This is a genomic window from Spirosoma oryzae (assembly GCF_003002825.1).
Taxonomy (GTDB): Bacteria; Bacteroidota; Bacteroidia; order Cytophagales; family Spirosomataceae; genus Spirosoma; species Spirosoma oryzae.
This window is the reverse complement of the sequence record NZ_PVTE01000002.1, coordinates 57672-288357: the sequence shown is the minus strand read 5'-3', so window position 1 is coordinate 288357 and position 230686 is coordinate 57672. Positions and strand designations below refer to the sequence as shown.

General features: G+C 52.9%; 217 protein-coding genes, 1 tRNA gene and 1 pseudogene (2 of these 219 only partly in view). 126 read left to right on the top strand and 93 right to left on the bottom strand.

The features are described from left to right. The 3 genes from CLV58_RS03430 to CLV58_RS03420 all read right to left on the bottom strand — a co-directional run. Window positions 1–937, bottom strand: the 5' portion of a protein-coding gene (locus CLV58_RS03430) for a DUF4301 family protein (protein WP_106136371.1). It extends 578 nt beyond the left edge of the window; 937 of the gene's 1515 nt are visible here — the first part of the coding sequence; the start codon lies at window positions 935–937; its stop codon lies beyond the left edge, outside the window. 101 nt (window positions 938–1038) lie between these two features. Next, window positions 1039–2394: a sugar porter family MFS transporter gene (locus tag CLV58_RS03425; protein ID WP_106136370.1), complete on the bottom strand. Its 1356-nt coding sequence runs from the start codon at window positions 2392–2394 to the stop codon at window positions 1039–1041. 99 nt (window positions 2395–2493) lie between these two features. Further along, window positions 2494–3288, bottom strand: coding sequence for an amidohydrolase (locus CLV58_RS03420; protein ID WP_106136369.1), 795 nt, complete (start codon window positions 3286–3288; stop codon window positions 2494–2496). Window positions 3289–3485: 197 nt separating this feature from the next. Between CLV58_RS03420 and CLV58_RS03415 the strand changes: the two genes are divergently transcribed. After that, a complete protein-coding gene (locus CLV58_RS03415; protein WP_106136368.1) occupies window positions 3486–4235 on the top strand; it encodes a 3-keto-disaccharide hydrolase in 750 nt (249 codons plus the stop codon). A 64-nt stretch (window positions 4236–4299) separates the two neighbouring features. Here the strand turns inward: CLV58_RS03415 and def are convergent, their stop codons facing one another. The 3 genes from def to CLV58_RS03400 are packed head-to-tail and all read right to left on the bottom strand — an operon-like array spanning window position 4300 to window position 5969. Further along, on the bottom strand, window positions 4300–4872 hold the full coding sequence (def, locus tag CLV58_RS03410) for a peptide deformylase (protein ID WP_106136367.1): 573 nt from the start codon (window positions 4870–4872) through the stop codon (window positions 4300–4302). A gap of 30 nt (window positions 4873–4902) precedes the next feature. Further along, window positions 4903–5316: a Holliday junction resolvase RuvX gene (ruvX, locus tag CLV58_RS03405; RefSeq protein WP_106136366.1), complete on the bottom strand. Its 414-nt coding sequence runs from the start codon at window positions 5314–5316 to the stop codon at window positions 4903–4905. Window positions 5317–5366: 50 nt separating this feature from the next. Then, complete coding sequence (locus CLV58_RS03400) at window positions 5367–5969, bottom strand: nucleotidyltransferase family protein (RefSeq protein ID WP_106136365.1); 603 nt, start codon at window positions 5967–5969, stop codon at window positions 5367–5369. Between the two features lie 74 nt (window positions 5970–6043). On the opposite strand from CLV58_RS03400, the gene CLV58_RS03395 reads away from it, so the two are divergent. The 7 genes from CLV58_RS03395 to CLV58_RS03370 all read left to right on the top strand — a co-directional run bounded on the left by CLV58_RS03395 (window position 6044) and on the right by CLV58_RS03370 (window position 14955). Next, window positions 6044–7183, top strand: coding sequence for a Gfo/Idh/MocA family protein (locus CLV58_RS03395; protein ID WP_106136364.1), 1140 nt, complete (start codon window positions 6044–6046; stop codon window positions 7181–7183). Window positions 7184–7317: 134 nt separating this feature from the next. Continuing rightward, the gene (locus CLV58_RS03390) at window positions 7318–9291 is read left to right on the top strand and encodes a glucosamine-6-phosphate deaminase (protein WP_106136363.1); all 1974 of its coding nucleotides are present in this window, start codon (window positions 7318–7320) and stop codon (window positions 9289–9291) included. A gap of 295 nt (window positions 9292–9586) precedes the next feature. Then, window positions 9587–10360 carry a hypothetical protein gene (locus CLV58_RS03385; protein WP_106136362.1) on the top strand — a complete coding sequence of 258 codons (774 nt, stop codon included), beginning with the start codon at window positions 9587–9589 and terminating at the stop codon, window positions 10358–10360. A 79-nt stretch (window positions 10361–10439) separates the two neighbouring features. Next, window positions 10440–11597, top strand: coding sequence for an acyltransferase family protein (locus CLV58_RS03380; protein ID WP_106136361.1), 1158 nt, complete (start codon window positions 10440–10442; stop codon window positions 11595–11597). A 60-nt stretch (window positions 11598–11657) separates the two neighbouring features. Further along, window positions 11658–11885 carry a hypothetical protein gene (locus tag CLV58_RS03375; protein ID WP_106136360.1) on the top strand — a complete coding sequence of 76 codons (228 nt, stop codon included), beginning with the start codon at window positions 11658–11660 and terminating at the stop codon, window positions 11883–11885. Next, a complete protein-coding gene (locus CLV58_RS28270) occupies window positions 11869–12042 on the top strand; it encodes a hypothetical protein (RefSeq protein ID WP_170108636.1) in 174 nt (57 codons plus the stop codon). The genes CLV58_RS03375 and CLV58_RS28270 overlap by 17 nt, the downstream gene beginning before the upstream one ends. Before the next feature lie 39 nt (window positions 12043–12081). Next, the gene (locus CLV58_RS03370; RefSeq protein ID WP_106136359.1) at window positions 12082–14955 is read left to right on the top strand and encodes a M16 family metallopeptidase; all 2874 of its coding nucleotides are present in this window, start codon (window positions 12082–12084) and stop codon (window positions 14953–14955) included. 147 nt (window positions 14956–15102) lie between these two features. On the opposite strand, the gene CLV58_RS03365 is transcribed toward CLV58_RS03370, so the two are convergent. Then, the gene (locus tag CLV58_RS03365; protein ID WP_106136358.1) at window positions 15103–16236 is read right to left on the bottom strand and encodes an App1 family protein phosphatidate phosphatase; all 1134 of its coding nucleotides are present in this window, start codon (window positions 16234–16236) and stop codon (window positions 15103–15105) included. 292 nt (window positions 16237–16528) lie between these two features. Then, on the bottom strand, window positions 16529–19111 hold the full coding sequence (locus CLV58_RS03360) for a TonB-dependent receptor plug domain-containing protein (protein WP_106136357.1): 2583 nt from the start codon (window positions 19109–19111) through the stop codon (window positions 16529–16531). A gap of 335 nt (window positions 19112–19446) precedes the next feature. On the opposite strand from CLV58_RS03360, the gene CLV58_RS03355 reads away from it, so the two are divergent. The 10 genes from CLV58_RS03355 (at window position 19447) to CLV58_RS03310 (ending at window position 25158) form a co-directional block, all read left to right on the top strand. Beyond that, window positions 19447–19815, top strand: a complete 369-nt coding sequence (locus tag CLV58_RS03355; RefSeq protein WP_106136356.1) for a RidA family protein — start codon at window positions 19447–19449, stop codon at window positions 19813–19815. A gap of 106 nt (window positions 19816–19921) precedes the next feature. Further along, window positions 19922–21457, top strand: coding sequence for a glutamate--tRNA ligase (gltX, locus tag CLV58_RS03350; protein WP_106136355.1), 1536 nt, complete (start codon window positions 19922–19924; stop codon window positions 21455–21457). Window positions 21458–21539: 82 nt separating this feature from the next. After that, on the top strand, window positions 21540–21833 hold the full coding sequence (locus tag CLV58_RS03345; RefSeq protein ID WP_106136354.1) for a hypothetical protein: 294 nt from the start codon (window positions 21540–21542) through the stop codon (window positions 21831–21833). Between the two features lie 27 nt (window positions 21834–21860). After that, window positions 21861–22124: a DUF2442 domain-containing protein gene (locus CLV58_RS03340; protein ID WP_170108635.1), complete on the top strand. Its 264-nt coding sequence runs from the start codon at window positions 21861–21863 to the stop codon at window positions 22122–22124. Then, window positions 22111–22371: a DUF4160 domain-containing protein gene (locus tag CLV58_RS03335; RefSeq protein WP_106136352.1), complete on the top strand. Its 261-nt coding sequence runs from the start codon at window positions 22111–22113 to the stop codon at window positions 22369–22371. The genes CLV58_RS03340 and CLV58_RS03335 overlap by 14 nt, the downstream gene beginning before the upstream one ends. Before the next feature lie 160 nt (window positions 22372–22531). After that, window positions 22532–23311, top strand: a complete 780-nt coding sequence (locus CLV58_RS03330) for a TIGR00266 family protein (protein ID WP_106136351.1) — start codon at window positions 22532–22534, stop codon at window positions 23309–23311. Window positions 23312–23499: 188 nt separating this feature from the next. Next, the gene (locus CLV58_RS03325; RefSeq protein ID WP_106136350.1) at window positions 23500–23790 is read left to right on the top strand and encodes a hypothetical protein; all 291 of its coding nucleotides are present in this window, start codon (window positions 23500–23502) and stop codon (window positions 23788–23790) included. Window positions 23791–23863: 73 nt separating this feature from the next. Beyond that, window positions 23864–24448 carry a gliding motility lipoprotein GldD gene (gene gldD / locus CLV58_RS03320; RefSeq protein WP_106136349.1) on the top strand — a complete coding sequence of 195 codons (585 nt, stop codon included), beginning with the start codon at window positions 23864–23866 and terminating at the stop codon, window positions 24446–24448. 18 nt (window positions 24449–24466) lie between these two features. Beyond that, window positions 24467–24895, top strand: coding sequence for a c-type cytochrome (locus CLV58_RS03315; protein WP_106136348.1), 429 nt, complete (start codon window positions 24467–24469; stop codon window positions 24893–24895). A 53-nt stretch (window positions 24896–24948) separates the two neighbouring features. Next, the gene (locus tag CLV58_RS03310) at window positions 24949–25158 is read left to right on the top strand and encodes a Kazal-type serine protease inhibitor family protein (RefSeq protein WP_106136347.1); all 210 of its coding nucleotides are present in this window, start codon (window positions 24949–24951) and stop codon (window positions 25156–25158) included. 133 nt (window positions 25159–25291) lie between these two features. Here the strand turns inward: CLV58_RS03310 and CLV58_RS03305 are convergent, their stop codons facing one another. The 3 genes from CLV58_RS03305 to CLV58_RS03295 form a co-directional block, all read right to left on the bottom strand. After that, window positions 25292–26914, bottom strand: coding sequence for an acyl-CoA carboxylase subunit beta (locus CLV58_RS03305; protein WP_106136346.1), 1623 nt, complete (start codon window positions 26912–26914; stop codon window positions 25292–25294). A gap of 135 nt (window positions 26915–27049) precedes the next feature. Then, window positions 27050–28063: an MlaD family protein gene (locus CLV58_RS03300; protein ID WP_106136345.1), complete on the bottom strand. Its 1014-nt coding sequence runs from the start codon at window positions 28061–28063 to the stop codon at window positions 27050–27052. Between the two features lie 155 nt (window positions 28064–28218). Then, window positions 28219–29061, bottom strand: coding sequence for an N-acetylmuramoyl-L-alanine amidase family protein (locus tag CLV58_RS03295; RefSeq protein ID WP_425443490.1), 843 nt, complete (start codon window positions 29059–29061; stop codon window positions 28219–28221). Window positions 29062–29256: 195 nt separating this feature from the next. On the opposite strand from CLV58_RS03295, the gene CLV58_RS03290 reads away from it, so the two are divergent. Further along, window positions 29257–32262: a putative LPS assembly protein LptD gene (locus CLV58_RS03290; RefSeq protein WP_342748894.1), complete on the top strand. Its 3006-nt coding sequence runs from the start codon at window positions 29257–29259 to the stop codon at window positions 32260–32262. A 157-nt stretch (window positions 32263–32419) separates the two neighbouring features. Here CLV58_RS03290 and CLV58_RS03285 read toward each other — a convergent pair whose 3' ends face one another. Next, the gene (locus tag CLV58_RS03285) at window positions 32420–33703 is read right to left on the bottom strand and encodes a bifunctional 3,4-dihydroxy-2-butanone-4-phosphate synthase/GTP cyclohydrolase II (RefSeq protein ID WP_106136344.1); all 1284 of its coding nucleotides are present in this window, start codon (window positions 33701–33703) and stop codon (window positions 32420–32422) included. 209 nt (window positions 33704–33912) lie between these two features. Here CLV58_RS03285 and CLV58_RS03280 point away from each other — a divergent pair, with 209 nt between their 5' ends. The 3 genes from CLV58_RS03280 (at window position 33913) to CLV58_RS03270 (ending at window position 37353) form a co-directional block, all read left to right on the top strand. Continuing rightward, window positions 33913–35904 (top strand): T9SS type B sorting domain-containing protein, encoded by a 1992-nt coding sequence (locus tag CLV58_RS03280; RefSeq protein ID WP_106136343.1) that lies wholly within the window; start codon window positions 33913–33915, stop codon window positions 35902–35904. A gap of 17 nt (window positions 35905–35921) precedes the next feature. Then, window positions 35922–36251 (top strand): YbaB/EbfC family nucleoid-associated protein, encoded by a 330-nt coding sequence (locus CLV58_RS03275; protein ID WP_106136342.1) that lies wholly within the window; start codon window positions 35922–35924, stop codon window positions 36249–36251. A 73-nt stretch (window positions 36252–36324) separates the two neighbouring features. Continuing rightward, window positions 36325–37353, top strand: a complete 1029-nt coding sequence (locus CLV58_RS03270; protein WP_106136341.1) for a glycosyltransferase family 2 protein — start codon at window positions 36325–36327, stop codon at window positions 37351–37353. Between the two features lie 6 nt (window positions 37354–37359). Here the strand turns inward: CLV58_RS03270 and CLV58_RS03265 are convergent, their stop codons facing one another. Beyond that, the gene (locus tag CLV58_RS03265) at window positions 37360–37581 is read right to left on the bottom strand and encodes a PspC domain-containing protein (protein ID WP_106136340.1); all 222 of its coding nucleotides are present in this window, start codon (window positions 37579–37581) and stop codon (window positions 37360–37362) included. 338 nt (window positions 37582–37919) lie between these two features. On the opposite strand from CLV58_RS03265, the gene CLV58_RS03260 reads away from it, so the two are divergent. Then, on the top strand, window positions 37920–38126 hold the full coding sequence (locus CLV58_RS03260; RefSeq protein WP_106136339.1) for a cold-shock protein: 207 nt from the start codon (window positions 37920–37922) through the stop codon (window positions 38124–38126). An 86-nt stretch (window positions 38127–38212) separates the two neighbouring features. Here the strand turns inward: CLV58_RS03260 and rhaT are convergent, their stop codons facing one another. The 7 genes from rhaT to CLV58_RS03225 all read right to left on the bottom strand — a co-directional run bounded on the left by rhaT (window position 38213) and on the right by CLV58_RS03225 (window position 47630). Beyond that, window positions 38213–39247 carry an L-rhamnose/proton symporter RhaT gene (gene rhaT, locus CLV58_RS03255; protein ID WP_106136338.1) on the bottom strand — a complete coding sequence of 345 codons (1035 nt, stop codon included), beginning with the start codon at window positions 39245–39247 and terminating at the stop codon, window positions 38213–38215. 97 nt (window positions 39248–39344) lie between these two features. Next, a complete protein-coding gene (locus CLV58_RS03250) occupies window positions 39345–40739 on the bottom strand; it encodes an FGGY-family carbohydrate kinase (protein WP_106136337.1) in 1395 nt (464 codons plus the stop codon). A 106-nt stretch (window positions 40740–40845) separates the two neighbouring features. After that, on the bottom strand, window positions 40846–42120 hold the full coding sequence (locus CLV58_RS03245; protein WP_106136336.1) for a sugar isomerase: 1275 nt from the start codon (window positions 42118–42120) through the stop codon (window positions 40846–40848). A 159-nt stretch (window positions 42121–42279) separates the two neighbouring features. Continuing rightward, entirely contained in the window at window positions 42280–44400 is a 2121-nt protein-coding gene (locus CLV58_RS03240) for a bifunctional aldolase/short-chain dehydrogenase (RefSeq protein WP_106136335.1), read from the bottom strand. Between the two features lie 121 nt (window positions 44401–44521). Next, window positions 44522–45538, bottom strand: a complete 1017-nt coding sequence (locus tag CLV58_RS03235; RefSeq protein ID WP_106136334.1) for a GntR family transcriptional regulator — start codon at window positions 45536–45538, stop codon at window positions 44522–44524. A 266-nt stretch (window positions 45539–45804) separates the two neighbouring features. Beyond that, a complete protein-coding gene (locus CLV58_RS03230) occupies window positions 45805–46566 on the bottom strand; it encodes a LytR/AlgR family response regulator transcription factor (protein WP_106136333.1) in 762 nt (253 codons plus the stop codon). Next, complete coding sequence (locus CLV58_RS03225; protein ID WP_106136332.1) at window positions 46563–47630, bottom strand: sensor histidine kinase; 1068 nt, start codon at window positions 47628–47630, stop codon at window positions 46563–46565. Before CLV58_RS03225 ends, CLV58_RS03230 begins: the two co-directional genes overlap by 4 nt. Window positions 47631–47885: 255 nt before the next feature. Here CLV58_RS03225 and CLV58_RS03220 point away from each other — a divergent pair, with 255 nt between their 5' ends. Continuing rightward, on the top strand, window positions 47886–50498 hold the full coding sequence (locus CLV58_RS03220) for a TonB-dependent receptor (protein WP_106136331.1): 2613 nt from the start codon (window positions 47886–47888) through the stop codon (window positions 50496–50498). A gap of 95 nt (window positions 50499–50593) precedes the next feature. Next, complete coding sequence (locus tag CLV58_RS03215; protein ID WP_106136330.1) at window positions 50594–51190, top strand: YceI family protein; 597 nt, start codon at window positions 50594–50596, stop codon at window positions 51188–51190. An 80-nt stretch (window positions 51191–51270) separates the two neighbouring features. On the opposite strand, the gene lysS is transcribed toward CLV58_RS03215, so the two are convergent. After that, entirely contained in the window at window positions 51271–53052 is a 1782-nt protein-coding gene (lysS, locus tag CLV58_RS03210; RefSeq protein WP_106136329.1) for a lysine--tRNA ligase, read from the bottom strand. 193 nt (window positions 53053–53245) lie between these two features. On the opposite strand from lysS, the gene CLV58_RS03205 reads away from it, so the two are divergent. Next, a complete protein-coding gene (locus tag CLV58_RS03205) occupies window positions 53246–54100 on the top strand; it encodes an SPFH domain-containing protein (RefSeq protein WP_170108634.1) in 855 nt (284 codons plus the stop codon). A gap of 6 nt (window positions 54101–54106) precedes the next feature. Next, entirely contained in the window at window positions 54107–54316 is a 210-nt protein-coding gene (locus CLV58_RS03200) for a type II toxin-antitoxin system antitoxin (protein WP_106136328.1), read from the top strand. Here CLV58_RS03200 and CLV58_RS03195 read toward each other — a convergent pair. Next, window positions 54313–54981 carry a hypothetical protein gene (locus CLV58_RS03195; RefSeq protein WP_106136327.1) on the bottom strand — a complete coding sequence of 223 codons (669 nt, stop codon included), beginning with the start codon at window positions 54979–54981 and terminating at the stop codon, window positions 54313–54315. The two genes, CLV58_RS03200 and CLV58_RS03195, sit on opposite strands and share 4 nt — an antisense overlap. A 311-nt stretch (window positions 54982–55292) precedes the next feature. Further along, complete coding sequence (locus tag CLV58_RS03190) at window positions 55293–56072, bottom strand: type III pantothenate kinase (RefSeq protein ID WP_106136326.1); 780 nt, start codon at window positions 56070–56072, stop codon at window positions 55293–55295. Window positions 56073–56250: 178 nt separating this feature from the next. Between CLV58_RS03190 and CLV58_RS03185 the strand changes: the two genes are divergently transcribed. From CLV58_RS03185 to CLV58_RS03170, 4 genes are all read left to right on the top strand, one after another. Further along, complete coding sequence (locus CLV58_RS03185; protein WP_106136325.1) at window positions 56251–56877, top strand: RNA polymerase sigma factor; 627 nt, start codon at window positions 56251–56253, stop codon at window positions 56875–56877. Between the two features lie 2 nt (window positions 56878–56879). After that, a complete protein-coding gene (locus tag CLV58_RS03180; RefSeq protein WP_245882189.1) occupies window positions 56880–57299 on the top strand; it encodes a hypothetical protein in 420 nt (139 codons plus the stop codon). A 157-nt stretch (window positions 57300–57456) separates the two neighbouring features. Beyond that, the gene (locus CLV58_RS03175; protein WP_106136324.1) at window positions 57457–58131 is read left to right on the top strand and encodes a porin family protein; all 675 of its coding nucleotides are present in this window, start codon (window positions 57457–57459) and stop codon (window positions 58129–58131) included. Window positions 58132–58158: 27 nt separating this feature from the next. Further along, complete coding sequence (locus tag CLV58_RS03170; RefSeq protein ID WP_106136323.1) at window positions 58159–58848, top strand: porin family protein; 690 nt, start codon at window positions 58159–58161, stop codon at window positions 58846–58848. 57 nt (window positions 58849–58905) lie between these two features. On the opposite strand, the gene CLV58_RS03165 is transcribed toward CLV58_RS03170, so the two are convergent. Continuing rightward, window positions 58906–59724: an aldo/keto reductase gene (locus CLV58_RS03165; protein WP_106136456.1), complete on the bottom strand. Its 819-nt coding sequence runs from the start codon at window positions 59722–59724 to the stop codon at window positions 58906–58908. Window positions 59725–59927: 203 nt separating this feature from the next. Between CLV58_RS03165 and CLV58_RS03160 the strand changes: the two genes are divergently transcribed. Further along, window positions 59928–61475: a DUF4394 domain-containing protein gene (locus CLV58_RS03160; protein WP_106136322.1), complete on the top strand. Its 1548-nt coding sequence runs from the start codon at window positions 59928–59930 to the stop codon at window positions 61473–61475. Between the two features lie 55 nt (window positions 61476–61530). Here CLV58_RS03160 and CLV58_RS27945 read toward each other — a convergent pair whose 3' ends face one another. The 17 genes and pseudogenes from CLV58_RS27945 to rpmG form a co-directional block, all read right to left on the bottom strand. Beyond that, window positions 61531–62052 (bottom strand): DUF6169 family protein, encoded by a 522-nt coding sequence (locus CLV58_RS27945; RefSeq protein ID WP_146141346.1) that lies wholly within the window; start codon window positions 62050–62052, stop codon window positions 61531–61533. A gap of 258 nt (window positions 62053–62310) precedes the next feature. After that, window positions 62311–65187 carry a carbamoyl-phosphate synthase large subunit gene (gene carB / locus CLV58_RS03150; protein ID WP_106136320.1) on the bottom strand — a complete coding sequence of 959 codons (2877 nt, stop codon included), beginning with the start codon at window positions 65185–65187 and terminating at the stop codon, window positions 62311–62313. 237 nt (window positions 65188–65424) lie between these two features. Next, window positions 65425–67086, bottom strand: coding sequence for an ABC-2 family transporter permease (locus CLV58_RS03145; RefSeq protein WP_106136319.1), 1662 nt, complete (start codon window positions 67084–67086; stop codon window positions 65425–65427). A 6-nt stretch (window positions 67087–67092) separates the two neighbouring features. After that, complete coding sequence (locus tag CLV58_RS03140) at window positions 67093–67863, bottom strand: ABC transporter ATP-binding protein (protein WP_106136455.1); 771 nt, start codon at window positions 67861–67863, stop codon at window positions 67093–67095. A 189-nt stretch (window positions 67864–68052) separates the two neighbouring features. Next, window positions 68053–69066 carry an aspartate-semialdehyde dehydrogenase gene (locus CLV58_RS03135; protein ID WP_106136318.1) on the bottom strand — a complete coding sequence of 338 codons (1014 nt, stop codon included), beginning with the start codon at window positions 69064–69066 and terminating at the stop codon, window positions 68053–68055. 174 nt (window positions 69067–69240) lie between these two features. Further along, the gene (locus tag CLV58_RS03130) at window positions 69241–69849 is read right to left on the bottom strand and encodes a porin family protein (protein WP_106136317.1); all 609 of its coding nucleotides are present in this window, start codon (window positions 69847–69849) and stop codon (window positions 69241–69243) included. Between the two features lie 130 nt (window positions 69850–69979). Further along, window positions 69980–70522, bottom strand: a complete 543-nt coding sequence (locus CLV58_RS03125; protein ID WP_245882188.1) for a porin family protein — start codon at window positions 70520–70522, stop codon at window positions 69980–69982. A gap of 197 nt (window positions 70523–70719) precedes the next feature. Then, window positions 70720–71310, bottom strand: coding sequence for a 5-formyltetrahydrofolate cyclo-ligase (locus tag CLV58_RS03120; RefSeq protein WP_106136315.1), 591 nt, complete (start codon window positions 71308–71310; stop codon window positions 70720–70722). After that, window positions 71307–72857 (bottom strand): bacillithiol biosynthesis cysteine-adding enzyme BshC, encoded by a 1551-nt coding sequence (bshC, locus tag CLV58_RS03115; protein WP_106136314.1) that lies wholly within the window; start codon window positions 72855–72857, stop codon window positions 71307–71309. Before bshC ends, CLV58_RS03120 begins: the two co-directional genes overlap by 4 nt. Before the next feature lie 70 nt (window positions 72858–72927). Then, window positions 72928–73271, bottom strand: a pseudogene (locus CLV58_RS03110) (HepT-like ribonuclease domain-containing protein). After that, window positions 73252–73554: a nucleotidyltransferase family protein gene (locus CLV58_RS03105; protein WP_106136313.1), complete on the bottom strand. Its 303-nt coding sequence runs from the start codon at window positions 73552–73554 to the stop codon at window positions 73252–73254. Before CLV58_RS03105 ends, CLV58_RS03110 begins: the two are co-directional and overlap by 20 nt. Further along, the gene (rimO, locus tag CLV58_RS03100) at window positions 73551–74870 is read right to left on the bottom strand and encodes a 30S ribosomal protein S12 methylthiotransferase RimO (protein ID WP_106136312.1); all 1320 of its coding nucleotides are present in this window, start codon (window positions 74868–74870) and stop codon (window positions 73551–73553) included. The genes CLV58_RS03105 and rimO overlap by 4 nt, the downstream gene beginning before the upstream one ends. 93 nt (window positions 74871–74963) lie before the next feature. Next, entirely contained in the window at window positions 74964–75503 is a 540-nt protein-coding gene (locus CLV58_RS03095) for a carboxypeptidase-like regulatory domain-containing protein (protein WP_245882187.1), read from the bottom strand. Window positions 75504–75581: 78 nt separating this feature from the next. Beyond that, a complete protein-coding gene (locus tag CLV58_RS03090) occupies window positions 75582–76004 on the bottom strand; it encodes a nucleotidyltransferase domain-containing protein (protein ID WP_146141344.1) in 423 nt (140 codons plus the stop codon). Next, window positions 75979–76935, bottom strand: a complete 957-nt coding sequence (ftsY, locus tag CLV58_RS03085; RefSeq protein WP_106136309.1) for a signal recognition particle-docking protein FtsY — start codon at window positions 76933–76935, stop codon at window positions 75979–75981. The genes CLV58_RS03090 and ftsY overlap by 26 nt, the downstream gene beginning before the upstream one ends. Window positions 76936–77102: 167 nt before the next feature. Then, entirely contained in the window at window positions 77103–77258 is a 156-nt protein-coding gene (locus CLV58_RS03080; protein WP_106136308.1) for a DUF4295 domain-containing protein, read from the bottom strand. A gap of 78 nt (window positions 77259–77336) precedes the next feature. Then, window positions 77337–77522, bottom strand: coding sequence for a 50S ribosomal protein L33 (gene rpmG / locus CLV58_RS03075; RefSeq protein WP_012929817.1), 186 nt, complete (start codon window positions 77520–77522; stop codon window positions 77337–77339). A 155-nt stretch (window positions 77523–77677) separates the two neighbouring features. Here rpmG and CLV58_RS03070 point away from each other — a divergent pair, with 155 nt between their 5' ends. Next, window positions 77678–78901 (top strand): NADH-quinone oxidoreductase subunit D, encoded by a 1224-nt coding sequence (locus tag CLV58_RS03070; RefSeq protein ID WP_106136307.1) that lies wholly within the window; start codon window positions 77678–77680, stop codon window positions 78899–78901. 2 nt (window positions 78902–78903) lie between these two features. On the opposite strand, the gene hpt is transcribed toward CLV58_RS03070, so the two are convergent. Next, window positions 78904–79431 (bottom strand): hypoxanthine phosphoribosyltransferase, encoded by a 528-nt coding sequence (hpt, locus tag CLV58_RS03065; RefSeq protein WP_106136306.1) that lies wholly within the window; start codon window positions 79429–79431, stop codon window positions 78904–78906. Between the two features lie 125 nt (window positions 79432–79556). Here hpt and CLV58_RS03060 point away from each other — a divergent pair, with 125 nt between their 5' ends. After that, window positions 79557–80777: a tetratricopeptide repeat protein gene (locus CLV58_RS03060; protein ID WP_106136305.1), complete on the top strand. Its 1221-nt coding sequence runs from the start codon at window positions 79557–79559 to the stop codon at window positions 80775–80777. Window positions 80778–80849: 72 nt separating this feature from the next. Here CLV58_RS03060 and CLV58_RS03055 read toward each other — a convergent pair whose 3' ends face one another. Continuing rightward, window positions 80850–81320, bottom strand: coding sequence for an Lrp/AsnC family transcriptional regulator (locus CLV58_RS03055; protein WP_106136304.1), 471 nt, complete (start codon window positions 81318–81320; stop codon window positions 80850–80852). Between the two features lie 178 nt (window positions 81321–81498). Next, window positions 81499–81792: a TIGR03643 family protein gene (locus tag CLV58_RS03050; RefSeq protein ID WP_106136303.1), complete on the bottom strand. Its 294-nt coding sequence runs from the start codon at window positions 81790–81792 to the stop codon at window positions 81499–81501. A 127-nt stretch (window positions 81793–81919) separates the two neighbouring features. Between CLV58_RS03050 and CLV58_RS03045 the strand changes: the two genes are divergently transcribed. Together CLV58_RS03045 and CLV58_RS03040 are read left to right on the top strand one after the other, a co-directional pair. Continuing rightward, window positions 81920–82078 (top strand): DUF2256 domain-containing protein, encoded by a 159-nt coding sequence (locus CLV58_RS03045; RefSeq protein WP_106136302.1) that lies wholly within the window; start codon window positions 81920–81922, stop codon window positions 82076–82078. Window positions 82079–82132: 54 nt separating this feature from the next. Then, complete coding sequence (locus CLV58_RS03040) at window positions 82133–83821, top strand: glycoside hydrolase family 10-like protein (protein ID WP_106136301.1); 1689 nt, start codon at window positions 82133–82135, stop codon at window positions 83819–83821. On the opposite strand, the gene CLV58_RS03035 is transcribed toward CLV58_RS03040, so the two are convergent. After that, window positions 83811–85040 (bottom strand): 4-hydroxy-3-methylbut-2-enyl diphosphate reductase, encoded by a 1230-nt coding sequence (locus tag CLV58_RS03035; RefSeq protein WP_106136300.1) that lies wholly within the window; start codon window positions 85038–85040, stop codon window positions 83811–83813. The genes CLV58_RS03040 and CLV58_RS03035 overlap by 11 nt on opposite strands. Window positions 85041–85172: 132 nt before the next feature. On the opposite strand from CLV58_RS03035, the gene CLV58_RS03030 reads away from it, so the two are divergent. After that, complete coding sequence (locus CLV58_RS03030; RefSeq protein ID WP_106136299.1) at window positions 85173–85661, top strand: flavin reductase family protein; 489 nt, start codon at window positions 85173–85175, stop codon at window positions 85659–85661. Here CLV58_RS03030 and CLV58_RS03025 read toward each other — a convergent pair whose 3' ends face one another. After that, window positions 85662–87185: a GH3 auxin-responsive promoter family protein gene (locus CLV58_RS03025; RefSeq protein WP_106136298.1), complete on the bottom strand. Its 1524-nt coding sequence runs from the start codon at window positions 87183–87185 to the stop codon at window positions 85662–85664. Between the two features lie 68 nt (window positions 87186–87253). Beyond that, complete coding sequence (locus tag CLV58_RS03020) at window positions 87254–88117, bottom strand: glycerophosphodiester phosphodiesterase family protein (RefSeq protein ID WP_245882186.1); 864 nt, start codon at window positions 88115–88117, stop codon at window positions 87254–87256. 196 nt (window positions 88118–88313) lie between these two features. On the opposite strand from CLV58_RS03020, the gene CLV58_RS03015 reads away from it, so the two are divergent. From CLV58_RS03015 to CLV58_RS02880, 28 genes are all read left to right on the top strand, one after another. After that, a complete protein-coding gene (locus CLV58_RS03015) occupies window positions 88314–90764 on the top strand; it encodes a penicillin acylase family protein (RefSeq protein WP_106136297.1) in 2451 nt (816 codons plus the stop codon). A gap of 11 nt (window positions 90765–90775) precedes the next feature. Then, the gene (locus CLV58_RS03010) at window positions 90776–91141 is read left to right on the top strand and encodes a hypothetical protein (RefSeq protein WP_106136296.1); all 366 of its coding nucleotides are present in this window, start codon (window positions 90776–90778) and stop codon (window positions 91139–91141) included. Between the two features lie 47 nt (window positions 91142–91188). Then, on the top strand, window positions 91189–91788 hold the full coding sequence (locus CLV58_RS03005) for an OmpH/Skp family outer membrane protein (RefSeq protein WP_106136295.1): 600 nt from the start codon (window positions 91189–91191) through the stop codon (window positions 91786–91788). Between the two features lie 469 nt (window positions 91789–92257). Further along, window positions 92258–92719: an SsrA-binding protein SmpB gene (gene smpB, locus CLV58_RS03000; protein ID WP_106136294.1), complete on the top strand. Its 462-nt coding sequence runs from the start codon at window positions 92258–92260 to the stop codon at window positions 92717–92719. A gap of 102 nt (window positions 92720–92821) precedes the next feature. Further along, window positions 92822–93337, top strand: coding sequence for an HNH endonuclease (locus CLV58_RS02995; RefSeq protein ID WP_106136293.1), 516 nt, complete (start codon window positions 92822–92824; stop codon window positions 93335–93337). A gap of 236 nt (window positions 93338–93573) precedes the next feature. Continuing rightward, the gene (rpsA, locus tag CLV58_RS02990) at window positions 93574–95358 is read left to right on the top strand and encodes a 30S ribosomal protein S1 (protein ID WP_106136292.1); all 1785 of its coding nucleotides are present in this window, start codon (window positions 93574–93576) and stop codon (window positions 95356–95358) included. A 122-nt stretch (window positions 95359–95480) separates the two neighbouring features. Then, a tRNA-Cys gene (locus CLV58_RS02985) sits at window positions 95481–95551 on the top strand. A 229-nt stretch (window positions 95552–95780) separates the two neighbouring features. Then, on the top strand, window positions 95781–97124 hold the full coding sequence (locus tag CLV58_RS02980) for a c-type cytochrome (RefSeq protein WP_106136291.1): 1344 nt from the start codon (window positions 95781–95783) through the stop codon (window positions 97122–97124). 105 nt (window positions 97125–97229) lie between these two features. Then, window positions 97230–100337, top strand: coding sequence for a TAT-variant-translocated molybdopterin oxidoreductase (locus CLV58_RS02975; RefSeq protein WP_106136290.1), 3108 nt, complete (start codon window positions 97230–97232; stop codon window positions 100335–100337). Between the two features lie 81 nt (window positions 100338–100418). Beyond that, window positions 100419–101849 carry an NrfD/PsrC family molybdoenzyme membrane anchor subunit gene (gene nrfD, locus CLV58_RS02970; protein WP_106136289.1) on the top strand — a complete coding sequence of 477 codons (1431 nt, stop codon included), beginning with the start codon at window positions 100419–100421 and terminating at the stop codon, window positions 101847–101849. 55 nt (window positions 101850–101904) lie between these two features. Beyond that, complete coding sequence (locus CLV58_RS02965) at window positions 101905–102438, top strand: DUF3341 domain-containing protein (protein ID WP_106136288.1); 534 nt, start codon at window positions 101905–101907, stop codon at window positions 102436–102438. A gap of 8 nt (window positions 102439–102446) precedes the next feature. Then, entirely contained in the window at window positions 102447–103058 is a 612-nt protein-coding gene (locus CLV58_RS02960; protein ID WP_106136287.1) for a c-type cytochrome, read from the top strand. A gap of 66 nt (window positions 103059–103124) precedes the next feature. Next, window positions 103125–104435, top strand: a complete 1311-nt coding sequence (locus CLV58_RS02955) for a quinol:cytochrome C oxidoreductase (RefSeq protein WP_106136286.1) — start codon at window positions 103125–103127, stop codon at window positions 104433–104435. A 15-nt stretch (window positions 104436–104450) separates the two neighbouring features. Next, window positions 104451–105566, top strand: coding sequence for a cytochrome c oxidase subunit II (locus tag CLV58_RS02950; RefSeq protein WP_106136285.1), 1116 nt, complete (start codon window positions 104451–104453; stop codon window positions 105564–105566). 29 nt (window positions 105567–105595) lie between these two features. After that, window positions 105596–107479 (top strand): cytochrome c oxidase subunit I, encoded by a 1884-nt coding sequence (locus tag CLV58_RS02945; RefSeq protein WP_106136284.1) that lies wholly within the window; start codon window positions 105596–105598, stop codon window positions 107477–107479. Further along, the gene (locus CLV58_RS02940; RefSeq protein ID WP_106136283.1) at window positions 107454–108467 is read left to right on the top strand and encodes a COX15/CtaA family protein; all 1014 of its coding nucleotides are present in this window, start codon (window positions 107454–107456) and stop codon (window positions 108465–108467) included. The genes CLV58_RS02945 and CLV58_RS02940 overlap by 26 nt, the downstream gene beginning before the upstream one ends. Next, on the top strand, window positions 108468–109349 hold the full coding sequence (cyoE, locus tag CLV58_RS02935; RefSeq protein ID WP_106136282.1) for a heme o synthase: 882 nt from the start codon (window positions 108468–108470) through the stop codon (window positions 109347–109349). Between the two features lie 5 nt (window positions 109350–109354). Next, entirely contained in the window at window positions 109355–109945 is a 591-nt protein-coding gene (locus CLV58_RS02930) for a cytochrome c oxidase subunit 3 (RefSeq protein ID WP_106136281.1), read from the top strand. Between the two features lie 15 nt (window positions 109946–109960). Next, window positions 109961–110758 carry a cytochrome c oxidase subunit 3 gene (locus CLV58_RS02925; RefSeq protein WP_106136280.1) on the top strand — a complete coding sequence of 266 codons (798 nt, stop codon included), beginning with the start codon at window positions 109961–109963 and terminating at the stop codon, window positions 110756–110758. Between the two features lie 20 nt (window positions 110759–110778). Further along, on the top strand, window positions 110779–111105 hold the full coding sequence (locus tag CLV58_RS02920; protein WP_106136279.1) for a cytochrome C oxidase subunit IV family protein: 327 nt from the start codon (window positions 110779–110781) through the stop codon (window positions 111103–111105). 72 nt (window positions 111106–111177) lie between these two features. Continuing rightward, window positions 111178–111888, top strand: coding sequence for an SCO family protein (locus tag CLV58_RS02915; protein WP_106136278.1), 711 nt, complete (start codon window positions 111178–111180; stop codon window positions 111886–111888). A 9-nt stretch (window positions 111889–111897) separates the two neighbouring features. After that, window positions 111898–112440, top strand: coding sequence for a DUF420 domain-containing protein (locus tag CLV58_RS02910; RefSeq protein ID WP_106136277.1), 543 nt, complete (start codon window positions 111898–111900; stop codon window positions 112438–112440). Window positions 112441–112450: 10 nt separating this feature from the next. Continuing rightward, entirely contained in the window at window positions 112451–112732 is a 282-nt protein-coding gene (locus CLV58_RS02905) for a hypothetical protein (protein WP_106136276.1), read from the top strand. After that, window positions 112677–113054, top strand: a complete 378-nt coding sequence (locus CLV58_RS02900; protein ID WP_106136275.1) for a DUF983 domain-containing protein — start codon at window positions 112677–112679, stop codon at window positions 113052–113054. The genes CLV58_RS02905 and CLV58_RS02900 overlap by 56 nt, the downstream gene beginning before the upstream one ends. Window positions 113055–113146: 92 nt before the next feature. Further along, the gene (locus CLV58_RS02895) at window positions 113147–113746 is read left to right on the top strand and encodes an RNA polymerase sigma factor (protein ID WP_106136274.1); all 600 of its coding nucleotides are present in this window, start codon (window positions 113147–113149) and stop codon (window positions 113744–113746) included. Beyond that, complete coding sequence (locus CLV58_RS02890) at window positions 113709–114560, top strand: hypothetical protein (RefSeq protein WP_106136273.1); 852 nt, start codon at window positions 113709–113711, stop codon at window positions 114558–114560. Before CLV58_RS02895 ends, CLV58_RS02890 begins: the two co-directional genes overlap by 38 nt. Then, window positions 114557–115564 carry an outer membrane beta-barrel protein gene (locus CLV58_RS02885; RefSeq protein WP_106136272.1) on the top strand — a complete coding sequence of 336 codons (1008 nt, stop codon included), beginning with the start codon at window positions 114557–114559 and terminating at the stop codon, window positions 115562–115564. Before CLV58_RS02890 ends, CLV58_RS02885 begins: the two co-directional genes overlap by 4 nt. Beyond that, complete coding sequence (locus tag CLV58_RS02880; protein WP_106136271.1) at window positions 115561–116403, top strand: NAD(P)H-binding protein; 843 nt, start codon at window positions 115561–115563, stop codon at window positions 116401–116403. Before CLV58_RS02885 ends, CLV58_RS02880 begins: the two co-directional genes overlap by 4 nt. On the opposite strand, the gene CLV58_RS02875 is transcribed toward CLV58_RS02880, so the two are convergent. Together CLV58_RS02875 and CLV58_RS02870 are read right to left on the bottom strand one after the other, a co-directional pair. Beyond that, a complete protein-coding gene (locus CLV58_RS02875) occupies window positions 116392–117537 on the bottom strand; it encodes a glycosyltransferase family protein (RefSeq protein WP_106136270.1) in 1146 nt (381 codons plus the stop codon). The two genes, CLV58_RS02880 and CLV58_RS02875, sit on opposite strands and share 12 nt — an antisense overlap. A gap of 35 nt (window positions 117538–117572) precedes the next feature. Beyond that, window positions 117573–118403 carry a UDP-2,3-diacylglucosamine diphosphatase gene (locus CLV58_RS02870; RefSeq protein ID WP_106136269.1) on the bottom strand — a complete coding sequence of 277 codons (831 nt, stop codon included), beginning with the start codon at window positions 118401–118403 and terminating at the stop codon, window positions 117573–117575. Window positions 118404–118514: 111 nt separating this feature from the next. Between CLV58_RS02870 and CLV58_RS02865 the strand changes: the two genes are divergently transcribed. Next, window positions 118515–119150 carry an acetyltransferase gene (locus CLV58_RS02865; RefSeq protein ID WP_106136268.1) on the top strand — a complete coding sequence of 212 codons (636 nt, stop codon included), beginning with the start codon at window positions 118515–118517 and terminating at the stop codon, window positions 119148–119150. 19 nt (window positions 119151–119169) lie between these two features. On the opposite strand, the gene CLV58_RS02860 is transcribed toward CLV58_RS02865, so the two are convergent. Next, complete coding sequence (locus CLV58_RS02860) at window positions 119170–120360, bottom strand: sensor histidine kinase (protein WP_106136267.1); 1191 nt, start codon at window positions 120358–120360, stop codon at window positions 119170–119172. 339 nt (window positions 120361–120699) lie between these two features. Between CLV58_RS02860 and hemA the strand changes: the two genes are divergently transcribed. The 7 genes from hemA to CLV58_RS02825 all read left to right on the top strand — a co-directional run bounded on the left by hemA (window position 120700) and on the right by CLV58_RS02825 (window position 126335). After that, window positions 120700–121998, top strand: coding sequence for a glutamyl-tRNA reductase (hemA, locus tag CLV58_RS02855; RefSeq protein WP_106136266.1), 1299 nt, complete (start codon window positions 120700–120702; stop codon window positions 121996–121998). A 195-nt stretch (window positions 121999–122193) separates the two neighbouring features. Continuing rightward, on the top strand, window positions 122194–122784 hold the full coding sequence (locus CLV58_RS02850) for a DUF4230 domain-containing protein (protein WP_106136265.1): 591 nt from the start codon (window positions 122194–122196) through the stop codon (window positions 122782–122784). Window positions 122785–122875: 91 nt separating this feature from the next. Continuing rightward, complete coding sequence (locus CLV58_RS02845; protein ID WP_106136264.1) at window positions 122876–123436, top strand: YqgE/AlgH family protein; 561 nt, start codon at window positions 122876–122878, stop codon at window positions 123434–123436. A gap of 123 nt (window positions 123437–123559) precedes the next feature. Beyond that, window positions 123560–124174: a porin family protein gene (locus CLV58_RS02840; protein ID WP_106136263.1), complete on the top strand. Its 615-nt coding sequence runs from the start codon at window positions 123560–123562 to the stop codon at window positions 124172–124174. 101 nt (window positions 124175–124275) lie between these two features. Next, window positions 124276–124740, top strand: a complete 465-nt coding sequence (locus tag CLV58_RS02835) for an NADH-quinone oxidoreductase subunit A (RefSeq protein ID WP_106136262.1) — start codon at window positions 124276–124278, stop codon at window positions 124738–124740. A 90-nt stretch (window positions 124741–124830) separates the two neighbouring features. Then, window positions 124831–125367 carry an NADH-quinone oxidoreductase subunit B gene (locus tag CLV58_RS02830; protein WP_106136261.1) on the top strand — a complete coding sequence of 179 codons (537 nt, stop codon included), beginning with the start codon at window positions 124831–124833 and terminating at the stop codon, window positions 125365–125367. Continuing rightward, on the top strand, window positions 125367–126335 hold the full coding sequence (locus tag CLV58_RS02825; RefSeq protein WP_106136260.1) for a hypothetical protein: 969 nt from the start codon (window positions 125367–125369) through the stop codon (window positions 126333–126335). The genes CLV58_RS02830 and CLV58_RS02825 overlap by 1 nt, the downstream gene beginning before the upstream one ends. Window positions 126336–126547: 212 nt before the next feature. On the opposite strand, the gene CLV58_RS02820 is transcribed toward CLV58_RS02825, so the two are convergent. Beyond that, window positions 126548–128551, bottom strand: a complete 2004-nt coding sequence (locus tag CLV58_RS02820) for a CHU_0125 family OmpA-like outer membrane integrity protein (RefSeq protein WP_106136259.1) — start codon at window positions 128549–128551, stop codon at window positions 126548–126550. A 175-nt stretch (window positions 128552–128726) separates the two neighbouring features. On the opposite strand from CLV58_RS02820, the gene glpK reads away from it, so the two are divergent. Next, window positions 128727–130232, top strand: a complete 1506-nt coding sequence (gene glpK / locus CLV58_RS02815) for a glycerol kinase GlpK (RefSeq protein WP_106136258.1) — start codon at window positions 128727–128729, stop codon at window positions 130230–130232. 191 nt (window positions 130233–130423) lie between these two features. Here glpK and CLV58_RS02810 read toward each other — a convergent pair whose 3' ends face one another. The 11 genes from CLV58_RS02810 to CLV58_RS02760 form a co-directional block, all read right to left on the bottom strand. Next, window positions 130424–131041, bottom strand: coding sequence for a GNAT family N-acetyltransferase (locus tag CLV58_RS02810; RefSeq protein WP_245882184.1), 618 nt, complete (start codon window positions 131039–131041; stop codon window positions 130424–130426). Then, entirely contained in the window at window positions 131031–131441 is a 411-nt protein-coding gene (locus CLV58_RS02805; RefSeq protein WP_106136257.1) for a ketosteroid isomerase-related protein, read from the bottom strand. Before CLV58_RS02805 ends, CLV58_RS02810 begins: the two co-directional genes overlap by 11 nt. A gap of 98 nt (window positions 131442–131539) precedes the next feature. Further along, window positions 131540–132652 (bottom strand): mechanosensitive ion channel family protein, encoded by a 1113-nt coding sequence (locus CLV58_RS02800; RefSeq protein ID WP_106136452.1) that lies wholly within the window; start codon window positions 132650–132652, stop codon window positions 131540–131542. 67 nt (window positions 132653–132719) lie between these two features. Further along, complete coding sequence (locus tag CLV58_RS02795) at window positions 132720–133355, bottom strand: Uma2 family endonuclease (RefSeq protein WP_106136256.1); 636 nt, start codon at window positions 133353–133355, stop codon at window positions 132720–132722. Window positions 133356–133467: 112 nt separating this feature from the next. Beyond that, a complete protein-coding gene (locus CLV58_RS02790; RefSeq protein ID WP_106136255.1) occupies window positions 133468–134934 on the bottom strand; it encodes a DUF1501 domain-containing protein in 1467 nt (488 codons plus the stop codon). A 3-nt stretch (window positions 134935–134937) separates the two neighbouring features. Further along, on the bottom strand, window positions 134938–138366 hold the full coding sequence (locus CLV58_RS02785) for a DUF1553 domain-containing protein (protein WP_106136254.1): 3429 nt from the start codon (window positions 138364–138366) through the stop codon (window positions 134938–134940). Between the two features lie 95 nt (window positions 138367–138461). Further along, the gene (locus CLV58_RS02780; protein ID WP_106136253.1) at window positions 138462–139955 is read right to left on the bottom strand and encodes a leucine-rich repeat domain-containing protein; all 1494 of its coding nucleotides are present in this window, start codon (window positions 139953–139955) and stop codon (window positions 138462–138464) included. A 104-nt stretch (window positions 139956–140059) separates the two neighbouring features. Further along, window positions 140060–140560: a GAF domain-containing protein gene (locus CLV58_RS02775; protein WP_106136252.1), complete on the bottom strand. Its 501-nt coding sequence runs from the start codon at window positions 140558–140560 to the stop codon at window positions 140060–140062. Window positions 140561–140562: 2 nt separating this feature from the next. Continuing rightward, the gene (locus CLV58_RS02770) at window positions 140563–141069 is read right to left on the bottom strand and encodes a hypothetical protein (RefSeq protein ID WP_106136251.1); all 507 of its coding nucleotides are present in this window, start codon (window positions 141067–141069) and stop codon (window positions 140563–140565) included. 38 nt (window positions 141070–141107) lie between these two features. Next, the gene (mreC, locus tag CLV58_RS02765) at window positions 141108–141944 is read right to left on the bottom strand and encodes a rod shape-determining protein MreC (protein WP_106136250.1); all 837 of its coding nucleotides are present in this window, start codon (window positions 141942–141944) and stop codon (window positions 141108–141110) included. A gap of 115 nt (window positions 141945–142059) precedes the next feature. After that, complete coding sequence (locus CLV58_RS02760) at window positions 142060–143085, bottom strand: rod shape-determining protein (protein ID WP_106136249.1); 1026 nt, start codon at window positions 143083–143085, stop codon at window positions 142060–142062. Between the two features lie 189 nt (window positions 143086–143274). Between CLV58_RS02760 and CLV58_RS02755 the strand changes: the two genes are divergently transcribed. The 9 genes from CLV58_RS02755 to CLV58_RS02715 all read left to right on the top strand — a co-directional run bounded on the left by CLV58_RS02755 (window position 143275) and on the right by CLV58_RS02715 (window position 153733). Continuing rightward, window positions 143275–144777 (top strand): GH3 auxin-responsive promoter family protein, encoded by a 1503-nt coding sequence (locus CLV58_RS02755; RefSeq protein WP_106136248.1) that lies wholly within the window; start codon window positions 143275–143277, stop codon window positions 144775–144777. A 4-nt stretch (window positions 144778–144781) separates the two neighbouring features. Next, entirely contained in the window at window positions 144782–145093 is a 312-nt protein-coding gene (locus CLV58_RS02750; protein WP_170108631.1) for a nucleotidyltransferase family protein, read from the top strand. Beyond that, on the top strand, window positions 145086–145520 hold the full coding sequence (locus CLV58_RS02745) for a HepT-like ribonuclease domain-containing protein (protein ID WP_106136246.1): 435 nt from the start codon (window positions 145086–145088) through the stop codon (window positions 145518–145520). The genes CLV58_RS02750 and CLV58_RS02745 overlap by 8 nt, the downstream gene beginning before the upstream one ends. Further along, entirely contained in the window at window positions 145513–146685 is a 1173-nt protein-coding gene (locus CLV58_RS02740; RefSeq protein ID WP_106136245.1) for a 1-deoxy-D-xylulose-5-phosphate reductoisomerase, read from the top strand. Before CLV58_RS02745 ends, CLV58_RS02740 begins: the two co-directional genes overlap by 8 nt. Window positions 146686–146846: 161 nt before the next feature. Then, complete coding sequence (gene rseP, locus CLV58_RS02735; RefSeq protein WP_106136244.1) at window positions 146847–148163, top strand: RIP metalloprotease RseP; 1317 nt, start codon at window positions 146847–146849, stop codon at window positions 148161–148163. A 27-nt stretch (window positions 148164–148190) separates the two neighbouring features. Then, window positions 148191–148673: a DUF6702 family protein gene (locus CLV58_RS02730; protein ID WP_245882183.1), complete on the top strand. Its 483-nt coding sequence runs from the start codon at window positions 148191–148193 to the stop codon at window positions 148671–148673. Between the two features lie 178 nt (window positions 148674–148851). Continuing rightward, window positions 148852–151344: an endopeptidase La gene (lon, locus tag CLV58_RS02725; RefSeq protein WP_106136243.1), complete on the top strand. Its 2493-nt coding sequence runs from the start codon at window positions 148852–148854 to the stop codon at window positions 151342–151344. A gap of 129 nt (window positions 151345–151473) precedes the next feature. After that, window positions 151474–152670 carry an AGE family epimerase/isomerase gene (locus CLV58_RS02720; RefSeq protein WP_170108629.1) on the top strand — a complete coding sequence of 399 codons (1197 nt, stop codon included), beginning with the start codon at window positions 151474–151476 and terminating at the stop codon, window positions 152668–152670. Window positions 152671–152854: 184 nt separating this feature from the next. Beyond that, on the top strand, window positions 152855–153733 hold the full coding sequence (locus CLV58_RS02715; RefSeq protein WP_106136241.1) for an OmpA/MotB family protein: 879 nt from the start codon (window positions 152855–152857) through the stop codon (window positions 153731–153733). Between the two features lie 94 nt (window positions 153734–153827). On the opposite strand, the gene CLV58_RS02710 is transcribed toward CLV58_RS02715, so the two are convergent. From CLV58_RS02710 to CLV58_RS02675, 8 genes are all read right to left on the bottom strand, one after another. Further along, window positions 153828–154697 carry an aldose 1-epimerase family protein gene (locus tag CLV58_RS02710; RefSeq protein ID WP_106136240.1) on the bottom strand — a complete coding sequence of 290 codons (870 nt, stop codon included), beginning with the start codon at window positions 154695–154697 and terminating at the stop codon, window positions 153828–153830. A gap of 130 nt (window positions 154698–154827) precedes the next feature. After that, the gene (gene rpsG, locus CLV58_RS02705) at window positions 154828–155295 is read right to left on the bottom strand and encodes a 30S ribosomal protein S7 (protein WP_106136239.1); all 468 of its coding nucleotides are present in this window, start codon (window positions 155293–155295) and stop codon (window positions 154828–154830) included. A 59-nt stretch (window positions 155296–155354) separates the two neighbouring features. After that, window positions 155355–155777 carry a 30S ribosomal protein S12 gene (gene rpsL / locus CLV58_RS02700; protein WP_106136238.1) on the bottom strand — a complete coding sequence of 141 codons (423 nt, stop codon included), beginning with the start codon at window positions 155775–155777 and terminating at the stop codon, window positions 155355–155357. A 223-nt stretch (window positions 155778–156000) separates the two neighbouring features. Next, window positions 156001–156324: a DUF3467 domain-containing protein gene (locus CLV58_RS02695; RefSeq protein WP_106136237.1), complete on the bottom strand. Its 324-nt coding sequence runs from the start codon at window positions 156322–156324 to the stop codon at window positions 156001–156003. Window positions 156325–156378: 54 nt separating this feature from the next. Next, window positions 156379–157770 (bottom strand): serine hydrolase domain-containing protein, encoded by a 1392-nt coding sequence (locus CLV58_RS02690; protein WP_106136236.1) that lies wholly within the window; start codon window positions 157768–157770, stop codon window positions 156379–156381. Between the two features lie 3 nt (window positions 157771–157773). After that, a complete protein-coding gene (locus tag CLV58_RS02685; RefSeq protein ID WP_106136235.1) occupies window positions 157774–158151 on the bottom strand; it encodes a hypothetical protein in 378 nt (125 codons plus the stop codon). A gap of 118 nt (window positions 158152–158269) precedes the next feature. Continuing rightward, window positions 158270–159901, bottom strand: a complete 1632-nt coding sequence (locus CLV58_RS02680) for an OmpA family protein (RefSeq protein WP_106136234.1) — start codon at window positions 159899–159901, stop codon at window positions 158270–158272. Window positions 159902–160127: 226 nt separating this feature from the next. After that, window positions 160128–162419 (bottom strand): ATP-dependent helicase, encoded by a 2292-nt coding sequence (locus CLV58_RS02675; RefSeq protein ID WP_106136233.1) that lies wholly within the window; start codon window positions 162417–162419, stop codon window positions 160128–160130. Window positions 162420–162524: 105 nt separating this feature from the next. Between CLV58_RS02675 and CLV58_RS02670 the strand changes: the two genes are divergently transcribed. From CLV58_RS02670 to CLV58_RS02660, 3 genes are read left to right on the top strand one after another with little or no spacing between them, the layout of a single operon-like run. Next, a complete protein-coding gene (locus tag CLV58_RS02670; protein WP_106136232.1) occupies window positions 162525–163091 on the top strand; it encodes a Uma2 family endonuclease in 567 nt (188 codons plus the stop codon). Window positions 163092–163141: 50 nt separating this feature from the next. Beyond that, window positions 163142–163468, top strand: coding sequence for a nucleotidyltransferase domain-containing protein (locus tag CLV58_RS02665; RefSeq protein ID WP_106136231.1), 327 nt, complete (start codon window positions 163142–163144; stop codon window positions 163466–163468). After that, a complete protein-coding gene (locus tag CLV58_RS02660; RefSeq protein WP_106136230.1) occupies window positions 163465–163743 on the top strand; it encodes a HEPN domain-containing protein in 279 nt (92 codons plus the stop codon). The genes CLV58_RS02665 and CLV58_RS02660 overlap by 4 nt, the downstream gene beginning before the upstream one ends. Before the next feature lie 108 nt (window positions 163744–163851). Here CLV58_RS02660 and CLV58_RS02655 read toward each other — a convergent pair whose 3' ends face one another. After that, window positions 163852–164292 carry a hypothetical protein gene (locus CLV58_RS02655; RefSeq protein WP_106136229.1) on the bottom strand — a complete coding sequence of 147 codons (441 nt, stop codon included), beginning with the start codon at window positions 164290–164292 and terminating at the stop codon, window positions 163852–163854. A 107-nt stretch (window positions 164293–164399) separates the two neighbouring features. On the opposite strand from CLV58_RS02655, the gene CLV58_RS02650 reads away from it, so the two are divergent. From CLV58_RS02650 to CLV58_RS02640, 3 genes are read left to right on the top strand one after another with little or no spacing between them, the layout of a single operon-like run. Next, the gene (locus CLV58_RS02650; RefSeq protein WP_106136228.1) at window positions 164400–164969 is read left to right on the top strand and encodes an RNA polymerase sigma factor; all 570 of its coding nucleotides are present in this window, start codon (window positions 164400–164402) and stop codon (window positions 164967–164969) included. 13 nt (window positions 164970–164982) lie between these two features. Continuing rightward, a complete protein-coding gene (locus tag CLV58_RS02645; protein ID WP_106136227.1) occupies window positions 164983–165624 on the top strand; it encodes a hypothetical protein in 642 nt (213 codons plus the stop codon). Further along, window positions 165608–166657, top strand: coding sequence for a hypothetical protein (locus CLV58_RS02640; RefSeq protein WP_106136226.1), 1050 nt, complete (start codon window positions 165608–165610; stop codon window positions 166655–166657). Before CLV58_RS02645 ends, CLV58_RS02640 begins: the two co-directional genes overlap by 17 nt. Here CLV58_RS02640 and CLV58_RS02635 read toward each other — a convergent pair. Further along, window positions 166650–167144 carry a cupin domain-containing protein gene (locus tag CLV58_RS02635; protein WP_106136225.1) on the bottom strand — a complete coding sequence of 165 codons (495 nt, stop codon included), beginning with the start codon at window positions 167142–167144 and terminating at the stop codon, window positions 166650–166652. The genes CLV58_RS02640 and CLV58_RS02635 overlap by 8 nt on opposite strands. An 88-nt stretch (window positions 167145–167232) precedes the next feature. Continuing rightward, on the bottom strand, window positions 167233–167997 hold the full coding sequence (gene tpiA / locus CLV58_RS02630; protein WP_106136224.1) for a triose-phosphate isomerase: 765 nt from the start codon (window positions 167995–167997) through the stop codon (window positions 167233–167235). Between the two features lie 236 nt (window positions 167998–168233). On the opposite strand from tpiA, the gene CLV58_RS02625 reads away from it, so the two are divergent. Next, window positions 168234–169493 carry an aspartyl protease family protein gene (locus tag CLV58_RS02625; RefSeq protein WP_106136223.1) on the top strand — a complete coding sequence of 420 codons (1260 nt, stop codon included), beginning with the start codon at window positions 168234–168236 and terminating at the stop codon, window positions 169491–169493. A gap of 83 nt (window positions 169494–169576) precedes the next feature. On the opposite strand, the gene CLV58_RS02620 is transcribed toward CLV58_RS02625, so the two are convergent. Together CLV58_RS02620 and CLV58_RS02615 are read right to left on the bottom strand one after the other, a co-directional pair. Beyond that, a complete protein-coding gene (locus CLV58_RS02620; protein WP_106136222.1) occupies window positions 169577–170611 on the bottom strand; it encodes a sensor histidine kinase in 1035 nt (344 codons plus the stop codon). A gap of 121 nt (window positions 170612–170732) precedes the next feature. Further along, a complete protein-coding gene (locus tag CLV58_RS02615; RefSeq protein WP_106136221.1) occupies window positions 170733–171440 on the bottom strand; it encodes a response regulator transcription factor in 708 nt (235 codons plus the stop codon). Window positions 171441–171737: 297 nt separating this feature from the next. Here CLV58_RS02615 and CLV58_RS02610 point away from each other — a divergent pair, with 297 nt between their 5' ends. Continuing rightward, window positions 171738–172889 carry an AI-2E family transporter gene (locus CLV58_RS02610; RefSeq protein ID WP_106136450.1) on the top strand — a complete coding sequence of 384 codons (1152 nt, stop codon included), beginning with the start codon at window positions 171738–171740 and terminating at the stop codon, window positions 172887–172889. An 81-nt stretch (window positions 172890–172970) separates the two neighbouring features. Here the strand turns inward: CLV58_RS02610 and CLV58_RS02605 are convergent, their stop codons facing one another. The 5 genes from CLV58_RS02605 to CLV58_RS02585 all read right to left on the bottom strand — a co-directional run bounded on the left by CLV58_RS02605 (window position 172971) and on the right by CLV58_RS02585 (window position 177107). After that, complete coding sequence (locus tag CLV58_RS02605) at window positions 172971–173600, bottom strand: LON peptidase substrate-binding domain-containing protein (RefSeq protein ID WP_106136220.1); 630 nt, start codon at window positions 173598–173600, stop codon at window positions 172971–172973. A 22-nt stretch (window positions 173601–173622) separates the two neighbouring features. Continuing rightward, window positions 173623–174408 (bottom strand): cysteine hydrolase family protein, encoded by a 786-nt coding sequence (locus CLV58_RS02600; protein ID WP_106136219.1) that lies wholly within the window; start codon window positions 174406–174408, stop codon window positions 173623–173625. A gap of 128 nt (window positions 174409–174536) precedes the next feature. Next, window positions 174537–175601, bottom strand: a complete 1065-nt coding sequence (locus CLV58_RS02595) for a phosphotransferase family protein (protein ID WP_106136218.1) — start codon at window positions 175599–175601, stop codon at window positions 174537–174539. Next, a complete protein-coding gene (locus CLV58_RS02590) occupies window positions 175598–176839 on the bottom strand; it encodes an acyl-CoA dehydrogenase family protein (protein WP_106136217.1) in 1242 nt (413 codons plus the stop codon). The genes CLV58_RS02595 and CLV58_RS02590 overlap by 4 nt, the downstream gene beginning before the upstream one ends. Before the next feature lie 61 nt (window positions 176840–176900). Continuing rightward, window positions 176901–177107: a hypothetical protein gene (locus CLV58_RS02585; protein ID WP_106136216.1), complete on the bottom strand. Its 207-nt coding sequence runs from the start codon at window positions 177105–177107 to the stop codon at window positions 176901–176903. 279 nt (window positions 177108–177386) lie between these two features. Between CLV58_RS02585 and CLV58_RS02580 the strand changes: the two genes are divergently transcribed. The 15 genes from CLV58_RS02580 (at window position 177387) to CLV58_RS02510 (ending at window position 195016) form a co-directional block, all read left to right on the top strand. Further along, complete coding sequence (locus CLV58_RS02580; RefSeq protein WP_106136215.1) at window positions 177387–177935, top strand: YceD family protein; 549 nt, start codon at window positions 177387–177389, stop codon at window positions 177933–177935. Window positions 177936–177999: 64 nt separating this feature from the next. Beyond that, window positions 178000–178194 carry a 50S ribosomal protein L32 gene (gene rpmF, locus CLV58_RS02575; RefSeq protein WP_106136214.1) on the top strand — a complete coding sequence of 65 codons (195 nt, stop codon included), beginning with the start codon at window positions 178000–178002 and terminating at the stop codon, window positions 178192–178194. 147 nt (window positions 178195–178341) lie between these two features. Next, window positions 178342–179283, top strand: coding sequence for a phosphate acyltransferase PlsX (plsX, locus tag CLV58_RS02570; RefSeq protein ID WP_106136213.1), 942 nt, complete (start codon window positions 178342–178344; stop codon window positions 179281–179283). A 71-nt stretch (window positions 179284–179354) separates the two neighbouring features. Then, on the top strand, window positions 179355–180350 hold the full coding sequence (locus CLV58_RS02565; protein WP_106136212.1) for a beta-ketoacyl-ACP synthase III: 996 nt from the start codon (window positions 179355–179357) through the stop codon (window positions 180348–180350). 225 nt (window positions 180351–180575) lie between these two features. Continuing rightward, a complete protein-coding gene (efp, locus tag CLV58_RS02560; protein ID WP_106136211.1) occupies window positions 180576–181139 on the top strand; it encodes an elongation factor P in 564 nt (187 codons plus the stop codon). Between the two features lie 78 nt (window positions 181140–181217). Beyond that, window positions 181218–181724, top strand: coding sequence for an acetyl-CoA carboxylase biotin carboxyl carrier protein (gene accB, locus CLV58_RS02555; RefSeq protein ID WP_106136210.1), 507 nt, complete (start codon window positions 181218–181220; stop codon window positions 181722–181724). A gap of 100 nt (window positions 181725–181824) precedes the next feature. After that, on the top strand, window positions 181825–183171 hold the full coding sequence (gene accC, locus CLV58_RS02550; RefSeq protein ID WP_106136209.1) for an acetyl-CoA carboxylase biotin carboxylase subunit: 1347 nt from the start codon (window positions 181825–181827) through the stop codon (window positions 183169–183171). A gap of 140 nt (window positions 183172–183311) precedes the next feature. Next, window positions 183312–184949 carry a sodium/sugar symporter gene (locus CLV58_RS02545; protein WP_106136208.1) on the top strand — a complete coding sequence of 546 codons (1638 nt, stop codon included), beginning with the start codon at window positions 183312–183314 and terminating at the stop codon, window positions 184947–184949. Window positions 184950–185044: 95 nt separating this feature from the next. Further along, window positions 185045–185899 (top strand): inositol oxygenase family protein, encoded by an 855-nt coding sequence (locus CLV58_RS02540; RefSeq protein WP_106136449.1) that lies wholly within the window; start codon window positions 185045–185047, stop codon window positions 185897–185899. A gap of 148 nt (window positions 185900–186047) precedes the next feature. After that, entirely contained in the window at window positions 186048–187415 is a 1368-nt protein-coding gene (locus tag CLV58_RS02535) for a high affinity choline transporter 1 (RefSeq protein WP_106136207.1), read from the top strand. Between the two features lie 197 nt (window positions 187416–187612). Further along, complete coding sequence (locus tag CLV58_RS02530) at window positions 187613–188785, top strand: pyridoxal phosphate-dependent aminotransferase (RefSeq protein ID WP_106136206.1); 1173 nt, start codon at window positions 187613–187615, stop codon at window positions 188783–188785. 53 nt (window positions 188786–188838) lie between these two features. Beyond that, on the top strand, window positions 188839–190410 hold the full coding sequence (locus tag CLV58_RS02525) for a flavin monoamine oxidase family protein (RefSeq protein WP_106136205.1): 1572 nt from the start codon (window positions 188839–188841) through the stop codon (window positions 190408–190410). 14 nt (window positions 190411–190424) lie between these two features. Beyond that, on the top strand, window positions 190425–191420 hold the full coding sequence (locus CLV58_RS02520; RefSeq protein ID WP_106136204.1) for a Hint domain-containing protein: 996 nt from the start codon (window positions 190425–190427) through the stop codon (window positions 191418–191420). Between the two features lie 237 nt (window positions 191421–191657). Then, entirely contained in the window at window positions 191658–192863 is a 1206-nt protein-coding gene (locus CLV58_RS02515; protein WP_106136203.1) for an acetyl-CoA C-acetyltransferase, read from the top strand. 2 nt (window positions 192864–192865) lie between these two features. After that, window positions 192866–195016: a 3-hydroxyacyl-CoA dehydrogenase NAD-binding domain-containing protein gene (locus CLV58_RS02510; RefSeq protein WP_106136202.1), complete on the top strand. Its 2151-nt coding sequence runs from the start codon at window positions 192866–192868 to the stop codon at window positions 195014–195016. A gap of 101 nt (window positions 195017–195117) precedes the next feature. On the opposite strand, the gene bamJ is transcribed toward CLV58_RS02510, so the two are convergent. Together bamJ and CLV58_RS02500 are read right to left on the bottom strand one after the other, a co-directional pair. Continuing rightward, window positions 195118–196047 (bottom strand): BamJ family beta-barrel-assembly machinery protein, encoded by a 930-nt coding sequence (gene bamJ, locus CLV58_RS02505; RefSeq protein ID WP_106136201.1) that lies wholly within the window; start codon window positions 196045–196047, stop codon window positions 195118–195120. 52 nt (window positions 196048–196099) lie between these two features. Beyond that, complete coding sequence (locus CLV58_RS02500) at window positions 196100–197116, bottom strand: DHH family phosphoesterase (RefSeq protein WP_106136200.1); 1017 nt, start codon at window positions 197114–197116, stop codon at window positions 196100–196102. A 152-nt stretch (window positions 197117–197268) separates the two neighbouring features. On the opposite strand from CLV58_RS02500, the gene CLV58_RS02495 reads away from it, so the two are divergent. After that, a complete protein-coding gene (locus tag CLV58_RS02495) occupies window positions 197269–197688 on the top strand; it encodes a nucleoside-diphosphate kinase (protein ID WP_106136199.1) in 420 nt (139 codons plus the stop codon). A 116-nt stretch (window positions 197689–197804) separates the two neighbouring features. Further along, window positions 197805–198002 carry a Kazal-type serine protease inhibitor domain-containing protein gene (locus tag CLV58_RS02490; RefSeq protein WP_106136198.1) on the top strand — a complete coding sequence of 66 codons (198 nt, stop codon included), beginning with the start codon at window positions 197805–197807 and terminating at the stop codon, window positions 198000–198002. A 123-nt stretch (window positions 198003–198125) separates the two neighbouring features. Here CLV58_RS02490 and nth read toward each other — a convergent pair whose 3' ends face one another. The 5 genes from nth to CLV58_RS02465 form a co-directional block, all read right to left on the bottom strand. Continuing rightward, on the bottom strand, window positions 198126–198776 hold the full coding sequence (nth, locus tag CLV58_RS02485; protein WP_106136197.1) for an endonuclease III: 651 nt from the start codon (window positions 198774–198776) through the stop codon (window positions 198126–198128). A gap of 59 nt (window positions 198777–198835) precedes the next feature. Beyond that, a complete protein-coding gene (locus tag CLV58_RS02480; protein ID WP_106136196.1) occupies window positions 198836–199087 on the bottom strand; it encodes a hypothetical protein in 252 nt (83 codons plus the stop codon). Further along, a complete protein-coding gene (locus CLV58_RS02475; RefSeq protein ID WP_106136195.1) occupies window positions 199062–199661 on the bottom strand; it encodes an RNA polymerase sigma factor in 600 nt (199 codons plus the stop codon). The genes CLV58_RS02480 and CLV58_RS02475 overlap by 26 nt, the downstream gene beginning before the upstream one ends. Before the next feature lie 375 nt (window positions 199662–200036). Next, entirely contained in the window at window positions 200037–200615 is a 579-nt protein-coding gene (gene lpcA, locus CLV58_RS02470; protein WP_106136194.1) for a D-sedoheptulose 7-phosphate isomerase, read from the bottom strand. Between the two features lie 82 nt (window positions 200616–200697). Then, complete coding sequence (locus tag CLV58_RS02465) at window positions 200698–202494, bottom strand: hypothetical protein (RefSeq protein ID WP_106136193.1); 1797 nt, start codon at window positions 202492–202494, stop codon at window positions 200698–200700. A 138-nt stretch (window positions 202495–202632) separates the two neighbouring features. Between CLV58_RS02465 and upp the strand changes: the two genes are divergently transcribed. Next, window positions 202633–203280: a uracil phosphoribosyltransferase gene (gene upp, locus CLV58_RS02460; protein WP_106136192.1), complete on the top strand. Its 648-nt coding sequence runs from the start codon at window positions 202633–202635 to the stop codon at window positions 203278–203280. A 109-nt stretch (window positions 203281–203389) separates the two neighbouring features. On the opposite strand, the gene lolA1 is transcribed toward upp, so the two are convergent. The 4 genes from lolA1 to cysM all read right to left on the bottom strand — a co-directional run bounded on the left by lolA1 (window position 203390) and on the right by cysM (window position 208854). Beyond that, window positions 203390–204022, bottom strand: a complete 633-nt coding sequence (gene lolA1 / locus CLV58_RS02455) for an outer membrane lipoprotein periplasmic chaperone LolA1 (RefSeq protein ID WP_106136191.1) — start codon at window positions 204020–204022, stop codon at window positions 203390–203392. 127 nt (window positions 204023–204149) lie between these two features. Beyond that, window positions 204150–206537, bottom strand: coding sequence for an FtsK/SpoIIIE family DNA translocase (locus CLV58_RS02450; protein WP_245882182.1), 2388 nt, complete (start codon window positions 206535–206537; stop codon window positions 204150–204152). A 359-nt stretch (window positions 206538–206896) separates the two neighbouring features. After that, window positions 206897–207940 carry a quinone-dependent dihydroorotate dehydrogenase gene (locus tag CLV58_RS02445; protein WP_106136189.1) on the bottom strand — a complete coding sequence of 348 codons (1044 nt, stop codon included), beginning with the start codon at window positions 207938–207940 and terminating at the stop codon, window positions 206897–206899. A gap of 26 nt (window positions 207941–207966) precedes the next feature. Then, window positions 207967–208854 carry a cysteine synthase CysM gene (gene cysM / locus CLV58_RS02440; protein ID WP_106136188.1) on the bottom strand — a complete coding sequence of 296 codons (888 nt, stop codon included), beginning with the start codon at window positions 208852–208854 and terminating at the stop codon, window positions 207967–207969. A gap of 241 nt (window positions 208855–209095) precedes the next feature. Here cysM and CLV58_RS02435 point away from each other — a divergent pair, with 241 nt between their 5' ends. From CLV58_RS02435 to purB, 17 genes are all read left to right on the top strand, one after another. After that, the gene (locus CLV58_RS02435) at window positions 209096–209578 is read left to right on the top strand and encodes a LytR/AlgR family response regulator transcription factor (protein WP_245882181.1); all 483 of its coding nucleotides are present in this window, start codon (window positions 209096–209098) and stop codon (window positions 209576–209578) included. Between the two features lie 141 nt (window positions 209579–209719). Further along, complete coding sequence (locus CLV58_RS02430) at window positions 209720–210532, top strand: 3'-5' exonuclease (RefSeq protein WP_106136187.1); 813 nt, start codon at window positions 209720–209722, stop codon at window positions 210530–210532. A gap of 66 nt (window positions 210533–210598) precedes the next feature. Continuing rightward, a complete protein-coding gene (nuoK, locus tag CLV58_RS02425) occupies window positions 210599–210943 on the top strand; it encodes an NADH-quinone oxidoreductase subunit NuoK (RefSeq protein WP_106136186.1) in 345 nt (114 codons plus the stop codon). A gap of 66 nt (window positions 210944–211009) precedes the next feature. Beyond that, a complete protein-coding gene (nuoL, locus tag CLV58_RS02420; protein WP_106136185.1) occupies window positions 211010–212920 on the top strand; it encodes an NADH-quinone oxidoreductase subunit L in 1911 nt (636 codons plus the stop codon). A gap of 45 nt (window positions 212921–212965) precedes the next feature. Beyond that, the gene (locus CLV58_RS02415; RefSeq protein ID WP_106136184.1) at window positions 212966–214444 is read left to right on the top strand and encodes a complex I subunit 4 family protein; all 1479 of its coding nucleotides are present in this window, start codon (window positions 212966–212968) and stop codon (window positions 214442–214444) included. Window positions 214445–214490: 46 nt separating this feature from the next. Next, window positions 214491–215897 (top strand): NADH-quinone oxidoreductase subunit N, encoded by a 1407-nt coding sequence (locus tag CLV58_RS02410; protein WP_106136183.1) that lies wholly within the window; start codon window positions 214491–214493, stop codon window positions 215895–215897. Window positions 215898–216017: 120 nt separating this feature from the next. Continuing rightward, window positions 216018–216497 (top strand): GtrA family protein, encoded by a 480-nt coding sequence (locus tag CLV58_RS02405; RefSeq protein WP_106136182.1) that lies wholly within the window; start codon window positions 216018–216020, stop codon window positions 216495–216497. A gap of 135 nt (window positions 216498–216632) precedes the next feature. Continuing rightward, window positions 216633–216839, top strand: a complete 207-nt coding sequence (locus CLV58_RS02400) for a hypothetical protein (RefSeq protein WP_106136181.1) — start codon at window positions 216633–216635, stop codon at window positions 216837–216839. Window positions 216840–216903: 64 nt separating this feature from the next. Beyond that, window positions 216904–217512, top strand: coding sequence for a SprT-like domain-containing protein (locus CLV58_RS02395; RefSeq protein ID WP_106136180.1), 609 nt, complete (start codon window positions 216904–216906; stop codon window positions 217510–217512). Next, window positions 217490–220936 (top strand): type IX secretion system sortase PorU, encoded by a 3447-nt coding sequence (gene porU, locus CLV58_RS02390; protein ID WP_106136179.1) that lies wholly within the window; start codon window positions 217490–217492, stop codon window positions 220934–220936. Before CLV58_RS02395 ends, porU begins: the two co-directional genes overlap by 23 nt. A 108-nt stretch (window positions 220937–221044) precedes the next feature. Continuing rightward, window positions 221045–222226: a type IX secretion system outer membrane channel protein PorV gene (gene porV, locus CLV58_RS02385; RefSeq protein ID WP_106136178.1), complete on the top strand. Its 1182-nt coding sequence runs from the start codon at window positions 221045–221047 to the stop codon at window positions 222224–222226. Window positions 222227–222345: 119 nt separating this feature from the next. After that, complete coding sequence (locus tag CLV58_RS02380; protein ID WP_106136177.1) at window positions 222346–223626, top strand: M16 family metallopeptidase; 1281 nt, start codon at window positions 222346–222348, stop codon at window positions 223624–223626. 141 nt (window positions 223627–223767) lie between these two features. Further along, on the top strand, window positions 223768–224421 hold the full coding sequence (gene plsY / locus CLV58_RS02375; RefSeq protein ID WP_106136176.1) for a glycerol-3-phosphate 1-O-acyltransferase PlsY: 654 nt from the start codon (window positions 223768–223770) through the stop codon (window positions 224419–224421). Between the two features lie 120 nt (window positions 224422–224541). Next, on the top strand, window positions 224542–225903 hold the full coding sequence (locus CLV58_RS02370; RefSeq protein WP_106136175.1) for a dipeptidase: 1362 nt from the start codon (window positions 224542–224544) through the stop codon (window positions 225901–225903). Between the two features lie 40 nt (window positions 225904–225943). Beyond that, window positions 225944–227332: a DUF1207 domain-containing protein gene (locus CLV58_RS02365; protein WP_106136174.1), complete on the top strand. Its 1389-nt coding sequence runs from the start codon at window positions 225944–225946 to the stop codon at window positions 227330–227332. Between the two features lie 46 nt (window positions 227333–227378). Then, a complete protein-coding gene (locus CLV58_RS02360; RefSeq protein WP_106136173.1) occupies window positions 227379–228221 on the top strand; it encodes a sugar phosphate isomerase/epimerase family protein in 843 nt (280 codons plus the stop codon). A 39-nt stretch (window positions 228222–228260) separates the two neighbouring features. Then, window positions 228261–229601 carry an adenylosuccinate lyase gene (gene purB, locus CLV58_RS02355; protein ID WP_106136172.1) on the top strand — a complete coding sequence of 447 codons (1341 nt, stop codon included), beginning with the start codon at window positions 228261–228263 and terminating at the stop codon, window positions 229599–229601. A gap of 77 nt (window positions 229602–229678) precedes the next feature. On the opposite strand, the gene proC is transcribed toward purB, so the two are convergent. Together proC and CLV58_RS02345 are read right to left on the bottom strand one after the other, a co-directional pair. Beyond that, window positions 229679–230482: a pyrroline-5-carboxylate reductase gene (proC, locus tag CLV58_RS02350; protein WP_106136447.1), complete on the bottom strand. Its 804-nt coding sequence runs from the start codon at window positions 230480–230482 to the stop codon at window positions 229679–229681. 130 nt (window positions 230483–230612) lie between these two features. Beyond that, window positions 230613–230686: the 3' portion of a TlpA disulfide reductase family protein gene (locus tag CLV58_RS02345; RefSeq protein ID WP_106136171.1), read on the bottom strand. It continues 1051 nt past the right edge of the window; 74 of the gene's 1125 nt are visible here — the last part of the coding sequence; its start codon lies off the right edge, out of view — the gene reads right to left on this strand; the stop codon is at window positions 230613–230615.

The window sequence follows — 230686 nt, the reverse complement described above, 5'->3', positions numbered from 1 at the left end:
ATTGCAGCCGGGTAATCTGCTGCTGCGCGTCGAGCAAGACGGCACCGATCACTTTCTTGTACGTAACGGTCTGCTCCTTGATCTCATCGGGCACAACGTTGTCGATGTTCTTGATGAAAATAATGTCAGCGTCGATGTCGTTCAGGTTCTCGATCAGCGCACCGTGGCCAGCCGGGCGGAATAGCAGTGACTCATCGGCGTTTCTGAACGGCGTGTTATCCATATTCACCGAGATCGTATCCGTCGCTTTTTTCTGCTCCGAGAACGAAACATCGAACGTCACGCCAAGCCAGGCTTCGTAATCGGCTTTGTTATCGGCAATCAGTTTTTCGAACCGGTCGCGGTGCTCGGGCGATACTGTGAAGTGAATCCGAACAACGCCGTTCGAGTTTGCGTAGGCCGCGCCTTCCACTAAGTGTTCTTCCACCGGCGTGCGAGGACCGTCGGCGTATTTGTGAAATTCGAGTAGCCCTTTCGGCAGGTTACCGTAGTCGAGACCGGGAGTGGCCAGCAAATAGCGCAACACCGTCGGACGATCGGTTGCGGCAGCGTCATCCAGGTCTTTCCCATCCGCCTTCATAGCCGCTTTCAGATCGTTGTAGAACGCGAAATCCGACAGCCGGGCGAAAAACTCGTCCACCGATTTATCGGACTTACCATCCAGCGCGGCAAACAGCGATTTAAACATGCGGGTGGCTGCGCCGGAAGCTGGTACAAACTTCACCAGGCTCCGTTCACCAGCAGCCTGATCGAACTGATGCAGATACTGGGTTAGCTTGTCTTCACTAACGCGGATAATGCCATCATCGACCGTTGCTGCCCGAATAACGTTGAGGTACGGGAAGCCGTCGACAAAATGCTGAATCTGCTGATTAATCTGGTCGAGGGGAATGCCCTGCTTGTCAATTTGGGCGTGGTCCTGTTGGGAAAAAGACATAACAATATACGGGAAAAATAGAAGGCTAAACCTGCGTGGCAAATTGCGGATTTCGGACACGCTACGCAAACGAATACTAAATAGCTTACTAGCCGGGTAATCTACTGCCAGCGCTTTTCAATTGCTTCCAGTGTCATGCCTTTGGTTTCAAAAACAAGGAAGCGCGTGAAGAGTAAACCGAACAGCACAACGCCGGTGTAAATCATGAAAATGCCGCCGTTGTTACCCAGCGACGTAGCCGCCATGATTGGAAACGTAAAGCTCACCCAGAAGTCGAAAAACCAGTGATAGAAGCTGCCCAGACTGGTAGCAAAGCCCCGAATGCGAAGTGGATACACCTCTGCTATCAACAGCCAGCCCATGGGGCCGAGGCTGATGGCAAAGAACATGATGTAAACGTACACGCCACCGACCGATAGCAATTTCAACAGATCGGGACTGATCGATTCACGGAAATAAAACGCGGCTGCGATGGTCGCCAGTGAAATCGCCGTGCCCGTCAGGCCGACGTACAGAATGGGCTTGCGCCCCCACTGATCGAGAAAGCGCACGGCAATGAGTGTACTGATCGTGTTGACAACGCCGACGCCCACTGTGGCCATGATCGAGGTCGTGCTGGAGCCGAAACCGGCCATGCCGAAAATGCGGGTCGAGTAATAGATGACGGCGTTGATACCCGAAAATTGCTGGATAAAGAAAATGCCGATACCGATCAGCAGGGGAATGCGCAGCCGGGCCGAAAACAGTTCGCGCCAGTCGACTTTGCGGTTGCTTTCGTCGCGTACCGTTTGCGCAATCTGATTCAGTTCCTGATCGACGGCGTCAGCTTCGTGCAGCCGGGCCAATACGGTACGCGCTTCTGCCGAACGCCCTTTGCTCAATAGCCAGCGTGGACTTTCCGGAACGAAAAACATACCGGCCAGCAGCAGAGCCGCCGGGATGAAGCCCGCCCAGAACATGAGTCGCCAGCTATTTTCGTAGTCGGCGAAGGCATAGCCACACAGATAGGAAATGAGAATGCCAAGCGTGATAGCCAACTGAAAGAAGGTTACCAGTCGACCCCGGATGTTGCTGGGTGCAATTTCGGCCAGATAGAGCGGTACGGAGAACGATACGATACCGATTGCCAGTCCCAGAAAAAGTCGACCGGCAATCAGCATACCCGGTGATGTTGCCAGGGCGGCAATGGCCGATCCAACGACGAAAATAACGGCCGCCAGAATGTTGATGCGCTTGCGCCCTAGCCCATCGGCCAGTCGACCGCTCAGCAATGATCCCGCCATACCGCCGGCCAGCACGGCCCCCACGACCCAGCCCTCGGCCGTTTCGGATAGGTTCCATTCCTGCTTGATAAAGGGGAGGGCAACGTTGATAACGCCCGTGTCGAAGCCAAACAACAGGCCACCCGTGGCCGCTATGGCCGCGATGACATAGGTAAGCAGGAGTTTCCTATCCATTGTAGTACGTAAAAAAGGTTCATAGGTTATACTGAGTGCGTCAGACGCCCGACAAATATAGTTGAATGACTGCCCGGCGCAAGCCCATGAACCGGCTTCCTACAACAGGGTAAAGGCGTCGGCGTCGAGATTGGCCGGGAAGGCCTGCCGGAACGCATTCAGCGTAGCGAGCGACAGGGTTTGCTGGTGCGCTACGGGATGATCGGCTTGCTGGAACAGCACTTCGCCTTTAAAGTTAATCAGGGCTGAATCGCCTGAATAAGCGTGTCCGTTCCCGTCGGTTCCCACACGGTTGACACCGGCAACGTAGCACAGGTTTTCGATGGCTCGTGCCTGTAGTAGTACGTTCCAGGCATGACGCCGAACGGCCGGCCAGTTGGCTACGTACAGCAGCAAATCGTACGCAAACGAGTCGTCGGTACCGCTTACGTTACGGCTGAATACCGGAAAGCGCAGGTCATAGCAGATGAGCGGACAGATGCGCCAGCCTTTCCACGTTTTAACGATACGCTGTTGACCAGCCGTATAAATGCCATCTTCGCCCGCCATCCGAAACAGATGACGCTTATCGTACACGTCGTACTGACCGTCGGGCTGCATCCAGATAAGCCGGTTGGCGTATTGCATTCCCGATGGTCCCTGCTCCCGTACCACATAACTGCCCGTCACGACGGCTCCCGTTTGTGCCGCCATTTGCCGGAGCCAGCGCAGAGTCGTCAGGTTGGCGGGCTCGGCTACGGCGGGGGCATCCATGGTAAATCCCGTCGTGAACATTTCGGGCAGCACGATCAGGTCGGTCGACTGGGGAAGTGCCGCGATTTGCTCCTCCAGCATCGCCCGGTTGGCAACTGGGTCATGCCAGTAGAGTTCAGTTTGCAGAAGGGTAATGTTCATAACCGGTCGTTTGCGTGACAATTACTGAGTCAGCAAAAGTAATCGTCTTAAACTGCATCCGGCCGATTGTCTTGACGATTCGTATATGCCAGCCTAAGCTGTATCCTGCTGTTAGCGACAAGGGGTAATAAACAACAGTAGAAACCAACCGCCTGAGGTTTATTTAGGCAACACATTACTTATTCCTAACAAACTCAATGTTTAGTCGACTCGCTGCTGCCTGCCTGATTGCCGGCTCGTCATTACTCAGTGCCTATGCGCAAACGCCGAATACGCTGTCGGCGCAGGAAAAGAAAGCGGGCTGGCAACTGCTGTTCGACGGGCGCGACCTGAAAGGCTGGCACCGTTACAATGGAAAAGGCACACCGGCCTCGTGGAAAGTGGAACAGGGCGCGCTGCACCTCGACGTACCCAAGACACCCCGCGTGGATTCGCCGGGCACTACATCCCGCGATCCTGGCGACATACTGACGGACACGCCAGTCGCCGGCGATTTTGCGTTTAAAGCTGATTTCAAGCTCGAACGCTACACCAATAGCGGTGTCTTTTTCTTCGTCCAGGAAAACGCTAAATATCCCAAAATCTTCGATACCGCGCTGGAAGTTCAGATCGGCGACGATGACCTGTATCAGCGCGACGTACAACTGCCGCACCCCCATAACTCGGGCGACTTGTTCGCCATCGCCGATGCGCGCATCAAAGAGCCGAAACCGCTCGGGGAATGGAATCAACTGGAGGTGACGATGCGGAAGAACAAGCTGGTCGTTATGGTCAATGGCTACACCGTGCAGGAACACGACCTGACCAGTGCCGACTGGAAACGGCGTGTGGCGGGAAGCAAACTAAGCAAAGCCCCGCTCGCCAGCGGTAAGTTCAACGGTCGTATCGGGTTGCAGGACTGGAACACCAGCGTCTGGTTTCGTAATATCAAGCTGCGGAACCTGTGATCCAGTAACGAACAAAGCGCCGGGTTTAAACCCGGCGCTTTGTTCGTTACTGCCTGCGGGATGTCTACTTTGGGAACTTCATCCGGTATTCGGCGTCTGTTTTGCCTTTTGTAATGTCGGACAGCTTTTTCTTGATGAGCTGACGACGGAGCGCCGGCAGGTAGTCGGTAAAAAGTTTGCCGTCGAGGTGGTCGTATTCGTGCTGAATGATGCGCGCAGCCATGCCGTCGAACTCTTCCTCGTGTTCGTTCCAGTCGGTATCGAAATAGCGGACAACCACAATTTCAGGCCGGAAAATTTCGCCACGAATGCCGGGAATACTCAGGCAACCTTCCTCGAAGCCCCAGTCGTCGCCCGCTTCCTCAATAATTTCCGGGTTGATGAACGTCTTTTTAAAGTCGATCAGCGATTGGTCGATGTCTTCGTCTTTTTCGCCTTCGTTGAACGGCTGCCCATCGACGACAAACATGCGGATGCTCTGCCCGATCTGCGGAGCGGCCAGACCAACGCCCGACGCTTTATACATGGTTTCGAACATGTCGTCGCTCAGCTTTTTCACGTCGACTGAGCCGGGTTCGATTTCTTTTGCCCGCTTCCGTAGTACCGGATCACCGTAGGCAATTATGGGGAGAATCATGGGTTACTGACTGATTTTCAAACTGATGGTTTACCGTCTGCTTTCCATATACGATTGCAGAATGATCGCGGCACTGACCTTGTCGATATTACCCTTGTCGCGCCGGTCTTTCTTCGTGCTACCGCCGGCAATCATGGCCTGTAAAGCCATTACCGACGTGAATCGCTCGTCGTGCCAGTGTACCGGAATGGCGGGTAAGGCCTTTTGTAGCAGCTCGACAAAGCGTCGGACGCGGGGGGTGTTGTCGGTATCCGTACCGTCGAGCCGCTTGGGTAAGCCGACAATAAAAGCCTCGACCGGCTCGCGTTCCACGTACGCTTTCAGGTACTGAAGCAACTGGTGCGACGGGACCGTCTCCAGCGCCGACGCGATCAGCTGAAGCGGATCGGTGACGGCAATACCGGTGCGTTTGGTGCCATAGTCGATAGCAAGGAGTCGGGCCATACGACGGCAAAGGTACGAAGGATCGCTTGGTTTTAAGTGCGTTGAGCGGCTTATTGGCTGGCCTGCTGCGCCTGCCAATGCCGCAGATCGGCGGGTGTATCGAGGTCGATGCCCGCCAATGGAAAGTGAATCCCCGTACTGTCGGACGCGTATTGCTGAATGAGCTTACGGGCACCCGTGTCACCGGTCAGGTTCAGAAATTCGCGCCGGTAGTGGTTGTCGAACAGGGCCGGTACCCCCAGAATCCCGTCGGGTTCGGCATAGCGGGACGCAATGATTCCCCGGCCAGTGCTTTGTCGGGTATCGATCAGTTGTTGCAACAGGTCGGCCGTCACGTAGGGTTGGTCGGTGAGCACGACCAGAAACGCTTCGGTCGATTCTGTATCCAGCGCGCGCAGGCCGGTCCGGAGCGACGAGGCCATGCCTTCCGCCCAAGTTGGGTTGACAACGGTCGTTATGGCTAGCCCGGTCAGTTCCTTCATGATTCGATCCTGATTGGCCCCCAGCACCACAACGACCGGCCCGGCCCGGAGCGCCAGCGCCTGCTGCGTCATGCGTCGAACTAGTGTTTCGCCGTTGCTTTGAATGAGCTGTTTGGGCTGACCCAGCCGGGATGATCCGCCGGCCGCCAGAATGATCGTTGCTATCGCCATAATGCGTGTTCCTACAGGAAGACCAACATAAACGGCAGACTGGAAGTTGTTCCAGGAGACAAAAAACGGATAGCATGGAACAGGAAGGACTCGATCATAAAGTAATTGGTATCGGCGTAATCGGCATGGGTGGCTTCGGGCTGTTCGCCGTTCAGCAATTTTTACAAACCCCCAACACGCGGCTGGTGGCCATCGCTGGCTCAAAACGGGAGGAAGCCATCGCAACCGCCAAGCGATTCGGTGCCGAACAATTGGCTACGCTGGAAGAACTGGTCAGCCATCCCGACGTGGATGTAATATACATTGCTACACCGCCCTTTCTGCACTATGAACAAAGCAAACTGGCGCTGAACTCTGGAAAGCACGTTATCTGCGAGAAGCCACTAGCCATGAACCCCGAGCAGGGACGGGAAATGCTGGAACTGGCCGCCAGCAAGGGATTACTGATGGTGACGAATCTCATGCAACGGTACAACCCTATGTTTGCCCGCGTTAAGCATCTGATCGACAAGAAGCTATTGGGTGAATTTCTGCACGGCTATTTCGAGAACTACGCGGGGGATGAAGGCTTATCGCCCGAACACTGGTTCTGGGATCGTAGTAAGTCGGGTGGTATTTTCATCGAGCACGGCGTTCACTTCTTTGATATGTTTGCCGGCTGGCTTGGTGAGGGGAAGGTCATAGCCTCACAAATCGTCAAACGACCTGACAGCCAGGATATAGAAGATCAGGTGCAGGCAACGGTGGAATACGGCGATGAGGAGACCGGTAAAAAGCTGGTTAACTTCTACCACGGCTTCACGCAGACCGGCCGAATGGATCGGCAGGAGATGCGCCTGCTATTCGAACGGGGCGACATCACCCTCCACGAATGGGTACCAACCCGATTGGTTATGCGCTGCGTTGCCGACGAAGAAACCACCCGGGCGCTGATGGATTTATTCCCCGGCGCACAACTCAATGTTACGGCCAATATTGGTGGTGACGACCGGACGTTGAAAGGACGCCATAAAACCTTCGAGGCTTACCAGCAGATCGAATTGAAGTTCGGCTTCGGCGATGAGAAGCAGCACATTTACAGCGAACTATTGCGGCTGATGTTCCGCGATCAGGCTACGGCGATACACTATCCCAACACGCACCGGATCGTTTCTGAACACAACGGACTTGAGTCACTGATTACGGCGATGGAGGCTGATCGGATGGCGCGGTAACTATAGCAGTCGACCGGAATGGGTCAATTGGTAAAAAATTTTAAAAATATAGTAATTCAGGCACATGCTGTCTGGATAGTCGCTTATTTTTTTGCCAACTTTGCTGCCTAACATAACGCTGTACAAAACCGAATATGACTACGGAGTCTCTGGTACTCAACGGTTCCGACGGGCAGGTAGCTGGCTATCCGCCCGCAGGGGGGCCAATTCAGTCGGCCATCACTTACGAAAAAATTCCGACCCACATTTACGCTGACGCTAAAAACGCCAGCCGGGCCGTAGCGCACGAAATCGCCGAGTTGATCCGGTCGAAGCAGCGCGAAGGAAAGATGGCGGTGCTGGGTTTGGCTACGGGTTCATCGCCCAAGACCGTTTACGCCGAGCTGGTCCGGATGCATCGCGAGGAAGGCTTGAGCTTCCAGAACGTCATTTCGTTCAACCTGGACGAATATTACCCGATGGAGCCTAACGCCGTGCAGAGCTACTGGCGCTTCATGCGGGAACAACTCTTCGACCACGTAGATATCCCGGCGGGTAATTATTACGTGCCGGATGGTACGGTTCGTCCGGAGGAAGTAGCCGAGTTCGCGAAGCAGTACGAAGCGAAGATCGACGCGGCCGGTGGACTGGATTTTCAGTTGCTGGGTATCGGTGGTAACGGTCACATCGGTTTCAACGAGCCGGGTTCGCTGATCAATTCGCACACTCGCCTGATGATGCTTGACAACTCAACACGGGCTGCTGCATCGAGCGACTTTGGTGGACTGGCGAAGACACCCCGTAAAGCCATTACGATGGGAGTTGCCAGTATCCTGAGTGCGCGTCGGGTGGTGCTGATGGCCTGGGGTGAGCGGAAATCGCCCGTTATTCAGGAAGCACTGGAAGGCGTCGTGACGGAACACAATCCGGCTTCATACCTGCAAACCCACCCCAACGCACTATTCGTTATCGACGAAGCCGCTGCGTCGCAACTGACCCGGATGAAAGCGCCGTGGCTGGTTGACTCGGTGATGTGGGACAATAGCATGAAGAAGAAGGCCGTAACGTACCTGTCGCTGGCCCTCAATAAGCCGATACTCAAACTGACCGACCGCGATTACAACGACAACGGAATGAGCGATCTGCTGGCGCTGTCGGGTCAGGCTTATGACATTAACATCGACGTATTCAATCAGCTCCAGCACACGATTACGGGCTGGCCGGGTGGTAAACCCAATGCTGATGATACAAATCGTCCGGAACGGGCACAGCCGGCGCACAAGCGTTGTCTGATTTTCAGCCCGCACCCTGACGACGATATCATCTCGATGGGGGGGACGTTCCAGCGCCTAGTCGATCAGGGGCACGATGTACACGTGGCTTACCAGACGTCAGGTAACATCGCCGTTGCCGATGATGAAGCCCTTCGTTTCGCGGATTTCGTGGTCGACTTCAACGCCAAATTTGGTATCGACAGCCCCGAAGCGAACCGTATCTTCCAGGACGCGGCAACGTTCCTCCGTGACAAGAAAGATTCGGAAGTCGACACGGCCGAGGTTCGGTATGTCAAAGGATTGATTCGGATGGGTGAGGCCAAGGCAACCTGCCGCTTCGTTGGCATCCCTGCCGAGAATGCGCACTTCCTGAACATGCCGTTCTACGAAACGGGTACGGTCGCGAAGAAACCAATCGGTGAGGCCGACGTGCAGATTGTGATGGACCTGATCGAAGAGATCAAGCCGCACCAGATCTATGCCGCCGGTGACCTGGCCGATCCGCACGGTACGCACAAAGTCTGTCTGGATGCCGTGATGGAAGCCGTTCGTCGGTTGAAAGGCAAAGACTTTATGGAGGAGTGCTGGGTATGGTTGTACCGGGGTGCCTGGGCTGAGTGGGATATCCACGAAATCGAAATGGCCGTGCCGATGTCGCCCGACCAGGTGATGAAGAAGCGGTTGGGTATCTTCAAGCACCAGTCGCAAAAAGACGGCGTCGTGTATCAGGGCACTGATTCGCGCGAGTTCTGGCAACGGGCCGAGGAGCGGAACCGGGGTACGGCTGCGCTGTACAACCGCCTGGGTCTAGCCGAATACGAAGCAATGGAAGCCTACGTGCGCTGGAAATACTAGGTTGACACAGACCTAAAAGGTTTTGAAAATCTTTTAGGTCTGGTAATCAGTCTACTATTTTAAAAAAATACACTCCGAACGTTGAGTTAGCAACTTTCTTCTAGTGATTCAAAGCCCCGATCTGCGTGTTAGATCGGGGCTTTCTTTTGGTAGGCGATGAAGACAGACAAACCGCACGCAGGATACTGGAAATCGATTAAATTTTTTGCGGTTACGTCACTGTACTACAGAAATTATATATACTTGTGCTATATACGATACTTGTATTATAGGCTATTGACGCTTTACCAGCCCTATGCTCCGACCTAACCGACAACGAACGGCCCGTCTTTTCGCCCTGCATGAGTTTGCACGGGACCACTTTACCAAGTCCGACTGGTTTCGTATCGCCCATTTGACCGATACCGTCGAGCTGATTGAGGACCACCCGCGCCTGCTGCGAAGCCTTGATTTTCGCGATGATGACTACGAAGGAAACAGCCTGCAAGTACTGTCGAAAATTATCAGCGTCGGGGCTACGAACCTGGCGGAGCTGGAACGGTACGTAGAGGAACAGAAAAGCCGAGTGGCTCATGCGCGACCGGTCGAAGCCCGCTTTGTCTCGACGGCGTCGGGGCGGTTGCCGGAACGTATCGTTACGTTTGCGCCCGACGTGTTTCAGATTCCTGATAAGGCTGTTGAAAGCAATGTGCTGTCGGTAATGATGCCGTTTGAAGGGCGTTTCAGCGGAACCTATACCGCTATTCGTAACGTCTGCAACCGGCTGGGGATCGACTGCCGCCGGGCCGATGACATTTGGGACAACAGCATCCTGATTCAGGATGTGTTCGACCTGATTTTCACCGCCCGTGCCGTACTGACTGATTTCACCGACCGAAACCCCAACGTATTTTACGAAACGGGCGTAGCGCATACGCTGGGCAAGCTGGTCATCCCGATTACGCAGTCGGTGGCCGATATCCCGTTTGATCTGCGGCACCATCGCGCCCTGACGTACCTGCCCAATTCGGAAGGGTTGTTGAAACTGGAAGCCGATCTGGAAAAGAAACTGGCGCGCGTGTTTCAGTAAGGGATTGGCTGGGATTATTGGCAGCATTCGCTAAGTTCGGGGGCTGTGTCTGTCACAGACACGAATTCTCCCGAATGCTATGGAAACAAGCACGACCCGACCGGGTCTTTCGTTAACCGATGTACCGACGTCGTCGCGTCTGTTGTCGCTCGATGCCTTTCGCGGACTTACCGTGGCGGCAATGATTCTGGTCAATAATCCCGGCGACTGGGGCCACCTCTACGCTCCGCTGGAACACGCCCACTGGAACGGCTGGACACCTACCGACCTGATTTTTCCTTTCTTTCTCTTTATCGTCGGCGTGTCGATCACGTTTGCGTTAGGTCGGCAGACTGGTGAGCAGAAAGCGCTTGTTGGCAAGATAATCCGGCGCAGCGCGACGCTTTTTTTGTTAGGGCTGTTTCTAAACTTCTTCCCCAAGTTCAATCTGCTGACGGTACGTATTCCGGGTGTGTTGCAGCGCATCGCGCTTGTGTATCTGATCTGTTCACTGCTGTTTCTCAACACAACGCCCCGGCAGCAGCTGTACCTGCTACTGGCTGTGCTGGCTGGCTACTGGCTGTTGATGACACAAGTACCCGTGCCGGGTGTCGGCTATGCCAACCTGGAGCCCGAAACGAACCTGGCCGCCTGGCTCGACCGTACTGTGCTGACACCGGCGCACGTGTACAAACCGGCCAAAGTCTGGGACCCGGAAGGTATCCTGAGTACGCTGCCCGCCGTTGGTACTGGCCTGCTGGGAATGCTGACGGGCTATTGGCTTCGCCGTACGGATGTAAGCGCAGCAGAACGGGTAGCCTGGCTGTTTGTGGTCGGTTGCCTGACGACGCTGGCCGGTCTGTGCTGGGACGGCTTCTTCCCAATCAATAAAGCACTGTGGACAAGCTCGTTTGTACTGCTGGCGGGTGGACTAGCCATGCTGGGACTTGCTTTGTTCTACTGGCTGGTCGACGTGAAGCAGTACCGTCGTGGTGTGCTGCCACTGGTTGCGTTTGGTGTCAATGCCATCACCGTCTTTTTCCTGTCGGGCCTGATTCCCCGTATACTCGGTATGATCAAAGTAGCGGGGGCAGACGGAAGCGAAGTGAGTGTACAAAGCTATCTGTACCGGCAGTGTATTGCACCCCCGTTCAGCGATCCCCGTAACGCATCGCTGGCCGGTGCGCTGACCTTTGTGCTGATCTGGTTTGTCGTACTGTGGTGGCTATACCGGAAGAATGTCATCATCAAAGTATAACGGAGCCAACTTAACATACAAACTGTTATACCTTCGTTAACAAAGAAAACGCATACTGCTATGCAATTCAGCGTCAATGTACCTGATGAAAAAGTCTCCTTTTTCCTGGAATTGATTAAGAACCTACGATTCGTAAAGATCGAGCCAGTGACGGTTCAGGAAGAGGAAGTGACGGCCGAACAGCTCAAAGCTGAAATTAAGGAGGCCGTCAATGAAATGAAGCTAGTAAGGCAAGGAAAAAAGAAAAGCCGACCTATAGAAGATCTTCTTAATGAGCTACAGCATTGAAGGGAAGCCTGGCGGGGCGCGGGGTATCACCTGTATCTACATCTACGCGGCCGCCGAAACCGTCTGTCAGCTATCCATTTACGACACGTCCGAAAAAGAGAATTTGGCAGAGGGTGAATTAGGAGTACTCCTCAGCGAACTTGGCACAGATCAATAAGCACTATACACGTCTCCCAATAAATCAGTTCAACCGTTTATGATCAAACAATTGTTGCCCGTGGTGCTCATTGCCAGCACGACGCTGGTAATGGGTCAAACCGTACCCAAACCCAAAGCGACTGCTAAACCCGCTACCAAACAGACGGCGGTAGCTGCCCCCATCGATTTAAGTAAACCCATTCCGACAGACCCGGCGGTGAAAGTGGGTAGACTGCCAAACGGACTGACCTACTACATCCGCAAAAACGTTGAGCCGCGCAACCGGGCCGAACTACGGCTGGTCGTGCGGGCAGGGTCGGTGCTGGAAACCGACGAACAGCAGGGACTGGCGCACTTCATGGAACACATGGAGTTCAACGGCACAAAGAATTTTCCCAAAAACGAACTCGTCAATGTACTGCAATCGTCGGGTATCCGCTTCGGGGCCGACCTGAACGCCTACACGAGCTTCGACGAAACGGTTTATCAACTGCCCGTTCCGACCGATTCGCAGCGCGTATTCCGGCAGGCATTTCAGATTCTGGAAGACTGGGCACACAACGCCACCATCGATCCGGCGGAGATCGAGAAGGAACGCGGGGTCGTACTGGAGGAACGTCGGCTGGGACGCGGGGCCGGACAGCGTATGCGTGACAAGTATTTTCCGGTGCTGCTCAACGGGTCGCGGTATGCCGAGCGCCTGCCTATCGGTACCGAGCAGGTGCTGACAACGTTTAAGCCCGAAACACTCCGTCAGTTTTACAAAGACTGGTACCGGCCCAGCCTGATGGCCGTCATTGCCGTGGGTGATTTCGACGTCAAGCAAGTGGAGGGCATCATTCGGGAAAAATTCGGTCGTATTCCCGAACCCGCCAACCCCAAGCCCCGAACCGACTACACGATTCCGGGCAATAAAGACACGAAAGTTGCCATCGTGACGGACACCGAACAGCCGAACACGATTGTACAGGTGATCTACAAGCGCGAAGGCGTGAAAGACAAGACGCTCAATGATCTGCGGGAAGGCGTAAAACGGGGCCTGTTCAATACCATGCTGGGTAACCGGATTCAGGAACTTACTCAGCAGGCCGACCCACCGTTTCTGGGCGGTTATAGCAACTACAGCGACTTCCTCGGGAATCTGGATGCATTCACGTCGATTGCCGTTGCCAAGGAAGGCAATGTCGAACGGGCGATCCGGGCGGTGCTCAACGAAAACGCCCGCGTGAAGCAATTCGGCTTTACCCCGACCGAACTGGACCGGGCAAAGCAGGAGTTTCTGACGGGCGTCGAACAGGCGTATAGCGAACGGAACAAGACCCGCTCGGCAAGTTACGTCGATGAATATGTCCGCAACTTCACCGACAAGGAGCCATATACCAGCATCGATTTTTACTACACTTTCCTGAAAAAGGAGATGGCGGGTATAAAACTCACGGAGGTGAACGAACTGGTCGATCAGTTTATCCATAACGACAACCGGGCCGTGATCGTCATGGCACCGGAAAAAGACAAGGACAAACTGCCGACCGTCGAGCAGATCATCGGCTACATCGATGATGCCGGTAAGGGACTGACGGCCTACGAAGACAAAACCATTGACGCGCCCCTGCTGACCAAACAGCCGACTCCGGAACCGGTTGTCAGCACGAAGCAGATCAAGGACATCGGCGTGACGGAGTGGACGCTGAAGAACGGCGTGAAAGTGGTGCTCAAACCAACTGATTTCAAGAACGACCAGATTCTGTTCAGCGGTACCAGCTTCGGCGGCACGTCGCTCTACGATCTCAACGATTATACGTCGGCCCGGTTCGCGTCGACAGTAACGGCCATGGGCGGAACCGGGGCCTACAACCAGGTGCAACTCGGTAAATTCCTGGCCGGCAAGCAGGTGAGCGTGTTCCCGTACATCAGCGAACTGAACGAAGGCGTTAGCGGCAGCACGGCTCCGAAAGACCTCGAAACGGCCCTGCAACTCCTGTACAGCTATTTTACACAACCCCGCAAAGACGCCGACGTGGTAAAAGGCTTTCTGTCGAATCAGCGGAGTGCCTTGCAAAATCAGATCAATACGCCAACGCCGGCGCGGGTGTTTCAGGATACAGTACAGGTAACGCTGGGGGCTAACAACCCCCGCCGTCAGCCGCTGCAACCTGCCGATCTGGATAAGATCGATCTGGATAAGTCGCTGAAAATTTACCAGGAACGCTTCGCCAATGCGGGTGATTTTACCTTCTTTTTCGTGGGTAATATCGATGAAGCCAAGCTGAAGCCGCTGGTCGAAAAATACCTCGGTGGACTGCCATCGACGGGTAAAACCGAAAACTTCCGCGACCTGGGTATTCGCATTCCGAGCGGTCAGATCAATAAAACGGTTTACAAGGGCGTTGACCCGAAAGCAACGGTACAACTGGTGTACAGCGGTGATCTGAACTGGTCGCCCGAAAATACGACCCAGCTCGACGCGCTGGCCGAGGTGCTGGAGATCAAGCTAATCGAGCAACTGCGCGAGCAGGAGAGTGGTGTGTATGGGGTAAGCGCCAGTGCCTCATACAGCAAGAATCCGGTGCCGCGCTACACGTTCCGCATCAGCTTCGGCTGTGGACCGGAAAACGTCGACAAGCTCATCGCCAAAACGCAGGAGCTGATTACCAACCTGAAAACGAAAGGGGCCGACCCGGCTGATATTGCCAAGTTCAAAGCAGAAACCCGTCGTGAAACGGAGCTGCAGTTGAAGGACAACCAGTTCTGGCTAGGTTATCTGCAAAACCAGTTCGTCAACGGCGACGCTCCCGACGAAGTGCTGCGTGAAGATCAGCAATTGAACAAGGTAACGGTCGAAAGTACCAAAGCGACGGCCAACAAGTACCTCGGTGCCAACTACGCCAAATTTGTGCTGATGCCCGAAAAGAAGGTTGAAGCCGGTAAGTAACGGCTAAAAGGTAGTTACCGAAAGAGACGGCGCTCAGATTGGGCGTCGTCTCTTTTGGTATTCTGTCATTCCGACGCAGGAAAAATGACGGGACATTCATAGGATCAATTTCGCTGCCGCTACGAAAAAAGGGGATGTAAAAGCCAATCAACCTTTATCCGATTCACGGTCGGCCCGAATTTCGGGTAGGGTGTCAGAGTCGATAAGGCCGAGCGAAGCCGCATGTTCAGCAGCCGCCACCGTGTCGGCAACGAGCAGCATGGGCACGTCGAATTGTCGGGTAGCCTGAATGAGCAGGTTGACCGCTTCGTCGCGTTCCTGACCCGTCGACACGTCGCGGATGTAAATGGCTTTGATACGACCGGGGTTCTCCCGAACTACCTGCGCGTAAATTTCGGGGTCCTGCTGCCCACTGTCGCCGATCAGCACAAACGGTAGTTGTGGGTTTACGTCCAGCACTTTGCGGATCATCGCCAGTTTGTGCGTGTGATGTGACTGCGACGACAGCAGCGACGGATCGAGTCCCAGATCGCGCAGCAGGATCGGCCCCTTGGGCACGCCCTGAATTCGAAAAAAATCGACCAGCAGATCATACAGGTTCCAGGGGCTGCTCGACACGTAGTAGATTGGATTGAACAGCGTTGTGACAGGGCCGCTCTGTAACGCGCGGTAAAAGGCAGCTACTCCCGCGAACGGCAATCGGGTGTACGCATTACCCAGAAACGTTAGCCGGGCGGTTTGCAGCAGGCTGGTAGCCCCCGTCACCAATACCGTGTCGTCAATGTCAGAGATAACGCCGAACTGACTAAATGGGGGCGAAATCATTAGGTAACCCTCTTTCCGTACTGGCTCACCTGTCGTGGGTTGCGTCAGGCCGTCGAGCGAGTAGGTTACCGGAAACCAGACCCGACCGGGGGGCAGATCATTCGGCGGATTGATGGTCAGTTCAAAGTAGCCTTCTTCATCGGTAACGGTTGTATGACTCTGTCCGAACGCATCGACTCGTACGGTTACGTTGGGTACCTCGTCGGTTTCGAATCGCTGATAGGTTGCCAGTAGATTGTTCCAATAGGTATCGCGGTCGGAGGGTGTGCTTAAGTCCCGTTCGCGCAGTACGCGCCCTTTCAGCCACACCGCCGACGGGCTGCCAAAACCCCGGTAATAAACAATACGGTAGGGCTTGTCAGCGTCCATCCGTCCGAACAGCTTTTCCTTCAATCGATCAAAACCCGCTTCGGCTGTCGTTGCGGCACTTGTCAGTAGTTCTTTCCAGTTGCTCATCGTTATTGCGTCGTCTCAATCGTTACTCGATCAGTCATTCCTGCATCGCCCGAACCGATAAAATTACCGTGGTAAATGATTGATAATCGGTTGAGTTGTGATGGCGTTTCCATTCGTACCGAACCGGTAGAAAATAATCTTACTAACACCCCCGCGCGAACAAATTGTTTAGCGTAGTCAGGCTACTGCGCCTTCAAAGCAGTATTGCTATCAGCTGTCCATAGCGGATGGATGTTACTCGGCCAGGTGCTGACAAGACAATGGATTGACACATGGCTCATGATGTGTAGCCTTACCGTTTAGGCCGTTGCCAGGCAATCTGAGCCGATACGCCAATAACGCGTGGGCGCGGATAGAATGCCGAGCTATTGCTATAGTCCAGGGCGTAGGCTGACCGCTCGGGATCGTTACCCGGAAATTTGGTTATGGTCAGCAGGTTCTGCGCAAACACGCCAACGTTGATGGGTAGCTTATTGAACAGCAGCTCGTAAGAGACCGACAGATTGTCCAACCGGAGATGATCCGTCGATTGCAGGCGCAGCGTATTCGGTCGGACAAAGGCTGTATCATCAAAGTTATTTCTATTGGGCGAGGCAGCAATTAATGCATCGAGATAGTCTCTGTTGCCCAGTTTAATGTCACGATAACCGTTGTACAGGTCGAGATATATAAGGGCGGGGGATAATACAGAGCCACCGAGGGAGCCGCGCCAAAGCATAGTAGCGCGCAACCGGTGCCAGTTTAGCGAGGTACTCCACCCCAGTGTAACCGTTGGATATACGCTACCAATCCGCCGTAGGTCGGCAATATCAGTCCGGCCGTCTCCGTTTGTATCTTCCAGGTTGGCGATACCGGCCGCATCGAACGACATGACGTAGCCCACGTAGCCAATAAAGGGCGAATTAGGCTCAGCATTCGCGTGTTCAGTTGGAGGGTTGTATCCTTGTGATCGGATAACCAGTGTTCGCAGAAAACCAGCTACGACGGAGGTATTGATAGACAAATTTGGACGACTGAGTACTACTCCGCCGGTTTGCAGGTTAATACCGTGCTGGCGAACTGTATAGGATACCATTGAAAAGGGCAACTGCCCGAATAGGTTGGGCGTATAACCGACCGTTTTTTTATCCGATCTGACATACTCAAGCGTTGTGTTCCAGTCTTTCAACGCCCAGTTTACCCGGCCGACCTGCTGAAAAAATAACTCTTGAGTGATTGTTGGTCTCGTCCTGACTTGACGACCTAGCAGATTTAACGGATTATCCCCTTCTAAATGCAGTGCTGACGCATGAAGCGGCTCTGCTTTTGTCCAGACATATTCGACAAATAGGCTCGATTTGGGTTGCCACCGAAGCGAGACAATTGGGAACGCAGCAGGCAACTTGTCCATAACACCTAGTCGGTTGGATCGGATAGGTGATTCAAGATAGCTTTCCTGTCGATAAGCCAGGTTTAGAAAAAACTTGTTGCGCAGGCTGTAGTCAAGGCCAGCCGCGAAGCTGTTCCAGAATGAAGGATTACCGTCAGTCGCCTGATTAACGAAATAGCCAGTATTCGTTCGGCCGTAGACAAAATAACTGCCTTCGATTCGGTTGGTTGTGTAATTGAACCAGGTGTTGATCTGGCTCCTTTTTACGGGCAGGTTGTACTGAAACGTAAAATCGGTCGTACCCACCGTTGCTTTATACGTATTTACGCCAGCATTTACCCGTTCAGCCAGCTCGATTCGGTACTGTCTTTCGGCTTCGGTAGTCACATCGAACAGGTAAGGTTTAACCGGTGCAAGGCGCCGATTCAATGTATTTTGGGTTGCGTCGAAGCCGCTAGTTGCGTGCTGTACTGAAATCAACAGGCTGGGTAGCGGGTTTGCTGAAACCGCGAATCGATAGCCTGTGTAGGACGTGGTCGTTTCGTTGGCAGCGGAGTCGATGATGTTGAGTGGGTTAATAAACCAGGGAATAACTTTCGTACGAGCTGCACTGCTGACGGTGGGGTTTGCCTCCTGGATGACATCAGCCAGGCCATCAGGCATTTGCTGTTCGCGGGAGTTTGCGTACCAGACCGAGCCTGTGAGTCTGATCCGGTTACGCCAGAATCCGTACGTCCCATCCAGGCGCGAGGTGAACCGGCCGATCCCCGTTTTTTCAATAGTTCCCGTTCGGTCAAGGTAGCCAACGGCGGCACTGATGTCTCCGTTCTTGAACGTACTACCCAGGGTTACCAGATGATTCGTGTTCACAACGCCCCGTGAGACCAGTCGCTGCCAGTCCGTGTCACTGCCACCGTCGTATGCCGGCTTAAATTCACGGAAACGAGGGGCATACTGACGCCATTGGGTAGCCGACAAAAGGTTTTGGTAACGGGCCGGACTTTCAAAAGCCGTCTGTACGAGATAACTGGCGGAAAGGCGTGCCGTTGTGGGTCGCCGGGTCGCAATGAGTAAAACACCATTCAAACCGCGCGAACCGTAGGCCCGTAAAGCGGCAGCATCACGTAACATGACAATACTATCGATGTCCTGCGGATGAACGCTTGACAAAGGCTGGTTAGGTACGCCGTCAATAATGATCATTGGACTCAGATTGCGGGCGGCCGATGAAAAGCCGGGTGAGTACGTTTCTAGTCGTTGCGACGGATCGCCGTTTGGCTGAACCATCCACAGTCCCAAGGTCTTACCCTGAATCAGTTGTAGTGGATCGGCGAACAGGCCAGCGTTGAAGTTCTCCCGTCGGATGACCTGACTGAACGTATGAGGAGATGCCGGCTTAACCAGTAAGCTATGTTTCAGGCTATCTCTCGGTACTAGCGTTGTGTCGGATTTGGCAAATGCGGAATAAGCAAATAGGGTACTCAGTAGCAGTAAACGGTAGCTCATTAACGATATGGTTGGTGGAATACGGGGGATAAATATAAAGGTGAATAACGTTCGAATGACGTGTGCCGACTACTTGTGCCTGGTTAGCAGAATTGCTGAACGACACACGGGCGCAAACCGCCTGGTAACTTGGCTTGATCAGCCACAGTCAGAGCAGATTGTACGTCACTAGCCCCATGTGTCAGGAAGGTATCAGGCACCCATTAACCAAGGCTGATCGAATGACTTTCAACTAGGCGGGGTTTGTTGGAGCGCTGAAGCGGTGGTAACTTGCGGGCACAATGTACGGTCGGCAGGACGCCAACTTATCCGCTAATCGACTCACTAAAAAAGCAATGAGCAAGCAAATTATTTATACCGATCAGGCTCCTGCGCCAATTGGCCCGTATAGTCAGGCCGTAAAAATAAATGGAACCCTGTTCGTGTCGGGGCAGATCGCGCTCGACGTGGCCGGTCAGGGCGACATCAAGGCGGAGACGCAGAAAGTGATGGAAAACCTAGGCGCTATTCTGAAAGCGGCCGGGATGGACTACACGAACGTGGTTAAATCCAGCATCTTCGTCAAAGACATGAACAATTTCGCGTCCATCAACGAGGTGTATGGTCAGTATTTCACGGCTGATCCGCCGGCCCGCGAAACCGTCGAGGTAGCCCGCCTGCCCAAAGACGTCAACGTCGAAATTTCCGTGATTGCTGTACAATGATTGAGTGATTGAATGATGGAGTGAATGGCCCGCCGTCGCGGTGAATGGGGTGGCGCAAGCACTCATTCAATCACTCAACCATTCAATCACTCAAAATTCTCTTCCCATGTCGACTGAAATTCGCGTTCGGTTTGCACCCAGCCCAACAGGCCCGCTGCATATCGGCGGGGTGCGTACCGCGCTCTATAATTACTTGTTTGCCCGCAAAATGGGGGGCAAGATGCTGCTTCGTATCGAAGATACCGATCAGAATCGCTTCGTACCCGGTGCCGAAGCCTACATCATGGACGCCCTGCGCTGGGCGGGTATCGAAATCGATGAAGGGCAGGGCACGGGTGGTCCTCACGCGCCTTACCGGCAATCGGAACGGCGTGAGATTTACCAGCGGGAGGCCCAGCGGCTTATCGATGAAGGAAAAGCGTACTATGCCTTCGACACGGCCGAAGAACTCGATGCCATGCGGCAGCGGCTCGAGGCCGCCAATGCGCCGGCGGCTCAGTACAACGCCATCACCCGGATGCAGATGCGCAATAGCCTGACGCTGAAACCGGAAGAAGTAAAAGCGCGGATGGATGCAGGTGACCCCTACGTGATCCGGCTGAAAACACCCCGCAAGGAGGAAGTACGGCTCAACGATATTATTCGCGGCTGGGTGACGGTACATTCGTCGGCTATCGATGATAAAGTGTTGCTTAAGTCTGACGGGTTGCCGACGTACCACCTGGCCAACATCGTCGATGACCACCTGATGGGCATCACGCACGTAATCCGGGGGGAGGAATGGTTGCCGTCGGCTCCACTGCATGTGTTGCTGTACCGGTACCTGGGGTGGGAAGACACCATGCCGCAGTTTGCGCACCTGCCGCTGCTGCTGAAGCCCGAAGGAAACGGGAAGCTCAGCAAGCGCGACGCTGATCTGGGCGGTTTTCCCATTTTTCCGTTGCAGTGGACCGATCCGAACACGGGGCAGGTAGCACGCGGCTTCCGGGAAGATGGCTACCTGCCTGAAGCAACGGTAAACTTTCTGGCGCTGCTGGGCTGGAACCCCGGCACCGAACAGGAACTGTTTACGATGGACGAACTGATCGCCAGTTTCGACCTGGCGCAGGTGCATAAAGCTGGTGCGCGCTTCGACATCCAGAAGGCGCAGTGGTTCAACCATCAGTACGTTAAAGAGCAGCCCGACGCTGTTCTGGCACCAACCGTGCAGCAGCAGGCACAGGCTGCGGGTTACGACTGCTCGCTGGCGAAGGCTGAAAAGATTGCGGCCTTGCTGAAAGGGCGGGTCAACTTCGCCCGCGAAATCGTCGACGAAGCAACGACTATCTTTAATGCACCGACGCACTACGACGAAGCGGTAACGACAGCGAAGTGGAATGCCGACGCGGTAAAAGCCGTTACTGCGTTCCATGATGCGCTGGTAGCGTACGAGGGTGAGTTCGTAGCCGATACCATCAAACATACGCTGTCGGATGCGGTGACGCAGGCGGGTATCAAGCAAGGTAAGATCATGCAGGCGATGCGGTTGGCTCTGACGGGTTCGGGTGCCGGCCCTGACCTGATGCTGACCATGGAAATTATTGGCAAGGACGAAACCGTCCGTCGGCTGGAACAGGCATTGGCTACGTTACCTAAACCCTAACGGCGGGAACGCTGGTAAACATGCAGCCCAATCTGCATGTTTACCAGGACTGACAGCGGACTCCGGTAAACAGAAACGACTTATGGCAAAGAAGAAAGGTAATCCCGACGAGAACGAAAAACCCCGCGTTCACAAGGAACTGGAAGGGTTTGATATTCAGATCAATTCGTTTGGTGAAATCACGACAAGCTTCGATATAGACCGAATCAACCAGTTTCTGAATAAGACGGTCGACGATAAAAAGCTGCGGCACCGTACCGACCTCAATCTGAAAGGCGATCAGGCTGACTCCGACGCTGAGCCGCAGAAGAGTGAAGAAGAGCGGCTGTTCGACGAAACCGACAACGATCTGCCCGACGACATTAATCAACGGTAAATGACTATGATCCCGGGGCCAATAGCAGTGGAAGCAACCAACAAGTACGTTCTACACGTTCGTTTCTCGGACGGTCTGTCGGGTATGCTCGATTTATCTGCTTTGGCGGGTAAAGGTATCTTTAAGGTTTGGGATGAAAACGATCTGTTCTTGCGCCCATATATTAGTGAAACGGGTTCGATCAGCTGGAACGAAGACGTCGATATAGATGCCGCTAATGCATACCTAAAAATCAGCGGTATTACGTTTGACGAATGGCGGAAACGGTCTTCATACTATGCCGCAAATTAGTCGCTTCTTCGGAATCATAATTGCGATGTATTATGATGACCACAACCCACCCCATTTCCACGCTAAATACGGTAATGAGGAATGCCTGATTGCTATACGTGACTTGACGTTGCTAGAGGGAAGGCTACCGTCGCGAGCCCTAGGTATGGTAATCGAATGGGCAGCTACCCATCAGACTGAACTGGCGGCTAATTGGGAGTTAGCGAAAAACCTTCAGCCATTGCACAGTATCGAACCGCTATTGTGATATGATATAGAAAAGCCAGTAGCAGCTTTATGAAAAGCCCGACCCGCGAAATAATCCGGTCGGGCTTTTTTTGTGCCGTTCGTCCGAAAGAGCAGTGGCCTGAACTCGAATAATCTGTAGTTTTCATCAACGAAATCAACATAAGACCCTCGAACTGACCATGTACTCGCACGAGATTGACTACAAAATCATTGGTGAAGATATTCAGATTGTCGAAATCGAATTAGACCCCAACGAAACGGTTATCGCCGAAGCCGGCTCCATGCTGTATATGGAAGACGGTATTCAGTTCGAGACCAAAATGGGTGACGGCTCGCAACCCGATCAGGGATTCTTCGGTAAACTGCTGCAGGCCGGGTCGCGCGTTATTACGGGTGAATCGCTCTTCATGACGCACTTTACCAACCGGGGCGTCGGCAAGCGTAAAGTGACGTTTGCAGCACCCTATCCCGGCACTGTAATGCCGATCAACCTGGGTACGACTTACGGTAATACGATTATTGTGCAGAAAGATTCGTTCCTGTGTGCGGCCCGGGGAACACAACTGAACGTTCAGTTCAATCAGCGATTAGGATCCGGCTTTTTCGGTGGCGAAGGATTTATCCTTCAGAAAGTACAGGGCGATGGTATGGCGTTTATCCACGCGGGTGGCGTTGTAATCGAGCGGACACTTAACAACGAGATGCTGCGGGTCGATACGGGCTGCGTTGTTGGTTTTGAACCAAGCATCAGCTTCGACATTCAACGATCTGGCGGACTGAAAAGCATGATTTTTGGCGGTGAAGGTATTTTCCTCGCCACCCTGCGCGGATCGGGTAAAGTCTGGATTCAGTCGATGCCGATCTCCAAGCTGGTACAACGCTTATCGCCGACCGGTGGGCAAGCGCACAAAGAAAGCGGCTCTGTACTCGGACAATTGGGAAATCTGTTCGAAGACTAGACCGTATAGTAATACACGTAGCGAGCGCCCGGCAAAACCGGGTGTTTTGTTTTTATAACAGAAACTATGAAGGAACGGCCCCTTGTTGCCATATAAGCGAGAACTACGTATTACTCAGGCGTTTTTAAACTGAAACAGGCACAGATGCGTTGTAACTTTGCATCCGACTTATATCCCAGTAGTTCGTCATGGACGTTATTTGCACTAACGACAAATTTCCGGCTCCCGTACTTGCATTCTATGCCGAGTTTGGGATCACTATACCCAAAAAAGATCAGCTGTATACCATCCGTCAGGTGAAACGGCATACGACCGGCGAAACCGGCGTATTGCTCAATGAAATTCAAAACCCCGACGTGCCTGTCAAGCACCCTGTGATGGGGGAAGTATGGTTTGAGCCGACGTTTAATATCAACCGCTTTGCCACGCTGATGGGGCAACCCGTCCGTGAGGAGGAAATGGCCGACGTTAACGCGTAGTCGTAGCGTTTCGTGCGAAGCCCGGCACCAAATGGCCGGGCTTTTTCGTTGATAGCGTACCGATTCAGCCACTATGCGTTACTTTCCCGTTTTGTTCATTGCCCTGTTGGCTTCCTGTGGCAGCGACGCCAGCGATTCGTACGTTCCCAAACCAAAGGGTTATCCTCGAATTGATTTGCCCATTGCCCGCTACAAACCGCTGGAACCGACGCACCCGTATCAGTTCGAGTATAATCAGATTGCCCGTATTCTGCCCGATACGTTTGCCCGCTCGGAACCAGACTGGATTTTTGTCAACTATCCGGCTTTTCATGCCAGCGTTCAGCTAACCTACAAGCCCGTCCGGAACGATGTGAACCGGCTGCGCGCGATGCTGGAAGACTCGTATAAGCTGGCGGCCCGACACAACGTCAAGGCGTATTCGATTGAGCAGCGAAAGATCCGACTTAAGTCGGGGCTGGAAGCTAGCCTGATTGACCTGGCGGGGGAGGTGCCGAGCCAGGTGCAGTTCGTCACGACGGACTCAACGACAAACTTTCTACGGGGGGCATTGTATTTTAATACGGCAACCGACAACGACTCACTACAGCCGATTATCACCTACATTCGTCACGATATACTGCACCTGCTGAACACGCTGAAATGGCGTAAGAAGTAAGGCATTGACTCAACACGTATGAAATCCATTGCTACGCTCATTGCCTCGCTGTTCGTGACTGTTTCGCTGGCACAGACAAAACCGGTCACGACACCACCAGCTTCAAAGGCCACTACGACCGCCGTCAAATCGCCGGGACAGACGATTTACGAGCAGCACTGCCTGACCTGCCACCAGGCTAACGGATCGGGCGTGCCGAACCTGAACCCGCCCCTGCGCAACGTCGATTGGGTGACGGGCGATAAAACGCGGCTTATCAACGTACTGCTGAAAGGGTTGCAGGGGCAGGAAATCGATGGTGAAACCTATGATAACGTCATGCCTGCCCACGATTTCCTGACAGACCAGCAACTGGCGGATGTGCTAACCTATATCCGAAGCAGCTTTGGCAACAAGGCCAGTGAAATCAAACCGGAAGAAGTGAAGGCGTTGCGGGGGAAAAAGTAAATAGTCTTCCAACGAATCGATCGTAGTCGGGCTCATAGCAAAAAAAGATAGCTATGCGTCAGTTACTTGTGTTATTGGTGTTTCTTGGAATAGGGGCCGGTTGCCGCAAGGATGTCGAGCCGGATTGCATCCCTGGAACGGATACCTGCGCCTGCCCATACGTATTTAATCCTGTTTGTGGCTGTGACGGCCGAACCTACGCAAACGCCTGTGTCGCCCAATGCGCTGGTATTCGCTATGTAGCGGGTGCGTGTGGGAAGTAAAAAAACAGGTTTCGGGTAGCTAGCATGGATGTAGCCTGGACGTCCACGTCCGGGTGGGCGCACCAGCGGCCTGTTGGCATCCGCCTTGCGCAGTTGGCCTGACGGCCACCCGGACCTGGAGGTCCAGGCTACCCTACGTCTGTATCACTCCAACAGAAAACGGTTTGGTAATTGGGGCGTTGTTGGCGGCAGCAATGCCTTCCGACAGAATGGTGCGTGTATCGAGCGGATCGATAACCGCATCGACCCAAAGACGGGCGGCCGCATAGTAGGGCGACAGCTGGGCGTTATATTGATCCGTTATCTTTTGAAGCTGCGCCTGCTCTTCGTCAGGCGTCATGGGTTGTCCCTTCGCTTTCTGCGACGCGACCTGAATCTGAAGTAGTGTCTTAGCTGCTGAAGCGCCACTCATAACGGCCATCTGCGCCGTGGGCCAGGCCAGCATCAGCCGAGGGTCGTAAGCTTTGCCGCACATGGCGTAATTACCCGCTCCGTACGAATTACCCACCACGACTGTAAATTTCGGTACGACCGAATTGGCCATCGCACTAACCATCTTGGCACCGTCTTTAATAATACCGCCTTGCTCAGCCCGGCTGCCGACCATAAAGCCCGAAACATCCTGTAGAAACACCAGCGGAATGCGTTTTTGGTTGCAGACCATGATGAAACGAGCCGCTTTGTCGGCAGCATCGGCGTAAATGACACCCCCCATCTGCATCTCGTAGGGTCGGTCCGGCGTTCCGGGTCCGGTCCGGCCTTTCGCTTTCACAACCTTCCGTTGATTGGCTACGATTCCGACTGCCCAACCGTCGATACGACCGTAACCGCATAGCAGCGACTGCCCGTAGCCCGGCTTATATTCGTCAAATGCGGACTCATCGAGCAGACGATCGAGAATTTCGCGCATGTCGTAGGGCTTGGTCCGGTCGGCGGGTAGCAGCGTCAGTATCTCGGCCGGGTCTTTGGTGGGTGGGGCGGGCTGCACGCGGTCGAAGCCTGCTTTGTCAGCATGGCCCGTTTTCTCGAAAATACGTTTGATGGCGTCCAGGCAATTTTTATCGTCCGGGTAACGGTGGTCGATCACGCCCGAAATATCGGTATGGGTGACCGCGCCCCCCAGCGTTTCAGCATCGACGTCTTCGCCAATCGACGCCCGGACCAGATACGGACCCGCTAGAAAAATAGAACCCGTACCTTCCACGATCAGCGTTTCGTCGGACATAGCTGGCAAGTAAGCCCCGCCCGCTACGCAACTTCCCATCACGGCCGCTACCTGCAACACGCCCATTGCTGACAGGTGCGCGTTGTTGCGGAACATACGGCCGAAGTGGTCCTTGTCGGCGAACACCTCATTTTGCAGCGGCAGGTACACCCCCGCACTGTCGACCAGGTAGACAATGGGCAGGCGATTTTCCATGGCTATCTCCTGAGCCCGTAGGTTCTTCTTCGCCGTAATCGGAAACCAGGCACCGGCTTTCACCGTCGCGTCGTTGGCAACGATCACGCACTGCCGCCCGGCGATGTAGCCCATGCCGACGATGACACCGCCCGACGGACAGCCACCGTGTTCGGCGTACATATCCTCACCGGCAAACAGGCCAACCTCGACAAACGGCATGCTGTCGTCGGTCAGGTAGTCAATCCGTTCGCGGGCTGTGAGTTTGCCTTTTTTGTGCTGATCGTCAATTTTTTTTTGTCCGCCACCCAGTCGAGTCTGGGCTTCGCGGTCGTGTAGTTGCGTAATCGAATCCATTGTGTGTTCGTGATGAAGGAATAAAAAAAGCCGGCTCCCATGCGGTGAACCGGCCAATGTCAGGGTACTGTTTTGGTTTGTGTGTCTACAAGACAGGCCGTCGTTGCAAGCTAATAAACCAGAATTGCATTTTGTCTACTGATTCCTGGTCGAGTCGATGTTCGTTGTCGTGACCGTCGACGTCGTAATCGTCATGCTACCGGGCTGCGCAACGGGCGGCTTGTCCTTGTCCTTCTTGCCAAAGAGCGAAAAATGAACGTACCGCTTGGGGTTCTGACGCAGGTCGGCCAGCAGCAGGGCCATGTTCGCCGTCGTCGCGTTGACATTTTTGTACAACGCTTCGTCGGTCGTCAGCTTACCCAGTGAACCACGTCCCTGTTCGATACTACCCAGCAGCTTCTGCATGTTGTCGATCGTTTTGTTGACCGTCGTGAGCGTCTGCCGGAGTTCCAGTTTTTGCAGTGAGTCGGCGAATGAATCGGCCTTGTCGAGAATCGGGTTCAGCTTCTTTTCGGTTTCGTCGAACGAACGCGCCAGTTGGTTTACGTTCGCCAGTGCCGTCCGCAGGCCAGCCCGGTTTTCGGCAATTGTCAGATCGAGTGTACCGACGGCTCCGTTGGCGCTTGCCAGTGTTTTGTTCAGGATAATTCCCGTCTGATCGAACTGACCGACGATTTTATTCAACTGATACGTCAGCGAATCGACGTTGTTCAGTACGGGCAGCGTCCGTTCCCGAATCAGCGCCGACAGACCTGACTCACGAGCGGCTACCAGCGTACCACCGCTTTCCAGCTCTGGTCGGCCGGGGTTGATAACCAGTCGAATCAGCTTGCCGCCCAGCAGCCCATCATCGGCCAATACAGCGCGTGAACCCTGCGTAACCCGAATTTCTTTGTTCAGCTCCAGCGTCACCAGCAACTTGTTGCCCTGGTCCTGTAGAATCTCGACGCTTTTGACCTGCCCAACCGATAGCCCGTTGATACGAATCGGGTTCGACGGGGTTAGCCCGTCGACGTTATCGTAAATAGCTTTGTATGTATTGGTGGAGGAGAAAAAATCGGAGCCTTTGAGAAAGTTGAATCCGAAATAGAGCATTAGCAGCGAAACCACCGCCAGCAACCCAACTTTGATCTCTTTAGAAAATTTCATGCGTGTATGATGGTGATACCGGCCCGGAGACCGCAGCCAGACTGGCCTTTGTATAACCAAGTTGGTGGGCTATTTGTCCCGGTATATACGCAAAAAGGTGAGAGCGAGCGCTGTGCCCATCGGGCTTATGGCCGCAGACAGGGCCTTGGGACGCATTAATTGGCCGATTCGACTTCTTCCTTGTACTGCGCCAGCGCGCGATAAATGGCACCCGTAATTTCGGCTTGGCCTTCTTCTGTTATCAGGAAATCTTCTTCGGTTGGGTTGGTCAGATACCCGGTTTCGATCAGTACGCTGGGCATGGCCGTACGCCATAACACCAGGAAACCCGCCTGCTTGACGCCATTGCTCTTGCGATCGGCGTTGCGTCGGAAACTGCGCTCTACCTTTTCAGCGAAGTTGATACTGCTGCCCATGAACGCGTGCTGGTAGTTAGCCAGCATGATGTGCGCCAATGGCGAGTTCGGGTTGAAGCCTTTGTAGGTTTGCTGGTAGTTGGCTTCTTTGAGAATAACCGCGTTCTCCCGTTTGGCTACGTCCAGGTTACCCTCCGTTTTGTGCAGCCCCATCGTATACGTTTCCGTCCCGTATACCTTGTGCGAGGTCGGGCTGGCGTTGCAGTGGATCGAGATAAACAGGTCGGCGCGATTTCGGTTGGCGATGGCCGACCGTTCCGCCAGCTCAATGAACCGGTCGCCCGAACGGGTGTAAATAACCCTGACGCCGGGCATCTCTTCCCTGATACGTCGGCCAAGGGCCAGTACCAGTTCGAGAACGATGCGTTTCTCGGTTACCTTGCGACCGTGCGTACCGGGGTCCTTGCCACCATGACCCGCGTCGAGTACCACCGTCCGTAGTTTGTTTGGTACGGATTCTGTATCGGCTGGTGTGGTCTGCTGAACAATATCCTGTGGCAGACCGACCGGCAAAACGGGGCGGAACGACAGGAGCGTGAGCGCCAGAACAGAGCCGGAAGTGAGCAACAGCGTTGTTACTATTCCGGGGGACAGACCGGCTCCTGACGAGCCTGCTGCTTTAATAATATTTAACAGGACAAAACGTTTCAAGTCGATAGCAGGATAACGGATGGGCGATACCTTTGTAGACTACTGGCATCTGGCCTTGTAGCAAATATAAATTTTTTAATAAAATAGCAACAAACCGACCTTATTGTGCGGCCCAACCGAATTCCTGTGACGCTTTCTCGCCTGCTCCTCTGCCTGACCAGCCTGTGCTGGGCAGTCGGTGCGTTTGGGCAGACTAAACCAGCGTCGACAACCACGGCGGGCAAGGCAACTCCGGGGGCTATCCGTCCGATTCAACCCAAAACCGTGCTGACGCCGGGCATCGTTTCGCCCAACGTAGTATTGCCGCAGAGCCTGACCGGTCGGGTAGGGGACACTACCCGTGTTGCCAGAAAAGACAGTACCGGCGATGCCGCTTTTCAAACGACGGTCAAATATCAGGCGAAAGACTCCACCATTTACCTGGCCGACGGACAGACGGTCGAACTGTTTGGTGATGCCAGCGTTATCTACGGCGACATATCACTGAAAGCAGCGTACATCCGGCTCAATTACATTACTAACGAAGTATATGCCCGTGGCCGGTATGATTCGACGCTGAAGAAAAACATCGGCCAGCCTATCTTCCAGGATGGCGAGGGCAAATACGATACCAAAGAAATTCGCTACAACTTCAAGACAAAGAAGGGTAAGATTCAGGGGGTTATCACCCAACAGGGCGAGGGGAACATTCGCGGTGTATCGGTAAAGAAAGACGCGGAAGACAACCTTTACATCGGGAAAGCGATTTACACCACCTGTAATCTCGCAACGCCCCACTTTCACATCAACGCCAGTAAGTTAAAGGTTATCCACAACAAGCAGGTGGTGGCCGGTCCGTTTAATCTAGTTATCAGTCAGGTACCGCTCCCGATTGGTCTGCCGTTTGGCTTCTTTCCCTTTCCCAAGCGGAAAGAAATCGGCGTGTCGGGGGTGCTGGTGCCGCAATACGGTGAAGAACCAAACGGGCGCGGGTTCTACCTGCGCGATGGGGGCTATTACTGGGCCGTTAGCGAAAACCTCGGGCTGCAATTCAAAGGGCAAATTTATTCACGGGGTAGCTGGGGTCTTGGTCTGTCGTCGGCCTATAACAAGCGATACCGGTACAGCGGCTCATTCAACCTGGCCTTCAACCGCAACCGCTCCGGCGACCGGATCGACCGGACACAGCAGCCCCGCAACGACTTTTCGATTAACTGGGCGCACTCGCCGGTGCCGCGCGGGCGGGGTAGTTTCTCGGCTAACGTGAACGCCAGCAGTAACTCGTACAACCAGTTCAACTCATACACGGGTACGAATGCGTACATCTCAAACGTAGCCGCGTCGTCGGTGCAATACAGCCGGACACTCGGACAGTATGCCCGGTTTGGGGCCAACCTGCGCGTCAATCAGCAGTTCGGGCAGGTGAATCCGACGACCGGAACACGGGAAAATGGGAAAACGGATATTTCGTCGGACTTCAACTTCGGCCTAAATCAGATCGCACCGTTCGCACTCCGGGGCGGTACGGGTCGCTGGTACGAGAGTTTTCGCTTCGGCCTTGACGTCAGCGGGTCGATCTCCGTCAGCAACACCATCCGCCGGACAGTTGACACGACGGGACTAGGTTTCCCGGTTGTTACGACGAACAGCAGCGTAACCTACGTCAGTACGGTCGAGCGGGCGCTTGACAGTGCGGCACGGGCGCAGGCAATTCTGAACGGGCGGATCGTGACGGACCCCAACCTGATTGCCTTCAGCGCGCAAAACGCCCAGGCGATCTGGAACAATCGGGTGGTACAGGCTCGCTACAGTATCCCCATCACGTTGCCGAACATCAAGCTGATGCGGTACATCAACGTGACACCCGGCTTCTCGCTACAGGGTGATATTTTTACGAAAAAGCTGAATTACACGTACGTGCAGGCGCAGGATGCCGTGCGTATCGACACGGCTAAAGGATTCTTTCCGTCGTATAACTTCGCGGTCAACGCCAGCGCGAATACCCGCTTTTACGGAACGTTCTTCGTGCGGGGCAAACGAGTCGAAGCCATTCGACACACCGTAGCGCCTTCAATTTCGTTCAGTTATATTCCTGATTTTACGAATAAGGTATTTGGCTTATTTCAGACGTTGCCTGACTCGGGTTCGCTAGCTGGTTTACCTGATTACCGGCGTACATTGTCTGTGTTTCGTGGACTGGGTGGTAGCTCTGGTACGGGTAGTACGCAGTCGGCGATTATCTCGTTCGGTATTGTCAACCAGTTGGAAATGAAAGTCAGGGCGCGGGGGGGCGATTCAACGGGCTCTGACTTCAAGAAGATTCCCATCTTCGACAATATCAGCATCAACGGTAGCTATAACCTGTTGGCACCCGATTACAAACTATCACCGATTGCCGTTAGCGCCAACACGCAGATTTTCAAAAACGTCAGCTTCAACCTGTCGTCGACATTCGATCCGTACGCAACCCGGCCGTATGGCGGAACAGCTTACTATAGCCTGTTGGCAGCAACAAGCGGTTTGACGGCATTGCCACCCAACAGCTATTCCCAATACATACTGCAAGCTGCCGGTTACACAGGTAGAGAGTATGTGCGCGTACCGGAGGTGTATGCGCTACAGGCCGGACAGGGACTGATGCGGCTGACGAGTATGCAGGCGTATATCAGTACCCGGTTTGCGCCGAAACAGGCGAAGCAGAAGAAGGGGGTTGGCGGAAACGGTGTGCCGAACGTCAATGTCAACGATGCTACCGTACGGGCGATCAACCAGAACCCCGAATTGTACGTCGACTTTAACATTCCCTGGACAGTAAACGTCAGCTATACCTTCGGCCTGACGAAACTGAACCCGGAAATCTCGCAGGTCGTACAGGCCCTGACATTGACCGGCGACCTGAGTCTGACGCCTAAGTGGAAAGTAACGTTTAGTTCGGGCTACGACTTCCAGTACAAACGCCCGACGCTGACGACCATCGGTATCAACCGCGACCTGCACTGCTGGGAGATGGCTTTCAACTGGACACCATTCTCGGGTAGTAACATCCGTACCGGTAACTATTCGTTCGATCTGCGCGCCCGTTCGTCAATCCTACAGGAGCTGAAGCTAAGCCGTCGCCGGAGCTTCTACGACAACGGCGGATTCTATCGGTAGGGCTTCGGTTTACTGTTTTCAGTTTACGGTGATGCCCAACCTGACACCACTGAACAGCTATCTGTAGCAACAAGAAGCTGGCTGGAAACCTGGGCAAAAAAAGAGACGCGTAATCACGCGTCTCTACGGTAAACCTAATACTATAAACCGTAAACCATTATTGCTCCCGATTGACCGGCTCGCTCATGATGGTGTGGCCCATCTTGTCGCGCTTGGTCCGCAGGTACCGTTCATTGTGGGGATTCGACGGAATTTCGATTGGGACGGTGTCGATGATCTCCAGCCCGTACCCCATCAGACCCGCCCGCTTTTTTGGGTTGTTGGAGATCAGGCGCAGCTTACGGATACCCAGGTCACGTAGAATCTGCGCGCCGATGCCGTAGTCGCGGGCGTCCATGGGCAGGCCCAGGTCGAGGTTGGCTTCGACGGTATCTCGGCCCATTTCCTGTAGCTTGTAGGCTTTCAGCTTGTTGAGTAGCCCAATGCCGCGCCCTTCCTGGAACATGTAAACGACGACGCCCTTGCCTTCGGCTTCGACCAGCCGCATAGCCGCGTGCAGTTGAGGACCGCAGTCGCAGCGACAGGAGCCAAAAATGTCGCCTGTCACGCAGGATGAATGAACGCGAACCAATACCGGCTCATTGGGTTCCCAGGTACCTTTTACCAGCGCAAGGTGGGTATCGCCGGTATTGCTTTGCCGGTAGGCGATCAAATCAAAATGGCCCCATTCCGTTGGCATGTCGACGCCGATCTCCCGCCGAATCAGCGTTTCGGTCCGAAGCCGGTACTCAATCAGATCCTGAATGCTGACGAGTTTCATACCGAAGCGATCGGCCATGGTGCGCAGCTCAGGTAGCCGCGCCATCGTACCATCTTCGTTCAGTACTTCGATCAGTACGCCCACCGGGGCCAGCCCAGCCAGTCGCGCCAGGTCAACGGCGGCTTCGGTATGACCTGCCCGGCGAATGACACCTTCATCGACGGCCCGCAACGGGAAAATATGCCCCGGCCGACCAAGGTCGTCCGGCTTCGTGTTTGGGTCGACCAGTGCCTGAATCGTTTTGGCCCGGTCGGATGCAGAGATGCCCGTTGTGCAACCATTGCCCAACAGATCGACCGATACCGTAAAGGGCGTCGTGTGAACCGACGTGTTGCTGGTGACCATCATGTCGAGCCCCAGTTCGTCGCAGCGGTCCTGCGTCAGAGGAGCGCACATCAGGCCACGGGCCTCGCGGATCATGAAGTTGACCATCTCGGGCGTGATCATCTCGGCTGCGCAGATCATATCACCCTCGTTTTCACGGTCCTCGTCGTCAACGACAAGGACAATTTTGCCCGCCCGAATGTCGGCGATGGCGTCTTCGATCCGATCGAGTTTTATAGCCTGGGAATTTGTATCGAAATCCGGCGCACCGGGGAAACTGGTACTATTCTTGTCCATGAGTTTGGTTGATGGGGCCCCGCGTCACTATTTTTGACATTGGCGTAAAATTAACCATGGCGGTGTGGCATCGTCACTGAATTATTCAGAAAACCGTTTTCCAGAAAGATACGTTTCGCCGGGTGCGAAAATGTCGGTCCGGCCGTTTTCTGAGTGATACTCAACCGCTTTATTTAAAATCAAACGACTGGCTCAACTCTTTACCCGCTGTGCAAATTCTAGGAACGTGGCTGACTGAAAAGGGGGCAAAAATCGAGCGAATCGGCTTATTCGCTGCGCTGCTGATCGCGACAACGACGATACTGGCAACCGCGCAGAATGTGTGCATAAACCCGGTCGCGCAGGGGGGATTCACATTGGAAAAGACGCGAATTTGTCTAGGTACACCGGTTAAAATCACGGGTACGTCGGCTAATGTTAGTAATGTCGGTTACAACTACGAATACAACGGTAACGGGTTTCCAACTACCACACTGAATCAGACTACGTATTCATATACTAAACCTGGTTCGTATACGATCATTCAGGTGGGTAGTGGGGGTGGCTTATCGACGGGGACTATCGCTTGTCAACAAGTCGACGTACTACCTGTCGGGATCGTCAGAGCGACGGCGAGGTCGTGCGGCAACCGGGTTGTTACGATGTCAGCGACACTGGACGATAGTAACAACAAATACGACGCTTACCAAATAAACTGGGGCGATGGTGTTGTCCAAAGTTACACCCTGGCGCAGCTTCAGGCCCGACCGCAGCATACCTATACCGATACGCGCAACCGAACCGCTACGATTCAGGGGGTCTACAACGCCCCCGCAAGTTGCGGTAGCACCGCGTTCAGCATGTCCGTGACACCGCTGGCGACCGCCACCGCAACCACGCCCCCGGTTATCACGCAACTAAAGACAGTCGATGCTGACAACATCACGCTGACCTACCAGGCATCAAGCGCGAATACGACTGTTCAACTGCTTCAGCGGGATGGATCAGGTACGTATGTGCCCACTAGTCAGACCGGAACATCGGCGGGGACATTTTCCGTGCAGACGAATACGAAGCAGACGCAGTGTTTTCAATTGGCAAGTCAGGACGAATGCGGTACTACCGGCCCTACGTCCGAGCAGGTATGTAGCCTTGCCCTAACGGTCACTGCTTCCAGCAAGAAGAACAATCTGAGTTGGGAGCCGTATCAGGGCTCTGCGCCATTTAGATCGTATGTGATCTACCGAAACGGGTCTCCCTTTACTCGCTTTCAAACCAAGGCATCAACAACAGCAAGCGACGAGAGCGATATTCAATGTGGCGTTCAATATTGCTACACAATTGAAGCAACGCTGAATAATGCAGCCATTGGTCCGACGATCGTAACATCTGCGCCGACCTGCGTAACGGGTGTCAATGCCGAAGCACCTGACAGCTTTACAAACGTACTAGTATCAATCGAAGACGACAAACCTCGACTCATTGCCGCGCTGCCCACGGCGAGTGCAACGACGAGTTACACGATGATCGTCAGCCGGAGTAACGGAGGAGCTTTTCAGCAGATTGGTGCGTTGACAGGTAATTCGTTTGTCGATGAAGCGGCTGACCCGAATGCTGGCTCGTATTGCTATCAGGTCGCTTATCAGAATACGTGCGGGCAGGTGTCGGCACCGTCCCCTACGGTCTGTACGGTTTGGTTATCGTCAAAAGCGGCCGGCGGTATCGACTGGACCCGTGATTCGCCGTTCTCAACGGGTGAGGTAGACAATTACACGGTCGAGGTTATCAACCCCGACAATGGTACGAAGCAGGAAATCCCCGCTGGTACCAGCATTCGGTACGAGCCCGATCCAAACGATCCGGTAACGAGTGTGCAGCGGTATCGGATCATTGCTGTTTCAGCGCAGGGCGTTGTCAGCTACTCCAACTTCTACAAGCTGGTGCGACAGACTCCGCTCTTTGTGCCCGATGCGTTCTCGCCCAACGGCGATCAGGCCAACGACGTGTTTCTGGTGAAGGGGGCAACGTCCGATCAGTTCCGCCTGACCGTTTACAGCCGGTGGGGACAAGCGGTCTTCAGTTCCACGTCTATAACGCAGGGGTGGGACGGCACCATAAACGGACAACCCGCTATCGAGGGGCAGTATATGTACCGCATCGAGGTCGAAGATCCCGACGGCAATAAAACTGTTCGGACCGGGGCGGTGTTGTTACTGCGATAACCCAAAACGAACGCATGATGAATATGATGGATATGTTCGGGAAGATGAAGGAAGTTCAGTCCCGGATGAAAGATGCACAGCAGAACCTGAGCGCCGTAACCGAAACCGGTGATGCTGGTGCCGGCATGGTGAAAGTGACGGTCAACGGTTTGAAAAACGTACTCAGCATCGAAATCGACCCCGATCTAATTAAGCCTGAAGATCGTGAGATGCTACAGGATTTGATCGTAGCGGCAACCAACAAAGCTATTGGTGCGGTAGAAACAAAAGCGCGTGAACACCTGCGTCAGGCTACCGAAGGGCTACTACCCAACATTCCCGGCCTGAACCTCGACGGACTGATGTAAAGCCCGTTGGCTGGCGGAAGCCGCCGGGTTCCGTATCTTCACGGCAGAAATCATACCTGCCAACCACCTGTTTGTGGATACCCTCGCAATTGTCGTCCTGAATTATAATGGCTTATCGTTCCTGCGTCGTTTCTTACCCGCGCTGGTCGCGCAGGCCGATGGTCACCCCGTTTACATCGCCGACAATGCGTCTACTGATGCATCAGTTCCGTGGGTAAAACACCAGTTTCCGGGCGTTCGGATCATCGAAATGGGAACGAACGAAGGGTATGCGGGTGGCTACAACAACGCGCTGGAACGCGTACGGAGTGAGTACGGCGGAGCAACTTATTACGCACTGGTCAACTCCGATATCGAAGTAACTCCCCGCTGGATCGACCCGATACTACAACTACTGGAGAGCGATCCGATGATGGCGGCCTGTCAACCCAAGATTCGGGCGCAGCAGGAGCGGACCCTGTTCGAATATGCCGGTGCCGCCGGGGGTTACCTCGACTGGCTCGGCTACGCGTTCTGCCGGGGTCGTGTGTTCGACGTGCTGGAGCCGGATACCGGACAGTATGACGATAATCGACCCGTGTTCTGGGCAACGGGTGCCTGCCTGTTTGTCCGGGCAAGCGTTTTCCATGAAACCGGCGGCTTCGACACGGCTTTCTTCGCACACATGGAAGAAATCGACTGGTGCTGGCGGGTTCAGCGCCTGGGGCATTCCGTCTGGGCGTGCGGGCAGTCGGTCGTGTACCACGTTGGTGGCGGAACGCTGCACAAGTCCAACCCACAAAAAACGCTGTTGAATCACCGGAACAGCCTATACATGCTGTACAAAAACTGGCCTGCCGACGGCTGGTTCCTGGGAAAAGTGTTTGCCCGACTGGTGTTCGATGGCCTATCGTCGGTGTTGTACCTGGTGGCGGGTCAGTGGGGCGATATTCTGGCGGTGCTGAAAGCCCACGGGGCATTTTACGGGCACCTGCCTACGCTGATGAAACAACGTCGCGCGCTGAGGAAAAGCGAGAAGCGACCCGCGAAACTGTACGAACGAAGTCTGGTCTGGCAGTACTTCGGTAAGGGACACCACCGATTTAACCAGTTGGATCAGTAAGAACGGCTATAATTCCCAGATTGTGGGGTGCGCGTGACGGCGGAGGTGTTTGTTCATCTCCAGCCAGAAGGCCATAATTAGGTAGAGTACAACCGGTGAACCCAGCGTAAGAAAAGACGTATAGATAAAATACAGCCGTATGCTGCTGGCGGAGATATTCATGCGCTCGCCTAGGATGGTACAAACGCCGAAAGCCTGTTTTTCAACAAAATACCGAAGCTTGTTCATAGTTATCGATGTACGAGTAAAAGCGTATATACGTTGTCGGTATAGCGCAAAGCTAACCAGACCAAACCGTACAATGTTTGCCGTTTAGAAAGATTTTCCTACGCGTTTTCGGAAATCAGCCCAAAAAAGTATCGTTATCCTATTGACATTAGCACAAATCCATTTATTTCGTGTCTCTGTCATCCCAGCGGCTTCTGGGAAACTAGTGGGCCGCTGAAATCACAAAGTCCGTTCCGTGCCATTTAGGTGTTTCGTTGAAGTATACTTAGGTGCCTGTTCCGTGTCCTTTGTTTCTTGCTAACCCTTTGTCCGTTTATTTATTAAATTTTCAATTGTTTATGCAAACAGGTGTAGTAAAGTTCTTCAACGAAAGTAAAGGCTACGGGTTCATCGTTGAGGATGATTCAAATCGGGACATCTTTGTCCACATTACGGGTCTGAACGGCATCACCATTCGGGAGAAAGATCGCGTTCAGTTTGAAGTTGTCGACGGCAAGAAAGGGCTCAACGCCGTGAAAGTAAAGAAAATCGAAGGCGAATATTAGTCGAAACCAGCGCTACAGTCACTTAAAAAGCCCGTCCGGATACCAGACGGGCTTTTCCATTTATGGTAAAACAAAACTTGATAAAGCTAGGCGAGGTAATTGCCAATCCCGACAATGACGGAGGAAAGGATGACGGTAAGAATACCAAGGCGGATTGTTCGCATGGTTGCCGCGTCCGACCCTCTCCACTCGTGCAAATATAATCCCCAAAAACTGCTAAATGCAATAATAAAAGCCATATGTAGCGTCCAGCCGGAGAATCGATACTCACCCATCTTGCTGTCGCCCATACCGTAAAAGAAGAACTGAAAGTACCAAGTAACCCCCGCCAGCGCGCAGAACAGGATATTCCGGGCAATCGGTGCCGACAGGTTGCGGTAGTCGGTATATGTCCGATTTTTAATATTCAGGTAGATCGACCAGATAGCATTGGTCGTCAGCCCACCCAGCAGAATAACCACCAGCGGAGCATTGTTCATAAACAGCGGATCAGCCCCGAAGCGGACGGCCCGGTCCGAAATTGATTGACCCGCTGTGAGTCCAAACGAGAAGCAGGCGCTCATTATTCCCGAAAATATGGCGACCATAAACCCTTTGCGAAGGTCGAACTCCGCGATAGTTGCTTTCTTTTCGGCTTCCGGCTGCGACTTCTCTTTCATCATGCCGGCTACGCCACAAATACTGATACCGAGCACGCAAACGGCCAGCCCGGCCATAATGAACTGCCCTGACGTGGTGCTGACAAGCGACCCAAACTGACCAAGCCAGATCGGTGGTACCAGCGTTCCGAAGACAGCACACAGGCCCAGTACGACGGCCATGCCCAGCGACAGGCCCAGGTAGCGCATCGACAAGCCGAACGTCAGTCCGCCGAAACCCCACAAAACGCCCCAGAAGTACGTCCAGAGCAGCGTTTCGGTCGGTGTTTCGCGCAGGATCTGCGTTAGGTGGGGTACGGTGAGCAGCCCCAGTACCCAGGGAGCAATGACCCAGGAAAAGATACCGCCGACGAGCCAGTAACTTTCCCAGGACCAGCTTTTTACCTGTTTGTATGGTAAATAAAAACTGCCGGAAGCGAACCCTCCCAGCGCATGTAATACGACGCCCCAGAATACGGCCATAGGTTTGTGAATAGAGTCAGGTTTAGGAATAGGATGAGAAGAAGAAAGAGAAAAGATGATAGAAGAAAGAGACTGGACGAAACACGGTTGTGAAGCCTTACACGGTTTTGCCGATTGACGCGCTGACCGGGCGGAGCTGAACCAGATTGTCGGGGAGGGGAAGCGAGTTCCAGCTGTCGTGAATGGCTAGTGCTGCGCCGAGGGCCGTTGCCTGGGCCACGGATGCCGCCGATACGTCGAGCTGCGGAAAGGCTGACGCCAGCAACGCCATATAGATCGGGTTTTTGCTGAAGCCGCCATCCACGAATAAGCGTTTGACGGGGGAACGGTGCAGGACCAGTTCGGTCGAAATAAGCTGCTGCGCCACAATATCATGCACGAGCTGGTGATACGCCTGCTCATACGTCTCGAAATCAGACAACTCGCGCCGGGTAAACGCCGACTGTACCAGCACAGCAGGCTGCTTCGTCGTCAGCGGATCGGGAACGGGTTGCACCGGCCGCGTAGGCAGTTCGTCGATCAGCGACGGATCGTATGGTACGTGCTTGTACGTATCGAGCGGAACGCCGAAATGCGTGGCTAATCGCTGAACCTGCTGTTCGTGTTCGTAACCCGCAAACAGCCGAGAGGCTTTCACGGCCTGCCCCTGATAATTCAGGTAGCACAAACAGTCGTATTGCAGTTCTTCGGCCGTGAGCGGCTGGGTATTGAACGGATTCAGGCTGATACACCACGTGCCCGTTGAGATCAGCACAAACGGCTCATTGAAACTTGCCAGATACGGAATCAGTGCAGCCGACGAGTCGTGTAACCCAACTCCAACCTTCATCGATTTTCCACACACTACGGTGTCTATGACGGCGTTACCCGGAAAGAGCGGAGCCAGTTTCTGATCCAGTTGCTCGGCCTTGACCCAGTCGTGGTACTGTTGCTGGCCAAAATTCCAGAGCATCGTGTGGCAACCAATGCTTGTCAGATCGGAATAGAACTGTCCGGTGAACAGCGAACTGACATACTGCGGCAGGTGCAGTGCATAGCGTGTTTTATCGAACAGGTCTGGCTGCCGATAGCGAATGCGGTATAGCGCCAGTCCCGAGTTCAAACTACCCAAGGCGGGCGATGCCGTTGCTACTGATATTGGCTCTTCTGGACCATAGCTGTCATAAAACTGCTTCGACAGTTCGGCCGGATAAGCTTTCAGGTAATTGTACAACGGTCCAACTGCCTGCCCCTGACCGTCAACACAAACCAGACTGGCCCCGTACGTCGAGACATTCAGCGCCTGTACGTCGAACTCCGGTTTCGTCAGTACGTCTTGCATCGTCTGCCGTATCCAGCTGGTCAGGCGGTCGACGTCCTCACAGGCTTCGCCGTCTTCATCTACAGTTTCAGCAAACTGCGTGCTCGTCTCCCAGACAATGTCGTACTGCTGGTTAAACAGAAACAGCTTCTTGTTGGTCTTGCCAATATCGAAAACAGCGATGCAGCGCATGGGTAATGATTGAATGGCAGAGTGATAGAGTGATTGAATGATGGAGTGATTGAATGAGTTACGGATTTAGCTATTCACTCTATCATTCAATCACTCTATAATTCAATCAAAGTCCCGTGGCGACGGATTTGGCTCCGCGTTCGCGGATGAGTTGATCGCGGATGTGGAGGCTGCGATAGAGGGCCAGTGGCTGTAAGGCTCCCCCCGCCCGACGACGGGCTTCGGCAACCAGCGGGCGAACGTCGGTGCGGAAGGCGTCCTGCAAGATTTCCTGGGCCTGCACGACGTCGTTGTTGTCGCGGGCGGCTTCCAGGGCGTCCCGGTCGACCAGCAGGGCTTGCGCATAGGCAAGCTGAATCGCTTCGACGCTTTGCAGCAGGTCTTCGAGCGGATCTTTCACGTTGTGGCTCGCGTCGATCATCCAGCCCAGATCGGTGGCGTGGCTCATCCCGCGTGCGTCCATTCCGCCGACCAGTTCATTGAAGATCAGAAACAGCTGGTATGGTTTGATACTGCCGGCCGTCAGGTCGTCGTCGCCGTATTTCGAGTCGTTGAAATGGAATCCACCCAGCTTTCCTTCCATCAGCAGAATCGCGACAATCTGCTCGATGTTGGCGTTGGGCAGGTGATGTCCCAGGTCGACCAGCGTATACGCTTTTGGGCCGAGTTTGCTGGCATACAGATAGCTGCTGCCCCAGTCGCCGACGGTAGTCGAATAGAAATTCGGTTCGAAGGCTTTGTATTCGACAAATAGTTTCCAGTCGTCGGGCAGGGCTGCGTAGATGTCCTGCAAACCACCGAGTGTTCGCTCGAAGGCTTTCCGAAAATTCAGCTGACCGGGAAAACTCGACCCATCCGATAGCCAGACCGTTAGCGACTTGGAGCCCAGTTCGACACCATGTCGAATGACCTCGATGTTATGATCGATGGCCTGCTGCCGCACCGCCCGGTCGACGTGTTGTAACGAGCCGAACTTGTAGCTTTCCAGTTGATCCGGTTGATCCTGAAAGGTGTTGGAATTAACGGCATCGAAGGCGAGCCCGTAGCTGTCGGCCAGTTGACGAACGGCCTGCGCATCCTGCGGAATATCCCACGGAATATGCAGCGAGATGGCTCCACTCGATCGATTCAGCGCGTGGAGCAAGCCCACATCGCTGATCTTTTCTTCCAGGCTTCGGGGTTCACCACCGCCGGGAAACCGACCGAAGCGGGTACCGCCCGTCCCAAGCGCCCAACTGGGAATGGCGATCTGAAACGCCATGAGTTTCTCGATAATCGATTCGGTCTGTTCGATGGAATCGGTCCAGGGAGCCAGTAGGTTCCGATGCCGGGCTACCCGGTCATCGTTATGGCTGGCAATGGTGTCTGTGGTCAGGTTCATAGGTTTAGGAATAGTGTGTTAACGTGTAGCCTGGACGTTTACGTCCGGGGGGGCGCGTAGCGACCAATAAAGCTGCCGCCATGAATAGTTGGCCTGACGGCCACCCGGACGTGGACGTCCAGGCTACGTACACCGATCAGGCTACTTTAACTACACGTTTTAGCGGACGAAGGCCATGGCTACGCCACCATCGACGTTCAGTACGTTGCCGGTCGACTTGTTGAGTAAGCCGCCGACGAAGGCGAAACAGGCGTTGGCAATGTCGTCGGGCAGGATGATCTCGTTGAGCAGCGTCCGTTTGGCGTAGTAGGCCGGCAATTCGTCAACCGTAACGCCGTAGGCTTTGGCGCGTCCTTCGGCCCAGCCACCCGCCCAGATGTTCGAGTCGGAAATAACAGCGTCGGGGTTGACGGTGTTGACCCGAATCTTGTCGGTGCCCAGTTCGGCGGCATTCAGGCGACTGAGGTGCAGTTGAGCGGCTTTGGCGGACCCGTAGCCCGCATTGTTCGGCCCGGCAACGAGTGCGTTTTTCGAGACGACGTTAATAATGTCGCCACCCAGATCCTGCTTGCGCAAAATTTCAACGGCCGCTTTCGACACCATGAACTGCCCCTTTACCAGAATGTCGTACAGCCGGTCCCACTCCTCGATGGTGTGATCGGCAATCGGTTTGGAAATGCTGATGCCCGCGTTGTTCACCACAATATCGACCCCGCCGAACGCCAGACTCGCTGCCGACAAAGCATCCTGTATGCTGCTCCAGTCGGTTACGTTCAGGGTCGTAGTAGCCACGGCATCTTTACCGAACGCTTTGATAAACTCGGCCTGCGCTCCATCGAGCCGCTCCTGATTGATGTCGTTCAGTACTACGCAGGCACCTTCCTGCGCGAATTTTTTGGCGATAGCCTTCCCGATACCACCCGCACTGCCGGTAATCAGCGCGATTTTGCCCGATAGCGGTTTGGGCTTCGGCATCCGTTGCAGCTTGGCTTCCTCAAGCAGCCAGTATTCGATGTCGAACGCTTCCTGCCGGGGGAGTGAGGTGTATTCGGAAATGGCTTCCGCGCCCTTCATCACGTTGATCGCATTGATGTAAAATTCGGCGGCAACGCGGGCGGTCTGTTTATCTTTGGCAAATGTGAACATGCCCACACCCGGATACAGCAGTACAACCGGATTGGCGTCACGAATAGCGGGGCTGTTCGGGTGTTTGCAGGTGTTGTAGTAGTCCTGATACATAGCCCGGTACTGTTCGAACGCAGGTGTCAATTCCGTGCGCAGCGATGGTCCGTTGCTCAGGTCAGCACTGGCGGCAAGGGGCAGGACCAGCGGGCTGATCTTTGTCCGCAGAAAATGGTCGGGGCAGGAGGTGCCCATCGGAGCCAGCCGATCCAGATCGTTCGAGTTGATAAATTCCAGTACTCGCTCGTCGTCGGTAAAATGGCCAACCATATGGCGCTCACTGGAGCACAGCCCGCGTAGCACCGGAGCCAGCAGGGCGGCCTGTGTCTTCCGCTGCTCGGCGGGCAGACTCTCACGGTTGGGTCCACCAAATACAGGCCGGTCTTTCCCAACGTTGTCGGCCAGATACTCGGCACAGCGCTCGACTACTTCCAGCGTGTTGACATAGCTTTCGTAGGCCGTATCGCCCCAGGTAAACAGACCGTGCGAACCGAGCATGATACCCCGAATGCCGGGATTCTGTTCAACGCACTCCGCCAGCTTCAGCCCGAGGTCGAAACCCGGCCGTTGCCAGTCGACCCAGCCGATGGTGCCGTTGAACAGTTCCTGCGTAATACGTTTGCCGTCTTTGGCGGCAGCGATGGCGATAGCTGCGTCGGGGTGCAGGTGATCGATGTGTTTGAAAGGTAGAAACCCGTGCAACGGAGTATCGATCGACGGCGCTTTTGACGACAGATCGTAGATGCAATGGTTGAAGAGTTCGACCATCTCATCTTCGTGTTCGATTCCCCGGTATATGTTTTTCAGACTCCGCAGCCGGTCGACGTAAAGGGCTGCCAGTCCACTGCGCGTCAGGGTACCAATATCGCCACCAGAGCCTTTTACCCACATCACTTCGGTAGGCTGACCCGTCAGTGGGTCGGTCGCCATTGCTTTGCAGGAGGTGTTTCCACCCCCATAGTTGGTCAGGCGGAGGTCGGCACCGAGCAGGTTCGATCGGTAGATAAGCAGGGCAACCTCATCGCCTTCGAGCTCGGCGGCTTTAGCGTCGTCCCAGAGGTAACTGACGTGGCGGAATGTGTTTGGAGAAGCAATCATAGAAGAACCGTCAAAAGGGTACGCTAACGGGGTAATCAGGTTGTTTGGGCTAGTAAAGTAGACCGATGTAGCGGAAAGGGCTTTCCCCTACTTGCCTACTGCCAGCGTAAATTTTACTGACTCAGAGCGATTTGCGGACGACGAGCCGGAACGGGTTTTCGACATGCTCGCAACTGTTGGTGAGTACCAGTTGCGCGGCTGTTTTGCCCATTTGCGCAAAATCCGTCGACATAACCGTAATGCCATCGAGCAGAATCTCCTTGAGTGGGGTTTCGTTGTACGATAGAATGCCGACCTGCTGCCCGACGGCGTAGCCCGTATCTTTTATCTTTTTGATGAGCGTGACAAGGTCGTCTTCCATCAGGTTGATGTATGCGTTGCCCGGTGTAATGACGTCGTCGGCAATGTCGCGGATGACGCGGGGCGAAAAGTCGTGTTCGTAGCAGAAGCGGTAGAAGCCGTTCAGAATGGCTTTCGGGTGGTAGGTCTGCGCCGGAAACAGAATATTCAGCGTGTGGTATTTGCGGAGCAGGGGCAAGGCTTCGGTCAGCGCCTGAATCAGGTCTTTTTCGAAATTCTGCACTACCGACGCGTAATTCCCCGTGATACCCTCAATCAATTTGTCGAGCACAATGAGCTTATGCTTGGGTAGCTGATTGATCAGTTCACGGGCCTGCTCGGTGTCGTTGAAAAAATGGGAGATGACCACGTAATGCGAGTGGCGCGTGCCTTCCTTGCGGATGATATCGCGAAATAGCCGGAAGTCGTTGTTGTAGATAAAAAAGTCGATTGGCGTGTCGCTGCCCAGTTCGCTGACGAATGAGTCGTAGATGATTTTCTTGTGGGCGCTCAGCTTGTTGAACAGCAGGAAAATTTTCAGATTCCGGCCCAGCAGCGTGTGGTTGATGTAGTAGCCTTTCCCCTTCACTGCTACCACTATGTCCTGCTCCTTCAGCAGGTCATACGCCTTCTCGACGGTTCGCTTGGCCACGTCAAACTCAGCACTGACTTCGTGAATCGACGGGAGTTTATCACCCGGCCGGATGTCCTTTGTTTGAATACCGGTTACAATAGAATTAACTAGTTGCTGATACTTCGGAACGCTTAATGAGTCGATAATGTCGATGCAATCGAGCATACGCTGTAGCCGTTAGATACACATCCATAAGGAGTCAGAACAACGATAAATTTACTGATTTCTATAAAGAATTTACTTTTGAAGGGAGGAGTGTCGACCGGGTATTTATTTTTTCGTAGACTTTTATAGTTTTAGTATCGGTAGATTGATCTATAAATCAACTCTATTAACTGACAGCACGCCTGTCAGTACGTTTACATCATAGGTTATAGAAGATCGGAAAGCCCTTGTCCACCTGGATGTGGGTTTTCTTGTTTCAGGATTGGCTACATCCAGCGCTGAATAAACTGGCTAAACGTGTCCTTGTACTGATCGCTGACGGGAATGGTAACCGAACCGATCTGTACGGTATTGCGTGAAACGGCGTCGATCCGATCGAGGGCGACGATGAAGGAGCGGTGAACGCGCATGAACTGCCGGGCAGGCAACTTTTCTTCCAGTGATTTCAGACTCGTCAGCGACAGCAGCGGCTTTGTCGGGTCGCTTTGCCGATACACTTTCACGTAGTCTTTAAGCCCTTCGATGTACAAAATGTCCTGATACGCCACCCGCACCAGCTGGTATTCGACTTTCAGAAACAGATAGTCATCGGCTACGTCGACGGTAGCTGCCGAGGGTAACGCAGCGAGTTGTGGTTCGCTGCGTTGTACCAGTTCGAAGTACTGCCGGGCTTTGTTGGCCGCCCGCAGAAATTCCTCGTAGTTGAACGGCTTGAGCAGGTAGTCGAGTGCATCGACGCGGAAGCCGTCCAGGGCAAACTGATCGAAAGCGGTCGTGAAAATAATCCGGGTGATGTGGCTCCCGCGCTGACTGCGTTCCAGCACCCGCGCCAGTTCCAGGCCCGTCAGGTCGGGCATCTGAATATCGAGAAAAATCAGGTCGGCCGGCGTGGTGATAAGAGCCTGTAGCGCGGATACGGCGCTGCTGTAGCGGCCGGTCAGGTTGAGAAAAGGGGTTTTCTCGATAAACGCACCGACCAGTCCCAGCGCCAGCGGTTCGTCGTCGACGGCAATACAGTTTAGCGTCATGACAGGTTCAGGATTAACTGTACTTCATAATCCCCCGCCGGATTGTGCGGGTTAATCGCCAGCTGATACTGATTCGGGTACAGCAGATCGAGCCGACGGCGAGTGTTGGTCAGACCGATGCCGTTACCGGCTTCCAGCGACGGTTTCTGGTTGACAAACAAGGTATTGCGGACATTTAGGACTAACTGATTCGGCTGTTGCTCAATCGAAATACTGATCTGACTCGGTTCCAGTGCACTGACACCGTGCTTGAAGGCGTTCTCGACAAACGGTAGCAGAATCATTGGAGCGATGGGCTGGTCGTGCAGCGGTGTCGGTGTCTGTACCGTCAACTGAACCTTGTCGGTTAGTCGAAGCTGCATCAGCTGAATGTAGTCGCTGACGAACGCGATTTCCTTGCTTAGCAGGGTTGTGCCCGACTGCGTTTCGTACAACACGTACCGCATCATGCGCGACAGCCGGTGAATGGCTTCCTGCGCCAGTTCGACATCGAACGAGGTCAGCGCGTAGATGTTGTTGAGCGTATTAAAGAAGAAATGCGGGTTGATCTGCGCTTTCAGAAACGATAGTTCCGAACTGGTTTTCGCCTGTTCGAGCGCCAGTCGACTGGTGGTGTCGGCCTGCCACTTCTGCACCAGCGACAGGCTGGTACTGATTCCCAGCACGAGTACGATCGTAAACAGCGAGGGCTGAACCCAGCCGTAGTACTTGGGTTGCCCTTTACCGTCGGGATGGAACGTTTTGTGGAACAACACCGGCAGATCGAGCAATATTTCCAGTCCCCACAGTACCAGCATGGCAGTCGCAATAATTCCCAGCAGCGCCAGTCCGTATCGCCCCGTTTTCTGTTCGAGCAGCAGGCGCGGTACCAGCACATTCGCGTTCAGGTAGAACGTGCCGATCATCATCGCCTGAAAGACGATCTGCCGGAGCCAGAACTCCGTTGGCATCTTGATGTCGTTGCTGAATGACGGGGAAAAAAACAGCAGGTAGCTCAGCAAGCCCCACCCCAGCCAGTGACTCAGCAGCGTAACGTAGCGACGGGAAAATAGTGAAGTAGCCATAGCGCAGGGGAAAGCTACAAGTTTACGGTGAATTCGCAACGGCGTCGGTATCAATCGGCTGTTACGCCGAATCTGCCGATGGTTGCGTCATTTGAACCGACGAATGGGCGAATCTGAATCTGTCAGCCGCTGAAATGGCTTTCGTCGGCCAGAACGGGCGATTTGCCGACGTTCCTGCCTGCGTAGTCTATTGCGTTTTCCAGACCGGCGTTGCGTCTGTTGTTTTGAAGCAACAAATACGCAACTGATCATACCATGCCTATACGACTTTTCCTCCTGCTACTGACGCTCGGCCTGAGCAGCAGTCTTACAAACACCGCTTTTGCCCAGTTCGGTGGCCCTCCGGGTGGCGGACCAGGCGGGCCGGGCTTCGGCAACAACGACCGACAGAAGAAAGAATTTACCGGCGTTGCCGATGACACACCGAAAGGCAATGGTAGACTGACGGGCGTACTGATCGATTCGACATCGGGTAAACCCGTTGAATTTGCAACAATCGCGCTCATCAGTACCAAAACCAACAAGCCCGTCGACGGAACGACCTCGGATGCCAAAGGGGCGTTCGCGATGAGTAAGCTGGCACCGGGCGACTACCGGCTACAGTACTCCTTTATCGGCTACAAAAACACCGATTCGAAACCATTTACGATTGGCAAAGGCACCGAAATCAACATGGGATCGGTGAAGCTGGCGGCCGACGTTCGTACGCTCGGCGAAGTCAACGTGGTCGGGCAGGCGGCTATGATCGAAGAAAAGGTTGACCGCCTGGTGTTCAACGCCGACCGCGATCTGACCTCGAAAGGGGGCGATGCGTCGGACGTGCTGAAACGGGTACCCATGCTGTCGGTCGATCTGGACGGGAATGTCAGCCTGCGCGGGAGCAGCAACATTCGGGTATTGATCAACAACAAGCCGAGCACCATCGTCGCAGCTAACGTGGCCGATGCCCTGAAGCAAATTCCTTCGGACATGATAAAGACGGTCGAGGTCATTACCAGTCCGTCGGCGAAATACGATGCCGAGGGAGCCGCTGGTATCATCAACATCGTCACGAAGAAGAACACACTGCACGGCCTGACGCTGAACGTAGACGCTGGTGCAGGATTGCGAGCGTCGAACCTGGGGCTGAACGGATCGTACCGGCAGGGAAAACTGGGTATCACGCTGGGCGGATTTGGCCGGGCCATGTACAACCGATCGTCGTCGACCCTCGATCAGACAACGACCGTCGGAACACAACTACAGCGTACCAGTCAGCAGGCGTCATCGTTTGATAAGCCGGTATTCGGGCAGTATACGCTGGGCTTCGATTACGATCTGGCGAAAGATCAGTCACTGTCGGCCAACGTGCGGTTTGGTACGCGCAATTTCGTACAGCAGCAGACGCAGCTAACCAACGCCTACCTCGGAGACGCCTTGCTGTACATGACCAACCGTGACGTTAACCGGAAAGATTTGTCGAACTCGGTGGATATGAACCTCGACTATGTCCGCACGTTCAAGCCGCAGCAGGAGTGGACCATCTCGACGCAGTACAGCCGTACGGGACTCGTCAATAATTTCTACGCCGACCTGCTCAATCAGGCCGGGTCGCTAACGGGTCGTCAGCAGAATATCAACAACAACACCAACCAGGAGATCACGTTCCAGTCGGACTATCAAACGCCGATACGCAAGAATCAACTGCTGGAATTTGGTGGTAAAGCAATCATGCGGCAGGTCAACAGCGCCTACGAATACCTGATCGGGACGGGGGAAAGTGCGTTGCTGAAAGACCCGAACAACCCGGCCGGAACGCTCAACTACAACCAGAACATCGGGGCGGGTTACGTATCGTACACCTACGTGACGCCAAGCAAATACACATTCAAGGTCGGTACGCGCTACGAGTACACAGGTATTCAGGCTACCCAGTCGACTGAACAGCAGGCCGCCCGTCAACTGGTGATTCCCGATTACGCTAACCTGGTACCCAGTATCAATGTCTCGAAAACGCTGGCGGGTGGTACGACCGTAAAAGCGGCTTATAACCGCCGGATTCAGCGGCCGGGTCTGCAACAACTCAATCCGAATCCCAACTACGCCAACCCGCAGATGGTGATGGTCGGTAACCCGACGCTGCGCCCTGAACTGACCGATAACGTCGAGTTAAGCTATAGTTCGACAATCAAACGGACGTACATCAACGCATCGGTTTTCGGCCGGTTGACCAACAATGCGATCTCGCAGATCCGAATTCCGTCGGACACGCTGGCGGGGGGCATCATCACGACCTTCCAGAACATTGGCGTACAGCGGACGGCTGGGGCAAACATTTTCTTCAACACGACGCTGACGCCGAAATGGACGCTGAACGGCGGCATCGACGGCTACTACGTATACATGCAGGGGCAGACACCTGACGCTACCGGCCGGTCGATCACGATCAATAATTCCGGTATCAGCCTGGGCGGACGCCTGATGAGTCAGCTGACGTTGAACAAAGGCTGGAGCGCCCAACTGTTCAGCTTCTTCCGGGGACCGAACCCGCAGTTGCAGGGTACGATGGGTGGCTTTTACATGTACTCGCTGGGCGTTCGGAAAGACCTGGCCAACAAGCGTGGTAGTATCGGCATTGCAGGCGAAAACTTTGTCGGCAACGGCGTAACGATGCGTACAACCCTCAATTCTCCGCTGCTCTCGCAGGTCAACGTCAATCACCTCTATAATTCAAACGTGAAAGTTACGTTCACCTATCGCATCGGGAAGATGACCTACGAGGAGAACCGCCGGAAAGGTAAATCGATCAACAACGACGATGTTAAAGGCGACGGTGGTAGCGACGCTGGTGCCCAAAGTGCTCCAGCCAGTGGTGGTCGCCCCCGCTAGTCGTATTGTCTGAGATAGATGTCACAAGCAACTCATTTACAGTAGTATACCTCACTAAGTGTCTTTTTCCGTTTCAACCAACCAACAGTATCTCTATGAAAGTATTTGCTCTATCCGTTGCTGCCCTGCTCACCGCATCACTTGTAAACGCTCAGACCTGGACGGTCGACAAAGCGCACTCGAAAGTAGGCTTCACCGTGACGCACCTGATGCTGAGCGAGGTCGACGGTAATTTTAAAACCTTCGACGCCAAACTGACGGCTAACAAACCCGACCTGTCGGATGCCGTTGTCGAACTTACCGCCGACGTGAACAGTATCAATACCGATAACGAACGGCGCGACGGCCACCTGAAGTCGCCCGACTGGTTCGACGCGGCCAAATACCCGACGATTACCTTCAAGAGCACGTCGTTTCAGAAAGTGGAAGGCAAAAAATATAAACTGGCCGGTAACCTGACGATGCACGGCGTGACCAAGCCCGTAACGCTCGACGCGGTGCTGACCGGCCCCGTCACGATGGATAGTCCACGTGGTAAGATGGAGAAGGCGGGCCTGAAAGTGAATGGTACGATCAAACGCACTGACTTCGGTGTCGGCTCGTCGGGTGGGGCGGTTGTCAGCGAAGAAATCGAGATCAAAGCCGCCGGTGAGTTTGCCAAGCAGGACGGTGCTACCGCTGAGAAGAAGTAGGTAACTCACTTTATAAACAGAAACGCCCCGGCTCTGCTAGTGAGCCGGGGCATTTTTGTTGGCAGTAAACGAATCGTCGATCAATGACCCGTCCAGCCGTGAACGTCGGCCATGGTGGGCATTGGAATATCCAGCTTCAGCCGCTTGCGGGCACCGCCCAGATCGTTGAACAGCTTGTTCGGGCTAGCAGCGCGGAGTTGTTCGACAGTCAGTATGTTCAGCTTTTGCAGGGCCGGAATCCACTCGGCTGGTACACCCGCTTCCAGGAAATCGGCTTCACCCGACTGCTCCTGCTTCTTTTCTGGACGCATCTGCGGGAAGAACAGCACATCCTGAATCGACGGCTGATTGGTCATAATCATCGCCAGCCGGTCGATACCCAGACCGACACCCGCCGTCGGGGGCATACCGTATTCAAGGGCACGAAGGAAATCGTCATCCAGCGCCATGGCTTCTTCGTCGCCCCGCTCGGCCAGCCGGAGCTGTTCTTCAAAACGCTCGCGCTGATCAATGGGGTCGTTTAGCTCGGAATACGCATTCGCAATTTCCTTCCCGTTACAGATAGCTTCGAAACGCTCGACCAGCCCGGCTTTGCTGCGGTGCTTCTTCGTCAGGGGCGACATCTCAACGGGATAATCCGTAATGAACGTCGGCTGAATCAGGTTGGGTTCGCAGGCATCACCAAACAGTTCGTCGATCAGTTTCGACTTACCCATTGACGAGTCGGTTTTGATACCCCGGTCCTCGGCTACCTGCCGTAATCGGTCTTCGTCCATCTCGGAAACATCGATACCGGTGTATTCCTGAATGGCTTCGAACATAGTCAGTCGTTTCCAGGGCCGTTTGAAGTCGATGACGTTGTCGCCTACCGTCACCTTCGTCGTACCCGCTACGTCGATGGCTACCTTCTCGACCATTTCCTCGATGGTGTCCATCATCCAGAGATAGTCTTTGTAAGCCACGTAGAATTCGACCTGCGTAAACTCCGGGTTGTGGGTCCGGTCCATACCTTCGTTACGGAAATCCTTGGCGAATTCGAACACGCCGTCGTAGCCACCCACGATCAGCCGTTTGAGGTACAACTCATTGGCAATCCGCATGTACAGCGTCATGTCCAGCGTGTTGTGGTGCGTCTGGAACGGGCGGGCTGTGGCACCGCCGTGGATGGGCTGCAAAATTGGGGTTTCCACTTCCAGATACCCTTTCTGGCTTAGAAACTGCCGGATCGAGTTGACGAGCTTGGTCCGTTTGACGAATACGTCGCGCACCTGCGGGTTCACGATCAGGTCGACGTAACGCTGTCGGTAGCGCTGTTCGGGATCGGTGAAGGCATCGTAGGTTTCCTTCTCGCCTTTCTCATTAACGACTTCCTTTACCACGGGTAGGGGCCGCAGCGACTTGTTCAGAATCGTAAACGACTGCACGTACACCGACAGTTCGCCTGTTTGCGTCGTGAAGACATAGCCTTCGATACCGATGATGTCGCCGATGTCGAGCAGCTTTTTAAATACCGTGTTATACAGCGTTTTGTCGTCGCCGGGGCAAAGGTCGTCACGCCGGAAATAAAGCTGCATCCGACCCGTCGAGTCCTGCATTTCGGCGAACGATGCGCTACCCATAATGCGGAAACTCATCAGTCGGCCGGCGAGCCGAACGGTGTTCCAGGGTGCTTCGTCTTTAAAGTCGAGGTGAGGCTGGTAGCCGCCCTGCGTATCGGCCCCCGTTTTATCGGCAAAGGCGTCGCGCAGCTGGTCGATGGTATGGGTAACGTCGAAGAGCGGGGCGGGGTAGGGATCGATCCCCATGCGCATCAGTTCTTCCCGCTTCTGTCGGCGGTTTATCTCCTGTTCACTCAGTAGCATAGCAGTCAGTCGGTTGGTCGCGGGGCGACCTGAGTTTTTAGGGGCAAAAGTAGCGAAAAGGATTGGCCTTTCGCCTTGTTCGACCGAATTAGCCGTTAAACGACGATACCGACCGATCGTCCGTTTTAACCGGGCGGTTCACCGCTTTGTCTTTACCGTTGTGCTATCAAAATGATATCAACTCTCTACAATCATGCAGGAAAAACCGTTAACCTCGATTTCTGGCTATGTGCTGTTACTGATAGCCGTCGTATGCTTGCTCGCTGCCGCTGGTGTTGCGGTCACCGGGATTAGTATCATACTGGCTGTGCTGCTGTTTCTGGTGTCGCTGGTGCTGTTTACGGGCATCACCGTCATCAACCCCAACGAAGCCTATGTGTCTACGCTGTTCGGCAATTACGTCGGTACCATGAAGCAGAACGGGCTGCGCTGGGTCAATCCATTGTACAATCGACGGAAGATCAGCCTGCGGGCGCGCAACCTGAACGGGCAGACGCTGAAGGTAAACGATAAGATGGGGAACCCCGTCGAGATTGCCGCCGTGGTTGTCTGGCAGGTGCAGGATACGGCTAAGGCTTTGTTCTCTGTCGACGATTATGTATTGTTCGTGCAGATTCAGTCGGAAGCGGCCGTGCGGAAGCTGGCCAACTCGTATGCGTACGACCACATGGAAGATGATACGGCCTCGGTTACGCTGCGCGACAGTACCGGACAGATCAATGTATTTCTGGAACAGGAACTGAACGAACGACTCGAACGGGCGGGTGTCGACATCATCGAAGCGCGGGTGAGTCACCTGGCGTATTCATCGGAAATTGCCGGGGCTATGTTGCAGCGGCAGCAGGCAGCCGCCATGATTGCCGCCCGTCGACTGATCGTGGAAGGGGCCGTGGGTATGGTCGAGATGGCGCTCGAACGACTTGAGAACAAGGGCGTCGTGCAACTGGACGAAGAGCGCAAGGCCGCGATGGTGAGCAACCTGCTGGTGGTACTTTGCGGTGAGAAAGGAGTCAGCCCGGTCGTTAATGCCGGGACATTGTATAACTAGTTGCCTATGCCAGCCGAAAAAAAAGCATTTGTGCTGCGGATTCAGGCCGAAACACTGAAAGAACTGGAGCGGTGGGCGCAGGATGAGTTTCGCAGTGTCAACGGGCAAATCGAGTTTCTCCTCAGCGATGCCCTGCGCCGGCGCAAACGGCGTGCTCGTAACGCAGACGCGTCTTCTGATTCAGAAGACGCGTCTGAAGCAACCGATGCTCACTAGTTTACTGGTGTATTTACCGATGCCGTCTGGCGTTCGGCCAGTCGGTTGTACTGCTCGACGATGCGTAACTGACCAAACTGACTTTTTTCATTGAGGTGCCGCACCTGCACAAATTGTTGCAGTTCCTGCCGGTACGCTGCCATATGGGCTTGATAAATAGCCACGTAGAACCGTTTGAACGATAAGAATTGTCCATTGATGTGGGCGAAATAATCGAAAAAGCTGTCGTGCGGATCAGGCGTTTCCGGGTCGAAATTTCGGATGGGATTATTGTAAGCCCGTCTGAACAGACCATGAGCGCGTTTCATGCGCCGGACAACCATGATCGGGCCTTCAGCACATACCTCGAAGAAAGCCAGACTGGCCGGTGCCTGACGGATCGAGCCGGGTAACGTAATAAACAGACGCGCTTTCTGACCTGGTGATGCCTGCCAGCCAAACTGCTGTACCTGACTAGCGGAAAACGCCCGGATGCGGCCGTCCGGTTCGCGCAATAACACGGTCTCCGCCTGCCAGTTGTAGTCCAGCTCGCCCGCTCGTCTGTCGCCGTCGGCCAAAATCAGGTAACCTGTTTGCCACGTGGGTTTAGGAATGCCGGCAGAGACGTCAATAAGGGCAGTCGAGACTAGAAAACCGACAAGAATAAGTAGACGAATTACATGCATAGTGAGTACGGTTTATTGATTCGGAATCATCAGAAATGATCGGAATCCGGTTGACGAGATGCAGGCTTTTCAACCTGCTTTTGTCAATATAACCGACTCATAATTAGCTTGTTACTGAGGGTGAAAGCGAGTGCAATTTGTGAAGTTTGACCGAAATAAGATGTAATTGTACGTATTCTGGTAGAAGTGCTGAACTATATGATTATCCAGATAGCGCATTGAAGAATAGCGGACTGGTCGTAACTGACAAACAGATGAATAATAAGTAAGAAAATTGGGGGATATTGAAATTGTTCAACTTAAAAGAGAGCTCACGGCTGTTTTTGAGCCAATACCATTTCGCCGATCAGCCGAACGCCTTCCAGGGTGAGTGACGGGACAATGTCGATGAAGGCATCCCGTAACGACGGAATCTGACCCGACAGCCCGCCGGTTGCTACGGCGATGCAATCGCCATGTAGCTCAGCCCGAATACGGTTGATGAGCGAACGAACCAGCCCTTCGTAGCCTAACACGATCCCTGCCTGAATGGCGTGGGTCGTGCTCAAGCCCAGCGCGGAATCGGGTACCTGAATTGGTACTTCCGGTAGCTGCGCTGTGTTGGTGAATAGCGACCGGATAGCCGTTCTCAGGCCGGGGGCAATGGCAACACCCAGAATTTTTCCCGCGCCGGATACTGTCGTAAACGTCAGAGCAGTCCCGAAGTCAACCACGATACAGTTGCGCTGATACCGTGTGTAAGCCGCCAGCGCATTGGCCACTAAATCAGCGCCAATCTCGTGCGGACGCAGAATTTCGAGTGGTAGCAGTGGGTATACGCCCGGCCCAACGACAACCGGTTCGTGACCAAACAAGCTGCCAAGCATGGTTCGCAAGGTGGGCGTCAGGTTCGGTACGACGCTGCTCAATACGGTATGTTGTATCGCGCTTAGCGGAATGGTTGCTTCCAGCAGCCACAGGCGCAGCCGGGCTTCATACGATTCGGCTGCTTCGTCGGCGCGGGCAGGAGTGCGCCAGATAAATTGCCATGTGTCGTTGGCGTAGAGACCGAAAACGGCGTCGGTATTGCCGGCGTCAACAGTTAGATGCACAAGTGGATGAGCGATTGTTGGAACGAAATACGGGTAAAGTTGGCAAAATCCCGCTGGGCATCAAACGAGTCGAGTGGCCATAGCCTGTTCATGCGACGGTTGTGCGCGAATTGCGTTGACGTAGTTGTATGGAATTTGACCCATTGCTGCATCGTTTATATACGTAGACCGGCCACCTATGTTTCTAAGACGATTTCGTAAACCTAAGATCACAGCAAATACCGCTGACCGCCCGACCGAACTGATTGCGCAGTACCGGGCGACCGGTGACGTCGCGCTGTTGGGTGAACTGTACGAACCGCATATGGAACTGGTGTACGCTGTCTGTTACAAGTACCTGCGCGATGAGGAAGAAGCCAAAGACGCGGTCATGCAATTGTTTGAGCAGTTAGTTGTCGATCTGCGTCGGCACGAGGTGCAGCAGTTCCTGCCGTGGTTGCACAGCGTGGCGCGTAACTATTGTCTGATGCTACTGCGGAAGCGGCAAAACCGCCCCCAGATGGCATTGATCGATTCGGTCATGAGCGACGACGACGAAGCCGCTTTACCTATTCACGCCGATGATTCTGACCGGGAAGAAGACCTGAGCCGGATGGAAGCCTGCCTGCAACTGTTGCCCCTTGAACAGCGTACCTGCCTGACGCTTTTTTACCTGGAAAAGAAAAGCTACGTAGAAGTGGCCGATCTGACGGGCTATGATCTAAAACAGGTAAAGAGTTATTTGCAAAATGGGCGTCGAAAACTTAAACTTTGCCTAAGCGATCCGCAGACCGTTGGTGGCACTGTACGTAATACAGCCTCTTGACAATGAGTAACCAACTAACTTTTGATGAATTACGGGCCTACCAGGCTGGTCAGCTTAGTGGTCCGGCCCGACACCGGGTTGAACGGGCGCTGCTGGAAGACCCGTTCTATGCCGATGCGCTGGCAGGGCTGGAAGCAATGCAGCAGGCTGCCCGCCCGACACCCGAACAACTCAGCAGTCTGCGCGACGCGCTGCAGGATCGTATCCACGCGTCGGCCACGAAAAAACGGTTGTGGCATCTCTGGATTGCGACAATCACGGCTGCATTGCTTTTCGTCTTTGCTGTAGCGATCTACATGATTTATTTCATGCCGAAAAAGATGGCTAAACCCGCGCCGGTCGCTCCGCAGACAAGTCTGAAAACGACAACAGAATCAGGCGCTTACTACCTTGATTCTGTGTACTGGAAAGCGTTGGTGTAGCGTGACGGTACTTGGGCTGACGTAGGGTATGAGCGTCGTCTGATCAAGCCCGGATCGTAGCCTGTGGCTGTCCCATATAAGAGAAAGTAAGTGGCGCAGGTAAAACATTTGCAAAAGGTCGAGCGTTAACCCCGAGAATCACTTCGACCAATTGTCTATGTTTCGCACAATTTCTTTACGTTCTCTTTACGTTTTAGTAGCCTTAGTTAGCCTTTGTTTTACAACTAGTTACGCGCAGCAACGCTTCAGCGCTGGTCCGCGAATTGGCTTGAATTTATCTAATTACTGGGGCAATGCCGACGACCTTCGCTTTAAACCAGGTGTAAACGCAGGTGTGTTTCTGTCGTATAGTTCACTGAATCATTTCGGTATTTCGGCCGACGTACTGTACTCGCAACGAGGGGCCAAGTACGAAACACCGGTAGTCAAGTTTACGCAGCGGGTAAACTACCTGGAAATTCCGGTTGTGGCTCGTTATTACCTGACACTCAATGGCGATTTCCGGCCCAATATCTTCGTAGGTCCATCGCTGGGTATCAAGTTAAACGCCCGCCGGGTGAATGGCGATCCAGCGGCTTACAATGCTGACAATACGAACGATTTCCGCGACCTCGACCTTGGCGCTACGGGCGGTTTTCAGTTGAACTGGCGTACGGGTAACCGACAGCATTTTCTGATCGATGCGCGCTACACGCTGGGGCTTAGTGAAGTGCAGACGAATCTGCCCAAAGTTTGGGGGGCTCGCAACAACCTGCAAAATTCGACCATCAGTTTGTCGCTGGGCTACGCGTTCGGTGTTGGACCTGAGTTCCGTAGCCGCTACAGCCGGTAATTCCACGCTTTCACAACACTACTCTCGATGAATTACATGAAAACCGCGCGCGTGGGGGTTACGCTGATCCTGCTCGGTATCGGCCTGTCGGTTGCGACGGCACAGCAACGGTTCAGCGCAGGCCCCCGTGTTGGAGCCAATCTGTCCCGCTTCGTAGGCGATGCCGACGGGTATACATACCGTCCGGGGATAACGGCGGGTGCATTCCTAATGTATAGTTCGTTAAACCACTTTGGTATCTCCGTCGATGCACTGTACTCACAAATGGGCGCGAAGTATTCGGCAGTTGAAAACATATTCGGTAGTCAGCGGCAGGTCGAATTCAAGCAGCGGGTCTCGTACCTGGAAGTGCCTGTTGCCTTACGCTACTTTCTGACAACGAGCGGTAATTTCCGGCCAAATCTGTTCTTTGGGCCGTCAGTAGGGTTCCTGCTCAAAGGCGAACGGTCTCCACAGCAAGTAGCGGGCGTTCAGTTGCCAGCATTGACAAACACAGATGCGTTTCGTAAGGTCGATCTAGGACTGATGGCAGGGTTCCAGCTCAATTTTCCTGGCCTGGGTGCCCGTCAGCGCTTCCTGATTGATGGTCGGTACCGATACGGGCTGAGCGACATCACGATCGATCGCAATGCCGACGTACACAACTCAACATTTACCTTGACGCTGGGCTATGGCTTTGGCGTTGGCCCAGAATACCGCAGTCGGTATCAGCGGTAGCAGCGTCTGTTGCACAAACGGCCCGCCTGAACCGAATCAGGCGGGCCGTTTGTGTTTTTAATCGATTGTATCAGGATCGTCGGCGATGCGTGTGTTGTCGTAGCATGTATTGAGCATTGCCGTCTCATCGGTATTAAGTTCGAAATCGAACACGTCGAAATTAGCCTGTATCCGCTCGCGGTGGATCGATTTTGGAATAGTTACTGCTCCCTGTTGCATGGACCAGCGTATCAGCACCTGAAACGTGCTCTTCTGATGACCTTCGGCAATGGCGACCAGGCGTGGATCGTCGTGTTTTTTACCCCGAACCAGGGGCGCATAACCTTCCACCTGAATGCCTTTACTTCGGCAATAGTCCAGTACGTCAGGTCGGTAGCAATACGGGCTCAACTCAATTTGATTGACGGCTGGCGTTATCGTAGCCTGGTTAAGCAGTTCGTCTAAATGGTTCGGGTAGTGATTCGACACGCCGATGGCCCGTACACGTCCCTCCGTATACAGCCGCTCCAATGCGCGCCAGGTATCGTGCCGGTGTTGTTTTACCGGCCAATGAATCAGGTACAGATCGACTACGTCACGGCCGAGTTTGCCAGCGCTATCGTCGAACGCGCGGAGTGTGCTGTCGTACCCCTGGTCTGTATTCCACACTTTGGTTGTGATAAACACGTCGGTCGTTGGTAGACCGCTTGCCTGAACCGCTGCTGCTACCTCTGTTTCGTTGCCATAGATCGACGCCGTATCGATCAGGCGGCAACCTGCTTCCAGAGCCCATTCTACGGCCTGCTGTACTTCACTATTATGACTAGGTGCGTAAACGCCCAGGCCTAGCAAGGGCATTTTTACCCCATTATTGAGCGTAACAGATTCGTTTTGCATGATATGCTGATTAAGGTGTATTAGTCCCGACATAGCGTAGTTCGTACGCAGTGTAGTTGCATAGACGAGCTGTCCATTGATACCACTCAATCGGGTTTTAACTAATTTTTAATGGTGGCAAATCCAGCCGTAGCGATCTGCCGTATAGGAATGCGAATCGCACTGCTGCTTCCGGCAGTGACCATTACTTAACGCTGTAAAATATGTTTACGAAGAAACAACTACGCTTTTCGGCAGGAATACTAGCCATTGGCTCACTGCTCTCTCTGAACGCCTGTCGGGACCGGCAACTGCTTGACCCTGAGGGGGCACTGACAGCCGTAAACGCCAGGCTCGCAGCTAATTTCGAGTTCTACGTGCTGAACGACAACAACCAGCTACTAAAACTAAATACGGCTAACCCATCAGCTAGTCAGGGTATTACTACCATCACAGGAGTAATGAACAACGAACGACTAACGGGTATCGATTTCCGACCCGCTACGGGGCAGTTGTATGCCATCAGTAGCGGTAGCCGGCTCTATACGATTAACCTGCGTACGGGTGCTGCCACTCCGGTTGGAACAGGCCCACTCGCGTCGGCTGTTATGGGTGATGCCGTTGGCTTCGACTTCAACCCCACTGTCGACCGAATCCGGCTCGTCACAAATCGGGGGCAGAATCTACGTCTGAATCCGGAAACGGGCGCTGTTATGACTGTCGATGGACCAATCAATGGTGTTGCAGGGGCGTCGATATCGGGAGTTGCCTATACCAACAACCGCTCGGGCGCGACAACCACGACCTTGTATGATATCGATCCTGAAACGGATAAGCTGTACCGACAAGTCCCACCGAACGATGGCGGACTGGTTGAGGTTGGTCCGCTCGGCGTCAATATTGCCGGGCAAAGCAATTTTGATATCGCCCCTAATGGCAGTGCCATCGCTACGATGATCAGCGATGGTGTACAGGGGCTCTATGAAATCAACCTGACTTCCGGTCGCGCCGAGTTTATCGGTAACCTGCCCAGCGACAAAAGTATCATTGGGCTGGCTATTCCGACAGAGCCAATTGCGTACGTAGCAGACGATATGAACATGCTACACTACATTAATCCGGAAACGGGCGCTACGCACGCAACCAAGCCAATTACGGGTCTGCAATCGAACGAGACTTTGTACGGTATTGACATGCGGCCGGTAAACGGAGCCCTGTACGCGATCGGTAGCACAAGCCGGGTGTACACGATCAACATGTCGAGTGGGGCCGCTACAGCCGTTGGCGCACCAATTACGCCGTCTGTTCGTGGGGATGTAGGCTTTGACTTTAACCCCACTGTCGACCGGATTCGTATCGTGAGTAACGACGGACAGAACCTGCGTTACAACCCGAACGACAACTCCGTCATTGTCGATGGTCGTTTGAATCCAGGCGAGCCGAACGTAACAGGTGTTGCCTATACAAACAACTTCCCCGGCGCAACCTCGACTACATTGTACGATTTAAGCACTCGTGAGTATGCGCTGCTGTATCGGCAAATTCCACCTAATAATGGTACGGTAGAACTAGTTGGCGGACTGAATCGACTAGTTGAGGGCGGTAACGGTTTCGACATTGGCGGTGCTTCGAACGTGGGCCATGCTGCACTGCGCCTTGATGGGATTACCCGTTTGTATACGATCAATCTGGCAACCGGTGCATCGACTGAGCGTCAGCCGATAGCAGGCAACCCATCCGTCCGTGGTTTTGCCATCGGATTAGGTTTCTAGAAAGCCGGTTCACTTATAAAAACACCCCGCTATTCAGTTGAGTAGCGGGGTGTTTTTATTTTGGATCGTTGTAGCCATCTAAAAGTCGATTGAACGCTTCAAAAATGGATAGTCGATGTGGATTCTCGGCGCTAATTATTACAGCGCAATAGTAGGTGACTTCCTCTACATTATCGAAAACTGTTCGGTCGAACCGCTGATAATTACGAGCACTGAAATAGTCGTACCATCGATTGAATGTTGTCCATCGTGCTTTTTGACGTTTATCAGATGAATCACAGATGTAGATGGTAATTGTCTGACTGCTACGCTCATAGAAATCGTTGATAATTGCAGCTATTGTTGGCGCGGTGACAGCGTCGCGTGGAGGGCGTACACCAGTGGGAGCATCAACAACCTTTAGAACCAGTTCGACTATACTATCAGCAAACGGTGAGTGTTCGCCAAAGAGGTAAGGTGTTGGCTTGAACTGTACTTCGTAGACAATACTATTTATTGTTCTGAATAAATAAGTCGCCGGCTCTTGGTCAATAAAAACGTAACTATAAATGGATGATGGGTGTCCCTCGCTCTTCATTATGACGATCCAATTCCGTTAGTGCAGCCTGAATAACGTTATTGGTCCGATAGTCCTCGACCATACGACGCTCTGCCTTTCGCTTTTCGACAATCCGAAGTTTTAAGAAGGAAACAACACGGGTATTCCGTTCGTCAGTCGTTAATACGTTTCCGTTGACGTCCATAGCGTGGTTATTTTATCAAAAATAATAATTCTTAATAACAAAGCCGCCACTCTATAAATGGAGTGGCGGCTTTGTTACAAATACCTGAAGCGCTACCGGCTCAGATACAGATTCCGTTCGGCGTAGACCTTCTGGAAGAAATCGTCAGTTAGGTCGTCGATGAAATAGATACCCTCTCCGGTCGATTTCATCTCAGGGCCAAGCTCCTTGTTGACGTTCGGAAACTTGCTGAACGAGAACACCGGAATCTTGATCGCATAACCGCGTTTTACCGGTTTGAAATTGAAGTCCTTCACCTTCTTGTCGCCGAGCATCACCTTCGTGGCGTAGTTGACATAAGGTTCCTGGTAAGCCTTACAGATGAACGGTACCGTACGGCTGGCACGGGGGTTAGCCTCGATGATGTAGACAACCTCGTCCTTGATTGCGAACTGAATGTTGATCAGACCGACCGTTTTCAGCGCGACAGCAATCTTCTTCGTATGCGCTTCAATCTGCTGAAGTACGTTTTCGCTCAGGTCGAACGGTGGCAGCACCGCATACGAGTCGCCGGAGTGGATACCCGCTGGCTCGATGTGCTCCATGATGCCGATGATGTACACGTCTTCACCGTCACAGATCGCGTCGGCTTCGGCTTCGATCGCATTTTCGAGGAAGTGGTCGAGCAGGATGTTGTTGTCGGGAATGTCCTGAAGGATCTTCATCACGTGCTGCTCCAGCTCGTTCTCGTTGATGACGATCTTCATGTTCTGTCCGCCCAGTACGTAGCTAGGCCGTACCAACAGCGGGAAGCCCAATTCACGCGACAGTTCAATGGCCGCTTCCGACTCGCGTACCGTACCGAATTTCGGGTAGGGAATGTCGAGCTTTTGCAGCATCTCCGAGAAGTGGCCCCGATCTTCGGCCAGATCGAGTGCTTCCCAGCTTGTACCAATAATCTTGATACCGTAGCGGGTCAGTTTCTCGGCCATTTTTAGCGCCGTCTGACCGCCCAACTGCACGATAACGCCCTCCGGCTGCTCGTGCATGATGATGGCGTGAACGTGCTCCCAGAACACCGGCTCGAAATACAGCTTGTCGGCAATGTCGGGGTCGGTCGATACCGTTTCCGGGTTACAGTTGATCATGATCGTCTCGTAACCCGCTTCCTTGGCAGCCAGGACGCCGTGGACGCAGGAGTAGTCGAACTCGATACCCTGCCCAATGCGGTTCGGACCAGAACCCAGCACGACGATCTTTTTCCGATTCGACCGGATCGATTCGTTACCGGGCAGCTCCGAAACCGGTTCGGGACGATCCTGCGTGATCGGTAACTGATTGTTGAACGTCGAGTAATAGTACGGCGTACGGGCTTCAAACTCAGCCGCGCAGGTGTCGACGCACTTAAATACCCGGCGAATGTTATGTTGCTGCCGGTATTGGTAAATCTTGCTTTCCCGTACCTGTAGCAGGTGGGCCAGCTGCCGGTCGGCATACCCTTTCTGCTTGGCGGTGCGCAGCAGTTCAGGTGGCAGATCGTCGAGATCGTACTTCTCGATTTCGCGTTCCAGCAGAATCAGTTCCTCGATTTGGTGCAGGAACCAGGGGTCGATTTTGGTCAGCTGCTGAATCGTGCGGAACGACATGCCTGCCTTGAACGCGTCGTAGATGTGGAACATCCGATTCCAGCTTGGGTGTGCCAGGCTGTGCTTCAGCGCAGCCACGTCGGTTAGTTCGCGACCATCGGCACCTAGACCGTTACGCCGGATTTCCAGCGACTGACAGGCTTTCTGTAGAGCCTCCTGGAAGTTCCGGCCAATACCCATCGCTTCGCCGACCGACTTCATTTGCAGACCCAGTGAGCGATCGGCACCGGGAAACTTGTCGAAGTTCCAGCGCGGTACTTTCACGATTACGTAGTCGATGGCTGGTTCGAAGAAGGCCGAGGTCGTGCCCGTGATGGGGTTGATCAGCTCGTCGAGGTTGTAACCGACGGCCATCTTGGCGGAAATCTTGGCGATCGGATAACCCGTCGCTTTCGAGGCCAGGGCCGATGAGCGGCTTACCCGTGGGTTTACTTCGATGACGATGATCTCGTCGGTCTGCGGATTTACGGAGAACTGAATGTTACAGCCACCCGCAAATTGCCCGATGCCACCCATCACCCGAATCGCCAGATCCCGCATTTGCTGGTACAGCGTGTCGGGCAGTGTCATGGCCGGTGCTACCGTGATCGAGTCGCCGGTATGAATACCCATCGGATCGAAATTTTCGATCGAACAGATAATCACGAAGTTACCGTTGTTGTCGCGCAGCAGTTCCAGCTCATACTCTTTCCAGCCCATTACGCTTTGCTCGACCAGTACTTCGTGAACCGGCGATGCGTGGAGACCGTTAGTCAGCGCCTTGTCAAACTCTTCGGGGGTGTTGACGAAGCCGCCACCCGTACCGCCGAGCGTAAATGACGGACGGATAACCAGCGGGAAGCCGATCTCCTGCGCAATTTCCTTGCCTTCGAGGAACGAGCGGGCCGTGCGGCCTTTGCAGACACCCGCACCCAGCTGAAGCATGAGCAGCCGGAATTTCTCCCGGTCTTCGGTGGTCTCGATCGCTTTGATGTCGACACCGATGATTTGTACGCCGTACTTGGTCCAGATACCGGCTTTATCGCAGTCGATAGCCAGATTCAGTGCTGTCTGACCGCCCATTGTTGGCAGGACCGCATCGATGGGGCGACCCATTTCCCGGTGCTTTTCCAGAATCTCGACAATCGACTTTTTCTCCAGCGGTTTCAGGTAGACATGATCCGCATTGATGGGATCTGTCATGATTGTCGCTGGATTGGAGTTGATGAGCGACACCTCAATGCCTTCGTCGCGGATAGACCGGGCAGCTTGCGAACCGGCGTAATCGAATTCACAGGCCTGACCGATTACGATGGGACCCGAACCAATAATCAGAACCGAGCGGATGTTGGTGTTTTTTGGCATTATTCAGCAGGACAACAAACTGGCGCAGCCGAGCGCTGCACCGTAAACGATTGTATTCGACAGTACAATGACGTTCAGCCCGTTGAGGGGTGGCTAAAAATCCTGCAAAAGTAGACTGTATGGGGGGGAAAGACAAGAATACAGATGGAAAAGGCCGACAATCCATCTTATTGTTAATATTGGCCTTGTCTCCGACATCGGACCGCCGAAGCGGCAGGGATACTATCGGAGATAAGGTCAGGCCATCACAATCTGATGCCAGCTCGTGCGCTGGTACTGCCGCATTAGCAGCCAGACCGTTATTAGGGAAAGTACGATGCCGCCCCAGACACCGTATGGGACGAGCGTCAGTCCGTAATGCAGACCACCAATCAGGCTGAGCACAATCAGCGTGATAAAACTTCGACCTGTATTGCTGCGGTTGACCGAGTCGACGGGTACAGAAAAAGGCATCCGCCGGTCGGAGAACAGGGCCGATACCAGCAGCATAACCAGTGTACTAATATAGCCCAGTACGATGTCGCTGACCTGATCGGTGCCGTTGCGCCAAATCAGAAAAGCGGCTACCAGCAGGTAAAAAGGCGTAACCAGTTTAACGATGATCGCTTTTAGTGAGCCCGATAGAATTTCGCCCGGTTGCCGGATTGGTGCTGCCCCGTATAGCCACGACGCTTTGAAACTGTCGGAAGCCGATAGCTGGTACTGAGCAACCATACCATATAGTCCGGCGAAGTAAAGCGAGAACAGCGTGGCAAAACCGCTGTTGTCAAAAGTGCCACCCCGTAGCGACATGAATACGATATACACTAACCCGAAGCCAAGCTGCGGATAGGTTTTCAACTTAAACTTCCGGTCGCGACCCATGATCCGCCAGGCGAAGGCAAAGGAGGCCCGTTCGAGTGATGAGCTGGTAAACCAGCCTGCCAGTTGGTCGGGCAGGGTAGTGGGCTGCACAACGGCGGCTGTTGCTGGTGTGGGTTTACTCTCCTGATCGAGGCCGCTTAGTTTTTCGGTAAACGACCCCGTCATAAACCGGCTCATAAACCAGATCCCACCTATCGGCATCAGAATCGCCAGGGCAATGAACAGCAGATGTTCCGTATCGAACGTCCACAGCAACACGCTTTCGACCGCACCGGCCATCCACATCGGCGGTACCAGATAGTGCCACCATTGTCGCTCCATCGTCTCGCCTAAGCTGGCCTGCGTCATCAACCGTGGGATGAGCTGATACCCTCCGTAGAAAGCGATGGCCATCAGGATCTGAACGTAGTTGATAATCTCCCGTAGCTTCTCTTCGCTGATAAGCTGCATCAGGCCGAGATACAACAGGTTTGTCAGGAAGACCATCAGCATGGCTGATAGTACGCTCAGGACCAGAAACGATAAACCCGCGACGGGACTGAAACGATAGCCGAGTATCAGAATACTGCCCAAGCCTGTGGCCAGCGAGATGGCGAATAGGTAGACCGAGATATGGGTGATACGCGCCAGCCAGAGGGTACGGCTGCTGACGGGGCGGGGCAAAATGATCTGGTTATCGGACGAATCGAGGATGATTGAGGAAAAGTCGGAGATTAACGTCATGGCGCAGAGAATCATGACGTAGGAAAACTGGAAAATAAGCGGCAGAAACAGATTTTCCCGCTCCAGGAACATCAACTGTAGCGCGAGAATGACGCCGAAAAAAGCGTAGAAGCCCAGTACCTTCAGAAAGGTGTTGTCGGGTGCATCGTTGTTTTTTTTCTGCTGACCGTAGCGACCCAGTGTCGTATAGTTACGCCGATTGTCCATCATCAGCTTGACCTGCACAATGGCCCGCATCTGCGGATAATCAGCGCCCAGCGATCGAAACAGCCCTTGCAATCGGTCGAGGATAGACAGAATTAGCGGTGTCATGGCTGGTTAGTTGGTCAGCGTGTTGATAAATTCCCCGGCTACATCGGTTTGACTGTCGCTACCGGTCATCTGGGCGAACAACTGCTCCAGCGATTCCGGGCGTTGGTGCTGCAATTCTGCGAACGTACCGTCGGCAATGATCTGCCCTTTATTGATGATAATGATCCGGTCGGAAATCTTCTCGACCACGTCCATAATATGCGAGCTGTAGAAAATGGTCTTGCCCGTGTTGGCCAGTTGCCGGATAATTTCTTTCACCAGTACGACCGCGTTAGCGTCCAGCCCGGATAAGGGTTCGTCCAGAAAGATCACATCCGGATTGTGGAGCATGCCCGAAATCAGCAATACTTTCTGCCGCATCCCTTTCGAAAACGTCGTCATACGGGCGTGCGCATTGTCGGACAGTTGAAATAGACGTAGCAGGTCGAGGGTTTTTCGTTCGATATGACCCGGATCGAGTTCGTACAACTGCCCGACGAATTGCAGGTATTCCATCGGCGTCAGCGAATCGTACAGGGCCGCATTTTCAGGAACGTAACCAATGCGTCGTTTAATGTCGAGCGCAGCCGTCCGAACATCCATACCCAGCACCGTTGCTTCGCCGGCGAAGTCGGGCAGCATACCGATCAATATTTTCAGCGTCGTCGACTTCCCTGCCCCGTTCGGACCGATATAGCCGACTACCTGTCCGGCATCGACGCTGAGGTTAATCCCGTTCAGTACCGGTGCCTCGCCATAGGATTTGACAAGGTTGCGTAATTCAATGATAGGAGCGATTGTCACAATTGAGAAGGTGTTTGTAGAGACGCAACCCTTTGCGTCTCACCGCCGGATGGTATTGCTGACGCTTTATGGCTGGCGCGTACCGAGACGCAAAGGGTCGCGTCTCTACGAAGAAAGGTACAAAAAAAGTCCCGCCGGGCAGCAAGCCGGACGGGACTTTCGGTAACTGTATCAGATAAGCGGTCAGGCAACGGGTTCGGCCGTTTCCACCAGCTTGTTCTTCATCAGATACTCTGCGATCTGAACGGCATTGGTAGCCGCTCCCTTGCGCAGGTTGTCCGCCACAATCCACATGTTCAGCGTGTTCGGTTGCGTTTCGTCGCGCCGGATTCGACCGACAAATACCTCGTCACGACCGTGGGCCGTCAGCGGCATCGGGTAAACGTAGTTTTTTGGATCGTCCTGTACGATTACGCCTTCTGCGTTGCTGAGTAGTTCGACCACTTCGTTGAGGTCGAAATCATGTTCGAACTCAACGTTGACCGCTTCCGAGTGACCGCCGATCGTTGGAATACGTACCGTCGTGGCCGTAACCTTGATCGAATCGTCGCCCATGATCTTTTTGGTCTCGTTGATCATCTTCATTTCCTCCTTCGTGTAGCCGTTATCGAGGAACGAATCGATGTGTGGCAGTACGTTGAGGTCGATGGGGTGGGGGTACACTTTCTTCGCGTCCTTGTCGCCTTTGCGCTCGGCAAATAGCTGGTCGACAGCGGCCTTACCCGTACCCGTTACCGACTGATAGGTCGATACGACAACCCGTTTCGCTTTATAGCGGTCGTGCAGCGGTTTCAACGCTACGACCATCTGAATGGTCGAGCAGTTGGGGTTGGCGATGATTTTGTCATCAGCGGTAAGCGTGTCGGCGTTGATTTCGGGTACGACCAGTTTTTTCGTCGGGTCCATCCGCCAGGCCGACGAGTTGTCAACGACAAAGATGCCAGCTTCGGCGAATTTGGGGGCCAGTTCGAGCGAGGTACCGCCACCTGCCGAAAAAATCGCAATAGCGGGTTTGGCGGCAATGGCGTCGTCGAAGCTGACAACCGTGTAGGGTTTACCCTTAAACTCAATCTGTTTACCAACCGATCGCTCGGAAGCGACGGGAATGAGTTCGGACACGGGGAAGTTACGTTCTTCCAGCACCTTCAGGATTTCGCCACCGACCAGGCCGGTTGCCCCTACGACTGCGATTTTCATAATTTATTTAGTATTTATTTGAAAATGAGTCGCAAAAGTACGGTAATAAATTGGCAGAAAATAAGTAGAACCGCAAAAAACAGAAGATTGGTGAAATAAGTCGACCAATTACCAATAGAAACGTCCAGTACTTCGTGAAGTACTGGACGTTTCTATCAGCATGCATGCATGTATTTACACTCCGCCAAACAGGTAGCTTAGCGATAGACCAAAAGCCGAATTTTTAGCTGTTCCCTGTGCTGTGTTAACAAAATTGGCTAGTCCCGGTGCGTAATAGGCTGTTATGCCTAAGCCAGACGATAACTCATAACCGGCCGAAAGTCTTAGTCCGTAATCGATACGCTTTATTTGATCTTCACCAGAGCCAAAGTCGACAGGTTGTGAAACGCTACCAGCTTTGTCTTTGCCATTGAGTGCATACGCTACATACGGACCTGCTCCCAGTGCAACACGACCACTACTTAACGGAAAGCCATAAACAGCTTGAATGGGTAATTCAATGTAGTTGAATGTTGTCGTAAATGAATTGCCCCCAATGTTGTATTTGCCACCTTTGACGGAGTATAATACTTGCGGCCGAATCGATAAATTTTCGCTAACAGCCGCATCAAGAAGAAGCCCTGCCTGAAAGCCGACCAAGTTACTACCTGTGATCGTAATGCCTTGAACTTTAATTTGCTGACTGGCCACTTGAAGTCCACCTGTTACGCCAACCCGAACTTGGGCAGTAGCGAAGGTTGAAGAAATCGCCAGGGCGATAACACTATAGAGTAATTTTTTCATAAGATTTTGACTTATGTGTGATTAAAAAATCCGTTAACTGGCGAAAGGTAGAAAAAACGTTCGCTGGTAAGCTGGATTAGTTTATAAGCGGTATAGTGAGATTCTATTACTAATCTAGTTAGAGGATACGTTAGTCATTCGCTTCGAGGAGATAATATAGCGCAAAGCCGAAGGCAGAGTTCTTGGCTGTCACTGATGGTATGTTAGTTAAGTTTGCTAGGCTAGGCTCATAATAGGTCATAAACCCTAGACCGCGCTCTAATTCATATCCTATAGATATACGCAATCCATAATCAAATCGCCTGACTTCACCTGATTTTGAACCAAACTCGATAGGAGCTGACAGGCTATCACTTTTGTCAGTGCCACCTACGGCATATGCTACAAAAGGACCTGCGCCAGCTACGATGTGTCCAGTATTTACATCAAAGCTATAAGTTGCTTGTACCGGCATCGCCACATGATTGAAGGTACGTATGACGGATGTGCTACCGAACGAATAGTTGCTTCCTTTCACAGAGTATAGAAGGTACGGGCGAATTGACAAGTGTTCATTCAGTGGTGAACTTAATAGAACTCCTGTCTGGAAGCCTACGATCGTCGTTCCAGACAGCGTACTACTTGCTCCTTTGAACTGTTGACTGGCTAGTTGTAAACTACCTATGACGCCCATGTAACCTTGAGCCAGAGAGGACGCGCTCGCCAATGACAACGCAAAAAAAAGTAGAAGAACTTTCTCATTATGATAAATATGTGATGTGGATTGAAAAGGTTACTTGCAGGACAAGGTAAGTAATGCTGATGCCTATAGCATAGTTGCTGCGAAAAATGAATGAGAAAATTTAATAATCGGTAAGACAAGGGTACTATTCAACGCAACACGGTAGCGGAAGGCGTCAGACAGTGGCTGAGTGGTACATCCGTATCACTAACATCAGTAATACGCTCAACAGACTCGAAAAGCGATAAACCGACGGTTAGGCAGTCGGGGCGGCAGCTGGCCAGGAAGCGGTCGTAATAGCCTTTTCCGTAGCCGACGCGGTGTCCCTGCCGGTCGAACGCCAGGAGCGGGACAAGGACCATATCGATGGCGGTTGGGTCGATAGTCGGTTGCGCCTGAATTACCGGCTCCGGAATGCCCCATTTGTTTTCGGTGAGAACGGTGTCGGCAGTCAGCGGATAGTGCATCAGCTGATTGGTTTCTGTATCTGTTACAGAGACGGCGGTGCTTACACCATACTGCCAGAGCCAGTGGATAAGGGGCCAAGTGTCGACTTCGTTTTGCCGGCGAATGGGAAGAAAGGTATGAACCAGTTGCAACGAACGGGTTTGCGTCTGTTGCTGAACAAAGTCGATAAAACGAGTCAGCAGTAACGCGTTACGTCGGTTCAGCTCGTCAGCAGATAAGGCTTTCCGGTTGGCCAGATAGCTTATTCGTAGTTCCGCTTTGGTTGAACTCATGCCTCCAGACAAATGTGCATCCGGTAGTCGAACGGGTCGAAGGTGTCGAGCAGTTTTTTGAGGAAAGATGAGTCGCGCAGGGCAAACGTCAGGTAGTTTTCCGAGCGCTCCTGTAAGCCGCCGTTCGGAAATAACTCGTCTTTCACCGCCTGTAATTGCCGCAAGCCAACTTCCTGGTTGCGTTCTTCCGCGCGTCGCATTTTCTTTTCCAGTCGCACGACCGCATTGGCAAATCGCTTTGTCTCGGCCAGCACCGCTTTTTCCAGGGTGGGATCGACCATCATGGCTTTGTGTAGCAGCGCATCCAAGCCCTTATTGACCGCCTTGTTCTCATTGTCGAACGATAGGCTGTGTCGGGTGTGATGGTCGACAAATTCGCGCTTCAGAGCCTGATCGTCCTGAAACAGCTGTTCTGGTGTTAAACCCAGTTTGGCAACGCGTCGGGCACTGACCTTTGGCACATACAGCGCGAAGCTGCGTGGCATGAGCAGCGGGAAGGTCGTCTGATAATGATCGAAGACAGGTTTAAGTTGAAGCCAGTAAGGAACCTCCGAAGGCCCACCAATGTAGGCCAGGTTTGGTAGAATGGTTTCCTGGTACAGTGGGCGCAGGACGACATTGGGGCTAAACCGCTCTGGACGGTCAGTCAACTCCGTCAGTAGTTCGCTTTCTGTAAAGCGCAGCTTGGTGTGCAGCACCCGATACGAGCCGTCATCAGCGCGCTCGATCCGTTCCCGTACCTGATCGTCGAGGTAAAACAGGTTAACGGCACGGGCTGTAATAACGGTTTTATAACCGAGTGCTTCGAGCTTCTCCGTCTGCTGTTCAACCAGCCCACTCGCGGTCTGGTTGAGAAGATCATCCTTCATAACAGGCAGGAATTCTCGTTTCAAGGCCGGATCGTCGGCATCCAGGCAAACCAGCCCCTCAGTGCCGAACAAGTCATTGACGTAGAAACGAACGGCATCCGCCAATGTATCGTGCGAGAGGTAAGCTTTCTCGAACAGGTGAAGTTTCTCCGGAATCTGGGCAAACAGCGCCTTCAATTCCTGCGGATTCATACGGCCAACCGCACCGCGTTGCTCGGTTTGCCAGGTGTATTGATTACCAAACAGCGAAAAATGATTGATCTCGGCAAAATCGTGGTCCTCCGTCGCCATCCAGTAGACCGGTACGAATTGATAGTCCGGGTATTCCTGCGCCAGTTTCCGGGCCAGCTTAATCGTCGTAATCAGCTTGTAGACAATGTACAGCGGACCCGTGAAGATATTTAGCTGATGTCCCGTCGTGACGGTGAACGTGTTCGGCTGCCGAAGAATGGAGAAATCAGGCTTGTTGGCGATGCCTGCGTATTGGCGTTCCAGCGTATCGACCAGCGTCTCCCGTTTCGACGCGTCGAACGTTTTTTCGGCGAGTTGCTGCCGAAAGGCCGAGGGCGTAGGAAAGTGATTGTAGAACGGGGCTAGACTGTCTTTCTGGGCGATGTAATCAAGAAAAAGCGTTGAAAACTGGCCCGTTGCGGAAAGGGGTAGGTACTGACAGTCCATGCAGGAATAGCGGTTTACCCAAGCCAACAAACGAAGAACCCGCAAGGTTCGTAGCCCTGCGGGTTCGTAATCATTGTGCGTCCAGTATCCTGCTTAGCTGGCGTTTCAGTTCTGGCAAATCATGTTGAATGATGTCCCAGACCAACAATACGTCAATCCCAAAATACTCGTGAATCAGTAGGTTTCGTAAGCCGATAATCTTACGCCACTCGACATCTGGAATTCATCCATTGTTACTGAATGGACATGGTTACAGGCTTCTCCGACAATTTCTAGCTGTTTGATGCAAGCAAACCGCATCATTGAATTGTCCAGAAAATCTGAGAGCAGCTGATTTTCTAGATACTGTTCGATCTCTTCTATCGCATCAAGCGCGTGAGCAATACGCTGTCTGCTACCGAACCGTCCTTTCATAGATTAATTGCCTATCTTTTTCTATAAAAGGACGAAGGCGGGGCGACAGGCCACTTAGCGAAACAAGATCAACACGCTTATGAAGAGAATCCTCTAAATCGAGCTTCATACCAATAAACTGGAGACCAATCGGTTGACTGTAGTCCAGCTCTACCAGCAAATCGAGATCGCTAGTCGTATCGGCTTCATTGCGAGCATATGATCCAAACACATATGCCCTGACCACAGGCTTACCTTGCAGATAGTGGCAAATGATGTTTAGCTCGTTTGCTGACAGTGTCATACTGTTGGTTGCACGATGTTGCCGTAGAGGTCGAATTCTTCCGTGCGGTCAATGTTGACGTGCGCAAAATCGCCCAAACGGACGTACTGCTGGGCCGGAACGAGTACTTCGTTGTCGACTTCGGGCGAGTCCGCTTCGGTGCGGCCGATGAAATAGCCACCCTCTTTGCGGTCGAATAAAACCTTGTAGGTATTGCCGACTTTTTCCTGGTTGAGTTCGCTTGAAATACCCTGTTGCAACTCCATCAACTCATCCGCCCGTTCCTGCTTCATGTCGTCGGGTACGTCGTCCGGCATGCTGTACGAGTGGGTTTGATCTTCATGGGAATAGGTGAAGACGCCCAACCGGTCGAACCGCATCCGCTCCACGAAATTGTACGTTTCGTCGAACATGGCTTCCGTTTCGCCAGGGTGGCCCACGATCAGGGTCGTACGCAGCGTAATACCCGGTACGCGTTCGCGGATTGACTGCACCAGTTCTTCCGTCCGCTCGCGGGTAATGCCCCGGCGCATCAGCTTCAGCATCTCGGTCGATCCGGTTTGCAGAGGCATGTCGAGGTAGTTGCAAACATTCTCGCGCTCCCGCATCACGTCGAGAACATCCATCGGAAAACCGGATGGGTATGCGTATTGCAGCCGAATCCAGTCGATACCTTCTACGTCAGCCAGGCGGTTGACGAGGTCGGCCAGATTGCGCTTTTTGTAGATGTCCAGCCCGTAGTAGGTCAGGTCCTGGGCGATCAAAATCAGTTCTTTCGTACCCCGCCGGGCCAGCGATTTTGCTTCGGTCACCAGTTCGTCCATCGAGCGCGATACGTGGCCCCCACGCATCAACGGGATGGCACAGAACGAACAGGGCCGGTCGCAGCCTTCGGCAATTTTAAGATACGCGAAGTGTGCCGGAGTTGTCAGCAGGCGCTCGCCAACCAGTTCGTGTTTATAATCGGCGCGCAGCGTTTTCAGCATGCGGGGCAACTCGTTGGTGCCAAACCAGGCATCGACGGTTGGCATCTCGACTTCCAGCTCGTCTTTATAGCGGTGCGACAGGCAACCCGTCACGTAAACTTTATCGACAATGCCGGCTTCCTTCGCATCGGTATAGCGCAGAATGGTGTTGATCGATTCTTCTTTCGCGTTGTCGATGAATCCGCAAGTGTTGATGACAACGATGTTCGCGTCGTCTTTCTTCGACTCGTGCGTTACGTTCATGCCGTTGCCTTTGAGTTGCGTGAAAAGCACCTCTGAATCGACCAGATTCTTCGAGCAGCCGAGCGTAACGATGTTGATTTTATTAGTACGTACTCCTTTGGTTTTCAAAACAAGAGATTGTTCAGGCGTCAGAAAAAAGTAACGCTGATTATGAGTGGCAAAGTTCGGCAGTAAGCCGTTGTAAACGAGCCGACAACGAAATTAAAATACGGCGCTGTGGCTAATCGTGACCGTAACGGTCTGCTTCTTGCCGGCTTCGACCGTAACCGGGAAAACGTTGTTCTGCGTATCGGATAGGTTGGCGTACAAGCCTTTCGGATCGCGCACAACGACCGAATATCGACCAGCAGGCAAGCTGACGCAGAATTTTCCAGCGGTGTCCGACTTGACTGTCTTTACCGGTTTCGCCTGCCGCACCGAGTTGATAAAGCCATTCTCGCCCATGTCGACCTGACTGGCGTTGAGCAACGGAAAAATCAATACCTCCCGCACAACCGGTTGCCCATCACCAGCCGGGCGCGGATCGTCGGGGCTGGGCATGTGATTACCCCGCTTCTCCAGTACCGTGCCGCAAATACCCTGCTTGATTGGCATCGTCTTCTGTTTGGTTGCTTTGCGGGACTTCGGCTTTTGAGCCAATGCCGTATGAGCGACGCATACTATCAGTCCCAGCAGGACAAACCAGGCTGACAACGTACAGGCCCATCGGCTTTGGCAGGATATAGCGGAATTACGACGCATAGTTGGTTTTAACGAAAGGGTTTGGTGCGTTTTTGTCATCCCGACGCAGGAGGGATCTACAGAAATGGACGGATCTGCTTATCGGTCACCGAAGATCCCTCCTACGTCGGGATGACAAAAATGGGCGCATGGTCGCTCATAGATACAAATGCCGTCTTTTCTGACTTGTCGATAAAAGAACAAGGTAGATGTCATTAGTTGCTGCTTTGATACAGCGAACACGGAAACGTCAATTTCACTATCGCTAAAAGCTTTGTATAGTGCCGGAGCAATAGTAGCTACCTCTCTGAACGCCGACACGTTTGTATCGTTTAGGACAACCAGATAGTCGATATCGGATTCGTCGTGAAAGTCACCGCGCGCGTAAGAGCCGTACAGGATGATCTTATTCAGCCGGTCGCCGTATAAGTCCCGCATGATTCGAATGACGTCGCTGTGAACAGCGTTCAGGTCAGCTACGATAGCCATCGCCTGTTCATTTTTTGAAGAACGAATCGACAAACTCCATTTTGTTGAAGGTTTGCAGATCCTCGATCTTCTCACCCACACCAATGTACTTGACAGGAATCTTGAACTGATCGGAAATACCGATGACAACGCCACCCTTCGCGGTACCGTCGAGCTTGGTGATCGCCAGCGCCGTTACTTCCGTCGCTTTTGTGAACTCTGTCGCCTGAATAAACGCGTTCTGCCCGGTCGATCCATCGAGTACCAGCAGAACTTCATCGGGTGCGTTGGGCGTCACTTTCTGCATGACCCGTTTGATCTTGGTCAGCTCATTCATCAGGTTGACCTTCGTATGCAAGCGTCCAGCCGTATCGATGATAACTACGTCAGCGTTCATATCCGTCGCTTTCTTGACGGCATCGAAGGCAACGGCGGAAGGGTCGGTGTTCATGCCGTGCGAGATGACGGGTACCCCCACCCGGTCGCCCCACAGTTTGAGCTGATCGACGGCCGCAGCCCGGAAGGTGTCACCCGCACCCAGTACGACCTGCTTGCCGCGCTTATGGAACTGAGCCGCCAGCTTACCGATCGTTGTGGTCTTGCCGACGCCGTTGACGCCCACGACCATAATCACGTACGGCTTTTTACCGGCGGGCAACTCGAAGTCACCGGCAACGTCGGCTGTATTTGTATCCGATAGCAGACCGGCGATTTCTTCGCGCAGAATCCGGTCCAGCTCGTCAGTACCCATGTATTTATCGCGGGCCACGCGGGCTTCGATCCGCTTGATGATCTTTACGGTTGTTTCAACGCCGACATCCGACGAAATCAGTACGTTCTCAACTTCGTCCAGAACCTCTTCATCGACCGTCGACTTACCAACTACAGCCCGGCCCAGCTTGGAGAAAAAACTGTCTTTCGACTTCTCCAGCCCTTTGTCGAGCGTTTCTTTTTTTTCCTTCGAGAAAAAACCAAATAAAGCCATCGTGAATGGGCGCAGTTAATTACGTAAATAGCGAGTAGCCGGTCGGCGCAACGTCGTTGAACGGGCTGTGCTAACCGACGATCATAAACAAAACTATAATAAAAAACGTCCCACCGGGCCTTCATGGGCAGGTGGGACGTCCTTGTGTCCGGTCTCGGTGAGCCGAATTACGCTTTCAGGGCCGACTGAACTTCGTCAACCGGTACCATTTCTTCTTTGAAGGTATAAGCGCCAGTCTTTGGCGACTTAACGGCTTTGATGATTTTGGCGAATGCCTTGCCGTTGTCCTTCGTCTTCAGGGTAGCAACTACCTTTTTTGCCATGACAGTATCTGGTTTACGGTTGTAGGTATGAGGTAAGCGGTGTTACGAACCGCACCCATTGACCAACAAACCTGAAGCTTATTTAATTTCTTTGTGAAGCGTAACTTTCTTCAGGAACGGGTTGTACTTCTTCCGTTCGATACGAGCCGGCGTGTTCTTCCGGTTCTTCGTGGTGATGTACCGGGACATGCCGGGAACACCGCTGTCTTTCTGCTCGGTGCATTCCAGAATAACCTGGATTCTATTGGCGCCTTTTTTTGCCATTGTTGTGTCTGTTTTCTCGTAAGGAGCGCAAAGGTACAAAATAGATCGGTTATAACAATCCCTCTTTTGAATAAAAACAAATGATTTGTAAGCGGTTAGCGTTAAATGACTGTATAAATTGTTGATTTCATACGGCGACTGCCGACCTTTGCCCCGTGACTACCGCTCGTACCATTCAATACGAATACGCTCCCGGCCACTTCCGGGCTTCGGAACCTAATCTGCATCAGGCCGATACACTCGACGAAGGGCAGATGATTCTGAGCATGGGGCCACAGCACCCATCGACGCATGGCGTGCTACGGCTGGAGGTGATTACGGACGGTGAAATCATCGTCGACGTGGTACCGCACGTTGGGTATTTGCATCGCTGCTTCGAAAAACACGCGGAGTCGCTGCCGTTCAATCAGGTGATTCCCTTTGTCGACCGGCTCGATTATCTGGCAGCTATGAACTGCGAACATGCCTACGTGATGGGCGTGGAACGGATGCTGGGCATTCAGGACGACATCCCGAAACGAACCGAGTACATCCGTGTACTGGTAGCCGAACTGAACCGCATTGCCGCCCATTTCGTCGCTATTGGTACGTATGCTCTCGACATTGGGGCTTACACGCCCTTTCTGTGGCTCATGCGCGACCGTGAGCACATTCTGCGGTTGATGGAATGGCTGAACGGGGCCCGGATGCTGTACAACTACATCTGGATCGGGGGCTTGTTCTACGATCTGCCGGTTGGCTTCGAAGAGCGCTGTCGCGAGTTTGTTACCTACCTGCGGCCCAAACTGACGGAGCTACAGCAGCTGGTTATCGAAAACGAGATTTTCGTGAAGCGCACGGCCAATGTGGGCGTTTTGCCCCTGCCGGTCGCGATCAACTACGGCTGTACCGGGCCAGTACTGCGGGGTTCCGGCCTACGCTATGACCTGCGCCGTGTCGATGGCTACTCCGTTTATCCCGAACTGGACTTCGATATTCCGATTGGCAAGGGAACGATGGGAACCGTCGGGGATTGCTGGGACCGTAATCAGGTGCGGGTGCAGGAATGCTACGAGTCGTTACGGATTGTCGAACAGTGTCTGGATCGGCTGCTGGGCGACTACCGCCGGACGCGTGATTACGATCCGCAGGCGGTTGTGCCCAAGAAGATCCGGCCGAAAGCGATGGATTTTTATGCGCGGGCCGAAAGCGCCAAAGGGGAGTTAGGATTCTTCTTCCGGACCGACGGTAAATCCGACGTGCCGGTGCGTTGCCGGTGCCGTTCCTGCTGTTTCCACAACCTGTCGGTTATTGGCGAGATCAGCAAAGGGGCTATGCTAGCCGATCTGGTCGCCATTATCGGCTCGATAGACCTGGTCATGGGTGAGGTCGACCGGTAACTCTAGGAAGCCAGTACCAGAATCTCGTCGGTATTGCGGCCCAGGCCGTCGTAGTCAAGGCCATAACCCAACACGAACTTGTTGTCGATTTCGAACCCAACGTATTGCAGGTCAACGGCTTTTTTCAGCGCTTTGGGTTTGAATAGCAGGGTAGCGATGGCCAGTGATGCCGGATTTTTGGCCTTCAGCTGATCACAGACATCACAGATGGTCAGGCCGGTATCGACGATGTCTTCGATGACGATCAAATCGCGCCCTTCGATCGATTCCTTCAGACCAAGAATCTCCTTCAACTGCCCCGTCGATCCGGTGCCGGTATACGAAGCAACCCGGATGAATGTTACCTCGCAGGAAACCGTCAGGCGTTTCATCAGATCGGCGGCAAACAGGAAGGCACCATTCAGCACCACAACAATTAACGGAGTTTTACCGGCATACTGCTGGTTGATCTGTTCGGCTAATTCGGCGATACGTTGCTGAATGGTATCGGCAGCGATGAATGGGACGAACGTTTTATCGTTGATGGTCATAAATGCGGGTGTCGGCGAACGTCAAAGATACGGTCGGGGGTGGGTAGCCGACAAAAAAATGCAAAAAATAGCCCCGAGTAAACGGACTCTTACCGGATTACGTTCATACGGATATGATACCTGCGATGACAAAACGATGGCTGTTGACGGTATGGTTGGTCGGGCTTGCCTGTGTGGCGCAGGCTCAACTGTACGACCCGTCGGCGTTCGATAAAAAATACGATGGTCTGCTGAAGCACCCCGGCGTTCAGATTGAGTCGGCGGAGGCTATCAACCAGATGTATAATTACAAGTTTTACGAGGCCGACAAGGATTTCCGCTGGCTGCGGCTGCGCTATCCGAAGCATCCCATGCCGTATTTTCTGCTGGGGCTGGCTGAATGGTGGAAAATCGTGCCCGATGTCGACGTTACCGACTACGACGACAAATGCCTGATGTACATGGACTCGACCATTACGCTGGCCGAGAAACTGTATGACAATAGCGAAAACAAGCTGGAGCCGTCGTTCTTTCTGGCAGCGGCTTACGCATTTAAAGGTCGGTTGTACGCTGAGCGGAAGAAGTGGACGAAAGCGACGTTTGCTGGTAAAAACGCGCTCAAATATTTCGAGAAGTGTAAGGGTAATGCCGAGTTCAGTCCCGAACTGCTCTTTGGCGACGGCATGTACAATTACTACGCGCAATGGATTCCCGAAAACTATCCGCTGCTGAAACCGATCCTGATGTTTTTCCCGAAAGGCAACAAGCAACAGGGAATCAAGGAACTCGAAAAAACGGCTAACTCTGCCTTCTACACCCGGGTCGAAGCACGGTACTTCCTGCTACAGATTTACAGCATGGAGAATCAGTACGACAAAGCGTACGAAATGGCTAAGTACATGACGGAGCAGTACCCGGACAACCCGTTTTTTGAGCGATACTATGCGCGGTCTGCCTTTGTGATCGGTAAGATTGCCGAGGCTGAGCGGTTGTCGAAGGATATTCTCGACAAGATTAGCCGGTCGCAGTCGGGATACGAAGGTGTAAGCGGTCGGACGGCGGCTTATATCATCGGCTACATCAACCAGCATTTTTACAAGAATAACGCGCTGGCGAAGGAGTACTACCAGAAATCGATTGATTTTGCCAAGCAGACGAATGCCACGAATGCCGGCTACTACTGGTCGTCGGTGCTGGCGCTGGGAAAGATCGCGACGCAGGAAAAAGAGTACGATCAGGCACAGGCTTATTTCAAGGAGGTAATGGACAAGGCCGAACGGAAGTCAAGCCAGTACAAAGAAGCTAAAAAGTCACTCGACGAAGGCAGGAAGTCGCGCCGGGAAGAACGTCGGAAGCGCCGGGAGTAAGCGCACATAAAATGAAAAAAGGCAGCAGGAGTTCGATGCTCCTGCTGCCTTTTTTGTGCCTGAATCCAGCAATCAAGGGATAGGCAGAACTTTACTTTCTTTGAAGGTCGACATGATCACCATTGTCTGGGTGCTGGCAACCTCGTTGATTTCGTTGATGACGTCCAGCATCAGGGCCTGATACGAAGAAATATCTTTCGATACGACTTTCAGCAGAAAATCCCCTGAACCGGTAATGTGGTGGCACTCGATAATTTCGGGAATCTTGTTGACCTGATCCACAAACGACATGGTCGTGTCTTTTTTGTGGCCTACCAATGTCACCATAACGAAGGTGGTGACGCCCAGATTCACCTTGTCCCGGTTCAGCTGTGCGTGGTAGCTTTGGATGATACCCGATGTCTCAAGTTTTTTGACCCGCTCAAGCGTAGGGGCCGGCGACAAACCGATTTCTTTGGAGAGCTGAGCGTTGGTAATTTTTGCGTTGGATTGTAAGATCTCAAGGACGTTGCGGTCTATATGATCTAACTTTTGGCTCGACATAAACGAAGCGTTAGCTATGAAACTGTTGGTCTACGAAAGGATGTGCAAGGTAGCCAGTTTTTAGAAGAAAAAAGCCTAAAAATTATTGGTTTACTGCAAAAGGCAGAATATACGTTGCCCATTCATATAATTGACGCGGCAAAACTAACGGAAAATTGGGGGACGCCAAATGAAGTAGTTAGCGTTTGGCTATCTTATTGTGTGTCACGGCCCGTTGCTGATCGGCTTTGAATCGGGCATCATCAACCGCCGACAGCGATTCGTGTTTCGTTGATCGACCCTGTACACGGGCGCGCCACCGACGCCATGACGCAGGCTTCAACTCCCGGCGCATCACCGTAATCACATCCTGCTCCGACAGACCAAACTGACGCTCGATGGCATCGAACGGTGTACGATCTTCCCAGGCCATTTCAATGATTCGATCGACGTCTGACGCGTTTAAATCGGCTATTTTCTCGGTTTGTTTCATAATTGGTCAGCTGAAAAACTAGTGGTGCCGCATAGCCTGATCAGGCAGTGGAATAAGGTCGCTTTCGCCGGGCGACACCGACATTGTCAGGGCAAAACCAATCGATATAGCAAGGTGTTTTCGAGGTATGAAGATGCGGAAGAAGTCGGACCTGCCGACAAAAGTTTGCCCAGTTTGCAACCGACCATTTGCGTGGCGAAAAAAGTGGGAACGCGACTGGGACAACGTTATTTATTGCAGTGATGCCTGCCGGGCAACGGGTAAGCGGCAAAAAACGACCGATTAAAAAGACGCCCGTCCGGGGGAGGTCGTTATTTTTGGCAGATAACTCCTCTTGCCAATGCGCGGTATTGCTCTCGTTAGTCTTCTTTTCTTCCTCCTGCTTGCCGATGGTTGTCGCCGGCCGCAACCGGTTGTCGTTCGTAAACCGGCACCAAGACCGGTTGCCGTGAAGCCAGTTCCGCCTAAAGCGCCCGCCCCTAAGCCAAGCCCGGCGAAACCGCCGATGATTACGCCCGCACCGGTCGACACGGTCGCGTATGAGCCAGAAGTAATCGACGGAACGCCGGTTCCCCCCAAGCGGGAATTTCGGGCCGTATGGATTGCAACGATCGATAACATCGACTGGCCCAGTCGGAAAGGGTTGCCCGTTGCCGATCAGCAGCGTGAAGTCGTGACCATGTTCGATGCCCACCAGCAGATGGGGCTGAACGCGGTAATCGTGCAGATTCGGTCGGCGGCTGATGCATTTTACGCGCGGGGGTCGGAACCCTGGTCAGAATGGCTGACTGGTCAGCAGGGGCTGGCTCCGGAGCCGTTCTACGATCCGATGGAATTCATGATTGATGAAGCGCATCGGCGTGGCCTGGAGTTTCATGCCTGGTTCAATCTCGACCGGGTAACGTACAGCAAGAACTCCAGCATTGCCCCGAGCAATATCATGTACCGGCATCCCGAATGGCTGTTGACCTACGGCAATCGAAAATTGTTTAACCTCGGGCTGCCTGCAGTGCGGTCATACATCGCCGGTATTGTCGCTAATGTCGTGCGGGAGTATGATGTGGACGGTATTCATTTCGACGACTATTTCTACCCGTATGCCGAACCGGGGCAGGTGTTGCGCGACGACAGTACCTACCTGACCCACTATAATGGGATGAAGAAAGACGACTGGCGACGCGACAACGTAACCCGGCTTATTCGCGAACTGCGCGACTCGATCCGGACTAATAAGCCGTGGATTAAGTTCGGTATCAGCCCGTTTGGTATCTGGAAAAACAAGCGGAACGATCCCGAGGGGTCTGAAACCAACGGCGGCCAATCGTACTACGACAACTACGCCGATACACGGCAATGGATACGGGAAGGGCTGATGGACTACATCGTGCCGCAGGTTTATTTCAGTACCGAATTTGGCCGGGCACCGTACAAAACGCTGGTCAACTGGTGGACTCGTAATCTACGCCCGACCTGTCATCTCTACGTCGGACAAGCCATTTATCGAGTTGGGCGGGGCTCAGAGCGGGACCCCGGCTGGGGACGATTGACGGAATTTTCCAGTCAGATCAAGCATAACCGACTGGCACCGGGCGTACAGGGAAGCGTGCTGTTCAGTGCCAAGAATATCATGCTCAACCCAATGGCCTTCCGTGACTCGTTGCAGCATAACTACTACCGCTATACGGCGCTGCCGCCCACGATGCCCTGGCTCGACAGTATTCCGCCCCTGCCACCCCGTGATCTCCGTGTAGCCGATACGCCGGGTGGCGTTGAATTACAATGGAGTCAACCGGCGGCTGCCCTTGATGGAGACGAAGCGAACGGTTACCTCGTGTACCGGTTCGAAGGCCCCCGCCCACAGCTACGATTGAGCGATCCGCGTTGTATTGTCGGTCGTTGTAACGGTGAACAGAATACGCAATATATCGATCGGACGGCCGATGCTCACAAGAAATATGTATATGTAGTCACGTCACTGGATCGGATGAACAACGAGAGCCGGGCGGTACTGGTCAAAATCAGGCATTAAAATCCTGCATGAGTGCGTCGATTGGCTGAGCGTCCGGGAAAAAGCTGATAAGTCGTAACAGAACGCCCTCGACCACGGCATCCGGGCAGGAAGCTCCGCACGTCAGCAGGATAGTCACGGGCCGGTGGTCAGGAATAAAGTTCTCCGTCACCGTTTCAGTCTTCGTATTGAGATCGAAATGGCGAATCAATTGATCCGACAGAATTTTCTGCGCTGACTCGATAAAGTACGTCGGCAGTTTTTCAGCGCATAGCTCGACCAGGTGAGCCGTGTTCGAAGAGTTATAACCACCCGCGACGATAGCAAAATCTGCTGGATGCGTCAACAGTGCGTAAGTCGCATCCTGATTATCGTTGGTGGCGTAGCAGAGTGTATCGCGCGTATTGGCAAAGTGCGTATCGACCTGGTCGGGTTGCAGCTGATAATGGCTGACCATCACCTGCTTCAGGTAATCGGCAATGCCCTGCGTATCCGACGCCAGCATCGTCGTCTGATTAACGACGCCGATGCGCTGCAAATCGCGTTCGGGATCAAAACCGGCGGAGTACTGCCCATCAAACTCGGTGAAGAACTGGTCAGTCGGAAGCTCGTGGGTAATGTATTGGGCCAGTCGTTTGGCCTGCTTCATATCCTTGACTACGACCGTTGGGGCGGCTTCTTTGCTGTGCGAAAACGTGGCCCGTGTCTCCTCGTGAGTCGGCTTGCCATGCACGACAACGGTGTATGATTTTTGCCCGATTTGCCCGGCTTTGTTCCAGACTTTTTCCACGAAGGGGCAGGTTGTGTCATAGCGGGCAATGTCGAGACCGATGGCTGCGAGTTGCTGCTGTGTTTCAAGCGTAGTGCCGAACGCGGGTATAATCACCACGTCGTCTGCCGTCAGGTCCGACCACGGTATCAGTTGCCGACCGGCGGTGTCCATCAGAAACTGTACCCCACGTGACTGTAAATCAGCGTTTACGTCGGGGTTGTGAATCATCTCGCTCAACAGATAAATCCGCTTGTCGGGATTCTCGGCAATAGCTTTATACGCTATTTCAATCGCATTCTCGACGCCGTAGCAGAACCCAAAATGCCGGGCGATCAGAAACCGGACCGGACCGAAATCGAGTAGGGTAGGGGTGAAGTCCCGCTTGAGTTTGTCGCGCTTCCGCCGAAACTCTTTGATGGGCGAAATAACACGGCTACGGTAATACTCGGGTATGTCGAATGATTTCATGAACGAGCGAATAATCGGCCAAATGGCGGTTTGTCGTGCAAAAGTACGCCTGCCTGGTAGCTTAACAATCGGTGAACAGGCTTCGTTCTTAGACCATTGCCAGTCTCTGAACTCATAGTTAACCAAGCTGACGTGCCGCGAAAACTGCTCAAGTATAAAAATTACGATATTCAGGCCGTTACGACTGTTGCCGGGCTGGACTCAGCTACCCCCCGGCGGAATGCAAACATTGTGGCCTGGGTGATGGCGACAGACATGGGTGGGCACGTATTGGCCATCGCTTTATATAAAGTCGATTACACGATTGAACTGGTACGGGAAAGTGGCCTGCTAAACGTCAATCTGCTGGCGACCGATCAGATTAATCTGGTGCGCAAGTTCGGGCAGCAGTCGGGGCGCGAACGGGATAAACTGAAGCGGGTGCCGATGCAACTCGATGAACGTGGATGCCCGTATCTGACCGAAGCGATTGGCTATGCCCAATGTCGGGTGTTGCATTCGACCGATGCCGGCGACCACGAATTGTTTGTCTGTCAGGTTGAAAAGCAGGTTGTACTGAATTCGGACAAATCGGTGCTTACGTACGCGCTACTGCGGGAAAAGAAAGCAGTTCGGGGTTAATCAGCGTTCGAGTACTTTGCCGAGGATGTCGTCCAGATACTCGCGCGTGTTCGCCAGCCGGGGTACTTTGTGTTGACCACCCAGCTTACCTCGCTGTTTCATCCAGGCATAGAACGTCCCGCGCGGAACCGCGTGAATACGGGGCGGGCGCAGCACGTAGTCGTTGTACCGCTTGGCGTCATAATCCGAATTGATTTCCCGTAGCGTCTGATCGAGCACCTGTTCGAATCGCCCCATGCTGACGGGCTCCTTGGCGAATTCGATGATCCACTCGTGTCCCCCGCTCTTACCGTTGCCCATGTAAACGGGGCCGGCTGTATAATCGCTAATGACAGCTCCCGTTGCTTCACAGGCGCGGGTGATGGCTATTTCCGCGTTCTCGACGATAACTTCTTCGCCGAATGCATTGATAAAATGTTTGGTACGGCCGCTTACTTTCAGGCGATGGGGATACAGCGACGTAAAGCGAACTGTATCGCCGACGCGGTAGCGCCACAGGCCACCATTGGTCGATACCACGATGGCGTAGTTGGTATCGAGTTCAACTTCTTCGATGGTCAGCGCTTTGGGGTACGGCTGATTGGACTCGGCCAATGGGACGAACTCGTAGAAGATGCCGTAGTCGAGCATGAGCAGCATTTCACCGGGTCGCCCCATATCGTCCTGAATCGCGAAAAAACCTTCTGATGCGTTGTAAACCTCCTGATAGTGAACGGAGTTGGACGGAAATACCTGCTGCCGGAACAGATCGCGGTATGGTTGAAAATTGACGGCTCCGTGAACAAGTAGTTCGAAATTGGGCCAGACTTCCAGAATGTTCTGTTTACCCGTTTGCGCCAGAATCTTGTCGATCAATACCAGTCCCCAGGTCGGCGCGCCGAGCATGCTGGTCACGTTCTGGTCTTTGGTGATCTCGGCCATGCGGTCCAGCTTGCTTTCCCATTCTTCCATAAGCGCCACATCGACGGATGGCGTACGGATAAACTGCGCCCAGCTGGGGAGGTTTTTCATGACCACGGCCGATACGTCGCCGGCCGCACTGTTGACCGCATATGGATTGGCTTGCAGGCTACCACCGATCGATAAACCCTTTCCTTCGAATGTACGGCTGTCGGGACGATTGGCGACGTAAAGCGCCATCATGTCTTTGCCCCCTTTGAAATGGCCTTCGTCCAGCGATTCAGGGGTGACAGGAATAAATTTGCTCCGGGCATTGGTCGTTCCCGACGATTTGGCAAACCAACGTACCGGCGACGGCCAAAGCACCTTGGCTTCGCCCATCATAACCCGTTCGATATATGGAAACAGGTCTTCGTAGTTGGAGACGGGAACCTGCCGCTGAAAATCAGCGATGGTTTTTATGGACTTGTAGTGGTGCTGCCTGCCCCACTGTGTGCGCGCACCTGCCTGAATTAGCTGCGAAAACACCCGTTGCTGCACCGCGCCGGGGTCTTTTTTCATGGCTTCGATGCGCGGCAATCGCCGTTGCAACAACCATTTAAGCGAGGTGTTTAAAAGGGTCATGGTGCTAAAGTAGGCAGAAATCCGGCTGGCCGGTTCGATCTAATTTTTAAAAACGCAATGCCACTAACTTAGTTTGATAAACCCACCGCTCGGTCCGGGTAGTCAGTAATCAGGCCGTCGACACCCCAGCGTTTAAGTCGTTCCATATCACTACACTGGTTAACGGTCCAAGGAACGACCTGTATGCCCTGCTCATGCAACGACCGAATCGTGCGCTGACTCAGTAGCCGATAGTACGGACTATAGATCGCTGGTTTGAAGCCCAGGTCGGCCACATTCTTTTCCGCCCCCCGCAAGTTCTCGACCAGGGCTGATAACCGGACAGGCAGGTAGCGGCCCTCGTCGGCCTGCTGCTTCCAGTGTTTCAGCACGGCAAAGTCGAAACTCTGGATGATAATTCGTTCCGCCGGTAGTCGGCCAGCCAATACGGTCTGGACCAGATCGCAGAATGCAGCGGGCTCGGGCTGACTTTTATTGTACTCGTTGGCTTCGCTTTTGATTTCGATATTGTACGCCACCGGAGCAAGCGTGTGCTGCTGCCGGTACGCTTCGACCTGCTCGATAACCTCGGTCAACAAAGGCTTGTGCGTTCGCTGCTTCTGCTGCTCCGGATACTTTGGGTTACCGTTCGAACCCGTGTCGTACTGCCGAATCTGGTCGTAGGTCATCTGATAAAGAATCAGCTTTTTTTGTTCCGCTTTACTGACCGGCTTCCCATCGGGGGCAATGCTAAAGTCGGCGTTAAAATACGGTTCGTGCGACACGACTACCTGACGATCCTTGCTGATGACGACATCCATTTCCAGTGTTGTTACGCCCAGATCCAGCGCTTTCAGAAAGGCCGGAATCGTATTTTCCGGCATCAATCCGCGGCAGCCCCGGTGCCCTTCTAGGTCAAACGATGCGGGCGATACCGTGATAGGTGGGATCATAGCAGTCAAGAACAGGGCTACTGTAATTGGCAGACGCATAGCGCAGTTGAATCGAATCTGAAGCCAAAAGTACGTTTCCATTGACAAATACCGGTCGTTCATTTACACAGCTGCTGGGATGTCGATGCAGTGGACTTTTAGTTGCGCAGCGGAATAGCAATCTTGCAGCACTAATGGCTACTCGCTGCTTCAGCTTATGCGTTACATCGTTACCGTTTTTACTGCACTGCTTACCGTTGCACTTATCTGGGCGCTGAACCGGTCGTGGGGGAGTATTCCCGCTTTCGGACCACTGATGAGTCCGTTTACCGGTTTCTGGCAAAATGCCGAAGTAACTCGCTCTGGCGATGAGGAACTGACTCTTTCGGGAACGCAGGAGCCGGTTACGGTGCTGGTCGATGACATGGCCGTGCCCCACGTATTTGCCCGTAACGACCATGATCTCTACTTCGCGCAGGGGTACCTGACGGCGCGGGACCGGCTTTGGCAGATGGAGTTTCAAACACACGCTGCGGCTGGTCGACTGTCGGAAGTCGTCGGAAGTCGGGCGCTCGAACTGGACCGTTTTAACCGACGGATGGGTATGGGCTACGGAGCAGAGCAAACGCTGGCGGAGATGGAGAAAAATCCGCAAACCCGCGCCATGCTGGACGCGTACACGGCGGGCGTTAATGCGTGGATCAAGCAGCTCAAGCCGGCCAGCTACCCGATTGAGTATAAACTGCTGGGGTATGCCCCCGAAGCCTGGACATCGTTGAAATGTGCCCTGTTGCTCAAAGCCATGACCAGCACGCTGGCCAGCGGTGCCGACGATCTGCTAATGACCAACGTGCTGCGGAAATATGGTCCTACAGTTACAGCTGACCTATTTCCGAACTACCCCGCTCACGAAGACCCAATCATCCCGGTCGGGACGAAGTGGGACTTTACCCCCCTACCCATTCCGAAAGCACCCGCCGACAGTGGACAGAACGTCGCCAATTTGCCTGACTTCGCGCTGACTCAACTGTTTCGCCACCCACGGGCCAATCCGGCGATCGGCTCAAATAACTGGGCGGTGGGTCCGGAAAAGTCGGCGACAGGTCACCCAATTCTGTCGAATGATCCTCACTTAACCCTGAGTCTACCGTCGATCTGGTACCAGATTCAGCTGGTGTCGCCAACGGTAAACGTCTACGGTGCGTCGCTGCCCGGCTCGCCCAATGTTATCATTGGCTTCAACAAAGATGTTGCCTGGGGCGTAACCAATGTCGGCTCCGACGTGCTGGATTTCTACGCAATCAAATTCCGCGATGCGTCGCGCAAAGAATATTGGCACGACAACCAATGGAAACCAGTACGACGTCGTATCGAGCGGATTGCGGTAAAAGGACTGCCAACAGTCAATGACACCGTTCTGTACACGCACCACGGGCCGGTTGTGTACGAAGCCGGTCAGAAAGCATTTAAACGCAATATTCCTGTCGGTTACGCGGCTCAGTGGATCGCGCACAAGCCATCGAACGAACTGATCTGCTTTTACGAGCTAAACCGCGCCCGCAACTTCGCCGATTACCGAAAAGCGTTGACATATTACGTGGCTCCGGCGCAGAACTTCATTTTTGCTGACAATAACAATGACATTGCGATTTCGCCCAACGGTCGGTTTCCGCTGAAATGGCGGCAACAGGGCAAGTTTATGCTTGATGGAACAAATCCGGCCGACGACTGGCACGGCTACATTCCGGCCGAACAAAACCCACTGGTGAAAAATCCGCCCCGGCATTTCGTCAGTTCGGCCAACCAATCGTCCACCGATCCGACGTACCCGTACTACCTCAACTGGATTTTTGCTCCCTACGAGCGGGGACAGCGTATCAACGACCGACTAACGCAGATGCAGCGGGTTACCGTCGACAGTATGCGGCAGTTACAAAACGACGTATATAATCTGCGTGCGGCCGATGCGCTACCCATATTGCTGCCACTGCTACCGGAGAAAGGCCTTACTGCATCCGAGCAGCAGGCTTTACAACAGCTAAAATCCTGGAAGCTGAACAACGATCCCGGCGAGGTTGGGCCGACGATTTTCACCGAATGGACGGCTCAGTTGATGCACGCCATCTGGGCCGATGATTTCAATGAAGGCGACACCTTGCCTATGCGGCCCCCCACCTTCGATCGTACACTGACGCTGATGAAGCGCGACACCGGCTCCCGCTGGTTCGACAACAAAAAGACACCCGTTCGCGAGCATCTGCCCCAGATTATGCAGCAAAGCTTCCGCGCTACCTGCGACACGCTGGTACGTAGGTATGGTAGTCTCGGCACAGGCTGGTCGTGGGCAACGTATAAGAGTACCGATATCAGGCACCTGATTCCCGGTCTGGATGCGTTCAGCGTGCTCGACCTAAACGTAGGCGGTGGTGCGGGTATCGTCAACGCAACGACTGAGCGGACCGGCCCCTCCTGGCGGATGGTTGTTGCATTGGGACCGGAACCGAAAGCGTATGGTGTCTATCCTGGTGGTCAATCGGGCAATCCGGGTAGTCCGTACTACGTAAACATGGTCGAAACCTGGCGGCAGGGTAAGCTAAACGAATTACTCTATCTGACTTCATCGCAGGTCAGGCACGCCCGGATCACCCATCGTATCACTATGAACTAACTTGTTTCGACATGATTCAGATCCTATTTATCATGCTGCTCAGCGCGTTGGCGCAACTCGTATTGCCCTGGTGGAGCATCGCTATTGTGGCGTTTGGCGTATGCTTCTGGCGTAGCACACGGGGGGGGCAGGCGTTTCTGAGTGGTTTTCTTGGCATTGCAGTGGTGTGGCTGTTGTATGCACTGCTGATTCATCTACGCACAGAAGGGGTCTTTACCGGGCGCATGGGTCTTCTGCTATTCAAGTCAGAATCAGCGGCTCTACCGCTGCTGGTTACCGTTGTGTTGGGTGGACTGATTGGCGGGTTATCTGGGCTGACTGGCTTTTTAATCCGACGGGCGACAAACCCGGCCGTTAGTGCCCCGAGAGACGCATAAACCATTACCTTTGTCGGATAAACTATCACCAACTAAGTCGATTACCTGTGAAGAATGCCTCACTGATTATCAATGTTGTGCTGGCCGTAGCCGTAGCCGTTCTGTACTATCTCCACTTCAAAGACCGTCAGCCCGATGCAGAGCCGGTAGTTGCCAAACCCGCAGCCGCCAAAGGCCGTGAAATCGTTTATGTCAATGTCGATTCACTCCTGACCAAGTACGACTTTTTCAAGGATACGCAGAAAGTGTTGGAGAGCAAGCGTTTTCAACTAGAGAACGATCTGGCTAACAAAGGCCGTAACCTGCAAAATAAAGTGGCTTTTTTCCAACAGCGGGCCGCTACCATGACACAGGAGCAGGGTCGGGCAACTGAGGCATCATTGCAGAAAGAACAACAGGATATTCTCGCTTACCGTGAGCGGGCGGCACAGAATCTGGCGGTCGAAGAGCAAAACAAAAACAAACAGCTTTACGATCAGATCTACGATTATCTGAAGAAAGTAAACGCGACAAACAAATACGAATTCGTACTGGGCTACACCAAAGGCGGTGGCATTCTGTTTGCCGACCCCTCCGGCGATCGTACGCAAGCGGTCCTTGCTGGACTGAACAAAGAGTACAAAGACAAGCAGGCGACTAAAAAGTAAGTCCTTTCCTGGCTAACAAAAGGGGGCTGCTGTTCGTACGAACAGCAGCCCCCTTTTGTTAATAATTATAACGAATCGTATAAATATATGGCACTATTCTTGTGCCTGTTAGCGCCTATTTTTTAATAGTAACAACAGGGAGTTGCTTTTTTTGAAGCGCAACGCTACGGCTGCTGGTTTTACCAAATAATTGATTTATTCCCGTTCAGGCACTGTTTTTGCCCCTTTCTGCGACAGCAGGCACGCGGTCGTTGAGGCCAGCTGCTTATATCGCTTTGGTTTGGGCCGGTGCTGTACCGGGTCTTGAGGCTGTGACTTCGCTACCGTTTTTTACAACGAAAACACCGGCCCGCCAGGCGACCTTTACTCGCTATTGGGATAAGCAAACTTCGTTCCGGTCACAAACCTGTAGCGGCATCCCCGTGTTTTTGTCTGATACGGCTACCTTTGCCGCCCTTATTAGACTATTATGGCCTCTTCGTCTATCGTAAAACGCGTCGACATCCGCAATCGCCGGGCGTCGTTTGAGTATAGCTTTTTGGAAACTTATACCGCCGGCATTGTGCTGACGGGTACCGAGATAAAATCGGTCCGGCAGGGCAAAGTCAACCTGCAGGATGCGTACTGTTTGTTGCTGAACGACGAGTTGTATATCCGGCAAATGAATATTTCGCTCTATTCGGAAGGAACACACTATAATCACGAACCGCTCCGGGACCGGAAACTGCTGCTTACCAAACGCGAAATTCGCCGACTGACCGAGAACCTGAAGGATCAGGGGTTGACGATTGTGCCGGTGCGTATGTTTACGACTGATCGCGGTTTCGCTAAAGTGGACATCGCCCTGGCAAAAGGTAAAAAGCTATACGATAAACGAGACAGCATAAAGGAACGCGACGTACAGCGGGACATGCAGCGCGAACGCTACTAACACGAATACTCTATCCTGACAGTAGCGTAATTTTTCCACAGCTATTGCTGTTATGTGGATAACTCTGTAACTTGCTACCACACAGAGGCATCCAAACGCGATATGGGCAGGAAAGTATTAGTCTTAAACCAAGATTACAGTGCACTCAGTATCTGCTCCGTCCCGAAAGCATTTCTGCTGGTTTACCTGGACAAAGCCGAACTCGTTGCTGAATCGGATCAATTCAAACTTCGAACCGTTTCTGCCGAGTTTCCGATGCCAACCGTTATCCGGCTGCATCGGTACGTAAATCTGCCCTACAAAGGGGTTATGTTGACCCGGCAGAACATTTTCAAGCGGGATGGGCACCACTGTCAGTATTGCGGAACAACCGACGATCTGACGCTGGATCACGTATTACCAAAATCGAGGGGGGGAAAAACCAGCTGGGATAATCTGGCGACGGCCTGCAAGCGATGCAATTCCCGCAAAGGTGATTACACACCGGAAGAGGCTAATCTCAAATTGCGCCAGAAACCCTATAAGCCGACTTTTCTGGTTTTTCTGCGCGACTTCTCCGGCTCAATCGAACAAAGCTGGCTCCCATTTTTAGCCAGGAAGGAAAAGGCGTTTCAGTAATACCTGCAAGCGCAAAAATGGAAAGCCGTCAGGGAAGCCAGCTGGAAAAAGCGGTTTCGCTGACGGCCTTTTCGTTGTCAACGTGCTTTCTCTCTTGAAATCAACATTTTGAAACTTTTTCTGAATAGCATTTGCTATCTTTGCAGTCCTTTTTCAAAAGGAAAAATTCAACCTAAAAGTCAGTTCGCCATTGACCCACGAACTGATGTACCGAGTGGGTCAGGAAACCATTTTTTATGAGCAAAACGCAACAGCGCGAACTGCCTGCTTTCGATTGGGATCGGGCAGACAACAAAGGGTTTGGTAGCGGCTATTCGGACGCAGAACGCGACCGGATGCTGGAGATGTACGACAACACGTTGTCGGAGGTTAAAGAGAAAGAAGTAGTGATGGGAACCGTCGTTGGGATTACGGATCGCGAGATTCTGCTCAACATTGGCTTCAAGTCGGACGGCCTGGTGCCCGCTTCAGAGTTCCGGGACATGCCCGAACTCAAAATGGGTGATGAAGTAGAAGTTTACGTAGAGAATCAGGAAGACCCGAACGGTCAGCTGGTGCTGTCGCGCAAGAAAGCGAAGGTAATCACCGCCTGGCAGAAAATTCAGCGCGCGCTTGATGAAGACCTCGTTATCGATGGCTTCGTGAAGCGTCGGACCAAAGGTGGTCTTATTGTCGATATTTTCAGCATTGAAGCCTTCCTGCCCGGTTCGCAGATTGACGTTAAGCCGATCCGTGATTTCGACGTGTTCGTTGGCAAGAAAATGGAAGTTAAGGTCGTCAAGATCAACTACGCTAACGACAACGTTGTCGTTTCGCACAAAGTACTGATCGAGAAAGACCTCGAAGCACAGCGCGCTCAGATCTTGAACAACCTTGAGAAAGGTCAGGTACTGGAAGGCGTGATCAAAAACATGACCAACTTCGGTGTGTTCATCGATCTGGGTGGTGTTGATGGTCTGCTGCACATCACCGATATCTCGTGGGGCCGTATCAGCCACCCATCGGAAGTGCTTCACCTCGATCAGAAAGTCAACGTTGTTGTGCTTGACTTCGACGAGGATAAGAAGCGGATCTCGCTGGGCATGAAGCAACTTCAGGCTCACCCATGGGATGCTCTGTCGGAAGACATTCAGGTTGGTTCGAAAGTAAAAGGTCGGATCGTCAACGTAGCCGACTACGGCGCGTTCCTGGAAATCATGCCGGGTGTAGAAGGGCTCATCCACGTATCGGAGATGTCGTGGTCGCAGCACCTGCGTAATCCACAAGAGTTCCTGAAAGTTGGTGACGAAGTAGAAGCACAAGTGCTGACGCTGGATCGTAACGACCGGAAAATGTCGCTTGGCATCAAGCAACTCACCGAAGACCCCTGGACCCGTCCTGAACTGCGTTCGAAATACGCCGTCGGTACGAAGCACACGGGTGTTGTTCGTAACCTGACCAACTTCGGTCTGTTCCTGGAACTGGAAGAGGGTATCGACGGACTGGTACACGTATCAGACCTGTCGTGGACGAAAAAGATCAAGCATCCGTCGGATTTCATCAAAGTCGGTGAAAACCTGGACGTAGTTGTGCTTGAACTGGATATCGACAACCGTCGCTTGGCCTTGGGTCACAAACAACTCGAAGAAAACCCATGGGATACGTTCGAGTCAGTCTTTGCTGTTGGCACCGTACACCGTTGCACGATCATCAGCAAAAACGACAAGATGGCAACCCTGGAGCTGCCTTACGGCATCGAAGGTTTCTCGTCGCTGAAAAACCTGACCAAGGAAGATGGTACAGCCGCTGAAGTTGGCGAGTCGCTTGACTTCCGCGTGACGGAGTTCTCGAAAGAAGAAAAGCGGATTATGCTGTCGCATACCCGTACATGGCAGGAGAAGAATGAGCCAGTTCGCGAGTCGAAGCCTAAAGCTACGCCAAGCAAACCAGCTCAGACATCGAACCAGCCAGAGCGCGGTGCAACCCTGGGTGACCTCGATGCACTGGCTGCCCTGAAAGAGCAGATGGAAGGCCGTAACTAAGCCAGCCAATTTGTGAAAAGCCCCGCACCAGCGGGGCTTTTTTTTGTGCCCAGAGCGGTACTGCCGAATTAAATCATATATTTGCACTCCCAAAGCAGCTAATACTGGCTGAGCGGGAAGCTGGTTCCGTGGCCGAGTGGCTAGGCAGAGCTCTGCAAAAGCTCGTACAGCGGTTCGAATCCGCTCGGAACCTCCGACAAAAACCATTCAGATGCGCACCGAAGTAGAACGCGTAGCTGAATGGTTTTTTTGTTTTTGCCTACTTTAGATTCCGCTTTTCAGGGGGCACAAATCAACCAAAAGAAGTAGCTTAATTAGAATCCGTATAAATAAAAATGTAGCAATAAATAACTAAAGGCCAATTTTTGCCGAACAGTGATCGTATCGTACTTTTGTGAGCCAAGAAAAAGGTAGTAGTGTTTATGTTGATTCAATCAATTAAAATGCGTCTCGAAATGAGCCATTTATACAGAGTTTTAGGGACCGCTTCTCTAGCTCTGGCGCTGATGGTAGGCAGTGGCCGGGCCCATGCCCAAGACTCGTCCGCTACGGCAGCACCAGCTGGAGGTGCATCAACTGCTGCCGCTGCACCCGCTGGCGGTGGTGGGGGCGGTGACGCCGAAAAAGGGAAAACGCTTTTTACGAACAACTGCGCGCAGTGTCACTCGACGGGTGACGATGTGCTGGTTGGACCTGGTTTGAAAGGTGTTCAAGCACGAACACCTGGAAAAGAGTGGCTTTACAAATGGATTAAGAATTCGTCGGCTGTCGTTGCTAGCGGTGACGCGTATGCTAACCAGGTTTTCAACAAATTTGGTAAAGTTCAAATGTCAAGCTTTCCTAGCCTGACAAACGCCGACATCGACGGTATTCTCGCTTACATCGATCAACAGAGTGCTCCTGCTGCTGCTACAGGGACAGATACCAAAGGTAGTGACAAAGGCGCACCTTCAAGCGGTGGAACCGCTGCTGCATCTGGTCCTTCGGAATTGTTTACGATTGTTCTGGTTGCGCTTCTGATCGTAATGGTTCTGGTACTTGGCGTACTGCTGGCTATTGCGACCATCCTGTCAAAAGCTGTAACGCCAGCAACGGCAGAAGGAACCCAGCCGCAGTCTTCGTTTGCACAACGTCTGAAGCAGGGTCTGTCGGACACAGTCAACAATTCGACAATCCGCTCGGTAGTTATCTGGCTGTTCCTGTTGGTAGTGGCGAAAGAAACAATTGACGGTGCTTACAGCATCGGTATTCAGCAAGGATACGCGCCTAAGCAACCCATCGCATACTCGCACAAGCTACACGCCGGTCAGTACAAGATCGACTGTAACTACTGCCACACGGGTGTGAATAAAGGCAAAAGCGCTACCATCCCTGCAGCCAATATCTGTATGAACTGCCATGGGGTTATCAAGAAAGAGTCGCCTGAGATTCAGAAAATCTACGCGGCTATCGAAAATAACCAGCCGATCGAGTGGATTCGCGTACACAACCTGCCTGATCTTGCTTACTTCAACCACGCGCAACACGTAAACGTTGGTAATATTCAGTGCCAGACGTGCCACGGTGAGATCGAGAAGATGGAAGTGGTCGAACAGCGTTCGTCATTGACGATGGGCTGGTGTATCGACTGTCACCGTCGGACTGAAGTAAACACGAAAGGCAATGCCTACTATGATAAGTTGGTTGCGCTGCACAGCAAAGACAGCAAAGAGCCGCTGAAAGTTGCTAACATCGGTGGTCTGGAGTGTTCGAAGTGCCATTATTAAGATCCATGAGTAACGAATAGCAAGCAAGGCTCAAGTACGGGTCGACCTGCTATTCGTTATACTATACCCATTATTCGTTTCAGCAAGCGCTGGATTATAACACGCATGGAAAATACATCTAAACGGTATTGGAAAGGGGTAGAGGAACTACGCAACGATGCAACGTTTGTAAAACATGCAGCTAGCGAGTTTAACAACCCTGATTTGACCGACTCGTCAGACGACATTCAGGGTCTGCTGGGCGGATCGAACACCCAACGCCGTGATTTTCTGAAAGCAATGGGTTTCGGAATGGCCGCTGTTTCGTTGGCTGCCTGCGAAACGCCGGTTCACAAAGCAATTCCGTACATCAACAAGCCCGTTGGTACGTTCCCGTCAATCTCTGACTATTACGCATCAACGTATACAGACGGTGGCGACTACGCGGCTATCTTGGTAGAAACGCGCGAAGGTCGGCCCATCAAAATAGAAGGTAATCCGCTGTCGAGCATTTCGAAAGGTGGAACTACGGCTCGCGTTCAGGCTTCGGTTTTGTCACTTTATGACATTGATAAACTGAAAGGTCCCAAGCGGGGTGATGCCAATATTGACTGGGCTACTGCTGACCGCGAGATCACAACGCAACTGGCATCTGTTGCCGCACGCGGTGGTGCTATTCGTATCGTGACGGGTACAATCCTAAGCCCTTCTACGAAAGCAGTTATCGCCGATTTCATTGCGAAGTACCCAACGGCTCAGCATGTCATGTACGATGCAAATTCGGCATACGGTGTTGTTGTGGCAAACCAACAGTCGTTCGGACAGGCGGTTATCCCGTCCTATGACTTCAGCAAAGCCAAAACGATTGTCAGTGTTGGCGCAGACTTCCTCGGTACCTGGATTGCTCCACTGGAAAACGCGAAGACATACATTCAGACCCGAAAAATTGGTGCAGTTGGCAAGGGCAAAAAGACCATGTCCCGCCTGTATCAGTTTGAGACGGGATTGTCGCTAACAGGTTCGAATGCTGATTATCGGTCAGCTATTAAGCCTTCTCAAGAAGGTTTGGTTGTTGCAGCCCTATATAATAAGGTTTCTTCGAAATTAGGCGGTTCGCCCGTCAGTACTCCAGCTGTAGATGTGCAGTACCTTGACAAAGCTGCTGCTGAACTGACTGCATCACGCGGTCAGGCACTGGTTGTGTCGGGTTCCAATGATCCAAACGTACAGGTTATCGTCAATGCGCTGAACAGCCTGCTGGGCAGCTACGGTACGACCATCGATCTGGGTACGCCCGTCAACTACCGGCAGGGTAATGACCAGCAAATGAATGCGTTTATCAACGACGCAAAAGCTGGTCGCATCGGTGCCGTTATTTTCTACGGAGCGAACCCCGTCTACGATCATGCTCGTGGCGCTGAGTTAGCCGAAGCATTGCCGAAAATCGGACTGTCGGTTTCGCTGGCTGACCGGGCTGATGAAACTGCATCGCTGGCAAAGTTCATTGCTCCGGCTCCGCACTTCTTGGAAAGCTGGAGTGATGCCGAGCCACACCGTGGTTTTTACAGCCTAACCCAGCCGGCTATTACGCTGATTTATAACACGCGTCAATTCCAGTCGAGTTTACTGAAGTGGGCAGGCCGTCCGTCGGATTTTCAGGTTTATCTGAAAAACTTCTGGCGTACGAATTACTTTCCGCTGGCAAGTGGCTTCGGTTCGTTTGACGAGTTCTGGGTGAAATGCCTGCATGACGGGGTTTTCGAGCCAAATAAAGGTAAGGCTGCTACGGCTGCTACGTTCGCGGGAAACACAGCTGCCGCTGCTACTGCTGTTGTTCAGCGGTACAAGCCAACAACGGGTATGGAGTTGGCATTGTACGAAAAAGTAGGCATGGGTGCCGGTTCTGTAGCGAATAACCCATGGCTTCAGGAATTGCCTGACCCAATTTCGAAAGCGTGCTGGGATAACTATGCTGCTATTTCGCAGAAAACAGCTGCCGACATGGGCTTAGCCCAGAATGATCTGGTTACCGTTACGGTAAACGGTAAATCGGTGGAACTTCCAGTTCTCGTACAGCCTGGCCAAGCTGACAACACGGTATCGATAGCCATTGGCTTCGGCCGTGAGAAAGCCGGCAAGTCAGCCGATGGTGTAGGCAAGAACGTGTTCCCATTTGCTAGCCTGGTCAACGGCGTTGTAACGTTCAGCGCGTTCAGCGCAACCGTGGCGAAAGCAAGCGGTCGGCGTGAAATTGCACAGACGCAGACGCACGAAACGGTCATGGGTCGCCAGGCTGTTTTGCAGGAATCTGTTCTGGCAAGCTACGTGAAAGACCCCAAGGCTGGTCGTTATATTCCGCATGTCGTGACGTCGGAAGGCCCAAAGACGCCGACAGACATTTCGCTCTGGAACGGTTACGGAAAACCGAACCACTCGTGGGGTATGGTCATCGACCTGAACTCATGTATCGGTTGTGGTGCCTGCGTAGTGGCCTGTAATGCTGAAAACAATATTCAGGTTGTTGGTCGCGAAGAAGTAATCAACCGTCGTGAAATGCACTGGATGCGTATCGACCGGTATTACAGCAGCGATGCCGAAGCGGAAGATTACTCTGCTCTGGAAATTGCTTCTGCCAATCCAGAGGTAACATTCCAACCGATGCTCTGCCAGCATTGTAGCAACGCACCCTGCGAAACGGTATGTCCAGTACTGGCAACCACGCATAGCACGGAAGGTCTGAACCAGATGACCTATAACCGTTGCGTAGGTACTCGTTACTGTGCGAACAACTGTCCTTATAAAGTACGTCGCTTCAACTGGTTCAAATACTTCGATAACGATAACTTCGATTACCACTTCAATAATGATCTGGGTAAGATGGTTATCAATCCCGACGTGACAGTACGTTCACGCGGTGTCATCGAAAAATGCTCGTTCTGTGTACAGCGTATTCAGGAAACGAAACTGACCGCGAAGAAAGAACGGCGTCGTTTACAACCTGATGAAGTTCAAGTTGCCTGTGCACAGTCGTGCCCGACGGAAGCAATCATCTTTGGTGATATGAACAATCCGGAGAGCACAATCTCGCAAACGCTTGACGTTGAACGCGAGGGTCGCGCCTTCCACGTACTTGAGGAAATCAACGTACGGCCGCAGATTTCTTATCTGACCAAGATCCGTAACAAAGACGAAGCGCCGAAACAGGAGCGCGTTCAGAAAACAACGGAAGCTTAAGATCAACTAAAGTGAACAAGGAGTTCCACAAGAACTTCTGGTTAATAGGACCAATCGTTTACATAAGAAAATAGTAACAATATGTCGCATGTTACATCAGCCGTAAGAACTCCTCTCGTCACCGGTGGTAAAACCTATGCCGACGTAACAGAGGACATCAGCAGACAGGTTGAAGGTAAGCCAACTCGTGAGTGGACGATTGCCTTCACGATTGCTGTCGTTGTGCTCATTTACGGAGCCGCCTGTGTCTTTTGGACATGGTGGGAAGGCTTAGGTGTGTGGGGGCTAAACAAAACAGTAGGTTGGGCCTGGGACATCACCAACTTCGTATGGTGGGTCGGTATCGGTCACGCCGGTACGCTGATCTCGGCCATTCTGCTATTGTTCCGTCAGAAATGGCGGACGGCTGTAAACCGCGCAGCAGAAGCTATGACGATCTTCGCCGTTATCTGCGCTGCAAGCTTCATCCTGATGCACATGGGTCGGCCATGGCTGGCGCTGTGGGCGTTGCCACTACCAAATACTTTCGGATCACTGTGGGTTAACTTCAAATCGCCACTTGTCTGGGACGTATTTGCGATCAGTACCTATTTCACTGTATCGCTGGTGTTCTGGTATATGGGTCTGCTGCCGGATTTGGCAACGATTCGTGACCGTGCTCGTAGCAAAGTATCACGCTACATCTATGGTGCATTCTCGCTCGGCTGGAACGGTTCGGCAAAAACATGGGCTCGTTACGAATATATCAGCTTGATTCTGGCTGGTCTTTCGACCCCCCTCGTACTTTCGGTACACACAATCGTATCGTTCGACTTTGCGACCTCGGTTATCCCCGGCTGGCACACCACGATTTTCCCGCCGTACTTCGTTGCTGGTGCTATCTTCTCGGGCTTTGCCATGGTACAAAACCTGGTACTGATCATTCGGGTCGTGTTCAAGCTGGAAGATTACATTACGGTAGAGCATATTGAATCGATGAATAAGGTCATTACCCTGACCGGTTCCATCGTGGGTGTTGCTTACCTGACGGAGTTTTTCATCGCCTGGTACTCAGGCGTAGAATTTGAAAGCTACGCATTTATCAACCGTGCTACGGGACCATATTGGTGGGCATATGCAGCCATGATGACCTGTAACGTAATCTCTCCGCAGCTATTCTGGTCGCGGGCGATTCGCCGGAGCGTCGTCTGGACGTTTACGTTGTCCGTCATTGTAAACATCGGTATGTGGTTCGAACGGTTTGTAATTATCGTTACGTCGCTGCACCGCGATTACCTGCCATCGAGCTGGGCAATGTTCCACCCGACGCTGTTTGACATCAGTGACTATATTTTCTCGTTTGGTCTCTTCTTCACCTTGTTCCTTCTGTTCTCCAAGTTTCTGCCAGTAGTTAACATGGCCGAAGTGAAGACAGTAATCAAGTCGTCGTCGGAGAAGCTTCCTGCATCAGTATCTGGTGTTGCCAAAGGCGAGCGGGTAACGAGTCCGACATTCAACAAGAATATTGATTAACCAACTGACTGTGTTCTCGAGCAGAGAATCAGCGAGTAACTAACTAGTCCTGATCATGTCAGACGTGCATAGCAACAGCAAGTTCCTGGTAGGTATCTATGACGACGATGATGTCGTGTTACAAGCCGTAAAGGACGTTCGCAAAGCAGGCGTAAAGATTCATGAAGTATATTCTCCGTTCCCAATTCACGGGTTGGATGTAGCGCTGGGCCATCCCCGGACGAAGCTGGGTATAGCTGCTTTCCTTTTCGGTCTGACAGGAACGCTGACGGCCATATCGTTGACTTTTTATACGGAAGGGTACGACTGGCCAATGATTGTGGGCGGGAAAGACTCCTATTCGCCAATCATTTACATTCCTATTTTCTTCGAGCTTACCGTACTGTTCAGCGCTCTGGGCATGGTGGCGACGTTTCTCCTGTCTAATGGACTAGGGCCTACTGTCAAACCACTGATGTATGATCTACGGACAACCGATAACAAATTTGCCATGACAATCGACATGAGCAAAAACGACATCGGCGAAGGCGACATAGAAAGCATCCTTAAGCGTTCTGGTGCCGCTGAAGTTAATATCAAGCAGTTTTAAATCCAGTCATGATTAGAATCTCATATAATACGGGCATCGTAGCGCTGACTTTTGTGGGGCTGATCGTTGCTGGTTCCGGTTGCAAACGCGGCCACGATAACACCGGGGTAGAATATGCTCCCCAGATGTACGATGCCGTTGGTTACGAACCTTATCGTCAGGTTAAGCCAAACGAAATCAATCCGATGAAATTGAACATGCGTTTACCTGCATCGGGAACAGTGGCTCGTCCTAACTACCAAACGAAATTCGGGAGTGGTGACTCAACAAGTGCTGACCTGATGCTGTACAACATTCCAGCTGACAGCATTGGTATCTCGGAACGCGTGTTGAAAAACCCGATCCCACAGAGCGAGCAGGCACTAGCTGATGGTAAAGTGTTGTACGGCCGTTACTGTCAACACTGCCACGGAGAAGGCGGAAAAGGTGATGGTCCGGTTGCCGCTCAGTATAAAGGTGTTCCAAACTACTCGTCGGATGCGTTAAAAACGCTTAACGATGGTCACATTTTCCACGTAATCACCAACGGTAAAGGTCGTATGTGGCCCCACGGATCACAGATCACGCCGGACGATCGCTGGAAAATTGTTCAGTACGTTCATAAACTGCAACAGGGTTAATCAAGGCTGGTAGCCGACTTCAGAAGTATTGAAGTCGATTAAAGAAAAACGGCAAATTTATCAGGAATGGCATCGGCTCACGCAATACCGTCTGTAGACGAACAATTTGAATTTACGGCTGACTCCAAGCGCCGAATCCTTATGGGGTTGGGTGCTGGTGTTGTTTTAGTTGCCCTAGGTTGCTTCCTGGCAGCATCAGGGGGCGGTCATGAAACGCACGAAGTGGCACATGCGGCTGGTGCAGAGCATGCTGAAGGCGTGGCACATCATGCCTATAAGTGGACAAACCGTCTATGGGCTAACGTGTGGCTGAATGCAATCTATTTTACGGGTGCTTCAGTAATCGGCATGTTCTTTATGTCGTACAACTACCTGGCCCAGGCCGGATGGTCCGTTGCTTTCAAGCGGGTACCTGAAGCATTACCTGCTTACTTACCAATAATGGGTATTGTTGTTCTGGCAGTGTTCTTCCTGGCTGGTCACGATTTGTTTCACTGGACAAATCCTGCGCTATATGATACAGCGAGCCCGGAATACGACCCAATTATTGCTGGTAAGCATGGTTTTCTGAACACGCCTTTCTACGTCATCCGTGTTGCACTGTACTTTGTGCTGTGGTACGTACTGTGGCGTATGATCAGAAGCTACTCGCTTCAGGAAGATCTATCGGGTGGTACAGATTACTACTACAAGAGCCTGCGTGTCGGTGTTATATTCCTTGTTGTGTTTGCCGTAACATCGTCGACGTCTGCTTGGGACTTTGTCATGTCGATCGATACACACTGGTTCAGTACCATGTTCGGTTGGTATACATTGGCGAGTTGGCACGTTACTGGTCTGGCCATCATCACGCTGACCGTTCTGGCGCTCAAAGAGCGGGGCTATTTACAGATTGTAACGGAAAGCCACCTGCACGATCTGGGTAAGTTCATGTTTGCCTTCAGCATTTTCTGGACTTACGTGTGGTTCGCGCAGTTTATGCTTATCTACTATGCCAACTTGCCTGAAGAAACGATCCATTACAGAGAGATCTTCAGTGGCTTCGGCGGTATCTATAAGGCCCCATTCTTTATCAACCTGACGCTGAATTTTGTCTTCCCGTTTCTTGTTCTTATGACAACGGCAGCGAAACGTACTGGCATCATTTTGAAAGTAGCAGCTTGGGGTATTGTGATTGGACACTACTTTGATTTTTACGTAAACATTATGCCCGGAACAGTTGGTTCTCATGGCGGTTTTGGTCCGATGGAGTTCGGTATGATTCTGATCTTCGCGTCGGGCTTCGTATGGAGCGTTTACAGTCAGTTAGAGAAAGCAAATCTGGTTCCGAAGCATCACCCGATGTTGGAAGAGTCGCTGCACCACGATATCAACTAGTAACTCATTACCTCTATGATTTATATAGTCGCCATTTTATCAGTAATCTTTCTCGGTTTGGCTGCATTGGTGGTCTCCCGGATGGCTGCTGTCGTAAAGAATGCAAATGGCGCCAATGACTCGGAGTTCTCGGTAACGAGCAACCGTATCAACGGTGTGCTTTTCCTAGTCTTCTTTATCGTTGGCCTCATTGGAGCTGTTTGGTCGTTCATGTACGCACGTCAGTTCTTTTTGCCCGAAGCATCGTCACCACACGGCCGTCGTACAGATTTCCTGTTCTGGTTGTCGATGGGTATAATTACGTTTGCCTTTGTCGTTACGAACGCCCTGCTATTCATTTTCGCTTGGAAATATCAGCACAAAGAAGGCCGTCGGGCTGCTTATTATCCTGAAAACCACAAGCTGGAATTGATCTGGACAGTAATTCCTGCGGTTATCATGGCGGTACTAGTGTTTACGGGCTGGCGCGCTTGGCGCGACATTATGGCAGAAGCGCCTGAAAATTCACAAGTTTTTGAAATTGTCGGTAAGCAATTTAACTGGATTGTACGCTACCCAGGTGTTGATAACAACAAGCTCGGTGCTTACAACTATAAGCTGATTGATAACGCGAACGATACAGGTATTGATTACACTGACGAAGCGTCGTTTGATGATTTTACCAGTACAACGGAACTACACATTCCCGTTAATAAGCCTATTCTACTTAAAATCCGGGCACGTGACGTACTGCATAGTGTGTTCATTCCTCACATGCGGGTGAAAATGGATGCAGTACCAGGCATGCCAACCCGCTTTGCGTTCACCGCCGATAAAACGACGGATGAGATGCGGAACATAACAGGTAACCCAAACTTTGGTTACGAAATAGCTTGTACAGAAGTCTGCGGACGTGGACACTTCTCGATGCGAATTCGGTTAATCGTAGAAGATGAAGCTACCTGGCAGGCATGGTGTAAAGAGCAAAAACCGCTTCTTTCATCGACTCCAGAACTAGCAAGCCGAATTCCTGCAAACTTGAAGGCGAAGGCTGCGAAATATTTAGAAGGAGCTGCTGCCCCTTCAGACAGCACAACGGCGTCAGTACAGCAAGGTGGAGTGAACGTAGTATCTGCTGCTACGATACGATAAGACTGAACCTATTTTAAAAATCAAATACTATGGCGACTATAGAATCTAACTCACCCGCTGTGGCCCATGCAGATGTGCATGATCACCACGAGCCGCAGAGTTTTTGGCGCACATACGTTTTCTCTGAAGATCACAAAACGATTGCTAAGCAATACCTGATTACCGGTATCATTTGGTCGGTCATTGGTATTAGCCTGTCGGTGATGTTCCGTTTACAACTAGGTTTCCCTAGTATGAAAATGGACTTCCTACGGCCAATCCTTGGTACCTGGATTGATGAAAGCGGCAAGTTAGACCCAGACTTTTACCTGGCTTTGGTAACAATGCACGGTACTATCATGGTATTCTTTGTATTGACAGCCGGTTTGAGTGGTACGTTTTCTAACTTCCTGATTCCGCTTCAAATCGGTGCCCGTGATATGGCATCGGGCTTTTTGAACATGCTATCGTACTGGTTCTTCTTCCTGGCCAGTGCGGTTATGTTTGGGTCGTTGTTCATTGAAACGGGACCTGCAGGTGGTGGATGGGTTGTATACCCACCATTGAGTGCATTGCCGCAAGCACACAAGGGATCTGAGTTTGGTATGACGCTTTGGCTCATCAGTATGGCACTCTTTATCGTGTCGCAGCTATTGGGCGGTATCAACTACATCACTACCGTTATCAACCTGCGGACACGGGGGATGTCGTTCAGCAAACTGCCTCTGACAATCTGGGCTTTCTTTCTGACAGCTGTACTTGGACTTATCTCATTCCCCGTACTACTTTCGGCGGCACTGCTACTCATCTTTGACCGTAGCTTTGGTACAAGCTTTTATCTGTCAGAGATTTATGTGAATGGCGAAGCACTGCCAAACGTTGGTGGTAGCCCGATCCTTTTCCAGCATTTATTCTGGTTCTTGGGGCACCCCGAGGTATATATCGTACTGCTGCCTGCGCTGGGAATGACCTCAGAAATCATCGCAACAAACTCACGTAAACCAATTTTTGGTTACCGGGCGATGATCGCGTCGATGATGGGTATTGCATTCCTCGCGTTCATCGTGTGGGCTCACCATATGTTTGTTTCGGGTATGAATCCATTCCTTGGATCGGTGTTCATGTTCCTGACACTCATCATTGCAGTACCATCAGCGGTAAAAGCATTTAACTACATCACGACGTTGTGGCGCGGAAACATTCGCTTCACGCCAGCAATGTTGTTCTCGATCGGCCTTGTGTCGTTCTTCATATCGGGTGGTCTGACCGGTATTATTCTCGGTAACTCGGCACTCGACATTCAACTGCACGATACATATTTTGTCGTAGCTCACTTTCACCTTGTGATGGGGGCTGCTTCAGCGTTCGGTCTGTTGGCAGGCGTATATCATTGGTTCCCCAAAATGTTTGGGAAGATGATGAATGAGAAGCTAGGGTATATTCACTTCTGGCTGACGTTCATTGGCATTTACCTTGTGTTTTTCCCAATGCACTATGTCGGTATTGCCGGGTTCCCCCGTCGTTACTATGCATTCACGAGTTACGACTTTACGAAGAACATTTTCGCTGACATGAACGCGTTCATTAGCTTAGCCGCTATTTTCACGTTCACTGCTCAGTGGATCTTTATCTACAACTTCGTTAACAGTATTATTCGTGGTCGCCGTGCAACACAGAACCCATGGAAGTCGAACACATTAGAGTGGACGACACCAATCGTTCCAGGACATGGCAACTGGACTGGTGAGATTCCTGCTGTTTATCGTTGGCCATACGATTACAGTAAGCCGGGTGCGAAGGAGGATTACATTCCGCAGAATGTACCTTATTCACAAACTCTCGAATCGAACTTGCCACACGAGAATGAGTTGATCTCGCTTGAAAAAGAAATCGAGGCACAAAACTTAAATGATCAGTTCAAACAACCGCACTGATTTAGTCCGCTTCCGTACGCTTGCTCTCCTGACAGTGCTTATCATTTACCTGCTTATTTTAGCAGGTGGCATTGTCAGGGGAACTGGCTCCGGAATGGGATGTCCGGACTGGCCGAAGTGCTTTGGCCAATGGGTTCCCCCAACCAACATCAATCAGCTCCCACCAAACTATCAAGAGATTTACGGTGCCAAGCTGAAAGGAGAAGTTATCTTCAATCCAGTCAAAACCTGGATCGAGTATATTAACCGGTTGCTTGGCGTTCTGTCAGGCTTCTTTGTTTTTGCGACACTGGTATCGTCAATAGCCCTGTTTAAAAGGGATAGTAGTCTCTTCTGGGGCAGCCTGGCTGCATTCCTATTAATAGGCGCGAATGGCTGGCTGGGTTCGAAAGTAGTGTCTACCGAGCTGGCACAGTATCTGATCACAGCGCATTTGCTCCTCGCCATTTTTGTTGTGTTTGCCCTGCTATATGTATGGGTGAAAGCAAATAAGGAAAGCTGGTCACTGAGCGAGTCTGTTAGCTCACGACATACGCGTAAAATTCGCAACGTTGCGATGGCAGTCATTGCGTTGACAATTATTCAGTTAATACTGGGTACAGAAGTACGCGATCAACTCGATGCTGTCGTAAAGCGTCTTGGTTACGACAATCGGCAAGGATGGATCGATCAGCTGAACTGGCCTTTCTACGTTCACCGAAGCTTTTCATTACTGGTGTTAGGAGCACATTTGTACCTCATACATATCATTCAAACAGCGGTCAAAAACGGTATCGTTAAAACGTTTGGTGTTATTCTAGTGGTACTGGTTATTTTCGAAATTGTCACTGGAGCAGTTATGGGGTATTTCGCTGTTCCTGCTTTTGCTCAACCAATCCACATACTGCTGGCAGTCATGCTGGTTGGCATTCAATTTATGATCGTGTTGCTGACATCTCAACGAGCTACCGAGCGGGTTGACAAAATGGTGTCATTACAATCCAGCTAAATGGAACGAGTAATTTTGGTTAAAGAAGCCCTCGTAGAGCGGCTTGCTGTATACATCGAGTTAATAAAGTTAAAGCTGACACTGGCGGTTGTATTTTCCGGTGTGTTTGGCTACTGTCTCGCTTCACAGTCAGTTGTCTGGTGGAAAGTAGCCGTGTTAGTAATCGCGTCGATCGCGATTACGGGCGCTGCTAACATCATAAATCAAATCATTGAAAAGGATTCGGACCGTTTCATGAAGCGGACGGCTGTACGCCCATTACCGACCGGCCGTGCAACCGTTACTGAAGCCGCCTGGGTTTCGCTAGTGCTATTCTCGCTCAGTGTTTTCCTGTTTGTATATGTATTCAACATCCGGGCAGCATCACTGGCTGTGCTGTCGCTGCTGCTGTACGGCTTTGTATATACCCCTCTAAAGAGACGTGGTCAGATTGCCGTTTTTATCGGGGCGCTGCCCGGTGCGTTTCCGCCCATGATTGGCTGGGTAGCGGCTACCAATCAGTTTGGCTGGGCACCAGGTATCTTATTTGCTATACAATTTTTTTGGCAGTTCCCGCACTTCTGGGCTATCGGCTGGTTAGCATTCGATGAGTATAAGAAGGCTGGAATACAGATGATGCCGGGAAAAGCAAAAGACTCGGATACGGCCTTCCGTATCATGCTCTATACCTTGTTTTTAGTACCGGTTGGTTGGCTGCCATACATGCTGGGTATGACCGGTATACATTCTGCATTCATCGCCATGATCGGCGGAATCTTGTTTCTGGCACAGACGTTTCACTTAATGAGAACTTGTACGGACAAGGCAGCGCTTCAAATGATGTTTGGCTCGCTGATCTACCTGCCGGTTGTTCAAATCGTGTATTTACTCGATAAAGTGTAACAGCAATGAATGACTACGTGAACGAGGTGGCGCTCGCTGAAGAGCCCGAAGAAACGTTATCAATGAACCCCCGTAAGTTTATCTTGTGGCTGTTCATTGTAAGTATAATTATGATTTTTGCCGCTATGACCAGTGCCTATCTGGTTCGGCGTGCAGAGGGAAACTGGCTAGAGTACGAAATTCCGTCAATTTTTGCGTACAGTTCGGGCGTATTGGTGCTGAGTAGCCTGACAATGCATTGGGCTTACATAGCGGCAAAAAAAGACAACTTCAACGCCCTCAAACTAGCAATAAGCATTACTTTTGCGCTCGGTCTAGTATTCCTGTACATGCAGTTTCAGGGATGGGTCGCTTTAGTTGACGAAAAAGTATTTTTTGTCGGTAATCCGGCCGGTTCATTCATGTATGTGTTCACTGGATTACATGCATTTCACCTGATATCTGGGTTACTGGTACTGGTATCTGCATTGTGGGCTGCATTTCGTATACGAATTCATGCTAAAAGCTTGAATCAGCTGGAAATCGCGGCCACTTACTGGCATTTTCTGGACATTCTCTGGATTTATTTGTTTTTCTTTTTAGTCTATTTTCATTGATAATCGTTTAAAGGTATGGCGGCTACCGCAACCCATGAACCTCTGACAACCGAATCGGACGCCGTGTTCGATAAGAAATCCTGGATGGGTGGGGTTGAACCTATGCGAGCGAGCTATGGCAAGCTCATGATGTGGTTCTTCCTGATTTCAGACACATTCACGTTCTCAGCCCTGTTGGTTACGTACGGTCTGATCCGGTATAGCTATCCTGCTTGGGACCCTGCTGTCGATGGCGAGGTGTTCCAATTTTCAAATCAGTACTGGCCAACGCCCGAAGAAGTGTACAATGCTGTACCTTTCTTACATGGTATCGACCTGCCGCTGATTTTCGTAGGTATCATGACCTTCATCCTGATCTTTAGCAGCGTGACGATGGTGCTTGCTGTCGAAGCAGGTCATCGGATGGACCGGAAAGACGTTGAGAAGTATATGTTGTGGACAATCCTGGGTGGATTCACCTTTCTGGGGAGCCAGGCGTGGGAGTGGTCGCACTTTATCCATGGTACGGAAACGGGGACGGTCATCAGTGAAATCGTAAATGGTCAGACGATTCAGCGGACTATTTTTGGCGCTAACCTGGTAGAGAACCAATACGGCCCTCCGGCTTTTGCAGACTTGTTCTTCTTCATTACCGGTTTCCACGGCACGCACGTCTTCAGTGGTGTAGTCCTGAACATTCTGATCTTCTACCGGGCAGCAACGGGCTTATATGAACGTCGTGGCCACTACGAAATGGTCGAGAAAGTAGGTCTATACTGGCACTTTGTCGATCTGGTGTGGGTATTTGTGTTCACCTTCTTCTATCTCGTATAACGTCTTTATTACCTACTGATATGGCATCGCACGAACAGGCAACTGAGCATTTGCACGAAATACCACCCGCTAACACGGGCGTAATCTGGCGGACGTTCTGGATCTTGGCAGCAATTACAGCTGTTGAATTTACACTGGCTTATTTCATGAAGCCTGGCGGTTTTCGGACGTCAATCTTCGTAATCATGACGTTGATAAAAGCGTTCTACATTGTCGGTGAGTTCATGCACTTGAAGCACGAAGTGAAGAGCTTGATCTGGGCAATCGTAGTACCAATAATCTTTGTGATCTGGCTGCTGGTCGCTCTGCTCAACGAAGGAGCTGCCATCTTCGTGGATCGTTGGTAAGCTGATTTTGGTTGTAGATAAGAAGATGACTCAGTACTCATCTTGGTATCGACACTAGATAGTACCATAGTTATGTCAAAGAAAATGAAAGCCGGGATACTAGTTGCAACGCTGGTAGTCCCGGCTTTGCTGTATCTATTTCTGCGGTTTGCTACCCAAAACCATTACGTCCTACCGCGTTATCTACCGCTTATCGACTCGATGGCAGGGGGGGCTAAAATCGGTACGGTCAAGTTGGCCGATGGGAGCGAGGTTACCGACACGCTTTACCACCGGATTCCGCCTTTTAAGTTGATCGATCAGAATGGGGATACGGTTACTCAGTCTATCGTAGCGGGAAAGCTATACGTTGCTGATTTCTTTTTTACGCGTTGCGGAACGATATGCCCAAAAATTTCTTCGCAGCTTACGCGGGTGCAGGATATTTTCCGGGACAAGACTACTGTCAAGTTTTTGTCGTTCTCCGTCGATCCTGAACACGATAATCCTGCTAAACTGAAGGAGTATGCGCAACGGTATGATGCCATACCGAACAAGTGGTATTTCCTGACTGGAAAGAAAGCTGACATTTATAATCTGGCCATGACCGGATTCTATCTACCAGCTGTTGACGCCGGCGTGAAGGCTGGTAAACCCGACGAAACTTTTATTCACAGCGAAAAGTTGGTTTTAGTAGACAAGGATGGGATTGTCCGTGGCTTTTACGACGGTACGGACAAAGAAGATGTAGATCGATTGGTCTTGGAAATCAGGGTCCTACTGGATATATACAGCAAGGAATAAGTTCATCAAATGGAAACGCTACAACCAGTACAGGAGAAGAAGGCAAATCGGCTCATTAATGTGCTGTCTATTGCTATACCAGTGGCTGTCGCTGTGCTTCTCGGCGTCCGGCAGAAGGTAGATCTGGGTCATTGGACAACCTACCTGACGCATCTGAATGCGGTTATCAATTCGATTACGGCTGTACTGCTAATTCTAGGCTTGTATTTTATAAAACAGAAGAACGTAGCTGCACACCGGAGAACGATGCTTGCCGCCTTTGGACTCGGTTCATTGTTTTTGGTTAGCTACGTACTGTACCACCTGACAAACGAATCGACCTCGTTTGGCGGACAGGGCTGGTTGCGCCCAGTATATTATTTCCTGCTTGTTTCGCACATCGTTCTGTCTGTCGTTGTCGTGTGGTTTGTACTGCGGGCCGTGTACTTCGCGTTGAGCGGACAGTTTGCCCAACACGTGAAAGCGGTCAAATGGGCATTTCCAATCTGGCTGTACGTCAGTATTACGGGTGTCGTCGTTTATTTTATGATTCGGCCTTATTACCTACATTAATTCACGTATTATGAAACGCTGGACAGTTGCACTGGTTATATTGTTGCTGGTTGCTGCTCACTCTGATCTGCTGGCACAGTGTGCTATGTGTCGGGGGACGGTTGAAAGCACGGTCAGCAACGGGCGGAGCGTAGTAGCTTCGCAGCTCAATATTGGCATTATGTATCTGCTTGCCGCACCCTATCTGATTGTAACCGTGATCGGGTACATGTGGTATCGGAATAGTAAACGCGAACATGGAAAACGTCTCGAAATTGCAGGCCGTGTCAAACGGGTTATGTCCTCGATGTAGACAAGGGAAGATTTTCTGTAAACCCTTCTATTCGCCACGCGGATTCGATGACATGTACGAACACTGCCCGCATTGTGGGCTACGGTACGAGATAGAACCCGGCTATTTTGTCGGGGCGATGTACGTAAGTTATGCTATTTCGGGGGGCGTTGCCCTATTGATCGGATTTCTTCTCTTTTACCTAGCTGATGACCCTGAGGGCTGGGTTTATGCTGCTGTGGTGGCACCGGTGATGGTGCTGATTGCACCGATTAACTTTCGACTATCACGCGTAATATGGCTACACTACGTAGCCGGAATCAAGTACCAACCGGGACTCTAGTAGCTAGAGTCCTTTTTTTATTCGAAAAAGTTTGACAGCCGTGCAACCTTCGTCGGCTTGCGTTGCATCTTGTGGGTAAATAGGGTAACCACATGCTTCGACTTATACCGTTTTTCACGACCGAAACTCAACTTATCGCTGCGCTCAGGCGCGGAGAAAGTCGGGCGCACAAGGTGGCGTACGAGCGGTTTTCAGGCCGGATGCTGGCGGTGTGTATGCGTTACTGCGCTAATCGCGACGATGCGGAGGAGGTCATGATCGACGGCTTCATGCGCGTTTTTGAAAAAATCAGCCAGTTTCGTGAAGATGGCAGTTTCGAGGGCTGGATTCGGCGCGTTATGGTTACTGAGTCGCTAATGTTTTTGCGCAAGAATAAGCAATGGCGTCAGGAAATTCCCATCGATGATGTAACCGTCGAGCCTGACTATGCATGGGCCGACACCGCCATCCACGAAAATGAGTTGCTGCGGATGGTCAATCAACTGCCAGACGGGTATCGAACGGTGTTTAACCTCTACGCCATCGAAGGGTATAATCACGCAGAAATTGCGGAGTTACTGGGTATATCGGAGGGAACGTCGAAGTCGCAGCTTAGTCGGGCCAGGGCTATTCTTCAAGCCACTATTGCGAAAGCGGAACAAGAACAACAAACGAATGGACAAGCAACAAAACTTCGAAAAAAATCCTCTTGATGAGCTGTTTGCCCGCAAGCTGGGTAAGCTGGAACGCCCCCCCTCACCGGACAGCTTTGCCCGGTTGCAGCAGCGTATGCAGAGTGGTCAGGAACAACCACGGATGGTTATGTGGCGGAATCCTACCTTACAAATAGCCGTTGCGGCCTGCGTTGCGATTGCTTTTTTAATGGGATGGCTTTACACCGGTGATAAGTCTGGTAGTCTGGTAACCGGCTCAGGGCAGGCCGTAGCTATTCAGAAGCAACAATCCGAAAAGCCGGCAAACTACGAGAACAAAGGACTTGCTGAAAACGCGACAGTGGACAAAGCAACACAGGTAGCTCAGACAGCAAACACTATTACGTCAGAACAAGGCCGATCGGTAAAGCCGACGCAGCCGAAGACTGATGCGGTTGAGCCGTCGGTAAATAAGCAGTTGATTGCCGGTAAGGTGGCCAGTCCGAAAGAAACGCAACCTGAAATGACGACACCGGTCGTGGCTAAATCGGCAACAGAAGCGGTAGCGACAACGAAAGCGACATCCACCGCGCCTGTAAAGCCCGCCGAGCGGGTGTTGGTCGTAACGATTGAAGAACCTGAAGCGTTGGTTGCTGCCCGGCAGACCGCTGCGTCGGTAGTCAACAACATGCCCGTGTTAGCAGCAAGTTCGTCGAAAGAAGCGAAAGCGACCTTCTGGCAACAGGTGAAGCGGCTCAAGCAGGACGACGATGTAGCCCGAAAAGAAGATCACACGGATGAAAGCGGGTTGTTAAGTCGGGCTTATAAAGGAATCAAACAACGGCTGGAAAAAGACAAACAAACCAAGCAATGAGCGGACGGGTCAACGCAATTATAGCTTTACTGTTATGCCTGTATGGAACGAGTAGCCAGGCGAAAGGGGGGCAGCCAACCGATTCGCTGGTGATCCGATTCGCCAACCGAACCCGCATGGTCATTTACGCCCCCGACAAAGCCGGGATTCAGGCGCTAAGCAATTACGATTTAAACAAGATCGTCCGGGAAATGGGGATGAAACTAGACTCCGTGCCCAACGGTCAGACGGCTATCAGCCGGGATGGCGATCGATTTCTAAAAGACACATTGCTGGTTGTCACCCGACGGAAAGACGGCGTTATGATCGTGATTAACGATACCGATACGACACGCTCAGACTCATCCCGCAACCGGCGCGATTACAAGCAGGCCATCAATAAACGAAACCGAAACAGCTGGGATCGGGGTATCGATGTTCAGCTTGGTCTGAATACCTTACTTACCGGAACGACTGTGCCGGGCTACGCGCCAAGTCAGTACGAATTACGGCCTTTTGGCTCACGCTATATCGCTGTAAACTTCCGGCAGCGTCCGACAATCGTGAATGGTAAGCGCGCCAAGTTGAGTGTTCAATACGGAATAGAAGCCGCCTGGAGCAATTATATGTTCGACAACAACGTGGTTACCAGTCGGGGGACCGATGGAGTCGTGTTTGCCCCTTACAGCGAGCGACTGGCTAAGTCGAAGCTCACTACGTTTGCGGTTCAGGCACCGATTGTACCCCGACTAAGTTTCTACAGTGCGTCAGGACGAAAGACGTTCCATATCGGCCTGGGGGGATTCATTGGCTACCGGCTGGATAGCTACACGAAAATAAAACGGGAAAACGGCGACAAAAGCCGGGAGCACAACAGCTTTTACCTGAACAGTCTACGTTACGGACTGGTTGGTCATATTGGTCTGCAACGAACGAGCCTGTTTGTCAAATACGATCTGAATCCGCTCTTTCAGGACGGAAAAGGACCGGATGTGCGCTCGCTCAGTTTCGGCATTATGTTATGACAGAAAAGAAATCAGTTGCTATCGTTGGCTTGGGCTGGCTTGGGCTGCCACTGGCGGAGTCATTGCAACAGCAAGGGTTTAGCGTAAAAGGAAGTACGACGACGCCGGAGAAAGCAGCCCGGTTAGCCAAGCAGGGAATCGATGCGCAGGTAGTTCGGTTCGAGCCGGCACCGACCGCTGATGTAGCCAAGCTGGTCAGCGCTGATGCTATTGTTATCAACATCCCACCGAAAGCGGGCATGCAGGGCGATGCTTTTCATCCGCAGCAGATTGGCTACCTAGTCGACGCGATTCGAAAACAGGGAGCCCGGCATGTCGTTTACGTCAGTTCCACATCTGTTTATCCTGAACAGACCGAGCCAGTCAGGCCAAGTGTAGAGGATGACGTACAGACACCGGAGCAGTCAGCTGCGCCCGCTTTGGTCGAAGCTGAACAAAAGGTGCTGACACTAGCACCGGAGCGACTGGTGACGATCCTGCGCTGTGGTGGGCTGATGGGTTACGAACGTATTCCGGGTAAGTACGTTGCTGGCAAAACAATCGATACGGGTACTGTACCGGTCAACTATATTCACCGGGACGACGTGATCGGTCTGTTAAGCACTATTCTGGCGAATAAGCTGCAAGGCACGTTCAATGCCGTGGCACCTGAGCATCCTACCCGTGAAGCCATCTACCGGAAGAGTTGCGCCGACTTCGGCTATGAACTGCCCACATTCGTAACACCCGATAAACCGCTATCCTATAAAGTAATCAGCCCCGATAAACTAATACAGGCCACGGACTACCAGTTCCGCTATCCCAATCCACTCGACTTTCCGTACGGATCAGGAGCGTAGCAGTTGCCGCATCCGGGTCATGAAGAACCCACCGGTTGGCCGGGGCCGGGGTGTAATCGCCCGGTTCAAGGCAGCCAGGAACAGGAAGTAGCCGCGACCGTGCCAGGCACGGAACTGCTCGCATAATGACGTGTCGTATTTCGGCAGGTAGTCGAGCAGTTGATCCAGGTCGAACTTATCGGCCGCGACGCCTACGCCCGCCCGCTGCCCATCGATGGCGTTGCAGGCCTGCTCGTAGTGGTTTGGCTGCGGAATCATCAATACCGGTTTGCCCAGATAAGCGGCTTCACAAACCGACTCAAAGCCCGCCGTCGTAACCACCGCCCGGCTCCGGGACATGAACTCAAGGAAACGCTTACCATTGATCGCATGGTAGGTCAACGTTTCGTCGACTACCTGATCGGGGCCGGTAGCCTGTGCATGGAAACCGTCGATCGGAATATCGGGATGCTGCCGGTGGGCCTTTTCGACTTCGCACCGCAGGCCGGGTTGTGTTACGTAAGCCAGTAGGGCATCGCCCGCTTCGGGCGTTAACCGGGTAACTTCCTGTCGGAGTAATGGCGGCACGATACGCACGCGCTGATTCGGGGCATCGGGCTGTTGGTCGAAGGACAAAGCCAGTATTTCCTCGGCACCAAAACAGGTCATGTGAACACTAAGCCGGAACGCCTGCCGGTAGAGCCATTGCCCCACTGGGCGTTGAAAATTCGGGTGGAAAGCCATGTACTGATGGGCGACGCAGACCATCGGAACCGATGGTCGGAGCAGGCCATAGGTCAGGCCACCCAGCATCTCGAAGAAATTCATGACGACATCGGGCCGCTGTTGCTCGATAATGTCATACACCTGCCGTAAACTGCGCCAGAGACCGCCCAGGTGCCGGATGGCATACAAGGTCGTTTTCGTAGGTTGCAGCGCGTTGGTGGCTGGGTTGTAAAACAAACCAGGACTAAAGATCGGCGTGATCGGTGCACTGAACGCATCCCGGAAAAACGAGGGTACCTCTCGTTGATCGGTCACACTGACGAGTGCGCCCGTTACCTCGTGGCCGGCCGTTTGCAGAAGCTGCGCAAACGAAAGTGCCTGCGTTAAATGACCCCGCCCTTCCCCCTGAACAATGAATAAAACGCGCATGGCAACTGCCAATTGATTAAGTAAAGATAAACAGGTTACGCAACGAATGAGCCCTCGCCGTCGGCCTTCCGGGCAAGTTTGCTGGATTCCTTTTCTACGGCTCCCTCGTCGTCCGACGATAAATCGGAGGTGTAGTACAGCAGGCTCCAGTTGCCGGTATGGTCTTCCACCAGCGCACTCAGTGATTCAACCCAGTCGCCGGAATTCATGTACGAAATTCCGTCGAAGTCGCGAATGGCGGGTTGGTGAATGTGTCCACAGATGACCCCGTCGCAACCACGGGCACGGGCCAGTTCGGTTAGTTTCTGTTCGTAATCGGAGATATAGCTAACCGCCTTTTTGATCCGCGACTTCACCTGCTGCGAGAGCGAATAGTACGGCTTGCCCTGCCAACGGCGATACTGATTGTAAAACTTGTTCACCCACAGCAGAAACGTGTAGCCAATGTCGCCCAGGTAAGCCAGCCACTTCATGTGCGACGTGATGGAATCAAATACATCGCCGTGGGTTACGTAAAACCGGCGGTGGCCTGACGTAAGCGTATAATCTTTACGAATCGAGAAGTTCTTCCCAACCCGTAGGGGCATCACCTGATCGAGAAAGTCGTCGTGGTTACCCCGCAGGTAGATAACTTTGGTATCGTAGTGAACGATTTGCTTTAAAACCGTTTTAAAAAAAGCGGTGTGTTTTTTCTTCCACGTACCGTACTGCTTCAACTGCCAGCCATCGATAATATCCCCGTTGAGGATAAGTCGTTGACAGGAATAGTTGCGTAAGAATTCAGTGGCTTCCTTAGCCTTTGAGCCAGCAGTGCCAAGGTGAATATCAGAGAGAACAATAGTGCGGAACTGCGTACCAGATTTCATGGACGAAGCTACCCAGCCAATGTGACGTGCGTTTTATGCGTATGTTACCAAATTGCCAACTTTTCCTCCTTGTGGTCAGTTGGTTACAGAAAAATACCACTCGATAAATAAATGGAAAACCCTGTATTGATATTCGGTGCCGGAAGCCTGGGTCTGACGGCTCTCGACCTATTCCAGCGTAATAATGTAGTTGTATACGGCCTGCTCGACGACAACGCCGAACTACACGGTAAAGAGTTTGGCGATATCACCGTGTTGGGCGATACCGACGACGATGGGTATTTAAAACTGATTGGCCAGAAGTGCGAAGGGTTCGTTGCTATCAGCGATGGCCGCGTGCGCAAACGGCTGGTGAAAATGCTGAACGAACGCCGGAAGGTGCAGCCCGTCAACGCGATTCACGACACGGCGGTGGTGTCGGCGATGGCAACCATCGGGCATGGCAATCTGATTGCAGCCCGGGCTGTGGTCAATCCTTACGCCGAAGTAGGGCAGCACTGCCTGATTCTGGCTGGCTCGCTGATCGACACGCAGGCCAAACTAGGCGATTTTGTCCAGATCGGAGCAGGCTGCGTCGTCAACAGTGGTGTAACGATCGAAGAAGGCGCGTTTGTCGGGAGCGGAGCCGTTATTGTATCTGGCGTAACGATTGGCAAAAACGCGCGGATTGGAGCCGGGTCGGTAGTCGTGGAGAATGTTGACGCTAATGCTACCGTATTCGGTAATCCGGCCAAGAAACTGGGCTAGCAGGCGCTAACGGGAACGGCTATTCGTTAAGGACAATCCGAAACGTCGTTCCCTTGCCTACTTCCGAGCTTTTGACGAACAACTTGCCGTTGTGGTATTCTTCGATGATCCGCTTGGCAAGCGTCAGCCCCAACCCCCAACCGCGCTTCTTGGTGCTAAAACCGGGATTGAACACCTTCTGCATGTTGGCCTTCGAAATGCCTTTGCCAGTGTCTGTAATGTCGATAGCGATCCGCTGATTAGGCAAGGCCTGCATGTTGAGCCGTAGTTCACCAACGCCTTTCATGGCGTCGACCGCATTTTTACAGATATTCTCGATCACCCACTCGAATAGCAGCCGGTTGATCTGTACGGTTTTCTCGGCAGGTAGCTGACTGGCCAAACTCATCTTTACTTTGGTCGAGATACGTCTCGACAGGTAATCGGTCAGCTGGCTGACTGTTTCGTTGATGTTTTCTTCCTTCAGGGTCGGAACAGAACCGATGCTTGAGAAACGGGCGGTAATCGTTTCCAGCCGGTTGACGTCTTTTTCGATCTCGTCGGTAATCGACACATCATACTGATCCGGGTCGGACCGCATGTATTCGACCCACGCCATTAGCGACGAGAGGGGGGTTCCCAACTGATGAGCCGTTTCTTTGGCCAGGCCAACCCATACCCGGTTCTGCTCGGCCCGGCGCGATGAACTAAACGCCAGGTAAGCCAGTATCCCCAGCGCCAGCAGAATTGTCAACAGGGCATAGGGGAAGTAAGTAAGCTGCCGGAGCAGGGGCGAATTGTCGTAGTAAACCAGGCCCCGCTCGCCATTTCCCATCTCGACAATTACCGGTGCATGCCGTTTACGCATATCGGCGATAATACTACGGAGTTCACGCTGCGTTTCGTCGACGGTTAGGCCAGTGGCGAGGGTAATGTTATTGGGCTTGGCGATTTCACCGTTCGGGTCGACGTAGATGGCCGGAATCGTTTTGTTCGCTTCTAGAATCTCGCTCGTGACGAATGTAAGGTCGCCGGAGTTGATGTGGCTGGGGTCGACCAGATACGCAATGCTGTTAGCGTAAAGCTTGACGTATTGCTGCTCGCGGAGCTCCAGCTTTTCGATCAGGCGATTGGTGTATAACAGCGACCCAGTACCGACTAACAGCAGATTCAACGCGACAATGATCTTGAGGACGTTGTTCTGATTATAAATATCGAACGATTTCAGCATATGCCTACTGGGTTGAACGATCGCTTGATTGGGCTGTCGTTCAGGAGAAACCCATGTGGTTTGTTACAAACTTACGGATAGTCGGTATACGACTTAACCGGTGATGAAAGGGACGTGACTTTAGTAACAATAAAACGACAAAATAGGTGTAAATGATGCGCCATCCGAACGTCTGAGGATACCCGGCTGTTGTACCTGTAAATAGGATTCTGTCGAGACAGTTGCGAGTAGTTTGGATGGATTCTAAATAAAGGAAAGCTACGGGTCGCCTGTTTCTATCTCCGGTATTTGTGGCGTAATTTTGTGTTGGCCGATGGCCATTTAGCGCGTTCTGTTACCATGTTAAATACCTTCCGCTCGATTAGTCTGTCGTACAAAACAGCACCGCTTCAGGTACGCGACCTAATTGCACTGAACGAAGAGGAAGCCAGGCGTTTCATGCTTCGGTTGCGGGATTTTTTCGCCCTGACCGATCTGCTCGTCATTTCAACCTGTAACCGGACCGAGGTATACTACGCCTTCGATCCCGCCAGTACAGAAACTGACATCAGCACCGACATCATCCGGCTATTGCTGATCGAGAAAGGCCTGACCGATACCGACAATTACCTGCCTTATTTCGACGTATTTGCCAACCACGACGATGCTGTCCGGCATCTGTTTGAAGTCTGCACCGGCCTTCATTCACAGGTGGTAGGCGATATGCAGATTCCTAACCAGGTGAAGCAGTCCTACCAGTGGTCTGCAGATCTTGACATGGCCGGTCCGTTTCTGCATCGGCTGATGCACACGATCTTCTTCACCAACAAGCGGGTTGCTCAGGAAACATCATTCCGCGATGGTGCAGCATCGGTATCCTATGCCGCTGTTGAGCTGATCGACGAGCTGATGAGTGTTCAGGTGACGCCGAACATTCTGGTTGTAGGACTTGGCGAAATCGGAACCGACGTGTTTCGTAACCTCGATGCCCGCAAGCTGGGAAACCTGACGCTCATCAACCGCACGCGGTCGAAAGCGGAAGTACTGGCCGAAGGAACCGAGTACCGTGTGGCCGATTGGGCGCAGCTGACGGAAGAAATTCAGCGGGCCGACGTTATCATTTCGTCGGTGCAGCGCGACGAGCCGCTGATTACACCCCAGTTTCTGACGGGGCTGACCGTACTGACGTATAAATACTTCATCGATCTGTCGGTGCCTCGCAGTATCGATGCCGCTATTGAGCAGCTTCCGGGCGTCCTGGTTTATAACATTGATCATATTCAAAGCCGGGCCGATGAAGCCTTAAATCGGCGTTTGGCTGCGGTTCCGCAGGTAGAAGCAATTATCACCCAGGCAACGACGGAGTTTGGTGACTGGTCGAAGGAGATGATGGTATCGCCGACGATCAACAAGCTGAAAAATGCGCTGGAGCAGATTCGTCGCGATGAGATTGCCCGGCACATCAAACACCTGACACCCGACGAGTCGGAAAAGATCGACCGAATCACGAAAGGTATCATGCAGAAGATCATCAAACTGCCGGTATTGCAACTGAAGGCGGCTTGCAAACGTGGTGAAGCCGAAACGCTCATCGATGTATTGAATGACCTGTTCGATCTCGAAAATCAGACGGTAGACGAGCCGAAGCGCTTCGTGTAACCCGACTTAATCATGGCCATATTCGAAAGCCCGAGCAGGAAGCCTGCTCGGGCTTTCGGTTGCTTTGGGGTTACGAAATTGTGTAAAAACGAGGGTGCGTGCTAACCGATTGGGTCGTTACTTTTCGTTACTAGTGTATTCACAACAGTAATTTGCTAGGGAAATCATTACACAGATTACCGGCTCATACGGCACATGGCTCGTTTACTAAATGTACTTCTTCGGTTCGGTATGATTGCGCTGATTATTGCCGGACTAATTGCTGTCTGGGAGCAGGTTCGCGGTCTGGAATCATTGAGCCGCTTTCGACGGGATAAGCAGACGACACAGCACATTATCCTGAAAGAAGTAACAGCGCTGGGACGACTCGAACTGGTAAAATATACATTCAAAGACATCGTTGAACACGAGCAGGTTAACATGCTGTTGCCGAACGCTAATGCGGTACTGATCGTGGAGGGCGAAGCGACGGGATGTATCGACCTGACGCAGGTTCGGGCAGACGATATACAGACGGATGCAGATTCGATTACTATTCGACTGCCACAGCCGGAATTGTGCGGCTGGAAGGTTAATCACGATCGGTCGAGGGTATACGATACTCACTTCGCATTCCTGGACGAGTCACAGTTGGTAAGCGACGCGTACCGGCAGGCAGAACGACAGATCAAACAGTCGGCACTGACGAGTGGTATACTTACACAAACCCGCGCGAATGCAAATCAGATGCTGCGACCGTTACTGGAGCGTATATCTGGAAAAAAAGTAAGCCTACAGTTTGACTAGCCAATGCAAAATTGTATTGTGCATTGATTTTTGGCCACTAACGACGTAACGGGCGGCTGTATATCGACGTTCGTTCTTGACTATTAACCCTATGGATACAAACAAGGTCACTGTATCAACAGGAAGCTTACTCGTTGCCGAGCCTTTCCTGGGTGATGGTAATTTTGATCGCAGTGTCGTGCTGATCTGTGAATACAGCCCTGCCGGTACGTTTGGACTGATCATGAATCAGGCAACGGATTTGCAACTGAGTGATGTGCTGGAAGACGTTTACGCCGATCTGCCGTTGTTTGTCGGTGGACCGGTGCAGCAAAACACGCTTCACTTCATCCACCGTCGCCCGGACCTGATCGAAGGGTCGATTCTGGTGGATGAAGGGCTGTACTGGAGCGGTGATTTTGAGCAGGTAAAACAGGCCGTCAACATGGGAACGCTAACCGAGCAGGATATCCGGTTTTTTCTCGGCTATTCTGGCTGGGATGGCGGGCAGCTCACCAGTGAGATTCGTCATAAATCGTGGATTGTTACCCGTGCCGATGCCGAGTTCCTGTTTGAAACGCCCGCGCCAGACTTCTGGCGTGACGTACTGAATCGCATGGGAGGGATGTACCGAACGATCGCGCACTACCCAGCCGACCCTAGTCTGAACTAACTAGTAGGTGCCGATAAAGCGGTGCGACGGAGACAGGATAAAGGCGTTCTTAACTTTTTTTAAACCAATTTTACGGGATGAAAGCGCGTTATCGAACGGAACCACTTTCGTAAATTATCCCGTATGCATACACATCGACTGCTCGTTTTTGCCGTGCTTCTCACGCTGGCAACTCCACTCATAAGCCAAGCGCAAAGTAACAAGCCATACGGCGGGCATTTCGGCCTGAAAGTGGGCGCAAACTTCAACCGGATCAGTATCTCAGGTACTACCGCCAACATTCCCAAACAACGGCTCGATTTTACCCTGGGCGGTATGTACCGGTATCGCATCAACAAGTTCGTGGCCCAGCCCGAAGTCCTGTTGTCGATGAAAGGAGCCACGTTTCAGGCTGAAGTAGCGGGGGGAAACCGGTCGACGACGAAAATTGCGTATCCGTACGTGAGCGTGCCCCTGCTGCTCGGCTACATTCCTACCGAAGGACTGACCATTCAGGCGGGGCCGGAGTTTAGTTACGCACTGACGGCGGGTCAGTCGGGCGGGCCGGGCGCAAAAACCGATGTCGGCGCTGTGCTGGGTATTCATTACGACTTTCTTGACATGGCCGACAAGTTTAGCCTGCACCTGCGCTACATCTATGGCTTCAACAACGTGTCGCCTGAAGCTGGTGCCAACTATTACAACCGCGTACTCCAGGCAGCTATCGTGTACAATCTGTATCCGAAGAAAAAGAAGTAAGAGTTACGGTTTACGGTGAACCGTCATACGGTACTCGATGGGCTGGCCACTGGACGATGACCCACCGAAAACTGCAAACTAGATACCATTGTACACCGATTATGCTTTCCGACTTCGGTACGCTGCTGTTGTTTATTCTGGCGGCCTTCGCCTTCATCGCGCTGGTCTTGTTCGGTGCGCGATTCCTGCGCCCTGACCGACCTAACATCGAGAAGAACAGCACGTACGAATCGGGGGAAGAGCCGGTCGGCAACGCCAATATTCAGTTCAATATCCGGTTCTACGTGGTGGCGCTGGTATTTGTGCTGTTCGATGTCGAACTGGTCTTTTTATTCCCGTGGGCAACGGTATTCGGACAGGCGCGGCTGATCGAGGCAACGGGCGGGCGCTGGGGCTGGTTTGCCCTGACGGAAGTGATTCTATTCGTCGTCGTGCTGGCGCTCGGGCTGGCTTATGTCTGGGCGAAAGGCTACCTCGACTGGGTGAAGCCCCAGCCGAAACTCCCGACCGTGGAAACTAAGGTGCCGATGGACTTGTATAAACAAGTAAATGAACGATTCAAATGAAGTGATTGAGTGGTTAAATGATTGAAAGATAGAATGTGTCAACCACTTATTATTCAATCATTCTGTCATTCAATTACTCAATCCATCAATATGGATAAATCCGGCGATACGGGCGTGATTCTGATCCGCTCTGAAGAATTGCTCAACTGGTCGCGAGAGAAATCGCTCTGGCCGTTGACCTTTGGGTTGGCTTGCTGTGCCATTGAGATGATGGGGGCTATGGCGTCGAACTATGACCTCGAACGGTTTGGTATCTTTCCCCGCCCGTCCCCCCGGCAAGCCGATATTATGATTGTGTCGGGAACGGTAACCTATAAAATGGCGGACCGTATCCGGCGACTGTACGAGCAGATGGCCGAACCACGTTACGTGATCTCGATGGGTTCCTGCTCAAACTGTGGCGGCCCGTACTGGCAGCATGGTTATCATGTTGTGAAAGGCGTCGATCGGATTATTCCGGTAGATGTGTACGTCCCCGGTTGTCCCCCGCGCCCCGAAGCCCTGATTGATGGGTTCTTGAAACTACAGGAGAAAATCCGCACGGAACACCCGCTGCTGGGTACCAAAGAAATCGTACTTTCGGACGACAAACCGGCTGAATCAGACGATCTTCGGCTCCGCTCCTGATGAAACATTGTACCCTCGCGTGGCGACAGACATTGGCTTCCCTGCCGATGGTGGGCTTGATTTATGGCCTGACGCTGGGGTTGGCCCTGCTGGTGGCGCTGCCCATGTACGGCACGCTGACGACTGAAGACCAAAACTCACTGGCTTTTCTGAAGCTGTTAACCGGCTTTGACTATACCATCGTTTCTGATTTTATGAATCGGAGCGGGGCGGCTGTCAAAGCCGTTTTCGGTATGGTCCGCTGGTTGAACCTGACCTACCTGTTCCTGACCATTTTCCTGACGGGGGGGATTCTGCTGCGTTTTGCGCAACTCAGCAGCCTGCAAAGCCGACCAGCCGGCATGGGCAGTCGGTTTCGGGCCGGGCTTTTCTGGGACGGGTGTAGTCAATATGTGGGGCGGATGCTTCGATTGTTCGGGGTAACGCTGCTGTTTGTACTGGTCACGGCGGTAATCTGGCTGATTATCGGTATTCTGGTTGGGAGCGCCGTCAGTAACAGCGAGACCGAACGGGAGACAATCGGCGTTAGCCTTGTCTTCTTTGCCTTGTTCGCCTTTACAACGACGCTATTGCTGTGCATCGGCGATTTCGCTAAACTGATTCTCTTCCGCGATGACGCGCACGGGGCCTTCCGGGCGTTCGGTCAGGCCGGGCGATTGGTCCTGCGCAACTTGCTTCGTACGTACGGGCTCTACCTCGTGTTCATCCTGATCGGAACGGGCTGCTTCGCGCTGTATTTCGTTCTAGAAAGTCTGCTAACCGTTGATGGCTGGCTGATGATCGCTGTGCTGTTTGTTGTTCAGCAGGTGTTGATCGCGAGCCGGGTTGCGTTAAAAGTTTGGTGGCTTGGTACCGCCTACGGTATTGTCCAGTCATTACCCCAGCCAGTAAGGCCTGCACCAGCCACGTTTACCCTGCCAACGCGAACAGATGAGGACCCCGACGGTATGCAGGCTGCTCTCAGCTGATTGGGGTTGTGTTTGCGCTCTTCTGTCATTACGACGGAGGAAGGAATCTTCGGGAAGGGCAACAGGCCCCGTAGCTTATTGAAGATCCCCGCTCTGGCCGGCCAGGTCGCAGGCTCGGGATGATAAAATAACTCTCCTAAACAAGCAATCGGTTCATTTCACAACGTCGTTTGGCGTTACGAAATGAACCGATTGCTTGTTTGCTAACTCGTTTAAATCGCCAGAATCTTGAACTCGGTCCGGCGGTTGCGCTGATGTTCCTCTTCAGTCTTTGCGTTTTTCACAACCAGCTGAGTTTCACCGTATCCTTTAGCCGTAATGCGACTAGCGTCAACACCTTTTGAGACGATATAGTCGACAGCCGATTGTGCCCGGTTCTGCGATAGTTTAGTGTTATAAGCATCGCTGGCACGCGCATCCGTATGCGAGCCCAGTTCAATTTTTAGCGTTGGGTTGTCTTTCAGGATTGTTACCAGCTTGTCGAGTTCTTCGGCCGCGTCGGGGCGAATGTTAAACTTGTCGAAGTCGTAGTAGATATTCTCCAGCACAAATGTTTTGTTGAGCGTTCCCTTATCCAGCAGAATCGCGACGTTGAACGTCGTATCGGTCTGGGGTTTGGTCAGGAAAATCTGGGGAATGCTCTTGCCCTGCATTGTAAACGGTTCCCGACGGGTCAGGTAGCCCTTACGCTCCGCCAGAATCGTGTAATCTTTCCCTTCCTGCAACGGGTACTTGCCAAACGTGCCGGCCTGCCCGGTCGTCACTTCGGCGATTGGCTCACCTGTCGCATCATCCAGAATACGTACGCGTGCCGAGTCGAGTGGCGATACCGGAGTGTCATTGCTTGATACGGTGCCAGCCAGGAAGTAGCGAACCGTTTTAAGACCGCCCGGTGGGGTCTTTCCAACAATCGTCGTGGTCGTATCGGGTTCGGGACCTTCCTGGAAAAAGTAAATGTCGTCGTCACCCTTACCGCCCGGCCGATTCGAAGCCAGATACCCTTTCGTCGGATTGACGTAGATCAGACCAAAGTCATCGGCGGGGGAGTTGATCGGCTGTCCCATGTTTTCAACCCGCGTGACGCCCCCTGAACGAGTGGCGACGAAGACATCGAGTTTACCCAGACCGGGATGTCCGTCGGAGGAGAAGTACAGCTTGGCGTCGGGACCAACGTACGGGAACATCTCGTCGCCGGGGGTGTTGATGTCACGGCCCATGTTGACCGGACGACTAAACCGCCCCGATGCGTCGATGCTTGTGCGGTAGAGGTCGATGCCACCAGCCCCACCGGCCCGATTAGACGCAAAATACAACGTCTTACCGTCGCCCGAAAAAGCAGGTGAGCCGTCCCAGGCGGTTGAATCGCTGATCGGCAGACGCAGCGGCTGACTCCAGACATTGCCTTCGCCCAGCCGACTTAGGTAGAGGTCGACATCCAGGCCACCTTTACGTTTACCGTTGTTGCCTCGTGCAAAGACCATCGTCTTGCCGTCTTTCGAGAAAGCCGGGGTACCTTCGTTGACGTCGCCCTGATAGACGTTAGTGCTGAACTTCTCGGGTGACCCAACTGGTGAGGTTGCGCCAGTTTCGTCGGTAGCGGGTAGTTTTACTTTGTACAGACCGAGCATTTGCTGCCCGTTGTTTTTATACTGCGTCTCCTTACGCGAAGCAGTAAACACAAGCTCGTCGCCTTTCAATACCGGCGCAAACTCAGCGCCCTGCGAATTCAGGCCGTTCATGTTTTTCAGCGTAATCAGCGACTTGTTCTGGGCAATGACGTTGATCGCTTTGAGCGTTTCGACCTCCCGTCGGGCCTTGTCGAGCGTTGGCTTTGCGGTGTTCTTCGGTGCATCGGCAACGAACTGCTGCAACTGGGTCAGGGCCTCGGGGTACCGGCCTTCTGACTTCAACGCGTAACCGTAGTACAGATGGGCGTTGGGTTCGGTCGTCTTGGCGTCGATGGCTTTCTGGTAGAAGGGAGCGGCTTCGGCGAAGCGGTTCGACTGCCGGTACGACTCAGCTATGTAGTAATTCAGCCGGGCCGGATCGATGTTGCCTTTCGACGCCTTGTCAAACTGAGTCAGTGCCAGATTATATTCGCCGGCGTCGTAATGGCGGACGCCTTTTTTATAAGCTTGCAAAGCCGAATTACAGCCTGAAAGCCCCGCCGTCAGCCCCAGAACAACCAGCAGTGCAGGTAAAGTATTGATTTTCATACGAGTGAATCAACAAAGAACAGTTACACGCCCAAGATACTAGAAATCTAAGCGGGTGTTACAGTAACGAATTGAATGGTCTGTTTATTGGCTCTCAATCAGGGTGCGCGTGGTATCGGCGGAACCCGTAACTTGCCCCCATAACGCATTGCCTAAATCCCACAAAACCATAGTTATGTCTGCTTACGTTGCCGCCATTGACCAGGGCACCACGAGTACCCGCTGTATTGTATTCGACCGGCAGGGCCAAATTGTTTCACTGGCCCAGAAAGAACACCAGCAAATTTATCCACAGCCCGGCTGGGTGGAACACGATCCTGATGAAATCTGGCGGAATACGCTCGAAGTTATCGCGCTTGCCCGGATCAAGGCGGGCTTGTCGGCCAGCGATATTGCCGCTATCGGCATTACGAATCAGCGCGAAACGACGGTCGTCTGGAATCGCCGGACAGGCAAGCCGTATTACAACGCCATCGTCTGGCAGGACATGCGGACGGCTGAACTGGTTACGCAGTTTGCTGCGCATGACGAGCTGGGGCAAGACCGGTTTCGGGATAAGACAGGACTTCCATTGGCCACTTATTTTAGTGGATTAAAGCTGAAATGGCTGCTCGATAACGTGCCGGGCCTACGCGAAGATGCCGAGCGGGGGGATGCCTGCTTCGGAAATATGGACACGTTTGTGGTCTGGCACCTGACGGGTGGCGTGCAAAATGGACTGCACCTGACCGACGTTACCAACGCCAGCCGGACGCAGCTTATGAATCTGCACACACTCGACTGGGACGACGACCTGCTGCGCGATTTTACCGTGCCCCGCGCCATGTTGCCCGAAATCCGGTGTAGCAGCGAGGTATACGGCAACGTTACCTCTGAGGTGCTACCCGACGTACCCATTGCCGGAATTCTGGGCGATCAGCAGGCTGCCCTTGTCGGGCAGACCTGTTATGAACCGGGACAGGCCAAAAACACGTACGGAACGGGCTGTTTCCTACTGATGAATACCGGTACCGAGCTGCGCCCATCAACCTGTGGACTGCTTACGACGGTAGCGTATCAGTTCAAAGGACAACCGGCGCACTATGCCCTGGAAGGTAGCGTAGCGATCACGGGGGCTCTGGTGCAGTGGCTGCGCGATAACCTGGGTATGATCAAAAAAAGCACCGACATCGAAGACCTGGCCCGTTCGGTCGAAGATAATGGTGGTGCTTATTTCGTCCCGGCTTTCTCTGGTCTGTACGCACCACACTGGCGGTCCGACGCGCGTGGTGTTATCGCCGGTCTGACGCGGTTCGTTACGAAAGCGCACATTGCCCGCGCTGTACTGGAAGCAACGGCCTATCAGACGGTCGATGTTGTGCGAGCGATGGAAAAAGACGCCGGCGTTTCGCTCCGCTCGTTGCGCGTCGACGGCGGTATGGTCGGTAACGCGCTACTGATGCAATTTCAATCCGATATGCTCGATGAGCCGGTTGTCTGTCCACGGATGACTGAAACAACCGCCCTTGGTGCCGCTTACGCGGCTGGTCTGGCGGTGGGCTACTGGAAAAATCTGGATGATCTGCGTCAGAACTGGGGTATCGCCCGAACGTATGAGCCGCACATGGACGAGGCACAGCGTGCCCGACTCATGCGTGGCTGGCAAAAGGCCGTCGAGCGCTCGTTTGGCTGGGAGGAGTAAAAGCTTTGGGTCTACTCTTGGAAGGAGGGTGTATCAGAGGCCACGATACGAGTCGTAGGCTTTTTCTACCCCTAAATCCCCTGAAGGGGACTTAGTTCACAGACGTGTAAAGTCCCCTTCAGGGGATTTAGGGGTAAAAGAGTCTGCTCCTAAAACCAGTTGATCAACACGAATCAAAACCTTATAACTCCTCATTCAGCGGGGAGGGCTTTCACCCAATACACCATCGTCTTGGCCGTCGATTCGGTCTCGCCGATGTCGGGCCAGTGAAAGGTACTTTGCAGGGCCGGTTCCTGGCGGTAGCCGCGTTTCGTCCAGAACTCGTCTAGGGGCCGGTAACCAGCGGGGCGCTGCGGATGATCGACGGGGCGTTGTACTGCGCAAAAGCAGGTGAGCGTGTATTGGTCGAATTGCCGGGCGTGGGCTTCCCGTTCGTCGAAAAAGCGGTGCCCCAGGCCGTAACCCCGGTAGGCTGGCAGCAGAATGCTTTCCCCGAAATAAAAGACCGAGTTGAGGTCGTAGCCAGCATCGCGGAAGGGCTGTTGTACCTCGGTTGTTTCATCGGTCAACGGAAGGGCTGTCGTGGCACCAACCATCTGGTCGCTGTCCCAGGCGGTAAACAGTAAAGCACGCTCCGACTGCATGTACGTTTCCAGATAGGCCCGTTCGTAGGCTACACTGCCTTCGTAGCAGTACGGAAAGTCGCGGAAGACTGTGATGCGCAACTGGGCTAGTTCATCCAATACAGTACGAATGGCCGACCCGGTCAGCCATTCGTAGCGCAGTGTCGTTGCCGGTTTATTCTTCACCGGCTACCAGCGATATCCAGAGTGGTAGGTTGTAATACGTCGTGACGCGGGCGATTTTGCCTTCGTCGGTCAACTGCATAAATGAACCTGCGGGTAACACATACGCCTGTCCATCAGCCTCGGGCAGGTCGCCGTCGGTTTTTTTGTAAGTACCGTTCACAACGAACTCGCTGCCCACACGCTTGCCCGTCGGGTCGACCATGACAACCAGTTCGGTCAACGTTTCTTCGTAGCAGTCTTCCATATGTTTCAGAAACTGCGTGAAGTGCTCTTTTCCCTGGTATGTTTCGCCCTGATTGCTGTCGTGCTGAACATCGTCGGTCAGCATGTTCAGCATGGCCTGCCAGTCCCGTCGGTTGAAAGCGTTGTAATAGCTGGTAACAATGTCGTGTGCGTTCATAGGGTGTTTTTTTATCAGTTTCGGCCCGGTGAGTTGGCCTTGCTGAAATGACAAACTCAGTTGGTGAACAAGTTCAATGTAGACAAATAAAGTCCTGCCTAGCTAATTTCCTTCGGCCGTAGTTCTTCGGCCAGCATCAGTCGGGTCTGGGGCAGTGTATGCGGGTACTCGTCGCGAATGAACGCCAGAAGTTGCTCGCGCATATGGCAGCGCAGGTCGAATGCAGACGGGGCATCACCAGCCGAGACTAATACTCGCAGCACCAGACACGTGGGTTGTGTATCGGTCACCTGAACGGCAAATGACTGACCGTTCCAGAGCGGATCATTCTCGGCAATCTCGCGCGCTTTTTCCCGTATGCGGTCGACAGGGACGGTATAGTCGAGGTAGAAAAAAGCGGTGCCGATAATCGATGCGTCGTTACGAGTCCAGTTTTCGAACGGCGTTTCAACGAAGTAGGTAATGGGCAGAATGAGCCGTCGCCGATCCCAGAGTCGGACAATGACGTTGGTCAGGTTAATTTCCTCAATACGACCCCATTCTTTCTCCACCACAACGGCATCGTCGAGCCGGATCTGCTGGTTAAACGCGATCTGAATACCGGCCAGCAGGTTGCCCAGCGTTTTTTGAGCCGCAAAACCGATCAGGACGGAGACAACCCCCGCCGAGGTAAGTACGCTCAGCCCCACCTTTCGACTACCCTGAAACGAAATCAGCAGCAGCGAGGCCCCCACCAGAATAACGACGAATACGGCAATCCGGCGAATGAACCGTACCTGCGTAACGAACTTGCGCTGCGACAGGTTAATGTCCTGGGTCGTATCGTAATGGCGAATCAGGATTAACTCACCGACCTTCAGGGCCTGCACGAATAGCCACGTGGCCGTTACCAAAAATAAAATTTCGGCTGTCTTGTCGGCAACCGGGTGTCGCCGGATGAACCGTGCCGACTGTACGTTGGTTGCCAGCAGAAAAAACAGTGACGGTACAAACGTCCAGAACGCCCATCGCAGGTGCGTTTTCAGGATTTGCAAGGTCTGATACGTACGCCGTTTGGCGACAAAAGTCAGGGCCTGCGTGACGATGAAGTCGACAATGATACCCGCCAGCACCGCAATGATAAGCAGCACCCAGCCCGACAGGTCGCGGTTGGGGACAAAACCGGCCCATCGAATCACTTCCCGAATCCAGGTGTCGAGTTGCTGTTGCATCATGCAAAGTAAACCAGCTACTTCGAAAAGATGTTGCCCCCCAGCCTGCGGTTTCGCCGTGTCGGGCTTATTCCGTTGGCTTGTTGAACGGTGATTTTCGGTATATCGCGGTCATCGGCAGGGGGATATCGCCCAGGCGTACTGTTTCATCGAGCGATCGATAGTCGTGGTTCAGCCACTCGTTTGGAACGTCCGTTCGCGAGTAAACCGATACGAATGGTTGCTCCTGATCGACCAGCAGGATGTGTTTCAGCGATGGAATCAGTTTGTAATACCCCAGCTTTTCAATTGAGTCGAATACGCGCGTGCTTTTCGACAGGACTTCGACAACGATTTCCGGGTTTTTGATACGGGCCGTCGACACGTTACCACCGGGCGTTGCGCCGTACTCAACCGGATCGTTCACCACCGATACGTCTGCATTAACATCGCCGATCTGATTAGGAATCACGATCTTGATGTTACTGCCAAGTACGTCGTATCCCTCTTTGTCGAAGAAGTATGCCGACAGTAATACAGCCAGTGTAACAACCAGAGATTCGTGAGCAAGGCTTGCCTGTCCCATAAAAAGTTCGCCGTTTAGGAATTGGATGGTGTAGGGTGTTTCGTCGAGTAAAGCGACGTATTCCTCCCAGGTTGCTGGTACAAACAGCAACTCATCCTCCTTCAGCGTTTCCGGCAATTTCAGAGCTACGGCTTCCATGGGTGTGCGTCGTTGGTGGTTCGTTTACAAGATAAAAGAGAACCGATGAAAGAAGAAAGATAAGGTGTGCACCAGCATCTTTTTTTCTTTGGTCTATTCTCTTTCTTCTTACCTAAGCCAGCAGTGGTTTGACTACCTTGCCGTGTACATCGGTAAGCCGGTAGCGCCGACCCTGGCTTTTAAAGGTCAGCTTTTCGTGGTCAATGCCCATCAGGTGCAGGACAGTTGCCTGGAAGTCGTGTACGTGAACCGGGTCTTTCACGACGTTGTAGCCAAACTCATCGGTCTGTCCGTAGACCAGTCCCTTTTTGACGCCTGCGCCGGCCATCCAGACGGTGAACGCACGGGGGTGGTGGTCGCGGCCGTAGTCGTCGTGGGTAAGCTTACCCTGTGAATAGCAGCCCCGGCCAAACTCACCGCCCCAGATTACGAGCGTGTCGTCGAGTAGTCCGCGCTGTTTCAGATCTAGTACCAGTGCCGCCGATGCCTGATCAACGCTCTTGGCCTGAATCTTCACGTCGTTGGGCAGATTGTTATGCTGATCCCAGCCCTGATGGTACAACTGCACGAATTTGACGTCCTTTTCGATCAGCTTTCGAGCCAGCAGGCAGTTGGCGGCAAACGTACCGGGCTTCCGGCTTTCGGGACCGTACATGTCGAAAATATAGTCCGGCTCCTTCGACAGACTCATCGTCTCGGGCACGGATGTCTGCATGCGGTAGGCCATTTCGTACTGCGCCATCCGGCTGTTGATCTCCGGGTCGAGCACGTGTTTGTACTGTGCCTGATGCAGCTTGCCCAGGTAATCGAGCATCCGCCGACGACTGGTTTTGTCGATACCGGGCGGGTTGTTGAGGTAGTATACCGGGTCGGGGCCGGAGCGAAAAACGACGCCCTGATGCACGGACGGTAAAAAACCGTTGCTCCATAGTTTCGCGTACAGCGGCTGATCGCCGTTGCGCCCCTTCGACAGCAGCACGACAAACGCGGGCATGTTCTGATTGTCGGAGCCCAGCCCGTAGCTGACCCACGACCCAAAACTAGGGCGACCCGCCTGCTGACTGCCTGTCTGGAAGAACGTGATGGCCGGATCGTGGTTGATGGCTTCGGTATGCATCGACCGGATAAACGTCAGGTCGCCGACGATACGCTGGGTGTGCGGCAGTAGTTCGCTTAGCCACATCTGACCCGGTCCGTACTGAGCGAACTTGTAGCGGGAAGCTGCCAGCGGAAATCGGCTTTGTCCGGCTGTCATACCCGTCAGCCGCTGCCCTTTGCGGACCGATTCCGGCAAATCCTGCCCCCACATGGCTTCGAGCTTCGGTTTGTAGTCGAACAGTTCGAGCTGGGAAGGGGCCCCGCTTTGAAACAGGTAGATGACCCGCTTCACTTTGGGCGGAAAATGCGGTTTGCCAATCACCGGGCCGTCAGCGGGTGCAGATGCGTCGAACAGACCCGTCGGGTTGAGCAGCGATGCCAGCGCAATGGTACCAAGCCCGGCACTGGTTTGCCCGAGAAACGTCCGGCGGCTTAACTGGTCGTGGACATCGTCGTGAAGCTGATTCTGTAAATCGCTCATGGCTTATCGTTTTATAATCGCTTCGTCGAAATTGAGTAAGGTACTGGCAACGACCGTCCAGGCAGCCAACTCTGCGGGCTTTTGGGTTTTATCGACAGGATATTCACCTACCGACAGTAGCGCCGTAGCCCGCTTTGGATTTTGCCGAAAATCTGCCAGTTCTTCCCGGAATAACTCTTTCATAAGCTGTACTTCGTCCGGGCGGGCGGGACGGCTGATGATCGCCCGGAAGAACGCATCAATGCGCTGATCGTTATTGGCGGCTATCGTGCGTTGCGCCAGTACACGGGCTGCTTCGATAAACTGCGGGTCATTCAGCGTTACCAATGCCTGTAGCGGAGTACTCGTTTTCTGGCGCTTCACAATGCAGGTGTGTCGCTCGGCAGCGTCGAAATTAAGCATCATCGGTGCGGGCGACGAGCGTTTCCAGATCGTATACATCGACCGGCGGTACAAACTGTCGCCGTGGTTCTGTACGTAGGTCACGGCATTGCGCGTAGCCAGGGCTTCCCAGATGCCTGATGGCTGGTACGGGCGAACACTTGGTCCGCCAACACGCTGGGTCAGCAGCCCGCTGGCCGCCAGTGCATTGTCGCGGACCTGCTCGGCCGAGAGCCGATGGCTTGGCCCGCGCGACAGTGTTATGTTATCGGGATCGGCGTCGCGGTCTTTAGCTGAAACCGCCGACGATTGCCGGTAGGTAGCCGACATCACGATGAGCTTATGCAGGGCTTTGACGTTCCAGGCGCGTAAGTCGCCATCGCCGGCCCGGAAGCGGACGGCTAGGTAATCCAGCAGTTCTGGGTGGGAGGGAAGGTTGCCCTGATTACCAAAATCGTCACTCGACTTAACCAGGCCCTGCCCAAAATATTGCTGCCAGATACGGTTGACAGCCACGCGGCTAAACAGCGGGTTATCAGCCAGTAGCAACCACTTGGCCAGGCCGAGCCGGTTGCGGGGCAGGTCGGTGGGGAAAGCAGTGAGTTTGGCGGGTGTTGCCGGTTCGACCCTGGCACCGGGCGCATCGTAGGTGCCCCGATTCAGGATGTAGGTCGGGCGGGGTGTCTGCCGCTCATGCATGATCATTACCTGATCCGACTCATTGTAAAGCATGAGCTGATCGCCCCGGAGTTTTAGCGCATTCGTTCGGGCCTGTCTATAGACCGAGTCCTGCGTTGCGACGAAGTAGGTGTACAAACCGGTTCGCTGCGCAGCCGTACGCTGATTGGCGGGGGTGCGCAAAGCTGCTGTCAGGGCGTCGGAACGGCCAGCCAGCCGGGGTAGTTCGAGGGGCGTCAGGCAACGGTCGTAGATACGCAGTTCATCGACGGCGAAATCCTTGAAATAATCGTCGTGCATCCGGGCAATCATAAACGGATACTGCGCCCAGTGCGTCTTGCCTTTACCCCAGACCATGCTGTGAATCAGATGGTCGGCCAGGGTGCGGGTTGCCATCGGTTGCCCATCGAGGTAGAGTGTCAGGCCCCGCGCCCGTCCCATACCGTCGTACGCGAACGCCACCTGAAACCAGCGATTGACAGGTACTTTGCCGATCGTTTCCAGATCAATCGCGTTGTCGGGCCATACGTGACTGAAGGTGAGTTTAAGCCGTCCGTCCTTCAGTAAATCGAGCTGATACCCCCGCTGCCCGTCCATCGGTCCGGCGGTACGACCCATGAGCGTAGCTGCCATGCCCGGTTTCGCCAGGTTGAACCACGCACTGATCGTGAAGGGCTGATTCTGTTCGAAAAACGCAAAACTCCAGGGTAATTCGATCTGACTGTCGCCGGGTAGGTAACGGGCCATGCCAAACCGACCCGGAACGGCATAAGGCACTTTGTCGGGGTCACCCGCAAGCCGGGCGGGCAAGGTATCGTTGACGGCATTGGCGAATGCATTGCGGGGATCTTTCCACAGCTCCGCTTTCGTCAGCCGTTTTACGGGTTGCTTCTTCTCCGGCTGCTTGGTCAACTTCCCGCGTTTGGCTTCTGTGGCTTTCTTCTTCGCTTCGTTTCGCTTGTTCTCTTCGTTTTTCGCTTTTACATACGCACCGATGTCTGCGCGATCCGCTTCATCGAACGAGTAGCGCCCGATCAGACCAAGGTCGGGCTGGATCGTTGCCTGCTGTTCCTGCTGCGCGATCCAGCGATTGAATCGCTGCTGATACTCGGTTCGATTGGGGTTGAGCTGCTGATCGATGGGCGTCAGCTTTTCCCGAATGAACCGCAGCTTGGCGTCGGTTTCGGGTTTGGTCAGCGTGAGCGTCGGGGCGGCTTCGCCGTTATAGGGTACTTTACCCCGGTCGTTGTTGCTGTTGAAGAAAGCGAACAGCGAGTAGTAATCTTTCTGACTGATCGGGTCGTACTTGTGGTCGTGGCAACGCGCACACTCGACCGTCAGGCCCAGCATAGCCTTACCGAAGGTGTTGGTGCGGTCGGCGACGTACTCGATCCGGTACTCTTCATCGACAATACCCCCTTCCTGACTTTGCTGATGGTTCCGGTTAAACGCCGTGGCAATCAGCATATCCTGCGTTGGCTTGGGCAACAGGTCGCCCGCCAGCTGCCAGGTGACAAAGCGGTCGAACGGCAGATTTTGGTTGAACGCCCGGATAACCCAGTCGCGGTATGGCCAGGCGGTTCGCAAGCCATCATCCTGATACCCATGCGTATCGGCGTAGCGGGCCAGATCGAGCCAGTCGACAGCCTGCCGTTCGCCATAATGCGGACTGTTCAGCAATCGGTCGACGACCTTTTCGTAGGCCTTCGGCGAATGGTCGTTTACAAAGGCTGTGATCTCGGCGGGGGTAGGCGGTAGGCCCGTCAGGTCCAGACTAACCCGGCGCAAGAGGGTAAGCTTGTCGGCTTCGGATGCGTGATGAAGCCCCTGCTTTTCCAGCCGTGCCAGCACGAAGCGGTCGATATCGTTTTTCGGCCAGCTTGTTTCCCGAACCGTGGGCAGTTCCGGCTTTGTCGCGGCCATCAGTGACCAGTGTTCCTTGTAAACCGCGCCCTGTTCGACCCATTTCAGCAGCATCGCCTTTTCTTCAGCGCTAAGCGTCAGGTTGGAGTTGGGCGTGGGCATGATCTCGTCGGGATCGGTGCTCAGAATGCGGTGAATCAGCTCGCTACCGGCTGGATTGCCGGGAACGATGGCGGTGTGGCCGCTTTTTGCCAACGCTTCGTAAGCCCCTTCCGGCGTATCGAGTCGCAGGCCAGCCTGTTGCTTCGCCTGATCGGGACCATGACAGGCGAAGCAACGATCGGATAAAATCGGCTTGACGTGCAGGTTATAATCAACGGTTTCGGGCAAACGATTTTGCACGGCAACGACGTCGGCTGGCGCATCGACCGAATGACGACAGGCGGTCAGCCAGACTGCACCAGTGAACACGAAGGCAGTAGCACGAAGTAGAAGACGCTGAACGGGCATATAGGTAGAATTTGAAAAACTACAGCGTATCGCCTTTTTATATAACAAAAGTAAGTGAAAATAGTGCCAAAGCGGGTTTGGGCGTTCTGCTGCGGCTATTTTGTCGTTGTGGGTTCGGGTTTGCTGAAATCCGCCAGCGTTCTTGAATCGGTGCCACTGCTGATAAGCAAGTCCGGCCGGGTACGCTGTAATGCTGCGATGCCGGCCGGGGTTACGCGGGTTTGCCATAAATAGACCGACGTCAAGGCAGGTAGGGTAGCTATCGTTGTCAACCCAGCGTCGGTAATGTCGGTAGCGTACAGATTCAGGTATTCGAGCTTTGGCAAACTCGCCAGGCTTTTCAGCCCAGTATCAGTTATGCGCGTATGTTCGAGATGCAGTTTCTGTAAATTAGAAAGTTGGGCAATCTGCGTCAGTGAAGCATCAGTTATTGGGGTGTTGCCTAGTTTAAGCCAGACGAGTTGGTCCTTCAGGGCGGGTAATAGAGCCGCTTGCGCATCACTGAACGTTGGCGTATTCACCGCACTTACTTCCAGTTGATTGTGGCCGGCTGCCAGCGGAAGTACTAGTAAACCAATCTTGGTCAGAGCCGCAACCGCCTGCGGGTTGGCCGGTGGAACTGGCCTCGTCAACTCCGGCGAAGAGGTAGCTGACCCAGCTGTCGGTTGCTCCTGATCGACGGGTGAGTTGCCCGCCAGAGAGACTAACGCCGGACGAATCTTATCCGGCTGAGGCAGGTCGGCGACGCGCTTGTCGAATGAGGCCCCCTGATCGATCCACCACGTCAGCAGGGCAAGCTGACTTTCGGTGAGTTGCGGTTTGCCTTTGGGCGGCATGTGATCGTCGTCGCTCTCGGGAAGCAGGCAGCGGCCGACCATAGCGCTCTTAAGGCTATTGCCTGCAAGTAGTACGGGACCGTCTTCACCTCCTTTTTTAAGTTGCTCGGGGGTATCCAGTCGTAGCCCGCCTTTAGCTTTTTCGGCATTGTGACACTGTGTACAGCGACTTTGTAAAATCGGATCAACGATCTGCGCATACACCAATGCCTGATTGATATCGGTGATGGGCTTCACAACAGATTTAGGTCGATCGGGAGCGCCTGCCAGCGTGCGAATCGGCTGTGGAGCGTACTGCGTCAGGTAATCGGAGCCGTGGGTGAGCGATCCGCCGTGGTGACCAGCTGCGCCCAGCAGCACAAGCGCGATCGTCAGGAGCGGCAGGTATAAACGGGCTAGGCGTTGTCCAGTCCAGTCAGCCTGTACCGCCCAGGCCAGCCAGGAGAAAACCGCTACGCCAATACCCTGCCATTGATGTTCTGTCAGTATATCGGTATCGTAACCGCCCCCCAGCGACAGAAGATAGCCCGCAACGCAGGATACGGTCGCTCCCAATGCCGACCAGAGCAGCAGCCAGCCAACTGTCGTACGCTCAACGGATAGGCTACCCCACCGTCGACCCGCTTCCAGTAGCCCCGCTGCCAGCAGAAAACCGATCGGCAGATGCACCAGCAACGGGTGGAATCGACCGATAAACAAAGCCCAGTCTACCGATGCGTCCGGTGTTGTCTGGAGCAATAGCCATAACGTCATAAGCAGTCAGAAACAACAAACCCGCGCCGTCGATGGGGCGGGCTTATTACCGACAAAAGGGCATCCTGCCACTTGTCTACTGCCTGACTAACAGGTTATACTGACTACAGACGAGTGGTTAGCAGGGCGGCTACCTGCTCCAGACCACGTACGTCGATTTGATCGAAGTCGTTCAACTGATCGCTGTCGACGTCGAGCACCATGGCGACAGCGCCGGTAGCGTCGAAGATGGGAACGACAACTTCTGATTTTGACGCCGAACTACAGGCGATATGGCCGGGGAACTGCTCGACATCCGGCACCAAGATCGTTTCCCGACGGGAATAAGCCGCACCACAGACGCCCTTGTTGAACTGAATACGGGTGCAGGCAATTGGGCCCTGAAATGGGCCGAGTACCAGTTGATTCTCTTTCGCCAGGTAAAAGCCAACCCAGAAGAAACCAAAAGCTTCCCGCAGGGCAGCGGCTGTATTGGCCAGATTCGCCGTCAGGTCGGTTTCGCCAGTCAGGAGCGCGTCGAGTTGCGGCAACAAACTGTCGTAGATCGCCTGCCGATCGTGGGCACGGTTGCCCGTGGCAGCGGGAAGAATAAGTGTTTCAGCCATGGCTAACGTCGGGCAAAAAATTGAATGAGAATAACGCTGATCGTTGTCAGTAGTGTGCTGGCACCGATGCGCATAAGCGTTGGTACGATGAGCGAAATACTGCTGGCTTCAATCAAGAACAGGGCCGTGTGGTGAATAAGTACCATAATCAGCACGTACCGGAAGAAGGCACCAAACCCCAGTTCGCTCATGGAAAACGCAATCCGCGACTCAACACCCGGCACGTCGATTTGTCGTTTGACAACCAATGGGCGCATATAAGCCATCAATACAGTTGCGGCTGCATGCATGCCCAGTGTGTTGTAAAAGGTATCGACAATCAGGCCGGTAACGAAGGCAATCACTAGCAGCCAGGTCATGCTGATTTCGTTGGGAAGGACCAGAATGCAGCCGACGTAGATGAAGCAGAACGCGTAGTCGAACAGTACGACGCTGTGCGCCACCAGAATCTGCAACACCAGGTAAAGCAGATACAGCAGAAGGGAAGAAACGATTTCGCGCAGCGTCATGGGCAGTGTCAACGGGCGGTTATCCAGAGGTTAGCCGCTTATTTATCAGTTTCGTTTTGTTTCTCGAGTTGCGTCTGTTCGTCGCGGAGCTGATTTTGAATCACGTACACGAAGGCCAGTGTCGTAAAGTTGGTCGACAGGTTGATCGTGATGTCATGAAACGTCTGGTCGGGTTGTACACCTACCTTGCTCACCCGCCCGATCAGAATGCCCGGCGGAAACGTCGAGTTGTGCTCCGACGTGACAACGGAATCACCAACGCTGACGGGTTTATAACGGGAGATATCGGTCAGCTTGATAGAGTGCGGGTCGTTACCATCCCAGCGTGCCGGTCCGATGTCGTTCGCCTTGACCAATTGCGACGAGACGAAGAAATCGGTGTGCAAAATCGACGTGATTACCGAAAAATGCTGGTTGCAGGTGCGTACTTTACCAACAACGCCGGTGGGGGAAATAACGGCCATACCGGGCTGAATACCGTCGTCGGTACCCTTATCGATCGTGATGTAGTTATTGGCCAGCTGCGTCGTGTTGTCGATCACCTTCGCCACCGTGTACTTGAAGCGGTTGGCAAAAACTGAATCAGCCCGATAGGCTGCCGGCGCTGGGGGGTGGCCTTGTTGCAACGAGGTAACCCGCGCGTGTAGCTGCTGGTTTTCCTTCGCCAGCTCGGCATTGACCTGCCGCAGCCGCGCGAAATCATTCACGGCATTCGACCAGGTCAGCATTCGGGCTGTGTAGCGGTTGGCCGTGTTGAAATACGTCGCACTCCAGTAGTTGCTGGTATTGATGATGAAGTAAAAGCAGATTACTTCCAGCAGCAGAAACAGAATGAAGTTACGGCTTCGAACAAAAAAATCGACGAGTTCTCTCATGCCGAGTACGCATGACCTGCCGGCAGGCAGCGTTATAAAAAATCAGATTACAGGACGAGCCGGTCTTTTCAGCCCGATCATCCTGTAATCCTGTAAAAAATGCGCGGTAGGTCGGTTAGCTAATCAGCACCGACTTATACATGTCCAGATTCTTGATTACTTCACCGGTTCCTTTCACAACAGCCTTGAGCGGGTCGTCGGCAACGTGAATTGGCAGCTTGGTTTTGGCGCCCAGTCGCTTGTCGAGACCGTGCAGCAGCGCACCACCGCCGGTCAGGTGAATACCGTTGGTGTAGATGTCGGCTGAAAGTTCCGGTGGCGAAATCTCCAGCGCCTTCATCGTCGCTTCTTCGATTTTGGAAATCGACTTGTCGAGCGAGTAGGCAATTTCGCTATAGGTTACTTTGATTTCTTTCGGAATCCCGGTCATCAGGTCACGACCCCGGATTTCGTAATCCGATGGTGGGTTGTCGAGTTCGGGCAGGGCCGAGCCGACTTCCATCTTGATTTGCTCCGCCGACCGCTCACCGATGAGCAGGTTGTGCTCCCGACGCATGTAATCGACAATGTCGCGGGTGAATACGTCGCCCGCAATCCGAACCGACTGTTCGCAGACGATTCCCGACAGGGCGATGACGGCAATCTCCGTCGTACCCCCGCCGATATCGACGATCATCGTACCGTTCGGCTGGGTGATATCGATACCGATACCGATGGCAGCCGCGATTGGCTCGTGCACCATGTAGACCTCTTTGGCACCCGCGTGTTCGCAGGAGTCTTTAACGGCCCGTTTTTCCACTTCCGTAATGCCCGACGGAATGCAGACGACCATGCGGTGCGAGGGCGAAAAAAGCTTGTTGCCCGCATCGATCATCTTGATCATCCCGCGAATCATTAATTCGGCGGCAGTAAAGTCAGCGATTACACCATCCTTCAGCGGGCGAATCGTTTTGATATTCTCATTGGTTTTTTCGTGCATCTGCATGGCCTTGTGGCCAATGGCGAGCACTTTTCCACTGACTTTGTCCATGGCAATGATGGACGGTTCGTCGACGACGATGCGATCTTTATGGATGATCAGCGTGTTGGCCGTGCCAAGGTCAATCGCAATGTCGCTGGTCAGAAAATTAAAAAGTCCCATTCAGGTTAGCGCTCAGCGCTTTATTGATAGATACAGCGTTGTGAAAAGTGTGCAAAAATATGGATAAAAAAAGACAAACTACTGCATGGTTTTGCAAACAGTTCGCTGACTTCTACCCGGTTGACGCACGCGAGAAGCCGTAGCGTTTCGCGTCAGACTGTTCATGTTTACTCCTACCTTTGTTCCACTATGGGAATCCGTTCGATTTTCAGTAAACCGCTCGCCCGATGGGTCGTTGAGCGGCAGCAGATGTGGATGTACCGGCCTGCCCAAACGCAGCAGCATTGGTTCGAGCAACTCGTCAGCGCCGGGCGAAAAACGGCCTTTGGGCGCGATCATCACCTGCACGACGTTCGGTCGGTTGCCGATTTTCGGCAGGCCGTGCCCGTTCGCGACTACGAGGGGCTGAAGCCATACGTCGAGCGCATATTGGCTGGTGAATCGGACGTGTTATGGCCGGGAAAACCGCTGTATCTGGCCAAAACGTCGGGGACAACATCTGGCGTCAAATACATTCCGATTACCCGCGACTCCATCCCGAATCACATCAACTCGGCCCGCGACGCGCTGCTTAACTACATTAATGAAACGGGAAAGAGCGATTTTCTGGATAAAAAATTAATTTTTTTGTCGGGAAGCCCCGAACTGACGGAAAAGAACGGTATTCACATCGGTCGATTGTCGGGCATTGTGAATCACCACGTACCGGCTTACCTGCGTAGTAATCAATTGCCCGATTACGAAACGAACACGATCGACGATTGGGAAACTAAGCTGGAACGAATCATCGATCAGACCATCGATCAGCCGATGTCGCTGATTTCGGGGATTCCACCCTGGGTACAAATGTATTTTGACCGGATTCAGGAGCGTACCGGTAAGCCGATCAAAGACGTGTTCCCGGATTTCTCGCTGTTTGTCTACGGTGGCGTCAACTTCGAACCCTACCGGGCGAAACTGTTCGACAGTATCGGCAAACGAATCGATTCGATCGAGACGTATCCGGCTTCGGAAGGCTTTATCGCCTTCCAAGATTCGCAGACCGAACCCGGTCTACTACTGCTGCTGAACAGCGGCATTTTCTACGAATTCATTGCTGCCGATGAATACTTCAGCGAAAACCCCCGTCGATTAACGATTGACGAGGTGGAATTGAATAAGAACTACGCGGTTATCATCAACAACAACGCCGGGCTATGGGCGTACTCACTGGGCGATACGGTGAAGTTTATCTCCCGCGATCCGTATCGGCTGCTGGTTACCGGGCGCATAAAGCACTTCATCTCGGCCTTTGGCGAACACGTCATTGGCGAAGAAGTCGAGCGAGCCTTGCAGGCGGCCATGCAGCAACATCCCGAAACGGAAGTGGTCGAGTTTACCGTTGCGCCCATGGTGAGCCCCAACGAAGGATTGCCGTATCACGAATGGTTGGTCGAGTTTGCTACGCCCCCGCATGATCTCATTGCGTTTGCCCACGTGCTGAATGACCGCCTGACAGCGTTGAACGTATATTACGACGATCTGATCACGGGTGCCATTCTACGGCCATTGCAATTGACGAGTCTATCCCGTGGCGCGTTTCAGCGATACATGAAAGCGCAGGGTAAGTTGGGTGGTCAAAACAAAGTGCCCCGACTGGCCAACGATCGCGTTATTGCCGATGGCTTATTGGCGCAAAACGAACTGGCATAATCGTATGGAGACAGCAGTTATCGATCAGGCATTTATCTTGAGTGTACTCCGCGCCAACCGCGATCGGCTGCGCAGTGAGTTCGGCATCGAGCGCATTGGCTTGTATGGCAGCTTCGCCCGAAATGAGCAGACCGCCAAAAGTGATATTGACCTCGTCTACCACCTGCTGCCTGATGCCAAGCTACCCTGGACCGAAAAAGAGCGACTCTATCGCATCCTTCGCCGAAAACTGCATCGCAAAATGGATTTGGTGGATGGGCGATTCATGAATCCGTTCATCGAGTATAAAATGGAAAAGGATGTGATTTATGTTTAGTGATGATAACTTGGTATACATTTTTACGATGCTCGAATGCATAGAGAAAGTCTTTATCTATGCTGAAGGACACGCTGACCAGCAAGAACTAGTATGGGCCGACGATCAACGTGATTTCAATGCTATCTGGGCGTTACTATTGGTTATCGGCGAAGAGTCGAAAAAAATGGATGCAGAGCTGAAGAAAGAATTTTCTGCCATCGCTTGGAGCAATATCGCTGGTATGCGGAATTATCTGGCTCATGATTATAGGGGAATAGATCACGAGCGGGTTTGGGCAGTAATTCACGATTACTTACCCGAGTTGAAATCGGCCTTGATTAATATGGTTAACCATATAGCATACGAACCTGCCATGCTTATACGAGCCCTTGATTCACCTTATTACAAACATATTCAGTACCTCCGGGAGAAACTAAATGACTGATTTTCCGAAACGCCGGGTGGCCATTCTGGGCTCGACCGGTTCCATTGGCACGCAGGCGATCGACGTGATAAAAGCCAATCCAGATCGCTTCGAGGTCGAAGTTCTGACGGCCAATGGCAATGCTGATCTGCTTATTCAACAGGCCGTCGAGCTAAAGCCAAACGTCGTTGTGATCTGTAATAAAGACCGCTACGAGCAGGTTTTCTCGGCCCTCGATCCGCTGGGTATCAAGGTATACGCTGGGGCTGCGGCTATCGCGTCGGTGGTGCAGATGGAGACGATCGACGTGGTGCTGACGGCTATGGTTGGTTACTCGGGTCTCCTGCCAACGATCCGGGCCATCGAAGCGGGTAAGACGATCGCGCTGGCAAACAAAGAAACGCTGGTGGTGGCCGGTGAATTGATTACCCAACTGGCACGGCAGAAAGGCGTCAATATCCTCCCCGTCGATTCAGAACACTCCGCCATTTTTCAGTGTCTGGTAGGAGAATTCCATAATCCGATTGAAAAGATCATCCTGACGGCGTCGGGTGGGCCGTTTCGAGGGAAAGATCGTGCGTTCCTGGCCAGCGTAACCAAGGCGCAGGCACTTAAGCACCCAAACTGGTCGATGGGGGCAAAGATCACGATCGACTCGGCTACGTTGATGAACAAAGGGCTGGAGGTGATCGAAGCCAAGTGGCTGTTCGGACTGACGGCTGAGCAGATCGACGTTGTCGTGCATCCGCAAAGCATCATTCATTCGCTGGTGCAGTTTGAAGACGGGAGCCTGAAAGCACAGATGGGTTTACCGGACATGAAACTGCCTATCCAGGTGGCGCTCGGGTACCCGTACCGGCTCAAATCCGACTTCCCCCGCTTCTCCTTTCTCGACTACCCGACACTGACGTTCGAGCAGCCCGATCTGAAAACGTTCCGCAACCTGCAACTGGCTTTCGATGCGCTGAACCGGGGTGGAAATGCGCCCTGTATCATCAACGCTGCCAACGAAATCGCCGTCGATGCCTTCCTGCACGACCGAATTGGTTTCCTGGATATGGCGGATATTGTGGAGTCCTGCCTGACCTACGCTACCTTTGTACAGTCGCCGACGTACGACGACTATGTGCAGTCGGATACCGAAGTACGGCAACTGGCTGGCGAGCGAATCAAAAGTCGGATTTAACTGTTTGTACGATAGCAGACACCTATAGCGTTTTTGGTACATGAGCTTCTGGATTTGGTTTATCATCGGTGTCGTTGTTGGCATAATCCTGTTACGGCTCCTGAAGCCGCGCTCATAGGGCGACTGAAGCAATTACGCTACACTGAATTAATCGGGTATACATGGAAATTTTGGTAATGGCCGGACAGCTCATTCTAGGGCTGTCTATTCTGGTTGGACTACACGAACTCGGACATCTCGTAGCCGCTAAAGCGTTTGGCATGCGGGTGGAGCAGTACTTTATTGGTTTTCCGCCCAAAGTCTGGAGTATAAAGCGGGGTGAGACGGAATACGGCGTCGGCGCTATTCCGCTGGGGGGCTTCGTGAAAATATCGGGGATGATCGACGAATCGCTCGATACAAAGCATACGAATACCGAACCGCTGCCCTATGAGTTCCGGGCGAAGCCAGCCTGGCAGCGACTGATCGTGATGCTGGGTGGTATCATCGTCAACGTAATCGTCGGCATCCTGATTTTTGTCGTGCTGGCTTACAAGAACGGGAATACGTATCTGGCTGCCAAAGACGCCAAATACGGTATCGTGGCTTACGATCTGGCCAAAAGCATTGGTCTGCAAACGGGCGATAAAATTGTCGAAGTCAACGGTAAAGAAATTAACGACTTCAGCGACGCTCGCAGTTCCGACGTCTTTCTGGGCGACAATAGTTCGTACACCGTGTTGCGGAATGGTAAGCTGATCGACATCGACATCCCCAACGATTTCGTCAATAAACTGTCGGATAAGAAATCGGCTGGCCAGTTTATCGAGCCAATCGAGCCGTTTAAAGTTGGTGAGTTAGTACCCGGTCAGCCGGCAACCGAAGCGGGACTGAAGAAAGGCGATGTCATCACTAGCGTCAACGGTAAGCCTATTCAGTTCTATCACCAGTTTACGGAAGCGGTAAAGCCCTTGAAAGGAAAGCCGCTGACCCTGACGGTAAACCGAAACGGTCAATCCGCCACCCTGACGATGACCACGACAGCCGAGGGCACGATCGGTTTCTACCCAGAATTTTTGCTGCCGCTGACCCATCAGGAATACACATTTGGCGAAGCGCTGGGCGTGGGTACGAAGCGGGCTTTTCAGGTCGTGTTCGACAATATCAAAGGCTTCGGTAAAATCTTCCGGGGAGAGGTAAATCCCTCGAAAGCGTTGAGCGGACCGATCGGCATTGCACAGAATCTGTTTGGTGGTATCTGGGTCTGGGATCGGTTCTGGGCTGTAACGGGGCTGCTGTCGATGGCACTGGCGTTCATGAATGCGTTGCCTATCCCGGCGCTCGACGGTGGTCATGCCACGATTCTGAGCTACGAAATTATCTCGGGCCGAAAACCGTCAGACCGGTTCCTTGAAGCGGCACAGCGGGTGGGTATGGTTATTCTGCTTGGCTTGATGGCCTTCGCTATTTTCAACGACGTTTTCAAAGCCGTATTCTAAGCCTTGGTTACATCCATTCGTCTTACATTGCTGCTAGGTATTTTTTGTATCGGGCTGACGGCCAGTCGCCCGATGCACGACTTTCATGCCAGTGTGACACAGATGGTGTACAACCCGAAGGAACGAGCGTTTGAGCTGAGTATCCGGGTGTTTACCGATGACCTGGAAAAAGCCCTAACGGAAACGGCGGGTACGAAAGTGCATCTGACAGGCGACAAGAAAGACGATACGTTACTGGAAAAGTACGTCCGGGCGCATGTCGCTTACATGACGCCCCAACGGCAGCCGAAGGCGTTTACCTACGTAGGACACGAAGAAGAAGCGGACGCCAACTGGATTTATCTGGAAATGCCATACACCGAGCCTTTTAAAGGGGGTGTCATGAAACAAAACATCCTGACGGACCTGTTTGACGATCAGGTCAACATGGTCAACCTACAGTATCAGGGTCAGAAAAAAACGTTTGTTTTCCGACGGAACCTACCCGTTCAGGACGTTTCTCTGAACTAAGTAAATTTATAAGGGCGAAAAGCCTCAGTATAACTATATTGGGGCCATTACGACTGGCAAAGCCGAATCGGCAGAAAGCCAGGTTGGCACATGCCTTGTACCCACTAACTATCCTCCCTTTTTTAGTACTGGCAGGAATTCATGTACGCTTAGAAGCTGTCATTTTGGCAGTGGAAATATGAGAGTAGAAAACGATTTAGCTACCCGCCTGCTTCTATCCGATTTTGATTCGGATAACCTGGAAATTGTTCCACTTGGCTCGCCGGAAGGGGTTGATGATGATTACGAATTGCCGGAAAACCTGCCAATCCTACCCGTTCGAAATACGGTACTGTTTCCAGGTATGGTAATCCCTGTGACGGTTGGTCGGCAAAAGTCGATTCGGCTGGTCAAAAAAGCGTACAAAGGCAATCGGATTATCGGCGTAACGGCGCAACTGAATCAGCAAAAAGACGAGCCCACCGCCGACGACCTGTACCAGATGGGTACGGTTGCTTACATCATCAAGATGATTACCCTGCCCGATGGTAACATCACCATCATCATTCAGGGTAAGAAGCGGTTTGAGATCGAGCAGATTACGCAGGAAGACCCGTACATGACGGCGACCGTCCGGCAGATTGACGATTCGTTCCCGAACGTAAACAAGAAAGAAGGGAAGGCGATGATCCAGTCGCTGAAAGATGCGGCTTACAAACTGTTGCGTCTGAATCCCGAAATTCCGCAGGAAGCCCGCATTGCCCTCGATAACATCGAGAGCCCGACCTTTTTGCTTCATTTCCTGTCGTCGAATATCAACGCCGAAGTATCAGACAAGCAGCGCCTGCTCGAACTGACCGATGGTAGTCAGCAGGCGAGTCTGCTGCTCGAATACATGCTGCGTGAAGTGCAACTGCTCGAACTAAAGCGCGAGATTCAGTCGAAAGCCTCGTCGGATCTCGATCAGCAGCAGCGCGACTACTACCTGCGTCAGCAGATGAAAGTGCTACAGGACGAGTTGGGCATGGATAATCCCGATCGGGAAGTCGATGAGCTTCGGATGCGGGCCGATCGCAAGAAATGGTCGCCGGAGGTACGGGCGCATTTCGACAAGGAGCTTAGCAAGCTGCAACGGTCGAACCCTATGGCACCGGAATACCCGGTTACGATGAACTACATCGAATTGATGGTTGACCTGCCCTGGAACGAGTATACCAAGGATAATTTCGACCTGAAACGGGCGCAGAAAATTCTGGATGGCGACCATTTCGGACTCGAAAAGGTAAAGGAGCGCATTATCGAATACCTGGCCGTTCTGAAATTGAAGAACGATATGAAAGCGCCTATTCTGTGCCTGTACGGTCCTCCGGGCGTTGGTAAGACCTCGCTGGGTAAGTCGATCGCGAAGGCACTGGGGCGCAAGTACAGCCGCATGGCGCTGGGTGGCGTTCATGACGAAGCCGAAATCCGGGGTCACCGCAAGACATACATCGGTGCGATGCCGGGCAAAGTAATTCAGAACATTCGGAAGTGCGGCTCGTCGAACCCGGTGTTTATTCTGGACGAAATCGACAAGGTTAGTTCTGACTTCCGGGGTGATCCGTCGTCGGCCCTGCTGGAAGTACTCGATCCGGAACAGAACTCGACGTTCATGGACAACTATCTTGAGACAGAGTATGATCTGTCGCGGGTGTTGTTTGTGGCTACGGCCAATTCGCTCGATACCATTCACCCCGCCCTGCGCGACCGGATGGAAATTATCGACATCGCGGGCTACACGGTCGAAGAGAAAGTACAGATCGCCAAGAAGTACCTGATCCCGAAGCAGCGTAAAGACCACGGGCTGAAAACGAAAGACCTTCAGATTGACGATAAAGCCATTCTGAAGATTATCGAAGGCTATACGCGGGAATCGGGCGTACGGAATCTGGAGCAGAAAATCGGTGCACTGGTGCGGAAAATCGCCAAGTCGATTGCGATGGAAGAGGAGTACAACCACATAATCAAGGCGTCGGACATCCACAGAATGCTGGGCGCTGAGATTTTCGACAAGGAACTGTACGCCGATGATGACATCGCTGGTATGGTAACGGGGCTGGCCTGGACACAGGTCGGTGGTGAGATTCTGATGATTGAGTCGAGCCTGAGTCGGGGGAAAGGTACGCTGACGCTGTCGGGGCAACTGGGTGACGTTATGAAAGAGTCGGCGATTACGGCTTTGTCATACCTGAAAGCCCACGCCGATGACCTTGGTCTCGACTATCGCGTGTTCAACCACTACGACCTGCACATCCACATACCGGCGGGGGCGGTGCCCAAAGATGGACCATCTGCCGGTATCACGATGCTGACGTCGATGGCGTCGATCTACACGCAGCGCAAAGTGAAGCCATACATTGCTATGACCGGCGAAATTACGCTGCGTGGCAAGGTATTGCCGGTGGGTGGTATCAAAGAGAAGATTCTGGCGGCAAACCGGGCGGGCGTGAAAGAGATTATTCTTTGCTCGAAGAACCGTAAGGACATCGAAGAGATCAATCAGACGTATATCAAAGACCTGACGTTCCACTACGTCGATACGGTCGATCAGGTGCTCGACATTGCCCTGCTAAAGGGTAAGGTGGGTAAGCCGATGAAGTTTGTTTTCCCCGACGAAAAAGAACTGCGCGAAGTCGTAGAGCGGGTGTATTAAACTCGATTGCGACGCGACAGATAATCGGGATCTGTCAGGCTTAACTAAGACGCGGATGACGGACCAATGCGCAGGCAGTTGACGTCGTCCGCGTTTTGCTGTTTATTCGCTTTTTGTTTTACCCTTGTCGTGATTACCCGCCGATCAACTGCCGATATAACAGGAACCAACCTGCAAAAGCTGACTGCTACCTATCAGCAGGCATTGCTCAAGCAGGTGGTACCCTTTTGGCTCGATCACGGCCCTGACACCACCCATGGCGGTTACTTCGACTGGCTTACCCCGACGGGAGCTGTCGTTGACGGGGATAAGTACGTTGCCCGGCAGGCGCAGCAAGCCTACGCGTTTGCGTGGCTGTACAATACCGTCGACGCGCAACCCCGCTGGCTCGATCATGCCCGGTTGGGCGTCACGTTTCTGAGTCAGTTTGCGCACGGCGATCGGCTTCATTGCTACGAGCAGCTCGATCGTGTAGGACACCCTGTCGAGTTGGCTATGACTAACGAATCGGATGGGTATACGATCATGGCCTACGGACAGTTCTATCGGGCTACGAAGGATGATGAGTGGGCAATGCTGGCAAAAGCGCTGCTGACCGATTTATTGGCCGATCTGGCTGATGCGCAGGCTGAGGCCGCATCGACGACAGTGCCTTCTATACGAAAAACACGCTACCTGCGCGAGTGGGTGACCGGCCTGGAAGCCTTGCTTACTTGCCGTTACCTGCTCGATGAAGATTCCTGGAAAGACCGCATGCACGAGCTTGTACAGGGAATTCAACAACTGTTTGTCGATCGTCGTACTGATACCGTACGTCCCTGTGTACTAAGTGACGGTGGCTATATCAATACCCCCGAAGGACGCCGGCTCGATGTCGGCCTGACATTGCGGCTCGTCAACTGTCTGTTGACATACTGCGAATTAGTACCGAACCGACGGCTGGCACAGCAGGCGGCAGGCTGGTGCCTGTATACCTGTGAGCAGAGCTGGAACGAAACGGCCGGTGGCCTGCGCAACTATGTCGATCAGAAACTACAGTCTACTACCGAACCGGACGGCTACTACTGGAACTGGATCATGGGCGAGGCTTTATCGGCACTCTGCAAAAGTTATGTTCATACGCGTCACAACGATTGTATGAAGTGGTTTCAGCGCGTACATGATTACGCCTTTGCCGTTTTTCCTGATTCCACCAATGCTGGCTGGCACATAGCCGTCGACGCACAGCGACAGCCGGCTTGGCCGCTGAAAGCGAGCCCGATTGTTAACTGTTATGCTGTAGTACAACAACTCGCTGTTGTTTTAAAGACTATTCAAAAACTGTGAGAAACTGATTAAAATCTAGTTTTCATGACAGTTTTTGCAATTTATCAAGGAAAAAACTCCTTATAAGAAGGAGGGGATTACGGCTTTGCCCGGAAAATCGTATTTTTGTAAAAAATTTGGTATACGGCTACCCAGTCGCAATCCCCCAACTTTTCTGATCTAATCCATTTCTAGTTACCCTGTTATGAAGCAATTACTGATTCTTGTTTCGGCTGTTGTCATGATGACATCCTGCAATTCGAAGAAGCGTATGGCCGAAATCAAATCAATTCAGGACGCGCGTGATAAAGCGATTGCCTCGTTGAATGATTGTGACAAGCGTACGGCTGACCTACGGGCGCAACTGTCAACGCAGACTACCGATCTGGAGTCTAAAACCAAGCAAGTCGGTGATCTTCAGGCGCAAATCGACTACCTGAAACGGACCAATACCAACCTGCTCGATCGCATGTCGGACCTGTCGATCGTGAGCAAGTCGGGGGCGGAAAGCATCAAAAAATCGCTGGAAACGCTCAACGAGCAAACCAAATATACCAATAACCTAAACGCGTCGATTCAGCGGAAGGATTCGATCAACCTGGCGCTGGTGATGAATCTGAAACGCTCACTGGACGACATCAACGATCAGGACGTACAGGTTGAAGTGAAAAAGGGTGTCGTTTACGTATCAATCTCGGACAAGCTGTTGTTCCGTTCGGGTAGCTACGACATCACCCCACGTGCCGAAACCGTACTGGGTAAGGTCGCTAAGGTGGTCAACGACCATAAAGATCTCGACATCCTTGTAGAAGGGCACACCGACATCGTCCCTATTTCGACGCCATCGATCAAAGACAACTGGGATCTGAGTGCTCTGCGCGCTACGTCGGTTGTCCGTACGCTACAAACCAAATTTGGTGTACAGCCATCGCGCATGACGGCGGGTGGTCGTTCGGAATACGCACCGAAAGATGACAACTCGAACTCAGCGGGTCGTCAGCAGAACCGCCGGACGGAAATCATCATTACCCCGAAACTGGATCAGTTCTTCAACCTGCTGTCGAACGGACAGGCGGGTAAGTAAGCTGGTTAGCCTAACGTAAACGGGGAGCTTCGTATGAAGCTCCCCGTTTTGTTTTTCAGGTACGTGGTCCGGCGAAAGGACCATATACTCCTGGCTACGAGAGGGTAATTGTAAACGACGCTTCGAAGGTACCCCCAACCGCAACCTGTTGAATCGCTTCTTTCTGTTCGATTGACTTTTGGTCGCCCTCGCTGTCAGCATAACCCAGCCACGGTTCGATACAAACGAAGGGCGCGCCAGGTTTGGCCCATATACCCAGATAAGGAAAATCGGCAAAATCAACGTCGACCGCATGATCGTGTTTCTTGCTACGAATCGACACGCGCCGGGAGTTTAGGTGCTTGAATACAAGTGCATCCTGATCGAATAAGTGTTCGTTCAGATGAAGTTTGTATCCGTCGAGCGGTACGGGTTGGGTTTTGCCCGTAAAGAAGCCATCCTTCGACAGCATATGCGTTTCTAATTGCTCCGGCTGATTGAAGTCGATATAGTAGTCGTCGTACGACTCGTCCGCGTTGAAGGGCACCGAAAAAGCCGGGTGGGCACCAACCGAGAAGTAAATGGTCTTTGTGTCCTGATTGAAAACCCGGTATGTAACGGTTAATTGCTCGTCGATCAACGCGTAGCTAATCTGAAAAGTAAACCCATACGGGAAGTGCGGTTCCGTTTGCTTGCCCGACGTGAGACCCCAAACGGCGGTGGTAGGCGTAGAATCGAGCAGGTCGAACGGTAGCTTACGGGCAAAACCATGCCGCTCTATGGGGTAATTTTTACCATCGATCAGCAATTCGCTGTTCAGACTACCACCAACTATCGGGAAAAGGGTAGGGGCGTGCCAGCCCCACACGGCCGGATCTGCCTGCCAGATGTGCTCAATACCGGTTGGCTTGTGCAACAATGACGTCAATTCGGCTCCCTGCGGGCGAATGGTTACTCGGAGAAAGTCGTTTTCCAGCGTAGTCATAGAACGTTGTCTGATTTATAAGCAAGCTGATGGATTAACATGCTTTGCTGAAAACAACAAAAGCCGCTCAATGTTGAGCGGCTTTTGTATAAGTTGGCTATCTGTCGGGAAAATCAGATCGCTAGTTGGTTTAGAACCGGAAGTGCGAGAACGCCTTGTTGGCTTCAGCCATACGGTGCGTATCGTCCTTCTTTTTCACAGCCGCGCCTTCCCCTTTCGAGGCAGCTACGATTTCGGCTGCGAGCCGGTCTACCATGGTTTTTTCTCCCCGCGAACGAGCATACTTAATAAGCCATTTCATGCCTACCGCGACTTTTCGGTCTGCCCGTACTTCGGTTGGCACCTGGAAGGTAGCTCCACCGACGCGACGACTTTTTACTTCAACCGACGGCATAACATTGTTAAGCGCCTTTTTCCACGTGTCAAGACCGCTTTCGTTGGTCCGTTTAGCCACTACGTCGAGGGCATCGTAGAAAATTCCGTACGCCAGGCTCTTCTTGCCTTCGTACATCAGGTTGTTTACAAATTTGGTTACGAGAACCTCCTTGTATTTAGGATCGGGTAATACGTAACGCTTGGGCGGTTTCGCCTTTCTCATGATTGCTTCAGATTTTTGATCTTACTCTGCCGTAGTTTTTCAACGGGCAGTCGGATTAATTACTTCTTCTTACCTTTTGCGGGAGCACCTTTGCCGGCTGGAGCCTGACCTGGTTTCGGCCGCTTGGCACCGTATTTCGAGCGGCTCTGCAGACGGCCGTTTACACCGGCTGTATCGAGCGCACCGCGTACAATGTGATAACGTACACCTGGCAGATCTTTTACCCGGCCACCCCGGATCAGTACGATCGAGTGTTCCTGCAGGTTGTGACCTTCGCCCGGGATGTAGGCGTTTACTTCTTTCTGGTTCGTCAGACGAACACGGGCAACTTTACGAAGGGCCGAGTTCGGCTTCTTCGGTGTCGTGGTGTACACACGTGTACATACCCCCCGACGTTGTGGGCAGGCATCGAGAGCAGGCGATTTCGATTTGAATTCGAGCTTCTCGCGGCCTTTACGCACCAATTGTTGTATGGTAGGCATTTTGGTTTTGTTTACGAAAAATCAGTCTTCCCGAAATTTGAGGTGCAAAGATACGGAAATTCTTTTGAAGTTCCTGACTAGTAAAGTTATAGAGTTTTAAAGTCGTATAGTTTCATAGTTGGCTGACGCATTAGCCCATCCGGTGGCTAGTCATGTGCGTCAGCCAACTATAAAACGCTATAACTTTACAGCCTTACGACTATTTAACGCTATAACGTCAATTTTAAGCCTGCCCACCGGGGCCACCAAATCCGCCCGACGGAAAACGAAACGTGTCGCTGGGTTTGTTGATGTTACCATTGGCCTCTTCGTACCGGCTAATATTTTCCGATAGAGCATCGAGCAGCCGTTTGGCGTGTTCGGGGGTCAGAATGATGCGGGCTTTGACCTTTGCTTTCGGTACGCCGGGCATCAGTCGAATAAAATCCAGGATGAATTCGCTGTTTGAGTGAGCAATCATCGCCAGGTTAGCGTAAACGCCTTCGGCAATTTCTTCGCTGAGTTCAACGTCGATCGAGCCTTCCTGATTGGGTTGCTGTGGTGTCATGCTATAACTTGTTTTAACGCACAAAAATAGGAATAAAGTGCTGTCGCCTGTGGGTCAATAGACTAGCAAACGACTAATTGCCAGGGCCAGTTCATCAACTGAAACGGCTGTGTTCGATAGGATTACCAACGCTGTCTGTGCTGTCGGGTCGAAGCGGGCGAAACTGGCGTATCCACCCGTACCGCCATTATGCCACCAGCCCGTTTTCGCTGCGGTCTGATGCCAGCCCAGGCCTACACGGGTTTGCTTATCCTGAAACGTAATCTGCTGAGTCATATGTATAGCTGTACCCAAATCCGCCGGTGAGTTGCCTAGTTCAGCCCGTAAATAAATCAGCAGATCATGAACAGTGGAGCGAATGCCACCCGCACCCGCCAACGCCTGAAAATCCCAGTTTGCCGTAGACTGACCAGTTTCGTCATACCCTTGAGCCAGTTGAAGCCGGTCGACTTGCCGGAGTGTTAACGTTGTTTGCGTCATGGCCAGCGGCCCGGTAATTATACTGCTCAATAATTGATCGTATGATTTTCCGGCAACGCGCGATAGAATGGTTCCCAGCAGACCTGCGCCCAGGTTAGAATATTGATACGTAGTGCCAGGCTTGCTAGCCAGCGATACCGTTTTAAGGCAAGCGAACAGTGCCTTATTGTCATAAGCCTGATACGGGTTGTCGGGTGGACTGCCTACGTTATCCAGATTACGGGGTAGACGCGGTAAGCCCGACGTGTGATTAGCCAGCATACGCATGGTCACGACCGCGCCATCGCGCTGTAGAATCGGGATAAAACCGGGTAGGTATCGATTGATCGGATCGTCCAGCCCCACCTGTTTCTGCCGAACCATAGCTGCCAGTAATGTCGCCGTAAACGTTTTGCTGATCGAACCGATCTCGTAACGTGTGCTGTCGGTAGGGAGCTGCCCGTTCGTACGACTTGTCTCGCCATAATTGTAAACGAACAGGCTGTCGTGGCGAACCAGGCCGATGCTCATGCCAATCGTCAAGTGCTGGCGGGCATGTATACGTACTAGTGAATCGAGGGTTCGATCGAACGGAGAACGTAGCCGGTTGTCAGTAGTCAGCTGCTTCGATGCGATCATCGGCGACAGGCTGAAACCGGCTAGCTTACCACCAGTATCGGCGGCAATACTGACCAGCATCGTATCCCGGTCAAAGATGCCCCTGTACTCCGAGAAGCCGTCGTGCTGACGAACATAGTCACTACGTTGCCAGCGCCCCAACTGGGTATATGAGCTAGCTATAAATTGTCGCAAAGCCGCCCGAGGAACCTGCTGCCGAAACGCTGACGACATAAGCAGGTACAGCGAATCGGCTTGTTGAGCATTATACAACCGTTGCACCTGTTGCGTCAGCGACTTAATGGCTACTGGTTGGCTCTGTGCCGTAAAGCCGATGAGCCCGCAACTAATTAAGATGAGCAGACGCATAGGCTATTCCTGATAAGGCTTGAAAAAGAAAGTCTCGATCTTTCCTTCCTTGTCGCGGCTAAGGTAAAAGTCGAGCGAGGCCATGGCGAAAGTAGCTTTGTAGCGGGCAATACCTTCCTGAACACCGCGTGGCTCAAGGCTCGTCCATTTACCCAATTGGCCGCTAAGCTGCGCAATTACTTCCCGCAGTTTGTCGGCTGATATCTGCTGCTTAGACATCGCGCCCATCAAGCTGTAGAGCGAATCGACCTGATTGTTGTTGAAATAGCGCTGTGCCTGTCGGGCTAATGCGTTCAGTTTAGCCGTATCGGATGGAGCCGTCTGGGCGTTAGCGGCCAGCGAAAACAAAGCGAAGCAGGCGAAAATGGCGAATTGTTTCATCAGATAGGAAGTGATTGATTGCGGGCCCAAAGTAGCCCGTTGCTCAATACCGCCTGCTGACAATCGGACGGAACGTGTGCTTTCTGGTTCAACGGTACGTCAACCGGACGAATGGTACCTACTTCTTAACGATGACGAACTCAACACGCCGGTTCTGCTGGCGGCCCGCGTCTGTATCGTTGGTCGCGATTGGCTTGCTTTCGCCGAAACCCTTGCTGCCAACTCGATCGGGTTCAATGCCTTTGCTGACAAAATATTCCCGTACCGCGTCGGCCCGATCCTGCGACAGCTTCTCGTTAATCGCATTGGAGCCCGTGTTATCCGTATGACCCCGCACTTCGATGGCCATCTTGGGCGATTCGTTGAGCGTCGTCACCAGTCGGTCGAGTTCGGGGCCGGACTCTGGGCGCAGTTCTGATTTTCCCGTATCGAAGAAGATGTTGTTCAGCCGGATCGACTGCCCCACTTCGATCGGTACCAGCCTTAGCTCCTTACCAGTGATTTCCTGAAAACCTTTCGGTGTCTGCGTCAGGTCGACGTTATCGCCCTCTGCAATGAAGTCTTTGGCGATGGCCCGCATCGAATACTTCTGGCCGTAGGGTAGGACGATTTTGTATTCGCCCGATACCGGGTCCGACGTTGCTTCGCCCACTTCGGTGCCATCGGATAACGTCTGATAGACAATCCGGGCTTCAACCGGCTTCCCCGTTTTCTGGTCGATAACCCGCCCGCTGATGAGGGCAACAGGATCAGGTCGGGTGATGGGCTGGTTGGCAGCCAAGTCGTCGCTGCCACCTACTTTGCCCGGCCGATTGGTAGGCTGATCGTCGGTTAGCTTTACCCGAACAATATCACCCTTGCCGATGGTGTTTTTGAATGTCGTCAGGTAAGCGTAATCGCCGGATGCACCCAGTGTGTAGTACGCGTCGTAGCCGTCGGTGTTGACGCTGGGGCCGAGGTTGACGGGCTTCGACCAGTGTTTCCACGTCTTGTCGACCCGCTTGCAGACGTAGATGTCGTTGCTGCCCTGCCCGCCATCGCGGTCGCTTGAGAAATAAAGCGTAGCCCCGTCGGGGGCCAGAAAAGGTGTCGTCTCCGTGAATTTTGTGTTCACCTCCGCCCCAATGTTCATCGGCTTGCTCCACGACCCGTCTTTCTGCCGGAAACTGACGTAGATGTCGTCTTCCTTGCTGTTCTTCTTTTCGCTGAACGCCATCAGCAGCACTTTTCCGTCGGCCGACATAAAGCCACAGTCGAACTGCCCCTTGCTTAGATTGACGTAGTTGGGAACGTCAATCTTCTGCGGTGCCGACCAGCCATTAGCCGTTTTCTTGGCCATCGAAAAGCCACGGGTTTCGTAGTTGCCGTTGGCGTATTGCCCTTTGACAAGCATTGTGTTGCCATCGGGTGTGATGCTGTAGGCGCAGTTATATTCGTCTTTGTTGAGCGGAAAACCCAGCCGTCGGGCAGGACCCCATTTGTTGGTGGCCGGGTCGAGTTCAGAAAACCAGATGTCCTGACTGCCTTTGGTCCCGTGGGTGTTGTTGGGGTGACTGATACGGGCGAAATACAGTGTCTTTCCATCCGGTGAAATCATCGGGTTGACTTCATTGTATTCCGAATTGACCTGATTGCCCAGATTTTCTGCGCGCAGTGGCGACGATGCTGCCGAATCCGGCTTCGATTGTGCAGCGGCTGCAACCGAAGAAAAGACAACTAAACCGAGGGCAAGGACGCCGGAGGCATTCATGGTTGTTACGCGAAGGGATAGTGTGCTGTACCGAGAACGACGGCTAGCCACAGGTTTGTATGCAATCAGCCGCTAACGGCAACAAAATCAATCGTAGTGCCAACTAATTAGCTCAGCGAGTCATCCGTACCAGGACGAACGAACCAGTACGGATGACTACTAAGTTTGAGTGTACGTTAATTACTATTGATCGGTACGGCAATCAATAAATCAAACGAATCCCAGTTCAGACGACACGCAGTTTGGCGAAGCTGAGCAGCAGCACTTTCTCGCCCGCCTTTTCAAATTGAATCGTGGCTTTCCGTTCCGTTCCGTTGACATCGACCGTTTTGACGGTACCGAAGCCGAACTTGGCATGTTCTACCCGTTGCCCGGCTGCCAGATCAGCCGTACTGGTCGGGGCAAAATCGGCCGACGGGGTATGGGTAACGGTTGGCTGGGGGGCTTGCCGCTGTGCCGTTTTCTGCGCCAATGACCGAACAAACGACATCGAACCTGTCGACGTGCTTTCGCTGCGATCGCGCTCGGGGCGGTCAAAATCCATCCGGCTCGGTGCCGACCGCATTTTCGACAGTTTCAGGTATTTCTGGTCGACTTCCATCAGGAACCGGCTGGGCTCGCACATCTTCAGTCGGCCGAAATGATAGCGCGTCTCGGCATAGGAAACGGTCAGGCGTTTTTCGGCACGAGTGATGGCTACGTAGAACAACCGCCGTTCTTCTTCCAGATCGTTGCGGCTCTCCAGCATCATCTGACTAGGGAACAGATCTTCTTCCAGTCCGACGATGTGCACGTTCTTGAATTCGAGTCCCTTCGCTGCGTGAATGGTCATCAGCGTTACCTTGTCGTTGTCGCCGTCCTCCTCCTTCTCGTCGGCGGTTGTCAGCAACGATACCGATTGTAGAAAGGCGCTCAGGCTCTTGTCGTCGTTGTCGGGGCTGTCGACAAACTCCTTGATGGCGTTCAGCAATTCCTGAACGTTCTCGTAACGGGCCAGCCCCTCGACGGTTTTGTCGTCGTATAATTCCTTGAGCAGGCCCGATGCTTTGGCGATATGCGAAGCCACTTCATAGGCGTCCTTCTGATCGATCAGCAGCATAAAACTCTTAATCAGATCGGCAAACCCTTCGATAGCAATCGCCGACCGACCGGCTACGAACTTGCCGATGTCAGAGACGATACCCCACACGGAATCCTGATTTTCAGCCGCAATCACGCTGAGTTTGGCAATCGTCGTGTCGCCGATACCTCGTTTGGGCAGGTTAATGATGCGCTTGAACGCTTCTTCGTCCTGCTGATTGACCGTAAAGCGCAGGTACGCAATCAGGTCTTTAATTTCTTTTCGCTGGTAGAACGACAGACCGCCGATAATACGGTACTTGATGCTCATCTTGCGCAGGGCTTCCTCGAATGCCCGCGACTGTGCGTTGGTACGGTACAGAATCGCGAAGTCGTTGTTGGTCAGCGACTCGTTCATCTTCGTCTCGAAAATGGAGTTGGCCACCAGTCGACCTTCTTCATTGTCCGACGACGCTTTGATGACTTCAATGGGCGGTCCCGCTTCGTTGGCGGTGAAGACGCGCTTCTCAAGCTGATTCTTATTGCGGGCAATGATCGAGTTAGCAGCCTGTACGATCGTGTCGGTAGAGCGGTAGTTCTGCTCCAGCTTCACAATCTTGACGGCGTCTTTCCCGTAGTCGCGCTGGAAGTTCAGGATGTTCTCGATGTTGGCCCCCCGGAACGCGTAGATACTCTGCGCATCGTCGCCGACGACACAAATGTTCTGATGAACGGCTGCCAGCTTACGCGTAATCAGGTACTGCGACACGTTAGTATCCTGAAACTCATCGACCATCACGTGCTGAAATTTGTGCTGGTACTTGTTCAGAATATCGAGGTGATCGCGGAACAGTACGTTGGTGTTGTACAGTAAATCGTCGAAGTCCATGGCATTAGCCGCGAAGCATCGGGTGGCGTACTGCTTGTAGATACGGCCGATGTGCGGCATCCGGGCCGATTCATCGTCGGCCTGAATTACGGCGTTGTTGATGTAATCGTCGGGACCGATGAGCCGATTTTTTGCTCCCGAAATGCGCCCGAACACGCTGTTGACGCGATATACCTTGTCGTCGAGGCCCATCTCTTTGACGATGCTGCGCAGCAACGATTTGGAATCGTCGGTATCGTAAATCGAGAAGTTGCTGGTATAGCCTATGGCCTTGGCTTCGATCCGCAGAATCTTGGCGAAAACAGAGTGGAACGTACCCATCCAGATGTTACGCGCTTCCGTACCGACGACTTTTTCAATCCGGTGCCGCATCTCCCCAGCCGCTTTGTTGGTAAACGTCAGGGCCAGAATACGGAACGGGTCAATGCCGGTTTCGATCAGGTGGGCGATACGAAAGGTCAGCACACGCGTCTTACCCGAACCGGCACCGGCTATAATCATCAGCGGTCCGTCACCGTGCATAACGGCTTCCCGCTGGGGGTCATTCAATCCAGAAATATAATCAACCATTCGAGTCGCTTCTATCCAGCTATAACAAGTAAAACTAAGGAAAAATTTGCTCGGGGCCGATCGAAAAAAGGTATCTTTGGGTAGGAGCCAACGTCAGAAATAGCCATGATTGAACTAGCCACACCAGCCCCCGTACTGCCCACAAATCTGCGCACTGTCGATGAGTTTGAGCAGTGGCAACGGCAGTATGCTCACGAAGGGAGCTACGAGTTTGTCCGGGGGCGAATTATTGAAAAGAAGGAAATGAAACAGGCTGAATACCTCATTCTGAAATTTTTGACCCGGTTGTTTGTAACGACGTATGCTTACGAGCAAGGTGATGAATTAACACCAGAAATGGATTCGTACATCGATGATACCCGTAAACGACGCCCCGACCTGGCTTACTTCACCCTTGCACAGATTTTGGAAACGGGCGAAGGAATCCGCCAGCGTACGCAGTTCGCTATCGAAATACTGTCGGAATCAGAATCGTTTCAGGATGTGACGGAAAAAGTGCAGGATTACTTCGACGCTGGCGCTGTATTGGTCTGGTACATACTCCCTGTCAGCCAAAAAATAGTAGTGTATACATCGGCCGACGAATCGAAAGCGTACAAAGGTGATGCGCTTGTTTCGGCTTCACCGCTGTTGCCCGATTTTCAGTTCACCGTCTCGGACTTGTTCGCATAGGTGCACATGCCATTTAGCTACTCATAAAAACAGCGAGTCAAATTGACCCTATGGACCGTACGTCTATTCAACTACTGCTCAGTACGATCAAGCACGAAATTCAGCAACTGTATAGAGATCGCTTGGACAGTATTTATCTGTTTGGCTCTTATGCGCGTGGAGAGGCCACTGAGCAGTCAGACGTTGATTTGCTGGTTGTGCTGAATGACAATGCGATATCCCCCTTTACCGAGATAGGGGCTATGGGTGAGATCACGTACCGGATGAGTCTAACATATGACAAATTAGTCACGGTAGTGCCAGTCACTAAACAACGGTTTGATCGGGTTGCCAATCCGTTGTACAAAACGGTGAAGCAGGAGGGGCGACAATTATGAATGATGAATTGATTCGCGCCTTGATAGATCGGGCAGATCAGGCGCTTGAAGACGCACATTACTTGCTTTTCGAAAGGCGAAGTTTCGAATCAGCAGTATCGCGAGCCTACTATGCGATGTACTACGCAGCTGAAGCCTGTCTGTTATCTGTTGATGAGCGTGTAAGCAGCCATAAAGGGCTTATAACGCAATTTGGTCGTCGCTTTGTAAAAGAAGGGATAATCGAGGTTGCTTACGGCCGAATGTTATCTACTATTTATCAAAAGAGACAATAAGGCGATTACGAGATCAGCTATACGTTGTCGGAAGCCGAAACGAGTGAAGCGATTACTAACGCATCGGCTTTTGTTGAGCGAGTCAAAATGTACTTGCAAGCATAATCTCTATACCATCCCACCCATATCGACGCCCATCAGCTCAGAATACGAGGATTCCGTCGCAGCCCCGCTGTCACCCTTGCGGTAACGTAGCCAAGCGCGGGTTTTATAGTTGTAGACGAAGCCTTCCAGAATACCGTAGTCGTCCTCTTCGATCAGTCGAATGATTTTGCGGAGGTCTGCATCGAAGCCACGGTTGTTACTAACTTCTATGATGATGCGCGTCTTTTCAGCCTGATTGTCGAATAGCAACACATCCGGTACCGAGTGACCGGGACCTTCGCTTAACGGCGTCTCCGGCAGTGGCTCCAATCGAATGGCTTGTTTATGGTAGAAAAGAACACCCAATTCTACGGTTAGCCTACTAATGGTACGCTGATGTTCTAATGGTGCATTCGGTCCATCGTCGTGGAGAACAAACGGTGAGCGGTAGGGTGATTCGTACATAGTGCGGATTCATTTTGACCAATTTACAAACTTTTTTTGCAAGGCCGGTGCAACGTTTTACTGGCCGTTCTGTCTTTCCTCTGAAACACGTTTAACCGACCTTCCCGCTGAACTTACCCGAGACAAGGCCATACCCGGACCGCCATACTGAGCTGGTCAGACGCTGCCAGGCAGGCGAGCGGCAGGCGCAGTATGAGCTGTATAAACAGTATGCAAAGGCCATGTATAATGTTTGTCTGCGCATTGTCAATCACGATGCTGAAGCCGAGGATGTGTTACAGGAAGCGTTTATCGATGCGTTCTCGCATATCCAGTCGTTTCGGGGGCAAAGCACGTTTGGGGCCTGGCTCAAGCAAATCGTGGTAAATCGGGCGATCAATCATTTGCGGTCACGGCGGCTACAACTGGTTGATCTGGATTCGCAGCGGATCGGCGATGACGATGGTACGGATTGGGCCGATACTGAACCGTACGATGAGAGTGGCGTTCAGTTCGAAGTTGACCGGGTACGGCAGGCCATGCAGCAGCTGCCGGAAGGGTACCGGGTTGTGTTATCGCTGTATCTGTTTGAGGGGTATGATCATGAGGAGATCGGGGCAGTGCTGAATATCAGTGAAACAACCTCCCGGACGCAGTATTTGCGGGGGAAAAAACGATTGCTGGCCTTGCTGGCGTAAACAACAAAAACAGATGAAGAAAGATAATTTAGAACGCTTCGTACGCGACAACCGCGAAGCCTTTGACGACCGAGAGCCACCCAGCGATTTCTGGCAGCGGATCGAAACGGGACTCGGCGGACCGACGGATACGAACGGGCCAATAGCGTCTACGCCGACTGCCCCCGTCAACCCGGAGCCGGTAGCTCCGAATCCGGCTGCGCCCTTTACGCAGATTCACCGGAATACCCGTACCTGGGGAAACTGGCTGACGAGCTGGCAGGCGGCTGCGGTCGTAGCGGTATTGTTGCTGGTAGGGGGGGCGTTTTTTCTGAATAACGGATACGGTGTTACCAGCCATCCGGAAGTCGCCGTAGCGGCTGGCCCAACGTATGCCAGTGAAGTGGCTCAATACACTCGGCTTATTAACGCCAAGCGGACGGAACTGCGCCAGATGACGGAAAGTAATCCGGCCTTGTACGAGGAGTTTGCCACCGACCTGAACCGACTGGAACGGTCTTACAAATCGCTGAAAGCCGATTTGCCGAAGAACCCAAACCAGGAAATGTTGATTCAGGCGATGATTCAAAACCTACAGATTCAAATCAACCTGTTGAATGAGCAGTTGCGGGTCATTCAGCGCATCAACCACCAAACCCATGAAAATCCTGTATAGCGTGCTGGTTCTGCTGATACCGCTGTTATCGCGGGCGGAAGACCCGCTGGCAGACATGGTAGAGCGCCGAAAAACCATCATCAAATCATACGACGTATCGGCCAGCGACATGCTGACGGTCGATAATCAGTTCGGGCAGGTATCGGTCGGATTGTGGGATAAGTCCGAAATTCGGGTAGAGATCTCTGTAGTAGCCGGGGCAAGTACCGACGCGAAAGCGCAGTCTTTTCTGGACGCGGTTGAAATCGAAGACAAGCGGGCCGGTAACCAGATTAGCGTTCGTACTAGCTTCGGGCAAAACTCCCTGTCGAACTGGAATTTTAACGGATGGCGGAAAAGCGGGGACAGGAACTACGTCAAAATCAACTACAATGTGATGATGCCGCGCCGAAATGCGCTCAGCGTTCGTAACAAGTTCGGTAATACCAATATCCCAACGTTCCACGCTCCCCTGACCGTGCATAGCCGCTACGGGACGTTCACCGCCGACGATCTGACGAATAACGACACGGATTTAAACATCGCCTACGGTAAGGCCGCCATACGCGTTGTCGACCAGGCAAAACTGGATGTCGCCTATGCTGACCTCGAACTTGATAAAGCCAACATCCTGACGGTCGTGAACAAGTTTGGCAAGATGCGGATTGGTGATGTGGGCAAACTGAACGCCGATATTGACTACTCGGGCGCTCAGATCGGGACACTGCGTGAATCCGGTAAGATCAGGCTTAGTTTCTCGGGCGGCTTCCGAATCGATCAATTGCCTAAAACGGCCGATAATGTCAACATCGAATCGTCGTATTCGTCGGTAGCCTTACCGATGGCCAGCAGTGGTGACTACGATTTCAATGTGACGGTCAGCTACGGTAACTTTAATTACACGTCCAGCCCCGCGCTTCATTTTTCGCTACAACCCGATGATAACAACAGCCGTGGCCCGAAACTGATCAAACAGTACGTAGGAAAGGTCGGTGCCGGAACGGGAACGAAGGTGCGCGTTATCTCTAAATTCGGAAACGTAAGTTTCAAGTAAGCCGCCGGATAACGGCTTCGTGTTCAGGAAATTCAGTGATTAGCATTGATTGGTCGGCTAGTTCAAAATCGGCGAAATCGAAGCCGGGCGCAACGGTACAGCCGACTAGTGAAAACGCCGATCCCGGTGCTGGTTTGGAACCGAACCAGCAACCCGCCGGAACGACGGCCTGAAATACTTCTCCTGCCGCCATATCGCGACCCAGCCGAATAATGCGTAGTTCGCCAGTGAGGTCAATGACGAAGACATCGAGCGGGCCACCGTCGTAGAAGTGCCATACTTCATCGGACTGAATGCGGTGCAGGGCCGATATGTGGTGGCTTTCGAGCAAAAAGTAGATGGCGGTGCTCATTGTTCGTGAGCCGCCGAACCGTTCCGGAAGCGCATCGGCTGGCAGCGTCTCCGTTGATCGGTACATTTCTACGAAATACCCTCCTTCCGGATGAGTCTGCATGTTCAGCGCCTGAACGTACTCCTGAGCGGTCATGATTGATTGGTTGACTGATTGAGTGACGGAATGATTGAATGACCCGATTTACAGACCCATTCAATCATTCCATCACTCAATCAGTCGATTACTGAATTGCTTTTACTACTGTCGTGAAGTCGCGTGACTTGAGCGACGCACCACCGATCAGGCCACCGTCGACGTCGGGCCGTGAGAAGAGTTCGGCCGCGTTGGCTGCGTTGGCGCTACCACCGTACAGAATCGTCGTGTCCTGCGCGACCTCATCGCCGTACTTCTCGGCAATGTGCTGACGCAGCTCGAAATGCATATCCTGCGCCTGTCCTGACGAAGCCGTTAGCCCCGTGCCGATCGCCCAGATTGGTTCGTAGGCAATGACCACTTTGCCGAATTCTTCTGCCGACAGGTGAAACAGGCTATCGGTAATTTGCCCCTTCACGTAGCCGACGTAATCGCCGTTCTCACGCAGTTCGCGCGACTCTCCGCAGCAGAAGATGGGTGTCAGCCCGTTTTCCAGCACGATGTTTACTTTGTCGGCCAGGGTAGCATTGGTTTCGCCAAAGTACTCACGCCGTTCGCTGTGACCCAGAATGACGTACTCGGCACCAACCGACGCCAGCATGTGCGCCGACGCTTCGCCTGTGTAAGCACCTTCTTTTTTCTCGTGGCAGTTCTGCGCACCTAGCTTGATCCGGCCTTCGGTCGGGATGTATTGCCGGGCGGTGGTCAGGTAAAGCGACGGTGGGCACAATACGACGGTAACATCGCTGGTTACTTCGTCCTGCACCATATGAATTACCTCCGATAAGAGCGCTTTTGCCTCATCGAGCGTCTTGTTCATTTTCCAGTTGCCGGCAACAATTTTCTTACGCATACGCAGGGGTTAATTTATTCATCAACAAGTACATACAAGTCCTGCAGCCAATGGCAAACAGGCAATTTCGGCCCAAATTAGGGCTTTTCGGGCGAACCGGCCCGCTGCGGGCGACCATAATTTTGTGGCCTGTCAATCTACCTACGTATTTCTACCGATAAATTAGAGAACAAGTCTGTTTTTGTTGTGTTTTTCGGATAAAAAATAAGTACATTCGAATACGAAACAACATTTACATGAAAACGCTGGGACTTGTCATCGGACTGCTTTGCTGCGGACTGGCTACACGCGCAGGTGACCCGCGCATGCCCGACCGCGACCGCTACGGATTCTTCCTGACGCAGAATCGTAAATGGACCCGAATCCCGTTTCAACTGCACTCAAATCTGATCGTCGTTCCGGTACGCATCAATAACTCGGACACGCTCAACTTTATTCTCGACACGGGCGTCAGCCATACAATCATCACCGATCCGACTGTACTGCCGCATGGCAAGACGAAAATGACACGCCGGATCAAGCTGAGCGGAGCCGGGGAGGGGACGAGTCTGATGGCGAACATCGCAATCGACAATACCCTGAATATGGGTGGGCTACAGGCCAATCACCACAATGTCGTTATACTCGACGAAGACATTCTCAAGCTATCCGAATACGTAGGTACGCCCATACACGGCATCTTTGGCTACGAAGTGTTCGAGCACTTTGTGGTCAACATCGATTTTCAGCGTCGGGAACTCACGCTAATGAAACCGGACAAGTACCGGTACCGCAAGAGACGCGGTGAGCAGGTGCCGATTATCGTTCAGGACACGAAGGTGTATACTGACGCGCTGACCGTTTTCGACGGCGAAAAGTCGACCCCGCTGCGGGTGGTACTGGATACCGGGGCCGGTCACGCCCTTCTGCTCGATCAAAGCCGTAGTGCTCCGGTGATGCAACTGCCCGAAAAAGTAATTCGGGCGCAGCTGGGTCGGGGGCTGAATGGCGTCATCAACGGGAGCATGGGCCGTATCGGCAAGGTACGGTTCGGCAGTTATGAATTGGCCAATATCCTGGCGTCGTTTCCTGACAGCATATCGTACCGGGCTAAACTGATCGATATGCCACAGCGACAGGGCAATGTGGGCTGTGAGCTATTGCGTCGCTTCAATGTCACCTTCAACTACCGCGACCAATACATTGTCATGAAGCCGGTGCGCCGGATGATGCGGGAGCAGTTTGAGCACGATATGAGCGGTCTCGAACTACGGGCGAAAGGCGACCACTTCCGGAGTTATTATGTCGATCACGTTGCTGAAGGGTCGCCCGCTCAACAGGCCGGTCTGCACGAGGGCGACGAGGTACTGTTCATCAACAAGAGTTCGGCGAAGGACCTGACGATAAGCGATATCTACAAGCTGTTGCAGCAGGGCGAAGGACGGGAAGTGTCTTTTCTCATCCGGCGCAGTGGTCAGTTAATCGTGGCCGCCTTCGCGCTGAAACGTATGATCTGAAGGAGGGTTTACCGTTTAATGTTCAAAGTATAAGGTTTGACCGGCAGCACAACCTTGAACATTAGACTTTAAACCTTAAACGATTATTCCATCTTATCCAGTTTGAAGCGGAACGTGGTGCCTTTGTCGACCTTGCTCATGACGGTGATTTTGGCTTTGTGCGCACTCAGGATATGCTTCACGATGGCAAGGCCCAGACCGGTACCACCCCGATCTTTGGACCGGCTCTTTTCAACCCGATAAAACCGCTCGAAAATTCGGCTCAGGTGCTCCGGTGGAATGCCGGGTCCGTCGTCGCGCACTGACACGATGATGTGCTTTTTATCTTCCTCCAGACTGACCTGAACGCGCCCGTTTTCGTTGCCGTACTTTATGGCATTTTCAACCAGGTTCGTCATAACCTGCCGGATACGCTGATTGTCGGCTTTCACCAGGGCCGGGGCGGGCAGGGATGTCCGTAAGCGGAGCGTGGTTTGCTTGGCTTCGGCTATATCTTCCAGCTGATCGAAAATCTCCTGCGTGATTAGTTTCAGATCGACCCGCTCGAAGTTCATCTTGATCTCACCCGTTTCCAGTTGAGAAAGTGCCACCAGGTCTTTCACCAGCGCATCGAGACCGTCGAGGCTTTTGGCGGCCTTCGACAGGAACTTGTCACGTACCCGATCATCGTCGACAGCGCCGTCGATCAGCGTATGAATAAAGCCCTGTGCCGCAAAAATGGGGGTTTTTAGTTCGTGCGATACATCGGCCAGAAACTCGCGCCGGAACTGTTCGAGCCGCTTTAATTCCTCGATTTCTTTCTGCTTTCGCGTGACGTAGACGAAGAATTCGGCATTGAGTTTTTTGAACGGATTATCGTCGCGAATGACGGCTTTGCGCGACAGACTGAAGTCCCGGATTTTCAGTTGCCGAATCGTTTTGTACATCTTATCGACCTCCCGGTAAACGAGCAATTCGATCGCATACAAGACCAGGAAAAAGGAGATAGCGAAGCTGGAAAGCCCCACCACAAACAGCATACTGTCGGTTACGCCATCAACGAATGTCAGGAAGATAACCGGCACGACCGAAATCAGGCAGGCCAGCAAAAAGGCAATAACGCGGGGACTGAGAGACATTGTTGAATGAACGAATGAGTGAATGGCTGAATGAGCGAATGAAATTTGGTTATTCAGCCTCCAGTAAAAATAGCTTACTGAGCAGGTGTGCAGTCATTCACTCATTCAATAATTCGTTCATTCACTCATTTTGATCGGTGAACATATAACCGACACCCTTCAGCGTGCGGATATGGGTGTCGCCGATTTTTTCGCGCAGCTTCCGGATGTGAACGTCGACGGTGCGCTCCAGCACGTAAATGTCGGCACCCCATATTTTCTGGAGCAGCTCTTCCCGGCTAAATACCTTGTTGGGGTGTTGCGCCAGAAAAAACAGCAGTTCAAATTCCTTCTTCGGGAGAATGACTGATTTTTCGCCCTGACTGACGGAGTAATTTTTCCGGTTAATCAACAGATCCGCAATCACAATCTGTTCGCCCGGATCGGCTTTTTGGGCTTCCCGACGGAACAGCGCGTTGATGCGGCTCATGAGCGCCCGGGGCTTGATCGGCTTTGTAATGTAATCGTCGGCACCCACGTCGAAGGCCGCTACTTCCGAGTACTCTTCCGAACGGGCTGTCAGATAAAGAATGTATGTCTGCCGTAGTTCGGGAATTTCGCGGAGTTGCCGACCCGTTTCGATGCCGTCGAGATGCGGCATCATGATATCGAGCATAACCAGCTCGGGAAAATACGTACGGGCTATGTCGAGCGCTTTGCGTCCGTCGGTAGCGGTGCGTACGTCATAACCTTCTTTTGTCAGATTGTACTCCAGCATCTCGACGATGTCGGCATCGTCGTCGACGACCAGAATACGATGAAGTGGTTGGGCAGTCTTGCCAGCACTCATACAGCGCAGAATTGGTGGATACCAATACGAAACAAAGACGATTGGTGCCCCGAAGTTAAACGGCTTATTGACAAGGTCACGAATCAGTAACGTATCCTTAACAAAAACTTAACAACTTGTGTACCAGACGCTTCTTTTTAAGGGGTTGACTTCCAGTAATTTGCCGCCAGGCCCTGTCCGTATTTCTACGTAGGTAATCAAGGCCGTAAATGTGGAACGGTTAAATTGGAAGTAAAACCGTAACGATTTACGGAGATAGGCAGTTTATAGGCATAGTTGTATTTTTTCGCTATCTGTATGAATAACCGATCACAGAACGTTGATCTTCCTTTTTATGCCAAACTGTGCAGCATCCTTATCTCGATAGTTATTATCGTATACGGCTTGCATGCACTCGAAGGCATACTGATTCCGCTTGTCTTTGCGATTCTGTTTTCGGTACTGCTTTTTCCACTCGTACAGCGGCTGGAAAACTGGGGTGTACCCCGCGTTTTGGCTATCGTCATCTGCTTGCTTCTGGCGCTGGCCATCGTACTGGGACTCGGCTACGTGATCTCTATGCAAATCCGCAGCTTTGCCGAAGTCGTACCCAAATTTGTGGAGCGCAGCACGGTATATGTCGACAGCCTTCGGACGCTGCTCGATGAAAAATTCAACATCGACCGGCGGCAGCAGGGGGCTGAAGTAGAAAAATACCTGAACAAGGCAATGGCCGAGGGGGGGACTATCGTCACGTCGACCTTACTGGCTACGACGAGTACGCTGACGGACGTATTTCTCGTCTTGTTATTTGGCTTCTTTTTCCTGCTCTACCGGGACTTTTTTCGGTCGTTTTTCTACAAAGCGTTCGAGGATACCCGGAAGTCGAAAATCGACGGCGTGATGGAAGGGATTTATACCGTTGTGAAAGATTACCTGGCCGGGCTGGTACTGGTCATTGTTATCATCGGTACACTGATGACAGTCGGGCTGTTAATTCTGGGAATCGACTACGCTGTATTTTTCGGCTTCTTCGGTGCCTGTCTGGTGCTGATTCCGTACTTCGGCATTTCGCTGGGATCGCTGTTGCCGGCGGCTTACGCACTGGTTACTGATGATAACCCACTGAAAGCGCTGGCCGTAATCGGGGTCTTTCTGTTCGTGCAGATGCTGGAGGGTAATTTTATTACGCCCTACATCGTCGGTTCGAAAGTTAGTATCAACCCGTTAGCGGCTATCATTGTCCTGCTGTTGTGGGAGAACGTCTGGGGCCTACCCGGTCTTATCCTGGCGCTTCCGATGACAGCGATTATCAAAGTAATTTTCGATGCTGTCGACTCGCTTAAGCCGTACGGTTTCCTGATTGGGGAAGCAGAAAAGCCTCGCCCGCCGATCCATAACCTGCAACAGTTAGCCGATCAGTTGCCGAAACGGGCCAAAAAGATTGGCGACGTACAGGAGAAGTCGTAACCGATGAACAGCTTCACAACCGGGGCCTTACGGGTCAGCTAATGGTTGCTGACCCGTAAGGTCCCGGCTTTCGTTATCAGCCTAAAAATTGAGTGGGTCGAGGTTTTTGAAATGGCCATTCATGCGGATACGCTGCTTGGTACGCTCCATGTCCGACACTACGGGTAGCACGTTGTTGAGGTGCTGAATCAGGAAAAGCTGCCGCTCGGCTTCCGACTCTAGCAGTAGTACGTCATACTCCTGGTCAATGGACAGGCCAACTTTGTGCGCCACTTTGTAGGAGAAATTCTCGTCGTCAGGATTATAGTCCACTTCGATCTGTAGCAGGTCGTATAACCGGTCGAGCCGATCGGTCAGTGCTTTTGTATGGGCGCTAAACCGGTCGCCCGGTTCGATCGTATCCACGTCACCTCCCGCATATAATTTACCCGCTACCGGGTTCTCGAAATTGACCAGTTTGAAAATACCCACCCCTTTCGACTTGATATCCATCCGGCCGTCGGGGTAGCGCTTGTGTAGCGTCGTAACGTGCATCTCCGTACCATAACCGGGCAGCTTGTTATTGATAAACGCCGGAATGCCGAAGGTCCGCTCTTCGTCGATACACTCGTTGATTAATTGCCGGTAGCGCGGCTCGAAAATATGTAGGTTCAGATCTTCGCCGGGGTAGATGACGAGGTTAAGCGGGAACAGGGCTAACGTTTTTTCCATAACGTTGAAAAGGTACGGGTTTTCAACTGAAAACCGCGTCAGAAGTCAGAAACCGCACCTGACGAGTCCGCGCTTCCGCATAAATCGGATCGGCCAGGTAACCAAGTCCCGTCACATCAGACGTACAGTCGGTGACGATAACCAGCTTCGCGACCAGTTCGGGGGCGAAATCAAGCAGTTGTTTTAGGCTGTTAGCTACGCAGTGCGACTTGGCTTCACCCATCAGGTATACCGTGTCGAAGCGATCCAACTCAGCAATCAGTGCGGTGTTGAGCTGTGTTTCGGGTACAGCCGGGTCGGGAATCTGTGCCTGAAAAATGCCGAAGTGTTCGGTCAGTGGATATAACCCTTTCTGTACGGCAACATAGTCGCGATCTCGTGCGTGTGTCCAGCTGCGCAGGGCCGTCAACAGCGTATCGTGCAGGGCGGCTCCGCGCGAACCCAGCAGGCAATGCTCGGGCCAGATCAGGTGTTGAAACTGCCCGCCGGCTTCCAGTGCGTGTACATATTGCCGGGCTTTCTCCGCTTCGAAGCGAGGTACCCACCGCCTACTGTCGACGTCAGCCCCACTGATGGGCGTGAACGGGGCTGGATGATTACCCGATGCGTCGTGCCAGAACATTGGATGCGCAATATCCAGTACATGATGCGTGTCCAGCGTCACAACGATATGGTCGATCTGTTGCGGATGCTGTTCAATCAAGTGCGCCATTCGCTGTACATCCTGATCCGCACCCGGCACAAACAGCGCCCCGTCGGGATGGCAGAAATCGAACTGCGTATCAATAATCAACAAGGCGTTACTCATGGAGTGATGGTTTTTAGTAGAGACGCGACCCTTCGCGTCTCAGTATGCGTCAGCAATACTGTGCTGTAGATGACTGAGTGCCATCTAGTACATGAGACGCAATAGACTGCGACACACACATGAACAAATCAAAATCGACCCGTTTCGATACTGCGTAATCCGTCATTGCTAAGTGCCTGTACTCCAGCAATTAGGCCCGCAAAGCGTGGGTCGGTGGTAAGCCCACGGTGGTAGCGGCTATAAATCTGCTGCATGACGACCGCGTTCTTGAACAGGCCGAAAATATAATAGTAAAGCAGATTTGATACGTCGCGTCCGCTGCGTTCGCTGTAGCGTTGGACAAATTCCTGCCGGGTCAGGTTACCGGGTAGATGAGTGAGGTTGAAAGACCGTCGAAATGCACTATCACCCGCTTCCGACCAGTACGAAAGGGCTGTCCCGACGTCCATGAGCGGATCGCCGATAGTACACATTTCCCAGTCGAGGACAGCACGGACTTCGGGCAGAAAATCGGGATTGAGAATGACGTTGTCGTATTTAAAGTCGTTGTGCAGCAGCGTCGGTGGGGGCGATACCGGCAGGGCGTCGACCAGATAGTGAAATAAGGCGTCGATTGCCGAAATGTCGTCGGTTTTTGACGCTTCATAGCGGTTGTACCACCCCGCAACTTGCCGCTGTACGTAGCCATCCGGCTTGCCTAGTTGCTGTATTCCGGTTTGATGAACATCGATGGCATGTAGCGATACCAGCGTATCCACCATCGACTGCGACAGCCGGTGCATGGTTTCGGGCAGCAGATTGAGTTGGGAAGCCATATTGGCCCGTAGAATAACCCCCGCCACCCGCGTCATAATGTAGAACGGATAGCCCAATACGGATTCATCGTCGCAGTAAGTAATCGGTATGGGAATCTGCTTGTAACCCGCCTGGTGCAGTAACGTCAGTACCCGAAACTCCCGACCCATGTCGTGCCCGCCCTTGATCGCTTTGGCACCAGCCGGCGGTCGGCGCAGTACGTAGGTCTGGCCATCTGCGGTCGTTAGAGCATAGGTTAGGTTGGAATAGCCACCCGGAAATTGCTCGATCGCGGTGAGTTGCCCGACAGTAGGGGCATGCTCGCTAAGGTAAGCCTGTAGCGCTGCCTGATCCAGCTGCTCGCCGGGCCGGACTGTTGTGGGCGAATCCGAAGTCATGCGTCGCGACGATTAGAGATTGGTTTAGATTTGCGGGTGTCGAGGCCGTAGCCTTTCAAAATGCTACGAGCCAGCGCCGTTTTGTGCACCTCATCGGCACCGTCGTATATCCGGGCACCACGCTCATGCCGGTAATACCACGGTAAAACAATGTCGTCGGTGATACCCATCGCACCATAGGTCTGAATTGCCCGGTCGATCACGGTCAGCATAACGTCGGCCACGAAAAATTTGATTTCCGAAATCTGATCGCGAACGGCCGCTGCTCCTCGTTGGTCAATGTTGTGGGCCGTTCGAAGCACCATCAGCCGGGCCGCGTCGATCTGCGCGCGGCTTTCCGCAATCCAGCCCTGCACGAACTGCTTTTCGCCCAGCATGACACCCTCTTCCAGTTCGCGGGTTGCGGCCCGTCGGCACATCAGATCCAGACACCGTTCACTGATACCAATCCAGCGCATGCAGTGGTGAATCCGACCGGGCCCTAGTCGTTCCTGCGCCAGTGTAAATCCGGCTCCTTCGTCGCCGATCAGATTGCCGAGCGGTACCCGCACATCGGTATACCGTACCTCGGCATGACTACCCCAGTGATCGGAGGGGTCGCCCATGATGCTGATGTTGCGTACCAACTCAAAACCCGGCGTGTCGGTCGGAACCAGTAGCATGCTTGCCCGGCGATGCGGGGCGGCAGCAGGGTTCGTCACGGCCATGACGATGGCAAACGCGGCTCCGTCGGCCGACGAGGTAAACCATTTATGCCCGTTGATTACCCAGCTGTCTCCGTCCCGTTCGGCTGTCGTGCCCAGTCGTGTTGGGTTCGAACCGGCAAACTCCGGCTCCGTCATGGAAAAGCACGAACGGATGTGCCCTTCCTTCAAAGGCTCCAGGTAGTGCTCGCGCAGTATAGCCGACGCGTGCCGGTGTAGCAGCTCCATGTTGCCGATGTCCGGGGCCTGACAATTGAAGGCATAATGCCCAAACGGACTCCAGGCCAGCACTTCGCTGACCTGCCCGAATTCGCACAATGACAGCCCCAGACCTCCTTCGCCGACGCTGTGCTGTAAACCCCACAGACCGGCTTTACGCACGAGTTCGCGCTTCTGATCGAGGATACGAGCGACGGTTGAAAAATTCCCCGTCAGGTGTTCTGTCGTTTCAAGCGGTACCAGTTCCGTCAGAACGAACTCGCGAATGCGCGGGACAAGCGCTTCGGTTTGCGAAGTAGCGAAGAGGGGTTCCATGTGCTAGGGTTGGGTGAATGAAACAGTCTCCGGCGACACATCGGTTGCCGGAGACAAGTGGCTAGCTGTCTTTGCGGTGCGGAATCACCGTCCAGCCTTTAGCGCCGGGCATTTCTGCCGCTACGATGTCAGCCGCTACGGTTTCCAGATTTTCTTCGTTGGTTGTGAAAAATAAACTACGAGGCTCATCGGTCCCGGTAGTCCGTACTTCATAATACTCGTTGTGGTGCTCGATGGCAGCTCGTTCGACAAGTTGGTAGTCGGCCATAATTGACAGGTAGTAAGTTAACTGTAGACTTATTTGGGGAAACGATCTGACGCAGTACCTGCTGACTCAGACGTATCGATGAGCAACTAACTAATTCCAGCCCCGACCTGTTACCGGGCATGTATCGCGGTTGTCGTAGCTGTATGGTCATGGATAGGACAGATAAAGCCGTTTCGTTAGCTAACTGACACTGAATCTGTTGCTTTTTTTTGCAAGCACTTTACTGATTGACAAACAATTCGTACCTTTGCGGTCTTAAAAATTTGAGCGTCAACGACAGTGAATCCACTACGAGCCTACGATATCAACATTGCCGGGCTGGACAACAAGCGCCACGAGTACGACTTCGAGTCGGGCGATGCGTTTTTTGCCGCGCTTGATCAGCAACTGATCGAGAAGGGGAACGTACGGACGCACCTGATTCTGGAAAAGTCGGAAACGATGATCCGGCTCGATTTTCACATTACGGGCACCGTGGAGCAAACCTGCGACCGGAGTCTGGATTTGTACGATGAGTCAATCGACACGCGGCAGATGATGCTGCTGAAGTTTGGCGATCACAATGAGGAACTGAGCGACGAAATCGAATTGATCGAACGGAACACGTCTACCGTCAATGTGGCCCGTTACATCTTCGAATTTATCGGATTGGCCTTGCCGATGAAGCGACTGCATCCCCGCTTCCGCGATGAGGACGACGAACAGGATGATGACGTCAACGGTAAGCTCGTTTATCAGTCGGATGCGCCTGATGAGAGCGATACCGACGAGCCAAAGGAAGCAATTGATCCGCGTTGGGAAGCCCTGCGCAAATTGAATAACAATTGAGTACACGGCCTCTACTAGTGTAGCTGCCCATTAAGAACGAAAAACCGAATAGATAAACTGAGCCATGGCACACCCCAAACGCCGACACTCGAGCACCCGGCGCGATAAGCGCAGAACGCACTACAAGGCTACGGCCGTTACCCTTTCGACCGACGCCCAGACGGGTGAAGTGCACGAGCGGCACCATGCCCACGTGTTCGAGGGGAATCTGTATTACAAAGGACAAATGGTCGTTGAGAATTACGCGAAAGCAGCTTAATTGTCACCCACTTATAGAAAGTATTTCGTTGACGTTCCGATTGGGATGAACGCGAAATACTTTTTTATTGCCCGTCACCTGCCTATTTTTACGCGGTTTAGTGAAAACGCTGGTTAAGAGCCGGCAGGATACTTACAGTAAGAGTCAATGAAAATAGCAGTGGACGCCATGGGCGGTGATTTTGCCCCCGAAGCTATCGTTGAGGGGGTACTAATGGCCGCTGCCGAGTTACCACAAGATGTCAACATCGTTCTGATCGGTAGGCAGTCCGTTGTTGAACCATTGCTTCAGCAGAACGAAGCGAACACGTCCGGTCGTGTCGAACTGGTGGATGCCAGCGATGTGATCGATATGGGTGAGCACCCTACAAAGGCTCTGTCGCAGAAACCCAATTCCAGCATTGGAGTTGGGTTTAAACTTTTGAAAGAAGGTACCGTCGACGCTTTTTGTAGTGCCGGTAATACAGGTGCGATGCACGTAGGTGCCCTCTTCAGCGTGAAGTCGATCGAAGGGGTACTGCGTCCCTGCATTGCAGGATTCGTCCCGCAGATTACCGGTGGTTATGCCGTTATGCTGGATATTGGTGCCAATGCCGACTGCAAGCCCGAAATGCTGGCTCAGTTCGGTGAAATCGGTTCGATCTATGCGCAGTACACATTCGGCATCGACAAGCCCCGCGTCGCCCTGATGAACATCGGATCGGAAGAGCAGAAAGGTTCGTTGGTAGCGCAGGCTGCTCACCAGTTGCTGAAAGAAAACCGACGCATCAATTTCATCGGCAACATGGAAGGCAATGAGTTTTTTGCCGGTAAAGCCGACGTTATCGTTGCGGATGGGTTCACCGGCAACGCCCTGTTCAAGTTGGGCGAGTCGTTCTACACGATGGCCAGCAAGCGAAACATTAGCGATGAGTTTCTGGATAAGACCAACTACGAGTCGGTTGGGGGGAGTCCGATTCTGGGCGTGAATGGTAACGTGATTATCGCCCATGGTATCTCATCTCCCACAGCCATTAAAAACATGATTGCCCTGGCGATTCGGCAGGTGGAATCAAACGCATACGTCAAAATTGCACAGGCCATGAGTTAGCTGATAGCGCGTACACACTGTACGCGTCGATCTGCGTTCGATTCGGCACTGCACCCTCCCAACACTGAATTATGAGTAAAGCGGCTATTACAGGAATTCACGGGTACGTACCCGACTACGTGCTGACCAATACGGAATTGGAGCGCATGGTCGATACGAACGACGAGTGGATTACGTCGCGGACGGGTATTCGGGAACGGCATATCCTGAAAGGCGAAGGCATGGGATCGTCGCACATGGGAGCAAAGGCGGTGCAGGGGCTGTTGGAAAAAACTAACACCGCACCCGAAGACATTGACCTGCTCATCTGCGCTACTACTACGCCCGATTACGTATTTCCGTGTACCGCCAACCTGATCTGCGATATGGTTGGTATTCGCAATATTGGTAGTTTCGACATTCAGGCGGCCTGTTCAGGCTTTGTCTACGCGCTGACGATTGGCTCGCAGTTTATCGAAACGGGTAAATACAAAAAGATTGTTGTCGTCGGGGCCGACAAGATGTCAGCCATCGTCGATTATACTGACCGGGCTACCTGCGTGCTATTCGGCGACGGCGCAGGGGCCGTACTGCTCGAACCCAACGAAGAGGGCTTGGGTATTATCGACTCGATCATTCGTTCGGACGGCGTGGGACAGAACCACCTGTTTCAGAAGGCAGGGGGAAGCCGGTACCCGCCAACGCATGAGACGGTAGAAAAACGCTGGCACTACGTTTATCAGGATGGTCCGTCGGTCTTCAAGTTTGCCGTTAAGAACATGGCCGACGTATCCGCCGAGATTATGGAGCGTAACAACCTGACGGGTAGCGATGTTGCCTGGTTAGTACCGCATCAAGCCAATAAACGGATCATTGACGCTACGGCACAACGCATGGGCATCGAACCGGAGCGGGTTATGATGACGATTCACAAGTACGGCAATACTACGGCGGCCACCATACCCCTGTGTTTGGCCGAATACGAGTCGCAGCTTAAAAAAGGAGATAATCTGGTATTGGCGGCTTTTGGGGGTGGGTTCACTTGGGGAGCTGCCTATGTCAAGTGGGCATATTCGTCTGAACTGTGATTCTTGTGATGATTATGATTGCACTGATTTCTAAAAATCATAGTCCATCAAACCAATCACATAAATCATAGTTCAAAACTGTCTGAACTGTGATTCTTGGGATTACGCTGATTACATTGATTTCAAAGAATCAAAGCCCGTCAGCGTAATAATACGAATCATAGTTCAGGACAAGCTCAGAAGTCACAATAGATCACAGTCAAGAATAATCATAGTACAGCAATAATGGCAACGACCGCAGACATCCGCAACGGACTGGTCCTTAACTTCAACAACGACCTATTTCAGATTACTGAATTTCAGCACGTCAAACCTGGTAAGGGGGCTGCTTTTGTTCGGACCAAGCTGAAAAGCCTGACAACGGGACGGGTAATCGACAACACGTTCAATGCGGGCGTGACGATTACGCCGGTACGGGTTGAACGGCGTAAATTCCAGTTTCTCTACAAAGACGAAGCGGGTTATAACTTCATGGATCAGGAGACGTTCGATCAGATCAATCTGGACGAGAAAATCGTTGACGGCGCTGACCTGATGAAAGAAGGGCAGGAAGTGGAGATGCTGATCAACGCTGAAACCGAAACGCCCCTGTCGTGCGAACTGCCCCCATTCGTTGAACTGGAAGTTACGTACGCAGAACCCGGTATCAAAGGCGACACTGCCAACAGCCCAAAGAAACGGGTTGAAGTTGAGTCGGGTGCAAAAATTATGGTGCCGCTCTTTATCGAGTCAGGCCAGAAAATTCGGGTCGATACCCGCACACGGGATTATGTTGAACGGGTGAAATAAACCGTTGTTCAGCGCTTACATACACTGGCTACCTATACCCTGTTACCATCTGACGACTCACTTCCCTGATTAAACCGCATGAGCACACAGGATATTCAACAACTTATTGATTTCATTTCTCAGTCGGGTCTCGACGAGGTAAACATCGAAACGAGCGATCTGAAGATCAACGTCAAGCGCTACGGTGCTGGCGTGCCTGCTGCCGCTGCGCCCGCTCCAACGATGGCGTCGATGCCTGCCGCTCCGTCGCCCACAACAGCGCCCGTTGCTTCGGCACCGACGGCTGTAGCGCAGCCTGCTGCGCCTGTTGCTGCACCAGCGGCTGCTCCGGCTGCCAATACCAACTACATCACCATTAAATCGCCAATGATCGGTACCTTCTACCGGTCGTCAAGCCCGGAGACACCTGTTTTCGCTGAAGTGGGTGATTCGATTACCGAAGGTAAGGTGGTGTGTATCGTTGAAGCGATGAAGCTATTCAACGAAATCGAGTCAGAGGTATCGGGTCGGATCGTGAAGGTGCTGGTGGAAAACGCCACGCCCGTCGAATACGATCAGCCCCTGTTCCTGGTTGAACCTATCTAATTTAATTGATGAATGACTGAATGATTGAGTGATTGAATAGGCCGGTGTAGGCTTTTCATTCAGTCACTCAATCATTCAGTCATTTTCTCATTTTAATATTATGTTCAAGAAAATTCTGATTGCTAACCGGGGTGAGATTGCACTACGCATCATCCGTACCTGTCGGGAGATGGGTATCAAAACGGTGGCTGTATACTCAACTGCCGACCGCGACAGTCTGCACGTACGTTTCGCCGATGAGGCCGTATGTATTGGCCCGCCGGTCAGCAAACAATCATACCTGAGCATTCCCAGCATCATTTCAGCCGCTGAAGTAACCGGTGCTGATGCCATTCACCCCGGCTACGGCTTCCTGTCGGAGAATGCTGAGTTTTCGCAGATCTGCGCCGATTACGGTATCAAGTTTATTGGGGCAACGGCCGAGCAGATCAACGGCATGGGCGACAAGGCAACGGCTAAGGCAACCATGAAAGAGGCTGGTGTGCCGGTTATTCCCGGTTCGGATGGTCTGCTGGAATCGATCGAGCAGGGGAAAGAACTGTCGGCCGAGATGGGTTATCCGGTAATCATCAAAGCAACAGCCGGTGGTGGTGGTCGCGGTATGCGGATTATCCGGTCGGAAGCTGACTTCGAAAAAGCGTGGAACGACGCGCGTACCGAAGCTGGTGCTGCCTTTGGTAACGATGGTTTATACCTGGAAAAATTCGTCGAAGAGCCCCGGCACATCGAAATTCAGATTGTCGGCGATCAATACGGTAAAGTGTGTCACCTGTCTGAGCGCGATTGCTCGATTCAGCGTCGGCACCAGAAACTGGTTGAAGAAACACCGTCGCCTATCATCTCGCCTGAACTGCGGGAGCAGATGGGGGCTGCTGCCATCAAAGGCGCGCAGGCCATTGGTTACGAAGGAGCCGGTACGGTAGAGTTCCTCGTCGACAAGCACGGGAAGTTCTATTTCATGGAAATGAACACCCGGATTCAGGTTGAGCACCCGATTACGGAAGAGGTGACGGATTTTGACCTGATCAAAGAGCAGATCAAGGTAGCGGCTGGCGCGGAAATTTCGGGTCGGAACTATACGCCGAAGCTGTACGCGATGGAATGCCGTATCAACGCCGAAGATCCCGGTAATGGCTTCCGTCCGTCGCCGGGTAAAATCACGGTATTGCACATGCCGGGTGGTCATGGTGTTCGCGTCGACAGCCACGTGTACACGGGCTACACCATTCCGCCTAACTACGACTCGATGATTGCCAAGCTGATCGTATCGGGGCAGTCGCGGGAGGAAGTCGTTACGCGGATGAAGCGGGCGCTACAGGAGTTTGTCATCGAAGGTATCAAAACCACGATTCCGTTCCACATCAAGCTTATGGACGATCCGGGTTTCCAGTCGGGGCAGTTTACGACGGCGTTCCTCGAAACGTTCGATTTCTCGACGCTGAAATAAAGAGTGAAAGACTGAAAGATCGAAAGTGCGACTGTCTGCATTAGCAACTATTCACTTTTTCGCTCTTTCAGTCTTTCGCTCATTGAATGCGGTAAAAAAGGTGGGGTTTGGTGCTTTGGCATCCAAACCCCACCTTTTTTATGAACCACCTTGCCACGGCAGATTACCTTGTTTTTCTCGTTTATTTCGTCATCGTCGTTGGCTATGGCTATTGGGTGTACCAGCGTCGACGTAAGGCGGAGACGAATACCACCGATTTTTTCCTGGCAGAGGGGTCGCTAACCTGGTGGGCGATTGGTGCCTCGCTGATTGCGTCGAATATTTCGGCGGAGCATTTTATCGGTATGGCGGGATCGGGTTTTGCGATGGGCCTGGCGATTTCGTCGTACGAATGGATTGCTGCGGCTACGCTCGTTATCGTGGCTGCGTTCTTCATTCCGATCTACCTGCGGAATCATATCTATACCATGCCGCAGTTCCTGGCCCAGCGCTACAGCGACACGGTCAGTACGATTCTGGCAGTTTTCTGGCTGGTCGTCTACGTTGTCGTTAACCTGACGTCGATTCTATATCTGGGGGCAATGGCTATTGAGTCGCTCGCGGGGATTTCGTTCACGACCTGTACTGTCGGACTGGCGCTGTTCGCCATTTTCATCACGCTGGGCGGTATGAAGGTAATCGGATACACCGACGTCATTCAAGTGATCGTGCTGGTTATCGGTGGCTTGGTGGTCACGTATCTGGCACTGGAGCTGGTTGCAGACCGGAGTGGGACGGCTGGCGTTATGAACGGTCTGTCGCAACTGCGCAGCCGGGCCGACAGTCATTTTCACATGTATTTCGAAAAAGGGCATCCGCACTACCTCGAATTACCGGGAATGTCGCTGGTGCTGGGGGGGATGTGGATCAACAACCTGTACTACTGGGGCTGCAATCAGTACATCGTGCAGCGGGCGCTGGGGGCTGATCTGAAAACGGCGCGCAGCGGCATTCTTTTCGCGGCTTTCCTGAAACTGATGATCCCGATCATCGCCGTTATTCCGGGCATCGCTGCGTTTGTGCTGTTCAACGAAGGATCGTTCCGGGCGGCAATGACCGATGCGTCGGGCGTTGTCAAGCCGGATCATGCGTATCCGGTGCTGATGAATCTGCTGCCGATCGGTATGAAAGGGTTGGCCTTCGCTGCGCTAACAGCCGCCGTCGTAGCGTCGTTGGCGGGAAAAGCCAATTCGATCTCGACCATATTCACACTCGACCTGTACCGGAAATACGTAGACCCGCAAGCGTCTGAACAAAAGCTTGTTCGGGTGGGCCGCTGGGCGGTTGTGCTGTCGTTCGTCGTGGCGATTGGGCTGGCTCCACTGCTCCGCTCACTCGATCAGGTCTATCAGTACATTCAGGAGTACACCAATTTTATCACCCCCGGCATTTTTGCCATTTTCCTCCTCGGTTTTTTCTGGAAGCGGGCGACTAACCGGGCGGCAATGACCGTCGCTATTCTAACACTTCCTTTGTCGATTCTGCTGAAATTCTGGCCGGAAGTAACGGGTTGGTTGGGGACGACTGCCGATCCGATTCCGTTTCTTCACCGGACGATGTGGGTGTTCTGCATCGACATACTACTGATGGTTGTCGTTACGCTGACCGATCCGGCCAGTCATCGGGCGCAGGGGGAAGTCGTTGTCGACCGGGCACTGTTTCGGGTAACGCCATCGTTTATGATCGGATCTGCCGGAATTTTTGGCGCGTTGGCAGTGCTCTACACGCTGTTCTGGTAGCCCGTCGAAACACTATAACCATTGGTGCGTTTTTGGCTATAACATGCTGATATTGATTTATTTCATACATTTACCTGATAACTATTCCTGCGATGATGATTGACCAGAATGCCCCCCTTGCCAGCCTGGAGCTGTGGGAAGACGACGTACTGAGCCGCTACCCTCAGCCGGAGCATAAGGCAAAGGAAGATTACCGGAACTACGATACGCCCGAACGCGATACGGTACGGGAATTCTACCGGCTCAACCATACGTATCAGACATACGATTTCGTACAGCAGAAAAAGGCGGAATTTCTGTCATTCGACAAGAAAGAACTGCCTGTCTGGGGGGCAATGGAGTTTCTGAACACGCTTGTCGATGATTCAGATCCTGATACCGACCTCGATCAGCTGCAACACTTGCTACAGACTGCCGAAGCCATCCGCGCCGATGGTCATCCCGATTGGTTCGTACTGACTGGTTTCCTGCACGACATGGGCAAGGTTCTGTGCCTGTTCGGCGAACCGCAGTGGGCCGTTGTCGGGGATACATTCCCAGTGGGCTGTAAGCATTCGGATAAGATCGTTTATCCCGAGTATTTCGTGAATAATCCCGATTCGTACGATGAGCGTTACAACACCAAGTATGGCGTGTATGAGCCAAACTGTGGCCTGAAAAACGTCGATATGTCGTGGGGGCACGATGAATACCTGTACCACATCACGAAAAATTACCTGCCGGAGCCTGCGCTGTACATGATCCGGTACCACTCGTTCTATTCGCAGCACCGCGAGCACGCCTACAACCACCTGCTCGACGATCACGATCACGAGATGTTCAAGTGGGTTAACAAGTTCAATCCATACGATTTGTACTCGAAGAGTCCGAAGCCACCGGTTGTCAGCGAACTCAGACCGTACTACGAAGACCTGATCGCTAAATACCTGCCTGCGACAATTCGGCTGTAAGTCTATTGTAGTCAGCAATACCCCTAAATCCCCTGAAGGGGACTTTGTTCCATCTCGGGCAAAGTCCCCTTCAGGGGATTTAGGGGTTTATGGGATTGACTTGCAATCTTTGTGATCGCTGTCTGTGCCTTTGTGTTGCTAAGAACCTATGCTCGTTGCCTGTATCACACTGTATTTACTATCGAACGTCGCCGTTGGCGCATGGGCCGCGCGTCGGGTGACGACCTCGCAGGATTTTGTGCTGGCGGGACGACGATTGCCGCTGGTACTGGCGGCATCGGTTACGTTTGCGACCTGGTTCGGTTCTGAGACGATCATGGGCGCACCAGCCATGTTTGTCGAGGGTGGGGTTCCGGCCATTATCGAAGAGCCGTTTGGGTCGGCGCTGTGCTTATTTCTGGTTGGCGCATTCTTCGCCCGGCCGCTATACCGGCTTCGCATCACCACCTTCTGCGATTACTTCCGTATTCGTTTTGGCCGACCGGCTGAACTGCTGTCGGCCATCCTGATTATCCCATCGTATTTTAGCTGGATAGCGGCTCAACTGGTAGCAATTGGCATTGTACTCAACGTCGTGACGGGTTTTCCGCAGGAATACTGCGTACTGGGAAGCGCCATCGTCGTGATGGCCTACACGCTGCTGGGGGGAATGTGGTCGATTTCGATTACTGACTTTTTCCATAACCTCATCATCATTGTGGCGCTGGCCATCCTGGCTGTCGGTCTGTGGCAGGATACGGGGGGCTGGTCAGCCATGCATAAACAGGTATCGCCCGATTTCTTTCGGTTTCTACCCCACAACACGGTCCGCGACTGGGTCGCTTATCTGGCGGCCTGGTTCACCATTGGGCTGGGATCGATTCCGCAGCAGGACATTTTTCAGCGCGTGATGGCGGCTAAGACGGAAGATACGTCGGTTCGGGCGTCTTATCTGGCATCGGGTCTGTACCTGACGGTTGCGATGCTGCCGCTGTTTATTGCCTTCAGTGCGCGGATGCTTCACCCTGACTTACCGGCTGACAATCAGCTGATCATTCCGAACATGGTGATGCGACACGGGAGCCTGCCGCTTCAGATTCTCTTCTTTGGGGCTGTAACGTCGGCTATCCTGAGCGTGTCGAGTGGCGCCATTCTGGCGCCGGCCACCGTGTTTGGCGAAAACGTAGTCCGCTACTTCCGACCGAACCTGAGTGACGCAGACCTGCTGAAAACAATCCGCTGGGCCATCGTCGTCATCACGCTGATCTGTGTCTGGATGAGTACCGCCCGCGATACGAATATTTTCGATCTGGTTGGTGAATCGTCGGCCTTTAGTCTGGTATCGTTATTCGTGCCGCTCACGGCGGGGATCTACTGGAAACGGGCGACACTGGCGGGTTGTCTATGGTCGATGGGGCTGGGTTTAGTCGTATGGCTATTCTGCCTGTGGATCGACACCAACTATGCGCCCATGATGTGGGGTTTACTCATCAGCGCAGTGGCTATGGTTGTGATTAGTCTGCTGAAAAGACAATAAAATCACCTGTTTATATAAACTAAAGTAGTACATAATTTTGTCTATAGTTTGATTGGCCAAATAAAATATCTGTATTTGCTGGCTTTGGTAGCTGATTTTTATCTAATCTGTCGTACTTTCACAAGCAGGAGCTGATATACAGCTATTTGCGAAGAATAAGTAAATTTCATCTATAAATAGATCAAAAAGTACGGTTTATGTCTTCACAACTATCGCGTAGAGACTGGCTTCGTGCCAGTGGGTTGCTAACGGCGGGGCTCGGTCTAAGCCGCGTTTCTGTTGCGGAAGTGAGCCATGTAGCGGCTCCGCTTGCGTCCACGTTCGTCAACGAGTTCAGCTTCATCGACGATCCGTTTTCGAAAATGAACAAGCTGCGGGCGCGGCTGTTGGCCAACGAAAACCCGCTGGGCATTTCGCCAGCTGCTAAAGAAGCGATGTGCAAAGCTGCTGAACTGGGGAACCGCTATGCCTGGACAGAGTTTGCCCAGTTGAAAAAGTTGATCGCTGATGATGAACTGGTGACACCTGCTAACATTATGCTGTCACCCGGCTCGTCGGATATTCTGATGGCGTCGGCCGATTATTTTGCCAAGGATGGTGGTACGATCCTGACGAGTGCGATGACATACGACGATCTGCTGGAGCGGTCGGCGAAATTTGGAGCCAAAATCGTCGCGGTACCAATGACGAAAGAGTATAAATACGATCTGGCAACGATCAAGGCAAAGATTACGCCCGACGTCAAACTGGTGTATCTGGTTAATCCAAACAACCCGACCGGAACCGTTGTCCCGACCGCTGAGCTGGAATCATTCATTCGGGAGGTAGCGCCCAAAGTGCCGGTGTTCCTCGATGAAGCCTACATCGATTTCTACGAACCCGCTGATCGGCCCAAGCTGGGTAAACTGGTCGCTGAAGGACAGAATGTTATTCTGGCCCGCACGTTCTCGAAAATCCACGGCTTTGCCGGGTTACGACTGGGTTATGCCATTGCGAAACCTGAGTTGCTGAAAGCTATCAAACCCTACACAAACGGCGAGTTCGCTGTCAGCATCACGACCCTGATGGCCGGTGTTGCCAGTTATCAGGACAAGGACTGGCAGAACCACTGCCGGGCGGAGAATGCCAAAGCCCGAGACTACACGAGTAAAGCGTTGGCAGGCATGGGCTACGACGTGATTCCCTCGTCGGCCAATTTCATCCTGTTCCCGATCCGAATGAAAACCAAAACGTTCAGCAACGCCATGTTTGCCAACGGAATCGGTATCCAGACCCGTGATTTCGATGGACAACCGTACTGCCGAGTCAGTATTGGTACGATGGACGAAATGACCGCTTTTATCGATAGTTTCAAAAAAGTCGTGGGCTGATTCGTTGACTTTTTCCAGTAGAAAAATTAGTCGATCGTCCCACTTTCCTCTCTATGACCCGACGTGATTTTATTAATGCTACAAGTGCCAGTTACGCGAGTCTGCTAGCCTGGGGGTTGTTACAGCCCGCGCCCGCTAATGCCCTCGATCTACCCGTCAACGGGAAGCAAACCGATGGTAAAGGGCGAAAGGTTATAGTGCTGGGTGCTGGCCTGGCGGGTATGGCGACAGCCTATCAGCTCGGTAAACTTGGCTACGACTGTACCGTACTGGAAGCCCGTTCGCGCGCCGGCGGCCGCGTCTGGACGGTACGGGGCGGTACGAAAGAAACCGAACTGGGTGGTACTCCGCAGGCCTGTTCATTTGAGAATGGCTTGTATTTCAACGGTGGAGCTGCCCGTATTCCCCATCATCACCAGCTTACGTTGCAATACTGCCGGGAACTGGGCGTACCGCTTGAAATCTTCAACGGAAACAATGAAGCCGCCTATCTCTTCAACGACGGAGGAACGGGGCCGATGGCAAATCGGCGGATTCGTATCAAGGAGTATCACAACGATATGCGCGGCTACACCGCCGAGTTGCTGGCCAAATCGCTCGATCAGCACGCGCTCGATCAGGAGCTGACAAAGGAAGACGTTGAGAAACTGATCGACTTCCTGAAAAACGAAGGTGATCTGAATACGGCACACCTGTATAAGGGCACGAACCGGCGGGGGTATAAAACAAAGGGTGAACCCGGTGCCGGGCCAACTCCCGGCGATATGGCCGACCCATTCGGCCTGACCGATCTGCTGCGTTCGGGTTTCATGCAGCCCGTATTCTACAACGTCGGCGACTACATCTATGAGCAGCAGACAACGCTGATGCAGCCGGTCGGCGGCATGGATGCAATCCCACGCGCTCTGGAAAAGAAACTGACGGGTAAAATTCTGTTCAATGCGCCCGTTACGGAGTTGCGCAAGACCGACAACGGCGTACGAATTGTTTACCAGAAAGACGGAAAACCGCAGGAGGTTACGGCTGAGTTTTGCGTCTGCACGTTGCCGTTGCCCATGCTGAAAAATCTGGAGTCCGACCTGTCTGGAACGATAAAGCGAGCAGCCGATTTCGTCCCGTACATCAAGACCGGTAAGATTGGCCTGCAATTCAAACGACGCTTCTGGGAGGAAGACGACTGGATTTACGGCGGTATTTCGCGTACGAACATGGACATCAATCAGATCTGGTATCCGTCGTTTGGGTTTCAGGGGCGGAAGGGTGTCCTGATCGGCTATTACAATTTTTACGGTCGGGCGGAAGCTGTCGGGGCAATGTCGGTCGCTGAACGGGAGAAAATGGCGCTGGAGCAGGGGGGCAAGATTCATCCGCAATATCCGGCCGAATTCGATAATTCGTTCTCGCTGGCCTGGCACCGAATTCCCTATAATGCGGGCGGCTGGGCAACCTACGATGAGGCTACCCGCCGGAAATACTACCCGGCGCTGCTCGAACCGGATGGAAACGTGTATTTTGCCGGAGAACATACCACCTACCTGACGGCCTGGATGGCTGGCGCACTGACGTCGGCGCACCGCACTGTTGAAGCAATTCATGCCCGCGTTGGGGCCTATACCAAGAAATAAACGACTAACTCACTATGAAGCATAATCTGCTGGCTATCCTCTTTTTCTGCGTCTGTGCCATCACAACGCAGTTTTTCAGTCAACGCGTTCTGGCGCAAACCGCAGCGTCGGCGGGAATGACGGAAGAGCAGGCCAAGGCGATCAAAGCCATCAAAATCGCCAATCTCGATAAAGACACCTACTTCAAGTCGGGCGGCTATATCCTGGATCGGTACGAAGAGCGTCCGGCCTACGTGTTTACGTACAGTGACGGCATCACCCGCAAGATTTATCTCTACAAGATATTTGCGGCTACCGACACCAAAGAGCTAGGGTTGCTGGCGATCTATCAAAATGGTAAAACCAACGACGTAAAATCGTTTGTGATTCCCGGCGAATCTGCCGACCGGAAAGCATGGGATCTGTACATCGATGATCTGAAATACGTCGGAGAGAAAGAACCCGGCCTGATGTCGACGCTAACATTTGTGCTATCGCGCGAAATGGCGTCGCTGCTGAGCGGTGGTGGGGCGAAAAGCGAAGATGGTAGCAAGAAGAAGGAAGAGTATAACTTCTGCTTTGCCGCCGACGCCCCCGTGTTGCTGCCTGACGGTTCGGCAAAGGCCATCGCGGCCGTGCAGGCAGGTGAATCGATCAGGGCGTACGACGTAAAAACGAAAACCCAGCTTACGACCCGTGTTACCCGCGTCGATAGACACGACGGTCAGTTCACACTGACGGGTGTATGGCTATCACCGATAAGTGAACTGTCGGCTGATAAGCAGGCTGCACCAATGGCACCCGTATTGCTCGAAGCAACCGCTAATCACCCCGTGCTGACCGCATCGGGTCGGAAACCGATGAGCGAACTGACAACGGCTGACGTACTGTATCGGCTTGAGAATGGGAAAGCTGTAGCGTACCGAATTGTCAAAGCCGAGAAAACAACCCGTACCGTATCCACGGTCTACAACCTGGCCACCGAAACAGGTGCCTACATCGTTGCGGAAACGGTAGTGTTGGATAAATGAGCTTAATGGTTGAGGTTCAACGTTTAAAGTTGCTTCCTTTTATGACTAGCCGTCAACCTTAAACATTGAATAATAAACATTAAACCCAAAAGCAAGAACGGCCAGACTTACAGTCCGGCCGTTCTTGCTTTTGGGTAATACTATCGATTAGCGTACGTCTGTTTTCTGTTTGCTGGTTTGCTCGTACTTTTGCTGCTAATAAAAACCGTATGCATGCATACTAATTTTTAAATCAGCATGGCAGAAGCATTCATTTACGACGCCGTCCGAACGCCACGCGGACGCGGGAAGAGCGATGGCTCTTTGCACGACGTACAGCCGGTCGATCTGTTGGCGCACGTGTTGCGGCACCTGCGCGATCGCAATCAGCTAGATACCGCGCTGGTCGATGACGTGATTATGGGCTGCGTCACGCCAATAGGAGAGCAGGGGGGCGATATTGCCCGAACCGCCGTACTGGAAGCCGGATACGCCGAAACGGTGGCTGGCGTGCAACTCAATCGCTTCTGCTCGTCAGGGCTGGAAGCGATTAACATGGCCGGGGCTTACGTCATGTCGGGGCAGGTCGATGCTATCATTGCGGGTGGGGTTGAATCGATGTCGCGGGTGCCGATGGGATCTGACGGCGGTGCGCTGTTTATGAACCCGTCGATCGTAGCCCGGCATAACATCGTCCCGCAGGGCATCTCCGCCGATCTGATCGCTACCATCCACGGCTACTCCCGTACCGACGTCGACGCGTATGCCGCCGAATCGTACCGTCGGGCCGTAGCTGCACAAGCTGCTGACCGATTTAGCCGAACGCTCGTACCGGTATATGATGAGCTTGGTTTACGACTACTCGACCGCGATGAGGGCGTACGACCCGATACGACGGTGGAAAGTCTGGGTAAGCTGAAACCTGCTTTTGAAGCGATGGGTAAACTGGGCCTTGATGCACTGGCCCTGCTCAAGTACGCCGACCAGGCCCGGATCAACCACGTACATCATGCCGGAAACTCGTCGCAGATTGTCGACGGTGCGGCCGGGTTACTAATTGGTAATCGGGCGTTTGGGGAGAAAACCGGGCTGAAACCCCGCGCCCGTATCAAAGCGTTTGCCGTGGTCGGGTCCGAACCGACAATCATGCTGACCGGGCCTGTACCCGCCACCCGTAAAGTCCTGAAACGGGCGGGTATGACTATCGCCGATATTGATCTGTTCGAAGTAAACGAAGCCTTTGCCGCCATTCCGATGGTATTTATGGACGAGTTAGACGTCGATCATAGCTGCGTCAACGTTAATGGTGGATCAATTGCTCTGGGTCATCCGCTGGGTGCTACCGGTGCTATCATTTCGGCGACGCTCATCGACGAACTGGAACGGTCAGATAAGCAGTTCGGGCTGGCTACACTGTGTATCGGCGGAGGTATGGGCATCGCTACCATTTTTGAACGGGTATAACCATGATACACTACACAGTCGATAAAGGCGTGGCAGTCATTGCCTGGGAAATGACGTCATCGCCCATGAATGTGCTCAATGATGAGTCGATTCCCCAGTTCGAAGCCGCGCTGAACCGAGCCTACACCGACGAAGCTGTAACGGGTATTATTATCACGTCGAACAAGCCGGAATTTGTAGCCGGGGCCGACTTAAAGATGATTCTGCGAAACAGCGATAAAGATCCGGCCGAGATGCTTAAGGTATCGACAGAACTGAACCGGGTCTTTCGTAGTATCGAGACGTCGGGTAAGCCAACCGTGGCGGCCATCAACGGCACGGCACTGGGTGGGGGCTACGAAATCTGTCTGGCCTGTCACTACCGTATTGCCCTCAATAACCCGAAGACCTTGATCGGTCTGGTCGAGGTAACGATTGGCTTGCTACCGGGGGCGGGCGGGACGCAGCGGCTACCACGCATGCTGGGGCTACAGGCAGCGTTACCGCTGATTCTTGAAGGCAGAAAAGTGGATGTCAGTGAAGCGGCACAGATCGGCATGGTCGACGCCGTTGCCGATAGTCCGGAAGCGATGATGGCAATGGCCCGCGCCTGGATCGCGGCTAACCCCAATCCCGTAAAACCCTGGGATCAGATCGATAAGAAGACGGGGAAGATCGTCGGTAAGGACAATGTCAAGGTGCCGGGCGGAAATGTGCAGTCACCTGTCGGGGTACAGACGTTCAGCGCCGGTACGGCCATGCTGATGGACAAAACCAAAGGCAACTACCCGGCTCCACTGGCGATCATGGCCTGCGTGTACGAGGGTTTACAGGTCAACATCGACCGGGCCCTGCTGATTGAAGCGCGGTATTTTGTAAAGGTTGCTACCTCAAACGTTGCCCGTGGCATGATTCAAACCATGTTTCTGGGTTTGAATGAAGCCAACAAAGGTGCCAGTCGACCGAAAGATCAACCCAAAACCGACGTTAAGAAACTGGGTGTGCTGGGAGCCGGTATGATGGGGGCCGGTATCGCGTATGTGTCCGCGCAGGCTGGTATCGACGTCGTGCTGAAAGACGTGTCGATCGATGCGGCTGAGCGCGGCAAAGAGTACACGCGCTCACTTTTGCAGAAAGCAAGCGAGCGGGGGAAAATGGACGCAGTGGCCGCTGATTTTACGCTGAACCGCATCAGGACAACTACCGCTGCCGCCGATTTACAAGGGTGCGACCTGATTATCGAAGCGGTGTTTGAAAACCGTGACCTTAAAGCGCAGGTGACGCAGGAAGCTGAACCGATGCTGGCTGAAACGGGTGTATTGGCGTCGAATACCTCAACGCTGCCCATTAGCGGTCTGGCAACGGCATCGGCTCACCCCGATAACTTTATTGGTATCCATTTCTTCTCACCTGTCGATAAGATGATGCTTGTCGAAATTATCGTGGGTAAGCAAACGTCGGATTATGCCTTGGCTGTGGCGATGGATTATGTCCGCAAAATTCGGAAGACGCCTATTGTCGTCAACGATTCCCGTGGTTTCTACACGTCCCGTTGTTTCGGTACGTATTCAGCCGAAGGCATGGAATTGCTACGCGATGGCACTAACCCGATCCTGATCGAAAACGCGGGTAAAGATGCTGGTATGCCCGTCGGGCCGCTGGCCATTACCGATGAAGTGTCGCTGGAACTCGTCTATAAAATCGCCGGTCAGGGCGTACGAGACGGAGCCATCAGCGATGACGATACGAGCTATCAGGTAGCGAAACAGTTCGTCGACGCTGGACGGCTGGGCAGAAAGGCGAAAGCGGGTTTTTACGACTATCCCGAGAATGGTCCGAAGCAACTGTGGCCGGGCTTGAGCGAACTGTTCGTACGAGCTGCCAATCAACCCACTGTTGAGGAGGTGAAGACGCGGTTGCTTTATCGACAGGCTATCGAAGCGGCTCGCTGTTTTGAGGAAGGTGTCGTTCGTACCAAACTAGATGCGGACCTTGGCTCAATTCTGGGCTGGGGCTTCCCGGCGTACACGGGCGGGGCGTTGTCGTTTATTGACTTCGTTGGTCCCGACACGTTTGTTCGTACCTGCGACCGGTTGGCCGATCAATACGGAGAACGCTTTCGCCCAACCGAAGCCCTGCGCAGACGAGTTGCTGAGCCGGTAGCGGTCGTTTAACAGAATAGCGAAACGCAGAAAAAGCGGCCAATTGACCGCTTTTTCTGCGTTAGAACGGCTGCCATCACTGTAAACCGTAAACTGTATACTATAAACCGACTCTACCGGCCCGGCTGTTGTTGTGGCATTTGCGGTGGCATCATCTGACCCGGTTTGCCTTTCTGTACGTCGAGCAGATCGATGTCGAAAATCAGCACCGAGTTGGCCGGAATCGTTGGATTACCCCGTGGACCGTAAGCCAGGCCCGACGGAATATACAGCGTTGCTTTTTCACCCTTGCGCATCTTCATGATGCCTTCTTCCCAGCCCGGGATTACCATGCCGACGCCAACTTTAAGCTGGAACGGCTTGCCACCCGCCTGTGGGTTGGTCAGGTTGCTGTCGAACACCTTGCCGTTCATCAGCTTCCCGGTGTAATTCACGGAGATATCGTCACCAGCCGTTGGCATTGCACCGGCACCGGGCTGCGTGGTTACCACATAGACACCATTGGTCGTTTTCTGCGCTTTGCCGGTCAGGTTGTTTTTCGCCAGATACGCCGTGATCGCTTTGTCGTCGGTCACTTTCTGCTTATCGAAGTCAGCAGCCTGTGCTTTCTTGAATTCGTCTTCCGACTGAATGTTCAGAATTTTTACGGCGATCCCAATGTCGCTGCCTTTGGTTACGCCCGGAGGCATGGGCTGCATGTTACGGGTAAACAGCGAGTCGGCACTTACGTAGAACGTTGCGCTGTCGCCTTTGCCCAGCATGGTCAAACCTTCTTCGAAGCTGCCTTTGAATGGTGGAACCTGAAGCAGCATCTGGAAGGGAGCCCCTTCTTTATGTGTGTCGCGCAGTACCGAATCTTTGCTGTTCATCAGCGTCAGGTGCAGCGTCAGAACGTCACCGACTTTACCTTTCCGGCTATTTTCGTCCTCCTGTTCGTGGATCTGGTATTTCAGGCCATTCTGAGTGACCTCTACGCGGTTTTTACCGCAGGACGCCATCACGGCGACGAGTAGTGCGGCTTGCCCGAAGTGTTTAAGGGACATAAGTGGTTTTACTAGTTTACAAACGAATGTGTTGGAAAGAGACCTGCACTTGTCAGACGGTAGCCAGTAGCTTCGACTGATACTGGGGCAAGACAGCCAGTACCTGCTGTTCGGTTTCAGCGAGTGTTAACTTGGAACGACCACCGGCAGCATTCCGATGCCCGCCACCGTTAAAATGTGCGCTTGCCAGGTCGCGCACCGAAAAATCACCAACCGAGCGAAACGAAATCCGAATCTCTTCACCACGGTCGATCAGAATGGCAGCCATAACGACGCCCTGAACCGCCAGTGCGTAGTTGACCATCCCCTCCGTATCACCCGTTTTCGATCGGTACGTTTTCAATTCGTCTTCGGTCAGCGTGATATACGCGAAGCGATACTCGGGTAGCACCTTCAGCTTCTCGTTCAGTACGTAACCGAGCAGCCGGAACTTATCGAGCGACACGTTGTCGAAAATCCGGCGGTGAATGGTGCTAACGTCGATACCGATGTCGATCAATGCACCCGCAATCCGGTGGACGTTACCCGTCGTGTTGGAGTGGCGAAATGAACCTGTATCGGTCATTAGACCCGCGTAGATACACTCGGCGATCGGCACGTCGATCAGGTCCTGATCGCCCAACTCCGTAATAAGCTGAAAGATCAACTCGGCCGTTGCCGCTGCTGCCGGGCTCCACAGAGCCAGATCGGCAAATGATTCGGGTTCGAGGTGGTGATCGATAAGTACTTTTTTCGCCCGTGCCTGCCGGACCATGGGCGCTAGTTCCTTGATACGGTCGATAGCGGAAAAGTCCAGACAGAAAATAGCGCTGGCTTCGTCAATCAGTTGCGAAACGACTACCCGCTGCTTTTCTTCGAAAGCGATTACGCTATCGTTGCCTGCCATCCAGTGCAGATTCTGCGGGTACTCAGTCGGAGTAACAACGGTAACCCGATGCCCCTTTTTTCGGAGATACCCAGCCAGCGCCAGCGATGAGCCCATCGCGTCGGCATCGGGATTTTGGTGGGTGGTAATCAGCACGGTTTGCGGTTCAGCAAGCAGCCGGCCAATTGCGTCAATGTCCTGCATAGAAGAAGGGCCGCAGCCCTAATCGAAACTCAAAAGTACGAATATTTTGGATACCAGCGGGTTTAGTCGACCGGTGGCTTTCTAGTGGAATCTGCCTACTTTTGCCCCACCCCGAATAGGGGAAAATTTTAGTTGAATAACCAAACACAGTAATGACAACGAATCGTACGTTCACCATGATCAAGCCCGACGCGGTCGAAGGCGGTCATACCGGTGCAATCATACGCATGATCGAGGAAGCAGGCTTCCGCATCGTAGCCATCAGAAAAACACAGCTGACCCCGGAGCGGGCCGGCCAATTTTACGCCGTGCACCGCGAGCGGCCGTTCTACAACGACCTCCGCGCGTACATGTCGTCGGGGGCAATCATCCCCATGATTCTGGAGAAGGACAACGCTGTTGCGGACTTCCGCAAGTTGATCGGCGCTACCAATCCGGCCCAGGCCGAAGAAGGTACCATTCGGAAACTATATGCCCGGTCTATGGAAGCCAATGCAGTTCACGGATCAGACTCTGACGAAAACGCCGAGATTGAGAGTAACTTCTTCTTCGCAGGTACGGAGCAGTACTAATGATGACCAGCTTACAAAAAAAAGCGCCTGTATGTCAGGCGCTTTTTTTTGTAAGCTATTCCAACGATTCCGTTACAAATGAGGTCATTAGTACATAACCAATCTAGGCGACCGTCATGAAAACGCTGTTAGGCTCGTTTGTGATTATGCTAGTGCTGGGGTGTGAGAAGCAACAGGATGTTAACCCGGACTGTATCTGTACGCAACAGTATCAACCCGTTTGTGGAAGCGACGGCAAAACGTACGGCAATGCCTGCGAAGCTACCTGCGCAGGTGTAAGCTATACAGAAGGAAATTGTACACCGGGATCTTGAACTGTGATTGTCCTGAACTATGATTCGTTTGATTTCACTGATTGACTGTGATTTTTCTTTTCGAAATCATAGTCAATCAGTGAAATCAAACGAATCACAGTTCAGGACAATCAATCATAAAAATCATAGTTCAAGACGATTCTTCTCGTAGTATTTACAGAAGTCGCGCAGATCACAGCTGTCACATTTAGGTGTACGGGCCAAACAGACGTAGCGACCATGCAGAATGAGCCAGTGGTGTGCTTTAGGTACGTATGTCTTCGGAATATGCGCCATAAGCGCTTTTTCGACCGCCAGGGGCGTAGTAGCCGTCAGTGGAGCCAGTCCTAATCGGTGCGACACCCGAAACACATGCGTATCGACTGCCATAGTTGGCTCGTTGTATATAACCGATAGAATGACGTGGGCCGTTTTACGACCTACCCCCGGCAAACTCTGCAAATCGGCCAGCGTTGTCGGAATTTCTCCGCCGAACCGTTCCATGATGGCCCGCGCCATACCGACCAGATGTTTAGCCTTGTTGTTAGGGTACGAGACACTTCGGATATACGTAAACACCTCATCCGACGAAGCGGCTGCCAACGATTCCGGTTCTGGAAAGCGCGCAAATAACGCGGGCGTAATCTGATTGATACGCTTATCGGTACACTGAGCCGACAGAATGACAGCCGTCAATAGCTCGAACGGATTCGAGAAATTGAGTTCGGTCTTGGGTTCCGGGTAGTGTTCGGTAAAGTAGTCGATGAACCGGCGGAACCGTTCCTTTTTAAGCATAACGAGATGCACCCGGACGGAAACGCCCGGGTGGTCAACACCAAAAATCCACCAGACCGCTACGCGTTGCGCAGTTGTGCCGGCGGATTTAACGGATGATTTCGAGAATAGTTGAGGATATTGTCGACCGCGCTGGGGCGAGGTTGCCGTTCGATTTTATTCAACATCGACCGCATCTCAAGCGCGTCGAGGAAGAAGGTAGTCAGTTCCGGCTCCGACATCAGGGCTTCTTCTATGAGCAGACTTTCTTCGGGTGAAGTCTCTTCATAGACATACCGGATCACATCATCTTGGGTAAATGTTTTTATCATAACTCGGCGAACGTTTGCTTAGTTGCTTACGCAGGTTGATTAACGCGTAACGCATACGTCCCAATGCCGTGTTAATGCTGACTCCGGTCGCGTCGGCAATCTCCTGGAAACTCATTTCCTCGTAGTGCCGCATAATCAGAACCTGCCGTTGCTGCTCAGGCAATCGCTGAATCAGTTCGCGCAGGTGCTCGTGTGTCTCCTGCCGAATCTGCATTGACTCAACTGAATCTTCTGCAAACTCAAGCGTATTGAACACGCTGCTCCCGTCTTCAAACACTACACTGGGGTAGCGTTTATCTTTGCGGAAATAGTCAATAGCCAAGTTGTGGGCGATCCTGATAATCCAGGGAAGGAACTTGCCTTCTTCGTTGTATTTACCCGACTTGATGGTGTCTACGGCCTTGATGAACGTATCCTGCATTAAGTCTTCAGCTATGTATTGATCTTTTACAATCAGATAGATAGTTGTGTAAATCTTCGATTTGTGCCGTTGCACAAGCTTCGCGAAGGCTTTTTCATTACCACGGATGTACAGGGAAATCAACTCACTGTCGTTTACCTGGGCTTTTTCCATTTTCAGTAAGACTATAAGGTAACGTAGAGCCGTGTTTCGATAGTGTGCGCTGGAGTTATGTTTTTAGGAAATATTAATGGGCAGAAGTCAAAATAAAGGGATTATTCGCTCATTTCCAAGTGGACAAATCAAATAATCTGCCAAATCTGCCAAATTCTCCGACTAATTTCGGTAAAATCTATTTTGCAGGATAAGCCTTACTAAACGGCGTCATTAAGGCTTATTTATAGATTATGTTGACCTATACCATGAATTTGTGGTATAGACCGTATAGCGAATACAATAGTTTAATCAGAAGTAGAATTTTTACTATACCAAGAATGTAACCACTCAGATACATTTCGGCAAGCTATTGCATTTTAACCTGTTTTTATGCTAGGCCAGCTTCAGGCGCTTTTCGATCAGCAAAATAAACAGGTGAATCACTTTGATGTGAATTTCCTGAATCCGGTCGGCATAGCCGAAATGTGGCACGCGAATTTCTACGTCTGCCTGTCCGGCCAGTTTACCGCCGTCTTTACCCGTAAGTAATACAACGCGCATACCCCGCTGCCGGGCAGCTTCGACGGCCCGAATTATGTTGGCTGAATTGCCGCTCGTACTCAATCCCAACAGGACATCGCCTTCGTTACCCAGGCCTTCGATAAAGCGGGAGAATACGTGGTCGTAGCCGAAATCATTGCTGACGCAGGAGAGGTGGCTAACATCAGAGATGGCGATCGCAGCCAACGCGCGCCGGTTATCACGGTAGCGGCCCGATAGTTCTTCGGCGAAATGCATGGCGTCGCAGTGCGAGCCGCCATTACCGCAGGAGATAATTTTACGGCCGTTTCCGATAGCGTCGGCCATAAGTTGAGCTGCCTGGTCAATAGCTGTCAGATGGTCAGGGTTAGCCAGAAAAGCGTTCAGTACCGTCTGCGCTTCGGTCAGCTCACTACGAATAAGGTCAAGCATTGGTAAATTCTGAAATGAGAGGTAAAGTTGCCAGATTGACGGCCGTTCTGCAAGTACCGGTGTTTATGCGTCTGTGAAGCAGCTAGAACACCAGACTGCGGTAGGGGACGTTCCAGCGCAGGGCGATGCTGGCTGTACGATCGGTGTAGCTGTCGGGGCGGTACTGGCTATCCTGGAAACGATACAGCACACGACCTTCCAGAAAGACATTGTGTTTGATCATGTACGACGCCCGCAGGTCGGCGTAGGTTGCAATGGTTTTGCGACCCTGCCCAATGAAGTTGCCGTAGTCTCGAAACCGGTCGTCATAGTTCAGTAGAATGTTACCGCCATAATTACGGCCCGGCGGGTCGGTGCCGTACATCATCACGCTGAACGTGCCTGTGCCGGACAGCCGTTTGTTCTGGTACCGTACAATCCCGATGCCTTCCAGAAAATTAGCACCCAGCGGATGAGCCAGCGGCTGGCTGTAATGCACATAGTTGGCCTGACTGGCCGTAACGCCCGTGGCTGGTGTCGTTATGTGCGAATACGTGTACGGACGAGCCAGATTCATCTCAACCTGCAAGTCTAGATTCGGTACATTCAAGACGTCGATGTACTTGCCGCCAAGCTGAAACGCATACTTGTTGGTATATCGGCCATTCCCCGCAATTATGTCTTTTAGAATAAACTCATCCAGCATAAACTGGGTGTAAAAGAGAAAATGCGTCGCTAGGTTGGCTTTGAAGTCGAGTCCAATCATTGCGTTATCGGCACTACCCCGATACGACTCGACAAACCGGTAAAAAATGACCGGATTCAGGTAGTTGAGTTCCAGTCGATCGCGGCTGAATACCTCGGCTTCAAACACGCCCACGTTGAATTTCGGAGAGATATTGATGCTCAGGTGGTGCATCGCTGCATACTTATTCGGGTTCAGCGTGCTGGCACCCACAACTAGGTCCTGCGTATTCTGTAGTTCGGTGAACAGATTGGTATACTGGATATTTTTACCGAGCCGGGTGGTCAGTTTCAGGAACAGATAAGGAGCGGCATTATCCGAAAGTAGCAATGACCGGAAGCCGTTGCCGATGAAGTTACGATCGTGACCAAACTGAAGGTTAATGATTTTGGCCACGTTAAACGTGAAATACCCCCGAGCGGTCAGAAAGTCAGTACCCCGCCCGCCCGAGCCAAACGGTTTGGAAAAACTTTCGCCGGGTGCGTAGCCCCCTGTTTGTCCACTCCGTAGATAGAGCCGCGACTGATCGTTGATGTAGTAAGGGAAAAATGCCTGGTTGTCGGCGAAATACGAGTAGAAGCCGATCTTCTTCGCAATACTACCGCGAATCTCAAGGCCACGGGTATTGATAAACGTCTGCTGGTTAAGGGCACTGGCATTGTCGGGCAAACCCGTCACGTTATCGAAACCGACACCGAAGTTAACGACAGGGCTAACATGCAGGTCGAAATCTGGCGTTTGCAGGTTGTAGAAGTCTGCTTTCTTCTTGTAGAAAACGCCAAATAAAGGTCGGCGACTATCGCCCGGAGCCGTTGGCACCTGCTGCCGCCGGACGGCCATCGCTTGCCGCGCCGAATCGCTGAGGGGATCTTTCACCCACTCCCAACTGTCGTCGCGCAGGTAGTTGAGGTTGAAATAGTCCGTGTCGGAAAAGTCAGGTGCCGGGTGGGCTAATAAGCTGTCGGTCAGTTGAACGACACTTTGTCGATTGTATGGTTTTGTTGTCGAGTGAAAGCCCTCAGCCCAGCGACCCTGCCGGATTTCGTAGCGATCAATAAGGTGGTAATAGTCAGCGTTGAGCGGAACGAAGGGGCTTTGCGCGAAAGTCGGCAGCGAGAAAAAAAGAAGCCCGAACAGATAGAGGTATGTACGCATAAACAGTGGTTAACCTTACAAACCGGTCGTATTCACTAGTAGGTCGATAAGGGTACTGTGGAAGGTGTCAAATTAGGTAATTGGTTTGGATATACGCTAACTGGGGGGCTAATTTACGTCGAATCAGATACGCCCCCTATGTTTGTTTTTGCACAGCAACCTTCGCTGGCCAACCAGTACGTTGCCGAACTCCGCGATGTCACGCTTCAAAAAGACCGACTGCGGTTTCGACGGAATCTGGAACGCCTGGGCGAGCTGATGGCCTACGAAATATCAAAGGAAATGCCCTATCAGACCGTCGACGTGAAAACTCCGCTGGGTATTGCATCGACGGAATTGCTGCGGCAACAACCAGTACTGGCTACAATTTTACGGGCCGGTCTGCCTTTTCACCAAGGATTTGCCAATTATTTCGATGGAGCGGAAAATGCATTCGCTGGCGCTTACCGGGGCTATAGCGCCGGTGACGACGAAGCATTCGAAATCGCCATGGACTACATTGTGGCCCCTGACCTAAGCGGTAAAACGCTGATCCTCTGCGATCCTATGCTGGCGACCGGCAAGTCGCTGGAGAAGGTGTACCACGCTTTGTTACGCTACGGTATACCGGCCCAGACGCACATTGCCGCCATACTGGCCAGCCCCGAAGGCATACGGCATGTACAGCGGCAATTGCCACAATGTAGACTCTGGCTGGGGGCAATTGACGATCACCTCAACGATCATTTCTACATCGTTCCCGGATTGGGCGACGCGGGTGACCTGGCCTTCGGGCCGAAAGTGTAATGTTGCTTTACGGTTTTTGGTATACAGTTTTCGGTGTTCCGTCGTGCAACAGCTACTGTTGTGAGTATGGCGAATAACCGTAAACTGTATACCGAAAACCGAAAACTGACTACCGAAGGTCTACTACTTCCACGCCGGGGTATTTTGACTTGTCGAAGGTGAAGAGAGCGTCTGGAGCAGGAACGTTGGGCCTAAAGCTGGTGATCGTGTAGGTCGTCCGCTTGCCGTTTTTGTCGGTGATGGTCCAGTTGCGAATCATCTTGTTGGCTTTATCGATCGACAGCCGGACGGAACCAATCGTGTTATTGGCTTTGGTGGGCTTCAGCTCAATGACGTCGAGACTACGGCCACCCTGCTTCTGCTCACTGACGTATCGGTACGTATAGCCTTTCTGGTATACGGTGTAAATCTGCGCCGGATTGAGTTCGCTGGCCGAGCCGCTTTCGTAATCCTGCACGTTGATCTCCTTTGCTTCCTTCGAATAGGTGTACATCGTCTTCCCATCGGTAAAGACTTCCTGCCCGTCGAGTTTCAGTCGGAATTTATTGTCTTTAACCGTAATAGTACCGGTTGCGCTGGACCCGCTGTTTGCGTAGGTAAACGCAGCCTGGTACGACTTCAGTGCTTTGTATTGCTGGCTCATTGCGTCGAGGATAGCCTGCGCCTTGGGATCTTTCTGTGCGAATACGGAGCTGCTGAGTAACAGGCAAAAGCTGGCAAAGCCAATCAGTGATCGAATCATTTGATAAGTCGGTTGATAACGAGTTAGAAACAAAAATTCCAGCCTCGTCAGGAAGCTGGAATCCTGTAGGCTTCCATTAGACGGTAGAAAGCCGGGAAAAGTTTAGCGCCGGTAATGAACAAACCAGTTAGTCGCCCTTCAGCCGCTTGAGCATCTCTTCCAGCATCGTCAGGTCGGATACCAGCACGTCGCGGGCTTTGCTGCCTTCGAACGGACCAACAATTCGGGCTGCTTCCAGCTGATCGATCAGGCGACCGGCCCGGTTGTACCCCAGCTTGAGTTTACGCTGAATCAGTGACGTACTACCCTGCTGATGAATGACGATCAGGCGGGCGGCTTCGTCGAACATCGGGTCGCGGTTGTCGAGGTCGACATCCTTCTCTTCACCCTGACCACCGTCATCACCGACGAACTCGGGCAGCGCGTAGGCATCGTCGTAGCCGCGCTGATTGCCAACAAATTCGCAGATGCCCTCAATCTCGTCGGTATCAACGAACGGACATTGCAAACGAATAAGATCAGAGTTTGACGACAGCAACATATCCCCCATACCGACCAGCTGTTCGGCACCACCCGTGTCCAGAATGGTGCGTGAGTCGATTTTGGACGTTACCTTAAACGACAGACGAGCCGGGAAGTTGGCTTTGATCAGACCGGTAATGACATTGACCGACGGCCGCTGCGTGGCCACGACAAGGTGAATTCCGATGGCCCGCGCCAACTGAGCCAGTCGGGCAATGGGCTGTTCGACTTCCTTACCAGCGGTCATCATCAAATCTGCCAGCTCGTCAATGATTAGTACGATGTAGGGTAGGTAACGGTGTCCTTTTTCAGGGTTTAGCTTCCGGCGCGTAAACTTGGCGTTGTACTCTTTCAGGTTCCGGCAACCCGCTTCTTTTAACAGATTGTACCGGTTATCCATCTCGATACAAAGCGAGTTGAGCGTGTTGACAACCTTCTTGGTATCGGTGATGATCGGCTCGTCTGAATCGGGCAGTTTAGCCAGGAAGTGGCGTTCCAGTTTGTTGAAAAGCGTTAACTCCACCTTCTTCGGATCGACCAGCACCAGCTTCAGTTGCGACGGGTGTTTCTTGTAGATGAGTGACGTAAGCAGCACGTTCAGCCCTACCGACTTACCCTGACCTGTCGCACCGGCCATGAGCAGGTGGGGCATTTTGGCCAGATCCGCGACGTAGATTTCGTTGGAGATCGTTTTCCCGAGTACGACGGGCAATTCGAACTTGCTGTTGTTGAATATATCGCTGGTGATAACCGACCGCATCGACACCATCTCGCGATTCTTGTTCGGCACCTCGATCCCGATTGTCCCCATACCCGGCATCGGCGCAATAATCCGGATGCCTAGGGCAGCCAGGTTCAACGCGATGTCGTCTTCCAGGCTCTTGATCTTAGAGATACGAACCCCTTCGGCCGGCACAATCTCGTACAGCGTAACCGTCGGCCCAATCGATGCCTGAATCGAATCGATACGAATGCCGAAGTTGCGCAGCGTGTTTTCGATCCGCTCTTTGTTGGCCGTCAGTTCGTCAGACGATACCTGCGCCCGCTGGTTGTTTTGGTATTCCGTCAGCAACTCGCTGGTCGGATACTGGTATTGCGGCAGGTCGAGCGTCGAGTCGTAAAGACCATGCTGCGCTACCAGATCGTCCTCTTCGAACGGGTCCGGTTCATACGTCGGTGCCGGGGTAACGCCCGATTCGGTTGTGTCGGTTGATGCGTTGGGCACATCAACGTTACTCTTGACCGTCAGGGGAACCCCCGTTGTCGGCAGGCTTTCTGTCGCCTGAATGGACTGTATGGGTTGTGGCGTTGCTGAAACTGCGTCGATAACTTCGTCATCATGTTCGTCGACGACAGCCGGTTGCGGTTCCGGCCTGGTGTACATGGGTCGCACAGGGGCTACTGGTTCAGCAGCGGGCTCTTCGTCCTCGTCGGTGTCCACGTTTGCCGGATTGCTGCCTGCGTTCGATCGACGGGTGAACAGGTCCGTCGGAAAGCTGGGCAGCCGGATGTTCTGAATGTCGATAAAGTAAACCAGGAATAGAAACAGGCCGAAGCCAATAAAGGCCAGACTACCCCAGCCGAACAGGCTATACAGTGCCGAGTTGACCTCATAGCCGATACCGCCACTCCACACACTGGCTGTTTCGGCCGAGTTAGTAACCAGTACGATGTACCCACAAACCAGACTGCTCCAGAGGGCGGTGAAAAGCAGACCGATCGTCGTTCGACGCAGCGGGAACGGTTCGGCACCCGTCGACAGTTTCAGCCCCGCCAGCAGCAGGACCAACGGCAACGCCATTGCCCCTATACCAAACCAGCGAAACACGAAAACGTGGGCTATATACGCGCCAACCAACCCGGCCCAGTTACGCGTCTCAGCGCCCGAGTCGACTAGTGGCTCGGATAGTGCTGAGCCGACAACGCTTTGATCGTCGGCACCGGTCGTCATATACGACGCAAAGGCAATCAGCAGACCAATAGCCAACAGCATCAGTAAAACGCCCAGTACCAGGATTGAGCGCCGATCGCTAAGCCATCGGTTGATAGACCCGCCAATGTCAAACGCTGGACGTGCCGGTCGGGCAGGGCGCGTTGAGCGAGCGGAGGCCGGAGAAGGCCTCGGAGAAACAGGTCGTGACGTCGTTGGTTGTGCCATAAATTGGGAGAGGGCTGTAGGCGGCAACAGTAAATTTCCCGAAATTTCCTGAAATCCGGTGCGAAAAAAGTGGGCGACCGCCGAAAAGCAAGGCAGCGGTCAATACAAACCATTGGTTAAGTCCGATGGCTATACGTATTCGTTAGCGCAGAATGTGTTTTTGTTAGTACAAAATGCGTTCGGTGCGCGGTTTTCTACCGCAGCAGCCCCCGATTGATTCGTTTGGCAACCGCCGGTCCTTCGTAAATAAAACCCGTGTATAGTTGCACCAGACTGGCACCGGCCGCCAGCTTTTCGCGCGCGTCGTCGGCTGAGTTGATACCGCCAACCCCGATAATCGGGAATGAACCGCCTGACTGCTGATGCAGGTAGCGGATTACTTCCGTTGAGCGCTCCCGAACTGGTTTGCCACTAACGCCCCCCGGTCCCATCTGTTCAACTGTTTTTGCGGGTGTGGCAAGGCATTCCCGACTGATGGTTGTATTCGTCGCGATTACCCCGGCAATACCTGTATCGGCCACAATGCCAATAATATCGTCAAGCTGACCATTGGTCAGATCGGGTGCAATTTTGAGGAGAATGGGCTTGGGATTCGGTCGGTCCTTGTTTTCCTTTTGTAGCGCCGACAGCAGCCGGGTCAGGGGTTCCCGCTCCTGCAAGTCGCGCAGGCCCGGCGTGTTGGGCGAACTGACATTGACGGCGAAATAATCGACGGCGTCAAACAGTTCCCGGAAACAGATCAGGTAGTCAGACAGGGCGCTTTCATTGGCCGTGTCTTTGTTTTTGCCAATGTTGCCCCCGATGATAACCCGTCGGGTGCCCTTCGCCTGCGCGAACTGACGAAGCCGGCCGGCAGCAGGGCCAGACCCCCGGTTGTTGAACCCCATTCGGTTAATTAATCCCTGATCGGCTTTGAGCCGGAACAGGCGGGGACGCGGATTACCGGGCTGGGGGCGGGGCGTTACCGTACCAATTTCGACAAAGCCGAAACCCAAATCGCTTAGTTCGCTAACCAGCTCGGCGTTTTTGTCGAATCCAGCGGCTAATCCTACCGGGTTGGGGAAGGTTAGGCCGAATACGGTGCGGGCGAGTCGTGGATCGTCAATTGTGTAAACCTTACGGGCTAATGCGGCCATACCGGGCACAGCAAAGGCCAGTTTCAGCATTGTCGTCGCAAAATGGTGGATCGTTTCAGCGTCGAAACGAAAGAGTATCGGTAGGATTAATCGGCGGTACATAGGACAAAAGTACGGCACCAGTTGACTTACCCGAACAGATCCGATGAAAGATAACGGTCGCCCCGGTCGCAGATGATGCAGACGATCAGTGCGTCGGTCACGCCGTCGGCGGCCAGTTCGTTGGCCAGTTGTAGTGCTGCCCAGGTCGAACCCCCGCTGCTCATACCTGCAAAGACACCTTCAACGCTGGCCAATCGACGGGTAGTTTCCGTTGCCTGCTGCTCCGATACCTCGATAACCCGATCGACGCGTGATGGGTCGAAAATTTGGGGTAAGTATTCAACTGGCCACTTCCGGATTCCTGGAATCGACGAACCGTCGGTTGGCTGGCAACCCACAATCTGTACGGCCGGATTTTGCTCTTTCAGGTACCGTGAGGTACCCATGATGGTACCGGTCGTTCCCATCGACGAAACGAAATGTGTTACCTTTCCGTTGGTGTCGCGCCAGATTTCAGGGCCCGTCGTGCGGTAATGGGCCATGTAATTGTCTGGGTTCGCAAATTGATTGAGCAGCAGATAGCCGCCCTTTGCCACTTGTGCCTCGGCATAATCGCGGGCTCCTTCGATGGTCTCCGTCAGAATGACTTTTGCACCGAAGGCTTCCATCGTCAGCACCCGTTCGCGGGTGGAGTTGGCGGGCATAACCAGTTCAATGGGAATGTCGTATAGCCGGGCGATCATGGCCAGCGCAATGCCGGTATTACCGCTTGTGGCTTCGATAAGGGTTATACCGGGTTGAATTTCACCGCGTTCCAGCGCGCCCTGAATCATGCTGGCGGCTGCTCGATCTTTTACGCTACCTCCCGGATTGTTACCCTCCAGTTTGGCCAGAATACGAATATTGGGATGGGGATTGAGCCGCGATAAGTCAACCATCGGCGTATTGCCGACCAGTTCTAGCAGGGTAGCCATTGTAAGAAAATCAAGCTTATGTATTGGCTGAAAAGTCAGAATGGAGGTATTAAGTTCGATTTTGTACGCCCAGCCAACTGAATACAGGTGTAACTAACGCCCACTCACACAGCAATACTCATTTATTGATCGTTCATACATAATCTAATTGCTAGATTACCAAGAATGAACTAACATTGTTGTCTTGTTTGATGACAGGTTATGGTCTGTTTGTCAGCAGTTTATACTAACTCCACACTACATGGTTCTTTTTATGAAAGCGCTAAAGAATACCAGTCTGTACCCGCTTGGTAGCCCTAACGTCGAGCAACTCGCTCAGCAGTTCGCTATCCCCGATCTTACGCTGCCATTCTGGCGGTTTCGTCGGAAAATGCCAGCCCATCGTATTGTTCGGCTGGAAGGAGAAGGGAACTACACGCTCTTTCACTTTGCTGACGGAAGTCAGCTAATGGTATCGCTGACGCTGAAGAAGATGCAAAGTCGCCTGCCGGCCAATGTCTTTGTTCGGCTGCATAAGAAAAACATCATTAACCTGATGTACCTGAACGAGATCCATCCTGATCGGTTCAGTACGGGCAAATCGCACCTGAGTGTCAGTTTGTTGAATGGCGATCGCGTTGACGTATCGCGTCGGAAAGCCAACGAATTCATGCAACAGGTGCAGGGATTCCGGCAGGAGTTGCTGATAAAAAAATCAACTTCAGCTGCGATGCCAACGGCCTAACGCAACGAATAGACTTGTGCATTATTGAAGAAGGGGAGGTGGCCAGGCTATCTCCCCTTTTTTTACATCTGGCGGACAGGGCTGTTTAAGAAGGAAAGGTTTTTACCTTTGTAAACTACCGGCCCACTAACCGGTGTGGTTATGACGCATCAACTTGTACTTCGTAAGCCGCTGGCTTTCTTTGATCTCGAAACAACCGGTATCAATACCGCCAAAGACCGGATTATCGATATCTGCATTATCAAGGCCATGCCTAACGGCGAGGTGACGACAAAAAAGCAGCGGGTCAATCCCGGTATGCCGATTCCAATTGAATCGAGTCTGATTCATGGCCTGTACGACGACGACGTGGCCGACTGCCCGCCGTTTAAAGCTGTTGCAAAAGGACTGGCGCAGTTTATGGAAGGCTGCGACCTGGCAGGTTTCAACAGCAACCGCTTCGACGTGCCGCTGCTGGTCGAAGAATTTCTCCGCGCCGACGTTAACTTCGACGTCAGAAATCGCCGACTGATCGATGCGCAGCGCATTTTTCATCTGATGGAACCCCGTAATCTGGCGGCAGCATACCGATTTTACTGCAACAAAGAGCTTGTTGGGGCTCACGGAGCCGAAGCCGACACGATCGCGACGCTCGAAGTACTCAACGCGCAGGTACAGCGGTATGTCGGGATGGTTGCCAAGGCGGATAATGGTGCTGACCTGATTTTCAACAACGACGTGGACATGCTGCATCAGTTGACCGCTAACCGAAACGTAGATCTGGCCGGCCGTATCGTGTTAAACGAGAAAGGCGAAGAGGTCGTCAACTTCGGAAAAAACAAGGGCGTACCGGTGCTGGACGTATTCAAAAAGGAGCCTTCGTTTTTCGACTGGGTTCAGAAGGGCGATTTCCCGCTCGATACCAAACGCCGACTGACCGAGATTCGCTTACGAACGCTTAGTCAGGGCAAGTGACGGGCCTTGCGCCCGACTAATTGAATAATAATTACCTTTGCGGCACCTTCTATTAACCGGCAAGCCATGCAACCCACGCAGGACGTTCTCATTCCGGAAGTCATCCAGCAAATTCCCCTTACCTACTACCTCATTTTAAGCACGGTACTGTTTATCATCGGCATTATTGGGGTACTGACCCGGCGGAACGCCATCATCATTTTCATGTCGATTGAATTGATGCTTAACGCGGTCAACTTACTGCTGATTGCGTTCTCATCGTACAAGTCCGACTCAGCGGGTCAGGTATTCGTCTTCTTTATCATGGCCGTGGCCGCTGCGGAAGTGTCGGTCGGGCTGGCTATTATTGTGATGATTTACCGCAATACCCGCTCAATCGACGTCGGATTACTTAATAAATTGAAATGGTAAGGAGCCGACGGGTAGACACTGTTTACCACTAGGTCATTTGCTCAGTAGCTTATTTTTCAAGCCCTTATGCAGATAGGATTACTCTGTGCCCTGATTCCCCTGCTTCCGTTACTTGGTTTCGTGATCAACGGAGTTGGGTTTCGGCGCGTACCAACCGGACTGGTTGGCGGTATTGCCACGCTGGCGGTGCTGGCTTCGTTTCTGATCGTCGTATCGCTGTTCATGAGTTTCCCGGCGGAGGGCGGTCCGCAGATCGTACCGCTGTTCGACTGGATCAGCGTCGGCGACCTGCACATTCCGTTTTCGTTTCAGATCGATCAGCTGAGCCTGCTGATGCTGCTCGTCGTGACGGGCGTCGGTACACTGATTCACCTGTACAGTATCGGCTACATGCACCACGATGAAGGATTTGGCAAGTTCATGGCATTCCTGAACCTGTTTATTTTCTTCATGCTGCTGCTGGTGATGGGGGCCAACTACGTCATCATGTTTATTGGCTGGGAAGGCGTAGGGCTTTGCTCATACCTGCTCATTGGCTTCTGGAACAAGAACGTCAGCTACAACAACGCAGCTCGTAAAGCTTTCGTGATGAACCGCATCGGTGACCTCGGTTTCCTGCTCGGTATCTTCACGATCATCAACACCTTCGGCACGGTAGAATACGTAGACGTGTTTAAACAGGCAACGAGCCTGCCTATGGGCGATACGACGGTGCTGGTTATCGCGCTGCTGCTATTCGTTGGGGCAATGGGTAAGTCGGCGCAGGTACCGTTGTACACCTGGCTTCCCGACGCCATGGCCGGTCCGACCCCCGTGTCGGCGCTGATCCACGCGGCAACGATGGTAACCGCCGGTATATACATGGTCGTTCGGTCGAACGTACTATACACGCTGGCTCCGCAGGCGCTCGAAGTGGTTGGTATTATCGCGATCATCACCGCGCTACTGGCTGCGTCGATCGGTCTGCTGCAAAACGACATTAAAAAAGTACTGGCTTACTCGACTGTTTCGCAACTGGGCTACATGTTCCTCGGCCTGAGCGCGACGGCGTACACGGCTGGCATGTTCCATGTTATTACCCACGCGTTCTTCAAAGCGTTGCTGTTCCTGGGGGCCGGTAGTGTTATTCACGCGATGTCTAACGAACAGGATATTCGTAAAATGGGTGGCTTACGGAAAGCGTTGCCCGTCACGTTTATCACCTTCGCTATCGGTACGTGGGCCATTTCTGGTCTGCCGCCGTTTGCCGGTTTCTTCTCAAAAGATGAAATTCTGGCGCATGTGTTCGAGCACAGCAAGGTACTCTGGGCACTGGGCGTACTGGGGTCCGGCCTGACTTCCTTCTATATGTTCCGCCTGTTGTTCCTAACCTTCTTTGGTGAATTCCGGGGTACGGCCGAACAAAAGCACCATCTGCACGAGTCGCCGGCTACCATGACGATTCCGCTGATCATACTGGCGATTTTGTCGGCAGTTGGTGGAGCCCTGAACCTGCCCGGTGGCGGCTGGCTGAGCCATTTTCTGGAGCCGATCTTCGAAGGATCACGGCAGGTCAACCCCGAAGCGTTTGCCGAGTCGACTATCGAGCACAGCACGGAGTATGTGCTGATGGCCGTTTCGGCCGGCGTTGCCCTCCTGGCTCTGATCGCTGCCTATGTGATGTACATTAGTCGCAAGGCCGTTCCCGCGTCCGACGAAGCCGACCGGTCGATGCCTGAGCAGGTCATCTACAACAAATACTACGTTGACGAACTGTACGAAGCGGCTATCGTTCGGCCAATTCGTAGCATGGGCGATACATTCTACAGCTTTGGCGAATTCGCCGTCGACGGACTGGTCAATGGCGTCGCCTGGCTGGTGAAGCAGAGTTCGGCGCAGCTCCGTCGGTTGCAGAGCGGTTCGATTGGCTTCTACGTCTTTGCCATGGTGTTGAGTATCGTGCTCATCTTTGCCCTGCGGTTTTTCATTCGTTTCTAACGGACACAGTGGATTTTTCCGGCTGATCTGCTTTTATACGCATCTATGCTCACGCTTGCACTTATCCTCTTTCCTGCGCTGACCGCCTGCCTGCTGCTGCTGACTAACAGCGGTACGACCCGGCAACTGGCTTTCGGCGCTGCCCTGATTGAAACGGCCCTGGCCATCTACGCCTTCAGCACGTTTACCCCCAACGCTACCTCCCAGTTTGGGTTCGATTACCCCTGGATTCCATCACTGGGGATTCGGCTTAGCGCGGGTATAGACGGTATCAGCCTGCTGCTGACCCTGCTAACGGGTATCCTGGTGCCGCTGATCGTACTGTCGACGTTCAACCGTGCGTATGAACGGCCCGGTACATTCTACGCGCTGATGCTGTTTATGCAATCGGCGCTGATGGGCGTGTTTACCGCCCGTGATGGCTTCCTGTTCTATTTTTTCTTCGAAGCTGCGCTGATTCCCATCTATTTCCTGGCCGCGATGTGGGGTGGGGCCAACCGCATTCCCGTTACATTCAAATTCTTTATCTACACGATCTTCGGTAGCTTATTTATGCTGCTGGCACTGGTGTACCTGTATTACCAGACGCCGGCAACAACAGGTTCGGCACACTCATCGGCCATTGTTGACTTCTACAAACTGAAACTGTCGGCCTCGGCGCAGGGATGGGTGTTCTGGGCGTTCTTCATTGCCTTTGCGATCAAGATGCCGGTGTTCCCCTTCCACACCTGGCAACCCGATACATACGTTGAATCGCCCACGCCGGCTACGATGCTGCTGGCGGGGATCATGCTGAAAATGGGTATCTATGGCCTGATCCGGTTCATTCTACCCGTTACACCAATTGGTATCGAAACCTGGGGGCAAACGGCAATCATTCTATCAGTCATTGGCATTGTGTATGGATCGATCATCGCGATCCGGCAGCGCGATATGAAACGACTGATTGCCTACTCGTCGTTTTCGCACGTAGGCCTGATGGCCGCTGGTGTGTTTTCACAGACTGAAACAGGCTTACAGGGCGCACTGATTCAAATGCTGGCGCACGGTGTCAACGTGGTGGGCTTGTTCTTCGTCGCCGACGTGATCTATTCGCGGACCGACACCCGCCAGCTCGATCAACTGGGCGGTATCACGCGCACGACGCCAAAGCTGACCGTGTATTTCATGATTATCATGCTCGGTAGTGTTGCCCTGCCACTGACTAACGGCTTCATCGGTGAATTTCTGCTGCTGCACGGTGTGTACAGCTACAATCATTACCTGGGACTGGCGGCTGGCTTCACAATCATCTTCGGGGCGGTCTATCTGCTGCGGATGTTCCAGAAAGCCATGTTTGGCCCGACGACTGCCCGCACCGAATCATTCGCTGACCTGACCCTGTCGGAAAGCTGGGTATTCGTCCCGCTGGTTGTGCTTGTATTCTGGATGGGCGTGTACCCCCAGACGTTCATGAAAATGACCGAACCCGCTGTTGCCAACCTGATGAAATACATCGGCACGACGGCTATTTCGATGAAATAAAATTGACCCGACGGGTGGCTTATGAGCCCGTCAAAACCATACATCAATGTTCCCCATTGTTCTCCTGTCGGTTTTTGCTGTCGTTCTGCTGTTTCTCGGCTTTCTGAAGTCGCGGTCGGTACTGTTACCAGCAACACTACTGTTTCTGGTGGCGGCACTGGTTGCCAATTTCCTCGACTGGAATAAAACGTATTTGTACTTCAATAGCATGCTCCGGACCGATAACCTGTCGATGGTATTTACCGCCATTGTCCTGCTATCGTCGTTTCTGGTTGTAGCCCTGTCGGGTTCGTTTGAAGATGACGAAGCCGCTCAGCCCGCCGAGTACTACGCAATCATCCTGTTTTCCTTGGTCGGTGCCATCATGATGATTGGTTACGAAAACCTGGTCATGCTGTTCGTCGGGGTCGAAATTCTATCGGTCGCGATGTACATACTGACGGGTAGCGACAAACGGAATCTACGCTCGAACGAAGCGGCTCTGAAATACTTTCTGATGGGCGCTTTCGCCACCGGAATCATGCTGTTTGGCATGGCGCTGCTGTACGGCGCTTCCGGGTCGTTTACACTGGCTGGTATCGCCAGCTACGCGTCGCATGCCCAGCAGGGATTATCCCTGATTTTCTATGTTGGTCTGCTCATGCTGCTGGTCGGCCTGCTGTTCAAAGTATCGGCGGCTCCGTTTCATTTCTGGACCCCCGATGTATACGACGGTGCCCCAACCATTTTTACGGCGTACATGTCTACGGTGGTAAAAACGGCTGGTTTTGCGGCATTGCTGCACTTGCTGGCTGCGTCGTTCACCTATGTGTATTCGTTCTGGGGCATCATCCTGGCGGTGGTTACGGCTATTACGCTGATTGCGGGTAACGTAACGGCTGTTTACCAGAACAGCTTCAAGCGGATGATGGCGTATTCGAGTATTTCGCACGCCGGCTACCTGCTGATCGGTCTGGCGGCCCTGAGCGCTCAATCGCGGCAGGCTATCGTCTTTTATTCGCTGGCGTATTCGATTGCCACAATTTCGGCGTTCGGTGTGCTGATGCTGGTCACGCGGCAACGTGGGATGCAGACCTTGAGCAGTAATCCGTTGAGCAATGAAAGCTTCGATGCATTCAACGGATTAGCCAAGCAAAACCCACTGCTCGGGCTGGCAATGGCAACGTCGATGCTGTCGCTGGCGGGTATTCCGCTGACGGCTGGTTTCTGGGGGAAATTTTATATGTTCTCAACGGCTGTTGAACGCGGTCAGATCTGGCTACTGGTCGTTGCCGTGCTGATGTCAGCCGTCGGTATCTACTACTACTTCCGGGTAATCATCGCCATGTACTTCCGCGACGGCGCTACCGAGCCTATCCGTATATCGCCCGTATTTCGGTATGTGCTGGTAGCTGCGATCATACTGACGATCGGCCTCGGGGTCGCTCCGGGCTTACTACAGGGGCTTTTTTAAAAGGCCGCACACTCAGTTGTCATCACCCGACGGGCCACGTCTGCGGGTGAATGTGTAGTTTTGCGAATCATCATCCTATAAAGAGTAGCGTAGCTTCCGGTTATCTGCTCGGCAAAGCCTGTGAACGTGAGCGAGATCCAACCGCCGAAGACAAGAGAGTATCGTGATTTATTCACATTCTTTCTAACGGCTTTGCTAGGGGCATCGATCAATTTCGTCAGTCAGGTCGTTTATCGCGAATACCTAGGCGCTTCATTCGCCAATAGCGTGCTACTTGGCTACCTGACGGCTACGGTGCTGACGTTTATACCGACAAAGAAATACGCGTTCGCAGCCGCTAAAACAGGAAATACAGGTCGGGAAGCTGTAAAGTTTCTGGGTATCGCACTGGTTGCGCTGGTTGTGCAGGTCTATGTGTCGAAGTTTACCCTCGACTGGGTCGCCAATCCATTATTTCCCGAATTACCACAGTGGGCTCGTGAAAAAGGCTCGCACGTTGTCGGCATGGGCATGAGTTTTCTGGCTAATTATTTTGGGCACAAACTACTGACGTTCCGCAGTACCGGGGTTTACGATAGAATCAAGTCGCGTAACCGGTAGATAGACTTCGAATAGTATAAACAGAAATTAGATTATTTGACGATCCAGTGCGCATTAGTCGTGCTGGATCGTGTCTTTTTTGTACTTTCTCGAAATGATTTATATTTGCGACTTAAACGTTTACCTGCCATAACAATGAAAAAAGTTTTTGCACTCCTGTTCATCGGTAGCACCCTGACGTTCGCTGCCTGCCAAAGCAAACCTAAAACGGAAGAAACGACGACCGATTCAACCGTAACGACGATGTCGACCGATACGACGATGATGGCTACGGATTCGGCTGTATCGGCTACGGTCACCACGACTGAGTCGGTTTCGGCTGCTGCTGACAGCGCTAAGTAAGCGTAGCCCATCAGAATGTCTGCGAAAAGCCTTATTTTTATAAGGCTTTTTTTGTTTTTATACCTTGACAGATCAGTTCGTCACACTTGTCCCGGCAGTGGCCGCAGCATACTGCCAGCAGCTTCATCAGACATACGGATTTATCTTTCGGGTGGTGCGGCCCCGCCGGACCCGGCTAGGCGATTTTCGGGTGCTGCCTACGGGGCAAACACAGATCACCGTCAATGCAGACCTGAACCCGTGGAGTTTCCTGATTACTTATGTCCATGAAGTAGCCCATGCGCATGTGCACCGGTACCGGCGTCGGCGAACTGCCCCGCACGGACCAGCCTGGCAGCAAGCCTTTCAACAACTGATGCAACCCCTGCTTACGGAGACTATATTCCCGGTTGCGATGCTGGAGCCGTTGCGGCAGTATTTACAAAAGCCGGCTGCGACCACCTATGCCCATCCGGCGCTGATGATGGCATTGCGGGCACACGAACAACAGTCTTTATCCGGCGCAACTGCGACACGCGTTCTCCTGCGGGACGTGCGCGAGGGGACAACATTTATCATTGGTAAAAAGAAATTCGTTCGGGGTACGTTGCGCCGGACACGCGTCGTTTGTAAAGAACTGGCGTCGGGAAAGTCTTACGCAGTACTGGCTCATGCATGGGTGGAAACGATTTAATAAAGGCTGGCTTGTTGTCGGGCTGCTTATGCTGGGCAGACTGGTTGCCTATAGTCAAAGCAACGGACCTGCTGAGTCAGTGCTGAAACAGGGTATATGGGTCAAGATCGGGGTGACGCAGGCTGGCGTTTACCGGCTCGATCAGGCCACACTGGCTGGTATTAATCCCGCGTTTGTGCAGGCCGATCCCCGGTTGTTGCGACTCTATGGAAACGGGGGAGCCATGTTGCCCCAACCAAACGCTATCCCGCGTGCTGCCGATCTAACCGAGAATGCTATCCAGGTGACGGGTGAAAGTGACGGGCGCTTCGATGCCAGCGACGCTTTACTTTTCTTCGGACAAAGTCCCAACGTCGTTCGGTACGATACCACAAACCGGCGGTTTACACACCTGACCAATGTCTACGCCGATACCACGTTTTATTTTCTGACGATCGGTACTGTACCCGGCTTGCGCATTGCGGCCAAAGCGACGGGTAAACTAAGTGACACGTCGAGCATCACGACGTTTACCGATTACCAGTTTCACGAACTGGACAGTCAGAAACTTCCTACCAGTGCGCCTAACCCGTCGATGAACTCGGGGCGGGAATGGCTTGGGGAGTTCATGACGCTTGATACGACAAAGACAATCGCGTTTACGGCCCCTGATTTCGTCAATGGCTCGCCTGTCCGGGTACGTTTCTCGGCTGTAGTAGCCTCAACTCAGCCGACTCAATTTGCTGTTTCGGTCAATGGACAACTGGCAGGAACCATGGCAATGCCTGTAATCTCCGGGACAGAATATGATTATCAGGCGGCTAGCCGAAGTGATACGTTCAGGCTTCCGGCTGTCACGGGCAACGCCATGCAAACCGCGATTACGTTTCAGAATAACCGGAACTTTGGGGCACAGGCTTACCTCGATTACATCGGTGTCGAATTTCGGCGTTCGCTGCAAATGCCGACCACGCTGACCTGGGTACGGCGGTTACCGGCCGGTAACGCAAGACTGAAACAGGCAACGAGTGCGCTGCGAATCTGGGACGTAACCAACCCGCTGGTTCCAGCCAGCCAGGATTATTCTCTCAATGGCGCGTCGGAAGCCCGCTGGCAAACGACCAAGCTAAGCGATTACCTTCTTTTTACGGATAGTCAGCTGCTGGCACCGGTGTCTGCGCAGGTAATCGGTAATCAGAATCTGCGGGCGCAGAAAACCCCCGATCTGCTGCTGATTACCGCGCCACTGTGGCAGTCGGAAGCCGAGCGATTGGCTACGTTCCGGCGTAGTAACGACAAGCTGGATGTGCTCGTCATTACGGCGCAGCAAGTGTACAATGAGTTTGGTTCGGGTCAGCCGGACCCAACGGCTATCCGCGATGCCGTTCGTTACTTTTATCAAAAAGACCCTGCCAAGCTGCGGTATCTGCTGCTGATGGGTGACGCGACGTACGACTATCGTATGCATAACCGCAACAACGGGATGGATGCGACCAAACTGGCTAATACCATACCGGTTTATGAAAGTCGGGAATCGATGCACCCCATTTATAGCTACTCCTCCGATGATTATTTCGGATTTATGGGTGAGAACGAAGGCGAATGGGTCGAGACAGATCAGGGCGATTTATTGGTCGACATAGGCATCGGGCGCTTGCCCGTAAAAACGGTGGCCGAAGCCAGAGCCGTGGTCGATAAGCTGATCAACTACAGCTCCGACCGTACACAGCGGGGCGACTGGCAGACCAAGGTGATGCTTATCGCCGATGATGGTGACTTCAACATTCACCAGAGTGACGCCGATAGGCTGGCGAGTCAGGTCGAAACGCAGTCGCCCGCTTATCAGGCCGAACGGGTGTTTCTTGATTCCTACCCACAGGAAGTTACGGCACTGGGCCCCCGAGCGCCCGCCGTCGAGCAACTGATCGACAAGGCGGTTGAAGAGGGGCGGCTTATCATCAACTACAACGGGCACGGTGGAACGTCGGGGCTGGCTCAGGAGCAGATCGTAACGGAAGGTAGTATACTGCGCTGGACGAATCGCCGGTTGCCGCTAATGGTTACGGCGACCTGCCAGTTTGGCCGTTACGATGATCCATCCCTTGTATCGGGCGCTGAACTGGCTCTGCTGAGTAGTAAGGGAGGAGCCATTGGTTTGCTAACGACCAGTCGGCCTGTATTCTCGAACAGCAACATGCTGGTGAACACGGCGTTCTACGCATCGGTATTCAAACCGGTCAACGGACAGATGCCCCGTTTGGGCGATATGATGCGGGCTACAAAAAACAACAGTCTGCACGGACGCGATAACCGAAATTTTGCTTTGCTGGGTGACCCGTCGGCCCGGCTGGCTTATCCGCAGGCGCAGGCCGTACTGACCAGCGTCAATAGCCGAAGCGTAACTGCTGGAAAAACGGATACGCTACGGGCCCTGCAAACCGTCGAACTGGCGGGCGAAATTCGCGCGCAAAGTCAGCTGATTTCCTCATTCACGGGTACGATGCGACTCGTGCTATACGATAAGCCGACTACACTGACCACACTCGGCACAGAAAGTGCTAAGATGAGTTACCAGGCTCTTACAAACACGCTGTTCGTTGGGCGTATCCCGGTGCGCAACGGACAGTTCTCTGCACGCTTTACCATGCCTAAAGACATTGATTATACCGTCGGCGGGGCCAAGCTGTACATGTATGCCATTCAGGCCGACAGTTTGCTCGACGCCGTAGGCAATAGCGAAAGCCTGTTGGTTGGGGGTAGCGTTACCGTCGATAGTGTCGATACGCAGCCGCCGGTCATTCAACTGTCCATTGACGGTAGTAGTCTCGATGGCGAGTCGATTCGGGTAGCGGGACCAGCCGTGACGCTTCGGGTGAAATTGAGTGATAATAAAGGTATTAACATCGCCCGAGCGGGGCTGGGGCACGAACTGACAGCGCAGCTGACGGGGCAAACACCGGTGGTGCTCAACGACTATTACGTGGCGACGAGCAGTGATGGGCGGCAGGGTGAAGTCGTTTACACATTTCAGAGCGTAACGCCCGGCCAGTATACCGTCCAGGTGAAAGCCTGGGATTTAAGCAATAATCCCGCAGCGAAGGCGTTGGCATTTAGAGTTTCAGAAAAGCCCGGTCTGCAAATCGATAGGGTGCAGGCGACTCCTAACCCAATCAGTACACAGTCAACGTTACTAGCAACGCACAACCGATCCGGCGAATCCCTCGACTGGACACTGAGTATTTACGATATGAATGGGCGGATGATCAACCAGCAAGTAGGCCAGTGTAACTACTGCGCGGGTTCAGTTGAACTAGGAAACTGGAACGGGCAGGGCATGGCCGGTCAGGCGATGCCGAATGGAATTTACCTCTACCGGGTGCAACTCCGCTCCGAAGCCGACGGCTCATCGACCCAAACGAGCGGACGGCTGATGTTACTGCGTTAGCCAACATTGATACACTGTTTTTTCTAACCAACGAATCCTAGTACTTTTGGCCGGTCAGGGCTGTTTTATTCACCGTTGTCAGTCGCTGTTGCCACCAACACACTCTGTATGAAGCGCAAATTTTTTCGTATTCTACTTGGTATTTGCAGTCCCGTTTTCTTCGTCGCTACCACCCAGGCGCAGACGACACCAGTAAATCCTGCTGGACAGACGCTTAACGCACCAACTGCAGCGGTTCCGTTCCTGAATTTCACGCCCGATGCCCGGTCGGGGGGGCTTGGGGAAGCCGGTGTCGCGCTTGGCGATGCTGATGCTAACTCGATTCACTGGAACCCGTCGAAGCTTGTGTTTGCGCGGCAGAAAGCAGGTGCCACTGTTTCCTATACGCCCTGGCTGCGCGAACTGATCGGAGATATGTACTATACGAACCTGAGTGCGTACTCCAAGCTGGGTAAGAACTCGGTTATCGGTGGTTCGCTGCTGTACTTCGACTTAGGAACCGTAAACTTCACCACCGCCAATGGTGTACAGGCCGGTACGTTCAACTCGCGTGAATACGCCATAACCGCATCGTACTCGCAGCGGCTGTCGCAGAACTTCTCGCTGGGCGTAAACCTGAAATACCTGAACTCGAACCTGGCATCAGGGGCATCGGCCTACGGGCTACAGCCGGGTGCCACAGCCGCTGCCGACATTGGTGCGTTCTACCGCAACGAAGTGCGCGACAACTCGACCGGTAAAGGATTGGGCTGGGCATTTGGGGCTATGCTCTCCAACTTGGGTGGCCGATTGAACTACGGTGGTCTGGAACGGTATTACATCCCGACCAATCTGCGTCTCGGTACGACTGTTACCTACTACGCCGATCAGTACAATAAATTCAATTTCCTGCTCGACTTCAACAAGTTGATGGTGCCGACACCGGGCGGAAGTGCTAACCCAAACAATTATTTCAGCTCGGTATTTGGCTCATTTGCCGACGCGCCAGGCGGTTTCAGCGAGGAACTGAAAGAGGTTATCGTCTCGACGGGTGTCGAGTACTGGTACAACGAACAGTTTGCCGTGCGCGGTGGCTACTACCACGAATCGGCTCAGAAAGGGGGACGCCGATACATCACGACCGGTATCGGTTTGCGACTGGCCCAACAGTTTGGTGTTGATTTCTCGTATCTGCTGCCCGTTCAGCAGGGGAACCCACTGGCCAACACCTTCCGGCTGTCGCTTATTATCAACTTCCCCAGCCGTACCGTCGGTACAAACGATACGGCCGTCGACGACAACGAAGAATAATTTTTATACCCACTCGGCACGGATTGGGCAAAAGAGCATCTCATTACCGGAGGCTTTTTTGCCCAATTGTCCTATATAGCCAGCCTGCCGATACCACAGCGTTGGCTCCCATAAACGTCATGATTCTCGATAGAACCCAACCCCCCGCTTTTCAGGCCATACAGGAAGTCCGGCTACCATCGCTCGATGCGTTTACACTTGACAATGGTGTTGTTCTGAATCTGATTAGCGTTCCTAATCAGCCTGTCCTTCGGCTGGAATGCATTTTCGATGCCGGTACCTGGCATGAGCAGGCCCCAACATCCGCGTTCTTCGCGCTGAAAATGCTTAGTGAAGGCACACCCGGCCGTACGTCGGCGCAGCTCAGCGAGTATTTCGATGGCTATGGGGCTTTCCTCGAACTCAACAGTGGTCCCGATCGATCCAGCGTCGTGGTGTATTGCCTGACAAAGTTTCTGCCCGCTGTACTGCCGGTGCTTTGCGAAATGATTACGGAATCGACGTTTCCGCAGAAGGAACTTGATGATTTGCGGAACATCACTACGCAGAATCTGCGCGTCAACTACGAGAAGAACGCGTATTTGGCCGGGGTACTGTTCCGGGCAAAAGTCTTCGGGCCGACACATCCGTACGGCCGCAGCCAAAATCCGGAAGCTGTCGACCAACTGACCCGTGCTGACGTGACTGCATTCTACGAGCGGGCGATTAAAAATCGGCCGTTTCAGGTGTTGCTGGCGGGTCAGGCAACCGCCATCGAGGTGGAGCAGATCAACCGCACACTGGGGCAGTTGCCGATTCAGCATACACAACTGGATGACGTGAGCCTTCCGGCGCTACCTAATGACATGATGCCTACGCTGGCCGAAAAAGAAGACAGTGTGCAGTCGTCGATTCGGGTAGGTCGTCGGTTGTTTACCCGTACGCACCCCGATTTCTTCAAGATGCTGGTGACCAACGAAGTGCTGGGTGGCTATTTCGGATCACGGCTGATGAAGAATATCCGCGAGGAAAAAGGATTCACGTATGGTATTTCGTCAAACATGCCATCGTTCCGGCGCGACGGCTATTTCCTGATCGGCACCGATGTAAAGCGTGAGAATACGCAGGAGACACTGGATGAGGTACATAAAGAAATTCGGCGCTTACAGACCGAGCCGGTCGAGGCTGACGAACTCAACACGGTAAAAAACTTTATGGCCGGTGAGTTTGTCGGCTCGCTGAATACGCCGTTCGAAATTGCTGATCGGTACAAAGTCATTCTGTTCGATGGCCTGCCCGCCGACTTTCTCACGACATACATTCAGCGTATCCGGGCGGTGAGTGCCGACGATATTCTGGCAATGACCAACCAATACCTGAATGCGGATCAGTTACAGGAGGTCGTAGTAGGTGGAAAGTAGCAGAAATCGACGGATTATTTCAATAACAAGGTCCATTGCGAACGGAAAGTTGGCCTTCGGACGGAAATGCCTTAATTTTGAGGTTACAAATGCGCGACCGACCGGTTATATGTATAGTCAACCGGTCACTTACCCAAATTCATGAACGTTCTGATTATTATCGCCACCACAGTGGTCGCTTACCTGCTCGGGTCGATTCCAACGGCAGTATGGTACGGACAAGGATTTTTTGGCGTCGATGTCCGACAACACGGTAGCGGTAATGCTGGCGCCACGAACACGTTCCGGGTACTGGGTAAGCGGGCTGGTACGGTGGTGATGCTGGTCGACGTGCTAAAAGGATATACAGCCGCCATTCTGTCGTCGATTCTGTGGTTTTGCAATGTGACGACGGAAGGGGAAATACTGACCTTCGAAATCGTTTTCGGTATTGTCGCGGTGCTGGGACACCTATACCCGGTTTTTGCGGGCTTCAAAGGTGGAAAAGGCGTAGCAACATTGTTGGGTATGGTGCTGGCCATTCATCCCGAAATGGCACTGATCTGCATCGGTATCTTTCTGCTGGTCGTCATCTCGTCACAATACGTGTCTCTGGGCTCTATTCTGGCTGCATTGGCCTTCCCCGTCCTGTTGTTGCTTCAAATCTTTGGGCAGCAGGAAAGTCCGCTACTTATCGTGTTTGGCTTTATCATGTTTCTGCTCGTCGTGCTGACGCATAAAAAGAACATCCGCCGGCTGCTACACGGACAGGAAAACCGTACGGTACTGATTCAATTGAAGAAGAAACGGGACTAACCGAAAACAACTGGCTTCTTATTCTGTCGCCCCGCCGTTGCGCAAAAGTTGCGTACCTTCGGGGCGATTTTTTTGCCATTCCGATTCAATCGAATGGTAGCGAATAACGAAGACTGATCTATGACAACATACCTCGAAGCCAATAAACAGCGCTTTCTGGACGAATTGCTTGAACTGCTGCGTATTCCGTCAGTGTCAGCCGACTCAGCTTTCAGCAGCGACGTGCGCCGGGCGGCTGAGTACGTCCGTGACAAACTAACCGCTGCCGGACTCGACAAAGCACAACTGTTCGAGACGCCCGGCCATCCGGTCGTCTACGCCGAAAAACTGGTCGATCCGGCCCGTCCGACGGTATTGGTCTACGGCCACTACGACGTGCAGCCCGCTGATCCGTACGAGCTGTGGCAGTCGCCCCCGTTTGAGCCGACGATTCGCAACGAGCGCATCTACGCACGGGGAGCCTGCGACGACAAGGGGCAGTTTTACATGCACATCAAAGCGATCGAAACGATGCTGGCAACCGATGGGTTGCCCTGCAACGTGAAAGTGATGATCGAAGGCGAAGAGGAAGTTGGCTCCGACCACCTCGGTACGTTCGTCGCCGAGCACCGCGACATGCTCAAAGCCGACGTCATTCTGATTTCTGATACCAGCATTATTTCCAACGAAACACCGTCGCTCGAAACAGGGCTGCGGGGGCTGTCGTATGTTGAAGTAGAGGTGACCGGCCCCAACCGTGATCTGCATTCGGGGGTGTACGGTGGTGGTGTGCAGAACCCGATCAATGCATTGGCGACCATGATTGCGTCGCTGCATGATGAGCAGGGGCGTATCACTATCCCTGGCTTTTACGATACCGTTGTCGATCTGAGCGAGGCCGAACGGGCTGAACTGGCGAAAGCGCCGTTTAGCCTTGACGAGTACAAACAGGATCTGGCGATCAACGACGTGGCGGGCGAAGCGGGCTATTCAACCAACGAACGGACGTCGATTCGGCCTACGCTGGACGTGAACGGCATCTGGGGTGGGTACACGGGCGAGGGGGCCAAGACGGTACTGCCGTCGAAAGCGTTCGCGAAAATCAGCATGCGGCTGGTGCCCAACCAAACGCCCGACGAGATCACCGACCTGTTTACCAAGCATTTCACGGCTATCGCGCCGGCTGGCGTAACGGTACAGGTGCGGCCCCACCACGGCGGCTTACCTTACGTAACTCCTACCGACTCCGTCGAGTTTGAAGCCGCCAGTAAAGCCTTCGAAGATGCCTGGGGTAAGAAACCGATTCCGACGCGGGGTGGGGGAAGTATTCCCATTGTGGCGCTGTTCGAACAGGAACTGGGCATCAAATCGATTCTGATGGGTTTCGGCCTGGATAGCGACGCCCTGCACTCGCCTAACGAGAGCTATGGCCTGTTCAACTTCTTCAAAGGAATCGAGACGATTCCCTACTTCTACAAAAATTACGCGGCTTTAAAATCGTAACGATAAAGGGGGCCGCGCCCGGCCCCTTTTTTGTATCCGTATGACCAAACGTTTACTCATGCTTTGCCTGGCCGTGCCGATGACTCTGTCGGTACTGGCGCAACAGGCCCCGAAGACCACCTCGCCAACATCGCGTACGCTGACACCGGCTGAGCAACGGCAAAAAGAAAAAATTGACCGCGAAGTGCAGCGCGAACGGCAGATTCGGGCCGAATGGTTGCAGAAGCAGCGCGAATATGAAGCCCGTAAAGCGGAGAAAGAGCGGCAACGACAAGCGAAGAAGGCTGAGCGGGAAGGTGTAGTCAGCCCCCGCCCCACGTCGCCACCAACGGATACCCCAGTCCCTGCAACCACCGTAAATCCAGCCCCGACGGCCCCGGCAGAACCACCCGCACCGCCGAAACCATCGCGTCGGGAAGAGCGCGAACGGCGGAAGCGGGAAAATGCGCCGGCGGTTGTTGCCCCGCAACCTACTCCGGCTGTTACGCCAGCCCCTGATCCGGTACCGGCTGAACCTGCCAAACCGGCACGGGTCAAACCAGAGCGGGTGAAGCCAGAACGAGTGAAGCGTTCCCGGGTAACGGCCACGCCCGTTACCGATTCGGCCGGTACTGTCGTTGCTGGAGTTGATCCGGCCGAAAGCCGTCCCCGCAAGGAATTTCTGCCCCGTGGGCACCTGTTCGAGCCAATTCTGCTCGACCCGCTTGAAGCGCAGACCTACGGTAGTGTGTTACCGCTCTACCTGACCAACGGCGAACGGTATGTCGGTAGTATTGTTCCGTTCGCGTTCGGATTCAATAAGCCATTCTATCGGCGCACGACCGCACCGGGCCGGTCGGAGGAAATCGTGCTGGATCTCGCGTCCTTCACGCAATTCGAAGTCTATTTCGATCAGATTACCCGGTACCAGCGTCGGCAGATCATGAATAACGACTACAAGGTCAGTATTCAATACAACCTGCGCCGGGGTGCCAATAATTACCGGTTCCGGGTGTATCATCTGTCGTCGCACTTGGGTGATGACTACATCTACCGCAATCGGATTACGGCCCCGTCGACCAATTCGGTCAATTACGAGCAGCTCGACGCCATGTATTCCCGTACATTCCGCGACTGGCGTGTGTATGGTGGACTAGGCGTTACCCTGCGCAAACCGGAGGAGCGGAAGCCGCTGAGTGCCCAGTTTGGGGCTTTCTATAAAAAACCATCCCAGCAGGCGGCCCGGCTGGTTGGTGGAGTCGATGTGAAGTTCTTTCAGGAAACCGAGTTTCGCCCCGGTATTCACGCAGGCGTCGGAGTGGAAGTAGGCCGGACGGCCAACAACCTGACCTTCCTGGCAGAAACGTATTCGGGCTTTCGGCCATACAGTCAGTACGAAAACCAGACAATTTTCTGGCTGGGGGTTGGTGTCTACCTGAACCCATTCTGATTAGAAAAAGTAGTCGGCTGTCTTGTGATAGCCTAACGCCACTCGTATGCTCCGCAACACACTGATTGCTTTTTTCCTGTCTATCGCGCTGTTCACGCAGGCTCAGCCGTTCGGCAAACTCGTTCGTAAGACGCCCGGCGTGGTATCGTTTACCTTCCGCGACAGCTTCGGGAAGGACGTACCGGGTACGCTCGACATGATTAAGTCGATGGGAATCACGGACCTCGAACTGTCGAATCTGTTCGGGCAAACGGCACCGGCCATGCGAGCGTTACTCGATCAGCGGGGCATCAAATGCAGTAGCTACGGCGTCAACTACGACGACATTGTCAAAACGCCGGATTCCGTACTGGTACGGGCAAAAGCGCTCGGAGCCAACTACGTGCGTGTCGCCTGGATTCCGCATCAGGGTGAGTTGTCGCCCGAAGTTGCGAAACAGGCTATTGCCGACTTCAACAAGTTCGGTAAGCTGGCCAACGCGCAGGGACTACTGTTCTGCTACCATAATCACGGGTATGAATTCCACCCTTACGAGTCGGGTACGCTATTCGACTACATCGTGCAGCAGACCAATCCTGATTACGTTAGCTTCGAAATGGACATTGCCTGGACCTACCTGCCGGGTCAGAATCCGGCGGCTCTGCTGGCGAAGTATCCCAAGCGGTTCCGGCTCATGCACCTCAAAGACGTGCGGAAAGGCGTTGCGGGAAACGACCAGGGAAAGCTAGCCCCGGAGAATTCGGTCGTGTTGGGAACCGGTCAGCTTGATATGCCCGCGATTCTGAAAGCGGCCCGGAAGACGTCGGTTGAGCATCTGTATATCGAAGACGAAAGTCCGGCGGCTCCGCAGCAGGTACCACAGACACTGGTTTATCTGAAGCAGTTATAAGCGCGGTTGCGTACCTTTACGACTTGTTTTCCCGCTTCAATGGACTTATCAGCACTTACCGCTATCTCTCCCGTCGACGGGCGCTACCGTCGTCAGGTTGAGACCTTGGCTCCTTATTTTTCCGAATTTGGCCTGATTCATTACCGCGTCAGGATCGAGATTGAGTATTTCATCGCCCTGTGTGAGTGGCCGATTCCGCAGCTTGATGGCGTTACGGCCGATCAGTTTCCGGCGCTTCGGGCCATTTACGAACAGTTTTCTGAAGCCGATGCGCAGCGCATCAAAGACATCGAGAAAACGACCAATCACGACGTCAAGGCGGTTGAGTATTTCATCAAGGAAAAGCTGAAAGGGTCGCCCGTTGAGCCGTACCTGGAGTTTGTTCACTTCGGTCTGACGTCGCAGGATATCAACAACACGGCTATTCCGTTGTCGTTGGCTGAAGCACGGTCGATGGAGATCGAACCGCTCTATCGGCAGGTCTATCAGCGATTGCAGCAGCTTGCCGACCAATGGGACGCTATCCCGATGCTGGCCCGCACACACGGGCAGCCAGCGTCGCCAACCCGGCTGGGTAAAGAGATTCGCGTGTTCGTTGAGCGCATCGAGAAGCAGCTTCACTTACTGAGTGACATTCCGACGGCGGCTAAGTTCGGTGGGGCAACGGGTAATTTCAACGCGCATGCTGTTGCTTATCCGCACGAAGACTGGAAGCAATTCGGCAATCAGTTCGTCGAAAAGCTGGGTATGGTTCGTAGTCAGTTCACGACGCAGATTGAACATTACGACATGCTGGCGGCTCTGCTCGACGCATTCCGGCGGCTAAATACTATCCTGATCGACCTTGACCGCGACATGTGGACGTACGTGTCGATGAATTACTTCAAACAGAAACTGAAAGAAGGAGAAGTCGGCTCATCGGCGATGCCGCACAAGGTGAACCCCATCGACTTCGAAAACTCGGAAGGTAATCTGGGAATTGCCAACGCGCTGTTTGAACATCTATCAGGTAAACTGCCTATCTCGCGGCTTCAGCGCGATCTGACCGATTCGACAGTGCTTCGCAGTATTGGCGTTCCCTTTGCGCACTCGGTCATCGCGCTTAAATCGCTGCTTAAGGGGCTCGATAAACTGGAACTGAATCAGGCGGCTATCAATGCCGATCTGGAAGATAACTGGGCTGTCGTGGCCGAAGCCATTCAAACGATTCTCCGTCGGGAAGGCTATCCGCAACCTTACGAAGCGCTGAAAGCGCTGACACGCACCAATACAAAAATTACCGCTGATACAATTCGTCAGTTTGTCGATGAACTGAACGTATCCGACGCCGTAAAAACCGAACTGCGCGCCATCACGCCGTTTACATATACAGGTTTGTAATCGGTTTTCGGTTTACAGTATTCGGTGTATCGCCCCGTCGGACCACCGAATACTGTAGACCGAAAACTGTAAACCGACTACCCGTTCGACAACTCCGTTGCCCGCTGTTGGGCGGCTTTGATACCGGTGACGAGTGTTTCGGCGAGGTCGCCCTGTTCGAAGGCACGCAGAGCCGCTTCCGTAGTACCACCCTTCGACGCCACCGCTTTAATCAGATCGTCCAGCGATTTATCGGCCGTGTTGATAAGGTGGTAGGCTCCCAGCATGGTCTGCTTCACCAATAACGACGATACGGCATCGTCAAAACCCATCTGCCGACCAGCGTCGACCATAGCTTTTACCACGTAGTAGAAATAAGCCGGGCCGCTACCGCTTAGTGCCGTAACCGCGTCGAGCATCGCTTCGTCTTCCAGAAAAATCGACCGTCCTGTCGCGTTGATGAGGTTTTCGACCCGGCGCAGGCTCGTCATATCGACTTCTTTCGCGGCTGTAAAACCGGTAATACCCATGCCCAGCATAGCAGGCGTGTTCGGCATGGCCCGCACGACGAGCTTGTGGTTCAACTTGTCCTGAATCTGACCAATTGGAATACCGGCCATGATGGACAGAATCATCTGATTGGGCTGAATAACATCGCGCAGTGCTTCGTGGACGCTATTGAAATCCTGTGGCTTGACCGACAGAATAATCAGATCGACTTCCCCGACGCGGGGGCCGATCGTATCAACGACTACGCCCGCTTTTTCCTGCTTCAGACTAGCCGACCGGTCGGCGCTTTTTTCGATAAGCAGCAGGTTTTCGGTTGATACCAGGTTGTATTGTAAAAACGACTTGGCGAACGCCATGCCCATGTTGCCACAACCGACAATTGCGATTCTCATAAAAGTAATGGGGGTAAAGAATGTCGTAACGGACTTGTCGATGAAGCAGTGCCGGTTGCGCAGGGCAGGCGGCACGAAAAAGGGTCAGGCTGTTAGACCTGACCCGGCAAAAATACGAAAGACGTTGCGGCTATTTCAACACTTCGTCGAGCTTGGCTTCGAGCGCGTCGCCCCGCAGGTTTTTGGCAATGATCTTTCCTTCCT

Bases quoted from the DNA above. Each gene is read 5' to 3' on its own strand.
- CLV58_RS03425 (WP_106136370.1), bottom strand. From the start codon at position 2,394: ATGGATAGGAAACTCCTGCTTACCTATGTCATCGCGGCCATAGCGGCC.
- CLV58_RS03420 (WP_106136369.1), bottom strand. From the start codon at position 3,288: ATGAACATTACCCTTCTGCAAACTGAACTCTACTGGCATGACCCAGTT.
- CLV58_RS03415 (WP_106136368.1), top strand. From the start codon at position 3,486: ATGTTTAGTCGACTCGCTGCTGCCTGCCTGATTGCCGGCTCGTCATTA.
- def (WP_106136367.1), bottom strand. From the start codon at position 4,872: ATGATTCTCCCCATAATTGCCTACGGTGATCCGGTACTACGGAAGCGG.
- ruvX (WP_106136366.1), bottom strand. From the start codon at position 5,316: ATGGCCCGACTCCTTGCTATCGACTATGGCACCAAACGCACCGGTATT.
- CLV58_RS03400 (WP_106136365.1), bottom strand. From the start codon at position 5,969: ATGGCGATAGCAACGATCATTCTGGCGGCCGGCGGATCATCCCGGCTG.
- CLV58_RS03395 (WP_106136364.1), top strand. From the start codon at position 6,044: ATGGAACAGGAAGGACTCGATCATAAAGTAATTGGTATCGGCGTAATC.
- CLV58_RS03390 (WP_106136363.1), top strand. From the start codon at position 7,318: ATGACTACGGAGTCTCTGGTACTCAACGGTTCCGACGGGCAGGTAGCT.
- CLV58_RS03385 (WP_106136362.1), top strand. From the start codon at position 9,587: ATGCTCCGACCTAACCGACAACGAACGGCCCGTCTTTTCGCCCTGCAT.
- CLV58_RS03380 (WP_106136361.1), top strand. From the start codon at position 10,440: ATGGAAACAAGCACGACCCGACCGGGTCTTTCGTTAACCGATGTACCG.
- CLV58_RS03375 (WP_106136360.1), top strand. From the start codon at position 11,658: ATGCAATTCAGCGTCAATGTACCTGATGAAAAAGTCTCCTTTTTCCTG.
- CLV58_RS28270 (WP_170108636.1), top strand. From the start codon at position 11,869: ATGAGCTACAGCATTGAAGGGAAGCCTGGCGGGGCGCGGGGTATCACC.
- CLV58_RS03370 (WP_106136359.1), top strand. From the start codon at position 12,082: ATGATCAAACAATTGTTGCCCGTGGTGCTCATTGCCAGCACGACGCTG.
- CLV58_RS03365 (WP_106136358.1), bottom strand. From the start codon at position 16,236: ATGAGCAACTGGAAAGAACTACTGACAAGTGCCGCAACGACAGCCGAA.
- CLV58_RS03360 (WP_106136357.1), bottom strand. From the start codon at position 19,111: ATGAGCTACCGTTTACTGCTACTGAGTACCCTATTTGCTTATTCCGCA.
- CLV58_RS03355 (WP_106136356.1), top strand. From the start codon at position 19,447: ATGAGCAAGCAAATTATTTATACCGATCAGGCTCCTGCGCCAATTGGC.
- gltX (WP_106136355.1), top strand. From the start codon at position 19,922: ATGTCGACTGAAATTCGCGTTCGGTTTGCACCCAGCCCAACAGGCCCG.
- CLV58_RS03345 (WP_106136354.1), top strand. From the start codon at position 21,540: ATGGCAAAGAAGAAAGGTAATCCCGACGAGAACGAAAAACCCCGCGTT.
- CLV58_RS03335 (WP_106136352.1), top strand. From the start codon at position 22,111: ATGCCGCAAATTAGTCGCTTCTTCGGAATCATAATTGCGATGTATTAT.
- CLV58_RS03330 (WP_106136351.1), top strand. From the start codon at position 22,532: ATGTACTCGCACGAGATTGACTACAAAATCATTGGTGAAGATATTCAG.
- CLV58_RS03325 (WP_106136350.1), top strand. From the start codon at position 23,500: ATGGACGTTATTTGCACTAACGACAAATTTCCGGCTCCCGTACTTGCA.
- gldD (WP_106136349.1), top strand. From the start codon at position 23,864: ATGCGTTACTTTCCCGTTTTGTTCATTGCCCTGTTGGCTTCCTGTGGC.
- CLV58_RS03315 (WP_106136348.1), top strand. From the start codon at position 24,467: ATGAAATCCATTGCTACGCTCATTGCCTCGCTGTTCGTGACTGTTTCG.
- CLV58_RS03310 (WP_106136347.1), top strand. From the start codon at position 24,949: ATGCGTCAGTTACTTGTGTTATTGGTGTTTCTTGGAATAGGGGCCGGT.
- CLV58_RS03305 (WP_106136346.1), bottom strand. From the start codon at position 26,914: ATGGATTCGATTACGCAACTACACGACCGCGAAGCCCAGACTCGACTG.
- CLV58_RS03300 (WP_106136345.1), bottom strand. From the start codon at position 28,063: ATGAAATTTTCTAAAGAGATCAAAGTTGGGTTGCTGGCGGTGGTTTCG.
- CLV58_RS03285 (WP_106136344.1), bottom strand. From the start codon at position 33,703: ATGGACAAGAATAGTACCAGTTTCCCCGGTGCGCCGGATTTCGATACA.
- CLV58_RS03275 (WP_106136342.1), top strand. From the start codon at position 35,922: ATGAATATGATGGATATGTTCGGGAAGATGAAGGAAGTTCAGTCCCGG.
- CLV58_RS03265 (WP_106136340.1), bottom strand. From the start codon at position 37,581: ATGAACAAGCTTCGGTATTTTGTTGAAAAACAGGCTTTCGGCGTTTGT.
- CLV58_RS03260 (WP_106136339.1), top strand. From the start codon at position 37,920: ATGCAAACAGGTGTAGTAAAGTTCTTCAACGAAAGTAAAGGCTACGGG.
- rhaT (WP_106136338.1), bottom strand. From the start codon at position 39,247: ATGGCCGTATTCTGGGGCGTCGTATTACATGCGCTGGGAGGGTTCGCT.
- CLV58_RS03250 (WP_106136337.1), bottom strand. From the start codon at position 40,739: ATGCGCTGCATCGCTGTTTTCGATATTGGCAAGACCAACAAGAAGCTG.
- CLV58_RS03245 (WP_106136336.1), bottom strand. From the start codon at position 42,120: ATGAACCTGACCACAGACACCATTGCCAGCCATAACGATGACCGGGTA.
- CLV58_RS03240 (WP_106136335.1), bottom strand. From the start codon at position 44,400: ATGATTGCTTCTCCAAACACATTCCGCCACGTCAGTTACCTCTGGGAC.
- CLV58_RS03235 (WP_106136334.1), bottom strand. From the start codon at position 45,538: ATGCTCGATTGCATCGACATTATCGACTCATTAAGCGTTCCGAAGTAT.
- CLV58_RS03230 (WP_106136333.1), bottom strand. From the start codon at position 46,566: ATGACGCTAAACTGTATTGCCGTCGACGACGAACCGCTGGCGCTGGGA.
- CLV58_RS03225 (WP_106136332.1), bottom strand. From the start codon at position 47,630: ATGGCTACTTCACTATTTTCCCGTCGCTACGTTACGCTGCTGAGTCAC.
- CLV58_RS03220 (WP_106136331.1), top strand. From the start codon at position 47,886: ATGCCTATACGACTTTTCCTCCTGCTACTGACGCTCGGCCTGAGCAGC.
- CLV58_RS03215 (WP_106136330.1), top strand. From the start codon at position 50,594: ATGAAAGTATTTGCTCTATCCGTTGCTGCCCTGCTCACCGCATCACTT.
- lysS (WP_106136329.1), bottom strand. From the start codon at position 53,052: ATGCTACTGAGTGAACAGGAGATAAACCGCCGACAGAAGCGGGAAGAA.
- CLV58_RS03205 (WP_170108634.1), top strand. From the start codon at position 53,246: ATGCAGGAAAAACCGTTAACCTCGATTTCTGGCTATGTGCTGTTACTG.
- CLV58_RS03200 (WP_106136328.1), top strand. From the start codon at position 54,107: ATGCCAGCCGAAAAAAAAGCATTTGTGCTGCGGATTCAGGCCGAAACA.
- CLV58_RS03195 (WP_106136327.1), bottom strand. From the start codon at position 54,981: ATGCATGTAATTCGTCTACTTATTCTTGTCGGTTTTCTAGTCTCGACT.
- CLV58_RS03185 (WP_106136325.1), top strand. From the start codon at position 56,251: ATGTTTCTAAGACGATTTCGTAAACCTAAGATCACAGCAAATACCGCT.
- CLV58_RS03180 (WP_245882189.1), top strand. From the start codon at position 56,880: ATGAGTAACCAACTAACTTTTGATGAATTACGGGCCTACCAGGCTGGT.
- CLV58_RS03175 (WP_106136324.1), top strand. From the start codon at position 57,457: ATGTTTCGCACAATTTCTTTACGTTCTCTTTACGTTTTAGTAGCCTTA.
- CLV58_RS03170 (WP_106136323.1), top strand. From the start codon at position 58,159: ATGAATTACATGAAAACCGCGCGCGTGGGGGTTACGCTGATCCTGCTC.
- CLV58_RS03165 (WP_106136456.1), bottom strand. From the start codon at position 59,724: ATGCAAAACGAATCTGTTACGCTCAATAATGGGGTAAAAATGCCCTTG.
- CLV58_RS03160 (WP_106136322.1), top strand. From the start codon at position 59,928: ATGTTTACGAAGAAACAACTACGCTTTTCGGCAGGAATACTAGCCATT.
- CLV58_RS27945 (WP_146141346.1), bottom strand. From the start codon at position 62,052: ATGAAGAGCGAGGGACACCCATCATCCATTTATAGTTACGTTTTTATT.
- carB (WP_106136320.1), bottom strand. From the start codon at position 65,187: ATGCCAAAAAACACCAACATCCGCTCGGTTCTGATTATTGGTTCGGGT.
- CLV58_RS03145 (WP_106136319.1), bottom strand. From the start codon at position 67,086: ATGACACCGCTAATTCTGTCTATCCTCGACCGATTGCAAGGGCTGTTT.
- CLV58_RS03135 (WP_106136318.1), bottom strand. From the start codon at position 69,066: ATGAAAATCGCAGTCGTAGGGGCAACCGGCCTGGTCGGTGGCGAAATC.
- CLV58_RS03130 (WP_106136317.1), bottom strand. From the start codon at position 69,849: ATGAAAAAATTACTCTATAGTGTTATCGCCCTGGCGATTTCTTCAACC.
- CLV58_RS03125 (WP_245882188.1), bottom strand. From the start codon at position 70,522: ATGGGCGTCATAGGTAGTTTACAACTAGCCAGTCAACAGTTCAAAGGA.
- CLV58_RS03120 (WP_106136315.1), bottom strand. From the start codon at position 71,310: ATGAGTTCAACCAAAGCGGAACTACGAATAAGCTATCTGGCCAACCGG.
- bshC (WP_106136314.1), bottom strand. From the start codon at position 72,857: ATGGACTGTCAGTACCTACCCCTTTCCGCAACGGGCCAGTTTTCAACG.
- CLV58_RS03105 (WP_106136313.1), bottom strand. From the start codon at position 73,554: ATGACACTGTCAGCAAACGAGCTAAACATCATTTGCCACTATCTGCAA.
- CLV58_RS03095 (WP_245882187.1), bottom strand. From the start codon at position 75,503: ATGCGTCGTAATTCCGCTATATCCTGCCAAAGCCGATGGGCCTGTACG.
- ftsY (WP_106136309.1), bottom strand. From the start codon at position 76,935: ATGGCTTTATTTGGTTTTTTCTCGAAGGAAAAAAAAGAAACGCTCGAC.
- CLV58_RS03080 (WP_106136308.1), bottom strand. From the start codon at position 77,258: ATGGCAAAAAAGGTAGTTGCTACCCTGAAGACGAAGGACAACGGCAAG.
- rpmG (WP_012929817.1), bottom strand. From the start codon at position 77,522: ATGGCAAAAAAAGGCGCCAATAGAATCCAGGTTATTCTGGAATGCACC.
- hpt (WP_106136306.1), bottom strand. From the start codon at position 79,431: ATGACCATCAACGATAAAACGTTCGTCCCATTCATCGCTGCCGATACC.
- CLV58_RS03060 (WP_106136305.1), top strand. From the start codon at position 79,557: ATGACAAAACGATGGCTGTTGACGGTATGGTTGGTCGGGCTTGCCTGT.
- CLV58_RS03055 (WP_106136304.1), bottom strand. From the start codon at position 81,320: ATGTCGAGCCAAAAGTTAGATCATATAGACCGCAACGTCCTTGAGATC.
- CLV58_RS03050 (WP_106136303.1), bottom strand. From the start codon at position 81,792: ATGAAACAAACCGAGAAAATAGCCGATTTAAACGCGTCAGACGTCGAT.
- CLV58_RS03045 (WP_106136302.1), top strand. From the start codon at position 81,920: ATGAAGATGCGGAAGAAGTCGGACCTGCCGACAAAAGTTTGCCCAGTT.
- CLV58_RS03040 (WP_106136301.1), top strand. From the start codon at position 82,133: ATGCGCGGTATTGCTCTCGTTAGTCTTCTTTTCTTCCTCCTGCTTGCC.
- CLV58_RS03035 (WP_106136300.1), bottom strand. From the start codon at position 85,040: ATGAAATCATTCGACATACCCGAGTATTACCGTAGCCGTGTTATTTCG.
- CLV58_RS03025 (WP_106136298.1), bottom strand. From the start codon at position 87,185: ATGACCCTTTTAAACACCTCGCTTAAATGGTTGTTGCAACGGCGATTG.
- CLV58_RS03020 (WP_245882186.1), bottom strand. From the start codon at position 88,117: ATGATCCCACCTATCACGGTATCGCCCGCATCGTTTGACCTAGAAGGG.
- CLV58_RS03015 (WP_106136297.1), top strand. From the start codon at position 88,314: ATGCGTTACATCGTTACCGTTTTTACTGCACTGCTTACCGTTGCACTT.
- CLV58_RS03010 (WP_106136296.1), top strand. From the start codon at position 90,776: ATGATTCAGATCCTATTTATCATGCTGCTCAGCGCGTTGGCGCAACTC.
- smpB (WP_106136294.1), top strand. From the start codon at position 92,258: ATGGCCTCTTCGTCTATCGTAAAACGCGTCGACATCCGCAATCGCCGG.
- CLV58_RS02995 (WP_106136293.1), top strand. From the start codon at position 92,822: ATGGGCAGGAAAGTATTAGTCTTAAACCAAGATTACAGTGCACTCAGT.
- rpsA (WP_106136292.1), top strand. From the start codon at position 93,574: ATGAGCAAAACGCAACAGCGCGAACTGCCTGCTTTCGATTGGGATCGG.
- CLV58_RS02980 (WP_106136291.1), top strand. From the start codon at position 95,781: ATGTTGATTCAATCAATTAAAATGCGTCTCGAAATGAGCCATTTATAC.
- CLV58_RS02975 (WP_106136290.1), top strand. From the start codon at position 97,230: ATGGAAAATACATCTAAACGGTATTGGAAAGGGGTAGAGGAACTACGC.
- nrfD (WP_106136289.1), top strand. From the start codon at position 100,419: ATGTCGCATGTTACATCAGCCGTAAGAACTCCTCTCGTCACCGGTGGT.
- CLV58_RS02965 (WP_106136288.1), top strand. From the start codon at position 101,905: ATGTCAGACGTGCATAGCAACAGCAAGTTCCTGGTAGGTATCTATGAC.
- CLV58_RS02960 (WP_106136287.1), top strand. From the start codon at position 102,447: ATGATTAGAATCTCATATAATACGGGCATCGTAGCGCTGACTTTTGTG.
- CLV58_RS02955 (WP_106136286.1), top strand. From the start codon at position 103,125: ATGGCATCGGCTCACGCAATACCGTCTGTAGACGAACAATTTGAATTT.
- CLV58_RS02950 (WP_106136285.1), top strand. From the start codon at position 104,451: ATGATTTATATAGTCGCCATTTTATCAGTAATCTTTCTCGGTTTGGCT.
- CLV58_RS02945 (WP_106136284.1), top strand. From the start codon at position 105,596: ATGGCGACTATAGAATCTAACTCACCCGCTGTGGCCCATGCAGATGTG.
- CLV58_RS02940 (WP_106136283.1), top strand. From the start codon at position 107,454: ATGATCAGTTCAAACAACCGCACTGATTTAGTCCGCTTCCGTACGCTT.
- cyoE (WP_106136282.1), top strand. From the start codon at position 108,468: ATGGAACGAGTAATTTTGGTTAAAGAAGCCCTCGTAGAGCGGCTTGCT.
- CLV58_RS02930 (WP_106136281.1), top strand. From the start codon at position 109,355: ATGAATGACTACGTGAACGAGGTGGCGCTCGCTGAAGAGCCCGAAGAA.
- CLV58_RS02925 (WP_106136280.1), top strand. From the start codon at position 109,961: ATGGCGGCTACCGCAACCCATGAACCTCTGACAACCGAATCGGACGCC.
- CLV58_RS02920 (WP_106136279.1), top strand. From the start codon at position 110,779: ATGGCATCGCACGAACAGGCAACTGAGCATTTGCACGAAATACCACCC.
- CLV58_RS02915 (WP_106136278.1), top strand. From the start codon at position 111,178: ATGTCAAAGAAAATGAAAGCCGGGATACTAGTTGCAACGCTGGTAGTC.
- CLV58_RS02910 (WP_106136277.1), top strand. From the start codon at position 111,898: ATGGAAACGCTACAACCAGTACAGGAGAAGAAGGCAAATCGGCTCATT.
- CLV58_RS02905 (WP_106136276.1), top strand. From the start codon at position 112,451: ATGAAACGCTGGACAGTTGCACTGGTTATATTGTTGCTGGTTGCTGCT.
- CLV58_RS02900 (WP_106136275.1), top strand. From the start codon at position 112,677: ATGGAAAACGTCTCGAAATTGCAGGCCGTGTCAAACGGGTTATGTCCT.
- CLV58_RS02895 (WP_106136274.1), top strand. From the start codon at position 113,147: ATGCTTCGACTTATACCGTTTTTCACGACCGAAACTCAACTTATCGCT.
- CLV58_RS02890 (WP_106136273.1), top strand. From the start codon at position 113,709: ATGGACAAGCAACAAAACTTCGAAAAAAATCCTCTTGATGAGCTGTTT.
- CLV58_RS02885 (WP_106136272.1), top strand. From the start codon at position 114,557: ATGAGCGGACGGGTCAACGCAATTATAGCTTTACTGTTATGCCTGTAT.
- CLV58_RS02880 (WP_106136271.1), top strand. From the start codon at position 115,561: ATGACAGAAAAGAAATCAGTTGCTATCGTTGGCTTGGGCTGGCTTGGG.
- CLV58_RS02875 (WP_106136270.1), bottom strand. From the start codon at position 117,537: ATGCGCGTTTTATTCATTGTTCAGGGGGAAGGGCGGGGTCATTTAACG.
- CLV58_RS02870 (WP_106136269.1), bottom strand. From the start codon at position 118,403: ATGAAATCTGGTACGCAGTTCCGCACTATTGTTCTCTCTGATATTCAC.
- CLV58_RS02865 (WP_106136268.1), top strand. From the start codon at position 118,515: ATGGAAAACCCTGTATTGATATTCGGTGCCGGAAGCCTGGGTCTGACG.
- CLV58_RS02860 (WP_106136267.1), bottom strand. From the start codon at position 120,360: ATGCTGAAATCGTTCGATATTTATAATCAGAACAACGTCCTCAAGATC.
- hemA (WP_106136266.1), top strand. From the start codon at position 120,700: ATGTTAAATACCTTCCGCTCGATTAGTCTGTCGTACAAAACAGCACCG.
- CLV58_RS02850 (WP_106136265.1), top strand. From the start codon at position 122,194: ATGGCTCGTTTACTAAATGTACTTCTTCGGTTCGGTATGATTGCGCTG.
- CLV58_RS02845 (WP_106136264.1), top strand. From the start codon at position 122,876: ATGGATACAAACAAGGTCACTGTATCAACAGGAAGCTTACTCGTTGCC.
- CLV58_RS02840 (WP_106136263.1), top strand. From the start codon at position 123,560: ATGCATACACATCGACTGCTCGTTTTTGCCGTGCTTCTCACGCTGGCA.
- CLV58_RS02835 (WP_106136262.1), top strand. From the start codon at position 124,276: ATGCTTTCCGACTTCGGTACGCTGCTGTTGTTTATTCTGGCGGCCTTC.
- CLV58_RS02830 (WP_106136261.1), top strand. From the start codon at position 124,831: ATGGATAAATCCGGCGATACGGGCGTGATTCTGATCCGCTCTGAAGAA.
- CLV58_RS02825 (WP_106136260.1), top strand. From the start codon at position 125,367: ATGAAACATTGTACCCTCGCGTGGCGACAGACATTGGCTTCCCTGCCG.
- CLV58_RS02820 (WP_106136259.1), bottom strand. From the start codon at position 128,551: ATGAAAATCAATACTTTACCTGCACTGCTGGTTGTTCTGGGGCTGACG.
- glpK (WP_106136258.1), top strand. From the start codon at position 128,727: ATGTCTGCTTACGTTGCCGCCATTGACCAGGGCACCACGAGTACCCGC.
- CLV58_RS02805 (WP_106136257.1), bottom strand. From the start codon at position 131,441: ATGAACGCACACGACATTGTTACCAGCTATTACAACGCTTTCAACCGA.
- CLV58_RS02800 (WP_106136452.1), bottom strand. From the start codon at position 132,652: ATGCAACAGCAACTCGACACCTGGATTCGGGAAGTGATTCGATGGGCC.
- CLV58_RS02795 (WP_106136256.1), bottom strand. From the start codon at position 133,355: ATGGAAGCCGTAGCTCTGAAATTGCCGGAAACGCTGAAGGAGGATGAG.
- CLV58_RS02790 (WP_106136255.1), bottom strand. From the start codon at position 134,934: ATGAGCGATTTACAGAATCAGCTTCACGACGATGTCCACGACCAGTTA.
- CLV58_RS02785 (WP_106136254.1), bottom strand. From the start codon at position 138,366: ATGCCCGTTCAGCGTCTTCTACTTCGTGCTACTGCCTTCGTGTTCACT.
- CLV58_RS02780 (WP_106136253.1), bottom strand. From the start codon at position 139,955: ATGACGTTATGGCTATTGCTCCAGACAACACCGGACGCATCGGTAGAC.
- CLV58_RS02775 (WP_106136252.1), bottom strand. From the start codon at position 140,560: ATGGCTGAAACACTTATTCTTCCCGCTGCCACGGGCAACCGTGCCCAC.
- CLV58_RS02770 (WP_106136251.1), bottom strand. From the start codon at position 141,069: ATGACGCTGCGCGAAATCGTTTCTTCCCTTCTGCTGTATCTGCTTTAC.
- mreC (WP_106136250.1), bottom strand. From the start codon at position 141,944: ATGAGAGAACTCGTCGATTTTTTTGTTCGAAGCCGTAACTTCATTCTG.
- CLV58_RS02760 (WP_106136249.1), bottom strand. From the start codon at position 143,085: ATGGGACTTTTTAATTTTCTGACCAGCGACATTGCGATTGACCTTGGC.
- CLV58_RS02755 (WP_106136248.1), top strand. From the start codon at position 143,275: ATGGGAATCCGTTCGATTTTCAGTAAACCGCTCGCCCGATGGGTCGTT.
- CLV58_RS02750 (WP_170108631.1), top strand. From the start codon at position 144,782: ATGGAGACAGCAGTTATCGATCAGGCATTTATCTTGAGTGTACTCCGC.
- CLV58_RS02745 (WP_106136246.1), top strand. From the start codon at position 145,086: ATGTTTAGTGATGATAACTTGGTATACATTTTTACGATGCTCGAATGC.
- CLV58_RS02740 (WP_106136245.1), top strand. From the start codon at position 145,513: ATGACTGATTTTCCGAAACGCCGGGTGGCCATTCTGGGCTCGACCGGT.
- rseP (WP_106136244.1), top strand. From the start codon at position 146,847: ATGGAAATTTTGGTAATGGCCGGACAGCTCATTCTAGGGCTGTCTATT.
- lon (WP_106136243.1), top strand. From the start codon at position 148,852: ATGAGAGTAGAAAACGATTTAGCTACCCGCCTGCTTCTATCCGATTTT.
- CLV58_RS02715 (WP_106136241.1), top strand. From the start codon at position 152,855: ATGAAGCAATTACTGATTCTTGTTTCGGCTGTTGTCATGATGACATCC.
- CLV58_RS02710 (WP_106136240.1), bottom strand. From the start codon at position 154,697: ATGACTACGCTGGAAAACGACTTTCTCCGAGTAACCATTCGCCCGCAG.
- rpsG (WP_106136239.1), bottom strand. From the start codon at position 155,295: ATGAGAAAGGCGAAACCGCCCAAGCGTTACGTATTACCCGATCCTAAA.
- rpsL (WP_106136238.1), bottom strand. From the start codon at position 155,777: ATGCCTACCATACAACAATTGGTGCGTAAAGGCCGCGAGAAGCTCGAA.
- CLV58_RS02695 (WP_106136237.1), bottom strand. From the start codon at position 156,324: ATGACACCACAGCAACCCAATCAGGAAGGCTCGATCGACGTTGAACTC.
- CLV58_RS02690 (WP_106136236.1), bottom strand. From the start codon at position 157,770: ATGCGTCTGCTCATCTTAATTAGTTGCGGGCTCATCGGCTTTACGGCA.
- CLV58_RS02685 (WP_106136235.1), bottom strand. From the start codon at position 158,151: ATGAAACAATTCGCCATTTTCGCCTGCTTCGCTTTGTTTTCGCTGGCC.
- CLV58_RS02680 (WP_106136234.1), bottom strand. From the start codon at position 159,901: ATGAATGCCTCCGGCGTCCTTGCCCTCGGTTTAGTTGTCTTTTCTTCG.
- CLV58_RS02675 (WP_106136233.1), bottom strand. From the start codon at position 162,419: ATGGTTGATTATATTTCTGGATTGAATGACCCCCAGCGGGAAGCCGTT.
- CLV58_RS02670 (WP_106136232.1), top strand. From the start codon at position 162,525: ATGATTGAACTAGCCACACCAGCCCCCGTACTGCCCACAAATCTGCGC.
- CLV58_RS02665 (WP_106136231.1), top strand. From the start codon at position 163,142: ATGGACCGTACGTCTATTCAACTACTGCTCAGTACGATCAAGCACGAA.
- CLV58_RS02660 (WP_106136230.1), top strand. From the start codon at position 163,465: ATGAATGATGAATTGATTCGCGCCTTGATAGATCGGGCAGATCAGGCG.
- CLV58_RS02655 (WP_106136229.1), bottom strand. From the start codon at position 164,292: ATGTACGAATCACCCTACCGCTCACCGTTTGTTCTCCACGACGATGGA.
- CLV58_RS02645 (WP_106136227.1), top strand. From the start codon at position 164,983: ATGAAGAAAGATAATTTAGAACGCTTCGTACGCGACAACCGCGAAGCC.
- CLV58_RS02640 (WP_106136226.1), top strand. From the start codon at position 165,608: ATGAAAATCCTGTATAGCGTGCTGGTTCTGCTGATACCGCTGTTATCG.
- CLV58_RS02635 (WP_106136225.1), bottom strand. From the start codon at position 167,144: ATGACCGCTCAGGAGTACGTTCAGGCGCTGAACATGCAGACTCATCCG.
- tpiA (WP_106136224.1), bottom strand. From the start codon at position 167,997: ATGCGTAAGAAAATTGTTGCCGGCAACTGGAAAATGAACAAGACGCTC.
- CLV58_RS02625 (WP_106136223.1), top strand. From the start codon at position 168,234: ATGAAAACGCTGGGACTTGTCATCGGACTGCTTTGCTGCGGACTGGCT.
- CLV58_RS02620 (WP_106136222.1), bottom strand. From the start codon at position 170,611: ATGTCTCTCAGTCCCCGCGTTATTGCCTTTTTGCTGGCCTGCCTGATT.
- CLV58_RS02615 (WP_106136221.1), bottom strand. From the start codon at position 171,440: ATGAGTGCTGGCAAGACTGCCCAACCACTTCATCGTATTCTGGTCGTC.
- CLV58_RS02610 (WP_106136450.1), top strand. From the start codon at position 171,738: ATGAATAACCGATCACAGAACGTTGATCTTCCTTTTTATGCCAAACTG.
- CLV58_RS02605 (WP_106136220.1), bottom strand. From the start codon at position 173,600: ATGGAAAAAACGTTAGCCCTGTTCCCGCTTAACCTCGTCATCTACCCC.
- CLV58_RS02600 (WP_106136219.1), bottom strand. From the start codon at position 174,408: ATGAGTAACGCCTTGTTGATTATTGATACGCAGTTCGATTTCTGCCAT.
- CLV58_RS02595 (WP_106136218.1), bottom strand. From the start codon at position 175,601: ATGACTTCGGATTCGCCCACAACAGTCCGGCCCGGCGAGCAGCTGGAT.
- CLV58_RS02590 (WP_106136217.1), bottom strand. From the start codon at position 176,839: ATGGAACCCCTCTTCGCTACTTCGCAAACCGAAGCGCTTGTCCCGCGC.
- CLV58_RS02585 (WP_106136216.1), bottom strand. From the start codon at position 177,107: ATGGCCGACTACCAACTTGTCGAACGAGCTGCCATCGAGCACCACAAC.
- rpmF (WP_106136214.1), top strand. From the start codon at position 178,000: ATGGCACACCCCAAACGCCGACACTCGAGCACCCGGCGCGATAAGCGC.
- plsX (WP_106136213.1), top strand. From the start codon at position 178,342: ATGAAAATAGCAGTGGACGCCATGGGCGGTGATTTTGCCCCCGAAGCT.
- CLV58_RS02565 (WP_106136212.1), top strand. From the start codon at position 179,355: ATGAGTAAAGCGGCTATTACAGGAATTCACGGGTACGTACCCGACTAC.
- efp (WP_106136211.1), top strand. From the start codon at position 180,576: ATGGCAACGACCGCAGACATCCGCAACGGACTGGTCCTTAACTTCAAC.
- accB (WP_106136210.1), top strand. From the start codon at position 181,218: ATGAGCACACAGGATATTCAACAACTTATTGATTTCATTTCTCAGTCG.
- accC (WP_106136209.1), top strand. From the start codon at position 181,825: ATGTTCAAGAAAATTCTGATTGCTAACCGGGGTGAGATTGCACTACGC.
- CLV58_RS02545 (WP_106136208.1), top strand. From the start codon at position 183,312: ATGAACCACCTTGCCACGGCAGATTACCTTGTTTTTCTCGTTTATTTC.
- CLV58_RS02540 (WP_106136449.1), top strand. From the start codon at position 185,045: ATGATTGACCAGAATGCCCCCCTTGCCAGCCTGGAGCTGTGGGAAGAC.
- CLV58_RS02535 (WP_106136207.1), top strand. From the start codon at position 186,048: ATGCTCGTTGCCTGTATCACACTGTATTTACTATCGAACGTCGCCGTT.
- CLV58_RS02530 (WP_106136206.1), top strand. From the start codon at position 187,613: ATGTCTTCACAACTATCGCGTAGAGACTGGCTTCGTGCCAGTGGGTTG.
- CLV58_RS02525 (WP_106136205.1), top strand. From the start codon at position 188,839: ATGACCCGACGTGATTTTATTAATGCTACAAGTGCCAGTTACGCGAGT.
- CLV58_RS02520 (WP_106136204.1), top strand. From the start codon at position 190,425: ATGAAGCATAATCTGCTGGCTATCCTCTTTTTCTGCGTCTGTGCCATC.
- CLV58_RS02515 (WP_106136203.1), top strand. From the start codon at position 191,658: ATGGCAGAAGCATTCATTTACGACGCCGTCCGAACGCCACGCGGACGC.
- CLV58_RS02510 (WP_106136202.1), top strand. From the start codon at position 192,866: ATGATACACTACACAGTCGATAAAGGCGTGGCAGTCATTGCCTGGGAA.
- bamJ (WP_106136201.1), bottom strand. From the start codon at position 196,047: ATGTCCCTTAAACACTTCGGGCAAGCCGCACTACTCGTCGCCGTGATG.
- CLV58_RS02500 (WP_106136200.1), bottom strand. From the start codon at position 197,116: ATGCAGGACATTGACGCAATTGGCCGGCTGCTTGCTGAACCGCAAACC.
- CLV58_RS02495 (WP_106136199.1), top strand. From the start codon at position 197,269: ATGACAACGAATCGTACGTTCACCATGATCAAGCCCGACGCGGTCGAA.
- CLV58_RS02490 (WP_106136198.1), top strand. From the start codon at position 197,805: ATGAAAACGCTGTTAGGCTCGTTTGTGATTATGCTAGTGCTGGGGTGT.
- nth (WP_106136197.1), bottom strand. From the start codon at position 198,776: ATGCTTAAAAAGGAACGGTTCCGCCGGTTCATCGACTACTTTACCGAA.
- CLV58_RS02480 (WP_106136196.1), bottom strand. From the start codon at position 199,087: ATGATAAAAACATTTACCCAAGATGATGTGATCCGGTATGTCTATGAA.
- CLV58_RS02475 (WP_106136195.1), bottom strand. From the start codon at position 199,661: ATGGAAAAAGCCCAGGTAAACGACAGTGAGTTGATTTCCCTGTACATC.
- lpcA (WP_106136194.1), bottom strand. From the start codon at position 200,615: ATGCTTGACCTTATTCGTAGTGAGCTGACCGAAGCGCAGACGGTACTG.
- CLV58_RS02465 (WP_106136193.1), bottom strand. From the start codon at position 202,494: ATGCGTACATACCTCTATCTGTTCGGGCTTCTTTTTTTCTCGCTGCCG.
- upp (WP_106136192.1), top strand. From the start codon at position 202,633: ATGTTTGTTTTTGCACAGCAACCTTCGCTGGCCAACCAGTACGTTGCC.
- lolA1 (WP_106136191.1), bottom strand. From the start codon at position 204,022: ATGATTCGATCACTGATTGGCTTTGCCAGCTTTTGCCTGTTACTCAGC.
- CLV58_RS02450 (WP_245882182.1), bottom strand. From the start codon at position 206,537: ATGCTGTTGGCTATTGGTCTGCTGATTGCCTTTGCGTCGTATATGACG.
- CLV58_RS02445 (WP_106136189.1), bottom strand. From the start codon at position 207,940: ATGTACCGCCGATTAATCCTACCGATACTCTTTCGTTTCGACGCTGAA.
- cysM (WP_106136188.1), bottom strand. From the start codon at position 208,854: ATGGCTACCCTGCTAGAACTGGTCGGCAATACGCCGATGGTTGACTTA.
- CLV58_RS02435 (WP_245882181.1), top strand. From the start codon at position 209,096: ATGGTTCTTTTTATGAAAGCGCTAAAGAATACCAGTCTGTACCCGCTT.
- CLV58_RS02430 (WP_106136187.1), top strand. From the start codon at position 209,720: ATGACGCATCAACTTGTACTTCGTAAGCCGCTGGCTTTCTTTGATCTC.
- nuoK (WP_106136186.1), top strand. From the start codon at position 210,599: ATGCAACCCACGCAGGACGTTCTCATTCCGGAAGTCATCCAGCAAATT.
- nuoL (WP_106136185.1), top strand. From the start codon at position 211,010: ATGCAGATAGGATTACTCTGTGCCCTGATTCCCCTGCTTCCGTTACTT.
- CLV58_RS02415 (WP_106136184.1), top strand. From the start codon at position 212,966: ATGCTCACGCTTGCACTTATCCTCTTTCCTGCGCTGACCGCCTGCCTG.
- CLV58_RS02410 (WP_106136183.1), top strand. From the start codon at position 214,491: ATGTTCCCCATTGTTCTCCTGTCGGTTTTTGCTGTCGTTCTGCTGTTT.
- CLV58_RS02400 (WP_106136181.1), top strand. From the start codon at position 216,633: ATGAAAAAAGTTTTTGCACTCCTGTTCATCGGTAGCACCCTGACGTTC.
- porU (WP_106136179.1), top strand. From the start codon at position 217,490: ATGCATGGGTGGAAACGATTTAATAAAGGCTGGCTTGTTGTCGGGCTG.
- porV (WP_106136178.1), top strand. From the start codon at position 221,045: ATGAAGCGCAAATTTTTTCGTATTCTACTTGGTATTTGCAGTCCCGTT.
- CLV58_RS02380 (WP_106136177.1), top strand. From the start codon at position 222,346: ATGATTCTCGATAGAACCCAACCCCCCGCTTTTCAGGCCATACAGGAA.
- plsY (WP_106136176.1), top strand. From the start codon at position 223,768: ATGAACGTTCTGATTATTATCGCCACCACAGTGGTCGCTTACCTGCTC.
- CLV58_RS02370 (WP_106136175.1), top strand. From the start codon at position 224,542: ATGACAACATACCTCGAAGCCAATAAACAGCGCTTTCTGGACGAATTG.
- CLV58_RS02365 (WP_106136174.1), top strand. From the start codon at position 225,944: ATGACCAAACGTTTACTCATGCTTTGCCTGGCCGTGCCGATGACTCTG.
- CLV58_RS02360 (WP_106136173.1), top strand. From the start codon at position 227,379: ATGCTCCGCAACACACTGATTGCTTTTTTCCTGTCTATCGCGCTGTTC.
- purB (WP_106136172.1), top strand. From the start codon at position 228,261: ATGGACTTATCAGCACTTACCGCTATCTCTCCCGTCGACGGGCGCTAC.
- proC (WP_106136447.1), bottom strand. From the start codon at position 230,482: ATGAGAATCGCAATTGTCGGTTGTGGCAACATGGGCATGGCGTTCGCC.